Source organism: Bradyrhizobium embrapense (assembly GCF_001189235.2).
Lineage (GTDB): Bacteria > Pseudomonadota > Alphaproteobacteria > Rhizobiales > Xanthobacteraceae > Bradyrhizobium > Bradyrhizobium embrapense.
Genome location: NZ_LFIP02000001.1, coordinates 665,569 through 892,755 on the forward strand (window position 1 = coordinate 665,569; position 227,187 = coordinate 892,755).

Consider the following 227,187-nt stretch of genomic DNA (forward strand, 5'->3'; position numbering starts at 1 on the left):
CTGGACCACCTGCAGCAGCACACGATGCAGCCGATCGCAACCCTCAAGGATGGCGCGGCGCACATCCAACATGGCCTCAATGGTCATTACGAAGATCGGATCGCTGCGCTCGATCAGCTCGCGCACGCGGGCTTCGTAGGCACGGCGGGCGACGGCTCCAACGAGCAACCCATAGGCCCGCAGCGCACCACGAATGTGGTTTTCGAGGTCGATCAGTTTGCGCTTGAGCAACTTCCGGCTGGTCAGCAGCGTGCGCATCTTCTGCATGTCGATGTTCTTGACATGAACGGCGCGATACCAGCCCAAACGCATCATCTGCGCGATGCCGCGCGCGTCATTCCGGTCGGTCTTGTTACGCATTGTCGACAGCGAAACGCGCATGTGACGCGCTTCGACGACAATGATCGGGAGCCCCGCTGGCTGCAATTCGCGATACAGCCAGATGCCAAGCGATGACGCCTCGACTCCCACTCTCTCTAGGCGATCCGCGTAGCCCTCTACTGCGGAGCGGATCGCCGCTGGCTCGGTCAAAACCTTGACCTCGCGAACGGTGAGACCCTCGCCATCGACGATGCAAAGACTGGTTTCTTCAAGACCGACGTCCAACCCAACGTAAAGCTTCATCGGAGCTCTCCTGTGTGGCAACGACCGCCTAAGTCGTTGCACCGGGCTCCGGATTCGGCCACACGGCGGCTATCGCCGTGCACCGGTTTCTCGAAGCCCGATTTGAAGAGCCTTCCTAATCGGTCGTCTCGTGGGCTTCATCTCACCCATTCTCGCTTCCTCTTTGTGACAAGGTTCTTGAGTCGACGCCGTGACGCGTCATCCGCGAGGAGAATTCCGGTACGCCTCTTGCGCGCTCATCGGCGGCACAAACTCGCGCAGCAAGGCAGCGCGGTCGCCGTCGCGGCACATCTTTCCATCGGATGGACGGAGCCACATCACAGGCACTATCGCGTGGTCCAGTCGCCCATCGCGCCGAGACCGACAATCGGCTCTTCAAACGACGGAGATACCCTGAAAATCAGCGCACAACGGCGCGCAAAGATCCGCCCGATTGATGGTATGTTGGCCGGCTGCGACGGCTTGATCAGAGTGTAGGATACCGCTCCGCTCCTTTCCAAAGCGGCGCAAGATGCGCAAAATGCCCCGCCTCTGGCGAGGCGGGGCCGATGATCTGTCAGGATCAGTCGCCGCTGCGGCGGGACCAGATCAGGCTGAAACCATCCTCGCCTTCGACCTTCACCAGCGAGGCGTAGATCGGGGCGGGGAAGCTCGGATCGTCGAGCTTGACCGAGAGATATTCGCGATCGCTGTCGCGGACGGTCTTCTTCCAGGCGGCGCCGAACTCGGTCGCGCCGGCGAAGATCCGGTAGTCGGGAGCCTTGTCGTTGTCCTTCTCGGACGCTGCGAACTTGGCCTTGATGTTGAGCGTCAGCGTCTTGATCGAGCCGGTGTAGCCGTTCTCTGATGCGGTGAAAGTGCCGATGGTCGCCATGATGATCTCCGTCTGTTTTGCTCGGGCCGCGTCCATCGCAGCCTCGATGGCGATCCCTTGCCCGGGGGGCGATCGGCCCGCAGCCTTTGGGGCCCGCAGCGCAAGCGGAGGACGGCGACAAGCCTGCTTTTTTGTCTTCCCGCGAGGAATGCCGCCACTTCGCGGCAGGGGAAAAAAGCAGGCGTGAGCCGTTGCGGGAAGGCGATCGAGGCGCTTGCCGTCCCCCGGGCTTGATCAGCCCAATCGTGACTGGGCTGGACGCGGCCCGAGCAAACGGACGGAGCTGGCCGTGGCAACCACCTCTGAGCAGCGCCAGCAGCTGGCTGGGTCGGCGAAGGACAAGCCAATGCCCGCAGGTCAATCACGGCGAGACGCAGCCGCACAGCGCAAAGGAACCTGGCCGCATTTTTCGCGAGAATGAACCGGCAATACCCCCGGAATTTCCGTCACAGTGCGCTCTTTACAGCGCGGCGGCATGACAGGATCGAAGCGGCCGGTCTGGTTGGCTTGCCCGGCAAAGCAAGGCGCGACACTCTCCCGGAACTGCGGCGCTTGGCGTTGATCGCGCGGATCGCTCGCCTGACCGGAGGAAGGGTTTGCGTTGCGCCTCGCCACTTGGTGCATCCATGAGATCGGCTACGCGCTGTCAGGCGCGCAGCCGGTTCTTGGAGCCTATCGGAGCCGCTCACGTGGCTCCCTGGTTTGCTGCCCTGCGCCTTGCTTCGGATCGCGATCGGCGCCATCTGGCTGAATCACAACGCGCCGTTCGTAGTGATCAGCGAGTTGCAGCAGACGTTTCCTGATGAAGGGATCTGCCTGTTCGGCGAGCGCCCGCACGGTCCGCGCTCTCTCTTTGCAAAAGTCGTCGTCCATGGCGTCCCACTGAATTCACAGCAGGATAGGCCGGCTCGGCTGGGCCCGCGTTTGACCTAAATCATATTGCCATGGCTTTTCCCCGCAATTCGCAGGCATTTGGCAATAGTCGTCACACAATGAACACGACGCCAACCCAGTCGCCTTCGCGCCAAACGACGCTGCACGTGTAGGTCTTGCTGGGCGGAACGATAAGCGTGAATTGGTCGGGAAGAGAGGATGGCGGTTCGTCTGCCTTGAGCGCTGCGCCATGCGCGGTGATATCGCGCACGAGGCAGCACAATGACAAGTCACCAAACCTGATCAGCGCATTGTCGAGCGATGGATTGCGGACAGACCTTCGTCTGTCCGGAAGAACAATCATGTCGTGCCCTCAATAATCAATGCAAAATAACACCGTTGCCGTACGAGATACGTTGCGTGTCCACTAACGACGGAACTCCACGCGCGGCATCATGCCGTGCGCCGATTGGATCGACCTTTCCCGCGACGGCGCCGCGGCCCGTTGCGGCGGTGCCCACGCGGAAGATCAGATGATTTCGCCGTATTTCTTGCGGCGGGCTCGCTCGTTGGCGGAGCGTCGACCGGGCGAAGCGGCGACCTTCGAACAGCGACCGCCGTTTGAAGTGCGGCGAGGAATTGCCGTCCCTCTTCCGTGATCTCCCAACCTTCTGCATCGCGAACCACAAATTTGGCTGAGAAGATGTTCAGGTCAGGCGCATGTTCGGCCAATCGCTTCACGCGATCAGTCCAGTCTTTACCGCTGTTCATCAGTATTTCGACCGCGTGCCGAACTTCGGCGACGGAGGCCCGCCCAGTGGGCTGGCCATCCAGCACTTTCAGGACGGTCAGCTGGAAAGACAACTTCCACGTCTCCGGTCAGGCTGGATGGGAAGTGTCGACCAGAGAGGTTAATCTCCGATCAAGGATTGCTTATCAAATGACTAATGAGCGCTTGGATCAGGCATAGCCCATGGGTGTCGGCCATTGCGCGAGATTGGTCCAAACAGGACCGGCAAATCGAGTAGCGAGGCGCCGGTTTTCACCTCGCCGCTCGATCAGCTCGGTCAGCGATTGCGATAGCATCGACTTCGACCCGCAGCTCAAAAGTCCGGCTTCCAGGTCCAGAGCGGGCGAGCGACGCCGAGAATATCGCAGCGCAGGACCGGCCCGAAATACCTCGAATCGAACGAGAGAGGGTGCGGCTGCAGCAGAAAATACTCCCCCTCGATAAGCCGCATGCAGCCCTCCCAGGACGGCAACGGCCGGCCTGCGTGGTCCTTCTCCTGCACTTCGGCCGCGACCTTGCCACCTATCGAAATCGCATCCATCGGTTGCCTGGAGCGGCAGACCTCCTCGCCAGCGACCGCGGCCACCCGCTTGAGCAGCGGCACCGACGGTGGCGCGATCTCGTGCGCGACGATCAGAAGCTCGATCGGAGGCGGCGGCCTCAGCACCGCAAGCTCCCCCCTTGTCGGCAGACGCTGCTCGAGCACATAGAAGCCGAGCGGCGCGCTGCCGGAAGCATTGTAGATCACAAGCGGCACGCGATCGGCAAAGGCAACGGACAGCGTGACGATGCCGCCGCACATGGTCGCAAGGATCGCGGCCCTCCTGAAGCGACGGCGTGGATCAATCCGCATCGGAGGTCGACCTCCGCTTGCTGGCTTGCGAGAATTCCACGAGGTCCTCGATGTGATAGCGGACGTAGCGGCCGTGCTTTCGATAAACCGGCCCGCGTCCTTGCACCCGCATTTTCTCCAGCGTGTTCTTGGTGAGCCTGAGCCAGGCGGCCGCTTCCGTCGTATTCAGAAACGGCTTGTCAGGCTGCTTGTCTTCCATTTTCGTCATGTTTGTCCGGTACTCCCTCGCACAGAGCCCGCAAGACACGGGATGCGAGGAGCAGCGTCGTCAGATCGCGCTGGAATCCGAGTGGCGAAGATCAGTCGGCGCGGTTTGCCACCCCGCGCGGGCAGATCTCGTCCAGCGAGAGGCAGGCCGCCCACTCAGCCGAGCAGATCGCGGTACCCGCCCTTCATCAGCTCGGTGCCCTTGGCGACCAGCCGCCGGGTCCGGTCCTTCAGAAACTGGCTTGGCCCCTGCCAGTCCTCGGCGACCATCTTCGCGCCGAAGATCGTGGTTGCGATCTGCCGATAGGTCTTGCCGTTCAGGCTTTCGTCGAGCGCAAGCAGCGCCTGGCGAAGCCGCTCGTCGCCGCCAAACACTGAGGTCTCAGGCGGCGCCGTCCCGCTCACCATGAAGCGCTGCAATCGCTTCAAGAGCTCCGTCTGGTCCGCAAGATCGGACAGCCTTTCGAGCTCGAAGGCTGGTCGGAACCGCCGGGTCAGAACCCGGAGATCGTGGAGCTGGACCGCGACGTGGACGCCTCTGCCCTTCAGCAGCACGAGCACCCGACCGTCAGCGTCGATCACCGCGTGGCGCTCGACCCTGAAATCGGCGAGCAAGTTCGGTGGCTCCTTGTCGCCCTCGCGCGGTGGCAGCGCCCTCAGCCGCACTGCGCGTTTCAATGCGCGCGCATGCCAGAACACCGGCGCCTCGCGCGCGGCGAGCACTGGGTCCGCGAACGCCAGAAGCCCCCATTTTTCGGCAAGCGGGAACCGGCGCGGTAGCTGCAGTAGCCGCGTGCCGTCCATAAGCGTGAGGCACGGCGGATGACGCGGGACGGAGCGACGCCAGTCCGCGGCGTAGTCGGCGTTACGGCGCAGGAACTCCCATGCCCAGTCGGCGGCGTCGAAGCGGACCTGACCGGGAGCCGCTTCGCCGCCGTCGCGCCGAGCTCGCCTGTGCTGCCACATGTTCAAGAGGGCCACCACGCCTTGAGGTTGCGCTTATGATCGTTTCGGCCGATTGGGGCAAGAGCACGGCTCCTCAACCTCACTCACCGAACGCGGGGCACGACCGCATAGCCGGAAGCCTGCCGACGAGCCGGCAACCCTATCTCCGGAGAGGCGCAGCAGCCGCGCAGCAAGCGCGGGACGCGAAGATCGCTGATTGGCGCTCGACGCTCAGGGCACCGCGTTAACCCGACCTGGTATCAATCTTGCTAGTTTCAGATTAGCTTGGCGGTGCGCGCGCAGATTCACGGCGTTCGCATATTCGTCGAGCCAGCCAAACCACGAGGACGACATGGCCAAGAAAGCGAAGAAGGCGGCGAAGGCGACCAAGAAGGTCGCCAAGAAAACCAAGAAGATGAAGAAGTAGCGCGCGTTTGTTGGCGCCCAGGCCGCCGCGGCATCGCCGGTCGCACCGATTACGACGATGACGTAACCCATCGCAAGATGGCCTTCCGAAAGCCGCGGCGACGATCAGGCCGGCCCCATGTGCACACGGCTCGAGCGGCCACTGGATTGATGCACATGGGTCCGGTTTCTTGTGAACCGGCTGTTCGGACCCTTTCTGCAACGCGTGTCGTTTCGCACCGTCCCGCCGCCCCGCCCCCGAAAGCCGCGCGCTATCGCTGCCCGCCCTTCGGCCTCTCGGAGCAGCCATTAGGCCGGCCTCCGGCGCCGACGCATTGACGGTAGCGCCACGGCTCGACGAATTCTCCGTTCCAAATGCCGCTTCGCTTGCTTCGCGCTTCGGCTTCGGCTGACGCGTAATCACCTTTGCTGTAGCGCGGCCAGTCGATCGCAAGCCCGCCGCGCACCAGCCAGTCGGCCAGATCGACCTTCCCGGCGCTGCAGACTGCCACGGACCGCCCGTAGCGGTCGAGATCGACCTCCACGCAGGCCACGGTCTGCCGGCCGATGAACGCGCCCAGCGCGTTCGCGGCCAACTGGCCACAGCGATAGTGCCCGCCATGCGGATCGCGGCAGAGCTGGTCGTGCTCCGGCGCGTCGATCCCGTAGAGACGCACGCGCGTGCCATGGATTTCAATGGTATCACCGTCGATCACGCTCGCTTGCCCGGCGATGTCGCCGGCGCTGGCCTGACTGGCCGGTATCGCGGCGATCACGAGCTGTGCGAATGCGCGGCCTGCAAGCCGCCGCCATCCCGGGATCCGGTCCGACCGCGCAACGCCCGATACTTGCGACATGCTCTCGCGACATTCTCCCGTTTACCGGTCCATATGTCCGGCCGGCGGCCTATGGCCCCCCGACCGTCAGCGAGGAAACGACCCGCGCCAGCATCACGAGCGTCGCGGTCAACGTCGCCCCTCCGACCGCGCATTGCGCTAGGCACCGCTTCACCATGGCTCCGCCGTCAACAAAGATGCTGAATGCATTTGGCATGGGCCAGCTCCGTCCAGTTCCTTCCGAGGATCGAGCCGGATTCATAGTCTGAGTCGCGGAGCCACCGCCGCAAGCTTATTTCCCGGGCGTTAGGGTTTGATTCACGACTCGGGGACTCCCGACAAGCGGTGGCGGCGGAGGTTTCTAGGGCGAATCGGTGCACCAAATCGATTCGGCCGTTCGGCCGCTCCCAGCGTCATGAGCATGCGGCGCCCACTCCTGCACAGCGTCACCGCCGCCTCTGCTCTTTCCCTCCCCGCGTCAACCGGGCCGTCGCAGATGGTCGTCCGCGCCGCCGGCGATCATATCCGACACATCGACAGCTGCCGCCGAGACAGCGAGGCCCTGCGGGCGGAAAGCCAGCAGGAAGTCCGCAGCCTTTGAAGCCCTGCTTGCGGCGTGGAAGATCGCGCGGTTGTCGCCGCGCAAAACATCGATCCAGTTGCCGATATAATCGGCATGCCGGACCGTCGGAAAAATGGAGAGCGTCGCGCAGACGAATGCCGCCGTCATCTCGGCGACCAGTTCCTCGCTGGCGTAGGGCCTCGATCCGAAACTGCCGGTCTGGTCGCGCTTCAACCGGCTGGCGTGACCGGTCCAATGCCCGAGCTCATGGAACAGGGTCCGGTAGTAGTTGATCTGGTCGAAGAAGACCGGCTGCGGCGGCAGCTGGATGTAATCCCGGTCGCGCTCGTAATAGGCCTCGGCTCCGCCATGGCGGATGTCCGCGAGCGTCGCACGGGCAAGCGCCTCGGCCTTCGACACGATCTCCCGCTCGGGCAGAGCCGATGCCTGGTCGTGACAACGGTCCGGCAGGCCGTCGCATTGGGCGATGTTGAACACCGTATAGCGCCGCAGAAACGCGACCGCTTGCGGCTCGACCGCCTCGCTTGGCGCGGAAGACGGATCAAATTGCGACTTCGTCCGGCGCTCCTTGGGCACGAACCTGTCAGCATAGCAGATGCCGACGCCATATTCGCCCTTGCGAACCGTTCCGCCGAGCGTGATGGCCTGCCGGAAGGTCAGCCACTTCTGCGAGGGATAGCCTTCGTCGAACAGCCGGCCCCAAAGGATCAGGATGTTGATCCCGGAATAGGTCCGGCCGGTCGCCACGTTGCGCGGCAGGCCGATGGCGGATTGCTCCACGCCGCTTCCCCAGGGCTGCACCCACGGCACGATGCCCTGCTCGAGTTCGGCAATGATCCGGTCGGTGACTTCGTCATAAAGCGTCGCGCGCGGCCTCTCCGCGCGCAGGCCTTGCTTCTTTGACATGCTTCTCGTCCTTGCTTTCTTCCCCCGCGCAGGTCCCCGAAGGTGGGGTGGGCGGCGAAAAGCGACCGGACAGCCCCGAACGCAGAGGCACGCCGCACCGGAACGGCCGGAGCGGCAGCGGAGGACCGCGCTGAAAGACAAGATTGCAAGGAGGAATTGATCGAAGCGCGGTTGCGGCTGGCCGGTTCGGGGCTATACGGGAGCGCCGCCCATCCCGCCGATGGGGATAGCAAACAAAAGAGCGCCGGCCGCTTGAGGCCGGCTCAGCGCCGCCCCGCGAAATGCGCGACCGTCCTCATCACGGGTCAGCCCAAGAATTGTCTAACCATTTGCCTGAGAGCCCGGTCGCCGATCTGAACCGACCACTCCAGCACGGTTTGGCGGAGGGTCGTTGGTATGACGCCGTGAAGGACAAGCCGCTTGATAACCAGGGCCTCGTCGCCCTCGCACCGCTGGCACGACAGATCGAGCAGCAATCGCACATTGTAGCCAAGCCACGCCCCCTGCAGCGCGAGCATCAAGATGTCCTCGTCGATCCAGCCCCCGCCCAAGAGAACGCAGCAGCCCTGTGAGGCTTCCATATCGGCGATGAATTCAGTATCCGTCCAAAGATCGAGCGGGTCACTCGAAAGACGGCTGATCGATGGGTCCAGGGCAGCCGAGCCGAGGTCTCCAATAGCGAAGGCCCGGATAGCGAACCACGCATGGCAGGCAGCAAGAAGCCTGAGGCTTTCTCTCGCTTTTCGCGCCCGCGCACAGGCTTCACCTGCTGAAAAGACCCAGGCAGGATTCACAAGAACAACCCTGCTCGTTCGAGAATCTGCCAGCATGCCCGAAACCAATCGACTTTAGACAATTCCTTACCGTGATACGCCGAGCCATCATGCTCCGCCTGCGAAAGACGCCAGCTCAGGCTTGTTCCATGGAAATGCCAAGGACGGGCGACGAGATATGGGCCTGCCGGCATAATGTGGAGAACGCGCTGTCATTGCCGTGCAGGTACCCGGCTAATGCCATCGTTCTGCCCAACGGCCGCGGTGGTGCGATGCGTTGCAGAGGCCATCCCGCCCGACGAAGAATTCGCTCCATCCGGACGTCGGTGACGGTGACGATCGAGCAGGACTCAGTGCGTCGCAGATACTCGATCATGGCAGCAAACAGCATGAAAGTCGCACGGCTTAGTCCTCCGGACGTCGAATCCGCGAGTTTTTGCGTATCAACACAAAAACGGGAGCTTTCGAGGATCCGACGATCGCGCGGCATCGGTGCGCCTGCAAGCAACGAGGCGAATACTTCGCCAAGCATCGTTGGGCCGGTGGTCGGCAACAGACGCACACAACCCAGCACTTCCTTGCGATCGGACAAGACGGCCAGATAGGATGGACTGAGCGTATCGAAGATGTCGAGCTCCATGCCGTCACTGACAGATACGTCCCATTCGAGCCGATCGTGGAATATCCGCCGCCTGAGCTGATACATCCGCGTTAGCAGATCAACGTTCTCTCCAAACTGATGACTCTCGATTGCGACGGCGTGCATGCATAGTCTCCCGACCCTCGGCGGAGACCACACAATCAGAGCGTGTTATTCGCTTCACCTGTTGAATCTGACAGGATGCAAACGTCGGGAAGAATGATCTAGTCACATCAAACTACGTACGAAGCCGATGAACTCAACTTAGAGTCATTCTTACCCGATCCAGGGGCCGCGCCGGCTCCCTTCCCGGCGGCTCATGAGAGCAGACCCCGCCGAAGCGCCTCGGCGACGCATTGCGCAATCGACGACGCGCCAAGCTTGGCCCGTGCGTTCTCAAGATGGAACGATACGGTTCGCGGCGAAATGCCGACGAGAACGGCAATATCGCTCATGGTCTTCCCCTGAGCGCTCCAGCTCAGACATTGTCGCTCGCGTTGCGTCAAGATGTCTGGATTTGAACACTCCGGATGTCCGCGCGTCCGCGCCGACAGGTGCGCATGAAAATAGAATGCAATCAGTTGAATGACCTCCAGCAGGTTCTGTTCCGGATGCTCGATCGACGGTGACCTCTCATCCATGGCGAGCGTGAAGGCTACGGTCCGGCCAAACCCGCCCCTGATAGGAACCGTGAGTCCCGCCTTGATACCGAAAGTCCTGGCTTCATCGAAGAAATGGCGCTCTGGCTGGCCGGCTGTCCGATCCGGAGCGGCGCTCCCCCAGTCGAACAGCTTGTTTTCGCGGGATGCGCGGCGGATCACTGGATCCAGCCGTTGATAGTCATGTTCGGCATATCGCCGCGTCCAGCTCCTTGGATAGGACGAGATGATGGCAGGCTTTCCGCTCGCAACATCGAGGTAGGCGAACCAGCGAAATCCCAGCTGCTCGGTTACCCGCGTTGCAACCCTTTCAAAGCCGCTTGCGTCCTCAGCCGTGTGAATGGCATCGGCGAACTCTTCGAGCAGACGGTCAGGTGCCTTCATGAGCCGGCAACCCGTTTCCCGATGCGAGCCTCAATATCGAGTGCTTTCTTGGCTCGCCTCGCAGGTTGCGATTGTAGCGCGACGACGATACGCGTGGCTCGATCATCGCGCTCTCGAGCGAGCATGGAATGTCATTCTATCCATCCCGCATGGCAGCTTGGAACACCCGGAGTGTTGCGATCTGGAACGGGCGCAGGGACAGGTAGCAGGTCCGGCTGCCGGCCGGGATGGCCTCAAGTCGATCTTCAAGAATGTTGCTCGTCCACACCGATGCAACATCGACGCCAAAATCGAGCATCGCACGAGCCTCAACGCCCGAGCTTTCGTAGAGCCGCACCACCCAGCCGCACCCGTCCTCGGCCGGCTTGATCGTATCGACGATCACATTGGGCGGAGACGCCTGCATGAACGACTGTTGTAACGGCTCGTGCGGCCGCCCCTTGATCCAAAGCACCGGACGCGCAAAACGCAGGGCTCTCCCGACCGTATCGGCGGTACGCCAATCGCCTTCGTGGGGATAGATCGCATAGCGCATGCGATGCTGCCCGATGTCGGCCTTCGGATCGGGGGAAGTGGCGCCGCGCAGCAACGTGAGCGCGAGCTGATTTCCGAACGTCGAATAGCCGTGCTTGCAGTCGCTGAACAGCGACACGCCGAAATCCGGTTCCGAGATATCCGACCAGCGATGGCCGGGGACCTCGTACCTGGCGGCGTCCGCATCCGTATTGGCGTGGGTCGGCCTCTCGGTGGCGCCGAACATGGTTTCATAGGTCGCACGCGATGCGCGGCAGGCGACGGGAAACATCACCTTCAGAAGCGTTCGCCGCTCCTGCCAATTGACGGTGGTTTCAAACTCGAGGTGACGAGCACCGGCATCCAATCGGATCACCTGTGTGAGCCAGCTCGCTTTTCCGAGCGCTCGCTCGAACCGCACCTCACTCCTTAGGCCAGCATCCGACAAGACGCTAAAACTTACCTCGCCGGTCAGTTCCCGAGCGGTCTCCAGCGCAAACGGATCGATGTCCCATGCCTCGAAGTCGAGCGGCCTGTCATCAAGCAACAGAAACCGTGCACCGGGCGACGCCAGGGTTTCGCGGCCCGTCGGCAAGTAGACCAGCGATCGAACAAGGCCGGTGCGGTCGATGCGCGCCTTGAGCTGCGAATTCGTCAGCACGAACCCGGCCGGATCGGCCGACAACGTGACGCACTCCTCCGTCGCGGCGGCCTCGCCGGCCGCGAACGGCGCGGCGACCACGTAGCGCAGTGCGCCTTCGGGATCGGGCGTGACCTCGGCGCGCGAGCTGCCGAGACTGTTGACCGGAGTCCAGCCGGCACCTTTGGAGTCGCAGAAGGCGGCCAGCAGTGCCTGGATGCGGCATTTGGCCTGTTCCTCGACCGTAGCGAGGTCGGCCTCTGCCCTCTCATAGACCTCGCGAATGCTGCTTCCTGGAATGATGTCGTGAAACTGATTGACCAGCAGCGTGCGCCACAATCCTTCGATGTCCGCTGCCGACGGTGCCGGCAGCTCCCAGACATGCGCAATCGTAGCCACGAATTCGAGGGCCTGAAGGCTGGCCTCGCATGCGCGGTTGAGACGCTTGATCTCTCCCTGTGTCGTGTAGGTACCGCGATGATATTCAAGATAGAGCTCTCCCTCGATCGTGGCCAGATCTTCAGCTGATGTCGCCAGGCGATCGAAAAACTCGTCTACGGTACGAATTCGGATCCTTGGCACACCTTGCAAGTCTTTCGCGCGCTGCAGCGTCTCGAGCATCGTCTCGTCGGGCCCGCCGCCGCCGTCGCCATAGCCAAACAGATAGAGTGCGTCGCCCGACCGGTCGGCGTCCTTGTAATTCGCTGCGTGATAGCGGAGCTCCGCGACATGCGCTGAGCCATTGTAAGTGTCCGCAGGTGGAAAATGGGTCAGCACCGTGGTGCCGTCGATGCCGCGCCAGTTGAAACTGTGATGCGGCGGCGAGGTGAACTTGTTCCAGGACAGCTTCTGCGTCAGGAATCGAGACATGCCCGCGAGCTGCATAAGCTGCGGCAGCTGGCTGTCATAGCCGAATACGTCGGGATTCCAGAACACGTCGGAACGTTTGCCGAAGGTCCGCTCGAAGTAGCGCTGGCCATAAAGGAATTGGCGGCAAATCGACTCGCCCCAGGGCAGGTTGCAGTCCGGCTCCACCCAACTGCCGCCGACAGGAATCCATTGTCCGGCCTGGACCTTGGCGCGGATTCGCGCGAACAGGCCGGGGTCGTTCTGTTCTATGATGGCGTATTGATAGGCCTGTGAACACGCGAACTTGAAATCAGGATAGCGATCCATCAGCGCAATCGCCGTCGAGAAGCTGCGCTGGGCCTTGCGGCGGGTTTCGTCCAATGGCCACAGCCAGGCCGTATCGAGGTGAGCATGCCCGATCGCCGACAGTTCATGGGCTACGCTGCCGTTGCGCGCAGCAAGCAAGTTGCCGAGTATCGCTTGCGCCGGCGGCCATGTCGCTCGATCGTCGGGATCGGCGAGGTTGCATACCCGGTTGAGGTCATGCAGCAACCGGCCGGCCCATGTTCGATCCAAGGCCGATTGCACCGCCTCGCCGACGCCTCCGTACGATCTCGGCTTGTTCGAGGGATCGCGATCGCCTTCGAGCTGGCGAAGGACATCAAAATCAAAATAGAATGCCGAGGCGTCTTGGTCGAAGCGGCGCAGCTCGCACGCCGCCAGCGCATACGCTTGCGGTTCGCTGCCAAAGGCGCCGAACAGGCCATTGCAGGCAATCTCGACATGGAAGGTGAAGCGCTCTCCCCCACGTGCCGAGCCGAACAGCGTCGCAATGTGGCGGCCAGGATTAAGGCCTTGCGACGAGAGGCCATCCAGCCAAAGCAAGGCTTCCGAGCGGCTATCCCAATAGAGGTCTACTCTCGCACCGGCCCAGTTCTCCGGCACTTCGGCCGCAACGCGGACCCAATAGGTCGCCCAAAGCGGCCCGAGTGTCTGGCCCAGGGAAACCGGCCGATAGTCGAGCTTCAGTGCCTCTTGCGGATCGATGCGTTCCGTCGGACCGGCGAGCTCGAGGGAAACCGCCGGCACACGATCGGAGTGAACCCTGCGCAGCAACCTCTGCGCAAAGCGTTCCAATCGGCCGCGCGTGTACCTTGGGTAGCGCCCGCGTGCCCGGGCGACCACCGGGTCTTCCGTGCGCCTGTCCATCCTGTCGATCATTCCTAACCCGTATTGAAGCCGGCAGCGTCGCCGGGACCACATCCGATCACCGAGATTCCCGAAGAGCTCGATGCCGGCACCGCCGCGCGCCGCTGGATCGCCTGATCAAGAGTATCTATCGCGCATACCAGATGGTAAAGTGAGCTCGCTGTGGCTGCTTCGGAGAATTCCCCGTTCGCGGACATCCGGTCCCACCATAGCCCCTTGATGGGCGTCTGCAGAAATCGCTCGAGGCTTTCGCCCGCTTCGGCGGCTACGGCCCACCACGCGTCTCCCCCGCGCTCCGCGCGTGCAACCGCCGCTTTCAGCCGTTCGGTTTGAGGCCAGAGGCGGGATGTGTCTTCAAGTACCGTGAAATCGTCAAGAATTGTGTCGACGACGACCGATCGAGGGCGCGCCACACCACGCTCTTCACCGATTTTCTGTAGTTGATCGACAGCCCGATAGACGGCGTCATTCCCAGTCGAATTGGCCCACTTCGTGAGAAGCCAAGACCATTCGAACTGATGTCCGGGTTCGACGACGCGACCGGCGATACCGGCCTGAGGTGACCAATCAGCGTTGAAGCATTCGTAGATCGCCCCTCCAGCTCCGATGAACCGTGCGAGCGCCAAGTCGACGATCTCCTGCGCCAACTGATGCCAGGTTCCGCTAGCGTCAAGCTCGATCCAGGCCAAGCATGCCTCGAGAAGGTGCATGTGCGGGTTCGAATATCGTAGCGATGACGGGCGGTCGCTCTCTGAAAAACCGCCGGCGGGATGCCGACATGTTCTAATCAGGCAATCACGCACCGAATGTGCAAGGCGCTCGGCTCGCCGCCTGGAATGCCGGGCCACCGCAGCGCCGGCAAGCATGGCGAACGCCTGATCATAGAGCGTCGCTCCATCTGACAGAATCATACCGTCATGTGAGAGCAGACATCGAAAGAGCCCGTCCGGGCACCCAAAATCGACGAAGTATCTGTCGACGCCGCGCAGCACCTGCTTGACGTCTATTCGGGCGCCCAGCCGATTGGCCGTGAGCAGTGCGTAAATTTGGCGTGCCGGCACTCTGGCTCTCCGGGCGGCCACCACCGGATGGCCGCCTTGGGAAATGGCTTCACAGAAACTGCCGGCGGCATCGAGACCGACACTCGTCCACAGCGGAATAGCGTCATCCAATAGCCAGGCTCTCAGCCTTTGATGCACATGTCGGGCCGCGGTGAAGCCCGTCCTCGGATCGGCCAACCGCGTCGAAGATGACTGACCTTCCATCTATCTGACACCTATCGTGTGGTAAGAAGTGTGATGCTGGCATGCGAACGTGACCGCGAGAGTTCGGTTCCGAGCTCTTTGTGTCGAGATCATCGAGGAGGCCAGAAGATCTGGACGTCACTCGATTTCCCGAACACACCAGGGCTCCGCCGGCCTAGGATCCATCGACTTGCAGACGGCCGAGCCCCTTCGCGCGCTCGGGCTCATCGCGCGAGAAGTTGACCGCATCCGCGGAGCTGTCTCCGAGGCTGACGCCACCATCGCAATTCAGAATGGCGCCCGTAATGTAGCTTGCCAGGTCAGACGCCAAAAACAGTGCAAGGTTCGCAACATCGTCCTTGGAGCCGTAGTCGCGCAACGGGATTCGCGCCTTCGCCTGTGCTTCGAGTTCAGTCGTAGGCGCAAGCCGCGCCATGCCGACGGTATCCGCTATTGGCCCCGGCGAGATCGCATTCACTCGCACTCCAGCGGGACCCCACTCCATCGCGAGGCATTTCGTCAGCATGTTGACCCCGGCCTTCGCGGCGCAGGCATGAGCTTGAAACATGCTCGGGGTCACGCCCTGCGGCGCCGTGATCGAGATCAGGGAGGCACCGGGTCTACGCAGATATGGAAATGCCGCCCTCAGTACGTTGAAGGTACCGATCAGGTCGATATCGACAACCGTCCTGAAGGCATTGGCCGACATTCCCATCGCCGGAGCAAGGAAGTTTCCGGCCGCTCCGGATACCACGATATCGATGTTTCCGAAGCACTCCACCGTCTGCGCCAGGGCAGCATCAACCGGGCCGTAGTCCCGCACGTCGGCGACGAGCCCGATAGCCTCGTGTCCATCAGCCAGGAGGGTTCGGGCGGCCTCCGATATCCGGTCCTGACTGCGACTGACGACGGCGATCCTCGCGCCAGCATTTGCCAGAGCGCGGCCGATAGCGAGATTGATTCCGCCAGATGCACCGGCGATGAATGCGACCTTGCCTTTAAGGGAGCTCGCCTTGTCGCTGAGAAGCATTGATGTTTGACGCACGTGCATGTTGGCACTTCCATGTTCGATTAGATTGCAAAGTCGGGCAAGCGAAGGGGTCTGAATTCTACTTCTTCCACACGCATTTGAGATTCGATCGATAGCCGAGAGCTCGGTAGGTCGCATCCACGAGCGACTGTCCTCGGCTGTTGAGCAGAAGTCCGGTCCCCAACAGGTTCATCGTATATCCAAAGCTCAGGCGCGCCTGCGGATCTGCGAATCCCAACGACCCGCCCGCTCCCGCGTGACCGAACGCGGCGCTGGATAGCACGCAGCTCTGATCCGTACCCGGCAGGGCGCGGTTATCGATCGACTTCATGAAGCCGAAACTGAACCGCGTCGGCATCAGGAGCGTTGCATCTTCCCTTGCTGCCACCGCTACTTTCCGCAAACGTGCAATCGCGGGCGGCGCCAGCAACCGCTTGCTTGCAACCAACGCGTAGAGACCGGCGAGACCACGGGCATTGGTCACACCGTTGACCGCGGGAATTTCGGCTGCGCGTCCTTCTCGGCTCCTGAAGTCAAAGCCCCCGGTATTGGCAAGGAATAGATGCGCCGGCGAGTCTGGCTGCTGAAGCGCCGCCAGCATGAACCGCGACGTCGGGATCGTCTCGTCGTATTGCGTCTGATAAAGCTCCGCCACAAGGTCCTCGAGATCGACCGGCAGTCCGATCCAGAAATCCAGCCCGTTTGGGATGGCCAGCTCTTCCCGAAAGAATTTGCCAAGGCCGCGTCCGGTGATCCGCCGCACGATCTCGCCGATAATCCATCCGAACGTAAATGCGTGATATCCGCACCGCGACCCTGGCGGCCAGAACGGCTCTGCACGCGCAATGAGATCGGTCATATACGCAACATCATAGAAGCCGCCCGGTTTGACCGCCTCTCGCAGGTGCGGCAAGCCCGCTGTGTGGTTGAGCACCATGGCGACAGTTGTTTTCTCCTTGCCAGCCTGTGCGAATTCCGGCCAATACCGGGCAACTGGTGCATTGAGGTCGAGAAGCCCGCGTTCGACCAGCAGATGGGCACAGAGTGCCGTTGCCCCCTTCGTCGCCGAAAACACCAGAGAGATGGTATCTCGTGTCCAGCGCGCGCCGTTGGAACGTGCTTGCCCGCCCCAGAGGTCGACCACCTTGCGGCCTTCGTGAAAGACGCAAACGCTTGCCCCGAGTTCGCCAAGCTCCGCGAAGTTGGCGCAGAATGCTTGCATGACCGGCTCGAAGTCGCGATCGTAGCGGCCTTCGATCTGGCTGCCACCGATTCTCTTGAGAACATCAATAACGCGCATCTGCTTCTCGATTCCCAGGGCTTGATTGTTGCAAAGCCGGGCTTGCGGCTACTGATCCGCGCGATGCAAGGCGCGCCAGGTTCGCTTCATGAGCTGCGCGTGTAATGGGGAACACAGCGATCAAGCCGATCGAGAGCAGGTACAACATCGCCTGGATCGGAAGCGCGGCAAGCGCCAAATTTCTCAGGACTTCCTCACTAACCTGACCGGGCACTGCCCCTTCCGGAAAATGCACGAAGGTAAGGATCATGCCTGACGTAAAGAGGCCGACGCCTGACACGCATTTCTGCGCGAATGTGTTTGCCGAGAAGAACAGTCCTTCGGAACGCCGCCCGGTTGACAGCTCGCTTTCCTCGCTGACATCCGCAAGCATGGATGCCGTGAGGATTGATGAGCTCACGATCAATGTTAGAGAGATCGTGATCGTGACCAGGAGGATCGGCAGCAGCAGTGGAGATCCATTGGCGGGGAAGCGGTCCGACAGTCGCAGCACGAATGGGCAATAGTAGAAGACGATCGACAGCAGCCAAAGCGCGATGGCCGACCGTTTCTTGCCGAAACGGCGCGACAGCCTTGGCGCGGCGACTGCACCAAGGATCGACGCCGCGAGCACGCCCAGCATCAAGAGCGACAGCTGATCTGAGTTGAAGCCCCAGAAGTAGGTGTTGAAATAGGTGCTCAGCGTGATCTGGATTCCGGCCGCCATGGCACTGCATACGCCGGCGGCCAGCAGGACCAGAAACGCTCGATTGGAGAAGCTCCCGGCCATCTCTCTCAAGGCAGCGAGGAGGCTGCCCGCCTTTCGTCCAGGCTGCTGAAGCCAGGGAATCTGTCGTTGCGTACCGGCCGCAGACGCGAAGATCGCAACGCACATGATGACGCTCGCGACAACTCCGTAGTTTGCATATCCGTCCGGGTTGAGCTGGCCGACAGGATGAGCGCTGTCCGGGCGGAGAAAGACGATGAAGGCAACGAATGCCATGCTGACACCGCCGAACCAAGCAAAAAACGTCCGGTAGCTGAGAAGGCTTGTTCGGACGTCATAGTCGTCCGAGAGCTCGGCGGCCAAGGCGGAACTTGGTATCTCGTAGAGCGCCAGAAAGCTGCGCACGATGATAATGGTCACAAGTAAGTAAGTCGCGAGCGCCGCGTGGCTCCAATTCGACGGTGCATTCCATAAGAGAAGATAGGTCAGTCCGGCCGGCACTGCCGCGACATACATGAAAGGATGGCGTCTCCCCCAGGCGGAGCGCCACCTGTCGGAAACGTGACCTATGATCGGATCGATGAATGCATCGACCAGCAAGGCAACCATCGCGATAGTTCCGACCAATTGTGCGGAAAGGCCCATCACCTGGTTGTAGTAGAGCAGCAGGAGAACGTTGAAGCCGTTGTCCTTGATGCCGAATGCGAGGGAGCCTACACCGTAGAGTAACCGCGTGACCGGATTGATCGGCGGCCTATCCACGATCATCGGTAAAGAAGCCGACCTGTCAAAATTCGCTCTGAGATTCATGTTGAACACCTCTTTCGGCGCACGGTCGGGCTCGTAAGCCCGGACCATGTCTTTGCCAGTTGATCCGACGGCTTCGACCGCCAGGAGCACGCACCGCGCGGCTCAGAACGCGGTCGTCAAGCTCGCCATGAAGTTGAGTGAATTCTTCAGCCGCGGAGTGGCGCTCGGATGCACGTTGTAGCTGGTGCCCAGCATGAGATAGACGCCCGGATTCAGCCGAAACGAGTTGCTGACCGTTACCGACGCATAATCACCGAAAGGCCTGATCCCGGTGAGTGCAGCCTGAAAATCGAGAGCTGATTTGCTCAGTGTGGTGTAGCCAAAGATTAGAGCCGTCTGATCCATCGGGCGCCCGGGAATGATCCCCATGCCATAGACACGTCCCTCGTAGTAGTTCTGGTACATGTTCTTGTTGGGATCGGAAGTCATGTAGAAACCGCCCACGTAGTAGCCTTGATACGCCTCGTAAGGCGCGGACGAGATATGGGAGACCTGGACGTCCGCCGCCGCGTAAAATCCCCAATTCGTGTCGGTCTTGCGCCCGGCGGAAAAGTCGAAATAGGGCGACGTATTGTATAGGCCGCCGGCGCGAACCCAGACGGATCCCTGCGTGGGCGACGAAAACGTCTTGTAGCCAAACTCATCGATGAACAGAGCTTTGGCATCTGGGCTGGATAGCCCAAGGCCGATGGGATTGGCCTGCTGCTCGACGTCAGCGCCGTCCGGCGAGATACTCCGCTGCACGCCCGCCTTGTTGTAAAAATTGTTCGGCAAGTTGATCATGAGGTTGGCGCCGGGCGCTGGCACCCCCTGTCGCGAGAGGCCGAGCTCGTACGGGACTAGGGCTTGGGGCCCAGTCGCCATGCTGGCGGCGACAAGCAGGCCAAGGTAATTCTGCGCGTTGTAAAACACGCCAGCCTGAAGCTGTACGGTATCGTCCATCAACGACTGGAAGTAGTACAGGTTCGCGAACTTTGCTCCTGAAGGGCCGAGCGGCTCCCAGGTTGTTCCGGTCAACATGGCTCCGACGGAGAGCTGACCGCCCGTCAGCCCGACCCGGCCAAGATCGTAGCTGAGTGTCACCTCCGAAAACGAATAGGTCGTTGGTATCTGCCCTTGATAGGTCTGCGGCTTGGGTGGAGCGTTGTTCAGCATATTGGCGGTGAACGTGTTCGTGCTGTAGGCGACATAGCCGATGCCATACTCGGCCAGTGCGGTTCGCAGCCCATTGGGATCCTGAAAGATCGACTCCGCGGCGGGCGGAACCGTTGTGATCCAGCCCTTCATCGACAGCTTGTCGAAAGCCGCAAACTTGATCATCTTCGCGACCTCCGGAGATACTGCTCCGTTAGCAGACGGCGGTGACGCCGTGCTTGGACCTGCAGACCAGGCGCGCGACACCGTTGCGGCCGCAGCAGGGGCCGACTGCACCGAAGGCGCAGCGGCCGCTGCGGCCGGCCGCGGCTTCTTGCGACCAGTTGGTTGTTGCGCAGGAGCCTGCGCTACCTTCGCCTTTCCGGCGCCATCTTCCGTCTCGGCCCGCGCCGGTGCAGCAACGAAGAGCGCCAGCGAAGCACACGCCGCAATCCCAGTGTGAACCGACATTATCGACCGCGCGGTTGCGGGATCGGCCGGGCAGCGCTCCCGCCCTTCGCCAAGCTCACGCCGGCTGCCGACGCGATTTCCCTCAAGCCTCATCATCGTGGAACCTCCCCATGCATATTTTTATGTTTGAGTATGTTATTTTTTGTTCTGGGTATCCTCTACAGCGTTAATCAGCACCTCGTCAAGCATCCATGTCAGATAGAAGTCACAATCAAGAATCCGGGACAATTTCGGGTGATTTGGCAAAACCAAGCAGGCATCGCGAATGCCCGCCGCGGCGACGCATTAGAGCCGCACGAAGCAACTGATCTAAATTTTTGTTTTGGGTTTGTTATTTACAGATTATGGTCAGGGCATCCATGGCGACAAAAACAGGCAGACCAGGCAATGATCGAAACACCCCACGCAGTCTCAATCGGCACGAAAATCACCAATCTTGCCTGGGATTCGCCGTCGGCGGACTGTGTAACCTTCGAGGGGCTCACGTTGTCGCGGCGGGAGCTGCACCTCTCGTCAAACCGGATGGCTCATGCACTCGCAGCAAGAGGCGTCGGCCTGGGGGACTTCGTCACCATCGCCTTGCCCAACGGGCTCGACTTCATGGTCGCGACGTGTGCGGTCCTCAAGCTCGGAGCCATTCCGCAACCGGTCTCCGGAAAGCTGCCGGAGAAGGAGCTTGAGGCAATCCTGTCCCTTGCATGCCCTCGCGTGGTGATCCGCGCCGCGGTCGTACGACCATGCGACGTGACGCCGGCGATGCTACTGGAGGAGTCCATTGATGACACGGATCTGCCCGATCGGATCTCCCCTGCATTGAAGGCTCCGACCTCCGGCGGATCCACCGGGCGGCCGAAGCTGATTGTGTCTGGTCGAGCAGGCGTCGTCCTGCCGGATGAGGGGGATTTCTACGGTATCACGCAGAGTGATATCGCCGTGATGCCGGCGCCGCTCCACCACAATGCCCCGTTCTCGCTGGCACTCACCGCAATTCTTGCGGGTGCTCACCTGGTACTGATGCGCAAGTTCGATCCGGAGGAGCTTCTGCGCATTGTAACGCATCGCCAGGCTACCTGGCTCTATCTCGTGCCCACCATGATGCATCGGATCTGGCAGCTGCCCCAGGAGGTTCGGGACAGGAGCGACATGTCTTCGCTCCGCAACGTCTGGCACATGGCCGCGCCCTGCCCGCCGCGGCTGAAGGAAGCCTGGATCGGATGGATCGGCGCGGACAAACTATGGGAACTATACGGTGGGACAGAAAGCCAGGCGGTAACGGTCATTGGGGGCCACGACTGGCTGCAGCATCGCGGGTCGGTCGGCCGCCCAGCCATGGGCGAGATCGCGGTTCTTGATGAGCATGGACGACTGCTAGCGCCAGGAACTATCGGCACCGTTTACCTCAAAATGCCCAGCAGCGGGTTGCCGACATATCGCTACATCGGTGCCATGGCCGAGCGGATCGGAGAGTGGGAGACGCTGGGCGATCTCGGTTGGATGGACGAGGAAGGCTATCTCTACCTGGCGGACCGGCGCACCGACATGATCCTGGTCGGAGGGGCTAACGTCTTCCCTGCCGAAGTCGAAGCTGCGCTGGAGGAACATCCGCTTGTCGCCTCGAGCGCGGTGATTGGCCTTCCTGACGAGGATCTTGGCCATCGCGTTCATGCCGTTGTTCAAGCGCCTCCTACAATCGACCTGGACGGGCTCAACCGCCATCTGGCAGAACGTCTTGTCAGCTACAAGCGCCCGCGAACAATAGAGATTGTCAGCTATCCGTTGCGGGACGATGCCGGTAAGGTACGACGATTCCAATTGCGGGCCGATCGTATGCCGGGATCGACCAACAGCGAGGCGGCGGGCGTGTCAGACGAAGAGCAAATGACTCTTGGAGGCAGATCGAGGTGATGGCGCCTTCTGCTGCGAATCAGCCCAAGCCGAAGCGCTTCCGCCGGCGTGAGGCGGTACTTGGCGTCGCTATCCAATTGATCAACGATGTCGGCTTGAGGGGAATGACCTTCGTTGAAGTCGCAAACAAGCTCGGCATCGTCGCTACCGGCATTGCTTATTATTTCCGCCGCAAGGAGCAGTTGGCGAGCGCGTGTTATATTTCCTCGCTGGAGCGTATCCAAGGCTTCATCGATTCAGCTGACGGGGCGACGGTCGAAGGTCGACTCAAGTCCTTCCTGTCCAACTATTGCCGGTACCTTGAGGAGGCGACAGCCGGGCGTGCGCTTACGATCGTGCGCTTCGACGAGGTTCGTGTCCTGGCGGACCCTGCTGTGGATCATGCCATCGCTCAGACGTTCGGTAAGTTTCGTAAATTACTTCGTAGTTCCCCGGACCGACATAGCCGCGTTTCCAACGCCCACGCGCACCTGCTCTTCTCCTGGATCTTCTGGATGCCGGCGTTGCTCGAACGACATTCCGAGGATGAATACGACGCAATAGCCGGCATCGTGCTCAGAATTTGGCTGGGGGGTGTTTCGGTTCAACCTTTGATCGGCGGTCGGCTTTACGCTTTGACGTATCAATCTCCGCGCAGGGACGATCGAGCCGAAGATTTCCTGAAAGCCGCAACCAAGGTCCTCAATGAGCAAGGCTATGCAGGTGCGTCGGTCGAGCGCATATCGGCCGCGCTGAACGTTACAAAGGGGTCTTTCTATTACCATAATGAGGCGAAGGACGACCTTGTCGTGTCGTGCTTCGAGCGCTCCCTGGCGCTCGTGCAGACGGCGAAGCACGATGCAGCCAGACTCACCGCCCCGGGGGCGGAGAAACTCTGGGCGTTGGCTGTCCACTTGATCGAACACCAGCTGCTTGGAGAAGCGCCGCTGCTCTCGATGTCTGCCCTGATGACGCTTCCCAAGCATATCCGTGCCGACCTGCTGCATAAATCCGATCGTATTATCAATGGGTTTGTTCTATTGTTCAGCGAGGGTATGCAGGATGGCTCGATTAGAACCACATCGCCGGTCGTGGCCGCTTGGATGCTGTCATCGATGATCAACGCTGCAGTCGATCTGGGGGCGTGGGTTCCTGACCTGACCGTCGACAACGTGGCCGATCTATTCGTGCGGCCGTTCTTTGAAGGTTACACCAAATCATCCGCGTAGTCGGAAACACTCCGCTTCGCCGGCTCAGCGAGATTATCCGGCGCGAGGCATCGAGAGCTCGAGCATTCACCGCTGATTGCCGCCAGGCTACCCGTCATGTCGGCGGCGATGCGACACGTGATTGATCGGTCCAAATCGTCACGCGGGAGCGAGATTGCTTCTCCGCAAGAAACGGCTCATTGCAAGCTCGTCAACGAGCACACCGCCAACTCGGACAAAAGCAAGCTCTCCGCACAAGGGATCGAAGCCGCAAGGCCGTGACGCGAAGCGGTGCGGTTCACGAGAGCCCGTCCCGCATCTTGCGGGAGTGCCATGTCAGTCTGGATCAGTTGGACTGGATTTTGACCGCTTAAAAGATAACCGACCGATCCACCCAACCACGGCACTGTCTCTACTTGGCGAGCCCGTCCGCCACCACGCTCCCTAAGGCCAAATCGCGTTCAGCAAGTTCGCCAACCGAGCACCCGCCTTCGCCAGTTGCTCACGCTTGATCTGATCGCGGGCATCCACATAGGCCGCATGATCTGGAAAGGTGATGGACCAGCCCCCGTTCGGATGAGCGACACTCGGCTGCACCTTGGCAAAGCTGGCGCCGGCAAACGCTCGCGGCGCAACCTTGATCGTATCGCTCGCCCAGGCCAACGACCAGTTCTCTATCTGATCGTTGTCTTTTGCGATCTGCTGCGCCGCCTGCAACAGGTCGAGGGCTTGCGCGACATGGAAGTTGGTCGGCGGGGCATCCCACGCCGAATGCAGATTCTTGTTGTTGTCGAACAGAGCGTTGCCGCCGATCGTCTCAGTTGAAGGATCGATCGTATGAGTCACGTCCGGATCGACCTGCTGCCCCTGCAGATCGAGATAGACCGCCCCGACATGCAGCGGCTGGTGAAGGTCCCCTATCAAATGGGCGAGAAGAAACAGCGCCTCTGCCTTTGTTGCGATCCTGAAGGGTGGCGGTGACGGGCGATCCTTCAGGACAGCAATGGCCGCATTAATGGCGGCAACGATGTCGTGCTCGTTGGTCCCCTGGAAGTTGCGGTCGAAGCGATCGCGCAGGATCGAGATGTCATCAAAATGATAGGTGTTATGACATCCCATCTCCTCGTCGAACTCGTGGCCGTTCTCCTTGCGATGCACCGTATAACTGCACTGAACGAAATTGCGCCCGACATAGGCTTCCATCAGGCCCCGGGCATCCTTGAACGGCGTGCAAGGAGCCTCAAACGCCTCTTCCACAACGTACTTGAAAGTACCGTCATCCTGGCGATGGACGCTCTTCACGCAATCCAGCCACGGCGCGGCGGTGCGCAGATCGACGCCCAGGATGGATGCAACTTTCGTCTTGGCATTCGCGGACAGCATGGCATCTGCGATAGCGCCGACAATCTGATGGCCGTCGGCGTTCCAGGCTTTCGCTTGCTGGGCCGTCAGCAGAAGCAACAGGAGGGGGAGCCTGGCGAGAAATTTCCGCATGACAAAGACCCCTCCGGCTGCAACTCGGCGGCGATAGGACAAACTCAGGTTGAGATTGCCAACATGGTGTAGCATTGCGTTGGTCGAAGCGCTCGCAGGCTCCCGTGGCCGGCGAGATGGGTTCGTCTTCGAAGACGATCAGCTTCTCAGGCGAACTCTACGGCCCGCTTTGCCTCGGCATCATACAGCCGGATCTGCAGCACCGGAAAACGGCGTTTCAAGTCCTTGGCACCGGCTTCAGCGCCCTCCCTCGTTTTGAACTCGGTCTTCACCTGGCCGTCGATAATCAACGCATAGCCATCGTTCGGTAGCCCATTCGATCGATTCATCGGTAAGTCCCCAGCCAGGATACAGTCGGTTCGAGTTACGGTGAGTCTCCCTGCCCCGGCAAGGGATGATAGGTTCTGCTGAAGCGGAACGCAGCACGCCGCACAACCGAGGCGCATCGTTAGCGCACCGAGAAACGAACGCGTCACCTGTTAGCTGCCGTTGCCCCGCGTCCTGAGCCACAAGGCCACCGCGCCGATCAGAGCCGTCAGCACCCCACTCCACCAGATCGAACGTGGCCGCGCGGCGCTGATAGAACTGAGATAGAGGATCGCGCCAAGCGCAACGCCATAGTGCTTACGAAATTCCCCGCTTCTACGAGCGATTTCAACGAGGTCCGAAGACCTGGCCTCATGATTGTCCATCACGACCGTCTCAACTCTTCTCTTTGGCAGCATGATAAGAGCGAGTTGGTTGTTTCGTCGAGTCTTATTTCGTATTTTCCGAATAATGTGATCGGAGATGCCGGCGTGCCGGTTCCACGGACAAGTTCGTACAGGGCAGCCATCTACGCGCACCGCGGAGCTATCCACAGGCACCACGATGCCTGGACCGGTCCGATCGGCTAGACTGGCGAGCTTTCGACCCAATGATCGTCCGCCATCCGATATGACCGTTCAACCGTCCCTCGCCGAGATCGCCGGCATGCTGGAGCAGTCACCCGACTACCGGGTGCTGCGCCGGCTGGTTCCCCGCTCCGACTTTACGCCGAGTGACGGGCAATCGACCAAGACCGCAATCCTGCTCGATGTCGAGACCACCGGCCTCGATCCGGCCCGCGACGAGATCATCGAGCTCGGAATGGTCAAGTTCACCTATCTTCCGGACGGGAGGATCGGCCGGGTCATCGATACCTTCACTTGCCTCAACCAGCCGTCGATCGCCATTCCCGCGGAGATCACGGCGCTGACCGGCATCACCGACGAAATGGTTGAAGGCCACACTCTCGATGAGGCGCGCATCAGCGAATTCGCCTCCGATGCGGTCGTGGTCATTGCCCACAATGCGGGGTTCGACCGCAAATTCATGGAGCGCTACGCGGCCATCTTCATCCACAAGGCCTGGGCATGCTCGGTCAGCGAGGTCGAATGGCGCGGCCATGGCTTCGAGGGTTCTCGCCTGTCCTACCTCCTGATGAAGGCGGGACTGTTTCACGAGGCGCACCGTGCCGTCGACGATTGCCTGGCGCTGCTCGAGATCCTCGCGATCACCCTGCCCCGGCTCGATCGCACCGTGCTCTCCATGCTGCTCGAGCGGGCACGCCGCAAGACGATCAGGATCTGGGCCGAGCAGTCGCCCTTCGAGCTGAAGGACGCGCTCAAGCGGCGCGGCTATCGCTGGAGCGACGGCGCCGACGGCCGGCCGCGGTCGTGGTACATCGATGTCGACGAGAGCAATCAGAATATCGAAATCGAATATCTGCAGAAAACCATCTATCAGGCGGACGTTGACATCCCGATCCAGATACTGACTGCGTTCGACCGCTTTTCAGTGAGGGGCTGACTTGCGAGTGGATGCCGGCGCGGCGCGATTGCTTGCGTTCGACCAATGTTGCGACTAGCGACGAGCCAGGAAGACCCCTAGCAGAAATGCGACCGCAATGGATTGAAGCGGAGCCGCCCTCGTCGCTTCACTCAAATGATGCAACCACCGATCCTGCGGTCGAGGTTCGAACATGGTGTCTTCAGCCATACGACGGATCGCTTCGGATGCCTGATCTATGCGCTGTTCTGGCGTAGCGGTCGGCGCCATGGAAAATTCGTCAGCCATGTAGCTTCCTTGCGCCTGCACGCGACGCTCACATGTTATACCACGCGCCAACAGACTTTTGACTGAGCATCAACGTCCACCGAACGCTGACTGTTCCTAAGCGCCCTGGGATTGCAATAGCCAGCGGCCAACCTGCTCTCCTCGTGACGGCTCCGCCTGAGACACCAGGATTTCGAATGCTGCGGCGCGCGACTACCTTTGCCCCACACTGCGCGTCCGCGAAAACCCGATCCTCCCGACCACGTATTTGGACGTGGAGGATGCCGCGGCAACCGGTTCAACGCCGGAGTTGGGGCCGCCCGTAACTTTGGAAAAAGCGGACGGCCCCTGCCGGCCACTTCCAATTGCCCCTGCCTCAAACAGAAGCGATAGCCGACAGATCAGAAACGTAAATGAGACTGCCCTGGTTTCGCGCTGCAAGGCGGCCATTCGCTTTCATCTGACCCATTTGAGCTAGGATCGCCTGCATTGGCCCGGGGGCCGGGAGGTGAGTGGGGCCCAGCACTTCAGCCCTCTCTACCGGGCCAATACTTCGCTTTGGTTGCGATCCAGCGCTCGGCGTCGGCTTCCGTTTCGAAATCTCCAATGTGAGAATCCGGCCCGTTGCCGGTCTTGACCGCGACAAACCAGCGACCGTCCTTTGTCTTCTCGGGCTGAAAATGAGGCGTCTTGATCGTCATGCCGCTCACTATGAGATGTTGACGTCCAACATGCTACCACGCTGCGACCGCACCGGACGCTTAGACCATTCGGAGCATGTGAATGACCCATACGGTCTATCAAGCTCGCGAAGTATTGCTAAAAACGAGGTGTCCGTATTCGCACGGATACAACGGGCGTGTTTTGAGGATAATGATCGTCCCCTCGGCAAATAGCGCATGGGGACGTTCGCTATGCCAACAATGTCCAGGCAAGAGACGGAAGCGCTCGCATGCAAATGCGACGTTTGCGGTCGTCACATGGCGCTGTTGGCCGAGCTCCCCTCCGTTGGCAAGTACGAAGCGGTCAATGTGTTTCGTTGCTATGGCTGCAACTCGGTGAAGTCGGAGCAAGAGGCGCGGCGCTGAGTTCGGTCCCTGACCAACTGCTTGTGGCTGACGTTCTCCTGGCGCGAGTGCTGGTGGCCTATCTCCCTGCCGTTACCGCGATCTTCGATCATGCTTTCAGATGCGGGTAGCGTCAGCCCGGAAACTGCGGTTGGATCAACGATACAATCATCCAGACGGCGATCAGGAACGCCGGCGTGCAACTCACCACCGCGGCCAACCAAAGCTCGGCGTTGGGGAACATTTCAGAATTGTCCTTCATGGTGATCCTCCGTGTGATCAACGGCCGCTGCTGGCGGTCGTTCCCGGCACGCCGGTTCCTCAGTTGACATCGGAGGCATATCCCACGACCCGCAGTGGCCTTGTCGTGTTCCGTGCCGCAACAGCTTGATAATTTGTCGCGCTCTCCGACTCCTGCTTACTGGATCAGCATGGGCTCGAAATCTCGGGAGTACATGTTCGGCGCGACGGTCAGGCACCTCGCCGAGCGGGCGAAGGAAGTACGGCTAGAGGCCGACGCGATCGCTTGCCAGGCGTGGAATGCCCGGATGCTCGCCTTCCAAGGTCCAGCCCAGCCGTCACCTGCCCTCGGTGACGCCCTCAATGCCGGCTATCGCTACCTCGAGGTAAAATGCCTCGGTTGCGATACTCACCAGACGGTCGCCCTGGATATTGTACGGCGTCCAAAGTGGACGCCTATTCACGAGCTCGAGCGCTACATGCGGTGCAAAGGATGCTCGCGCCGAGCAGGCCATCCGTTCAAGCGCAGCCATCTAGTGGCATTGCGGACGAACAAAATCTCAACCATGAATCCACCGTCGACTTGGTGGCCCGGAGAGCGATGATCCCTGTGGACACAACTTTAGTCTTAGCCCAATTGATCCAGCAACCTCTGTGCAGCTATGGTCAGCCCAGCTGGGGAGTAACTGGAAATGCGACTTTGGAGTATCGCCGGCGCGTGTTTGCTGCTTGGCGCGACCGCGGGCCTGTCGGGATGTATGGAGACTGCTGGCCCTTCCTTTAACGGACCGTCAGGCAAGCCGGTGAGCACAGCGAAATGCTACGCTTCGTCTTCTGGCTGCTTACAGCAAGCTTCACAGGCGTGTGCCGGCCCCTATCAGGTTCTCGATAGCGAAAGCCATTCCGGTGGTCTTGTCGCAGACCTCATGCCTGGACCGGTTACTTGGTACACGCTCACTTATCAATGCGGCCCATCCGATGGGAAAATGCCGACATTTGCCTTTCGAGGGCAACAATTCGTTGATACGCCTTCGGTGGTCGTCAATGCACCGGCGTCCGCGGCCCCCCTTTCATCGCCAATCACATGCCAATCGAGGCGGGTTGGCGGAATGGTGCAGACGACCTGCTAATTGGTCGGGCGTCACGGCTGACGAGTAAGCGGCGAGATCAAACATCTGATATGGCCTCGACGAAGTCGTGGGCATGCATGGCAGCATTTGCGGCCAACGCTTGGTAATGAGACCGCAGGGATAAGCCCGCTCGTCCCGGCTTTTCAAAGGAACCATGAAGGCAATTCGGCATTACCGACCAACGGCGGTTGCACGGTTGCATCGATATCTCAGGTGTTCGACGGTGTCCAAGCCACGATCATCTTCTCCGAAGGTCATAAAACGTGCGCCGGTGCCGCGCGGGCGAAGGTCTGAAGATGCCACTGCCCTCCAGGTGCAACAACAATCGCCCCCGACACTTCGGGCAGCACAATACGTGCGGATGTCGTCCGATCCTCAAAAATACTCGATCGAAATTCAAGTAGCAGCCATCGCTGTCTACGCAGCACGCCGAGGCATGGAAATCGTCCGCACCTATTCTGATCCGGGGCGCAGTGGTCTTACCATCGCCCGCCGTAAAGGTTTGCAGCAACTCATTGATGACGTCGACGGTGGGCGGTCGGATTTTGATTGCGTCCTCGTCTTCGACGTTAGCCGTTGGGGACGTTTTCAGGACACTGACGAAAGCGCCTTCTACGAGTTCATCTGCAGACGAGCCGGAATATCGGTTCACTATTGCGCTTCAGAATTTGAGAATGATGGCAGCCTGTCATCAGTGATGCTCAAGGCCCTGGAGCGCGCTAGGGCTGCCGGCTTCAGCCGGGACCTGTCGCGAAATGCATTTTTGGGTCAGTCGAATATCATCGACCGAGGATACTGGCGGGGCGGCGCGGCACCTTTCGGGCTGCGTCGGATGCTTGTCGACGCAAATGGCAAGCGTAAAGGAGTGCTGGAGCGCGGCCAGCAGAAGAACTTGAAATCTGAACGGGTCGTTCTCGTCCGAGGACCTCGCTCAGAAGTCAAGATCGTCCGCCGCATCTTCTCGTCGTTCGTGATCCGCAGAAAAAATAGGACGCAAATTGCGGAAGAGCTAAACGCTGAAGGCATATTGAGTCCCGGCGGGAAACGATGGACCGCGCTGACTGTCAGCAACCTTCTCGCGAACGAGATCTATTTGGGTCATATCGTTTTCAATCGCAGCTCAATGAAGCTTGGCGAGCGACGTGTCGACAACCCGCCTGAAATGTGGATACGTCACGACAACGCCTTTGAAGGTATCGTCGATGCCCGTCTTTTCGCTCGGGCACGAAAGCGGCTCGCGCAAGTCGCAAACAACAAGAAGGAAACCGATCAGCAGTTGCTTGATAGTTTAGCGGCTCTCTTGCGAAGAAAGGGCCGATTGTCAGTCCACATCATCCAGGCGGCAAAAGGCGTGCGTCACCCCGCTGTATACACAAATAGATTTGGCTCACTCATGAGAGCCTATGAACTTGTTGGCTACAGGCCCGGCAATCGGTACCGCTTTATGGAGATCGCGGTCGAAATTGATCACACGATCTGCTCGGTGGTCGATGATATAATCATCAATCTTAGGGGGCGCGGCGTGAACGCCTCATTTTTGCACGAACTGTACCTTGTTACGATTTCCGGAGGATTGACTGTATCGGTAGCGGTGGCGCGCGCCGTTTCGGACGGTGGCAATAGATCTCGCCGATGGGAAGTACGAAAGCTCAAGTACCAAAAGGCCGAACTTACGCTTTTGATTCGGATGGAGAGTGGCAATAGCCGCATTCGCGACTATTTCCTTCTCCCAACCGCTGCGCTTCCGTTGACGAAGGACAGGAAGAAGCTACGCGTGTCGGATCGTCTCTTCAGTCGAATGCGGCTCGACAGCCTTGAGGCCGTTATGGCAGCTCTTTATGGCAGGCTGCGCACTTCGCGAGAAGAATGCAGCAGGATTAGCGCTCTCCATCTGGCGAAGCAGAATGAAAACGCGACCTTCCCAACCTCCTTTCGCAAGCTCAGTCAGATGCCGTCACAAACAACAAATCACTCCGTGAGAAGGTCGGGTGGAGTACGACACTGACATGTGCAATCTCTACAGCATCACGACCAACCAAGCGGCAATCCTGAACCTCTTTCGGGTCGTCAACCGATACGTCGGCAACTTGGCTCCCATGCCCGGCGTCTTTCCGGACTACCCCGCCCCCGCTATTCGCAATGCCGGTCACGAACGCGAGATGGTGCTGATGCGCTGGGGCATGCCTCCGCCGCCACGCACCGGCGGCCCGCCCGTTACGAATATCCGCAACACGTCCTCGCCGCACTGGCGCGGCTGGCTTAAGCCGGAGCAACGGTGCATAGTCCCTTTCAACAGCTTCGCCGAATACGCTCCCGAGCCGAACCCGCAGACTAAGAAAAAGGACGTCGTTTGGTTCGCTCTCAGTGATGGTCGACCGCTGACCGCCTTTGCCGGTATCTGGGCCGAGTTCAAGGGCGACCGCGGGACGAAGTCCAAGCCGGTCCCGGGACCGCACCTCGTCTACGGCTTCCTGACGACCGAGCCGAATGAGGTCGTTGCACCGATCCACCCAAAGGCGATGCCGGTGATCATAACCACCGACGAGGAGCGCGACGTCTGGATGCGCGCGCCGTGGGACGAAGCCAAGGCGCTTCAGCGCCCGTTGGCCAACGATGCGCTGAAGATCGTCGCCAGGGGTGAGGCCAAGGAAGATATCCTGGTGTCGCCATGAGGCGCCGGTGGCGTCTCGTGGTCGCCACGGCCAGCCTGGTTGTCGCCACGCCCGCGACAGCGGATGACATCATCGGCCGCGCCAGCGTGATCGATGGCGATACGATCGAAATCCACGGCACGCGCATCCGATTGTGGGGCATCGTCGCGCCCGAAAGCGATCAGCTGTGCAGGAATGACGACAGCAAGCTCTATCGGTGTGGACAACAAGCCGCGACCGCGTTGGACGTTCTCCTCTATCTGGTCAAACGACCGGTGATCTGCAGTTCGAAAGGCAAAGACCAGTACGGCCGGACCGTCGCCGTCTGCAAGGTCGGCGATCCTGGCCCCGACATGGCTCACTACATTGTTGGAAAAGGACTAGCCCTGGATTGGCCAAAATACTCTCGTGGCTACTACGCCGAGGCCCAAACCAAGGCTCAAACCGCCGGCCGCGGGATTTGGTCGGGTTCGTTCGTCGCCCCGTGGCTCTACAGAGCGTGCATCCGAGCGGGCCAGAGGCCGTCCTACTGCTCGGACGAGGCGAAGTAAGCACTCATGCCGAGCATCCACCAAGAGCCACGGTCGAATCCCCTACTGCAGCCCTGCCCTCGCCGAGGCGACCAATCGCTTCGCGAGGTTGCGGTGGTGATAACCATGCTGCACAACGTCATCCCGAATGCTGTGGCTGACCGACCGAACGACACGCTTCTGCTTGCGCCACCTTCCGGCGATCGCGGGAGGCATAGAGCCACCTCGAGCAACAACCAGGAGCTCATTGCTCCTGTTCAAATAAATATCGTACATAAAACTCCCCGCTTGAGTGCGCCTGCCCGGAAGTCCGGTTCAGCTTCGACTGGGAGACAGCAGACCCGGCCCCGCGCCACTATGCCGGACGGCCTTCCAGGACGCCGCGCAACGCCCTTCGGGCAACACGCTTGAGGGCTCCGAGCGTCTTCTTCCCTTGCTGGGCGGCCCTCAACAGCTTCCGCGCGATGAATTTTCTGGTTTCGTGATCGCCGCCGGCCTTCGGGAGGTCGCGACAGACATCGTCCAGAACAACGTCAAGATTGGCGGTCGTCCGCTCGTCAAACTGCTTCATGAAAATGCTCGCAACGAAAAGAAGGCAAGTATACCGGGCGAAGGGCCGAATGGTCCCAAGCCTGAGGCGATGTCGCCAAGTCCAGCAGCAAGTCTCGTAGCATGAGGCTGGTGACGTCCGGCCAGCCAGTTCGGAACGAGGCTTATCCCCGCTTTCCCCGCCATTCCCGCGCGCGACGGCCTCGGCTATTGTCGCCGAATGAGTTCGCCGGAGCAGGCGCGGGACAGCGGCGAGGCCCGACCGCGCAAGATCATCCATATCGACATGGACGCGTTCTACGCGTCGGTGGAGCAAAGGGACAATCCCGACTTGCGCGGCAAGCCATTGGCCGTGGGCGGCTCCGCAGAACGCGGCGTCGTGGCCGCAGCGAGCTATGAGGCTCGCAAATTCGGGGTTCGCTCGGCAATGCCGTCGGTCACCGCCAAGCGTCAGTGTCCGGAGCTGATCTTCGTCAAGCCACGGTTCGAGGTCTACAAGGCCGTCAGCCGGCAGATCCGGGACATCTTCGCCGAGCACACGGAAATCATCGAGCCGCTGTCGCTGGACGAGGCATATCTCGACGTCACCGAAAATCTTCAGAACATCCCCCTCGCAACCGAAATCGCCACGGCGATCAGGGCCAAAATCCTCGCCGAAACGGGCCTTACGGCCTCCGCCGGGATCTCCTATAACAAGTTCCTCGCGAAGCTCGCGTCCGACCATCGCAAGCCCAACGGTCAGTTCGTCATCACCCCCAGGATGGGGCCCACCTTCGTGGAAAGTCTCCCGGTTGGCAGATTCCACGGCATCGGTCCGGCGACGACTGCTAAATTCAACGGCCTCGGCATCTTCACCGGGCTCGACATCCGCAATCAATCACTCGAGTTCATGAATGCGAATTTCGGCAAATCGGGCGCCTACTACTACTGGATCTCGCGCGGGGTTGATGAGCGTCCGGTTCGGGCGAACCGGATCCGGAAGTCAATCGGCGCAGAGAATACGTTCTCGAACGATCTGGCAGCGTTCGACACTTTGGCGGCAGAGCTCCAGCCGCTCATCCAAAAGGTCTGGCGGCATTGCGAAAGCACTGGCACCCGGGGACGCACGGTGACGCTAAAGATCAAGTTCTTCGATTTCGAGATCATCACACGCAGCCGATCTGTGCCAACCCAGGTGTCGAACCACGCGGACCTCGAACGTCTTGCCATCGACCTGTTGCGGCACGAGATGCCGCTGCAGAAATCCGTACGCTTGCTCGGCGTCTCGCTGTCCGCGCTCCAAGAGCAAAGACCGAGCGGAACCTCAACTCGATCTCCCGATCTAACGCGCTAGACATTCGAGAGGAATTGGATCGATACTTCTGGGACACGAAGAAGCCACCACCCGTCGCCCAGGCAAATGGACATGAATGCACAAGGGCTCGCGGCCTTTTGTTTTCTCGCGATTTTCAACGTACTCCCAGCTGCATCTGCCCTCACCCTGGAAGATATCAGGACCAGGCTTGAGGCAGCTGGCTATTCGCATATCCGCGAAGTGCCATCCGGAAAGATCAAGACGTTCAAGGCAACACGGGATGGGAAGGAAAGGTCCATCCTCGTAGATAGCACCGGCCATTTCCAGGAGTTGCAATAGCGTCCCTGAGGCTGGAGCGGTTACGAGGGTCACACGCGCAGCCGCAACGAGATTTCGGTACTCGTGAATGTCCTTTCCGGTGTCAGCACGACCATGTCGACGACGGTCATCGAGCCGAGGTGGCTGTACATGTATTTGACGTGCCAAAGCGGCCCGACGTCGGGTGAGATAACAAAATCTCCGGATTCCAGCGCGCGAGCGATCGCCCTGACCGCCGCACTATTCCTTATTGGAAGTGAGAACACCGCGTCGGCGTCAAGTCTTTCGGCAAATTCTGAAATTGCCCTTGCCGACGACAGGAGGCGTAAACATCTATCACCCAGCGACAGCTCCTTACCCTAATCCTACCGGTAGCAAAATGGACCTGACCGAAATCCAGGACTACGCGATACAAGCAAGAATGGCGCTCATCGTGGGCGCGGGAACGTTTGACCGCGTCTTTGCCGGCATCCGCTTTGCGGAGATCGACGGGCCACTTCTATATGTCTACGCAAGGGACGAGTCGACCGCGGCCGAGATCGAGGACAATTTCGCCCCGCGCATCGCAATCGTTGCTTCGCAGATCGTCGGCCGAGAAATCGACGTAGTTGTCGTGCTGCCGAAGGTCCTTCAGTAATGAGCCCGTCAAATGCCGCCCGTTGTTCAGGCGCCGGATCACCGCAGTGGCCGCAGGGGATCAGGAGCGGCTCGTTGCAGACTGCGACTATCGCAAATCCACGGCCGGTTCGACGCTCGAACACCGTATTGATCCGGATTTCGGTACAGATAGGTCGGCCGTAATATTATCTCTGCCGACGTTACCGTAACTTGCAGAGCATTTTTCACCTTTGAGCTTTTACAAGCCAATTGCAACCGGCCAAAAAAGGACCGCCCTCGGACGGTCCTTTTCGATTCCAGGCCCGCTCCAACGATCATTGTAGGAATTCAAGCTTTGACGAAGGAGCAGCTTGCTCGAGACGCGGCAGACATATTTCGATTGCTGCGAGCATTCCGAGCGATCAGGGATCGAACTGCGCGGAAGGTCGTTGTCGAGACCGTCGAGGCAATGGCCGAAGGCCGCACTGCCGACAAGCCACTTGAGGACAACACTGGAAAGCCTCGCACGTGAGCGGTGAACACCTCAGCATCGCTTTTCGCTAGGAAAAGGCGCGTGCCGGTGCGGTTGCGCTGGCGCACCCTGCCCCAAGTGCAACAGGCCGAAACCTGATGATGAATTTCCGCGGTTGCCACGGGGGGCAGAAACATGTTCGGCGGGCGCGGCCGGCGATAATCCCTCCAACTGACCTCGGCCCTCAATTGCCAGTGCCTAAGATTCAATTCGAATATGCCTTCTGTCAGATGTTGCCATACGCGGCGGAATCTGCTTCGACAGCGATCATTGGTTGCACGAACCGGCAGGCCAATATTTCAAGATGGAGCTTGCGGTAGGCATGAAGGCGGCGCGGTCATCCCTGCGTTCCGGTGACCGGTCCGGTCCGAGGCCGGCGGTGCGCCGGCCGAAAGCCCCCTCCGTAAGCCGTGGGCACAAGGCCGAGCCTGACAAAACCTCTGCGGTCGCAACGCCCAAATCCGAGCGGTCGCGTGACCTCATCCTGCACTCAGCAGCACAGCTGTTTCGTCGCCAGGGGTTTTCGGCCACCACCCTGCGCCAGATCGCAGCAAGGGCCAAAATCAAGGCCGGCAGCATCTACTATCATTTCGATTCCAAGGAGCAGATTCTCGACGAAGTGCTGGACCGCGGCCTCCGCCACGTGTTCGAGACCGTGAAAAACTCGGTCGAACGTGCCGGAAAGGTATCACACCGACGCAAGATTGCTCTTGCGATCGAGGCCCATCTCGTCGCGCTCCTCGAGACGAGCGACTTCACATCAGCCAACATTCGAATCTACGGACAATTGCCGGAGCAACTGAAGAAGCCGCACCGACCGCTGCGGCGCGCGTACGCGGAATACTGGGACCAGCTTTTCATCGATGCCCGCCGCGCCGGCGAGATCCGCGCCGATATGGAGGTCGTGCCATTGCGTATGTTCGTGATCGGCGCTCTCAACTGGACAATCGAGTGGTTCAGGCTGGAAAACAGGGATGCCGTGCTCGAATTGGCCCGCCGCACGGAGACGCTGATCTTCGAAGGCGTCAACAAGCCCTGATCCCAATCTATCGGCCGTGCCAGACCGGCTTTCGCTTCTCTGCGAACGCCTTGGGCCCTTCGATCGCGTCGAGACTGGCATAGACCTCCTTATGCAAACGCTCTGCCTCAACGAGCCCCTGTGCAAGACCCAGGTCCATTGCGGCAAGCACGCTCGATTTGGCCGCCTTGACGGACAGTGGCGCGCCCTCGACGATTTTCCGGGCCAGTTCCAGCGCACGTTCGCGCACAGCGCGTGGCGTGTCCTCAAGCGAGTTCGTGAAACCATGTTCCGCGAGGCGTTCGATCGGAATTGTTTCACCGGTCAGGACCATCTCCATCAACAGCGGCTGCGGGACCATCCATAACATCGGCACCGCCCACGGGGACCCGCGCCCCATCTTCACCTCGGTTATCCCTGCTCGGGTGCCGCGCAATCCGATCCTCAAGTCGCACTTCAGCGCAAGCATCATCCCGCCGGCCATCAGAGATCCCGTCATGGCAGCAATGATTGGCTTGGCGACCTTCTGCATCGCGTGCTGCATGGGATCGCGCATCAGCGTCAGAATATCCACCCCGTCCCTCGCCCGGATCTCCGCGGCCTGCTTCAGGTCCAACCCTGCGCAGAATACCCCGCAATCGGTTGAGGTCAGGATGATCGCGCGGACGGCGGCGTCAGCCTCTGCCCTGCCCCAGGCGCCGGTCAGGCCGTTCATCGCCTCTACCGAGAGCGCATTCTTGCGTTCGGGACGGTCGATGGTCACGGTCGCTATGCCGTCTTCGACCGAATAGCGGACTTGCTCTTTTTCAGCCACGATATCTTCTTCCTTGAATTCTAACATTTGTTAGAATACATCGCCGCACGCCAGATGCAAGAACATGGCGCAGCTCTTTGAGGCAGGAGGAAGCAAGATGGCGTATCTCTGGACGCCCCCGGCGGAACTGGTGGAAAAGAGCAACCTGAGCGCGTTTCTTCGCGCCACGGGGCAACCCAACTACGACGCGCTGGCGGTCAAAGCCGAGATTGATCCGGCCTGGCTCGTGCAGGAAGTGTTCGAGTTCTGCGACGTCCGCTTCTATCGCAAGCCCGAGAAGATCCTGGATCGTGCACGGGGCGAACCGTGGGCGCGCTGGTGCGTCGGCGGGACCACGAACATCGTCCTCAATTGCATCGACAAGCACCGCGGAACTGAAGTCTGGGACAGAACATTCCTGGTCTGGGAAGGCGAAGACCACAGCGAGCAGCGACGACTGAGCTACGCCGAATTCGAGTCCGCCGTCGGGCGGCTAGCCTCGGGCCTGCGCAAGCTTGGAATAGGCAGGGGCGACGTTGTTGCGATCTATATGCCCAACCTGCCCGAAACCTTCGTGGCCTTCTTTGCAATCCTGAAGATCGGCGCAATCGTGATGCCACTGTTTTCCGGCTTCGGGCCCGACCCGATCCGGGCGCGGCTCAACCATGGTGAAGCAAAGGCCGTCATTACCGCGAACGGCACCTGGCGCCGCGGCGCTCCTGCTCCGCTGAAATCGGTTCTCGATGAGGCGCTGGTGACCGCGCCAACCGTCCAGCATGTGATCGTGGCCGACCGCGGCGGGCTTGGCATCGACACCCCTATGCGAATGGATCGCGACCACTGGTGGGATGAGATCGCGAAGGAGGCGACAAACCTTCCGACCGTCGAGATGGACGCGGAAGATCCCGCCATCCTTCTCTATACGTCCGGAACGACTGGCGAACCAAAGGGCTGCGTGTGGACGCATATCAGCTTCATTGGCTCGATGGTGACGCGGGATATGATCATCTGCGGCGACTTCAAGCCAACCGACCTGTTTTTCTTCTTCAGTGACATGGGGTGGATGGTGGGCGCCATGTGCGCCTGCATTCCAAGTTTCGCCGGCGGCAGGCTCCTCGTGGCCGAGGGGACCCCCGATTATCCCGATACGGGACGCTTCTGGCGCCTGATCGCCGATCACCAGGTCACCTATCTCGGTGTTTCGCCGACCATTGTGCGCGGCATGATGCGCCATGGCGAGGAAGTCGACGGATACGACCTCTCCAGCCTGCGGATAACGGCTTCGGGCGGCGAGGCCTGGACGGAGACGCCGTGGCGATGGTTCTTCGAGCACGTCTGCAAGTCGAAGATTCCGATCATCAACATTTCCGGCGGAACGGAAGTCGGCGGATGCATCTTCACCGGCACCCCGAACCATCCGATGAACCCGTGTTCGTTCTCCCGGCCGGCCCTCGGCGTCGGCGCAGATATCGTCGACATGGCGGGTAGCCCTGTCCCCGACGGTGAGGTCGGCGAATTGGTGCTGCGTCATGCATCGATCGGGCTGACCAAGAGCCTGTGGAAGGGCGACCAGCGCTATCTCGAGAGCTACTGGAACACGATTCCGGGAATCTGGGTGCATGGCGACTTTGCCATGCGCGGCAAGGACGGCCTCTATTATATTCTTGGCCGCTCGGACGACACTCTCAAGATCTCGGGCAAGCGCGTCGGACCGGCGGAGCTCGAGGGCGTGCTGACCGCAACCGGCAAGGTTGCGGAAGCCGCCGTCTTCAGCGTCCCGCACCCTGTCAAAGGCTCCGCCATCGTGTGTGCCTGCGTGCCGAGCCCCGGTACAAAGGATTCACGCGTGCTGTCAGAAGAGCTCGCCCAAGCCCTGGTGCACGGAATGGGCACATCGTACCGCCCGGAAAGGGTGTTGCTGGTCGATGACCTGCCGAAAACGCGCAACATGAAGATCATGCGCCGTGTGCTCCGCGCAGTGTTCGAGAACAAGGACCCCGGCGATCTGTCGGCGCTGGCCAATCCCGAGGCGATCGAGCACATTCGCCAGAAGCTCAAAGTGTAACAGTCGGCCCGGACTGGTCCGGACCGGGCAACGTCCGCGTAGTGCGAGGCAAGGCGTCAAGGCAACCACAAGTGAGTTGCCTTGACGAGAAATGGGCGAATCTAGATCGGGCAATCCTTGGGGAACGCAGGCTTGCGCTTCTCGAGGTGCGAGGCCAGCCCTTCGCGAGCCTCATTGCCGGCAAAGCCGAGGATCTCGAGCGCAGTGGACGTGTCGAACAGCGGCCCGTTGACGCGAAGCCAGTTGTTCAACGCATATTTGGTCCAGCGGATCGCACTCTGCGCACCCGTTGCGAGATCCTGCGCTGTTTCCAACGCGATGTTTTGCAGCTCCGCATCTTCGACGCACAGCGAAACCAGGCCGATCCGCTCGGCTTCCTCACCCGACAGCGGCTTGCATGTGAGCAGATAGTACTTTGCCTTCGCCAGCCCGCAGAGCAGCGGCCAGATGATGCAGGCAACGTCGCCAGCGGCGACACCGAGCCTGGTGTGCCCGTCGACGATCCGCGCCGATTTGCCACAGATCGACACGTCGGCAAGGATCCCGACCACGAGGCCGGCCCCCACGGCGACGCCGTTGATCGCCGAGATGATGGGCTTGTTGCAGTTGATGACGTTGTAGACGAGATCCTTGGCCTCTCTCCAGGTCGCCATCCGCGCAGCCGGATTGTCGAGCAGCGACTTGATCAGTTCGAAATCGCCACCGGCCGAGAATGCCTTGCCCGCCCCCGTGACAATCACGGCGTTGATGTCGGGGTCGCTGTCGATGTCTCTCCAGATGTGGGTGAGCTGTGTATGGGTCTCGGCGTCGACGGAATTGTAGGTCTCCGGTCGGTCGAAGGTGATCCGAAGGATCCGTTCAGCCGGATAGTCGAGCTTCAATCTCGTGTAGGCCGCATATCGATTGGACATATTGATCTTCCCGCTCTTGGCGCATAAGAAGCGCTACCAATTAATTCTAACAGATGTTAGAATTTACAATCGGCCGGCGCAAGCACTGGTTCGAAACAAGAATATCAAAAGAGCGCTCGAGGAAACGTTGATGGAAACCGGCCTCAATATCCAGACCGACGGCGGATCCGGCATCGGAACCGTCGGTGCGCTGTTCGAGGCCTGCGCGGAGCTTCACGCCCACAGGCTTGCGATCGAATACCGCGACCGGCTCGTAACCTACGGCGAGTTACGCGACCGGGTCCGTCGGCTAACTGCCCTGCTTGCGGCGCGGGGCCTGCACCGGGGCGACCGGCTCGGCTTGCTGTCGCGCAACCGCCCCGAATACCTGGAGATCGAGCTGGCTGCCGCCAATCTCGGGGTCATCACGGCTTGTCTTAACTGGCGGTTGTCGGAGCGCGAGCTCTCCTATTGCATCGAGCTGGTGTCGCCCAAGCTGCTCCTGGTCGAGGGCGACCTCGCAGCAAACCTCCCGCCGGCCGCCAGGGCGAATCCAATCCTGGAGATTGGGCCTCAATACGAAAGCGAGCTCGCCCGACAGGATGGGCAGGCTTGCCCGTCCATCGCCCAACCGGAAGATGGGCTCGTCATTCTCTACACCAGCGGAACGACCGGCCTGCCGAAAGGTGCCGTGATTTCACACCGCGCAATGGTGATGCGGGCGCTGGTGTTTTCTTCCGAGCTCGGCATCGCACCGCACGACACGTTCGTCGCATGGGCACCGCTGTTCCACATGGCCTCGACTGATCATGCGTTGGCCACCCTGCTGCGAGGTGGAACTGTCGTTGTGATCGACGGCTTCCAGCTGGAGCCGTTGCTGGCGGCGGTCTCCCAACGCCACATTGGTTGGCTGGTTCTCATTCCCGGCATGGTGGAGGCCCTTATCGATGGCCTGAAAGCGCAACGCACCAAAGTGAAAGGCGTGCGGGTCTGCGGAGCCATGGCGGATCTTGTCGCCCCACATGCCATTGCCGAGGTCACCCAGCTGCTCGGCGCGCCCTATCTTAACAGCTTCGGTTCGACCGAGACCGGCTTGCCGCCGGCGACGCGAGCGCTGATTGCGCCCGGCGATGTGCCAACGAGGCTGTCCAAACGGCAAAATGCGTTCTGCCAGATCAAGCTGGTGGATACCTCCGACAACGAGGTCGCAGCCGGCGAGCCCGGCGAGCTGGTCATCCGCAGCCCGACACTGTTCTCGGGCTATTGGCGCGCCAACGAGACCAACGCGCGCGACTTCCGCGGCGGCTGGTTTCACATGGGCGACGTGTTCAGGCGCAACGCCGACGGATCGCTCGATTTCGTCGACCGTGCCAAATACCTTATCAAATCAGGTGGCGAGAATATCTATCCGGCCGAAATCGAGCGTGTCCTGCTAGGTGATGACCGGATCGCGGAGGTCGCAGTCGTCCGCGCTGCCGACCCAAGGTGGGGAGAAGCCCCGGTCGCCTTTGTCGCCTGCCGCGAAGGGGTTGTGATGACGGAGGCCGAACTCACGGAGCTGTGCCGCCGGGAACTGGCAAGCTACAAGCGGCCGCGCGAATTTCGCTTCATTGCCTTTGGTGAATTCCCTCGCTCGACAAGCGGCAAGGTCCAGCGCCACGAACTCGAGCGCCTGTTGAAAGCTTCAACATGAGCGACACCAGCCTCAGAGGAAAGGTTGCCGTCATCGGCATCGGATTATCAGCGGTCGGCAAGGTGCCAGGCCGCAGTCCGCTCTCGCTTGCCGCAGAGGCAGCCAGAAACGCACTTGCCGATGCCGGGGTCGCCAAGGGCGAGGTGGACGGCGTGCTGTCGAGCCACGCCTTCGCCTCACCGTTCCATCGCTTCAGCGTTGCCTTCAGCGAATATTTTGGAATCCGGCCGACATTCTCGAACACGTTGCAGGTGTCCGGCGCCACGGCGGCGACGATGTTCAGCATTGGTGCGGCCGCCATTCACGGCGGTCTCGCCAAGGTGGTGCTACTGGTCGCGGCCGACAGTCTCATGACGGGACTGACGCCGGACCTGGCGCTGCGTTCGCTCACGGAAAGCCGCGATCAGCAATACGAGATGCCGTTCGGCATTCCGGTTGCCAACACCTTCGCGATGACCGCGCACCGGCATATGAGGGAGTTCGGCACCACGCCAGAGCAGCTGGCGGAGGTCGCCGTCGTGCACAGGCGTCACGCGGCGCGGACCCCCGGTGCACAACAGACCGCACCGATCACCACGGCGGACGTGCTGGATTCGCCGATGGTCACCACGCCCTATCACAAGCTCGACTGCTCGCTGATCTCGGACGGCGGCGCGGCCTTTGTCCTCACGTCGGCTGAGCATGCGAAGGCCCTCGGGATCGGGAAGCCGATCTACATCCTCGGTTGCGGAGAATGCTACACCCACGAGCACATCTTCCTGATGCCGTCCCTGACCACGACCGGGGCCGTCGAATCCAGCCGGAGAGCGTATGCAATGGCCGGCTACCAGCCGAGCGATATGGATGTCGCCGGCGTCTATGATTGCTTCACAGGCACTGTGGTCATGATGCTTGAGGACCTCGGCTTTTGCCGGAAGGGCGAAGGCGGTCCGTTCGTCGCCGACGGACAGATGAGCTACGGCGGCCAGATACCCTCCAACACCCATGGCGGCTTGCTGTCATTCGCACATTCCGGAATGCCCGGTGCCCTGTTCCACTTCCATGAGGTGATCGCGCAGCTGCGCGGTCAATGCGACCAGCGGCAGGTCGAACGCGCCGCACTTGGGTTGGTGCACAGCCTCGGCGCGGGATTCGCCACCAACGCCACGACCATTCTCGGCACGGAGGGAACGTTGTGATTGCATCCGAGGATTCCACGCGAAAGCCCCTGCCCGCACCGGATGCCGATACGACCACGTTCTGGCGTGGCCTGCGGCAAGGCAAGCTCCTGCTGCAACACTGCCGCCGCTGCCGGAACGTGCAGTACTACCAGCAAGCCACTTGTCGCGAATGCGGCGGCGATGAGCTCGAGCACCGGCCGGCAACCGGCCGCGGCAAGGTACACTCCTTCAGCGTGGTCCATCGAGCTCCCGGTCCCGCATTCAAGGCGGATGTCCCCTATGCCGTGTTGCTCGTCGAGCTCGCGGAAGGGCCGCGCATGATCAGCACCTTGACGGGAAGCGATCCGGAGGACGTCACCTTTGACATGGAGGTCGAGCTCGCATTCGACCAGGTCTCCGACGACATAACCCTGCCCCGCTTCCGGAAAGCCTGAGGACCAGCATGAGTTCTGCTTGCATCCACGCGCTATCGATTCTAACAATTGTTAGAATTTCACCGTGCCGCGATTTTGTAGCGCTCGCATCGCCAACCCACCGGTCGTTTCATACTCGCGGCAAGCCATCCATCGGCTTGCCCCACAGCCGCCAGGACCTCCCGCAATGGCAATCATGAAATCGGACGTCGTCACCTCGACCGAGGAATACGCCCGCAACCGCAGCGCCTATGCCGAGCGTGTTGCGGATCTCAGGCGGCGCCGCGCTGCGGCAGCGCTCGGCGGTCCGGAACGGGCGCGCAAGCTTCACAAGGAACGTGATCAGCTGCTGCCGCGCGAGCGGATCGCGGCACTGATCGATCCCGGATCCCCATTCCTCGAATTCTGTCAACTGGCCGGCGAAGGCCTGTACGAGGGCGTGCCGCCCGGCGGCAGCATCATCACCGGCGTCGGAATGATCTCCGATCGTCCCTGCATGATCATCGCCAACGAGCCCACCGTAAAGGGCGGCACCTACTACGGTATCACCTGCAAGAAGCATGTTCGTGCGCAGCGCTTCGCCTGGCAGCACCGCCTGCCCTGCGTGACGCTGGTCCAATCCGGCGGCGCCAACCTGCCCGACCAGCCCAATATCTTCCCTGACGATGGCCAGTTTGGCTCGATCTTTTACAACCAGGTCAGAATGTCAGCCGAAGGCATCCCGCAAATTGCGGTGGTGCACGGTCCTTCTACCGCCGGAGGAGCCTACATTCCCGCCTTGAGCGATGAGACCGTGATCATCCGAAACCAGGGCGCCATGTTCCTCGGCGGGCCGCAGCTGGTCTATGCGGCAACTCGCGAAGAGGTCGGCATCGAGGCACTCGGCGGCGGCGAGATGCATAGCCGAGTGAGCGGCGTCACTGATCATCTCGCCGAGAACGACGCTCATGCAATTGCCATCACGCGCGAGATCGTCGCCAGTCTCGGCGAGATTCCGCGGCAAAGCCGAACCGTCGCTCCGGTGCGCGCACCACAATTCGACCCCAATGAAATCTACGGCCTGATCAGTTCGGATCCACGCATTCCCACCAATAATCGCGACGTCCTTGCGCGTCTCATAGACGGCAGTGAATTCCATGAGTTCAAGCCGTTCTATGGCGATACGCTGGTGACCGGCTTCACGCGGATCATGGGCTTCGAGATCGGAATCCTCTGCAACAACGGTGTGCTGTTCTCCGAAAGTGCGCTGAAGGCCACGCACTTCATCGAGCTGTGCTGCAAGCGCGACATTCCGCTGCTGTTCATGGCCGACGTCACAGGCTTCATGGTTGGCCGCGAAGCGGAGGAAGGCGGCATCACCAAGAACGGCGCGAAAATGATCACGGCAATGGCAAGCGCCAACGTCCCGAAATACACGCTGATCATGGGCAATGCCTACGGCGCGGGCTACCTCGCCATGTGCGGCCGGGCGTTCCGGCCAAACGCCATGATGATGTGGCCCAATGCCCGTTCCGCCATCATGGGTCCCGACCAGGCCGCGACCACGCTCGCGATGGTTCGTGACGAGGTGCACAAACGCGAAGGCACGACCTGGAAGGAAGGCGAGCGCGAGGCCTACATGACGCCGACCCGGCGAACATTCGAGGATTTCGCCAATGCCTACAATTTCGCCCGCAACACCTGGTGCGACATGGTGATCGATCCGCTCGAAACCCGCAATGTGATGGCGCTCTTACTTGACCTCGCCGGGCGCGTCCCGCGTCAACACACCGATTTCGGCGTGTTCCGGATGTAGATGCAGGGGACCCGCCATGTTCAGGAAAATTCTGATTGCCAATCGAGGCGAAATCGCCTGCCGCATCGCCCGCACCTGCCAACGCCTCGGCATTGCGGTGTCCACCGTGCACTCCACCGCAGATGCCGACGCCCTGCACGTCAAGACCATTGGTGAATCCATCGAGATCGGAGGCGCGCCGGCCTCGGAAAGCTATCTGCGGATCGATGCCGTCATCGCCGCCGCGAAAACCACCGGCGCGGAGGCGATCCATCCCGGGTTCGGCTTCCTGGCCGAGAATACGGACTTTGCCCGGGCGGTCGAAGCAGCCGGTCTGGTGTTCATCGGACCGACGCCGGAAACCATCGAGCGGCTTGGCGACAAGGCGTCCGCGAAGCAGGAAGCCGTCGCAGCCGGCGTCCCCACCATACCAGGCAGCGAAGCTCCGAGCGAGGATCGCCACGAAGTCGAACGTATCGTCCGGCGGCTCGAACTGCCGATCATGCTCAAGGCCGCGGCCGGCGGCGGCGGCAAGGGCATGCGGGCGATCTCGACCTACGACGGGCTTGGCGACGAAATCGAGTCCGCGATGCGCGAGGCGAGGAATGCCTTCGGTAACGCAGGACTGATCGTCGAGAAGCTGATCCTGGAGGGCCGACACATCGAGGTGCAGATCGCGGGCGACGGCGACGGCAAGGTGATCCACCTGTTCGAACGTGAATGCACGCTGCAGCGTCGCCACCAGAAGCTGATCGAAGAAGCGCCAGCCGCCAACCTGCCTCCCGCCCTTCGCCAACGCATCCTCGACGACGCCGTCCGGCTTGGGCGCAAGCTCAGATATCGTGGTGTCGGCACGGTTGAATTCATCGTCAGCGGTACCGACTACTACTTTCTGGAAGTCAACCCTCGGCTCCAGGTTGAGCATCCGGTAACCGAGCTGGTCACCGGCATCGACATCGTCGAGGCCATGCTTCGCATCGCCGCCGGCGAAGGACTGCCCGTGAAACAGGACGAAGTGGTGTGCCAGGGCCACGCGGTGGAGGCGCGCATCTGCGCCGAAGATCCGAATGACAACTTCATGCCGTCCACCGGCGAGCTCGCTTACGTCAGGTTCCCGTCGGGCGACATCCGCGTCGAGACTGGTGTCGAAAGCGGATCGACCGTTACGCCCTATTACGACTCGATGCTCGCCAAACTGATTGCTCACGCCACCACTCGTGATCAGGCGCTCGACCAGCTTGATCGCGCACTCGGCGAGACCTCGGTCTTCGGCGTCATCACCAACCAGGATTTCCTCCGCCGATTGATCGCCCTGCCCGCGACCCGGGCCGCGACGTTTCATACCCGTCTGATCGACGAACGGATCGACGCGCTCGCGACCACCGCCGGCGACATTGACTCCGAAGCGCTGGCAGTTGGCGCGTATTTCTGGATGAAGCGGCAGCGCGCTGCCGCTTCCGGCAATCCCTGGCAGTCCAGCAGCCTGACCGGCTGGCAGATGGCGGCCGCCGATGACGGCTTGTCACCGATCCCCATTCTGCACCTCGAGACCGCACGCGACAGCGCGGAGATCCGCTTTGCACCCTTGCAGCCAGACGGCTCGATGCTGATCGGCGTGGACGATGCCAGGATTCGGGTGCAGCTTTCGCCGCTTGCCGATGACATGTTCGCTGCCGCAGTCAACGCGCGCTGCGAGACGGTGCGGATCACCCAGAAAGACCATGCGATCTTCGTGCACGATCCGCGTCGCGCCCATACCATGACCGCGATCCCCTACCTCAGATACATCAGCGCCAGCGCCGAGATCAGCGGCGAACTGCGCGCGCCGATGACCGGCGTCGTGTTGAAGATCAACGTCAAAGTCGGCAGCCGCGTGAAGGCAGGCGATCCGACCGTCGTCATGGAATCCATGAAGATGGAATTGCGCATCGCCAGCGAGGTGGACGGTGTGGTGACCGCCGTCCACTTCAAACCCGGCGATACCGTCGAGCGAAACGCCGTCGTCGCCATCGTCGAGCCCGAACTCATCCCGCAGTAGCCGCCTTATGAACGATCAGGACAGCATATGTTGCGATTAGGAAGCGTGAATTACGTCGTCCGCGGCAAGATCGCGATCTTGACGCTCGACGAACCGGAAAAGCTGAATGCACTGACCGCCGGCATTCGCGCAGGCATACGTGAGGGCCTGCAACGGGCCGACAAGGACGATGGGGTACGTGTCAGCATCATCACCGGTGCCGGCGGCAAGGCATTCTGCGCCGGCGCCGATATCGGCACCTTCGATTTCGATCCGGAGAAAGCGCGCGCCTTCTTCATCGACGCCATGGAAGTCCTGACCGCTCCGGAACGGGCACTCAAGCCGGTGATCGCCGCCGTCAATGGAATTGCCTATGGCGGAGGATTCGAACTTGCCATCGCATCCGACTTCATCCTGGCGGCTGAGAGTGCCCGCTTTGCCGTACCCGAGATCAAGTTGGGCCTATTGCCTGGCTTCGCTATCGTGCGCCTCCAGAACATTGTCGGGCGCGCGAAAGCCAAGGAGATGAGCATGCTTGGCGATCTCGTCAATGCCACCGAAGCAAGCCGCCTCGGGATCGTATCGCGCGTCGTTCCCGACGAACGCCTTCTCTCCGACGCAATCGCGTTCGCGGAACGCATCGCCTCACAGCCGCGCCTTGCCGTGCAGATGGCCAAGTCCTTCTACAATCGCGGTCTCGGCGGCGACGAGATGCGCCACGCAATCGACGGGTTTCCGTTCCTGCTGACGCACGCCGATGCACGCGAAGGCATCAACGCATTTCTGGAGAAACGCTCGCCACGTTTCGAAAACGGGTAGCTGCAACATCTGCGTTTTGGCTTCGTCGCGCAGACATCCTGCCCGCGTGACCAACACTCCACTGTCCAATAGAAGAAAATGAGGGAGAACACGTGAAGAGGACTTTCCTGGCCTTCGCCATCCTGGTTGTGGCAGCGTCGACCGCCTCGGCCCAAATCTCGAATGATGTGGTCCGGATCGGCGTGCTAACGGACCTTTCAAGCTGGGGGCGCGACAACAGCGGTCCCGGCTCGGTCGAGGCGGCAAAAATGGCCGTTGAGGAGTTCGGCCCGACGGTACTCGGAAAGCCGATCGAAATCGTGAGCGCCGACCACCAGATGAAGACCGACGTGGGCCTGCAGATCGTTCGCGACTGGTTCGACAACGGCAAGGTCGACGCAGTCGCCGACATTCCGAACTCGGGAATTGCGATAGCCGTTCACAATATGGTGCGGGAGCGCAACAAGATTGCGCTGCTCTCCGGCCCGGGCGCGAGCTCCCTGACCGACGAGCTGTGCAGCCCGAACACCGTCCATTTTTCCTATGATACCTACGCGCTATCCAAGGTGACCGCGTCGGCGGTGATCAAGGAGGGCGGCAAGTCCTGGTTCTTCGTCACCGCCGACTATGCCTTCGGACAGCAGCTTGAGAAAGACGCGACGCGCTTCATCAAGGAGCTGGACGGCAAGGTGCTGGGCAGCGTGCGGCATCCGACCAACACGGCCGACTTCTCGTCGTTTGTACTGCAGGCGCAGAACTCCAAGGCGGATGTCGTAGCATTTGCCAATGCGGGCCAGGATACCGACAATGCCATCAAGCAATCGGGTGAATTCGGCCTGGTTCAGGCCGGCCAAAAGCTGGTTGGCCTGCTGATGTTCGATACCGACGTGCACGCCGTCGGCCTGCAGGCCGCGCAAGGCACTTACATGACGACGGCTTCTTATTGGAACATGGATGACAAGACCCGCGCCTGGTCAAAGAGATTCTTCGCCCGGACCAACATCATGCCGACCATGATCCACACCGGCGTCTACGGCTCGGTGCTGCACTATCTCCAGGCGATCAAGGCCGCCGGCACCGATGATCCCGCCGCGGTCATGGCCAAGATGCGCGAACTTCCGATCGAAGACACCTTCGTACATGGCGGCAAGCTGCGCAAGGATGGGCGGGTGATCCGTGACATGTATCTGGCGCGCGTGAAGAAGCCGCAAGATTCGAAGGAGCCGTGGGACTATCTCGAGATCGTCAAGACGATCCGGGGTGAGGACGCCTATCGGCCTGTCAACGAATCGAAGTGCGCGCTTCTCAAGAAGTGAAGCGATCTGATCGGCGCAAGAGAGAGCGAAGGCCGCCGCCTGACCGGACGGACCTTCGGGGGCGGGCAAGGTAATCATCGCCGAACATCGGAAGGACGATCAGTTAATGAGCACGGCATCATCACCAATCGAACTCGTCGTCGCCGACGGGATCGGGACGATCTGGTTGAACCGACCCGAGCGAGGCAACGGGATCGAGCTCGAGTTGGCGACGGCACTCAGGACGGCGACCTTGGACCTCGAGCGTGACGCGAGCGTCAAGGTCGTAGTCATTCGAGGCCGCGGCGCGCATTTCTCGGTCGGCGGAGATCTTCGAGCCTTCTCCGCTGCCGGCGCCACGTTCCCGCGACTAGCCACGGACATCATCACTTCTTTCCACGACGCACTCCTTTCACTGAGGCGTTCAGGAAAGCCGGCTATCGCCGCGGTCCATGGGGCTTGCGCCGGCGGAGCAATGTCTCTGGCGTTGGCCTGTGATTTCGTTCTGGCCGCCGAAACGGCACATTTTTCAGTGGCGTACCGACGGCTGGGCGTTCCAGCCGATGGCGGCATGACACACTCGCTGACGTCCCTGGTGGGGCCGAGACGAGCGCTGGAGCTGATGCTCCTCTCGGATCGCATGAACGCAAGCGAGGCCCTGTCGCGCGGGCTGATCACAAGAGTATGTGCGGAGCGGGAGCTCGAGGCCGAGCTGACCAACATGGCGCGAGCGCTAGCCGATAATTCACCCGCCGCAAGCCGTGCGGTGAAGGCCCTGATCTGGCGCGCCGATACCGCAACCTTCGATGAGCAACTGTCAGCAGAGCTTGCTTCGTTCGTCGACTGCGCCTCCTCGGCGGACTTTCGCGAGGGCCTGGAGGCGTTCAACGAGAGGCGGCCGCCGGTTTTCGGAGGAGAATGAGAAATGGGATCCCTGGACGGTAAGGTTGTTTTCATTACAGGCGCGAGTCGCGGCATCGGCCGGGAGATCGCGCTCAAATTCGCACTGGAAGGAGCTCGAATTGCGCTGGCGGCCAAATCGAGCGAGCCCCACCCAACCCTTCCCGGAACGATCCATACGGTGGCTGAGGAGATCCGTAGGCTCGGTACCGACGCCCTTCCCCTCCGCGTCGATGTGCGCGACGCAGACGCGCTCGCAAACGCCATCGAAAGAACGGTCCAGGAATTCGGCGGGCTGGACATCCTCGTGAACAATGCCAGCGCCATCAGTCCGACCGGACTGCTCGATACGCCGGCCAGGAAGTTCGATTTGCTGAGTGCGGTGAATGGCAGGGCAACCTACATCTGTGCCTATCATGCAGTACCGCATCTGAAGCGATCGTCAAATCCCCACGTTCTCACCTTGTCTCCGCCACTACCGAAGTCGGCAATCTGGCTCGGCAAATATCCCGCATACGCCACCTCGAAGTACTGCATGACCATGTACACGCTGGCACTGGCCGAGGAATTTCGATCGTTTGGAATTGCCGCCAATGCTCTTTGGCCAAAGACCATGATCGCAACTGACGCCGTGCGCGTGCACTACGAATCGGATTATCGCCGCAGCCGCTCGCCTTCAATCATAGCCGATGCTGCACACTTCATCGTAACCCAAGACAGTCGCGAATTGTCGGGCAGGACTTTGATCGACGAGGAGGTTTTGCGTTCGCAGGGTGTCGACGACCTGTCAGTTTATGCAATTGATCCAGCCAGCCAGCTGGCGCCAGACATCTTGATCGAATGACGGCCGTAGCCGTCAGGGAGAGCTTCCCGGCAGGGACGCATGGAAGGACTGGGACTTATCCGGCTGCAGGAATGATTTCATAATGAATGCCGTCAGCGCGCGTATCGCCATTATTGTGAATCCAGCCCTGCCGCTTGGGTTGATTGCGAACACAGTTGCGGCCTTGAGCATCGGTATCGGCGCAGCGGAGCCCGATCTTGGAGGAACCCGCTTGACCGACGGCAACGGGCTCACTGTCCGGACCAGTGCAAACCGTCCAGTACCAATTCTGCAAGCCACGCCCGAAGCGCTGTCCGCCCTGCTGACGCGCGCGCAGCCATTAGTGAGCGGCGCCGTTTTGGTACCTTTTCCGCAATTCGCCAGGGCGCTCCACCGCTTTGAGGACTACCTCGCCGAATTTCCGCTGCGCGCGCTCGCGAACGAGACTATTGACGGCCTGGGCTTCTACGGACCTGAAAAATGGGTTCGGTCGCTGACGGGCAATTTGAAGCTCTTGCGCTGATGAAACCGCTCGTTGGCTTACCTCAGGGAAAGCCGTGTGAAATTGGAGCTTCTGGATTTCGGCCGGTGGCCGGCCGGCCCGCAGGCCTTCCCGAGCCGAAGCTGTCCTCATCATGGTGGGAAAACTTTTGCGCTAGTCAGCCTGGTCGTCTTGTAGCTCCGACCGCCGTGGACGGCGCGCAGCTTTCATGCCTAGCCGATCATCTCGGCCAAAATTAACGGCGTCGATCCTCGACGTGGCTCACGTGTAGCGCTGTCGGCAGTCGCGATCGTGGTGCGCTAGCGTGCCTGCTTACGTTGAATGTTGTGAGATTATTCTTGATGTCACGGTGCACACGTCGTGCACACGACGCCTCCTAATCGATTGAAAAACTTGAACTCTCGCTCCAATCCATCATGGGCACGCTTCAGGTAGGTCCAGGCATTGTATACCAACGCAACCAGCGTTGGCCGATCATTATCCCTTATCGGCAAAGCTCTGCTTTGGCCGCGAGTGAGAACGTCAAGGAAAAGTGAGAGTTATCCTCTACTTCGATCTCATTAGAGCTTCGGAGTTCTTCGCCTCCCTCGACTGTCCGACCATGCCTTATGTTTTCCTTATCTTCTGTTGAGTTCTTACCGAACGCCATGATTGGATAGTGCAGCGCTTTCTCAAAGCCTGCCATTTCTCTCTGGTCGACTTCAATTCCACGAATGGCAGAAGGAGATCGAGGATGGCTCGCTCGGAATCTATTGCCTTGAGACGAACTATCCGGCGGCGTCAGCTGCGCGAGATGATCCCCCTAGCAGACAGCACCATTTACGAAATGGAACAGCGCGGCGAATTTCCTCGACGCTTCGCGCTCTCTCCTCGGTGTGTCGTATGGGATCTGAGTGAGGTGGAAGCTTGGCTCTTACTGCGCCGAAGCACCCCCCTCACCCGAGCTTCACATCCGGACGTGAAACAACGACGTAGCCGACCAGTCAAAGTGCAGGATCGAGCTCAACGATCGGCATCGAAGGCGGAGTGAGAACTGGCACGTATCTTTGACCTCCAACCCAGGCGTCCACGATGTTCGACCATTCTTGCAGCATATGCCGCCGCTGCGGCTCGTATTCCGCCTTGTTATAGACGCCACGCGACGAGCGACCGTCTTCATGAGCCAAACATTTTTCGATCCAGTCGCTATTGAAACCTAGTTCGTTGAGCAGTGTTGATCCCGTCCGCCTGAGATCGTGTACCGTAAAATGTTCGAGGGGCAGCCCTTCCTTCTTGGCGCGCTCGACGACCGCAGCAGTGATACGATTGAACGTGGCTCGCGACATCGGACTATCGGCGTCGTAGCGCGAAGGGAGCACGTATCTTGAGTTGCCGGCGCAGGTCTTCAGCGCAATGAAAATGTCAAGCATCTGGCGCGAGAGGTACACATTGTGGGCCCTCGACCGCTTCATTCGCTCCTTTGGGATGGTCCAGACAGCATTCTCGAAGTCGACCTCATCCCAGGTCGCATCTTGCAGTTCGCTCTTCCGCACCATCGTGAGAAGATAGAGCCGTATCCCCAGCCGAATCGTCGGCAGCGTGGCCACGTGATCGAGCTGCTTGAGCATGATGCGGATTTCAGCGGGCGAGAGTGAACGATCACGCGGCACGAAATGCGCTATCGAGGAAGGGCCGACTTCGTCAGCCGGATTGGCGACCTTCTCGCCATGTAAAACAGCAAAGGCATAGATCTGCTTGACGATATCGCGGACGTGAATTGCGGTTGCGGGTGCACCTCGTTCGACGATTGCGGCACAATGCTTCCGCAAGTCGTCCGGCGCAATCTCGGAAAGCAAACGCTTCCGCCATTGCGGAAGTAGTTCGCGCTCGAAGATTGAACGGCGCATGGCGCGCGTGCTGTCAGCCATGGGAGCCGCGGTGAGCCACTTCTCACCAAACTCACCGAACGCTTTGGCTTCCATGATGCGTCGTTTTGCGCGCTGCTTTTCAATCGCTGGCGAACGCCCCTCCCTGATTGCACGCCTGGCATCGATGCAGAGCTCTCGTGCACGGGCAAGCGACAGGTCGGCGGGACCATATTTTCCGAAGGTCACGGTCTCTCGACGTCCGTTCATCCGATAGTCGAGCCGGAACGAGATCGAGCCCTTCGTACTCACGAGCGCATACATGCCGTCGCGGTCCGTCACCTTATAGGGTTTTTCCTTTGGTCTTAGATACTTAAGCGCCGCGTCCGTAAGCATTTGCTCGCCCTCTTTGCTCGATACCGTCAGGCCAATTTCGGCCACCGACTTCAATAAAAGCGACGCCATTTCAGTTGGTTAGACCAAATAAAATACCGTCACTGCTCATTTCGAGCTGACGGTATCGATCAAAATAGGTTGGGAATAAGGATGAGGGTGCCGTCAGCCAGTCCGACACATGCGAACACGGCCCACCGATAGTCCACGATAGCCGTCGACAGGATTTATTTTTAACTTCAGGGAGTTAGAGCGTAGTCTTGAGCAAATTCGGAAAGCTGCGAGCAGCTCCGAATTATTCCCACTCAATCGTCCCCGGCGGTTTGGACGTCACGTCGTACACCACCCGGTTGACGCCCTTCACCTCGTTGATGATGCGCGTCGCGGTTTCGGCCAAAAACTTCATGTCGAACTGGTAGAAGTCGGCGGTCATGCCGTCGGTCGAGGTGACGGCGCGGAGGCCGACGACGTATTCGTAGGTGCGGCCGTCGCCCATCACGCCGACGGTCTTCACCGGCAGCAGCACCGCAAAAGCCTGCCAGATCGCATCATAGAGGCCGTGCTTGCGGATCTGGTCGATATAGACGGCGTCCGCGTTGCGCAGGATGTCGAGCTTTTCCTTCGTGATGTCGCCGGGGCAACGGATGGCAAGGCCCGGGCCCGGGAACGGGTGGCGGCCGACGAACGCTTCGGGCAGGCCGAGCTCGCGGCCGAGCACGCGCACCTCGTCCTTGAACAGTTCGCGCAACGGCTCGACCAGCTTCATGTTCATGCGGGCCGGAAGGCCGCCGACGTTGTGGTGCGACTTGATGGTCACCGACGGGCCGCCGGTAAAGGAGACGCTCTCGATCACATCAGGGTAGAGCGTGCCCTGGGCCAGGAATGCCGCGCCGCCGATCTTCTTGGCCTCCGCCTCGAACACGTCGATGAACAGCCGCCCGATGGTCTTGCGCTTCACCTCGGGGTCGGTGACGCCTGCGAGCTCGCCGAGAAACTCTTTCGACGCGTCCACGTGGACCAGCGGGATGTTGTAGTGGTTGCGGAACAGGTCGACGACGGTCTTGGCCTCGTCGAGCCGCAGCAGGCCGTGATCGACGAACACGCAGGTGAGCTGGTCGCCGATCGCCTCATGGATCAAGACCGCCGCGACGGCGGAATCGACGCCGCCGGAGAGGCCGCAGATCACCTTGCCCTTGCCGACCTGGGCGCGGATCTTCTCGATCGCCTCCTCGCGGAAGGCACGCATGGTCCAGTCGCCGGTGAGCCCCGCGACCTTGCGCACGAAATTGCGCAGCAGCTTTGCGCCATCGGGCGTGTGCACCACCTCGGGATGGAACATCAGGCCGTAATACTTCCGCTTCTCGTCCTGGATGATCGCGAACGGCGCATTCGGCGAGGTGCCGGCCACCGAGAAGCCGGGCGGCATTTTGGTGATCCGATCGCCATGGCTCATCCACACCTGGTGCTTTTCGCCGTGGCCCCAGACGCCGTCGAACAGCTGGCTGTCGGTCTTGACCTCGACATCGGCGCGGCCGAACTCGCGGTGATGCCCGCCTTCGACCTCGCCGCCGAGCTGGGCCGCCAAGGTCATCTGGCCATAGCAGATGCCGAGCACGGGAACGCCTGACTCGAAGATCAGCTGCGGGGCGCGCGGCGAGCCGGTTTCATGCACTGATTCCGGGCCACCGGAGAGGATCACCGCCTTCGGCTTCATCTCGTTGAAGGCGGCCTCGGCCTTCTGGAACGGCACGATCTCGGAATAAACGCCCATCTCGCGGACGCGGCGGGCGATCAGTTGCGTCACCTGGCTGCCGAAATCGACAATCAGAATCTTGTCATGCGCCGAGGCCACGGAGGGCGCCGACGAGCCATGAGAAGTGTCTTGGGCTGTGTGCTGGGCTGTCATGGCAAGCAGATACGCGACGGCGCCCGCCCCCGCAACCGCGCTGCGCGGGGCGCCCACATTCTTCTTTGGGCATGGACAAACCGATATACGTCAGTATTATTGACCTAATTTGGCTATGACCAATGGGGGGAAACCAATGCCCGATTTTCACGAACCGTCCCGCCTCGCAGCCCTCGGCCGCGACTGGATCGCAGCCTGGAACGCGCGCGACCTCGAGTGGGTGCTGGCGCTGTATGCCGATGATACCGAGATGACCTCGGACCGGATCCCGGCGTTCGGCTTCGGCCCGTCCGGCACCGTGCGCGGCAAGGCGCAGCTGCGGGCCTATTGGAGCGCCGCGCTCGCCAAACTGCCCGAATTGCATTTCGAGCTGATCGACCTCTATGTCTCGCCCGACAGCGTCGTCGTGTTCTACCAGAACGAACGCGGCAAGAAGATCTGCGAGTATCTGCGGCTCGATGATCAGGGCAAGATCAGGCAGGGTTCGGCGAACCATCCGGTGCATTGAGTCCCTCACGCCGTCATTGCGAGGAGCGCAAGCGACGAAGCAATCCATCGCCCCGCGCATGCGGATGCATGGATTGCTTCGCTTCGCTCGCAATGACGGGTAAGAGTCCTGGGGCAATAAGGATATCAGGACCACCCGCATGAAAATCCCGCCCCTGCCCTTCACCGTCACCGACTGGACCAACGTCGAGCCCACGGTGCATCCCGGCGAGACCGGGCAAGCGCTGTGGCGCACGCTCAATATCGGCGAGTTGCGGGTGCGGATGGTCGAATATTCACCCGATTATCTCGCCGATCACTGGTGCGATCGCGGCCATGTGCTCTTTGTCGTCAAGGGCGAGCTCGACACCGAGCTGCGCGACGGCCGCAGATTCACTCTGAAGCCGGGCATGAGCTACCAGGTCTCCGATTTCGGCGACGCCGCGCACCGCTCGTCGACCGCGACCGGCGCCACGCTGTTCATCGTGGATTGAACGCCCGCCCCTGATCTATCCCGTCACTCTGAGGAGATCGCGAAGCGACCATCTCGCAGGGTGGACGGCCCGACTGATCCTCGTCATTGCGAGCGTAGCGACGCAATCCATCGCGCCGATGGCCGAGACATGGATTGCTTCGTCGCTTCGCTCCTCGCAATGACGTGGAGAGGCTCCGCCCCTCCCTCACCGCCTCCGCGCCGCAACCTTCCTCACCCTGGTATCCGCCCAGCTCAGCGGCTTGCCGCTCTTCGAAGGCAGCACGAGTTGCCCGACCGCCTGCCCGGCCTGGTCCAGCAGCACCGAATGCGCTTCGCCCCGCGCATAGAGATGCGCCTCGCCCCATTGCCGCAACGAGACCACGATCGGAAACAGGTCGTGTCCGCGCTTGGTGAGCACGTATTCGAGATAGGCGCTGCCGTCGGACGCTGCGACCTGCTCGAGCACGCCCAATTCGACCAGCTTGCGCAGCCGCGCCGTCAGCATGCCCTTGGCGATGCCGAGATTCTTCTGGAAGTCGCCGAACCGGCGCAGGCCGTCGAACGCGTCGCGCACGATCAACAGCGACCACCAATCGCCGATCGCATCCAGCGCGCGGGCCACCGGGCATTCCGCCTTTGCGAATCCGGTTCGCTGCATCGCGGCCTACCTCCCTTCGATCACGATTCGTGAACTGGTATTAAAATAGGACTAGACAGCATCCGGCGCAACTGGTCTCATGATAAGACCAGATTGCGAATGCGACGGAGGCGTGATGACGAACCAGACCATGACGAAGGCCCGGCCGCCCAATGGCGATGACAAAGCGGACGGCAAGCCCGGCAACGGGACGGCCGGCGCCCTGTCGCCCGCGGTCGTGCTGCTGTTCGCGGTCGCCTGCGGGCTGAGCGTCGCCAACATCTATTTCGCCCAGCCGCTGCTCGACACCATGGCGCGGGATCTGTCGATCACGCCGGCGGTGATCGGCGGCGTCGTGACGCTGACCCAGATCGGCTACGCTTTCGGGCTATTGCTGATCGTGCCGCTCGGCGATCTCTGGGACCGCCGCAAGCTGATCGTCGGCCAGACCGTGCTTTCGGCGCTTGCGCTGACCATCGTCGGCACCGCGCCGAACGCCGCCGTGCTGCTCATTGGCATGGTGCTGGTCGGGCTGCTTGCGGTCGTCATCCAGGTGCTGGTCGCTTACGCCGCGACGCTGGCGGCGCCGGCCGAGCGCGGCCGCACCATCGGCGCCGTCACCAGCGGCGTGGTATCCGGCATCCTGCTGGCACGCTTCGCCGCCGGTGCGCTGGCCGATCTCGGCGGCTGGCGGGTGGTCTACCTCACCTCGGCCGCGCTGACGCTGGTGCTGGCGCCGCTGCTCGCCCGCGCGCTGCCGCGGCATCGGCCGCAGGCAATGGCCGGATCGTCCTACGCCAACCTGCTTCGCTCGACGCTCGCGCTGTTCGTCGAGGAATCGGTGCTGCGCGAGCGCGCGGTGTTCGCGCTGTTGATCTTCGCGAGCTTCAGCGCGTTCTGGAGCTCGGTCGTGCTGCCGCTCGCAGCGCCCCCGCTGTCGCTGTCGCACACAGCGATCGGCATGTTCGGGATCGCCGGCCTTGCCGGCGCGCTGGCGGCACGTAATTCGGGCCGCCTCGCCGATCGCGGCTGGGGCCAGCGCACCACCGGGTTGTCGCTGCTGCTGGTGCTCGCCGGCTGGGCGCCGATCGCCTGCCTGCACGCCTCGCTGTGGCTGGTGCTCGCCGGCGTCGTCATGATCGATTTCGCGGTGCAGGCCGTCCATGTCACCAACCAGAGCCTGATCGTGGCTGCCCGCCCGGAGGCGTCGAGCCGCCTGATCGGCGTCTACATGGTGTTCTATTCGATCGGCAGCGGGCTCGGCGCGATCACTTCGACGGTCGCCTATGCTGCCGCGGGCTGGCTCGGCGTCTGCGCGCTGGGGGCTGCGATCAGTGCGGTTGCGCTGCTGTTCTGGGTCATCGTGGTGAGCAAGACGCCGGCGCCGGCGGGCGTGTGCTCCCAGGCGTAAAGGCTCCTCCGTCATTGCGAGCCACCCGGTCGGAGCGAAGCGCCGCCGGATGACAGGCTCCGCGAAGCAATCCATCGCACCGCGCGGGCGCGGCCATGGATTGCTTCGTCGCTTCAGCGCAAAATTGCTTTGCAATTTTGTCGCGAGCTCCTTGCAATGACGGCGGAGAAAACGTCACGCCTTCTTCAGCACCGAGACGAAAAACCCATCCGTGCCGGTGCGGCGCGGCGTCATCAGCAGGCCTTCCGCCGACAGCAGCGCCGCCTCCGTAAAAGCCTCGGCCTTGTCCCACAGCACCGATGCGGTCTGCTCCGGCGGCTGCATCGAAAACTCCGGATGCCGCGCGACGAAGGCCCTGACCTGCTCGCCGTTCTCCTCGGCCAGCACCGAGCACGTGATGTAGGCGATGCGGCCGCCGGATTTGACCAGCGGCGCGGCGCGCTCCAGCACCTCGGCCTGGTCCTTCAGCCGCACCTCGAGCGCGCCGGGGCGCATGCGCCATTTGGCGTCGGGATTGCGGCGCCAGGTGCCGGTGCCGGTGCACGGCGCGTCGATCAGCACGAGGTCGGCCGAGGCCTTGATGTCGGACAGCACCTCCTCCTCGCCGCGCGGCGTGCGCACATCGCAATTGTGCACGCCGGCGCGCGACAGCCGCTCATGGATCGGCGCGAGCTGCCGCTTGTCGCTGTCGGTTGCGATCAGCCGGCCCTTGCCTTGCATCATCGCCGCTATCGCGAGCGTCTTGCCGCCGGCGCCGGCGCAGAGATCGATCACCTGCTCGCCGGGCTTGGCCGCCGAGAACAGCGCGGCGAGCTGCGAGCCCTCGTCCTGGACCTCGATGGCGCCCTTGATGAAATCCTCCTCGGCATGGATGCCGGGATTGCGCGCATCGGCGCCGAGCTCGATGCGCAGGCCGAGTGGCGACCACGGCGTTTCCTTCGCCCCCAGATGCGACAGCCGCGGCAGCACCTTCTCGCGCTTGCCGCGCAGCGTGTTGACGCGCAGGTCGAGCGGCGCGCGGCTCGCCATCGCGGTCGCTTCCGCGGCGCGGTCGTCGCCGAACACCTTTGCCAGATGCGGGTCGAGCCAGTCGGGATAGTCGCCCGCGACATGCGCCGGCGCATCCTCGAGCGAGCGCGAGGCCAATGCAGCCTCTTCAGTCGCGGTCAGCGGATCCGGTGCGAAGCGACCGCCGTCGCACAGCGCCGAGATCGTCGGGATGTCCATGCCGCGCTCGAGCTTGAGCATGCCGAGCACCCGCGACCGGGCGCTGTCGTCCTGCATCAGCCAGGCCGCGGAGGATTGCCGGCGCAGCACGTCCCAGATCAGGCCCGAGATCGCGGCGCGATCGCCGGAGCCGGCATAGCGGTGCGCGGTGCCCCATTCCTTCAGCGCCTTGGCCGCAGGAATGCGCTGTGCGTCGATGATGGCGATCAGCTCGATCGCGGCGGAAAGCCGGGCAGCGGGGGTCATAGATCTCTTTCGGTTGGGCGCGTCAAATCAGCAGCAGGAGCTTGAGCGCGAAATACAGCCACATCGCCGCCAGCACCAGCACGCCGGCGAACCAAGCGAGCGAGCGCGGCCGCACGTCGTTGGAGGTGACGAAGACCCCGGCATGGGCAAACCGCGTCACCACGAACACCCAGGACATCAGCACGATGAACAGATCGGCACGGCGCAGCGGCAGCGCAATGGCGATCAGGACATAGAACAGCACCGGCAGCTCGAACTGGTTGGCAAAGCAGTTGCCGACTTGGGTGGCACGCTCCGGCCAATTCGGCTGGCGCAGCGCGATATCCCTCATCTTGGTCTCGCCGCTCGCCAGCGTCCGGGTGCGCAGCGTCGCCATCCCGAACAGCAGCGCAAAGGTGAGCCCAATCTGGATGAAGACCGGCAACAGAACCATTTGAACCGACATCAAGAACCTCCCTCGAGCCGGGCGCCCGGCCGCCCTCTTAGCCGCCACCGCGGCTCCTGACAATGAAGCGTGCCAACAACGCGCCAGGTAACCCCTTGAACCATCAACGAGGCCGGGTGACCAACTCCCGGGATTGATGACGGTTTCAGTTCCTCACGGCTGACGCGATGGGCATCGTCACCCGATCCTGGACGGCCCGGCCCCGGCGGCCGCGAGCCCCGGCGATCTCGTCACCTCCCTGTAGAAAGCGATCGACGCCGGCATCGGCTGGTTCGACGACGCGGCGGATGGCGGGCTCGGCATGGTGGTGTCCGGGCTCGCGCCGACGGATCAAACAAGACATCAAACAACGCATCGAACAGGGCAGCGAAGAACACACTGAAATCGTCATCGTTCCGACTTCGCGCCGAGGCTATCATTCGGCCGAAAGGATCGATGCATGCCCCAGTTTCGTCTGACACAAATCTCCGACACCCACCTCGCGCGCCGCTTCAAGCCGCTCGTCGACAACTTTCACCACGTCAGCGAGCACATCGACGCAACGCGTCCCGATCTCGTGCTCAACTCCGGCGACGTCTCGTTCGACGGGCCGACCAGTCGCGACGATCTGGTGTTCGCCAAGCAGTTGCACCGCGCGCTGCCGGTCGATTGCCTGTATCTGCCGGGCAATCACGACATCGGCGACAATCCGACCGCGGTCGGTCCCACGCCTTCACAACGGCCGACCGAAGACACGCGTCGCGCCTTCACCTCGGTGCTAGGTGAGGATCGCTGGCATTTCGACGCCGCCGGCTGGTGCTTCATCGGCCTCAATTCGCTGATCATGAACACCGGCCTCGACAGCGAGGCCGCGCAGTTCGACTGGCTGGCCGCAGCGCTCGACAAGGCCGTCGGCAAACCGGTCGCGCTGTTTCTGCACAAGCCGCTGTATCTCGACGTGCCCTATGACGCCGAACGCGTCGAGACCGCGATCCGCTACGTGCCGCAGCCGGCGCGCCGCCGTCTGATCGAGATGTTCGGCAAGGTCGATTGGCGCCTGGTCGGCAGCGGTCATGTGCACCAGCGCCGCGACTACACGTTCGAGCATGTCAGACATATCTGGGCGCCCTCGGCCGGCTTCGTCATTTCAGATGCGCGACAGGAAGTGATCGGGATCAAGGAAGTCGGCTTGGTCGAGTACCGCTTCCAGCCGGACAGCTTTGAAGTGCGCCACGTCAGGGCCAAGGGTCAGGTCGATGTCGACCTGGACATGCTGCTCGGAAAGCAGCCGGCTTGAACCGGCTCAGCTCCGCGCCGCGTCGTGCAGGTCCTGCTTGATGACGGTGAGCAGCGCCTGTAGCGAGTCCTTGTTCGGCTGCGGCGCCGCCGGCGCGGACTGCACGCGCGGCTTGGGCCGGACCGGCTCGGCCGCCGGCTCGTCCGCGACAAATTTTCCATGCAAAACGTCGTCGCGGCGGCCCATGACGAACATCGTCGCCCAATAGCCGAGCGCGAGGAGAATGACCCCGACAACAATAGCTTCAAAAACCATGGCTACACCTGAAATATAGCCATATTGAATCAAGTGCCGCGGGTCTCCGTCAAGCAAATGGGGGCCGAAAAGCCCCCAAAACCCCGCCATTGTGGCGTTTTTGATACTTTGTTGCGCGGAATGCGAGATGAATGGGCCCGCTCAGGCCTTGTCCGGTCCGATCCGGACCAGCTGCTTGCCGAAATTGGCGCCCTTGAGCAGGCCCATGAAGGCCTCCGGCGCGCTGTCCAGGCCCTCGGTCACGAACTCCTTGTACTTGACCTTGCCCTCGCGCACCCACTGCGACATGTCGCGCAGGAAGTCGCCATGCATGGCGGCGAAGTCGCTGACGATGAAGCCGCGGAAGGTCAGCCGCTTGGTCAGGATGTTGCGCATCATCGCACCGGCCCATTTCGGGGCGTGCGCCTCGGTGTCGTTGTAATGCGCGATCAGGCCGCAAACCGGAATCCGCGCGAACGCATTGAGCAGCGGAAACACCGCGTCGAACACCGCGCCGCCGACATTCTCGAAATAGACGTCGATGCCCTTCGGGCAGGCTTCCTTGAGCTTCGCCGCAAGGTTGGGATCGCGGTGATCGAGGCAATCGTCGAAGCCGAGCTCGTTCTTGACGTAGGCGCATTTGTCCTTGCCGCCGGCGATGCCGATCGCCCGCGCGCCCTTGATCTTGGCGATCTGGCCGACTGCCGAGCCGACAGCGCCGGACGCCGCTGCAACCACCACGGTCTCGCCCGCCTGCGGCTTGCCGATCTCGAGCAAGCCGGTATAGGCGGTCATGCCGGGCATGCCGAGCACACCGACCGCGGTCGAGATCGGCGCGATCTTCGGATCGATCTTGGCAAGGCCCTTGCCGTCGGACAGCGCATGGGTCTGCCAGCCCGCGCGCGACAGCACGATATCGCCCTTGGCAAAGGCTGGATTGTTCGACGCGATCACCTCGCTCACCGTGCCGCCTTCCATCACGCCGCCGACCGGCACCGGCGCGGCATAGGACGGACCGTCGGCCATGCGGCCGCGCATATAGGGATCGAGCGACAGCCAGATGGTGCGCAACAGCACCTCGCCCGCGCCCGGCGTCGGCGGCGTGTAGTCCTCGAGCCTGAAATTGGCCGGCGTGGGCTCGCCATGCGGGCGCGAGGCCAGAACGATGCGCTTTCCTTGGGACATTTGGCTTTCCTCTTGAGGTGATTGGTTCGTGGCGCACACGTAGTCATGCAATCCAGCTCCCCGCAAGGGAGATGGATTTGCTCTTTCGCGCGCGCTTGTTTGAAATGTTGTTTGAAATGATGGGCGTCATGCCGAACGACGTCGCCCTAATACGACCATCGTCATTCCGGGGCGTGCGAAGCACGAGCCCGGAATCCATTCATCCACCACCGATGAGGCTCGATGGATTCCGGGCTCTCGCTTCGCGAGCCCCGGAATGACAGTTACACCCCGCCCGGATAGTTCGGGGATTCGCGCGTGATGGTGACGTCGTGGACATGGCTCTCGCGCAGGCCCGCGCCGGTGATGCGGACGAACTCGGCCTTGTCGTGGAAATCCTGGATGTCCTTTGCACCGACATAACCCATCGCCGCGCGGAGACCGCCGGCGAGCTGATGCATCACGTTGCCGACCGGGCCCTTGTACGGCACCTGGCCCTCGATGCCCTCGGGCACGAGCTTCAGCGTGTCCTTGATGTCCTGCTGGAAGTAGCGGTCGGCCGAGCCGCGCGCCATCGCGCCGACCGAGCCCATGCCGCGATAGGCCTTGTAGGAGCGGCCCTGCCACAGGAACACTTCGCCGGGCGTCTCGTCGGTGCCGGCGAGCAGCGAGCCGACCATCGCGATGTCGGCACCGGCGGCGAGCGCCTTGGCGAGATCGCCGGAATATTTGATGCCGCCGTCCGCGATCACAGGCACGTCGGCCTTCTTCGCCGCCGCCACCGCATCCATGATCGCGGTGAGTTGCGGCACGCCGACGCCGGCGACGATGCGCGTGGTGCAGATCGAGCCCGGGCCGATGCCGACCTTGATGCAGTCGGCGCCGGCATCGATCAGGGCCTGCGCGCCGCCCTCGGTCGCGACATTGCCGGCGACGACCTGCACGGCGTTGGAGAGCCGCTTGATGCGGTTGACGGCATTGAGCACATGCCTGGAGTGGCCATGCGCGGTGTCGACCACGACGACGTCGACGCCGGCATCGATCAGCCGCTCGGTGCGCTCATAGCCGGTCTCGCCGACCGTGGTGGCGGCGGCGACACGAAGCCGGCCCTGCGCGTCCTTGCAGGCGAGCGGATGGGCGACGGCCTTTTCAATGTCCTTCACGGTGATCAGGCCGACGCAGCGATATTGATCGTCGACGACGAGCAGCTTCTCGATGCGATGCTGGTGCAGCATCCGCTTCGCCTCGTCCTGGCCGACACCCTCGCGAACGGTGACGAGGTTCTCGTGCGTCATCAGCTCCGAGACCTTCTGCCTGGGATCGCTGGCAAAGCGCACGTCGCGGTTGGTCAGGATGCCGACCAGCTTGCCGGGCACGTTCTTGGCGCTACCTGTGACGACCGGAATGCCGGAAATGCCGTTTTCCTTCATCAGCGCCAGCGCGTCGGCCAGCGTGGCCTCGGGACCGATGGTCAGCGGGTTGACCACCATGCCGGATTCGAACTTCTTGACCTGGCGCACCTGGGCGGCCTGGCCTTCGGGATCGAAATTGCGATGGATGACGCCGAGGCCGCCGGCCTGCGCCATCGCGATCGCCATCCGAGCCTCGGTGACGGTGTCCATCGCGGACGCCATGATCGGGATGTTGAGCTGGATCGCGCGGGTGACGCGCGAGCGGATATCGACTTCCGAGGGAAGGACGTCGGACAGACCGGGCTTCAGAAGCACATCGTCGAACGTGAAGGCTTCGCGGATAGCCGGAAATCCCGTGGCCATTGCCAACTCCTTATCTGCGGCCGAGCCGCGATGGTCTTACGGATGAGCGCTACCTGCGGCGACGCTCGCTGCGTCACCGTCGAATCGGCGCCCATCGGTGGGGTTGACGCCGGTCGATAGCATGGCGGCATGACGAATCAAAGTGTTTGCCAGCCATGCACAGGCTTTTTGCGGGCCGGTCGAGAGGCCCTGCAGCCTGGCTTAGCGATATCCCTGCGGCGGCCCGTACCGGCGGATCGCCTCGACCACCTCGCGGTGGCGGCGGTCTTCCCGCTTCATGTGGACCGCGATCAGGGCATGTGCCGACGGCACCAGCAGCAAGACGTGGAAAAACAGCCCGAAAATCGCGCAAAACACGATCAGGACCAGATTGAAGATGGCCGAAAACGGCTGTCCGTTCAGGAGCAGCCCGATCGGCGGCAGCAGAGCGGCAAGAACGTAGATCACGGCGCGGACCCCTAACGCTGGCGGATGCATAGCAGCGTCACGCTGGATTTAGGGCGTTTGCCCGGTTCCGCAATAGCGTGGCGCGGGGCAGGATGATATGGCCCCCTCGCCCGCCTTTTTCAGCACAGCTGTCCTATTTTGATGAACAAGCAACGCCTGATCCCGCTCATCGTGGCCACCGCCCTGTTCATGGAAAACATGGACTCCACGGTGATTGCGACCTCGCTGCCGGCGATCGCCGCCGATATCGGCACCAGCCCCCTGACGCTGAAGCTCGCGATCACCTCCTATCTGCTGTCGCTCGCGGTGTTCATCCCGGCGAGCGGCTGGACCGCCGACCGCTTCGGGGCCCGCATCGTGTTTGCCGGCGCGGTTGCCGTGTTCATGCTGGGGTCGATCGGCTGCGCGCTGTCGTCCTCGGTGACCGATTTCGTGTTCGCCCGCATCCTGCAGGGCCTCGGCGGCGCGATGATGACCCCGGTCGGGCGGCTGGTGCTGCTGCGCTCGGTCGACAAGAGCGCGCTGGTCAACGCGATGGCCTGGGTCACGGTCCCCGCGCTGATAGGGCCGGTGATCGGGCCACCGCTCGGCGGCTTCATCACCACCTATTTCTCCTGGCACTGGATCTTCCTGATCAACATCCCGATCGGGCTGCTCGGCATCTTCCTGGCGCTGAAGTATATCGACCCGATCAAGAGCGGGGATCCCGAGCGTTTCGATCTGGTGGGACTGGTGCTCGCCGGCATCGGGCTCGCCGGCATCGCCTTCGGGCTGTCGGTCGCAGGCCTCAATCTGCTGCCGTGGCCGATCGTCGCCGCGCTGGTCGGGGTCGGCACCGTCTCGATGACGCTCTACCTCATCCACGCCCGGCGCACCGGTTCGCCGGTGCTCGATTTCGGCCTGCTGCGGCTACCGACGATGCGGGCATCGATCGTCGGCGGCTTCATGTTCCGGCTCGGCATCGGCGCGCTGCCGTTCCTGCTGCCGCTGTTGATGCAGGTCGGCTTCGGCCTGTCGCCGTTCCAGTCCGGCCTCGTCACCTTTGCCTCCGCGGTCGGCGCCATGGGCATGAAGACGCTGGCGGCGCGCATCATCAAGGCCTTCGGCTTCCGCAACATGATGACCGTGAATGCGGTGGTCAGCTCGGCCTTCCTCGCCGCCTGCGCCCTGTTCACGATCTCGACGCCGCTGATGCTGATCTTCACCATCCTGGTGGTCGGCGGTTTCTTCCGCTCGCTGCAATTCACCGCGATCAACACGGTCGCTTATGCAGAAGTCGAGGCGCCGCAGATGAGCCGCGCGACTACCCTCGTCAGCGTCAACCAGCAGCTCGCGGTGTCCGCGGGCGTCGCGGTCGGCGCGTTCTCGGTCGAGACCACGCTGGCGCTGCATCACCAGACCGAGCTCTCCGCCGACGTGTTCGGACCGGCGTTCATCGTGGTATCGCTGATCTCGGCAGCGTCCGCCTGGTTCTTCTGGCAGATGCCGGTTGACGCCGGCAACGAGATCGCCGGCCGCAAGGCGATCGACATCTCGAGCCGCAAGGGCGCCGAGAAACGCGCCGCCTCCGACGCCCTCAAGGCCGCGACCGAGGATACGCAGAACGCGCGGGATCAGCGGCTCGGCTAGTTTGATCGAGTGAGCCGTTTCCGAAGCACGGACACTGCAAGCCGCCGTCCGGCCATGGCCAGGCCCTTAGGGGTGGCCGGTCATTCCGCCTGGCTGTCCTCGATCCGGACGTTCAATAAATTCGTATGCGGGAACGTGGGTCGCTTCCAGCCACGATTCCAGCGCAGCTCCGCAGACCATGCAAATCGCGTCACCTGTATGCGGCACCAAGACCTTCTCTTCAGTGCGTCTGTACTGAGCGCCGCAATTGCATTGAACAATGGTCGCCATGTGAGAGACATGCGCCTGCGATATCAGATTTTTCAGCCCTGCAAGAAACGGCCCCAGTGCGCGAAATCCGACGCTGCACCAAGGCCGCCAACCCGGTGGGGGTTTTCTCCCGGTGGGCTTGGGCGGGCATTGGCCGGGAGCAATGGAGTCGACTCCGGCCAGGCGCCAAGGTTCCAACCGTTCGCGCTGAAATATCGTGCCGCGCGTGGGATCAGCGGCTGAGGTGGGTCCTGTCTCCTTCCCTCAATGACGATCTCTACGATGACGGCTGCTGCCGTCCACGAAACCCCGTCGCCAGCAGGTAGCGCTCGGAGGAATCCTGCCGGCTGGCGGACGGCTTGACGTGACGCACGCTGGCGAAATCGCGCTTCAGCTGGCCCACCAGCTCGGCGTCGGCGCCGCTCTGGAACACCTTTGCCAGGAACGAGCCGCCGGGATTGAGCACCTCGCCGGCAAAATGCGCGGCAGTCTCGACCAGGCCGATGATGCGCAGCTGATCGGTCTTGCGATGGCCCGTGGTGTTGGCAGCCATGTCGGACATCACGACATCGGCGCGGCCGCCCATCATCGCGATCAGCTTTTCCGGGGCGTCATGGTCGAGGAAGTCGAGCTGCGCGAAGGTGACGCCGGGAATCTCGCCCATCTCCAGCAAATCGATCGCGACCACCTTGCCCTTGCCGTCAGCGGCACCGGTGCGCTTGGCCGCGATCTGGCTCCAGCCGCCCGGCGCAGCGCCAAGATCGACGACGGTCATGCCCGGCTTGAGCAGGCGATATTTGTCGTCGATCTCGAGCAGCTTGAAGGCCGCGCGAGAGCGATAGCCCATCGCCTTGGCCTTGGCGACGTAGGGATCGTTGAGCTGACGCTCGAGCCAGAGCTTTGACGACAGTTTTCGCTTGCCGCCGCTCTTGACCGTGACGTGCAGCCGCCCGGTGGTGTCTTTCGCCATGATCTTTCTTGGATTGCTGTGACTGGGCGTGTTCTAGCACGCCCGCAGCGCGCCGTCCTCGCGCATCATCTCGACCAGCATGCCCTCGCGCAGGCCGCGGTCGGCGACGCGCAGCCGCGGCAGCGGGAACGCGTTGCGGATCGCGTCGAGGATGGCGCAGCCGGCGAGCACGAGGTCGGCCCGCTCGACGCTGATGCAGCTGTTGTTGACGCGCGCCTCGTAGCTCATGCCGAGCAGCTTCTGGATCGTCGCAGTGACGTCGCGATCGTTCATCCAGATGCCGTCGATGCGGCGGCGATCGTAGCGCGACAGATTGAGGAACACGCCGGCGAGCGTGGTCACGGTGCCCGAGGTGCCGAGCATGTGCATGTCGCGCAGATCGCGGCCGTGCTCGGCCGCGAACGGCGCGACGTGGCGGGCGACCTCATCGATCATCTGCGCATACAGATCCCTGGTGACGTTCCGGCCGCCGAAATGCTCGGCCAGCGTCACGACGCCGAGCGGGATCGACATCCACGCCTTGATGCGCGGCGGCGCATCGGGCGCTTCGGGATCGCGCTCGATCCGAACCAGCTCGGTCGAGCCGCCGCCGATGTCGAACAGGATGGCGCCCCGCCCCTTCGGGTCGAGCAGCGGGGAGCAGCCGATCACGGCAAGCGTCGCCTCGGTCTCGCGGTCGATCACCTCGAGCTCGATACCGGTCTCGGCCGCGACGCGCGCACGAAAGCTCTCGGCATTGCCGGCGGCGCGGCAGGCTTCGGTGGCGATCAGCCGCAGCCGGCGGGCCTTGCGATAGCGGATCTTGTCGCTGCAAATGGCGAGCGCGGCGATCGCCCGCTCGATCGCGGCCTCGCTGATCGAGCCGGTGGCGGCGATGCCCTCGCCGAGCCGGATGATCCGCGAGAATGAGTCGACCACGCGGAACCCGTCGCCGGTGGGACAGGCGATCAACAGCCGGCAATTGTTGGTGCCGAGGTCGAGCGCGGCATAGACGCCGCTTTCCGCGGCCGCCGCAATCAGCCCTGACGGGGCTTCGCCGGCCGGAGGGCCGTCACAAAGCCGCACATAGTCATTCATCAAAACACTGTCTTTCCGCAGACCCCCGAGGGATCCAAAGGGCCGCCGAATAATTGTCGTTCACGGAAACTTTAGCAGCGTCAAAGCCCTGCGCAACTCCGTTCACATTGGGTCCATGCCCAATCGGGCGTTGTCGTTAAGGGGGGCGTGCGTTATCTCCTCAGCGTCCCCAAACTCCAGCAAATCCGGGCATTTCAGGTCATTTTCGATGCAAGATCATACGCCGCCCGCCTATCTCGAAAACGCTATCGCACTGCAAAAATACGGCGTCGGACAGCCAGTTCGACGAAAGGAGGACGACACCCTGGTGCGCGGCAAGGGCAAATACACCGACGATTTCTCCCTGCCCGGCCAGGCCTACTGCTGGATGGTTCGCTCCTCCCACGCCCATGGAATCATCAAGGGGATCGATACGGCCGCCGCGAAGGCGATGCCGGGCGTGCTCGGCGCCTGGACGGGCGCCGACCTCGCAGCCGCGGGTTACAACCCCTTCACCTGCGGCCTGCCGCTGAAGAACCGCGACGGCTCGCCGCTCAAGCAGACCAACCGCCCCGCACTCGTGACCGACAAGGTGCGCTTCGTCGGCGATCCCATCGCCTTCGTGGTCGCCGAGACCGCGGCACAGGCCCGAGATGCCGCCGAAGCCGTCGAGGTCGACATCGAACCGCTGCCAGCGGTGACCGACGCGGCCGAAGCGGCCAAGCCCGGCGCGCCGCAGCTCTATGACAACATCCCCAACAATGTCGCGCTCGACTATCATTATGGCGACACCGCCAAGATCGAAGCGGCATTCGCCGCCGCCGCGCACGTCACAAAACTCGACATCGTCAACACCCGCGTCGCGGTGGTCTCGATGGAGCCGCGCGTCGCGCTCGCGCATTATGACAAGAAAGCCGAACGCTTCACGCTGCAGGTGCCGACCCAGGGCGTCTCCGGCAACAAGGCGATCCTGGCGCGCCTGCTCAACGTGCCCGCCGACAAGGTCCGCATCCTCACCGGCAATGTCGGCGGCTCGTTCGGGATGAAGAACCTCAACTATCCCGAATACACCTGCATCGCGCATGCGGCGCGCGAGCTCGGCCGCCCGGTGAAGTGGCTCGACGAGCGCTCGACCAGCTTCCTGTCCGACAGCCAGGGCCGCGCCCAGCTGATCCATGCCGAGCTGGCGCTCGATGCCGACGGCAAGTTCCTCGCGGTGCGGCTCTCCGGCTACGGCAATCTCGGTGCCTACATCACCGGCGTCGCGCCGGGCCCGCTGTCGCTCAACACCGGCAAGAACCTCGCCAGCGTCTATCGCACGCCGCTGCTCGGCGTCGACATCAAGACGGTCCTGACCAACACCACGCTGATGGGCGCCTATCGCGGCGCCGGCCGGCCCGAGGCCAATTACTACATGGAGCGGCTGATCGACGCCGCCGCCGACGAGATGGGCATCGACCGCTTCACGTTGCGCAAGCGTAACTTTATCAAGCCGTCGCAGCTGCCGTTCCCGGCCGCCTCCGGCGTCACCTATGACAGCGGCGATTTCGCCGGCGTGTTCCAGAAGGCGCTGGAGATTTCTGACTACGAGAATTTCGTCAAGCGCAAGAAGGAGAGCAGGAAGAACGGCAAGCTGCGCGGCATCGCCGTCGGCTCCTATCTCGAGGTCACCGCGCCGCCGTCTGGCGAGCTCGGCAAGATCACCTTCGAGCCCGACGGCTCGGTGAAGCTCACCACCGGCACGCTCGATTACGGCCAGGGCCACGCCACCCCGTTTGCGCAGGTGCTGTCCGAGCAGTTAGGGGTGCCCTTCGAGAAGATCACGCTCGAACAGGGCGACAGCGATCTGGTGCGGTTCGGCAACGGCACCGGCGGCTCGCGCTCGATCACCGCGACCGGCCAGGCCATCGTCGAGGCCTCCGCGCTCGTCGTCGAGAAGGGCAAGAAGGCCGCCGCGCACATGCTGGAGGCCTCCGAGGCGGACATCGAGTTCGGCAATGGCCGCTTCACCATCGCGGGCACCGACCGCTCGATCGGCATCATGGAGCTCGCCGAGCGGATGCGCGCGGGCAAGATGCCGGAAGGCACACCCGAGACGCTCGACGTCGATCACGCCACCAAGGAGACCGCGTCGACCTTCCCGAACGGCTGCCACGTCGCCGAGGTCGAGATCGATCCCGACACCGGCGTGACGCGGATCGTGCGCTACTCGGCGGTCAACGATTTCGGCACCGTGGTCAATCCGATGATCGTCGCCGGCCAGCTCCATGGCGGCGTGGCGCAAGGCATCGGCCAGGCGCTGATGGAGGAAGTCAGCTACGACGCCTCCGGCCAGCCGATCACCGGCTCGTTCATGGACTACGCGCTGCCGCGTGCCGGCGATGTGCCGTCGATGCAGGTCGGCGATCATCCCTCGCCGGCGAAGTCCAACCCGCTCGGCACCAAGGGCTGCGGCGAGGCCGGCTGCGCCGGCAGCCTGGTCTGTATCGTCAACGCCGTGGTGGACGCGCTGTCGGAGTACGGCGTCAAGCACATCAACATGCCGCTGACGCCCGAACGCGTCTGGCGCGCGATCCAGGACGCCAAGGCGAAGGCGGCGTAAGGGCGTATTGCCGCCACTGCCGCTGCCCACACCACTGTCATCGCCTGCGAAGGCGGGCGATCCAGTATTCCAGAGACGTCAGCGATAGAGCCGAGAGGCCGCGGCGTACTGGATACCCTGCATGCGCGGCGTATGACACCTGTGGGCGTGAACGGTTCTTGCTCCCTTCCCTACGCCGCAGCCTGCTCGCGCGGCTGGGTGATCGCGATGTGCCAGCAATGCGCCAGCGGCACGCCGTTGCCGAGCGCCAGCGCGTCGAGCTCGACGAAGCGGTGGCCCTTCTTGTCGTAATTGCCGATCACCTTGGCGCGTGCGGTCAGCTCGTCGCCGATCTTGCCGGCCGACAACAGCTGCATGCGGGTGCCGACATGAATCCACGGCCCGAGGATCGCATTGTCGACCAGCACCTTGTTCATCACCCGCGGCAGCAGGCCGGGATGGCCGAGACCTTCGCGCAGGTAGATCGGGTCGGTCTCGCGGATATCGGCGAGATATTCCTTGGCGGCATCGCCGGACCAGGCGCGCGGGATCGCGCCGAGCCACTTGCCCTCTTCATAGGATGACGCACTGACCGGCTTGCGTTCGGCGACGGCGGCGACCTGCTTGTAATCGTCGAGCACGAATTTCGGCGCAGAGGCCGGCAGCGACGCGGTGCCGGTGGCGCAGAGTTCGCCGCGGCTATGGAGCTCGATCATGAGCCCATTGCCGGTCTCCCGGCCGGTCAGTTCCGCGAACTCGCCGTCATAGACCGGCTTGACGAAGCGGGCCTCGATCAGGCCGCGTTCCAGGAAATCGCGGCCCCATTTCTCGACCGGCAGATGCATCATGTAGGCCATCACATCGACGCCCGGCACCAGACCGCCGGAAAAGCCGAACTTCCGCGCCACCGTGTCGTCGTGGATCTTGTTCTCCGACAGTTTCGAGGTGTTGTACGCCGAGACGCGATAGGTCAGCGAAACCATGGGGTTTTCCCTTATTTCCGTTGCTTTTCTGGCGACAATGGTAGCCGAACGAAAAGACGTGACAAGCCTCTCGTTTTGCTCGCAATTTTCCGCACCATGGAGTACACGCAGGCCGCGCCTGCCAGCCAATGAATCGATGACTGAAACCCCCGCCCAAACCCGCATCTATGTCGACGCCGACGCCTGTCCGGTGAAGGACGAGATCTATCGCGTCGCGATCCGGCTCGGCGTGCCGGTCAGCGTGGTCGCGGGCAATTTCATCCGCGTGCCGCAGGATCCGCTGATCGAGCGCATCGCCGCAGGTTCCGGCATGGATGCCGCCGACGACTGGATCGCGGAGCGCGCGCATGAAGGCGATGTCGTCATCACCGCGGACATTCCGCTGGCGAGCCGCTGCGTCAAGGCCGGCGCCGAGGTGATCGCGCCGAACGGCAAGCCGTTCACCGAACAGTCGATCGGCATGACACTCGCGGTGCGCAATCTGATGACCGATCTGCGCTCGTCCGGTGAGATTACCGGCGGCCCGAAATCCTATTCGCCACGCGACCGCTCGAATTTCCTGTCGACGCTCGACCAGACCATTCGCCGCATCCAGCGTCGTCGCGCCGAGCAGGCGCCGGCAAACGGGGCTTAGCGCGATGGCTCCGCCTCCTCTCATCCAGCTCAAGGACATCAGCCTGACCTTCGGCGGCACGCCGCTGCTGTCGGGCGTCGAACTGTCGGTCTCAGCGGGCGAACGTGTCTGCCTGATCGGCCGCAACGGCTCCGGCAAGTCGACCTTGCTGCGGATCGCGGCCGGGCTGGTCGAGCCCGATGCCGGCAGCCGTTTCGTGCAGCCCGGCGCCACTATCCGCTATCTGCCGCAGGAGCCGGACTTCGGCGAGCACAAGACGACGCTGGCCTATGTCGAGGCCGGCCTTGGTCCCGGCGACGATCACTACCAGGCGCGCTACCTGCTCGAGCAGCTCGGCCTCACCGGCGAGGAAGATCCCGCGCATGTCTCCGGCGGCGAAGCGCGGCGCGCGGCGCTGGCACGCGTGCTGGCGCCCTCGCCGGATATTCTGCTGCTGGACGAGCCGACCAACCATCTCGACCTGCCGACCATTGAATGGCTCGAAGGCGGACTGGAGAGCAGTCGCTGCGCGCTGGTCCTGATCAGCCACGACCGCCGCTTCCTCACCAATCTGTCGCGCACCACCGCCTGGCTCGACCGCGGCCAGATCCGGCAGATCGAGCGCGGCTTCGGCGCGTTCGAGGCATGGCGCGACGAGGTGCTGGAAGAGGAAGAGCGCGAGCAGCACAAGCTCGACCGCAAGATCGTCAACGAGGAGCACTGGCTGCGCCACGGCGTCTCCGGCCGCCGCAAGCGCAATGTCAAGCGGCTCGGCAATCTCTTTGCGCTGCGCGACCAGCGCCGCAACTATCGCGGCGCCACCGGCAACGCCACGCTCGCCGCCGCCGAGGCCGAGAAATCCGGCCGCCTGGTGATCGAGGCGAAGACCATCACCAAGGCCTATGGCGAACGCACCATCGTCGGCGGCTTCTCAACCCGGATCCAGCGCGGCGACCGCGTCGGTATCGTCGGGCCGAACGGCGCCGGCAAGACCACGCTGGTGCATCTTCTGATCGGCAACGACCCGCCCGACACCGGTTCGGTGCGACTCGGGGCCAATATCGAGATGGCGACGCTGGATCAGCATCGCGAAAGCCTCGATCCGAAGCTCACGCTCGCCGAAGCTTTGACCGGCGGCCGCGGCGACCATGTCATGGTCGGCGACAAGTCGAAGCACGTCATCGGCTACATGAAGGATTTCCTGTTCGCGCAGGAGCAGCGCGGCACGCCGCTGGAAGCCCTCTCCGGCGGCGAGCGCGGCCGCCTGATGCTGGCACGTGCGCTGGCCAAGCCGTCGAACCTCTTAATCCTGGACGAGCCGACCAACGACCTCGATCTCGAGACCCTCGACGTGCTCGAGGACATGCTCGGCGATTACGAGGGCACCGTGATCCTGATCAGCCACGACCGCGACTTCCTCGACCGCGTGGTGACGTCGGTGATCGTGCCGGAAGGCCAGGGCCGCTGGATCGAATATGCCGGCGGCTATTCCGACATGCTGGCGCAACGCGGCGCCGATGTGAAGCGCGAGACCGTGAAGGCGGACGGCGCGATCGAGGAGAAGAAGGAAGCCAGGGCTGCGGCTCCCGAAGCAGTACCGAGGCGCCGGCTGAGCTTCAACGAGAAGCATGCGCTGGAGACACTGCCGAAGACCATCGACAGACTGCACGCCGAAATTGCAAAACAGCAGAAGCTGCTCGACGATCCCGACCTCTATGCGAAGGATCGCAAGAAATTCGACGCCGCCTCTGCCGCGATCGCCAAGGCCCAGGACGAACTCGCCGCAGCGGAGGACCGCTGGCTCGAACTCGAAGTACTGCGTGAAGAGATCGAACAGGCATGATCATGATGATTCGTGCCGTCATTGCGAGGAGCGGAGCGACGAAGCAATCCATGCACCCGCATATGCCGGCAGATGGATTGCTTCGCTCCGCTCGCAATGACGGAAAATCTGGAATGGAGCCGCCCCGATGACCACACCCCTCGCCGCCAAGATCGCCAAGGAATACGGCACGCCCTGCGCCGTGATCGACATGGACCGGGTCGAGCGCAACATTGCGCGCATCCAGAAAGCCTGTGACGAGGCCGGCATCGCCAACCGGCCGCACATCAAGACGCACAAGAATCCGATGCTGGCGCAGCTGCAGATCAAGGCCGGCGCCAAGGGCATCACCTGCCAGAAGCTCGGCGAGGCCGAGATCATGGCCGACAGCGGCATCGACGACATCCTGATCAGCTACAACCTGCTCGGCGACGAGAAGATGGCGCGGCTCGGCGCGCTGCAAGGCAAGGCCAACGTCACCGTCGCGGCCGACAATTCGGTCGTGGTCGGCGACCTGCCGAAGGCGGCCGCCGCCTCCGGCCGCCCGCTTTCGGTGGTGGTCGAATGCGACACCGGCCGCAAACGCGCCGGCGTCGAGACGCCAGCCGAGGCAATCGCGCTGGCGCGCGAGATCGCAGGCTCGAAGGGCCTGAGCTTCGCCGGCTTCATGCTGTACCCGACCGAGACGGGCTGGGCCGATGCGCAGAAATTCTACGACGAAGCGCTGGCCGGCGTGCGTGCCCATGGTCTCGACGCGACCATCGTCTCGACCGGCGGCACGCCGAACCTCGTCAATCTCGGCAAATTGAAGGGCGGCACCGAGCACCGCTTCGGCACCTACATCTACAACGACCGCATGCAGGTCGCGGCCGGCGTCGCGACCTGGGATGACTGCGCGCTGCATATCTATTCCACCGTGGTCAGCCGCGCCGGCCCCGAGCGCGGCATCCTCGATGCCGGCTCCAAGACGCTGACCTCGGACACCGGCGGCCTCGAAGGCCACGGCCTGATCCTCGAACATCCCGAGGCCAAGATCGGGCGCTTCGCCGAGGAGCATGGCTTCCTCGACCTCTCCCGCAGCAACACCCGGCCCAACGTCGGCGACGTCGTGCGGATCGTGCCCAATCACGTCTGCGTCGTCGTCAACATGATGGACGAGGTCGTGATGGTGCGCGGCGACGAGATCATCGGCGCGTTGCCGGTGACGGCGCGCGGGAAATTGCGCTAGCCGCGGATCAGCGCCTGCAACTCGCGATCCAGCGCTGAGCGAAACACCTCGATCGGCCGCGCCAGGCGGCCGGCGGGCGGACGGTGCACGATCCAGGCGCGTACCGCCGGATTGAAATCCGCGATCTTCACGGTCTTGAGCCGGCTGCGGATCGGGCTTCGCTTCAGCGCCACCGGCGTGACCAGGCCGATGCCGAGCCCGCGCGCCACCAGCGACAGGCGCAGTTCGCTGTCGAGCGCCTCGACCGCGATGTTGAACGGCAGATGCGCCGCATCGAAATGGCGTTTCAGCGTCTGACGGAAGCCGCAGCCGTCCTGGTTGATCACCCAGCCGGTCCGCGACAGCCATTCGAGATCGACTGACTTCGGCGTCTTCATGTCGCGCGCGACGACGAACACGACCGGCTGCGCGCCGAGATCGTCGGCCGCGAGATCGTCTGATGGCGCAGTGCCGTCCGGGAGGCAGATCGCCGCGGCGTCGAGCTCGTTGCGACTGACGCGCTCCATGTGATTGGGCGACCAGCCCGAGACGACGCGCACCGCAAGCGCAGGGAATTCGCCGCGCACCGCATCGAGCGGCCCAGTGAGCCCCGCCTCCGACAAAAACGGCGTCAGGCCGAGCCTGAACTCGCCGCGCACCACGCCGTCATTGGCGACGCCCGACTTGAGATCTTCGAGCATGCGCAACACACGGCGGCCCTGTTCATAGGCCTCGATGCCCGCGGCCGTCGGCTTCAGCGGCTTCGACAGCCGGTCGAGCAGCTGCGCGCCGAGCATCTCCTCGAGATTCTGGATCCGCCGCGTGACGCCGGGCTGGGTCAGGTTCAGCCGCGCCGAGGCCGCGACGATCGATCCGGTTTCCACCACGGCGACGAACGCCACGAGGTCATGGGTATTCATAACATTCTCGCATATTCTTCATTATCTTATTTGAATTGTAGCATATTAGCCCGATCCCCTAAAGGGGCCTCGCCACTTCCTCGCGAGGTCCCATGACCATTTCCGAAGCCACCAAACTCTCCCCGGCGCGCCCTGTCTCAGTGCGCCCCCTGATCTGGATCGGCGCCATCACCACCGGCACCGTCGTCACCAACCTGTTTGCCCCGCAAATCCTGGTCGGGCTGATGAGCCGATCGCTCGACATGACCGCGCTGCAGGCCGGCCTGATCTCGACGCTGACCCTGCTCGGCTACGCGCTCGGGCTGTTGCTGCTGGTGCCGCTGGTCGATCTCGTCGAGAACAAGCGGCTGATCCTGCGGACCCTCGGCTGCGCGATCGTCGCTGCGATCGGCACCGCAATGGCGCCAACGCCGCTGATCTTGCTCGCCGCCACCTTCATTCTCGGCGCATCCTGCGCCGCGATCCAGATGGTGGTGCCGCTGGTCGCCTCGATGGTGCCGCCGGAGCGCCGCGGACAGGCGATCGGCGATGTCATGAGCGGCTTGATGATCGGCATCCTGCTATCGCGGCCGCTGGCGAGCCTGATCGCGGACAGCTGGAACTGGCGCGGCTACTACCTCACTTCGGCCGTCCTGATGACCCTGCTCGGTTGCGCGCTGGCGCGCCATCTGCCGACGCTGCAGCCGGCGGCGATGGTCGGCTACGGAGCGCTGCTGCGATCATTCCCGAGATTGCTGCGCGAGGAGCCGGTGCTCCGCGTTCGGTCCTGGACCGCGGCGCTGGTGATGGCCTCGTTCACCGCGTTCTGGGCGGCTGTCGCGCTGCGGCTGCCGGATGCGCCGTTCGGGCTCGACGCCCAGGGGATCGCACTGTTCGCGCTGATCGGTGTTGCGGGAGCGGCGGCGACCCCGATCGCCGGCCGCTGGGGCGACAGAGGTTTCGCGCGGCCGTTGCTGATCGTCTCACACCTTCTGATCGCCGGCGCGCTCGCGCTGTGCGCCTGGGCTGGCATGATCGAGTCGCGGATCGCTGCCCTTTCGTTGCTTGGCATCGGCGCCGTGCTGCTCGATTTCGGCATCACCACCGACCAGACGCTCGGCCGCCGCGCCGTCAATCTGTTGCAGCCGGAAGCGCGCGGCCGGATCAATGGTCTGTTCGTGGCGCTGTTCTTCATCGGCGGCGCGGCCGGTGCGGCGGCAGCGTCCGCGGCGTGGAGTTATGGTGGATGGACGGCCGTCTGTGCGGTGGCTGCCACGTTCGGCGTGCTTGGGTTCATTACCGACATCGCGACGAAGACGGGCTCGGAATGACCAACTTAGGAGGCGCGTTGCGCGAGCCACCTCAACGCGCCCTTCCCGGCCGCGACACCGGTCGCGAACGACGCCTGCAACAGATAGCCGCCGGTCGGCGCTTCCCAGTCGAGCATCTCGCCGGCGGCGAAGACACCGGGCAACTTGCGCAGCATGAAATGCGTATCCAGCTCGCTGAACGCGATCCCGCCCGCGGTCGAGATCGCGCGATCGATCGGCGCGATGCCCGTAAGCTGCACCGGAATCGCATTGATCAGCTGCGCAAGCTCTGCCGGCGAGAACGATGCCAGTGGCCGGCCAGACGCTATCGCTGCCTCCTGCATCAGGCCGATGCCGACCGGAGAGAGCTGCGCTGCCTTGCGCAGGAAATTCGCGAGCGACTGCTTGCCGCGCGTGCCGGACAGGCGGGTGGTCAGCGCGGCGGCGTCGAGGTCCGGCCGCAGCGCGATCGTCAGCGTTGCCTGCCCGATACCGAGCACCGCCTCGCGCAATTCCGCCGACAACGCGTAGATGGCACCGCCTTCGATGCCCGCGCGGGTGACGACGGCCTCGCCGCGCACCGTGTACGGACCGATGGTCAATGCGATGCCCTTCAGTGGCTGCCCTTCGAAGCGATCACGGAAGACATCCGACCACGCGACCGTGAAGCCGGAATTGGCCGGTCGCACCGGGGCGACGGCGATGCCCTTCGCTGCAAGGGTCACCGTCCACGTCCCATCGGAGCCGAGCCGCGGCCAGCTTGCGCCGCCGAGCGCAAGCACCGACGCGTCGGCATTGACCTCGCGGGGACCATCCGGCGTTGCAAACAACAGCCCGCCGCTGTCGTCCCATCCAATCCAGCGATGCCGGAACGCAAACCGCACACCCGCGGCATCGAGCCGCCGCAGCCAGGCACGCAGCAGAGGCGATGCCTTGAATACTTTTGGAAACACGCGGCCGCTGGTGCCGATGAAGGTCGGCTGCCCCAGTGCGGCGCTCCAGGCCCGCAGGGCGTCGGGCGGAAACGCCTCGACCGCGGCCTTGAGGTGCGACATCGCCTCGCGATAGCGCCCGAGGAAATCCGGCAGCGGTTCGCTGTGCGTGAGATTGAGCCCGCCGCGGCCGGCCATCAGGAATTTGCGCCCGGCCGACGGCATCGCGTCGTAGACGGTGACCTGTGCGCCACCCGCCGCAAGGGTTTCCGCCGCCATCAGGCCGGCGGGACCGGCTCCGATGACGGCGACGACCATGCTCAGAGCTTGATCCCGGCCCGCGCCGCGGCCTGGGCGACGTATTTCTGCGTCTGCTCGAACGCGCCCTGAAGCGCCTTTGCGGTCGACATGTCGCTGATCGCGCTAAAGTGTGCGGCAACGCCGTCGGGCGTCCATTCTGACTGCGGCAGGTTGACGCCTTCGGTCTCCAGCACGCGGATGACGGCGAACGAGCCGGCGCCGGCGCCCATGATGGTGCGGGTCGGGGCATCCTCCGAGAGCAGGAACTCGACCGCCGGCGTGATCGCTTCCGGCTTCATCAGCTCCAGCGCCTGCGGCGGCAGCAGTTCCTCGGTCATGCGGGTCGCGGCCGTCGGCGAGATGGTGTTGACCTTGATGTTGTTCTTGCGGCCCTCCTCGGCGAGCACGTTCATCAGGCCGACCATGCCGGCCTTCGCCGCGCCGTAATTGGCCTGGCCGAAATTGCCGAACAGGCCGGACGACGAGGTGGTCAGCACGATGCGGCCGTAGTTGCGCTCGCGCATGCCGGCCCACACCGCCTTGCAGCAGTAGAAGGTGCCGGTGAGATGCACGTCGAGCACCTTGGCCCAGTCGGCGACCTCGAGCTTGGTAAACGACTTGTCGCGCAGGATGCCGGCATTGGCGCAGAGCAGATCGACGCTGCCCCACTCCTTGGTGGCGCGCTCGACCATTGCGGTGACCTGCTCGAAGTTCGAGACGTCGGCGCCGTCGGCCATCGCGGTGCCGCCGGCCTTGCGGATCTCCTCGACCACGGTCTCGGCCGGCGACAGCGAGCCGCCGGTGCCGTCGCGCGCGCCGCCGAAATCGTTGACCACGACCTTGGCGCCGCGGCTGGCGAGCCCCAGCGCATGCGCCCGCCCAAGACCATTGCCCGCGCCGGTGACGATTGCGACGCGTCCGTCAAACCTGATTGCCATGCCTGTCGTTCCTGCTCTGACTTCCCTTCTCCCCTTGTGGGAAAAGGTGGCGCGCGACAGCGCGCCGGATGAGGGGTCTGTCTCCGCGAGCGCACGTGAGAGTCTTTGCGTGGAGACAGACCCCTCACCCGGCTTCGCGTTCCGCGAAGCCACCCTCCCACAGGGGGAGAGGGAGGGTGGAGACGCTCGCGATTGGCAGCTTTTGAGCAGCGATGGATGGCCGGGTCAAGCCCGGCCTAGGGGAGCCAGGCCGACCACTTGACGCGCTAGACGTCAGGGGTCATCGAGCCGCAGGGTTTCAGGCTTTTGAGCAGGTGCCCGCTCCAGCACTCATGATGCTCCTGGGCGTAGCTCATCGAGCCGATCACAATCAAACCGACCACAACAAGTCCGGCGACGATGTTCTGCACCATGGCTGCCACTCCCGGGACCGCACCGCCTGAAGGCGGCATGATGGACACCAGGGATCAAGGCCGTCAATGGACTCCTTGGACCAAGCGGGCTCGCTCCACCTCTCCCGCTTGCGCGAAAGGTGGAGCTACTCAACCATCCCTTAGCTGAAATAGATCAGGCCGAGCCAGTCGGCGACCAGCGCGGGCTTGTCCTCGCCCTCGATCTCGACCGTGACATTGGTGCGCGACAGCAATTCCTTCGGCTTGCGCAAGCTGGCTTCCGTCAGCACGAAGCGGCCCCGCACGCGCCTGCCCGAGCGCACCGGCGAGATGAAGCGCAGCTTGTCGAAGCCGTAATTGACGCCCATCGCCGTGCCCTCGAGCACCGGCATCACCTCATAGGACATGATCGACAGCAGCGACATCGTCAGGAAGCCATGGGCGATCGTGGTGCCGAAGGCGGTCTCCTTCCTGGCACGCTCGGGATCGACGTGGATGAACTGGTGATCCTCGATCACGTCGGCATAGGTGTCGATGCGGCCCTGATCCAGCAGGTGCCACGAGGACACGCCGATCTCCTTGCCGACCATGCCCTGGTAGGTTTCCAGCGACACCGGCGGCTTCTTCCAGACTTCGTTCATTGGCTAACCTCCTAACCGGAGGTCCGCACCTTCTGCAGCTCCGGAAATTCTTCCTCGCGGAACTCGGCTCCGCGCAACGCATCGCTTCTGACATCGTCATGTTCGAGCCGGCGCAACTGCACGCGACGGATTTTTCCAGAAATCGTCTTGGGCAGTTCGGTAACCAGCTCGATCTTGCGGATGCGTTTAAACGGTGCGAGCCGCGTGTGCAAATGTTTGAAGATCGACAGCGCGGTCTCCGGGCTACGCTCGACGCCGGAGACCAGCAGCACATAGGCCTTCGGGACCGCCAGCCGGATCGGGTCCGGACTCGGCACCACGGCGGCTTCCGCCACCGCATCATGCTCGAGCAGCACGCTCTCCAGTTCGAACGGCGAGATGCGGTAATCGGATGACTTGAACACGTCGTCGGTGCGGCCGACAAAGGTCAGATAACCCTCGTCATCGGTGAACACGACGTCGCCGCTGCGATAGATCGCGCCGTCGGTGCCGATCAGCCTGCCGTCGTCGCCCTGGTAGCCCTGCATCAGGCCGGCCGGCCGGTCGGCGCCGAGCAGCAACGTCACCTCGCCTTCCTTCGCGGCATGGCCGTCACCGTCGGTGACCTGAACGCGATAACCCGGCAACGGCCGGCCCATCGAGCCGACCTTCACTTTCTGCCCCGGCGAGTTGCCGGCCAGCGCCGTGGTCTCGGTCTGGCCATAGCCGTCGCGGATGGTCAGGCCCCAGGCGGATTTGACCTGGTCGATGATCTCGGGGTTGAGCGGTTCGCCGGCGCCGCACACTTCACGCAGGCTCACCTTGAAGTCCGACAGCTGCTCCTGGATGAACATCCGCCACACCGTCGGCGGTGCGCACAGCGTGGTCACGCCGCAGCGGCCGATGATCGAGAGCAGTCCTTTTGCCTCGAAGCGTGGCTGGTTGGCGATGAAGATCGTTGCGCCGGCATTCCACGGCGCGAAGAAGCAGCTCCAGGCATGCTTGGCCCAACCGGGCGAGGAGATGTTGAGATGGATGTCGCCGGGCTGCAGGCCGATCCAGTACATGGTGGAGAGATGGCCGACCGGGTAGCTGCGCTGGCTGTGCCGCACCAGTTTCGGCTTTGCCGTAGTGCCCGAGGTGAAATAGAGCAGCATCGGATCGTCGGCGTTGGTCGGGCCGTCAGGTGCGAATGCGTCCGACGCCTTGGCGGTATCCTCGAACGGCAGCCAGCCCTCATGCGTCTGCGTCGCGCCAACTACGATACGCACCAGCTTGTCGCCGCCGAGGCCTGCGAACTTCGCGACCTGATCCTGCGTCGCGACCACCGCCTTCGCCTTGCCGCGATCAAGCCGGTCGCGCAATTCATCCGCGGTCAATAGCGTGGTCGCGGGGATCACGACGACGCCGAGTTTCATCGCCGCCAGCATGGTCTCCCACAACGGCACCACATTGCCGAGCAGCAGCAACAGATGATCGCCGCGCTTCAGCCCCTGCGCGCGCAGGAAGTTCGCGACCTGGTTGGAGCGGCGCGACAGTTCGGCAAAGGAAAGCTTCGTCTCGTTGCCGCTGGCGGCATCGACGATCCACAGCGCCGGCCGGTTGCGACTGTCAGGATTGTGCGCGAGCTCGGCGTCGAACCAGTCGAGCGCCCAGTTGAACGGCACCGGATCCGGCCAGCGGAACCCCTTCACCGCCGTGTCGTAGTCGGTGCGGTGTTCTAGCAGAAAGGCGCGTGCGTCCTGAAATGTGGTCATCGTCCGAACCCGTCGAATTCACGCTAGGCGACCAGCGTTGCATTCAATCGTAGCCCGGATGGAGCGAAGCGAAATCCGCGGCCGGTCGCGCCAACTGATGAAGCGGTCCCGGATTTCGCTTCGCTCCATCCGGGCTACCAGTGGAAGGCCCGCTATTTCTTAGCGAGGCTCCGAACGTGCTGGATAATTCCGGAAAAGTCGACCCCGCCGTGGCCCGACGCGTCGAAGGTCTTATAGAGCTCCTGCGCATGCTTGCCGAGGGGCGTCACCGCACCGGCGGCAGTGGCGGCGTCCTGCGCCAACGACAGGTCCTTGACCATCAGGTTCGAGGCGAAACCGGGCTTGTAATCGTTGTTGGCCGGCGAGGTCGGCACTGGACCTGGAACCGGGCAATAGGTGGTCAGCGACCAGCACTGCCCCGACGAGGTCGAGGCGACGTCGAACAGCGCCTGGTGCGACAGCCCGAGCTTTTCGGCGAGCACGAAAGCCTCGCCGACCGCGATCATGGAAATGCCGAGGATCATGTTGTTGCAGATCTTGGCCGCCTGCCCTGCACCGCCGGCCCCGCAATGCACGATCTTCTTGCCCATGTTGGCCAGCATCGGCTGCGCTGCCGCGAACGCCTTCGCCTCGCCGCCGCACATGAAGGTCAGCGTCGCACCCTTGGCGCCGCCCGTGCCGCCGGAGACCGGCGCATCGACCGAGGCCATGCCGTGCTTGGCGGCCAGTGCATGCGCCTGCTTGGCGCTTTCAACGTCGATGGTCGAGCAGTCGATGATCAGCGCGCCCTTGGACATCGCCGGCAGCACTTCGTTCCAGACGCCGAGCACATGCTTGCCGGCCGGCAGCATCGTGATGACGACATCGGCGCCCTTCACCGCGCCGACGCCGCTCTCGGCGATCGCGGCACCGTCGTTCTTGGCCTGATCGCGGGACGCCGCGACCAGATCGAACGCGGTCACCTTGTGGCCGGCCTTGACCAGATTGGCCGCCATCGGCCCGCCCATATTGCCGAGCCCGATGAATGCGACGTTTGCCATGAGAAGTCCTCCGCTTGCGACGTTTCTATTTGCTGTCGGGAAATTTCAGTTCGTCGGCGCCGATCTCGGCGAAGTAAGGCGCCAGCATCTCCGCCGTCACGTCCTCGATATCGGGCGGCGACCATTTCGGATTGCGGTCCTTGTCGATCACGGCGGCGCGCACGCCCTCGCGGAAATCGTCGCTGGCGAACACTTCGAGCGCAGCGCGATATTCGCGCACCAGGCACTCCTCCAGCGTCTCGGTCACCCGCGCCAGCCGCAGCAGCTTCAGCGTCACCACCATGCCGCGCGGTGACTTCTCGCCGAGCGTCTTCAGCGCGGCCTGTGCCAGCTCCGATCCGTCAGACTCTAGCGCGTCAACGATGTCTTCCATCCGTCCGCGCGCGAACCAGCCGTCGATCCTGACCTGCAGCGCGGCAACGGGACCCGCCTTTTCGCCGGTGGCGAAGCCTGCGATCAGCCGGTCGATCTGGGCCGAGTTGGTACCGGGCGCAACCTTGGTCAACGCCTCGCGCAGCGCCGGAAGCTTGGCGCTCGGCACCACCGCATCGGCGAACTTGGCATAGATCGCATCCGGGCCACTCATCGTGGTCCCGGTGAGGCCAAAATAGGTGCCGATCTCGCCCGGTGAACGCGACAGCAGATAGGTGCCGCCGACATCGGGGAAAAAGCCGAGCCCGACTTCGGGCATCGCAAGCTTGGTTCGTTCGGTCACCACGCGGTGGCGGCCGTGCGCCGACAGGCCGACGCCGCCGCCCATCACGATGCCGTCCATGAAGGCGACATAGGGTTTTGGGAAATGCTTGATCCGCGCGTTGAGGATGTACTCGTCGCGCCACAGGACCTTGCCGAGATCGCCCTTGACCTTCGAGCTTTCCCAGAGCGCGCGGATATCGCCGCCGGCGCACAGGCCGCGCTCGCCGGCACCTTCCAGCACGACGACCGCGACATCGGGATCGGCCTCGAACGCGTCGAGCGCCTTGTCGATGTCGTGGAACATCTCCAGCGTCACGGCATTGATCGCCTTCGGCCGGTTGAGCCGGATGATGCCGGCAGAACCTTCCTTGCGCGCGATCAGGTCGCCACCGGCAGCTGCCGCATCATTCATCGCGCGCCCTCGATCAGTTTGCGCGACACGATCAGCCGCATGATTTCATTGGTGCCTTCGAGGATCTGGTGCACGCGCAGATCGCGCACGATCTTCTCGACGCCGTATTCGCTGAGATAGCCGTAGCCGCCGTGCAGTTGCAGCGCCTGGTTGGCAACCTCGAAGCCGACATCGGTGCCGAAGCGTTTTGCCATCGCGCACAGCATCGAGGCGTCCGGATCCTTGCGGTCGAGCGCGGCGGCTGCGCGCCATAGGAAGGTGCGTGCGGCTTCGAGCTCGGTCGCCATGTCGGCGATCTTGAACTGCAGCGCCTGGAATTCGTCAAGCCGCTTTCCGAAGGCCTTGCGGTCCTTCATGTAGGCTAGCGCCTTGTCGAGCGCCGCCTGCGCGCCGCCAAGCGAGCACGCCGCGATGTTGAGGCGGCCGCCGTCGAGGCCGGCCATCGCGATCTTGAAGCCGATGCCCTCCTCGCCGAGCCGGTTCGCGACCGGCACGCGTGCGTTCTCGAACACCACGGCGCGGGTCGGCTGCGCGTTCCAGCCCATCTTGCGCTCATTGGCGCCGAACGAGACGCCCGGCGTCTTGCCGTCGATCACGATCGTCGAGACGCCGCCGGGGCCATCCCCGCCGGTGCGCACCATCGCCACCAGGAGGTCGGTGCTGCCGGCGCCGGAGATGAACTGCTTCTGGCCGTTGAGCACGTAGTGATTGCCGTCGCGCACCGCGCGGGTGCGGAGCGCAGCGGCATCGGAGCCGGCGCCCGGCTCGGTCAGGCAGTAGCTCGCGATCAGCTCCATGGTGCAGAGCCTCGGCAGCCATTGGTGGCGCTGCGTATCGTTGCCATAGGCATCGATCATCCAGGACGCCATGTTGTGGATCGAGATGAAGGCGGACGTGGTCGGACAGCCCGTCGCCAGCGCCTCGAAGATCAGTGCGGCGTCGAAGCGCGTCATCGCCGAGCCGCCGACATCGTCCTTGATGTAGATGCCGCCGATGCCGAGGCCTGCCGCCTCGCGCATCACGTCGACCGGAAAGTGCTTCTTCTCGTCCCATTCGAGCGCGTGCGGCGCGATCTTTTCCGCCGCAAACGCCCGCGCCATGTCGCGAACCGCGATCTGGTCCTCGTTGAGAGCGAACTGCATCTCAATGCCCCCGCAGGCTGAGGTCACCTCTCCCCACCTGGGAGAGGCCGATTTGCGCAGCAAATCGGGTGCAGGGGTACCGCTCCAACGAGAGACCGTGACCCCTCACCCGGCGCTTCGCGCCGACCTCTCCCAAAGGGAGAGGTGATTTCCCGATGTGGCTGAAGCTCACTCCAGTCTCGCGTTACTTCATCGTCGGGATCGAGAACTCCGCGCCGTCCTTGACACCGGATGGCCAACGCGAGGTCACCGTCTTGGTCTTGGTGTAGAAGCGCACCGAGTCCGGACCGTGCTGGTTGAGATCGCCGAAGCCGGACTTCTTCCAGCCGCCGAAAGTGTAATAGGCGATCGGCACCGGGATCGGCACGTTGACGCCGACCATGCCGACATTGACCTTGGCCGCGAAGTCGCGCGCCGCGTCGCCGTCACGGGTGAAGATCGCAACGCCGTTGCCGTAGTCGTGGTCGGACGGCAGCGCGAGCGCCTCGTGATAGTCCTTGGCGCGCACCACCGAGAGCACCGGGCCGAAGATCTCTTCCTTGTAGATCCGCATGTCCTTGGTGACGTTGTCGAACAGCGAACCGCCGAGATAGAAGCCGTTCTCGTAGCCCTGCATCTTGAAGCCGCGGCCGTCGACCGCGAGCGTCGCGCCTTCCTTGACGCCGATGTCGATGTAGCTCTTGACCTTCTCGACCGCCTCGCGGGTCACCAGCGGACCGTAATCGGCCGACGGATCGACCGAGGTGCCGATCTTGAGCGACTCGACGCGCGGGATCAGCTTTTCCATCAGCCGGTCGGCGGTGGTCTTGCCGACCGGCACCGCAACCGACACCGCCATGCAGCGCTCGCCGGCCGAGCCGTAGCCGGCGCCGATCAGCGCATCGACCGCCTGGTCCATGTCGGCGTCCGGCATGATGATGGCGTGGTTCTTGGCGCCACCGAAGCACTGGCAGCGCTTGCCGGTCTGCGCGGCGCGCTCATAGATGTACTGGGCGATCGGGGTCGAGCCGACGAAGCCGATCGCCTTGATGTCGGGATCGTCGAGGATGGCGTCGACCGCTTCCTTGTCGCCGTTGACCACGTTGAGGATGCCGGCCGGAAGGCCCGCTTCCATCATCAGTTCGGCGAGCTTCATCGGCACGCCGGGATCGCGCTCCGACGGCTTGAGGATGAAGGCGTTGCCGCAGGCGATCGCGGGCGCGAACTTCCACATCGGGATCATCGCCGGGAAGTTGAACGGCGTGATGCCGGCGACGACGCCGAGCGGCTGGCGCATCGAATAGATGTCGATGCCGGGGCCGGCGCCTTCGGTGTACTCGCCCTTCATCAGATGCGGGATGCCGCAGGCGAACTCGGCGACTTCGAGGCCACGCTGGATGTCGCCCTTGGCGTCGGGGACGGTCTTGCCGTGTTCGCGCGCCAAAAGCTCGGCGAGCTTGTCGTAGTCGCGCTGCACCAGCTCGACGAATTTCATCATGACGCGGGCGCGACGCTGCGGGTTGGTCGCGGCCCACTCCGGCTGAGCGGCGCGGGCGTTCTCCACCGCGGCGCGAACTTCGGCCTTGGAGGCCAGCGCCACCTTGGCCTGGACGTCGCCGGTCATCGGCTCGAAGACGTCAGCCGTACGGCCCGAGGTGCCCTTGACCTCCTTGCCACCGATGAAATGTCCGATCGAGCGCATGAATATCCTCCCTTGGAGACGTGAATCGCCGCGCCTCGCGGCGAGATCGCTTTACAAACCCTAATGACCCTGCATTTTATAGGATTCAAGTCCGATAAATTGCACCATAGATGTGCGGAAATGCAGGATCAAGGCGGCGACACGATCGACTGGGACGACTTCCGTTTCGTGCTTGCCATCGTGCGCGGCGGGTCAGTTTCGGCTGCCGCCAAGCAGCTCGGCGTCGATCATGCCACAGTGATCCGGCGTGTCGACCGGCTGGAAGGCCACCTCTCCGCAAAACTGTTTGATCGCCGCAAGACCGGCTATCTGCTGACCGAGGCCGGCCAACGCGTCGCCGACAGCGCGGAGGCGATGGAATCGACCATCGTCGCCAACCAGGAGGCGGTCGGCGGCTCGCGCGCGCATCTCACCGGCACGGTGCGGATCGGCGCGCCGGACGGCTTCGGCAGCCACTTTCTGGCCTCGCGGCTGGTCAAGTTCACCGAGCGGTATCCCGATCTCGATTTGCAGCTCGTCGCCACCGCGCGGCTGTTCTCGCTCTCCAAGCGCGAGGCCGACATCGCGATCAGCCTGACCATGCCCAAGGAGGGCCGCATCGTCGGCCGCAAGCTGCTCGACTACACGCTCGGGCTTTATGCCGCACCCGGTTATCTCGCGCAGGCGCCAAAGATTGCCGCGCGTACCGACCTGCCGAAACACCGCTTCGTCGGCTATATCGAGGAGCTGCTGTTCACCCCCGAGCTGGACTATCTGCCGCAGGTCTCACCGAAGATCTCCGCCAAATTCCGCAGCGCCAACCTGATCGCACAGCTCAACGCCACGATTGCCGGGTTCGGCATCGCCGTGCTGCCGCACTTCATGGCGACCGCCCACCCCGAACTGCAGCCGGTCTTGCGCGACGATGTGCGGATCTCCCGCACCTTCTGGCTGTTGATGCACGCCGACAGCAAGGACCTCGCCCGCATCCGCGCCGTGGCGGATTACATCTACGAGACGGTGGAAGCCGAGCGCACGTTGTTTGCCGGAGCGACCTGACCAGCGCCGGCCCTCCAGGTCGGTTTGAGAAATGCCTCTTTGAGAAATGCCTTGGCGGTGTGGCGCTTCATCCTTAAACCGTATTTTGGACGGATCCTGAGTAGGGAGTAACACTGTGCCCACCCCGGAAAGTCTTCCAATCGATCAGATCTACGTGCCCGTTAAGAAACGGAAAACGCTAAAGCCTGAGCTCGTCCAAGAAATCGCGGCGAGTATTCTGGAAGTTGGGCAACAAGTCCCCATCCTCGTTCGACCTGATGAGGGCCGCCTCGTTTTGCTCGAGGGGTTGCATCGGCTCGAGGCCTGCAAGGCGCTTGGCGAGACGGCCATCCTCGGAGTCCGCGGTTCAGCAGAGACCGCTCACCACAAGACGCTGTTATCCGACGGAGCCGAGGCAGAGGCCGAGCGGGACAAAATGGCGCGATTGAAAAAGCTGCGCCTCGAGAGAGAAGCTGCCGAGAGATCATCGGCTTCCGCAGACCCGATCGTGGAAACTGAATCAGCCAAGCTACGGTCGACGCGCTCCGGAACGAGCCTCAGACGAGGGGCGTCGAGCGATCCACGATCAAAAACGAGGACGCTGTCGGAATGGCTCACACAACAAAAGCGCGATGGTGGTCGTTATTGATCACCGCCTGAGGCCTTCAAAAGGGCGCCTCACGCCTCTGTTGCCGACGAAAGCCAAACCGGAGAGATTTGGTGCCTCGTCGCAGGAACTCCCCTAATTCGCTTTGGCACGCGGCTTCTTCGCCACCGCCGCCCGACCGAGCACCGCCTCGCGGCCTGCGCCGAGGATCTCGTCGGACATTTCGCCGTTGCCCGCGATCCGCGACATCACGATGGTGCCCAGCATGGTCGCCAGCACGCCCATCGCCTGCTTGCGCGCGGTCTTGCGCGGCACGTCCTGGATCTGGTCGGTGATCATCTCGATCATCTGGTCGAGCTTGAGCGCAAAGGCCTTGCGGGTCTTCGGGCTCTCGCGGGCGATCTCGGCCCCGAGCGCCGGGACCGCGCAGCCCTGGCCGGGCTCGTCGCGATGAACAGCCGAGAGATAGCCGTCGACGATGGTCGCCAGCCGCTTCTCCGGCGGCACCTCCGCGGTGACCTTGCGCCAGCGCTCGTTGGCGCGGTCCATGGCGTAATTGAAGGCCTCGATCACCAGCGCCTCGCGCGAATCGAAATGCGCGTAGAAGCCGCCATGGGTCAGGCCGGCGTCCTTCATCAGGTCGGCGACACCGATGCCATGGGCGCCCTTCTCGCGCAAACGCGTCGCGGCCCGCTTCACGATCCGCGCGTGGGTCTCCTGCTTGTGCTCTTTCGAATAACGCATGCCGCTCTCATGGAATGTTTCTAATCATACAATAGCAGATTTGCCGCCGCGACGCTGCATTTATTTCGTCTTGTTCAGCGTCTGGAGTTCCCCGCCGAGCATGGAAAACGTCGCGGTCGCGTGCACCGCAAGATTGCCCTTGCCGTCGCGGACGAAGCCCTCGGTGTAGCTGGTCTGGCGGCCGAGCTTGATCACCTTGCCCTCGGCCGCGATGGTTCCCGAGCGCACCGACAGCGGGCGCAGATAGGTCAGCTTGAGGTCGAGCGTGACGGAGGTCTGCCCCGCCGGCAGCAGGGTCGAGATCGCGCAACCCATCGCGGTATCGAGCAGCGCGGCGGCGGTCGCGCCGTGCAGCAGGCCGATCGTATTCTCCAGGCTCTCATGCGCCTCGAGTTCCATCACGATCCGCCCCTCCTCGACCACGGCCATGCTGAAGCCGATCAGCTTGGCCATCGGCGGCGGCGGCAGGTGGCCGTTGCGGATCGCGCGCATCGCCGCGATGCCGGACATCGGCAGCGCCGCCTTCGCCACCGGTCCGGGCGCCTGCCATTCCACCACGCGCACGCGCTTGAGATCGGGCGCGTGAAGATCAGCGGTCTCGGCGGCAGTCATGGCGGCTCCACTTATATTATGGATGTAATTCTATAGAGTCGGCCTGCGCGACGCAACCGCCGGACCGGCGCCTTGACAGAGGCCTGCTTTGTCCGGGACATGGCGGCATCAATTCCTGCGCCGGGACTTTCTCCATGGACATGCTCAATCCTCACTGCGGCATCGCCCGCGACTCCAGAGGCGTCGTCCGCCTTACGATCTGCAACGCCGGCAAGCTGAACATCGTGAGCTCGGCCGTGACCGACGGCGTGCGCGAGGGCTTTGAGCACCTCGCCGCCGACCGCACCATCCGCGCGGTGATCCTGGCCGGCGAAAGCGAGCGCAGCATGATCGGCGGCGCCGACATCAAGGAGATGGCGACGCTCGACCAGAAGTCGGCAGAGGCGTTCATCAGCCGCCTGCGCGACCTTTGTGAGGCGGTGCGCAAATTCCCGGCGCCCGTCATCGCCCGCCTGCCCGGCTGGTGCCTCGGCGGCGGCCTCGAAGTCGCGGCCGCCTGCGACGTCAGGGTGGCGGCGCATGATGCGATGTTCGGCATGCCCGAGGTGCGCGTCGGCATCCCCTCGGTGATCCACGCGGCGCTGCTGCCGCGCCTGATCGGCTGGGGCCGCGCGCGCTGGCTGATGATGACCGCTGAAAACATCGACGCTCCGACTGCGCTCGCCTGGGGCCTGGTCGACACCGTGGCAAAGCCCGGCGGCCTCGACGAGGCCGTCGAGCACACCGTCAAAGCCTTGCTCGAATGCGGCCCCGAAGCACTGCGCATCCAGAAGGATTTGCTGCGGCAATGGGAAGAGCTGCCGCTGACCGAGTCGGTGAACCTCAGCGTCGGCGTGTTCGGCAAATCCTTCCAGACCGGCGAGCCGCAGCGCTTGTTGCAGGGATTTCTGGATCGCAAGCGGTAATGCCTGATGCCTCGTAGCCCGGATGGAGCGCAGCGCAATCCGGGCTACACATTTGACGGACTGTTGACCGCAGGCCCCGGCCGATTAGTCTAACCTGCAACACGAGACCGCTGTTGTTTCAGATCGAGAACGTCGATCCGATACGAGCCGATCTCGCGGCTAACAAAACAATCAATCTTCGGGACAGACGCACGGGGTCACAACTCAAGAGCTGCAGGAGGACATATGGTCCAAAAGCGCGACGTTCCCGGTATCCGACCCTACAATGCGCCGGCCGGCGGCTGGGGCGCCCTCAAAGCCACCGCGACGGCGGTTCGCGATCAGATGGACCTGGTCGAGGCGCCGATCACGCTGCTGCGTACCAACAAGCCCGACGGCTTCGACTGTCCGGGCTGCGCCTGGCCGGACAAGGAGCACACCTCCACCTTCCAGTTCTGCGAGAATGGCGCCAAGGCCGTGACCTGGGAGGCGACCAGCAAGCGCGTCACGCCGGAGTTCTTCGCCGCCCACACCGTCACCGAGCTGCTGACCTGGAGCGACTTCCATCTGGAGAACGAAGGCCGGCTGACCGCGCCCCTCGCCTACGATGCCGCGAGCGACACCTACCAGCCGATCAGCTGGGATGATGCCTTCGCGCGGATCGGCGAAACGCTCCGCAGCCTGCCCGATCCGAACATGGCCGAGTTCTACACCTCCGGCCGCGCCTCGAACGAGGCCGCGTTCCTGTTCCAGATCTTCGCGCGCGAATACGGCACCAACAATTTCCCCGATTGCTCGAACATGTGCCACGAGGCCACCAGCGTCGGGCTTCCGCAATCGATCGGCATCGGCAAGGGCACGGTGTCGCTGGACGATTTCGATCATTGCGAGCTGATCATCGCGATGGGCCACAATCCCGGCACCAACCATCCGCGCATGATGGGCACGTTGTGGGAGGTCTCGCGCCGCGGCGTGCCGATCATCGTGTTCAACCCCTTGCGCGAGCGCGCGCTGGAGCGCTTTGCCGATCCGCAGGACCCGATCGAAATGGCGACCCTCGGCTCGACGCGGATCGCCTCGACCTATTACCAACCCAAAGTCGGCGCCGACGCTGCGGTGCTGAAGGGCGTCATGAAGTCGCTGATCGAGATGGACGACGCCACCCGCGGCGTCCTCGATCACGCTTTCCTCGCCGAGCACACCAACGGCTTTGAGGCATTCGCCGCCGATCTGCGCGCGACGGCATGGCCATCGATCGAGACGGTGTCCGGCTTCACGCGCGCCCAGCTCGGTGAGGTCGCGAGCGCCTACGCCAAATCCAATGCCACCATCATCACCTACGGCATGGGCATCACCCAGCACAGCCGCGGCACCGACAATGTCCAGCAGATCGCAAACCTGCTGCTGCTGAAGGGCAATTACGGCAAGCCCGGCGCCGGCATCTGCCCGCTGCGCGGCCACTCCAACGTGCAGGGCAATCGCACCGTGGGGATCACGGAGAAGCCCAACATCGCGATGTTCGAGGGCATCGAGCGCACCTTCGGCTTCAAGCCGCCGCGGCATCATGGCCACGACGCGGTCGCCGCGATGCAGGCGATCGACGACGGAAGGTCCAAGGTCCTGATCTGCCTCGGCGGCAATTTCGCCATCGCGCTGCCCGATCCCGAGCGCTGCGCTGCCGGCATGCGCAAGCTCGAGCTCGCGGTGCATCTCGGCACCAAGCTGAACCGCTCGCACCTTCTGGTCGGCAAGCAGTCGATCATCCTCCCGGTGCTGGGGCGAACCGAGCGCGACATCCAGGCCTCGGGCCCGCAGGTCGTCACCGTCGAGGACTCGATGTCGATGGTGCACGCCTCGCGCGGCAAGCTGACCCCGGCCTCCGAGAACCTGCTTTCGGAATCGGCTGTTATTGCCGGCATGGCGATGGCGACCCTGCCGGCGACCAAGGTGCCGTGGGCCGAGCTGATCGCCGATTACGACCGCATCCGCGACGCCATCGAGGGCGTCTTCCCCGACTTTAGGGATTACAACGCGCGGATCCGGATTCCCGGCGGCTTCCGCCTGCCGCTGCCGCCGACCGAGCGCAAATGGACGACGCCGTCAGGCAAGGCCGAATTCCTGATCTTCGACGGCCTCGAAGAGGATCCGGTGCTGACGGACGGCACCGTCCTCAAGCTCGCGACGATCCGCAGCCACGACCAGTACAACACCACGATCTACGGGCTGAACGACCGCTATCGCGGCGTGTTCGGACGGCGCGACGTACTGTTCGCCAACGAGGCGGACCTCACCGCGCGCGGCCTCGCCCATGGCGATCTCGTCGAGATCGAGACCGCGCTGCCCTCGGGCACGCCGCGCCGCCTTACGCTGACTGCGATCGTCTACGACATCGCCCGCGGCTCTGTCGCCGCCTACTACCCGGAAGCCAACGGCCTGGTGCCGCTCGGCTACCAGGACAAGGAAAGCGGCACGCCGTCGTACAAGTCGGTGCCGGTGCATATTCGGCGGGCAGCTCAGGCGGCGTGACGGCTTTCGTAGCCCGGATGAAGCGTAGCGAAATCCGGGGCGTACCATCCGCGGACAGGACTTCCCGGATTGCGCTTCGCTCCATCCGGGCTACGCGCATCCCTTCACCGCGCATTGGCCGGCGCATGCACCGGCCACAGATCGGCCCGCCAGTGCAGCGCGATCGCCAGCATCGCGATGAAGCCGGCGGCGGCGAGCAGCGTGCCGGTCGCGGTGTAGCCGATCAGGTCGATCAGGCTGCCGGCGGCGAGCAGGCCGAGCGGCAGGCCGTAGATCACCATCATGCGCACGCCCATCACCCGGCCGCGCAGATGCGCGCTGGCATTGCGCATCAGCATCACGGCGGCCGAGATCATCGACATGCTCTGCGCGATGCCGGCCAGCACCAGGCAGGCCATCGCCACCGGCATGGTCCTGAGCTCGACGAACACCATGAGCATCGCATACCAGGCAAGCGTCGCGCCGATCAGAAGCCGTGCGATGCGCACGCCCCCGGCCAGGCTGAGCGTGATCGAGCCGATCAGCGATCCCACCGCAAAGCTCGCCGAGAGATAGCCGAGGCCGGTCTGGTCGGTCTGGAAGATCTCGCGCGCGACGTAGGGCAACAGGCCGTTGGTCAGCGGAAACGCGGTGAGATTGGCGAGGAACGCGACGCAGAGCGCGGCGCGCATGCCCGGGCCGCTCCAGGCATAGACGATGCCCTCCTTGAGGTCGCGTAGCAGTTTTGAGCCCGGCAGATCGCCGGCCGCCTGCTCGGCAGAGCCGTGCGATTTCGGCCGGCCCATGCACAGCATCAGGATCGCGGCGACGAAATAGAAGCTCGCAATCCCGACATAGACATAGCCGATGCCGAGCGCCGCGAACAATCCGGCTCCGGTCAGTGCGCCGGCGATGCGCGCGCTGTCCTGTGTCGTGCGCGCCAGGCTGATGGCGCCGACCAGTTGTGCCGGCGGCATGATGTCGGCCAGCAGCGCGCCGCGCACGCCGAGATCCGACGGACGGATCACGCCCATCAGCGCGACGATGATCATGACCTTCGCTGGCGCCAGATGGCCGGTTAACGCCAGAATCATGATGGTCCCGGCGAGCGCGGTATAGGCGAAGCGCATCACCGCGAGCAGATCGCGATGCCCCATCCGATCGCCGATCATGCCGACGACGGGCGCGACCAGCGTGCCGACATACTGCAGGGACGCGAGCACGGTCAGCAGCAGCACCGAGCCGGTCTCGACCATGATGTACCAGCCGAGCACCAGCGTCTCGACCTCGAACGCCCAGGAAGTGAGCAGGTCGGACGGCCATTGAAAGCGATAGCTGCGGATGCGAAATGGCGCGAGCGCGGAGGTCCGCGTGGTCCCGCTCAAGACGCGATGACGCTTGTCACGGCGTGTCCTGCCCTTTTCTTACTTCTTCTGGGTCTTGAATCCGGATCTAGATCCCGGCCGTTGATTCTCTTGGGAAAACGTCCTGTTCCAGAAGAAGCGTAACGCCGAGCCTGCCGGTGTCAATCGAAGCCGCCGCATGCGGCCATGCGCGGTGGCATCAGCGCCAACGTGCTATACTGCTCGCTTGGTTGGAGACGCCGCGCATCGGTCGCCCCTCCGCCCGCGAAATGATTGTGCTAGTATGCCTCATCCGAAGCCGCGGAGGATGACATGCCAGCCTTCGAAGTTTTCGCGATCTACCTGATGCCCTTTGTGATCATCGGGATTGCCATCAAGCTCCTGATGAAGCGTTACGGCGTCGACCTGCCCGACGTGCAGAAGCAGGCGGGCTCCGCACCAAAGCGACGATTTCTACTCGGCTCCTGGCGGTCGGATTAGGCTTCAGACTGTACGACTGGCAGGACTCGGACGGATCATGTCGCGAGAATGCGAAGCTGCGTCCTCATCCTCACCTGTCATCGCCCGGCGCGACCGGGCGATTCAGTACGCCGCGGCCTCTCGGTCGAGCACAGTCGCCTCTGGAATACCGGATCACCCGCTTTCGCGCGGGTGATGACACCGTGTGTTTGACGTCTCGACTCGAGAATCATCCTCCTCGTCGTCCCCGCAAAGCGAGGACGACGGTGGTGATCGCGGAACCGGCCCCGCTCCAACTCCTGCGACCACGACATTTTCTCATGCCGCGCGCAGTTGCAATTTTTGCATTGCATCATATGATGCATATAATCCAATCAAATCCCCGCATTGAAGGGTATCCCGCCATGGCAACCAGCACCGATCCCGTCGTCATCCTCTCCGCCGCGCGCACCCCGCTCGGCCGCTTCATGGGCGAGCTCACGCCGCTCGCGGCGCACAAGCTCGGCTCGCACGTGATCGGTGCGGCGCTGGAGCGCGCCAAGCTCGCGCCGGAACGCATCGACGAGGTGTTCATGGGCAACGTGCTGCCGGCCGGCCAGGGCCAGGCCCCCGCCCGCCAGGCCGCACGCGGCGCCAAACTGCCTGACGCCACCGGCGCCACCACCGTCAACAAGGTCTGCGGCTCCGGCATGAAGGCGACCATGCTGGCGCACGACATCATCAAGGCCGGCTCGGCCGAGATCGTGCTGTCCGGCGGCATGGAGAGCATGAGCAACGCGCCGTATCTCTTGCAGAAGGCGCGAAGCGGCTATCGCGCCGGCCACGACCGCATCATCGACCACATGATGATGGACGGGCTCGAGGACGCCTACGAGACCGGCCGCTCGATGGGCGATTTCGGCGAGGCGACCGCGGAGGCCTATCAGTTCACCCGCGCAGACCAGGACGCTTTCGCAATGGAGACGCTGAGCCGGGCCCGCAAGGCGGTCGAGGGCGGCGCTTTCAAGGCCGAGATCGCGCCTATCACGCTGACCGAGAAGGCCGGTCCGCGCATCATCGCCAATGACGAGCATCCGCTGAAGGTCGATCCGGCAAAGATCCCCGGCCTCAAGCCGGCGTTCCGTGCCAACGGGACCATCACGCCGGCCGCCTCCTCCGCCAATGCCGACGGCGCCGCAGCTTTGATCCTGGCGAAGCGCTCGCTCGCCGACCGCGACGGCCTGCCTGTTCTGGCCGAGATCAAGGGTCACGCCACCCACAGCCAGGAGCCGCAGTGGTTTACCACCGCACCGATCCCGGCGATCAGGAAGCTGCTCGACAAGGTCGGCTGGAGCGTCGGCGATGTCGACCTGTTCGAGATCAACGAGGCATTCGCGGTGGTCGCGATGGCGGCGCAGCGCGACCTCGGAATTCCCCGTGACCGGCTGAACATCAATGGCGGCGCCTGCGCACTCGGCCATCCGATCGGCGCCACCGGCGCACGGCTGATCGTGACGCTGCTGCACGCGCTGGAGGCGCAGAACCTGAAGCGCGGCGTCGCGGCCCTGTGCATCGGCGGCGGTGAAGCCACCGCGATCGCGGTCGAGCGGGTCACACACTGATCCCGCTGATAATCGGTCAGATCGCCCTATCCGCAAACGCACTTGGCCTCTCCCGCTTGCGGGGGAGGGAGCGCAGCGTCTTCGCGGCGTGAACCCTGCTGAGTCCGAAAACGAGGGAACTTTGGCATTTTAGCCATCGCGCCCTCGTGGCATATTGCGCATCACGAATAGAACCCTCACCGTATTTCATATCCAGGGCCCAATGATCTCGAACTGGCTTGCTTCCACCCTCGCCCACCGCAACATCCATTACGGCTGGGTGATGGTCGCCGTGACTTTCCTGGCCGCTCTGATCTCGGCGGGCACCGTCGGCGCGCCCGGCGTCTTCATCGTGCCGCTGCAGAAGGAGTTCGGCTGGTCGACCGCCGAGATCTCCTCGGCCCTGTCGATCCGCTTCATCCTGTTCGGGCTGATGGCGCCGTTCGCCGCCGCGCTGATGAACCGCTACGGCCTGCGCAACGTCACGCTGACGGCGCAATTGATCGTGGTGTCGGGCCTGGTGGCTTCGCTCGCCATGACGCAGGTCTGGCAGCTGATCGCGCTGTGGGGCGTCGTGATCGGAATCGGCACCGGAATGACCGCGCTGGTGCTCGGCGCGACCATCGCCACGCGCTGGTTCGTGGCGCGGCGCGGCCTCGTGATCGGCATGCTCACCGCGAGCGTCGCGACCGGGCAGCTCGCCTTCCTGCCGCTACTTGCCACCATCACGGAGCGTTACGGCTGGCGTATCGCGCTTGGATTCGTCTGCGTCATGCTCGGCGTCTCCGCCTTTGCGGTGCTGATGCTGATGCGCGACCGGCCGAGCGACGTCGGCCTGCGCCCATTCGGCGATGAGAGCACCGCGCCCCTGCCCGCACCGCCGCCGGCCAACGTGCCGATCATGGCCGCTGCGCTCGGTACACTGCGCGACTCCTCCAAATCGTCGGTGTTCTGGATCCTGTTCGCGACCTTCTTCGTCTGCGGCGCCTCGACCAACGGCCTCGTTCAGGTCCACCTGATCCCGATGTGCCTCGACTACGGCATCCCGCAGGTGCAGGCCGCGAGCCTGCTCGCCGCGATGGGCATTTTCGATTTCTTCGGCACCATCATCTCGGGCTGGCTGTCGGACCGCTTCGACAATCGCAGGCTGCTGTTCTGGTACTACGGCCTCCGCGGCCTGTCGCTGCTGTATCTGCCGTACTCCGACTTCACCTTCTACGGCTTGTCGCTGTTTGCGATGTTCTACGGCCTCGACTGGATCGCGACCGTGCCGCCGACGGTGCGCCTCACCGCGCAGCGCTTCGGCGCCGAGCGCGCCAATCTGGTGTTCGGCTGGATCTTCGCCGGCCACCAGCTCGGCGCCGGCGCGGCCGCGTTCGGCGCCGGTGTGTCGCGTACGCTTTATGCGAGCTATCTGCCGGCCTTCTTCATCGCCGGCGCGCTTTGCGTGATCGCCGCGCTGAGTGTGCTGGCGATCTCGCGGCCGCAGCCCAAGGTCGCGCCGCAAGCGAAACCGGTCGCGGCCTGATCGAGCCTCGCGGCGTGCTACTCCGCGGCGAGACCGGTAGGCGCGGCGTGTTCGACCTTGTTGTAGTCGTGCACGACGCGGCCGAACGGCAGCGTCAGGTCGGCGATATAGTGATGCGCGCCGACCACGCGCTTGACCGGGAAATCCGCGACCGGCGCGTTGACGTGCGGCACTAGGTGCAGCCGACCGGGTCCGATCCACGATCCCTTGACGTTGATGTCTGTCAGGTTGATCGCAACCAGCTGGCAGATCTCGAGATGGCCGTCGACGCCGGGGATCATCTTCAGATTGACTTGCGTCTTCGACAGCGTGGCGCGGGTGATGTCGCCATTGCCCGCCATGCTCTCGTGCTTGTAGCCCATCGTGCCCATTGCGACGAGCTGGCCGGCATATTCCAGCGTGCCGGTCAGCGTGTCCTTGACGATCTCGAGCTTGGGATGGGCGTACTTCTTCGGAAAGCCCCAGATCTCGCGGCCGGCCGCGATCGGCGGATCATCGTCGAGATACATCTGGCAGACGAAGTTGACCTCTACACCGCGCAGCCGCGCCGGGATCACGAGGCCTGACTCGGTGTAGCTGCCGAACCCGGAGCTGTCGGGCATCTTGATCCATTCGTAATGCACGATCGCCTGCTCGATCGGCTCCAGCGGCTCAGGCAGGCCGGCGCGGATCAATTCAGGATCGGTCTCATAGGTGATGACGAGGAATTCGCGATCGACGAAGCGGTACGGACCGGCGGGATAGCTCGGACCGGCAGCCGGCATGGACGGAAGCTTGAGCAGATCTTCCCTGCGCATCGCAATAACCCCCTGTGCGGAAATATTGCGCGGAGGCTAGCGGCCGAGATTGACGGCGATGTGAGGGATTTCCGTCACGGGCATGACCCGCGTCTTGCGGTGGAGGCCAATGCTAACCAAGCAGGCAGCCATGCCGGATGCGCCGTGCACCGGCCCGGCGTTTGTCATCACCGCGTCATCGGCGCCCTGAATTCTCGCCGCAATTTTTTGGAGTGCCTGAGATGGACGCGCGTACCCCGCATTCTGACGACCTCGAGCATGCGACGCCCGGCTGGCGCCCCGAAGGATGCGATCGCGTGGCGCTGGTCCTGCAGGGCGGCGGCGCGCTCGGCGCCTATCAGGCCGGCGTCTATCAGGCGCTGCACGAATCCAACATCGAGCCGGACTGGGTCTGCGGCGTCTCGATCGGCGCGATCAACTCGGCGATTATCGCCGGCAATCCGCCCGAGAGGCGGCTGGAGCGGCTGCACACATTCTGGGATCGCATCACCAGCCGCAAGATCTGGCACTACACGCCTGACGGCGACATCTTCCGCAAGGCGCGCAATTTCACCAGCTCATGGCTGACGACGACGCTGGGGCAACCCGGCTTCTTCACCCCGCACCAGACCAATCCGTGGCTCAGCCCAGCCGGCGCCCGCACCGCCACGAGCTACTACGACACCACGCCCTTACGTGAGTCGCTGCTGGAGCTGGTCGATTTCGATCGCATCAACTCCAAGACAATGCGCTTTGCGGTCGGCGCGGTGAACGTGCTGTCCGGCAACTTCATCTATTTCGACAACGCGCATGACGAGATCATCCCCGAGCACATCATGGCGAGCGGCGCGCTGCCGCCGGCACTGCCGATGGTAAAGGTCGGCACCGATCATTTCTGGGACGGCGGCATCGTCTCCAACACGCCGCTGCAACACCTGCTCGACCAGGAGGACAATGCGAACTCGCTGGTGTTCCAGGTCGACCTGTTCTCGGCGCGGGGCGCGCTGCCGCGCGACATCCAGGACGTGATGGCCCGCCACAAGGACATCATGTATTCGTCGCGCACCCGCTACAACACCGACGTCTACCGCAAGACCTACAATCTGCGCACCGCCTTGCACAACGCGCTGGGAAAAATCCCCGACGACCAGCTGTCGGACGAGGAACGCCAGCTCAAGAAGGCAAACAGCCGGTTGCCGGGGATCACGCTGCTGCAGCTGATCTATCAGCAGAAGGCCTACGAGGGTGACGCCAAGGACCACGAATTCTCCGGCACCTCGATGCGCGAGCACTGGGCGAGCGGACACGAGGACACCAAGCGCTCGCTGAAGCGGCGCGACTGGATCAAGATGCCCGAGAACGGCATGGGCATCGTAATCCACGACGTGCATCGCGAAGCGGAGTAGCGCGGCCCGACTGCTCCTTCACCGTCATTGCGAGCGAAGCGAAGCAATCCATATCTCCGCTTGTGGAAGCGTGGATTGCTTCGTCGCTGTCGCTCCTCGCAATGACGGCGTGAAAGCCCTACGGCCGCGTCGACATGTTGCTCGGCGGACCGGCCTTGCGGATCGGTTCGGCGAGTCGCGCGAACTCGCAGAGCAGCGAGCGCGTCTTGCGCGGGTCAATCACCTCCTCGACCCAGAATTTCTCGGCCGAGCGGAACGGCGAGCGCAGCTTGTTGAGGCGGTCCTCGATCTCGCGCAGCTTGGCGGCGGGATCGGCCGCCGCATCGATCTCGGCGCGATAGGCGGCCTCGATGCCGCCCTCGAGCGGCAGCGAGCCCCAATACGCCGACGGCCATGCATAGCGCATCGAAAACCGGTTGGCCGGCTGATGCACCACACCGGCGACACCGAAAGCGTTGCGGACGATGATCGTGCACCACGGTACCGTGCTCTGGTTGACGGCAGCCATCGCCCGCACGCCGTGGCGGATGGTCGCCGACTTCTCCGCCTCGAGCCCGATCATGAAGCCGGGGCAGTCCATCAGGTAGACCACCGGCAGATGGAAGGTCTCGGCGAAATCGACCCAGCGCACCACCTTCTGGCAGGCGTCCGCGGTCCACGAGCCGCCATAGTGGAAGGGATCGCTGGCGAGCAGCAGCACCGCCCGGCCCTCGATCCGCGCCAGGCCGGTGATCACCGGCCGGCCGAAATTGCCGGCGACCTCGAAGAACGAGCCCTTGTCGACCACCGCATCGATGATCGGCCGCATCTTGTAGACCTGCTTGCGATTGCGCGGCACGGCCTTCAGCAGCGATTCCTCGGCGCGCTCCGGATCGTCGGTGCAGGAAATGGTCGGCGGCAGATCGTAGACCGAGGACGGCAGGTAGGACAGGAAGCGCCGCGCGTAGTCGAACGCCTCCTCCTCGGTCTCGACCGCCTGGTCGATCGCGCCGGCGCGGGTCTGGATGTCGGCGCCACCGAGTTCCTGCTTGGTCAGGTCCTGCCCCAGCCGCTTCACCACCGGCGGGCCGGCGACGAACATCGCGGAGCTCTTGGTCATGATCGAGTAATGCGTGGCCGCCAGCCGCGCCGCGCCGAGACCTGCGACGGAGCCGAGCCCGAGGCCAACCACGGGCACGCGCGCCAGGTTGGCGGTCGTGTACCAGTACCAGCGCGTGCCGCCGACACCGCCGGGCAGATTGGCCGCGCCCCGGGTCTCGATCGTCTTCACCGAGCCGCCGCCGCCGGAGCCCTCGATCACGCGGATGATCGGCAGGCGGAAGTCATGCGCCATCTCCTCCGCCATCAGCGGCTTGGCGGAAATCGACGCATCGGCCGAGCCGCCGCGCACGGTGAAATCGTCGCCGACCACGACGACGGTGCGGCCGTCGACCCGGGCGCGCCCGAACACGCAGTTCGCCGGCGTCAGATGCTTGAGCTCGTTGCTCTCGTCGTATTCTGCGATGCCGGAGATGGCACCGACCTCGTGGAAGCTGCTCTGGTCCACGAGCTTGTCGATGCGCTCACGAACCGTGAGCCGGCCCTGGTCGCGTTGCCGCTTGACCTTGTCAACGCCTCCCATCTCCCGCGCGAACGCTTCGCGCCGGGCGAGGTCGTCGAGTTCCGGCTTCCAGTTCATTCATTGCCTCCGTCTTGATGATTTTGTTGTTGTTGTGGGTGGCCACCGGAAGCGACTTGCGTTCAATCCGATTGCTGAAGATGTCGCCGTCGGCGCCCTCGAGCAGGCTGCCGAGTGCGGCAGCGAGCTCAACCATCAGCGGCGCGACCTCGCGGTGCAGCCGCGGCTCGTCATACATCGCCGACAGCAGGCCGATCGTGGTGACCACATAGGTCTGATATTGCGGTGACCACAGCGGCACCGCGACGCCGTTGATGTGCGGGCTCCACAGGCCGCAGGCGACGACGTAGCCGTGCTCTTGCAGATGACGGCGGTTGGCCGCGATGCGCGGCGTCAGCATCTTGGCGCTCTCCGGCAGCTCGCCTTCCATCTCCGCGATCAGCGCGTCACCGATCGCAGGATCGAGGGCTGCGGTATAGGCGTGGCCGGCAGCGGTGGTCGCCATCGAGATGCGGCTGCCGGTGGCCTCATGCAGGCCGAGCGCGTTCGCCGCGCGGGCGAACTCCAGATAGACCAGATGGAAGCGATCGGGGATCACGAAGCCCACGGTGCCGGGCAACTGGTCGGCGACGTCCTGCAGGCGCTGCCGGATCAGGTTGCGCAGCTGCAGCCCCTTCATCATCGAGGTGCTCATCGCGACCGCGCTCGGGCCGATCCGATACTTCTGATCGCGCGGCAGATAGACGAGCTGCCCCATCCGCGTCAGCGTATGCGTCAGGCGCGACACCGTCGATCGCGGCAGGCCGCAGCGGTTCGAGATTTCGAGATTGCCAAGCCGGGCTTCGTGCCCTTCGAAGCATCGCAACACATCAAACGCGCGCGACACCACCTGGATGACATCGCCATCGCCAGTCTCGCTGGCGAGCATTCCCTGCCGGCTAAGCCGTTCCGAGCGCCGTCCCATTTGCTTTGGCTCCATTCCGTCTTGCGGAATAAAATTCCACTTGCAGATGAAGCTACCTCAGGCAATCTGCTGCCACAACAAAAAGCCGTTCGCCGGATGAAATTTCCGCAAGACGGTATCGGAGAGTGGAATGCCAGAGATCAAGGTTGTGACCGAAGTTGCCGGCCGCGTTTGCGCGCTTCCCGTTGAGGCCGGCAGCAGCATCGGCGATGGCGACGAGATCGCGTTCGTCGAAGCGATGAAGATGGAGATCCCGGTCACATCGACGGCAGCAGGCAAAATCAAGTCGATTCTGGTCAGGATTGACGACGTCATCGCCGAAGGCCAGGCCGTCGCTATCGTCGAGACCTAGCGCGGCCGTCGAGCCGCTCGGCGCGAACCAAATTCCCCGACGTCACGTGATCGGCGGTGGTTTCCTTTGGGAGTCGCACGGCGTCGCACGCTGTTTCGCTTTCGAAACATTCTCGACCCGAAAGTTTCGCATGGCGATACAAACGCCGAGCAACCGCTCGTTTTGTAAACATCTGTTCGAAAACCGGCAGCCGCCGGTTCGCGCCTGCTCGGCTCATCACCTAGCTGATCTCGATGCGTGCTCGGTTGCGCGCGCCCTGATTGCGTTGCACAACAGGAGGCGATGAAACGATCGCCTCCTCCCGTCACCGCCAGCACCGTCAACTGGGCCCGCTCGCAGCCGCCGCTGCTGCGGTTTCTGCACAGATGTTACGCAGACTTCCTGCCGGAGGTTGCCGGCGCGGTGGCCGACTACATCCCCGAGCTAGGCAAAGCCGACCCTGCACATTTTGGCATCAGCCTGGCGACGCTCGACGGCCACGTCTATGAGGTCGGCGACACCAGGGTGCCGTTCACCATCCAGTCGATGTCAAAGCCGTTCGTGTTCGCGCTGGCGCTGGACACGCTGGGCGCCGAGCGGGTGGAAAGCGTGATCGGCGTCGAGCCGTCGGGCGATCCGTTCAACTCGATCCGGCTCAATGCCGACAATCACCCGTTCAATGCGATGGTCAACGCCGGCGCGATCGCCTGCTCCGGCCTGCTCCATGCCGACAAGGGCGACGGCGCATTCGACTACATCCGCCACGCGCTCGGCCGCTTCGCCGGCCGCGAGCTCGACGTCGACGAGGCGGTCTACGCCTCCGAGAGCGCGACCGGCGACCGCAACCGGGCGATCGGCTATCTCTTGCGCACCAACAGTGTGATCACCGAGAACGTGCCTGCGGTGCTCGACGTCTATTTCCGGCAATGCGCCATCCTCGTCACCGCGCGCGATACCGCTGTCATGGCGGCGACGTTGGCCAACCGCGGCATCAATCCCGTAACCGGGGAGCAGGTGGTGACGCCCTATGCGATCGCGCGCACGCTGTCGGTGATGACCTCGTCGGGCATGTACGACTTCGCCGGCGAGTGGATCTACCGCGTCGGCATCCCCGCGAAGAGCGGCGTCGGCGGCGGCATTCTGGCGGCGCTGCCGGCGCGGCTCGGGCTCGGCAGCTACTCTCCGAAGCTCGACAAGCACGGCAACAGCGTGCGCGGCATCAAGGTCTGCGAGGCGCTGTCGGCGCATTACGACCTGCACATGCTGAACCGCAGCGATGACGCCCGTCACAGTATCATCGCCGACTACAATATCGGCAAGAACCCGTCACGCCGCCTGCGCCGGCCGCAGGAGCAGGAGATCCTGGCAAAGCACTTCCAGGAGGTGCGTGTGATCGAACTGGTCGGCACGCTGTCGCTGTCCAATGTCGACTATGTCTCGCGCCGCCTCGCCGGCAGCCCGCGGCCGGAATTCGTGATCTTCGACCTGCGCCGCGTCACCGCGACGACGCGCGCCGGCGCAAGGCTGGTGGCGGAAGCCTTCCAGGAGCTGGCCGAGCTCGGCGTCACCGTGATCCTGTCCGGCATCAAGCGGACCTCGCGGGAATGGACGACGATCAGCGAGTGGACCAACCGGCTCGGCAATATCAGGGATTTCTATCTGCTCGATACCGCCATCGAATGGGCGGAGGACCAGATCGTCTACCGCTATGGCGGCTCGATCGACTTCCTCGAGACTACGGAGCTTGCCGAGCAGCCGCTGCTCGCCGGATTGAGCGAGGTTGAGATCGCCGACCTCGCCTCGCTCTGCGCGGTCAGGACCTACCAGCCGAACGAGAAGATCATCGCTACCGGCAATGAGGCGACCTCGCTGTTCTTCCTGCGCAGCGGCGTGGTCCATGTCACCCTGCCCGACGGCATCCGGCTCGCGACGCTGACTGCCGGCATGGCGTTCGGCGAGATGGCGCTGCTGGAGCCGAAGCGCTCGGCGGACGTGCTGGCCGACATGTCGGCGACCGCCTACGAGGTCGATATCCGGGATTTCGAACGCTTCCGCGACCATCACCCGCGCGCCGGCGAGCGGATCATGCGCAACCTCGCGCAGATCCTCGCCGAGCGGCTGATCGTGGCCAATGCCAAGGTCGATCTGCTGACGTCGGGATAGCCATAGCCTGCCCTCGCAGGGGCACCGGGCCAAAATATCGAAAACAACCCCATGCACAGTAGCCGGCGGCGGCCGGCGTGCGACATGGCCACTTGACACGTCGGGCAACTCAGCGATATTTTTCCATTATTCCGAAATAGTGCGAGCACCTCTCGGCTATGGCCCTATGCGGTAGCCCCGCCCATGGCAGAGCGAGGCAAGGAGTCGCGCGGCGAGCTCAGCTCACCACTTCGGCGACCGGCTGCATGTCGATCTCGAACGTCTCGAGGAACTTCGACGTCATGATGTAGAAGCCGACCGAGAGCTGCAGCTCGATCAGCGCGGCCGGCGTCAGCAGCGCCGCGATCGCCTTGAAGGTCGCATCCGTCGGCTTCTTCAGCTTGACGATCTCGTCGGTGAAGGCGAGCGCCGCACGCTGCACCTCGCTGAAGCAGGTGGCCTGCTGCCAGTTCTCCAGCGCGGCGTTCTGCTCGTCGGTGACGCCGACGTTCTTGCCGATGCGCTTGTGCGCGACGATCTCGTACGGCGCCTCGCAGAGAATGCCGGTGCGCGTGATCGCGAGCTCACGCACGACCGGATCGAGCTCGCCCTTGTGGCGGATCGCGCCGCCGAGCCGGCAGTACTGTTCGAAGTAGCTCGGCGAATGCGCCATCATGCGAAAGATATTGGCGTTGCGGTTCTTGTCGAGAATCTCGCGGGTGCGCGGGCTTGCCTTCGCGGGATCGGAGTAGTCGATACGGGCCATTTCCTAACCTTGATCTGCTATCGTTTCTGTCGGGTTCCGAAACAGTATCCGCCGGCCGTCGCATGAGCAACACGCGCGAGTCAAATTGCCGCCGCATTCAAAGACAACCCTGACACAGTCGATATTCGCCGAGTGGGGACTCATCAAAAGCGAATGCTCGACGCGGGGTGTTCCGAGTACAAAATCTGGCCGTCTTGCGCGCAATCCGCGCAACGATGAGTCACGCCCAGGTCTTAGGGGAAACGCATGAAGGAAGCCACAAGGAGGGCGGCCTCGGAAGCGCTTGCGCAAATGCTGGCGGTGACGGCGATGCTCGTCATCGCCAGCTTTGTGTTTTATTGGCGATAGTATCCGCAACTCGAGGGGCAGGAGCGAACCGGTTAAGCCTGGTCGCGCGTTCTGACCGGATCGTTCGGCCCCTCATTTCCCCTTTGCGAAATACGGAACCAGCCGTCCGGCGAACTGCGTGAAGCGCGCCAAAACCTTGTCGCCGATGGCGAGGTCGTTGTCGCCATGCGCCATCATGCGAAAGCCCTCCTCGGCGTCGACCAACACGATATTGTAGGGCACATGCGCCCTCGTCTCCGGCGTTGCGGCGCGGCAGACCAGCGACGTCGCATACACCGTCCCTGCCCCGCTCGCGCGATGCTCGGCAAGATCGGGCGAGCCACACGCCGCGCAAAAGCTGCGGTGGAAATACTGCCGGGCGCCGCAGGCCTTGCAGGTCTGATAGACGATGGCTTCCGCGCCCTTGGTCCAGTCGAGGATCGGTCCGCTCATCGCACGCGCTCCAGGAACATGCTGACATGGGAGGATAGCACGCCGCCGTCGCCGTGCAGCAGCGCCACCGAGGCGTCGCGCACCTGGCGATTTGCGGCGCGGCCGGTCATCTGCAGATGGGTTTCGACCAGATGCGCCATCGCGCCGCCGACGCCGCAATGGCCGTAGCTGAGCAGGCCGCCATGGGTGTTGAGCGGCATCTCGCCGTCCTGATTGAAATAGCCGGCGCGTACCCGCGCTGCCGCTTCGCCGCGCTTGGCGAGGCCGAGGTCTTCCAGCAGCATCGCGAGCGTGATCGTGAAGCTGTCGTAGACCGCGGCGTAGCGCACGTCCGAGATCGCGACACCAGACACTTCTTTCGCCTTCGCGATCGAAATCTCCGCGCCGAGTTCGCTCAACGCGGGCGCGGCGGTGACGTGCTGATGGGTATGCGCCTGGGCGCAGCCGCGGACGCGCACCCGCCGCTCGCCGGTCGGCTCGCGGCTGATCACGCAGGCCGCACCGCCATCCGAGACCGGACAGCAGTCGAGCAGCTTGAGCGGCATCGCCACCGGCTTCGAGGCCATCACGTCGGCAACCGTGATCGGCTCGTGGAATTGCGCGCCGGGATGCGTCAGCGCGTGCTTGCGCATCAGCACGGCGAACTCCGCAAGGTCTTCCTGAGTGAGCCCGTATTCGTGCATGTAGCGCGTCGCGACAAGGCCGTAATAGGCCGGGATGGTCGGACCGAGCGTCACCTCGTAGTCGGGATGGCCGACCTGGGCCAACGCCTGGATCGAGGCGTCGCGGCTCTGCCCGGTCAGCCGGTTCTCGCCGCCGACCACCAGCACGTGTTTCGCGACACCGGCGTCGACCAAGTGATGCGCCAGCATGGTCATCGCAAGCCCGGTGGCGCCGCCGACCTGCACGGCGTGAGCGTAGGACGGGCGGATGCCGAAGTGCTCGGCGAAAACCGTCGCCAGCATGATGTGCGGCGAGACGGTGGAATAGCCGCACAGGATGCCGTCGATGTCGGCCCGCTTCAGCCCGGCATCCGAGATCGCAAGCTCGGCCGCCTTGCTCATCAGGTCGAGCGAGGAGAGACCTTCATGCCTGCCGTAGGAGGTGAGGCCGACGCCGGTGACGAAGCTCATGCTGTTAACTCCTCGTCATTCCGGGGCGCGCGAAGCGCGAGCCCGGAATCCATTCCTCCGCCTGCGCATGCCGCCCGATGGATTCCGGGCCCGCGCTACGCGCGTCCCGGAATGACGAGTGGAAATACCTGTCGCCTACCATCAATACGACTTCGGAAGGCCGAGCACCTTCTCGCCGATGAAGCTCAAGATGAGTTGCGGGCTGATCGGCGCGATGCGCGGGATCAGCGATTCCCGCAAACAGCGCTCGACATGATATTCCTTGGCATAGCCGAAGCCGCCATGGGTCATCACCGCCTGCTCGCAGGCGTGGAAGCCGGCTTCCGCCGCGAGATACTTTGCCGCGTTCGCGGCCGGGCCGCAGGGCAGGTTCTGGTCGTATTGCCAGCCGGCGCGCAGCACCATCAGCCAGGCGGCCTCCAGCTCCATCCAGCACTTCGCCAGCGGATGCTGGATCGCTTGGTTCATGCCGATCGGTCGGTTGAACACGATGCGGCCCTTGGCGTAGTCCGACGCCCGCTTCAGCGCGATCTGGCCGAGGCCGACCGCTTCGGCCGCGATCAGGATGCGCTCGGGGTTCATGCCGTGCAGGATGTATTCGAAGCCGCGCCCCTCCTCGCCGATGCGGTCCTCGACCGGTATCTCGAAATTCTCGAAGAACAGCTCGTTGGAGTCGACGGGCTTGCGGCCCATCTTCTCGATCTCGTGCACGGTGACGCGCTTGCGGTCGAAGTCGGTGTAGAACAGGCTGAGGCCGTGGGTCGGGCTCTTCACCTCCTCCAGCGGCGTGGTGCGCGCGAGCAGCAGGATCTTGTTGGCGACCTGCGCGGTCGAGATCCACACCTTCTGGCCGTTGACGATGTATTTGTCGCCCTGGCGCACCGCGCGGGTCTTGAGCTGCGTGGTGTTGAGGCCGGTGTTGGGCTCGGTGACCGCAAAGCAGGACTTGTCGCGGCCGTCGATGATCGGCGGCAGCATGCGCTGGCACTGCTCCCTGGTGCCGAACACGACAACCGGATTGAGCCCGAACACGTTCATGTGCACTGCCGATGCACCCGACATGCCGGCGCCGGATTCGGAGATCGTGCGCATCATGATCGCGGCATCGGTGATGCCGAGCCCGGAGCCGCCATATTCCTCGGGGATGCAGATGCCGAGCCAGCCGGCATCGGCCAGCGCGCGGTGGAAGTCGGCCGGATAGCCGCCCTCCTTGTCCTTCTTCAGCCAATAGGCTTCGTCGAAGCGCGAGCAGATTTTTGCGACGGCGTCGCGGATCGATTCCTGGTTGGCGGAGAGTGCGAAATCCATCTGTCGGGCTCCTATGCCTTCACCGCTTTGGCCGCGCCGTCGCGCAGCATCGCCGCAATCTCGTCGGTCGAGAAACCTGCCTCGCGCAAGATCTCCGCGCTGTGCTCGCCAAGTCTGGGCGCCAGCCGGCTCGGCTCGACCTTGGTTTCCGACCAGCGCGCCGATGGCGTCATGCTGCGGATACGGCCCTCGGTCGGGTGGTCGACCACCGGGAAAACGCCGGTCGCGACCATGTGCGGGTCCTCCAGCAGGCTCTCCAGATCATGCATCGGCATTACGGGCACGTCGGCCTTCTCGAGAATCTCGTTCCACTCGGCCGTGGTCTTGGTCTGCAGGATGCGCGCGAGCTCGGCGTAGACGACGTCGATGTTGGTGGCGCGGCCGGCGAAGGTCGCGAATTTCGGATCGCTGCGCAGATCGTCGCGGCCGGTCGCCTTGAAGAAATTCTCCCACTGCTTGTCGTTGTAGACGATCACGCAGATATAGCCGTCCAAGGTCTTGTACGGCCGGCGGTCCGGCGACAGGTGGCGGGCGTAGCCGCCCTTGTCGAGCGGTGGATCGTAGGTCAGGCCGCCCATGTGGTCGCCCATCACGAAGCCGGCCATGGTCTCGAACATCGGAATGTCGACGCGCTGGCCCTGCCCGGTGCGATTGCGATGCACGAGGCTGGCGCAGATCGCGCCGACTGCGGTGAGGCCGACGATGCGATCGACCAGCGCATTCGGCACGTAGCGCGGCACGCCGTCCGAGGTCTGCGCCATCAGCGCCGGCAGCGCGGTGGCGCCCTGGATCAGATCGTCATAGGCGGGCTTGGCTGCATATGGTCCCTCCTGGCCGAAGCCGAACACGCCGGCATAGATCAGCTTTGGGTTGACCTTGGCGACTACGTCGTAGCCGAGTTGCAGGCGCGCCATCGCCTGCGGGCGCACGTTGTAGACCAGCACGTCGGCCTGCGCGATCAGCCGCAGCACGGCCTCGCGCCCCGCCGGCTTCTTCAGATCGAGGCAGACCGAACGTTTGCTGCGGTTGGTGTTGAGGAACACCGGCCCCATGCCTGGATGCCGCGTCGGACCGATCTGCCGCGTCACGTCGCCGTCAGGCGATTCCACCTTGATGACGTCGGCGCCGTAATCGCCGAGCATCTGGGTGGCATAGGGCCCCATCAGCACGGTCGTCATGTCGACGACCTTGATACCCTGCAGTGGTCCCATCGTGCTGTTCGCTCCCGGATGTTCTGGATTGAATCCTAGTAGCGGGAGGTCTTTGCCGAGATCAAGCTGCGCGGGGCGTATGGGCGTATGCGCGGCAGCGGCCGGATCGTTTCCGCGCGGCGGAACGCAGGGCAGACGAGACGAAGTGCGCCACCGCCGGCTCGCTGCCGGCTACTGCCCGGTCATTGCCTCGCGCGCCTTCAGGAGCCTTTCCAGTTCCGCGTTCTGCTGCTCGAGCCGCTCAGCGATGCGCTCCTCGACTTCGGCGCCGGCAGCGCCTGCGGCCTGCTCGATCAGCTGCCTGATATTGTCCCGGAGTATCGCGATGCGATCGTTCACTTCCGACAGCGACAGGGACGTCTCGATACCCATGGTCCGTTCTCCCGGTGACAGGCGCAAGCAGCTTAGCGCGGCAGGAGGCCGCAGCCTATCCCTTTGCAGATTCCTCGGCCGATCCCTTTGGCCGATCTTTGGGCCGATCCTTGGGCCGATCCTTGGCCCTATCCTTGGGCCATCATCTCCCGCAACGCAGTCTTCAGCACCTTGCCGTAATTGTTCTTCGGCAGGGCATCGAGATAGACATAGCGTTTCGGCCGCTTGAAGCGGGCGATCGAGGCGAGGCAATGCGCGTCGAGCCTGCCGTCGTCGGCGCTGGCGCCGTCCGCGAGCACGACGCAGGCGACGACGATCTCGCCCCATTCCGGATCCGGCACACCGATCGCCGAGACCTCGCGGACGTCAGGATGCGTCAGCAGCGCTTCCTCGACCTCGCGCGGATAGATGTTGGTGCCGCCGGAGATGATCACGTCCTTGGAACGGTCGGACAGCGTCAGGAAGCCGTCGGCATCGAGCCGGCCGATATCGCCGGTGCGCAGCCAGCCGTCCTTCAGCGTCTCGGCGTTGGCTTTCGGATTGTTCCAGTAGCCGAGCATCACGGTCAGGCCCTTGACCTCGATCTCGCCGGTCTCGCCCGCGGGCAGTGGCTTGCCGTCCTTGCCGGTGATGCGCACGGTGACGACGCTCTGTGCGGTCCCGACCGAGGCCAGCCGCTCGAGATAGCGCGGATGATCGCTCGCGCGGTGCCAGTCGCGCGACAGCGCCGTGATCGTCATCGGCGACTCGCCCTGGCCGTAGATCTGCACGAAGCGCTGGCCCATCGTCGCCATCGCATCGATGATGTCGGCCGTGTACATCGGCCCGCCGCCATAGATGATGGTGCGCAGCCCCTCGCCGTTCTCGCCGCGCTTCCTGGCGGCATCGACCAGGCGGCGCACCATGGTTGGCGCCGCGAACATCACGACATTGTCGAGCTGGCGGCCGAGGTTGAGCACCTCGTCCGGATCGAAACCGCCGGACGCGGGAACGACGTGGCGTCCGCCCATCCGGACATGCGGGAAATTGTAGAGGCCCGCGCCATGCGAGATCGGCGCCGCATAGAGCGAGGAATCATTCGGCGTCGCCGGATCGACGTCGGCGAGATAGCACAGCGACATCGCAAGCAGATTGCCGTGGCTGAGCATCACGCCCTTGGGACGGCCGGTGGTGCCGGAGGTGTAGAACAGCCAGGCGAGATCATTGGTTTCGCGCGGCAGCGGCGCAGGTGCCCCCTCGCCGCTTCGCATCGCCTTGTAGGCGTCGCTGTCGACCGACAGCATGGTCATGCCGGCGGGACAATCGTCCTTCGCCTCAAGCAGCGCGCCGAGCGTGTCATCGGATACGAAAGCCAGTTTGGCGCCGCCATTGCCGCAGATCCACGCCGCCTCGCGGCCGTGCAGCTTGGCGTTGATCGGGATCGCCGCGGCGCCGATCCACCAGATGCCATAGAGGCATTCGAGATATTGCGTGCAGTTCGATGCAAACAGCGCGATGCGGTCGCCGGCGGCAATGCCGTGATCGCGCGCCAGCGCCGCCCCGATCGAGGCGGCGCGGCGGGCAAAGGTTGCGTAGTCGGCGTCGAGGTCGAAGCCGGTCAGCAGCGCCGGCGCGTCGGGACGTGCCCGCGCCGTCGCCGCCAGCCATTCGGCAATGTTCAAGCTACTTCGCCGGCTCGAGGATCGAGACGTAGTTGGCGACGGCGGCGCCGCCCATGTTGAAGATGCCACCGATCTGCGGGTTCTTGAGCTGCATGCCTTCGGGGGCTTGCCCGGCGAGCTGCATCGCACTCATCACATGCATCGAGACTCCGGTGGCGCCGATCGGATGGCCCTTGGCCTTGAGGCCGCCGGACGGATTGACCGGCAGCTTGCCGTCCTTCTGGGTCCAGCCCTCCTTGATCGCGCGCGCCCCCTGGCCCTTCGGCGTCAGGCCCATCGCTTCATATTCGATCAGCTCGGCGACCGTGAAGCAGTCGTGGGTCTCGACAAAGGACAGATCGGAGAGCTGCAGGCCGGCCTTCTGCAGCGCGCGCTGCCAGGCGACGGTGCAGCCTTCGAACTGCAGGATGTCGCGCTTCGACATCGGCAGGAAATCCTGCGCATGGGCGGTGGCGCGGATGTGCACGGCCTTGCCCATGGTCTTGGCGGTCTCGGCATCGGTCAGCACCAGCGCGGCAGCGCCGTCGGAGACCAGCGAGCAGTCGGTGCGCTTCAGGGGACCGGCGACGAACGGGTTCTTGTCGCTCTCGGCGCGGCAGAACTCGAAGCCGAAATCCTTGCGCATCTGCGCGTAGGGGTTGGCGACGCCGTTCTTGTGGTTCTTGGCGGCGATCATCGCCAGCGCATCCGACTGGTCGCCGTATTTCTGGAAATAGGCCTGCGCGATCTTGCCGAACACGCCGGCGAAGCCGCCGACCGTGTCGCCGTCCTCGGGCAGATACGACGCCTTCAGCAGGTTCTTGCCGATCTCCGGGCCCGGCGTCTTGGTCATCTGCTCGACGCCGACCACCAGCACGATCTTGGCGGCGCCGGCTTCGATGGCGCGGATGCCCTGATGCACAGCGGCCGAGCCGGTCGCGCAGGCATTCTCGACGCGGGTGGTCGGCTTGAAGCGTAGCGCCGGATTGGCCTGCAGCACCAGCGAGGCCGTGAAATCCTGCGGCGAGAAGCCGGCGTTGAAATGGCCGAGCATGATCTCGTCGACGTCGGATGCGGCAACGCCGGCATCGGCGAGCGCCTCGTTGGCGACCTTGACGACGAGGCCTTCGACGGTCTCCGCGTCGAATTTTCCGAATGGCGTGTGCGCCCAACCCACGATGCTGGCTGCCGTCATGGCCGTATCTCCCTGTTCCTGTTCAGGCAGTTATGTAGCGTATCTCGATGGCGTTTTCGAGCGAAGTGGATACCGGATCGCGTAAAGAAAACGCGTCAAAACAGAATCTAGAACCCCGTTCCTGTCGGAACGGAGTCCTAGCCGGCTTTCAGCGTTTTCATCGCCTTCGCGCACATGGCGGTTATGCCGGCCCAGTTGCCGGCGCGGATGTCCGAGGGCGGACAGAGCCAGGAACCACCGACCGCCAGCACGTTGGGCTCGGCAAGCCAGGTCGCCGCATTCGCCTCGCCAATCCCGCCGGTCGGGCAGACCCTGACGTGCGGGAATGGACCGGCCAGGGCTCGCAGTGCCTTGATACCGCCGGCCTGCTCGGCGGGGAAGAATTTGACGACGTCGAAGCCGTGCGCCAGTGCCTGCATCAGATCGGAGGCGGTCGCGATTCCCGGCGCGAAGGGTAGCCGGCTGGCTGCGACCGCCTTCAGCAACTCGGGCGTCGCGCCCGGGCTGATGCCGAATTTGGCGCCGAGCGCCTCGGCACGCGCCAGATCGTCGGCGTTGAGGATGGTGCCGATCCCGACCACCGCATCGGGCACCTCTGATATGATGGCCTTGGCCGCATCGACCGCGACCGCCGTCCGCAACGTCACCTCGAGCGTCCGCACGCCGCCCGCGACCAGCGCCCTCGCGAGCGGGACCGCGTCCTCAAGCCGCTCGATGGTCAGCACCGGGATCACGGTGGCCTGGCGGATCAGCTCGGCGATCCGGTCCTGCTTCGATGTGGTCGTCATTGCGAGGCCTTGCGGGCTGCTGGAGGACGAGACGCCTTTTTCGGCGGCATTGCGTAGCGTGGAATGATCGCACCGGGATAGCACACCACGACACCGGCAAGACGATGGCCGGCGCGCGCCGCCTGCTCGGGTTCGGCGCCACCGAGCCGCGCGGCGAGATAGGCTGCGGCAAAACTGTCACCGGCCGCCGTGGTATCCACGACCGGCTGGGTCAGCGGCTCCGCCCGCACCTCGCGCGTTCCGCCGGCCGAGCGCACGATGCAGGCAGGCTCCGCAAGTTTCAGCACCACCTCCGGGCTGGTGATGCCGGCGAGCAGCGCCGTGTTGCTCTCGCCGGGATAGAGCGGCGCCAGATCCTCGGTCGAGGCCAGCACGATATCGGCGGTCTCGAAGGCGCTGCTGAAGACTTTTCGCGCAACGTTCAGGTCCGGCCAGCCGCGGGCGCGGAAATTGGTGTCGAACGCAAAGCGCGTGCCGAGCAGCCGCGCCCGCTTCAGCGCCGCCATCAGCCGCTCCCGCCCATCCTCGCGCAGGACCGAAAGCGTGATCGCCGATTGATAGACGAGGTCGTAGGTCGCGAGCGAGTTCAGGAGGTCGGCCGTCTCGGGCAGATCCATCAGCTCGCGGGCGGCGGCGCTGTCGCGCCAGTGGAAGAACCGCCGCTCGCCTTTGTCGTCGGTCTGGATCAGATAGAGCCCGGGCAGCTTGCCGGCCAATCGCGCGACATGCTTGGTGCCGATGCCTTCGCTCGCCCAACCCGCGATCATCTCATCGCTCAGCACATCATCGCCGAGGGCCGTGATATAATCGATATGGACGCCCAGACGGGCCAGATAGACGGCGGTGTTGAGGGTGTCGCCGCCATAGGCGCGCGAGTACAGGCCGCCGGGCTGGCCGCCCGGAGCCTGGCGCAACTCGATCATGCATTCGCCGATGCTGGCGACCCTCGTCATGCCAAGACCCGCGTGCCTGAGCCGAGCTAGGCGGCGAACTTGCCGCCCAGTTCGTCCTCGATGTGGATGCGGATGATGTCGTCGAACGTCTTCTCGGCGGTGGTGAAGCCGAGCTTCAGCGCGCGGTCGGTGGCGAAATCGCGCGGCCAGCCCGAGACGATGCCGATGATGGTCGGATCCGGCACCCGCTTGATCCGCGCGGTGACGTTCTTGCCGGCAACGCGCTCCAGCGCTGCGATCTGCTCGCCGACGGTGACGGACATCCCGGGCATGCTGAGATTGCGCCGCGGCCCCATCGCGTTCAGATCCATGGTGCCGGCGTGGACCAGGAAGCCGACCGCCGATTTCGGCGAGGCGTGCCAGTGCCGCACGTCCTCGGACACCGGCAGCACAGCCTCCTCGCCCGCCAGCGGCTCACGGATGATGTTGGAGAAGAAGCCGGACGCCGCCTTGTTCGGCTTGCCCGGACGCACGCAGATCGTCGGCAGGCGGATCGAGATCCCGTCGAGCAGGCCCTTGCGGGTGTAATCGTTGATCAGGAGCTCGCAGATCGACTTCTGGGTGCCGTAGCTGGTCAAGGGCGTATGGAAGAACTCGTCGCCGATCTTCTCGGGGAACGGCGCGCCGAACACCGCGATCGAGGACGTGAACACCAGGCGCGGCTTGTAGCCGCCGCCGACCGCGCGGATCGCGTCGATCAGATAGCGGGTGCCGTCGAGGTTGATGCGGTAGCCCTTGTCGAACTCGGCCTCCGCCTCGCCCGAGACGATCGCGGCGAGATGGAAGATCACGTCCGGGCGCTCCGCGATCAGCGGCACTGCTGCGCCGGCATCGGCGAAATCGGATGCGACGACATTGACCGGAATCGCGGCGTTGGCTGGCTTGGCCGGCGCGACCACGTCCTGCAAGGTCATCCTGCTGATGTCCTGCTTGCCGAGCCGGCCCTCACGCAACAGACGCTCGGTCAGCTTGCGGCCGACCATGCCGGCGGCGCCCAGAATCAGAATGTGCACGACCCTGCTCCTTCTCTTCTCTTGTTCGAATTCAGATGCGGGCCTTGCGCGTCTATTCCTTCACGGCACCCGTCATCGCCGAGACATAATGCTCAACGAAGAAGGCGTAAAGAATAACCAGCGGCAATGAGCCGACCAGCGCGCCCGCCATCAGCGATCCCCATTTGTAGATATCGCCGTCGACGAACTCGTTGACGATGGCAACCGGTACCGTCTTGTTCGGGGTCGATTGCAGGAACGTCAGCGCATAGATGAACTCGTTCCAGCACAGAGTGAACGAGAAGATAAAGGCGGAGATCAGGCCGGGCACCGCCAGCGGCACGATGATCTTGACCAGGATCTGCCAGCGCGACGCCCCGTCGATCAGCGCGCACTCCTCGAGCTCGTAGGGGATGGTCTTGAAATAGCCCATCAGCAGCCACGTCGAGAACGGGATCAGCAGCGTCGGATAGACCAGGATCAGCGACAGCGGCGAATCGAACAGCCCATAGGCCTGGATCACCGAGGCCAGCGGGATGAACAGGATCGAGGGCGGCACCAGATAGGCGAAGAAGATCAGCACGCCGACCGCGTCCGCACCCTTGAAGCGCAGCCGGGTGATCGCATAGGCCGACAGCACGCTGGCGACGATCGACAGGAACGTCGCGCCGACCGCGACATACATCGTATTCCAGAGCCAGCGCGGATACTGAGTCTCGAACAGCAGCTTGCTGATGTGCTTGAAGGTCGGATGAATCACCCAGAACGGGTTGAACTTTTCCATGTCGATGAGCTGTTCGTCCGGTTTGATGGACGTCAGCACCATCCAGTAGAACGGGAACAGCAGCACCACGAGGATGATGAACAGCGGCAGATAAAGCGTAACCAGGCGCCGCGGCAGCGACTCCAGGTAGCTCATGCCTTCGGTGTCATCGCCGGCCTTGGCGGTCGCAGCCTTCGATTGCAAGGTTGAATCAGTCATTGTTCGATCCTTGCTGCCATTTGCGGCGTTGCATTCCGAACCAGGAGATGGCGATGGCCGCCACCAGGAACGGAATCATCGCGGTGGCGATCGCGGCGCCCTCGCCCAGCCGCCCGCTGATGATGCCGCGCTGATAGCTCAACGTCGCCATCAGGTGGGTCGCATTGACCGGGCCGCCGCGGGTCAGCGCCCAGATCAACTGGAAGTCGGTGAAGGTGAACAGCACCGAGAAGGTCATCACGACGGCGATGATCGGGGTGAGCAGCGGATAGGTGATGAAGCGGAAGCGCTGCCAGCTGGTGGCGCCGTCGAGCGTGGCGGCCTCATAGAGCGACGGCGAGACCGTCTGCAGGCCGGCCAAGAGCGTGATTGCGACGAACGGAACGCCGCGCCAGACATTGGCGAAGATCACGCTGGCCCGCGCCCAGTCGCTGTCGCCGAGGAAATTGATGTTGCTGTGGATCACCCCGAGCTTGATCAGCGACCAGGAGATGATCGAGAACTGAGAATCGTAGATCCACCAGAACGCGATCGCCGACAGCACAGTCGGCACGATGAACGGGATCAGCACGATCGAGCGGATGATCGCCTTGAACGGCATGTGCCGGTTCAACAGCAGCGCGAGATAGAGCCCGATCGCGAATTTGATGGCGCTTGCGATCAGCGTGTAGAACAGGGTGTTGAACACCGACAGCCAGAAGATCGAGTCATCCCACAGCCACTGGTAGTTCTCGATGCCGATAAAGGCGCCGGCGCGGCCGATGCGCTCGTCGGTGAAGCTCATCCAGACGCCGAGGCCGAGCGGATAGGCCAGAAACAGGATCAGGAACGCCGCCGTCGGCAACATGAACCAGAATGCCGCCCAATTGCGGTTTCCGCTGAGCCGCGACCAAAACGACGGCTCGCCTGCCGCGACGGCTTGCGCCGGCATCGATGTCTGGACAGTGCTCATTCGCTCTCAACTCCGAATCATGCGGTGACGCGCGACCAATTTGCCGTGCGTCACCTCAGATCGCCCATGGACCGGTGCCGGCGCGGCTGCCCGCGCCGGCCGTCACCTAGCGGAAGATGCGCTTGGCCGCGCGTTCGGCCGAGGCCATCGCGGTCTTCACGTCTTCGCGTCCGGTGCAGTAGTTCGCGTACATGTCGACCACGACAAAGTCGGCAATCGCGGCCGCCGCGTTTTCGCTCATCTGCGCCTCGCCCGCCGGGGTCGACGCGGTCTGCGCCACGCTCCGATAGGGCGTCGTCTTCGGGTCGGCGGTCCAGACCGGATTCTTGTCGTAGTCCAGCAGGAAGTGCGACAGATAGCCCTGCGCCGCCTCGATCCACGGATTGAACTGATCCTGCTCCAGCATGAAGGCGGTGAACGCCTTGCAGGCCTGCGGATACTTCGAGAAGCTGAAGATCAGGATCGGGAAGCCGAGATGCAGCTCCCGCGTCTTGCCGTCGAGACCGGCCGGCAGGTGCGCGTGATTCATGTCTTCGGCGATCTGCGGATTCTCCTTCTTCGCCGTGACGTAGATCGAGATGCCGTTGACGGTGAGATGAAGCTGCCCGGCGAGGAACGCCTTGTTGTTGGAGCTGTCGTTCCACGACGCGGTCCCGGGCACGAAATTGTCGTAGAGGCCCTTGACGTATTCGAGCGACTTGGCAGTTTCCGGCGAATTGACGACGACCTTGTTGTCCTTGTCGATCAGCTTGCCGCCATGCGCCCACAGCGCCCAATGCAGCCAGCCGTTGGCATCGCCGGAGGCGTGGCCGAGCGCCATGCCGGCCGGGGTGCCGTTCTTGTTCATGCCCTTCACGAGATCGGCGAAGCCGGCGAGATCCTTCGGGAACTCCTTGTGGCCGGCCTTTTCCATGGCCGCGACGCGATAGTTGACGAGACCGCCGGTGGCCGCGACCGGAATGCCGATCCACTTCCCGTTCAGCATGCCGTACGCCTTGCCGGAATCGGCCCAGCCACCGCACTTCTTGCCGAGATAATCGGCGACGTCAGTGACGTCGACGCACTTGCTCGGGAACAGGAAGGGCAATGAATAGAGGCCCCACACCATGTCGAGGCCCTGCCCCGTATTGGCCGCGACCGAGGCCTTCGGCTGGATGTCGTCGTAGGATTCGTTGGAGACGTTGATGGTGACGTTGTTGGCTTTCTGGAAGGCATCGACGATCTTCATGAAGGCCACGTCCTCGGCTTCCACGAAACGCTTCCAGCGCAGCAGGTTGATCTTGGCGCCCGGCTCCGGCTTCCATTGCGACGTCTGCGCCCAGGCCTTGGCATAGCCGAGCAGCTGATCGCTCGACATCGTTGCCGCGGCGGCCAGCATCGTGGCGCCGCCCTTGAGCAGCGAACGGCGGTCAGTGTTGAACATGGACATTGGCAATTCTCTCCCGATTTTTGGTTGTTGTTCAGAAATGATCCCTGCCGCCTGCAACGCCGCGGCCGAAACCCCGGTCGAATGATGCACGGACGAGACGTGCGGGTCGGCGGTCAGCTATTCAGTCGTTTCCCCGTCGAATCGTCGAACAGATGGACTAGCGCCGGATCCGGCTTGAGCCGGACCTTGTCGCCCGGGTTGAACAGGTGGCGCTCGCGGAACACCGCGACGACCTGCTCGCCGCCGAGCTTGGCGAACACCTGGGTCTCCGAGCCGGTCGGCTCGACCACAACGATCTCGGCCTCGGCGCCGTCATCGGCGATGGTGAAATGCTCCGGCCGCACGCCGTAGACGGCGGGTTTGCCGTCGGAATTGGCCGGCGCCGATTTCAACGGCAGCCTGACGCCGTTCGGCCCCTCGAAATAGGCGGCGCCGTTCACCTTCACCGCGCCTTTAAGGAAATTCATCGCGGGCGAGCCGATGAAGCCGGCGACGAACTGGTTCGCCGGTGTGTCGTAGAGTTCGAGCGGCGAGCCCATCTGCTCGACGATGCCGTCATGCATCACGACGATCTTGTCGGCCATGGTCATGGCCTCGATCTGGTCGTGGGTGACGTAGACGGTCGTGGTCTTCAGCCGCTGGTGCAGTTCCTTGATCTCGGTGCGCATCGCAACGCGCAGCTTGGCGTCGAGGTTCGACAGCGGTTCGTCGAACAGGAACACCTGCGGATCGCGCACGATTGCACGCCCCATTGCGACGCGCTGGCGCTGGCCGCCGGAGAGCTGGCGGGGATAGCGGTCGAGCAGCGGGGTCAGCGCGAGGATTTCCGCGGCGCGCTTGACGCCGGTCGAGATTTCCTCGGGCTTGGCGCCGCGCAGCTTGAGCGAGAAGCCCATGTTGTCGGCGACCGTCATATGCGGGTAGAGCGCGTAATTCTGGAACACCATCGCAATGTCGCGCTCTTTGGGCTGGACATTGTTGACGACGCGGTCGCCGATCGAGATCGTGCCCGAGGTGATGTTCTCGAGCCCCGCCAGCATGCGCAGCAGGGTCGACTTGCCGCAGCCGGAGGGGCCGACCAGAACGACGAATTCGCCGTCCTCGATCGGGATCGACACGCCGTGCAGGACTTCAAAATTGCCGAACGATTTCCGCACGTCGCGAATCTGGACCGACGACATCCACTTCCCTCCTCAAATTCCCGACGGCATACGACGAGTGCCGCCACCGCTTTGTTTTGTTCCGACCACGCTGGGTGCGCGGCTGTGCTGGACTGGGTTTATTGTCCGCAGTTTATCCGGTTTTGGCAATCGTTCGATTAGCAATCGCGTGGTAGCGCTGTCAATATCGGTTTGTCTGCGACGAACGTCGTGGTATCAGCGGCAAATGGCCCCGAAGCGCATCATGCCAGGCAAGATACGGCTCGCCGAAGTTGCGAAGCTCGCCGGCGTCAGCCCGATCACGGCCTCACGCTTCTTCAGGAATCCGCAAGCGCTCTCGGCCGGCAAACGCGCACGGGTCGAAAGTGCGGCAAAAGAGCTCGGCTATGTGCCCAATCTCGCGGCACGCGCGCTTGCCTCGCAGCGCACCGAGGTGATCGGCGTCCTGATCCCGTCGCTGACCAACAACGTGTTCTCCGACGTGCTGCGCGGCATCTATGACGCGCTCGACGGCAGCCGCTACAGCATCCAGCTCGCCAACACCCGCTACAGCATCCTGCAGGAAGAGCGCCTGCTGCGTCTTTTTCTGGCACAAAAGCCGGCCGGTCTCATCGTCACCGGAATCAACCAGACTGCCGATTCACGGGCCATCATGGAGACGGTCGATTGCCCGATCGTTCAGATCATGGAAATCGGTCCCTCCCCGGTCGACATGATGATCGGATTCTCGCATTTTGACGCCGCGAGAGCGGCAATCGGCCATCTGCTCGCACAGGGCTACCGGCGCATCGGCTTTCTTGGCGCACGGATGGATCCGCGGGTGCAGCGCCGGCTCGACGGCTATCGCGCCGCGATGAGCGACGCTGCACTGCTCGATCCGCAGCTCATCGTCACCACGGCGATTCCGACCTCGGTGACGCTGGGCGGGACGTTGCTTGCCGACCTGCTCGCCAAGGCGCCGGACATCGACGCGGTGTTCTGCGTCAACGACGACCTTGCGCTCGGCGCACTGTTCGAATGCAAGCGACGGCACATGGCGGTGCCGGGCCAGCTGGCGATCGTCGGTTTCAACGACCTCGAATTCATGGCATCGAGCGAACCGACGCTGAGCAGCGTGCGCACTAACCGCTACGAGATGGGCAGGAACGCTGCCGCGATGGTGATCGAGACGCTGGAGGGCCGCCGCCCCGCCGAGCCTGTCGTCGATCTCGGCTTCAGCATCATGGAACGGCAGAGCTCGGCGCGACGCGGCTGACATCAGCCCGACACCAGGCTGTCACAAGGGACGTGAAAACAACAAAAATGATAGCGCAACCAAACGCCTTCAACTAAGGTCCAATCCGATCGTTGAAACACCTGTGCGTGATCGCTTCGGTTTGTCTTGGGTTTGTAATGCGCGACGATTTGCGCAAGGTAGAACAACGTTGAACCAGAGCCCTTGAATGGGCGTATCAAGAATATGCATTGCGGGAGAAGCCAATGACAAAACCCCACACCAACGGGCACAGCGCCGCAGGCGAGACCAACAAAGGCAAGGGCCGCCGGCTCCGCTCCCAGGAATGGTTCGACAACCCGCACAATCCGGGCATGACCGCGCTCTATCTCGAGCGCTATCTCAATTACGGCCTGACACGCGAGGAATTGCAGTCGGGCAAGCCGATCATCGGCATCGCCCAGACCGGCAATGATCTGTCGCCCTGCAACCGGCATCACCTCGAGCTCGCGCACCGCGTCCGCGAGGGCATCCGCGCCGCCGGCGGCATCGCGATGGAGTTTCCGACCCACCCGATCCAGGAGACCGGCAAGCGCCCGACCGCGGCGCTCGACCGCAACCTCGCCTATCTCGGCCTCGTCGAGGTGTTGTTCGGCTATCCGCTCGACGGCGTGGTTCTGACCACCGGCTGCGACAAGACCACGCCGGCCTGCATGATGGCGGCGGCGACCGTCAACCTGCCGGCCATCGTGCTGTCGGGCGGGCCGATGCTGAACGGCTGGCACGAGGGCCAGCGCACCGGCTCCGGCACGGTGGTCTGGAAGGCGCGCGAGCGGCTCGCCGCGGGCGAGATCGACTATGAGCAGTTCATCGAGATCGTGGCCTCCTCGGCGCCGTCGGTCGGCCACTGCAACACGATGGGCACCGCCTCGACGATGAACTCGCTGGCGGAAGCGCTCGGCTTCTCGCTGCCGGGCTGCGCGGCGATCCCGGCGCCCTATCGCGAGCGCGGCCAGATCGCCTACGAGACCGGAAAGCGCATCGTCGACATGGTCTGGGAGGATCTGAAGCCGTCGGACTTCCTGACCCGCGAGGCGTTCGAGAACTGCATCGTGGTCAACTCCGCGATCGGCGGCTCGACCAATGCGCCGATCCACATCAATGCGCTGGCGCGCCATGTCGGCGTCGAGCTGTCGATCGACGACTGGCAGAAATACGGCCACGACGTGCCGCTCCTGGTGAACATGCAGCCGGCCGGCTTCTATCTCGGCGAGGAATATCACCGCGCTGGCGGCGTGCCCTCGGTGGTGCGTGAGCTGATCAAGCACAAGCGCATCCATGAAGGCGCTCTCACCGTCAACGGCCGCACCATGGGCGAGAACTGCAAGGAAGCGCCTGCTCCCGATGGCGACGTGATCTGGGCTTACGACAAGCCGCTGGTAAAGGACGCCGGCTTCCTGGTCTTGCGCGGCAATCTCTTTGATTCCGCGGTCATGAAGACCAGCGTGATCTCGAAGGAATTCCGCGACCGCTATCTGTCCAACCCGAAGGACCTCAACGCCTTCGAGGGCCGCGCCATCGTGTTCGAAGGCCCGGAGGACTATCACGCGCGGATCGAGGATCCCGCGCTCGATATCGACGAGCACTGCGTGCTGTTCGTGCGCGGCACCGGCCCGATCGGCTATCCCGGCGGCGCCGAGGTCGTGAACATGCAGCCGCCGGCAGCGCTGATCAAACGCGGCATCCTGTCCCTGCCCTGCATCGGCGACGGCAGGCAGTCCGGCACCTCGGGCTCGCCCTCGATCCTCAACGCCTCGCCGGAGGCCGCCGCCGACGGCGGGCTCGCGATCCTCAGGACCGGCGACAAGGTGCGCATCGACCTCAACAAGGGCAGCGCCAACATCATGATCTCGGAGGATGAGCTGCGTACTCGCCGCGCCGAGCTGAAGGCCAAGGGCGGCTTCCCGCACCCGGCCAACCAGACGCCGTGGCAGGAGCTCTACCGGCAGACCGTCGGCCAGCACGCGACCGGCGCCTGCCTCGAGCTCGCAACGCGCTACCACGACATCGCCGGCAAGGTCGGCGTGGCGCGCGATAATCACTGAAGCATCGTCATTGCGAGGAGCGTAGCGACGAAGCAATCCATAGCCCCGCAGAGGAGGAATGGATTGCTTCGCTTCGCTCGCAATGACGAAACAAAGATCAAGACGAACTCTGGGAGATATGAATGTCCAACCGACTGAAGGGCAAGCGCGCCGTCGTCACCGCCGCTGCGGCGGGCATCGGGCGCGCATGCGCGATCGCATTCGCGCGTGAAGGCGCAACCGTGATTGCCACCGACATCAACGAGAGCGGCATCGCCACGCTCGGCAAGGAAGGCGTCGCCGAGACCGCCCGGCTCGACGTTCGCAGCACCGCAGACGTCAACGCTTTCGCCAAGCGCATCGGCAAGATCGACATCCTGCTCAATGCGGCGGGCTTCGTGCATCACGGCACCATCCTGGACTGCTCCGACGAAGACTTCGACTTCTCGTTCGATCTCAACGTCAAATCGATGCACAGGACCATCAAGGCATTCCTGCCCGCGATGCTGGCGGGCGGCGGCGGCAGCATCGTCAACATTTCGTCCTGCGCGGCATTGCGGCCGCCGGCCAACCGCTATGTCTACAGCGCCTCGAAGGCGGCAGTCTCGCTGCTGACCCGCGCGGTCGCGCTGGATTTCATCACCCAGGGCATCCGCTGCAACGCGATCTGCCCCGGCACGGTCGAGACGCCCTCGATGCTGGAGCGAGCGGCCGCGGCAGGCCCTGACGGACGCGAGAAATTCGTCGCCCGCCAGAAGATGGGTCGGCTCGGCACCGCGGAGGAGATCGCTGCGATGGCGGTCTACCTTGCGAGCGACGAGGCCGCATTCACCACCGGCGTCGACATGGTCGTCGATGGCGGCTTCATGCTCTGACGTTCACGAAGGCATCCAACATGAACAAGATCGATCTCAACGGCCGCTGCGCCGTCGTCACCGGCGGCGCGCAAGGCTTCGGTCGCGCCATCACCGAGCGCTTCGTCGCCTCCGGCGCCAGGGTCGCGATCTGGGACTTCGACCAGCCGCTCGCCGAGAAGACCGCGAGGGCGATCGGCGAGAACGTGATCGCGGTCAAGACTGATGTCACCGATCCCGCCGCGGTCGACGCCGCGCGCGATCGGACGCTCGGAGCGTTCGGCAAGATCGACATTCTGGTCAACAATGCCGGCATCACCGGAGCCAACAAGCCGGTCTGGGAAACCGATCTCGACGATTGGCGCAGGGTGATGCGCATCAACCTCGAGGGTCCCTTTATCTGCTGCAAGGCGATCGTGCCGGCCATGATCGGCCAGAAGTACGGCCGCATCGTCAACATCGCCTCGATCGCCGGCAAGGAAGGCAATCCAAACGCCGCGCATTACTCCTCGTCGAAGGCCGGGCTGATCGCGCTGACCAAATCGCTCGGCAAGGAGCTCGCGCAGCACGACATCCTGGTCAATGCGGTGACGCCCGCCGCGGCGAAGACCGCGATCTTCGACCAGATGACGCAAGCGCACATCGACTTCATGCTGTCGAAGATTCCGAAGGGCCGCTTCGTCCAGGTCGAGGAACTCGCGTCGATGGTGGCGTGGCTGGCGTCGGAGGATTGCGCGTTCTCGACCGGCGCGGTGTTCGACATCTCCGGTGGGCGGGCGACGTACTAAAGCGGGATGAGCTTTTGTTGAATTGGCTTGGCGCGGTCTCGGTTCACCTCTCCCCGTTGGGGAGAGGTCGGATTGCGAAGCAATCCGGGTGAGGGCTTTTGCTCTATCGATAGACCGTAACCCCTCACCCGATTTGCTACGCAAATCGACCTCTCCCAAGGGAGAGGTGAACTTTCGACGCCGTTCCAGCTGCGCCTAATCTCATCAGGTTTTAGCTCCCCCGCCTGACCGGCTGCCGCAGCGCCGCGACGAGATGATCGGCAAGCAATGACGCCGCGCGCGACAGATTTTGCGCGCGATGCAGACGGATTTCGGCGCGCGGCAACCGCGGCATGCCCTCGCGTGCGGTCAGGCGCCGCAAGGTCGGCGGAAAGGTGCCGGACTTCACCACCGTCACGGCAAGCCCCTGGGCTGCGATCGCCTCGACCGCAGACAGGCTGTGGCTGACGAAGGCGAGCCGCCACGGCCGGCCGGCTTCGTCCAGCGCCTGCATCGCCCAGCTCCGGAACAGGCAGCCCTGCGGATAGAGCGCGACCGGCAGTGGATCGAGCGCTTCGACACGATGCGCGGCGCTCGCGGCCCACACCGCCTGCTCGGTGCGCAGCAACTCGCCCTCGCCGCGTCCTTCCGGGTGCATCGCGATCACGAGATCATAGGCTTCGCCGAGCCGGTCCGTCATCGACGATGTAAGCCCGGTCTCCATCTCGACATGGATCAGCGGATAGTTGGCGATGAAGTCCTTGAGCAGTGGCGGGACGATCAATGTTCCGTAATCGTCCATCACGCCGAGGCGAACCCGCCCGTCGGTGCCATGCGCGCGCACCCGGCCGACCGCCTCCGCGTTGAGGCTCAGGATGCGGCGGGCGTATCCGAGCAGCCCCTCGCCGGCCGCGCTCAGGTCGACACTGGACGTGCTGCGGTGAAACAGCTCGGCCTGCAGCCGCTCCTCCAGCCGCTTCACCTGCATGCTGATGGCCGACTGGGTCCGGTTCAGCGCCGAGGCCGCGCGGGTGAAGGAGCGATGGTCTGCCACCGCGACGAACGCTTGCAGCAGATCAGGGTCGAGGACGGGCGCACTCATAACGATCCGTGATTTTGTGGATCAAAACTATTCGATTTCATGATTATGTCCCTTTCCCTAGATTGCGCAAGCAAAACAAGGGGATCGAGGCGATGAGCGAAATCTGGGGGGTATTGGCGGCGGTGCTGTCGAGCGCGATCGGCGGAACCTCGATCGGGGCGACGCGGTTTCTGGTCAACGCCATCGATCCGCTGGCGATCGGCGCGTTCCGCTTCGGCATCGGCGTCCTGCTGCTGCTGCCGCTGGCCCTGCTGCAGCGCCGGAGCCGGCCGCCGCGGCGCGACTGGCCTGGCGTGGCCGGCCTCGGCCTGCTGTTCTTTGCGGCGTTTCCGATCCTGTTCAACGCCTCGCTGATCTTCACGACCGCCGCGCGCGGCGCGCTTGCGCTGTCGACGCTGCCGCTGCTGACGCTGCTGGTCGGCGCGGCGCTGGGCGCCGAGCCGCTCACCGCGCGCAAGACCACCGGCGTCCTGGTCACGATCCTGGGGGTCTCGATGGCGCTGCTCTCCGGCCTCGCTACGGCGCCGCCGGGCGCCTGGCGCGGGGATCTGTTGATGGTCGCGGCCGCGCTGTGCATGGCCCTCTACAGCATCTGGTCGAAACCCTATATCCGCCGCTCCGGCCCGATCCCCTTCACCACGCTCGCGATGGCCGCCGGGGCCGTGGTGCTCATTGTGGCCTCGCTGCTGCGCGGCAGCTTTGCGCCGGTTGCGGATTTCGGTGCGCCGCAATGGTTTGGCGCCACCTATCTCGGCGCCATCGGCGCCGCGCTCACCTTCTATCTCTGGGCCTTCGCGCTGGAGCGGACGACGCCGACCCGGGTCGCGATCTCGGTCACCGTCAATCCGATCGCGGCATCGCTGGTCGGCGCGGTGCTGCTCGATGAGCCCTTGAGCTGGAATCTGATGGCCGGCATCGTCACGGTGTTCGCAGGGATCTGGATCGCGACGACCCAGCCGCGCCGGGCGCACGCGCCCGGCAACATGGTCGCACCGGATACGCGCTGACCCGCGCCCACTCGCCAGCAAAGCCGTCAGCGAATCCGTGCTAGCCTGACCTCAGGTCCCAAGCGAACCCGAGGCGGCAGGCATTGAATATTTCCCTCTATGACGTCTCCGTCTGGGTGCTGCCGCTCATCATCGCCATCACCTTCCACGAAGCCGCGCACGGCTTCATCGCGCACCGGCTCGGCGACGACACCGCCTGGAAGCTCGGCCGCGTCAGTTTCAACCCACTGAAGCATATCGATCCGTTCGGCACGCTGATCCTGCCCGCGATGCTGCTGTTCGCGCATTCGCCGTTCCTGTTCGGCTACGCCAAGCCGGTGCCGGTGAACTTCCGCAACCTCAACCATCCCAAGCTCGACATGGTGTGGGTGGCGCTGGCCGGCCCGGTCACCAACATCATTCTGGCGACCGCAGCGGCGCTGGCATTCCACGCACTGCCATTGGTTCCGGCCGATGCGGCGCAATGGGCCGCGGATAATCTGAAAAACGCTTTCCTGATCAACATCGTGCTCGCGATCTTCAACATGATGCCGATTCCGCCGCTGGACGGCGGAAGGGTCGCGGTCGGGCTGTTGCCGCGGCCACTGGCAATCCCGCTCGCCCGGCTGGAGCCCTACGGCATGCTGATCCTGATCGGACTGTTGATCCTGCTGCCCGTGATTGGCAGGCAAATCGGCCGAAATCTCGATGTTATTTCAATGATACTGCGAACTCTGACCGGATATGTTGGGAATGCCCTTCTCCTCCTCACCGGAAACACATAGCTTTTGATCTGGCGCATGATCTGACCGGAAATCGATGCCACTTTCCGGGTCATGGGCAAGGACGGGAACGCTTCGAGGCCATGGTGATCAAAGCTGCCGATATGCTGATTGCGCGACGCGCCGACACCCGCGCGCGGGCTGACTTTGCGACCTGGAAGATGATGGCCAAGTTGAACGGCGCCTCCGCCCTGCCGCCTGAAGCGCAGAATTTCCTCGCCATCTACAAGAAACTGCTGGAGCAGATGAGCGACGCCGAAGCCGGCGAGGCGACGATGCAGGAGATGTACCGCACCTACTATGCGGAGATGGGCGGCGCCGGCAAAGCACCCGAGGTTCCGGCGCGCACGCGCGAGCCCGCCGCCGACACCGGCAACGTCACCGCGTTCCGCCGCCTGCCCGCCAAGAAGACCGCCGCCTCCGCTTCGAACGCCAGGCGTCCGATGCCGGTGGCGCTGATCTTCGCCTGCCTCGTCGTGGTCTACGTCGCGATTCGGTACTACTGGAAATAGCGCGGCCGGCGCTCCGAGCCACATCCGCTTTCATCACCGGCGCGTGCCGCGGCATCCCGTCGCGCGTCACGGCCTGCGCAATCACCGCACCGTGGAATTTCGCGTGCGATCGCTCGTGGCTGTGCCCTAGGCGATGCGCCCGGTGCCGGGCATAATGAGAACTCAAGAACAAAAATCAGACTGGAGGAAAGATGAAGCGTTCCATTGCAGCTTTGGTGATGACCACGAGCCTCGTGTTGGCCGGCAGCACGTCGGCGCAGACGACGGACAAGGTCGCCAAGGTCGGCGCTCTCGGCGACCAGTCCGGTCTCTACCAGGACATCGGCGGACCCGGCTCGACCGTGGCAGCGCAGATGGCGATCGAGGATTCCGGGCTGCTGGCGAAGGGCTGGAAGATCGACCTGATCTCGGCCGATCACCAGAACAAGCCCGACGTCGCGGTCAACATCGGCAAGCAGTGGATCGATGTCGAGAAGGTCGACGTGTTCGTCGATCTCGCAGCTTCCAATGTCGGGCTTGCGATCGCGAACCTCGCCAAGGAGAAGAACGTCGTCAACCTGAACTCCGGCTCGGCCTCGTCCGACCTCACCGGCGCGCAATGCTCGCCAAACACGGTACACTGGGTCTACGACACCTACATGCTCGCCAACGGCACCGGCAAGGCGCTGGTCAAGTCCGGCGGCGACAGCTGGTTCTTCCTCACTGCAGACTACGCGTTCGGCCAGGCGCTCGAGCGCGATACGTCGGCGGTCGTCACCGCGAATGGCGGCAAGGTGCTCGGCAGCGTCAAGCATCCGCTGAACAACGCAGACTTCTCGTCCTTCCTGCTGCAGGCGCAAAGCTCGAAGGCCAAGATCGTCGGTCTTGCCAATGCCGGCGGCGACACCACCAACGCGATCAAGCAGGCGGCCGAATTCGGTATCGTCTCGGGCGGCCAGCGGCTTGCGGGCATGCTGCTGTTCATTACCGATATCAACGCGCTCGGCCTCAACGTCGCGCAGGGCCTGAACTTCACCGAGACATTCTACTGGGACATGAACGACCAGACCCGCGCCTTCACCAAGCGCTTCATGGAGCGGTTCAAGAAGAACCCGCCGACCATGGTGCAGGCAGGCGTCTACTCGTCGCTGATCCACTATTTCAAGGCGCTGGAAGCGCTCGGCGGCAATCCGCATGACGGCCGCGCCGTCGTCGCCAAGATGAAGGAGTTGCCGACCGACGATCCCTTATTCGGCAAGGGCTCGATCCGCGTCGACGGCCGCAAGATCCACCCCGCCTACCTGTTCGAGGTGAAGAAGCCGTCGGAGTCGAAGTATCCGTGGGACTATTACAAGCTGGTTGCGACCATCCCCGCGGATGAAGCCTTCCTGCCGCTCGAGAAGAGCGCCTGCCCGCTGGTGAAGAAGAGCTGATGGCGTCATTCGGAGCTCGCCAACGGGGCCGCGCAAAGCGCGGCCCGATGATTTCGACGCCTGCGGCCAAACTCGCGGTGTCATCCCCGCGAAAGCGGGTGATCCAGTATTACAGAGACAGCAGTGCTGGAATCGAGAAGCCGCGGCGTACTGGATCGTCCGGTCCATGTGCGCAATTGCGCACAGGCCGGGCGATGACAGCGAGGATGGGGACGCAGCTTCATGTTCTCGCGACATGAAGCGTCCGCGTTCTGCCTTTCGAATTGCGTGCGTCGCGCGCTCGCTACTTCTTCGGCTTGTTGAAGGTGACGGGAAGCGTGAAGGAGAACTGGTCCTCGGTCAGTCCGGCCGGCGGCGCGGGCACCGGATCGGAACGGTGCACCATCGAGACCGCGGCGTCGTCGAACGCAGCATCTCCCGACGTTTCCATCACGGCGACCGACAGGACCTTGCCGAGACGGTTGAGCACCAAAGCGAGCTTCACCTTGCCCTCCTTGGCCTTGACGTTCTCAGGGAATTTCTTGTGCAGGTCGAGATAGGCGCTGATCTTCTTGCCCCATTTGGCCGTCAGCGCGAACTTGTCCTTGCCGATGCCCGGATTGGGCGCCTTGGTCGTATCCGACTGACGCGTCGCGTCGTCCAGCTTGGTCGGCGATTGGTCCTGGTGCTTCTCGGCGGCCTCGCTCGTCTCGGTCTGAACCTTGGCGACCTGAGCGTCCTCCTCCTTCGGCTTCTTGCTGTTGTCTTCCGTGACGATGCGATCGGCGTCCTCGGTCTCGGTCGGCTTGGCCTGCGGAAGGTCGGTCTCCTTGACCTCCGCCTTCTGCTGGGTCATTTCCGGCGAAGCTTCCTGTGCGCGGTCCTCCGGTCCAGGGGGTGCCGGGTTATCCTCGTCGGTTGCTGAGGCAAGCTCGACGGCGTACTCCGCGCCGGCGGCACCAAGCCCTTCATCGCCGTCGTCGCCGCGCAAATTTGTCAGCGCCAGCGCCGCGCCGCCGAGATGCAGTCCGACCGCCGTCACCGCGGCGATCACCCAGAGCCGCTTCGACGTCCGCAGATCAAGATCGGGGTTGGTGGACATCGCGCTTCGCCGTCAGGGTTTGGCCGGTTCGACCTGCGCCGGTGCGGGCGCTCCGGGAACGCCCTCGAGCGTCACCAGCTTGACATGGGTATAGCCGCCGGCGCGCAACAGCTCCATTACGCCCATCAGCTCGCCATAGGGTACCATGCGATCGGCGCGCAGGAACACGTATTTGTCCCTGGTCATGTCAGGTACCGCATCGAGCGAATTGATCAGGTCGGCGCGCTTCACCGCGTTCTCGCCGATCGCCAGCGTGAGGTCCGGCTTGATGCTGAGATAGGTCGGCTTGTCCGGCTTCTTCTGCGGCGTTGCGCTCGAGGTCGGCAGATCGATCGGCAGGTCGACGGTCGAGAGCGGCGCCGCCACCATGAAGATGATCAGCAGCACCAGCATCACATCGATGAACGGCGTGACGTTGATCTCGTGGGATTCCGCGAAATCGTCGTCGCCGTCGTTCTCGGAGACCGAGACTGCCATCGCCTACTCCGCCGCTGCGGCCCGCGGATGCGCGGTGCGCGGAACCTCGCCGGGAATGCTGCCATGGGTGCGATCGAGATCGCGCGACAACAGCCGCCCCGCCGCGCCCGAAGCACGGTTGACGAGTTCGAGATAGACCTTCGTGACGCGCGAGAAGTGGTTGTAGATGATCACCGCCGGGATCGCCGCGACGAGGCCGATCGCGGTTGCGAGCAGCGCTTCCGCGATGCCCGGCGCGACCACGGCGAGATTCGTGGTCTGCGACTTCGAAATACCGATGAAGCTGTTCATGATGCCCCAGACGGTGCCGAACAGGCCGACGAAGGGCGACGTCGCGCCGATGGTCGCGAGCAGCCCCATGCCGACGCGGATCTTGCGGGCTTCGGCGCGCACGATTTCGGCGAAGCTCGATGCCGCGCGCTCCTTGATGCCGGCATCGCTGGAGATGCCCGCCGACAGCCGTCCCTCGCGCATCGCAGCCGCAATGAACGACGACAGCACGCTGCCCTTGGCGCCGAGTGCGAACTGCGCCTCCGCCAGCGAGCGCGATTCAGCGATCTTGGCGAGCGCGCCGCGCAGCTTGCTCTGCGCCACGGTCAATTCGACCATCTTGGCGATGAACACCGTCCAGGTCACGAGCGATGCGAAGGCGAGACCGAGCATCACCGCCTTCACGATGATGTCCGCGTTCAGGAACATGTTCCACGGCGACAATTCGTGCAGGCCGGTCGAGGTCGACTTCAGCACCTTGGCATCACCGTTCGCGAGCACGGCCGGCGACGCATCGAGTGCCGTCGGTGCCGGAGCCGCCGCGGCAGGCGCCGCCGCGGCCTGGGCTTGCGGTGCCGCGGGCGCGGTCGGGGCACCCCGAGCGGCGGCCGGCGATTGAGCCACGGGTGCGGACTGGGCCCGGGTTACCGGCGCGGGCTGCGCGGCAGGCGCCGTTTGCTGCTGCGCCGAAGACGGCGCGGCCAGCATCAGCATCGCCAGCGAGGCGATCAGGGCGGATGCAGCGGGGAACTTGAATGTCATCATCAGTTACACTTCAGCCCAGTGACGGATCAGGTTGTGATAAATCCCGGTCAATTTGACCGTTTCAGGGTCATCGCGGCCCAGCCGCTCCACCAGAGCCTGGATCGCAGTATCGAGATCGAAGATCAGGCTGCGCGCGTGGGCATCGCGTACCATGCTCTGCAGCCAGAAAAAAGACGCTACCCGGGTCCCCCGCGTGACCGGCGTGACCAGATGCAGGCTGGACGCAGGATAAACCACGAGATCGCCTGCCGGCAGCTTGATTTCATGGGATCCGTAGAGGTCCTCGATGACGAGCTCGCCGCCATCATAGTCTTCCGGCTCCGATAAAAACAGCGTGACCGAGAGGTCGGTGCGGATCCGCATGCCCGTCAGCCGGTCGCCCCGCACCGCATTGTCGACGTGCAGGCCAAAATGGTGCCCGTCGCTTGCGGCATAGCGGTTGAACAAGGGCGGAAAGATTTGAAGCGGGATCGCCGCCGAGATGAAGCGCGGGCTCGCCGACAGCGCCGACAGGATCCGGTTGCCGAGCAGCCTGGCGACCTCGCTGTCGGGCGGCAGCTGCTGGTTGCGCTTGACCATCGCGGACGCAGCCCCCGCGGTCGAGCGGCCGTCCTCCCAATCGCTGGCATCCATGATGCGGCGGAAGTCCGCCACATCAGCCTTGCTCAGTACGTTGGGAATACAGACCAGCATCTCGTGCCGCAAAGCCTCTCAGTAACGCGCAGACACAACCAGGTAGGCGGCGCGTCCCGGCGCCTCCAGCACGAACGGTGCTGCGCTCTGATACAGCGCGTCGTAGTAGCGTTTGTCGAAGATGTTGTTGACGAACAGCTTCATGGTCCAGTGCTTGTCGATCTTGGCCTCGGCAAAGGCGTCGAAGCGCCAGTAGCTCGGGATCGACGTGCCTTGGTTGGCCGCGAGGAACGTGCCGCCGTACATCCTGGAGCGATACACCGCTTGCCCGCCGATCTCCCACATGTCGGTCAGCTGGTATTTCGAGAGCATGCTGAACGACTGATGCGCCACGTTGGCGAGCGGCAAGCCAACGTTCGAAGTGTACAGAATCGTGTTGGCTGGCGGAATATTCGATTTGGTCACCTCCGACTGCATCAACACGAGGCCGCCGAACACGCTCCACTTGTCAGTGATCTTGCCGCCTACTCCGAGATCGATGCCGCGGATGCGATAGGCCGCGCCAGCGCTGATGCAGGAGACGGTGCCGGTCGTGCCGGCCGGATAGGGACATGCGGCGGTTGCAGTCGCCGCGGTGACGTTCATCGATTCGCGCGCGTTCTCCTTCTCGGTCTGGAACAGCGCCGCCGTAACCAGCAAATGACGATCGAACAACTCCCACTTGGTGCCGACTTCAATCGCCTTGTTTTTCTCCGGCCCGAAGATCTGGTTTGGATTGCCGTTGAGAACCGGCGCGATGCCGCCATACTGAATGCTCGTGCCGTCAAACTCCGCGCCGACGGGGTTGGATGACGTGGCATAAGCGGCATAGACGCTCCCGTTCGGCAACGGCTTGAGCGTCAAGCCGAGGTTGAAGTTCGGCATGCCGTAGTCTTGCTGTTGCTGACCGAAGACGTTCGCGACACCATTGACCGTACCGTAGCCGCTGGTCTTGATGGTGTAGTCGTCATAGCGGACGCCGCCGTTCAGGATGACAAAGTCGTTGTAGTTGGCGGAATCCATCACGTATCCGCTCACAGTGTCGATACTGATCTTGGTTGGCCTGCCGTTGAGGCTCGCGCTGTTCGTAAACGGGATGTTGGTGTATTGCGGGTTGAAGACGCTGACGCCGGAGAGCGAGCCACTTCCCGTGAAAGACGATGGACCGGTGGTTATTTCGGAGGCAAGGCCGGTGAAGCTGTCGATCGAAGACCGCTCGTTGTCGTATTCGACGCCCGCTGTCGTCGTATGTTTGAAGCCGAGCCCATCGACCGACTTGTAGGTCGCCTCGGTCTGGTTGGCGAACACGTCGGTAACCTGGAAGCGGCTCTGCGGGTTGGCGCTCAGCGTATAGGCGGTGAACGGCGCACCTGCGGCCAGCGTCGGCGATTCCGGCAGCGTGCCGATGTATTTCTGGGTCGAACGCGATTCACGGATCTTGTTGCTGAGCATGAGGTCCGGCGTGACCTGCACCTCGGCATTGATGGTGCCGATGTCCTGCCCGGTCCGGAAGAAGTCCCGGTTGACGAAGCCGTAGAAATTGTTGCGGTTGACGCCGAAGTCCGGGAACGGGCCGCCGGCCGTGCTCGCGGTGCTCGGCCGATAGTACGGCACGCCGAAGTCCGGGATGCCGGTGAGTTCGGTATGGATGTAGTTGCCGCTGATCTTCACCGCATCGACCGGCTTCCAGGTCGCAGCGACGAAACCGCCATCGCGATTGTCGGTGACATAGCTGCGGCCGGCGACGCCCGCATCCTGGAACAGGCCGCCGGCGCGGATCGCCAGCGTCGGGCTGATCACCTGGTTGACATCGAGCGTCACCCGCTTGGTGCGATCGGTGCCGAACGAGGTGTCCATGTTGTAGAAGCTGTTCTCGGTCGTCGCCTGCTTGGTGACGATGTTGATCGCGCCGCCGGTGGTACCGCGGCCTGCAAAGGACGAGCCCGGGCCGCGCAGGATCTCGACCTGCTCGGTGAAGAAGTTCTCGCGGACGCTCACGCCGGCGTCGCGCACGCCGTCGATGAAGATGTCGTTCCGCGCATCGAAGCCGCGGATGAAGAAGCGATCGCCGAACGCGTTGCCGCCCTCGCCGGTGCCGAGCGTGACGCCGGCCGTCGACAGGATCGCCGATTTCAGCGAGGTGGCATTCTTGTCCTCGAGCACGTCCTTGGTCAGCACCGTGACCGACTTCGGCGTGTTCAGGATCGGCTCGGGATATTTGCCGGAGGCCTGCAAACGGTCGCCCTTGTACGGCGCGGCCGGATCGGCGTAGCGGTCGCGATCAGCGGGAAGACCGCCGGCATTCGGAAACGGCACCGGCGCTTGCTGGGCCTGCTGATTGCTGCGGCGCGCGGCGCGGCGCAGCGCGTTGCGGGCGCGGACCTGGTCCGATGTGGGCTTTGACGTGACGGGCCGCGGACGCGCAAGCGGGGCATCCACATTCACCGGCGGCAGGCTGGACTGCTGCGCTTCAGCTCCCGAAAACGACGCCACCGCGATCAGGCTCGCGACGGCGGAGACCTTCGTGGCGGAATAACCCGTATCATCAGCCGACCCCATCGCCGCATCGAAGCGCAGCGATCTCGGCGCCTTCACATTGCTCATGTCTTGCACGCCCCCAGAAAAGCAAGTCCGTGCGCGAAATCACCATGCGACGAACTGTCCCTTTCGGTTATCGAGCGCGACCTTTTTTATCAATGCGACGAGCGCCACAGTTGGCTTGAATCGCCCCAATTCAAAGCGATTCTAATCTGTGCTTTGAAATCGTTCTAAACTCTAGTTTTTAAGCGTTCTAATAATGGTTCTAAATCGGCGCCAACGGCATCTGCAATCATTCGGCGCTTGGCGGCTTCATCAGTGAGAACAGCTCGTCGATGGTCCGCTGCGCGACCTGCCGGACGCGGTCGCTGTTCTCGAGGCCGGCGATATTGACGCCGTTGACGACCGCTTTGATCTCGTCGCGGAAGTCGGTGAGAAAGCGCAGCGGGTCACGCTGCTCGTTGGCGACGCGCGCGATCAATCCCGTGACCAGTATCTGGCAAGCCATCATGCGCCCGTTCAATTCGTCCATCGCTGCCCTCATCCTCTCGCATCGTCGCTCCGCGATATGAACGACATCCGGCGTCGTTTCAACCGCGTCGCGCGAACCGCATCAGATGAACGGATGGAGAGCAGATCCGCGACGAGCCGCGCGCTATTTCGCGGCGATGTGCTCCGCCTCATCGCCGAGCGCCTTGATGCGATCCTTGACCTCGCGCAGCGTGGCAAGGCCGCTTTCGACATGCTCGTCGGAGACGTCGCGCAGCACGTCGCCGGCGATCGCATCGCGCAGACTGTCGAGCTCGTCGACGAGGCGGCGCCCGGTCCTGGTCAGGAACAGACGATTGGCGCGGCGATCCCTGGGATCGGGGCGCCGTTCGAGCAAGCCGTGCTCGACGAGGCGGTCAAGCAGCCGCACCAGCGAGATCGGCTGCAACTCGAGAACGTCGGCAAGATCGACCTGGGACAGGCCCTCCTGCTCTCGCAGCCGGAACAACACGATCCACTGCGCGCGCGTAGTGCCTCGCGCCTTGGCGCGATGATCGATATAGTTGCGCAGCAGCCGGGAACTCTCGACGAGCTGCGCAATGAACTGGCGTTTGAGATCGAGCGACATGAGGGGTCCTCGGTGCGTTTCCCAGTCGGAATATTTCTGCTCGTTTCTGACCTAAACCTTTCCAAATGTTTAGGATTCTCAAGCCTTGGTGTGTTTACACATTAAGTGCACGCATATTATATCCGCAAGCTCTGTGAACCGTTTCGATCACCCTTTATTGTTACGTCGAACCCAAGAGTCCGCATGTCAAAGTCACGCACCATCGGTTGGGTTTTAGTGATCGCTGCGGTCGGCGCCGCCGGCTATTTCGGCTGGCAAAAATACTCCGACAACAAGCTGGCAGCCGAAGCCGCGCAGAAGCGTTCCGCCCAGCGCCCGGCCGTCCCGGTCAAGATCTCGCCGGTCGAGAAGGCCGACTTCCCGGTGTACCTGACTGGACTCGGCACGGTGCAGGCGTTCAACACCGTCCAGGTCCGCACCCGGGTCGATGGCCAGATCACCAGGATCGCGTTCAAGGAAGGCCAGTTCGTCAAGGCGGGCGACACGCTGGTTGAGATCGATCCGCGGCCCTATCAGGCGACGCTCGACCAAGCCAAGGCCAAGAAGGCCCAGGACGAAGCCAACCTCGCCAACGCCAACCTCGACCTGCAGCGCTATACCAAGCTCGGCGAGTTCGCGACGCGCCAGCAGCTCGACACCCAGCGCTCCACCGTGGCCCAGCTCACGGCCCAGATCTCCGCCGACGACGCTGCGATCTTCAACGCCCAGACCCAGGTAGACTACGCCACCGTGAAGGCTCCGATCGACGGCATTGTTGGCCTGCGGCTGGTCGATATCGGCAACATCGTCAACGCCTCGGCCCAGACCGGCATCGTGACGATCACCCAGATCGAGCCGATCACCGTGATCTTCACCGCTCCGGAAGACCAGCTGCCCGACATCAAGGCGGCGCTGGCGGTGGCGCCGCCCAAGACCATCGCCCTGACCACCGACGGCAAAAAGTTGCTCTCCACCGGAACCCTGGCGCTGATCAACAATCAGGTCGACACGACGAGCGGGACTGTCCGGCTGAAGGCGGTGTTTGATAACAAGGACCATGCACTATGGCCGGGCCAGTCGGTCTCGACCCGGCTTCTGGTCAAAACGCTGAAGGATGCCACCGTCGTCCCGGACGACGCGGTGCAACATGGCACCGAAGGCCTCTACGCGTATTCAGTCAATCAGGAGAACAAGGCCGAGCTTCGCAAGCTCAAGGTCAGCCAGTCGATCGACGGCAAGTCGGTGATCGAGGATGGCCTGTCGCCGGGACAGCAGGTGATCACCGCGGGCCAGTACAAGGTCTCGCCGGGAACCCTGGTGACGACGGCGGTGGCGAGCTCGGACCAGTCCCAGTCGAAGGTCACGCAGGAATGAGCGACGGAATTTCCGCACCATTCATTCGCTTCCCGATCGGCACCTCGCTGCTGATGGCGGGTATCCTGTTCGTCGGCCTCGTCGCCTACCCTCTGCTGCCGGTCGCGCCGCTGCCGCAAGTCGACTTCCCGACCATCCAGATCACCGCGACGCTGCCGGGCGGCAGCCCGGAGACCATGGCGAGTTCGGTCGCCCAGCCGCTGGAGCGCCAGTTCGCGCAAATCCCAGGCATCGCGCAGATGACCTCGACGAGCTATCTGGGCACCGCGTCGGTCACGATCCAGTTCGACCTCAACCGCTCGATCGACGGCGCCGCCAACGACGTGCAGGCCGCCATCAACGCCGCCAGCGGCCAATTGCCGAAGAACCTCCCCTCGCCGCCGACCTATCGCAAGGTCAATCCGGCGGACGCGCCGATCATGCTGCTGTCGGCGACGTCGGATACGCTGCCGCTCACCACGGTGAGCGATTCCGTCGACGCCCAACTCGCCCAGCAGATCAGCCAGATCTCCGGCGTCGCGCAGGTCATCATCGGCGGCCAGCAGAAGCCGTCGGTCCGCGTCCAGATCGATCCCGCCAAGCTGGTCGCGAAGGGCCTGTCGCTGGAGGACGTCCGCGCCGCGATCAACATCGCAACCGTCGACAGCCCGAAGGGCAACATCGACGGCGCCACCCGTGCCTACACCATCTATGCCAACGACCAGCTGCTGACGGCGGATCCGTGGAACGACGTCATCATCGCCTACCGCAACGGCGGGCCGCTGCGCATCCGTGACATCGGCCAGGCGGTTACCGGACCCGAGGACGCGAAGCAGGCGGCCTGGGCCAACGGCAAGCGCGGCGTGTTCCTCGTCGTCTTCAAGCAGCCCGGCGCCAACGTCATCGACACCGTCGACAAGATCAAGGCGGCGCTGCCCCGGTTGGTCGCGGCGATCCCGCCGGCGGTCAAGATCGAGGTCATCTCCGACCGCACCACCACGATCCGCGCCGCGGTGGAGGACGTTCAATTCACCCTGCTGCTGACCATCTTCCTGGTCGTGATGGTGATCTTTGTCTTCCTGCGCAGCTTCTGGGCCACCGTCATCCCGGCGGTGACCGTGCCACTGGCGTTGCTGGGCGCCTGCGCGCTGATGTGGGTGTTCGGCTACACGCTCGACAATCTGTCGCTGATGGCGCTGACGATCGCGGTCGGCTTCGTGGTCGACGACGCCATCGTGATGCTGGAGAACATCAGCCGCTACATCGAGGAAGGCGAGAGGCCGATGGCCGCCGCCTTCAAGGGCTCCAAGGAAATCGGCTTCACCATCGTCTCGATCAGCATCTCGCTGGTCGCGGTGCTGATCCCGCTGCTGCTGATGGGCGGCATCATCGGCCGCCTGTTCCGCGAATTCGCGGTCGTGCTGGCGATGACCATCTTCGTCTCGATGTTCGTGTCGCTGACGCTGACCCCGATGATGGCTTCGCGCTTCCTGCGCGCCCACAATGAGGAGCGGCACGGTCGTCTCTACAAGCTCAGCGAGCGGGGCTTCGACGCCATGCTGCGCGGCTATCAGAGCGGGCTCGACCTCGCGCTGCGCTGGAAGTTCACGACCCTGATGATCTTCTTCGCGACGCTGGCGCTGTCGGTCTACATGTTCGTCATCATCCCGAAGGGCTTCTTCCCGCAGCAGGACGTCGGCCTGATCACCGCAACCTCGGAAGCCAACCAGGACATTTCGTTCGCCGAAATGAAGGGCAAGCAGGAGGAGCTCAGCAAGATCGTCATGCAGGATCCCGGCGTGGCGACGGTGGCGATGGCGATCGGCGGCAGCGGCCGCGCCGGCAACAACGGCAACATGTTCATCACGCTCAAGCCGCTGAAGGAGCGCGATGCCAACGCGCAGCAGATCATCGCCCGCCTGCGGCCGAAGCTGGAGAAGGTGCTCGGCGCCCGGCTGTTCATGCAGGCCGCGCAGGACGTCCGCCTCGGCGGCCGCCCGACCCGCACCCAGTTCGAGTTCACGCTGCAGGATGCCGACCTGTCCGAGCTGAACCAGTGGGCGCCGAAGATCCTCTCCAAGATGCAGACGCTGCCGCAGCTGCGCGACGTCGCGACCGACCAGCAGACCAACGGCACCACGGTCGAGCTGAAGATCAACCGCGACACCGCCTCGCGCTACGGCATCCAGCCGCAGCTGATCGACGACACGCTCTATGACGCCTTCGGCCAGCGCCAGGTGACGCAGTACTTCACCCAGCTCAACAGCTACCACGTCATCCTCGAGGTGCTGCCGGAGCTGCAGGGCTCGGTCGACACGCTGAACAACATCTACGTCAAGTCGCCGCTGACCGGCGAGCAGGTGCCGCTGTCGACCTTCGCGAAGTGGACCACCGTGCCGGTGCGGCCGCTGTCGATCAGCCACCAGGGCCAATTCCCGGCGATCACGATCTCCTTCAACCTGGCGCAGGGTGTCGCGCTCGGTCAGGCGACGGACGCGGTGCAGAAGGCGATGATCGACCTCGGCGCGCCGCCGACCCTGAGCTCGAGCTTCCAGGGCACTGCGCAGGCGTTCCAGCAATCGCTGTCGACCGTGCCGTTGCTGATCCTGGCGGCGCTCGTGGTCGTCTACCTCATCCTCGGGATTCTCTACGAGAGCTACATCCACCCGATCACGATTCTGTCGACGCTGCCCTCGGCCGGCGTCGGCGCGCTGGCGATCCTGATGGCCGCGGGCTTCGACTTCTCGCTGATCGCGCTGATCGGCATCATTCTCCTGATCGGCATCGTGAAGAAGAACGGCATCATGATGGTCGACTTCGCGATCGCCGCCGAGCGCGACCAGCACATGGAGCCGGTGGCGGCGATCCGCCAGGCCGCCCTGCTCCGCTTCCGCCCGATCATGATGACGACGATGGCCGCGATGCTCGGCGGCGTGCCGCTGATGCTCGGCACCGGCACCGGCTCCGAGATCCGCCAGCCGCTCGGCTACGCGATGGTCGGCGGTCTGATCGTCAGCCAGGCGCTGACGCTGTTCACGACGCCCGTCGTCTATCTCTATCTCGACCGGCTCTCCAACGCGTTTGCGAATTGGGGCCGCTCGCCGCGCGCCGACCACGACGCTGACGACGGCGAAGACGGTTCGGTCAAGCAGGCCGCCGAGTGACTTGACTTTGCCTACAAGCCGGCACATCCGAAAGATGATCATTTCGGAGCCGGTACCGTGAAGATTGTCGCAAGGTCGTTTGTCGTCCTGTTCACCGCGTTCGGCCTGGCCGGCCTTGGCCACGGCCAGGCGCCCAACGGCAAGACTACGCCCGCGGCGGCCGCTCCCGCCGCCCCTCAAGGTGACGCCGCATCGCCCAACAACACCGGTTGGGTCGCGCGCTGCACCAGCGCGAGCCGCGAGGCGCCGCTCGAATGCGCGATGGAGCAGACCGCGGTGCTCACCAAGACCGGACAGCTGATCGTGCTGGTCAATATCCGCGTCCCCGGCGACACCCGCACGCCGGTTGCGCTGATCCAGCTTCCGCTCGGGCTGAACCTGCCGGTCGGCGCCAAGCTGCAGGTCGACGACGGCAAGGCCGTCGATGTGCCGATCCAAACCTGCGAGGCGCGCGGCTGCTATATCAATGCGCCGATCGCGCCCGACGTGCTGACGCAGCTCAAATCGGGCAAGCAGCTCAAGGTGTCGTTCCAGAACCTCGGCAAGGAGACCATCTCGATCCCGATGCCGCTCGCCGACTTCGCCACGGTGTACGACAAGATCAAGTAGCCGGCCGTCCGCTGAACAATGACGACTCTCATCGAACGAGGCTGATTGCCTGCCGTCTTAGGGGCGCATTGCCAAATATCGAAAAACAACCCCATGCAAAGGAGCCGGCGGACAAGGCGGCGGTATTATTCTACTATTCCGAAGCCATGGAGACGCCCCCTCGCCCGAGCGCGATCGCAGATGGCCTTTGCGGACCACTAGCGTTCCCGCTTGTAGAGGAACGCGTTGTCCGGCTGCGGCATGCCGATCGATTTGTAGAACCCGACCGAGTCCGGTGCCGCCAGCAGCAGGCACATCGATTCCGGTCCCGCATGCCGCCGCGTTTCCGCGATCAGGCGCTTGCCGATGCCATGGCCCTGATAGAAGCGATCGACCGCGAGATCGGACAGATAGCAGCAATAGGCGAAATCGGTCAGCGCGCGCGAGACGCCGACCAGTTTTCCAGCCTTCCGCGCCGTCACGATCAGATTGGCATTGGCGATCATGCGCCCCATCCGGTCGGCATCCGCGAGCGGACGCCGCTCGCCGAGGCCCGATTGGCGCAGCACATCAATGAACTCGTCGACGCCGATCGACGACTCGCGGGCATAGAGAATTTCGTCCATCAGCTTGAACCTCCGTCGCAACATCGGGGCGGCCGAGACCGCAGGCGCGAGACCATGGTGGATTACGCCGGGCTGATCCAGCCTCGAAGCCGCCTGCGCGCAATCTCAGAACATTTCGGATGATGGTCCTGCCGTCGAGGCAAGATTGGCTGGGGAACCTGGATTCGAACCAAGACAAACAGAGTCAGAGTCTGTTGTGCTACCGTTACACCATTCCCCAAGATCAGTCCGTGGTATCAACAGCTTAGCTGGATGACTGGACATCTCGGTGCAGCGGGTTCGCCTGCCAAGTCAGCGCCCGCGCGAGTGCGACCTTCTACCCGCTTGCTCCCACGCTTGGCAAGCATTGATGGCGTGGAATAGGCGTGAAAATCGCGGCAAGGACGGCGATCAGCGTCGCGGGAGGAGCTACATTGCGGCGAGCAGTTCAAGCAGTACGCCAAGCAGCACTTCGGGGCACGCTGCAAGCAGGGCTCCAATGCCAAATCCTACGGTGCCGAGCGCGACGGCACCAATCCAGCCGTGCCACCCCCATCCAAGGACCGCGCCCATCAGGGTTGCCGCCCCAACCACAACAACGGTCCAGATCAGCCGTATTACGACAAGCAACGCCTTGACCATCGCGATCCGCGGCTCGGCGCGCCCGGACGCGAAGGGAACGCCTCGTTGCAGGGGCTCTCCGGTCGAGCACTCTATTTTGGGTCGGCGCCGCGCGCGGCGCGTTCAACCACGGCGGCGAAGCGCCGCACCACCCAACGGGACTGTCTTGCACTTCGGCGTCAATACAGCCCGCCCGTCCCCGACCGCATCACGGCGCGATCCGCGTCCGGCGAGATGCCCTGCTGGGTCCCGTCGATCACATCGGTGCCGGCGACCAGCGTCGGATCATAGTACGGCGGCGCCTGGCCCGGCTTGAAGGCCTCGAGCACGACGCCCCTGTTCTGACCGGGCGTCGCGCGCAGACCGGTCTTGGCATCGACCAGCACCAGGCGGATGCCGACCGGCTGCTTGAACGGGGTGGCGGGCTTGTCGGCCAGCGCGAGTTTCAGGAAGTCGCGCGCGATCGGCGCCGCGGTGTGGCCGGCCTGCGCGTTGCGGCCGAGCGAGCGCGGCTTGTCGTAGCCGACATAGAGACCGACCACGAGGTCCGGCGAGAAGCCGACGAACCAGAGATCCTTGGCCTCGTTCGAGGTGCCGGTCTTGCCGGCCAGCGGCTTGCCGACCTCCTTCAGCGCGGTGCCGGTGCCGGCCTGGATCACGCCCTCCATCAGCGAGGTGATCTGGTAGGCGGTCATCGCGTCGAGCACTCTTTCGCGGCGGTCGACGAGCTGCGGCTCGGGCTGGTTCTTCCAGCCTTCCGGCGCGTCGCAGCCGCGGCATTCGCGCTGGTCGTGCCTGAAGATGGTGTGGCCGTAGCGGTCCTGGATGCGGTCGATCAGGGTCGGCCTCACGCGGACGCCGCCATTGGCGATCATCGAATAGGCCGTGGCCATCCGCATCACTGTGGTCTCGCCGGCGCCGAGCGCATAGGCGAGATAGTTCGGCAGCTCGTCATAGACGCCGAAGCGCTTGGCATACTCGCCGATCACAGGCATGCCGATCTCCTGGGCCAGCCGCACGGTCACGGTGTTGAGCGACAGGCGCAGCGCGTTGCGCAGCGTGACCTGGCCCTGATACTTGCCGGTGGAGAAGTTCTCCGGCCGCCAGATGTTGCCCTGCCCCTGGTCGATCTCGATCGGCCCGTCGATCATCACGGTCGAGCCGGTGTAGCCATTGTCGAGCGCGGTCGAATAGACGATCGGCTTGAAGGTCGAGCCGGGCTGCCGATAGGCCTGCGTCGCGCGGTTGAACTGACTCTGGTCGAACGAGAAGCCGCCGACCATCGCGAGCACGCGCCCGGTGTGCGGATCCATCGCCACCATCGCGCCCGACAGTTCGGGGATCTGGCGCAACCGGTACTGGCCCTCGACGGCCTTGCCGTCCTTGAACAGCGGATCGGCGTAGATCACGTCACCGGGCTGCAGCACCTGCGAGACCGCGGTCGGCGTCTTGCCCTTGGTCCTGGCCCAGCGCACGCCGTCCATCGTGATGATGCCGGTCTCGCGCTGCTTGCTGACGGCGCCGCCGAGCTCGCGGCCGGGCTGGAAGCCGATCCGCGCCGACTGGTCGTTGCTCTCCAGCACCACCGCCATCCGCCACGGCGAGATGTCCGAGAGCGATTTGATCTCGGCGAGCGGGACGCCCCAGTCGCTGGTGAGGTCGAGCTTCTGGATTGCGCCGCGATAGCCCTGTTGCTCGTCATAGTTCACGAGCCCCGCCACCATGGCCTTGCGCGCCATCACCTGGACCTTGGGATCGAGCGTGGTGCGCACCGACAGGCCGCCCTCATAGAGCTTCTTCTCGCCATAGCGCTCGAAGATGTCGCGGCGGACCTCTTCGGAGAAATATTCGCCGGCGAAGGTGTGCGCGCCGTTGCTGCGGTTGGTGACGGTCAGCGGCTCCTTGCGCGCCTTGTCGGCGTCGGCAGCGGTGATCCAGCCGTTCTCCTGCAGGCGGTCGATCACGTAGTTGCGCCGCTCGATGGCGCGCGCGCGGTTGCGCACCGGATGCAGGCTGGCCGGCATTTTCGGCAGCGCCGCCAGATAGGCCGCTTCCGAGACCGTCAGTTCATTGACGGACTTGTCGAAATACACCAGCGAGGCCGCCGCGATGCCGTAGGCACCGAGGCCGAGATAGATTTCGTTGAGATAGAGCTCGAGGATCTTGTCCTTGGAATAGGCCCGCTCGATTCGCATCGCCAGCAGGGCTTCCTTGATCTTGCGGGTGAACGACACCTCGTTGGTCAGAAGGAAGTTCTTGGCGACCTGCTGGGTGATCGTGGAAGCACCCTGCGGACGGCGGTTGGAACCGAAGTTCTGGATGTAGGAGACGCCGGCGCGCGCCATGCCGGTGTAGTCGACGCCGCCGTGCTCGTAGAAATTCTTGTCCTCGGCCGCGAGGAAAGCGTTGATCACGAGCTTCGGCACGGCCTGGATCGGCAGATAGAGCCGGCGCTCCTTGGCGAATTCGCCCAGCAGCGATCCGTCGGCCGCGTGCACGCGGGTCATCACCGGCGGCTCGTAGTTCTGGAGCTGCGAATAGTCGGGCAGGTCCTTGGAAAAATGCCAGAATAGCCCTGCGACCGCGGCGAGACCAGCCAGGAACAGGATGGTTCCTGCGGTGAACAGGAACCCGAAGAACCGCAACAGAAATTTCATCGACCAGATTTTCCGTGGCGAATACGTCGCTCGTTCTGAGGGCGCTGCGTGCCACTTAGGCCGCCCGGTATATCGGTCACACCATGGACCTGCAATTCAACACAGCAGAATTAAAGCGCGCCAGGCGCCAAACTTATGCCATAGAGCCCGGCTCGTGCGCGCAGCCAAATCAGGGCCCTCCCCGCTGTTCGGACACTCCGCGGGACCGCGTCGACCTGCAGCCCTCCCAACCTTCCGTCTTCCGATTCGCCGGCCTGCCGGGAACGCGGCACGCGGATCGCCGATCGCCGCGCTTGCGCGGCGAGCCGGTTGCGAAAGAAAAGCGCAGGCCGGTCCGAGCGGTTTCACTACCCCGCTGCCGTTGCAGGCACCGTGTCGTCAGAAACCGGTGGACAGCGCCGGCGAGCCGACAGGATTAATGGTTTATTAACCATAACTACCGCAAGTTGTTGTCGTACACGCGACTCGCGAGGGCTGGCTAGCATGGCACTGCGCGGATTTAGACGGCCTTTTGCGGCCGACCCGAATGTCCTCGGATTTCCGAGACCTCCCACATCGGCGATGGGCACCGAAGCCTTGGACCTCGTCTATCAGGCGGCGGACCTGTTCCGCAGCATCGAGGACCGGGCCCGCGCCGGCGAGGCGCGTGCTGAGGCAGCCGAACAGGCGCAGCTCGAAATCATCGCCGCCACCGAGCGCAAGCTGAGGGATGCATCCCGGGCGCTCGAAGAGGCCCGCCGGCGTATCGAGTCCCAGCAAGAGCAGCTCGACGCGGCCGAATTCCGGGCCCAGGCCGCCGAAGCCGAGGCCCGTGAAGCAAAGCAGTCGCTGGCCCTGGTCGAGGATGCGATCCGCCGGCGCCTGCTGCTGACGAGCGGGCACGAGGACGGCAGGTCGACGGCCGTCGCCTGACGCGAGGGTCGATCTCGCAGGCGTCGCGCCCTCGCCGCGCCGCCATCGGACCACGGCAATCAATAGCCGCCGGCAAGCCCCGAATTGCGGCGCGGATCGTTCGCTCCATAGAAGCGGTTGTTGCCGACCGGCTTGCCGCCCAGCGATGGCGCACCAATGATGATGACCGCGAGATGATTGGCCGGCTGTGGCGGCCCGAACTTTTGACCCATGCCTTCCAAAATCTTCCGCGTGTCCGGCGAGAGCGTGAAGTCCTCGAGGTTGGTCAGATCCGGAAGCCATTGCTGGTGGAAGCGCGGCATGTCCACGGCTTCCTGCGCGTTCATGTCGTAATCGATGGCATTGATCATCGTCAGCAGCACGGCGGTGATGATGCGGCTGCCGCCCGGAGTCCCCACCACCATGACCGGCTTGCCGTCCCTGGTGACGATGGTCGGGCTCATCGAGGACAACGGACGCTTGCCGGGGACGATGGAATTGGCCTCCCCCTGCACCAGGCCGTAGAGGTTCGGCACGCCGACCTTGGCGGTGAAGTCGTCCATCTCGTCGTTCAGCAGCACGCCGGTCTTGGCCGCGGTCACCTTGGCACCGAACCAGTCATTGAGGGTGTAGGTGACCGACACAGCGTTGCCGTCCTTGTCGGCGATCGAATAGTGCGTGGTGTTGCTGCCCTCATGCGGCGGAACGCCCGGCTTGAGGTCCTTGGACACGCCGGCCTTGGCCGGGTCGATAACGGCACGGATCTTGGCGGCGTAATCCTTGTCGAGCAGACGCTCGAGCGGATTCTTCACGAAGTCGGGGTCGCCGAGATAGCTGTTGCGATCGACATAGGCGTGGCGCATCGCCTCGATCTGGTAGTGCACCGCCTGCGCGGAATGGTAGCCGAGCTCCTTCAGCGGATACCCCTCGAGGATGTTGAGGATCTCGCAGATCACGACGCCACCTGAGCTTGGCGGCGGCGCCGAGACCACGTGATAGCCGCGATAGTCGCACTCGACCGGCGCGAGCTCGCGAACCCTGTAGTTATCGAGGTCCTCCTGCGTGAGCAGGCCCTTGCCGGCCTGGCTCGAGGCGACGATCGCCGCGCCCACCCAGCCCTTATAGAAGCCGTCGGTGCCGCGCTTGCTGATCTCGCGCAGCGTTTCAGCAAGCTCGTGCTGCGTCAGCCGCTCGCCGACCTGGAACGGCTTGCCGTTGTTGAGGAAGATCGCGCCCGAGGCCGGATCGTTCTGAAAATCCTTGGTCGAGGTCTCCAGCATGCTGACGTCGCCCTGGTCCAGCACGAAGCCGTCCTCGGCGAGTTGCAGCGCCGGCGCGATCACGTCGGCACGCTTCATCGTGCCGTATTTCTCGCGCGCATATTCCATGCCGGCCACCGAGCCGGGCACGCCGACGGCGAGATGTCCCTTGGTCGACAGGCCCGGAATGACGTTGCCGTCCTTGTCGAGATACATGTTGGCGGTGGCGCCCTTCGGCGCGGTCTCGCGGAAATCCAGGAAAGTCTTGCGCCCGTCCGCAAGCTGAATGGTCATGAAGCCGCCGCCACCGAGATTGCCGGCGGCGGGATAGGCTACCGCCAGCGCGTAACCGACCGCGACCGCGGCGTCGACGGCGTTGCCGCCCCGCTTCAACACCTCGATTCCGACCTGCGTCGCAAGATGCTGTGCGGAGACGACCATGCCGTTCTCGGCGGCGACCGGCGCAACCGACGCGGCGCGGCCAGGGAGCGACGCCGTGACGCCGATCGCGACAATGGCAGCGACCATCCATCGCGCGCCCGTTCGTGGATTTCGCATTGGAGTTCCCCCCGATTTGCATCGTCTGGGTGCGGTGCATGTTGCTTCTATCGGAGCGAGCAAGTGTAGCAGGCCGAGCGCCAGCACACTATAGCCGCATCAGCCTTGACTTTTCGTCAGCCCGACACGCGTGCGGCGGCCTGCCCGGCAAGATCCAGCACTGGCGTCGCAGCGAGCAGCGCTCTCGTGTATTCGTGCTGCGGTCGGTCGAACACGTCGTCGCGCGACCCTTGCTCGACGATGCGGCCGGCCTGCATCACCACCACGCGGTCGGCGACCTGCTCGACCGCGGCGAGGTCATGGCTGATGAACAGACACGCGAAGCCGTATTGCGCCTGCAACCGTTCGAACAGCTTCAGCACCTGGGCCTGGATCGTCATGTCGAGCGCGGAAACCGGCTCGTCGGCGACCACGAAGGACGGATGCCGCACGATCGCACGCGCGATCGCGATGCGCTGGCGCTGACCGCCGGAGAGCTCATGCGGCCAGCGCTGGGCAAAGCCGGCAAGCCCGACCTCCTCGAGCATGCCGGCAACGCGCCGATCGCGCTCGCGGGACGACAGTTCCGGAACGTGCCGCAGCGGCTCGGCGACGATCTCGCCGACCCGCATGCGCGGGTCGAGCGACGAATAAGGATCCTGAAATACGAGCTGCGAGGCCAGGCGAAACGCGCGGTCGCGCGTTCCGATCACGTCCCTGCCCTGAAAGCGAATCTCACCTCCGGCCGCCGGGATCAGCCGCAGCATGGCGCGGCCGAGCGTGGTCTTGCCCGAGCCGCTGCCGCCGACCACGGCGACGGTCTCCCCCGCGCCGATTTCGAGGTCGACACCATTGACCGCCGCAACATCGGCATCCCTCCGGAACAGCCGCTGCCGCCCGCCGAACGAAACCTTCAGGCCACGCACGCTGATCAGCGGGTCGCCGGCCACGCGGCGCCCGCTCGCAGAACTCCGCCGCGGCAGCGCATCGACGAGTTGCCTTGTGTAGGCCTCGCGCGGCGCAGAGAGGATTTGCCGGACGCTGCCGGTCTCCACCAGTTTGCCCTGGCGCAACACGACCGCGCGCTGCGCATAGCGCGACACCAGGCCGAGATTGTGGGTGATCAGCATCACCGCGGTACCGTGATCGCGCGCCAGTTCGACCATCAGGTCGAGCACCTCGCGCTGGCTCAACGTGTCGAGCGCGGTGGTCGGCTCGTCGGCCAGCAGCAGCTTCGGTTTCAAGAGCATCACCGAGGCCAGCATGATGCGCTGGCGCATGCCGCCGGAGAATTCATGCGGATAGGCATCGAAGGTTCGCGCGGGATCGCGGATCTGCACCCGCGCCAGCATGTCGAGGCAACGCTGCCTGATCTCGGCTCGCGTGAGCCTCTCGTGCAGGGCAAGTCCCTCGGCCATCTGCGCGCCGACGCTGATCGCCGGATTGAGCGAGACCATTGGCTCCTGGAATACCATGCCGACCGAGCGGCCGCGCAGCGCGCGCATCCGCCGCGGCGCGATCTCGGCGAGGTCCTCGCCGTCGAGCCGGATCGCGCCGCCGACCCGCCGCAGGCCAGGCGGCAGCAGGCCGAGAATGGCGCGCGCCGCGGCGGTCTTGCCGCTGCCGGACTCGCCGACCACGGCGAGGAATTCGCCGCGCTCGATCGCAAACGACACATCGTCGACGACGACGGCAGCGGTCCTGGCGGCCTCGATGCGCAGCTGATCGACCGTGAGCAGCGGCGCGGTCATCCGTGCGCCATCCTGGGATCGAGGCGATCGCGCAGGGAATCGCCGAGCAGATTGATGCCGAGCAGCGTCAGCGCGATGCACAGCCCCGGTGCGATGCTGAGCCAGGCCGCGGTTTCCATATACGGACGGCTCGCCGCCAGCATGTTGCCCCAGGTCGGCGCCGGCGGCGGCACACCGAGGCCGAGGAAACTCAGCGCGCTCTCGGCCAGCAGCACCCAGCCGAACATGCTGGTCGCCAGCACCGCCACCGGCGCGATTGCATTGGGCAGCACGTGGCGGAGCATCGAATAAAGTTCGGAGTTGCCGATCACCCGCGAGGCCTCGATATACTCCTTCTCGCGGATCGACAGCACGGTGCCGCGCACCACGCGCGCAACCGACGGGATATAGGCGAGCCCCAGCGCCAGCACGAGGCCGGTCTTGTTGGCGCCGATCACGATCATCACCGCAAGCGCCAGCAGGATGCCGGGAAACGCCAGCAGCGCGTCGTTGACGGCCATGATGATGCGATCGGTCCAGCCGCGCAGATAGCCGGCGATCCCACCGACCAACACGCCGATGCTGACGGCGATCAGTACGGTGGCGAGCGCCACCACCACGCTGGCGGCGGCCCCCGCCATCAGCCGGCTCAGCACGTCGCGGCCGAATTCGTCGGTGCCGAACCAGTGCAGCAGGGACGGCGCTTGCAGCCGCGCCTTCAGGTTGATCCGCAGCGGATCGAACGGCGTCCAGAACGCGGCAGTCGCGGCGGTGCCGAGCAGCAAGGCGATCAGCGCGCCGCCGATCAGGGTGTTGATCCGCGATTTCATGTCAGGGCAACTCTTTTCATGCCACGGCCACCCTTGGGTCGAACAGCGGATAGCAGAGGTCGACGATCAGATTGACGACGACATAGATCGCCGCGGTGAACAGCAGGCAGCCCTGCACCACCGGATAGTCGCGCGCGAAGATCGAATCGACCAGCAGCCTTCCGAGCCCCGGCAGGGTGAACACGGTCTCGATCACGGCGATGCCGCCGAGCAGATGGCCGAGCACGAGGCCGATCAGCGTCCAGGTCGGCGCAAAGGCGTTGGGCAGAACGTGGCGGCCGAGCACCAGCCATTCCGGGACGCCCTTGGCGCGCGCATGCGTGACATATTCGAGCCGCAGCACCTCGATCGAGGCCGCCCGCGCCATCCGCGTCAGCACGCCGATCTCGACCGCGGTCAGCGTCACGATCGGCAGCACCATGAACAACATCGCCTGCCAGCCATCCTCAGAGAACGGCACGTAGCCGATCACCGGCAGCCATTTCAGCTTCAACCCGAACAGCAGGAGCAGCAGCAGGCCTAGCCAGAAGCTCGGGATCGATAGCAGCAGCGTTGCGCCGCCGATGATCGCCAGATCGAGTGCGCTGTTCTGCTTCCAGGCCGCGATCAAGCCGGCCACGACCGCGATGCAGGCGGCAAGGCCAACCGCCACCAGCACGATGGTGGCCGAGACCTGGAAGCGCTCCAGGATCAGCGGCAGCACCGGAAGATTATTGGTGATGGAATGGCCGAGATCGCCGGTTGCAAGCTTGCCGAGCCAGTACAGGAATTGCAGCGGCACCGGCTGGTCGAGCCCGAGCTGCGCGCGCAATTGCGCGGCCTGCGCGGGATCGGCGTTGTCGCCCAGCATCACCTGCACCGGATCACCGGGGATCAGGCGCACCAAGGTGAACACCGCGACCGCCACCAGGAGCAGCGTCGGGATCGTCATGGCCAGCCGTCGTGCGAGGTAGCCGAGCATCGCCGCGTCCCTCCCCTACTGCAGGCTCACGCCCCAGAAGCGCGGCTGTCCGAACAGCCAGCCGGCAAATCCCTTGACGTTGTTGCGCAGGGCGGCGATCTCGGCGCCGTTGAACAGGACGATCATCGGTACATCGTCGATGAAGCGGCGGTGCAGCTCGTCGAACAGTAGCTGGCGCTTCGCCTTGTCGTCGATCATCATCGACTCCTGCAGCAGCCGCTGCGCCTCCGGATCGTCCCAGACCTTGCGCGGCTGTGTCGCCTTCGGCCCCATCAGCATCTCGAAAGAGAGCGACGGGTCGAGCCGCGGCGAGTAGACGAAGGCCATCGACTGGTAATCGCCGCGGTTGTAGCGATCGAGCTGGGCGGCCCAGTCCAGCACCTCGATCTCGATATTGATGCCCGCGGCCTGCGCCATCGCCTGCACCAGCACGGCTGAATCGAACACGTAGCTGTAGCGCTTGTTGGCGATCATCTTGATCGGCTGGCCGTGATAGCCGGACTGCGCGAGCAGCTTCTTGGCTTCCGCGATATTCTGCGTGTAGCCGTGGGTCTCGACCTCGCTATAGAACGGACTTCCGATCGGCAACGCCGAATTGTTGGCGCGCGCGATGCCCTCCATGACCGCGTCGATGATCTGCGGGGTGTCGAGGCTGAGCGCGATCGCCCGCCGAATCCGTACGTCCTTGAGCAAGGGATCGCGGGTCTGGAACAGGATGCCGGTGAGGCCGAGCGCCGGCGTGATGCTGAGCTGCACGTCCGGCCGCGTCTTGAGGTCCTCGACATCGGGGATCGCGAGGTTGCTGATCGCATCGAGCGAGCCGGACAACAGGCCGGCCTTGGCCGCCGAGCCGTCGGGAACGACGTTGAACCTGATCCGGTCGACCTGCGCGATCTTGGTGCCGGTATAGCCGGTACGCGGCTCGCTGCGCGCGGCGTAACCGTCGAAGCGCACCAGATCGACGTACTGGCCGCGCTTCCATTCGCCAAGCTTGAATGGTCCGGTGCCGACCGGCGCGATCCACTTGCCGTCAGGCCCGACCGAGTCGCGGTGGATGATGGCGGTCTGCCCGCAATCGGGCCGCGCCAGTGTCGACAGGAACAACGCCGTCGGCCGGTCCAGCGTGATCGCGACGGTCTTCGCGTCAGGCGCCTCGATCTTCTGGATCTGGGCGATGCCGGTCGCGCTGAATTCGGACAGGCAGCGCCACTGCGTGGCGGGATCGAGCCAGCGCTTCAGCGACCAGATGACGTCATCCGCGGTCATGCCGGCGCCATTGTGGAACTTGACGCCTTGCCGGAGGTGGAAGGAGTAGGTCTTGCCGTCGTTCGAGACGGTCCAGCTGTCCGCCAGCATCGGCCCGATCGAGGTATCGTCGCGGAACGCGACCAGGCCCTCGACGATATGCGCCATCACGCCGTCGGTGTTAGCGTCCCGGTTGGTGCCGGGATCGGTGGAGCGGATGTCGGCGTTGAGCCGCGTGCGCAGCAGCGTCTCGGCGTCGGCGCGCAGCGGCGCCGCCAGCATCACCGACAGCGCCAGCAGGCCGACCATCATCCCGCGTGATGGCCGACGCAGGACCATCAGGACGCCCTCGCGGTCACCGATGGCGCGGCCTCATTGCGAGGGCTGGCGGTGACCTCGAGCCGATAGGACGTGAACTGCCGGTTCAGCGCCGGCAGCGGCGCGACTTCCATCAGCCCGCTCGCCGGCTCCATCAGGATCATCGCGACCGTCGCGCTGAGATTGTTGCCGAGATTACGGCGCGGCGGCCGGCACACCGACCACGGATAGGCGAAATCGTCGAACAGCGCCGACTTCACGGTCTCGAAGCTGATGGCACCGAGATGCGGCTGCAACAGATCGCGAACCCGGATATCGCGATAGAGGCTGTCGGGCGTGCTGGCGATGCCGGTGTCCTTGAGCTTGCCGAGCGCGACCGGGCTGACGAAATGATTGGCGTGCACCAAGAGCCCACGATCGGGATGCACCTGGAAGGTCTCGTCCGGTGCACATTCGAAGTCAATCGCGACACCGTCGCGATGGCTGACGATCATGTTGTTGGCGGCGGACTTCCTGGTGCAATAGACCGTGCGCATCGACAGCGCGACATGCTCGCTCTCCAGCACCTTGCGCCGGATCAGCGCCAGCGGCGCGCCGATCTGACGATAGTCGCGGTCGCACTGCAGATAGTTCGCGGTGATGGCAATGCCGGCCGCGTTGAAGCCGCAGCGGCCGAGCGCGCCGGCTTCGGTGAAGGTCATGAGATCCGGACCATCGTCGCGGCGCACCTTCAGCACGACGGCGGTCTCGGCGCATTCCCGCTTCCAATCCCAGTTCTGGGCGTGGATCAGCCGCCCCGACGCGGTCGCCTGCGGCAGCACGACGACGCCGGTGCAGCCATCGGGCTCGTCGGGCGTCTTCAGCCGCGCCCGGACCGATGGCTCGGCGAGCTTGAGGATCTCGGTGCGGGCATTGAGCAGCACGATATCCTCGAACGGAACGCCGGCGCCCTCGGCAATGCCGTGCATCTCATCGATATAGGTCGGCTCGAACGCCGCGATGACCGGAAGATAGTCGCGCACCAACTCGGCGACGCCGGCAGCATCGAGCGAGAGCTCCTTGAGCTGCGAGAAATAGTGCGAGGTGCCCTTGCGGATGCGGTCGGCCGCCTGGCGGCCATACTGCTTGCCGCGCTCGTGCGGCGCACCGGAAATCTCGATCAGGGGAAACGGTTCGACCATGGTTTGCGCCAACTTCCTTTTGCGTTTCCGCCAAGGCTAATGTATTTTGTGAGCACATGAAACAAAAATCTGCGCCCATTGCGAAGGCAGCCCCCAGCCGCCTGCAACGCGAACTGTCCGCGGGCATCCTGGAACTGATCCGGGCGGAAAAACTCGCGCCCGGCACGCGACTTGCGGAGGTGGCGCTGGCGGAACGGCTGCAGGTTTCGCGCACGCCGGTGCGCGCGGCGCTGAAATTATTGGCAGGCCGCCGCCTGATCCGGGTCGGCGCAAGCCGCGGCTACTTCGTGACCGATACGGCTCCGCCGGCGCCGAAGACATCAGGCAGACCCGCGCCTGCGGATACCGACCGGCTGTTCGTCGCGATCGCGCGCGACCGGCGCAGCGGCCGCCTTCCGGTCGACGTCTCCGAGCGCGACCTGATGCAGCGCTACGGCGCCTCGCGTCCGGTGGTGCAGCGCGTGCTGGCCAAGCTTGCGGAGGTCGCAGCGGTGCAGCGCAAGCCCGGACATGGTTGGCGATTCCAGCCGATCATCGCCGATGCGCAAGCGCGCGAGGAGAGCTACCGCTACCGGATGCTGATCGAGCCGGCCGCCCTGCTGGAGCCGGGCTTTCGGCTCGATCCGGTCTGGGCCGCCGAGATGCGCCGGCGTCATCAGGATGCGATGAAGCAGACCTGGAGCGAGACCGCGAGCATCGCCTTCTTCGAGATGAACGCTGCGTTCCACGAGGGATTGGCGGCGGCCTCCGGCAACCGCTTCCTGCTGGTTGCCGTGCAGCAGCAGAACCGGCTGCGCAGCTTTGCGAACTACGACTGGACCTTCGGTTATGAGCGCGTGCTGGTGAACTGCCGCGAGCATCTTGCGATCCTCGACCGGCTCGAGGCCGGCGAGCGCGAGGCCGCTTCCGCGCTGATGCGCAAGCATCTCGAAGGCGCCTCGAAGGTCAAGCGCGTCACCGACGATCCGGCCAACGGCCGCAGCAACACCCGCAAGTAACAGGAGGCCTCCATGCATTCACCGCACGCCGCGGCAACCAACACGCCCCTCACCCGCGAGGCGATGGAGCCGTTCTGGATGCCGATGACGCCCAATCGCCAGTTCAAGTCGAATCCGCGGCTGTTCACCGGCGCCGAGGGCATGCACTACATCACCCAGGACGGGCGGCGCATTCTCGACGGCATGGCGGGGCTCTGGTGCGTCAACGCCGGTCACGGCCAGAAGCGGATCGTCGAGGCGATCCAGGCGCAGGCCGCGAAACTCGACTTCGTGTCCTCGTTCCAGATGAGCCACCCCGCCGCATTCGAGCTCGCCGGACGCATCACGGAGATCACGCCCGAAGGTCTCGACCATGTGTTCTTCACCAATTCCGGATCGGAATCGGTCGACACCGCGCTCAAGATTGCACGCGGTTATCACCGCGCCCGCGGCGAGGCCAGCCGCATCCGTTTCATCTCGCGCGCCAAGGCCTATCACGGCATGGGCTGGGGCGGATTGTCGGTGAGCGGCCTGTATCGTCACCGCCGCGATTTCGGCCCGCTGCTGCCCGAGGTCGACCATCTGGCGCTGCCCCACGATCCCGAGCACAGCGCATTCTCGCGCGGGCAGCCGGAATGGGGGGCGCATTTCGCCGATGAGCTGGACAAGCTCCTGCAGATCCACGATCCCTCGACCGTCGCGGTCGTGATCGTCGAGCCGGTGACCGGTTCGGGCGGCGTCTACCCGCCTCCAGCGGGCTATCTCGAGCGGCTGCGCCAGATCTGCGATCAGCACGGCATCCTCCTGATCTTCGACGAGGTGATCACCGGCTTCGGACGGCTCGGCGCGCCGTTCGCAGCCAATGCGCTCGGCGTGACGCCCGATCTCATCACCTGCGCCAAGGGCATGACCAATGCCGCCGTCCCGATGGGCGGCGTCATCGTCAGCGACAAGGTCTACTCCGCGCTGATGAACGGCCCGGAAAACACCGTCGAGCTGTTCCACGGCTATACTTACTCGGCGCATCCGCTGGCCTGCGCGGCCGGACTCGCCGCGCTCGACGTCTACCAAGACCTCGGCCTGTTCGAGCGCGCCCACCGCATCGCGCCGGTATGGGAGGCGGCGGCGCATGCGTTGAGGGACACGCCGCACGTCATCGATATCAGGAACATCGGCCTGCTCGCCGCGATCGATCTGAAGCCGCGCGACGGCGCACCCGGCACGCGCGGGCCGGAATGCGTCAGACGGTGTTACGACGAGGACGGCATCCTGATCCGCGCCGCCGCCGATACGTTGATGATCTCTCCGCCTTTGATTATCACCGAGGACCAGATCGAAGCGATTTTTGCGGCCATCCGCCGCACGTTGCATGCGATCGAGTGAAGCCGGCGAGGGCCACGGCTAGAGCGCAATGACGAACTCTCGATGCCGCAACAAATCCGGTGTCGTCCCTGCGAAAGCAGGGACCTATAACCACGAATGTTGATTGGCTTGTCGCGCCGGAATGACGAATCCCGTCCACAACACCCGCTGCGAAGTATGGGTCCCTGCTTTCGCAGGGACGACAGGTTCTTCGCGGAGACACCGCGCTTGACCTACACTCCGTCCCTCGCCCGCAGCCGGCTGTGGCGCCGGCCGGCCAGCCAGATCGCCGGCGCCTTGAACGGGCGCGGCAAGTCCGGATCGCGGACGCGCAGCACCAGCGTGCCGATCGAAACGAGTTCGCCGGCCAGTCCGATCGGCAGCATCAGTCTTCGTTGCCCGGATGACCGAAGCCACATACGGGATTCACTCCGAGCCTGGGCCCAGATCTCCGCATGTCATTTTTGCTCGTGTGGGCTGTGCTGGATAATCAAATCACGCCGCCGCCCGCTGAATCAAAAGCCTCCGGCGGGCATGCCGGAGGCTTCGGAGGTCGTACAGAAGATGGAAGGAACACCTCTCTGGTTGTGGTCAATGATACGTTTGAAAGCTCAACTTTCCGAAGCGATCGCTCGACAACTGCGATAATTCACCAGTTGCGCTGAGCTCGGAGGAGCAAGGTAACCGTATTCTGGTCTTTCAGTTCGTAGATCGCCGCTGGCTTGCCGATCGAGGCGCTGCCCGGATAGGCAATCGTGCCAGCAAAGCTCTGGTCCAGGTGGGTGTAGGTGAAGTCTGCCGTGAAGGTCAGGTTCTTCACCGGGGTCCACTGGGTCTGGGTGCCGATCTGCGCGATGCTGTAGTCGGGGTTGCACGAGGTCAGAGCTGCGCCACCAACAAGCAGCGGAGCGAACGTGCCGCCCACACCGTTGCCGGCGAGACCGCAGATATAGCCCTTGGCAGTGCCGTTGTAGTTAACCTGGGCCCAGGCACCATAGATGCTGGTGTTCCAGTAGGGGTTCCAGTTGTGCACGTATGCACCGCGGAAACCGTAGGTCGTGATCAGCTGCTGCGAACCGCCGGTGACGAATACCGAGTCCGGCGCAACGCCGAAGCCGATGCTCTGGTAGGCCCCAGCAAGACCAGTGCTGCCGAAGATAGCGTTCGCACCAGCCGAACCGGCGAGGTCCTGGATGTTGTAGCGCGTCGCACCGTTGGTGTAGACGCCCTGCAAGTTGATGGTGTCGCCAGGTCCGGTCGGGATGTTCTTGATCGACAGGGCCAACTGACCAGCCCAGCCCCACTTGTCCTCCGGATGACCGGTCAACTCATTGCCGCCGTAGTAGGCGACGTGGTTGTCATGCGCTGCGAACGACGCCTGGAACAGACCCCAAGCCTGGTCGACGCGCAGCATCGCGACGAGGTCCGGAGCAATCGTGCCGGCGTAGTCGCTGATGCCGAAGATACCGAGCGCGCCCGGAGGAGCGATGGTGACCGGAGCGCCGAGGTTGAAAACACCAGCCTGATAGTAGGCCGTCTGGTCCTGAGCCGACAGAGACAGCGACACGCCGTTGCCGAACTCAGCGGTGTAGGTGAACTGGTTCACGCCGGTGATGGTACCGCCGCCGCCGACGAGACCGTCGAAGTTGTTGCCCGGATAGTTGGCCCACGGAGCCGAGAACTGTGAGACCGCCTTACCGATGGTGAAGCCGGCGAACTGGATGTAGGCGTAGTAGACGCCGACCGTACCAGCCGCGACCGCACCGGTGTTGGCGTTGTTCGGCGCCTGAACCGTGCCGATCGGCGAGTAAACGGTTGAGCCGTTGCCCTGGCCGGCGTAGCTGTCCGAGGTCCAGTTGAACGTCGCATCGAAGAACGTGCGGACCACGCCGTACTCAGTCGCGGTGCGCGTGTCGATGTTCAGGTCTTCACGCGAACGCCAAGTGTAGCCGTTGGTGAACCGGTTGCTCGCACCCGCCGCACCCGAGGTGTTGCCGACGTGATCCGAGTTCGAGTTTACGACGACGTCAGCGCGCAGGTAGCCGCCCAGCTTGATACAGGTGTCGGTGCCCGGGATGTAATAGAAACCGGGACCATACAGGGAGCAGACCTTCACGTACTCGACCGCTTTGGCCTTGACGGGAAGATCGGCCGCCTGAGCTCCGCCGACCGCGACGAGTACCGCCGCCGAACCGAGGATAAGGCTGCTAGTCATTTTCATGTTAACCCCCAAGTTTCTTTTCATGTCATGCAAGGATACGCATCCGCTCGGTTGGAAATCCTGCGGTTGGTCCCTTGTCCATCAGCCGCTCCGCGCCTTCGGACATACCCTCCAATGCCCCGAGAGTGCGTCCATTGCTCCTTGAGTCTGAAAGCGCCAACGCAGGTTAGCCGAGTGTCGAACCTGCGCGTTATGAATTGTTCTGATCGATCTCATCAGCATGACGAATAAGGCACCCGGGTTCGATCTTCCGATGCTCTCCTCGCAACGCGCTCGATGGATTTTGCGATCGCGGCATTTCGCGCCCCTCGCCCGCAGCCAGCTATTGCGCGCGGGAAAGCCGGAACGATCCGGTTTCACCTGTGGTCTCCTACTTCCCGTGCTTCTTGTTGCATGGGACCCATGGGAGCGACCGGCGCCAGGCTTTCCGGCGCCCTCTGCTTATTGAGAGGCTGGAAAATGACGCAAGACTCGGACTATTCCCGTCGCGAGAATGCGGACGCACAGCCCAACGCTGTTGGACACTTGGTCGGAATCTCCTCACCGTTATTGCGAGCGAAGCGAAGTCATCCATTGTCTCAGCATATGCGGAACGATGGATTGCTTCGTCGCTCCGCTCCTCGCAATGATGCGGATAGCCGGAGCCGCCCTGCCTACCCCCGACCCCTCGCCCGCAGCCGGCTGTGACGTCGACCATAGGCGGCATAGATCGCAAGCCCGATTACGAGCCACACCGCGAGCCTGATCCAGGTGTCGAGCGGCAGGCCGAACATCAGGAACAGCGAGGTTGCCGCGGCTGCCGGCGCCACCAGCCAGATCGCCGGCGCCTTGAACGGGCGCGGCAGGTCCGGATCGCGGACACGCAGCACCAGCGTTCCGACCGAGACCACGGTGAATGCGAACAGCGTGCCGATCGAGACGAGCTCTCCGACCAGCCCGATCGGCAGTAGCCCGCCGAGAATTGCAGCGACGCTGCCGGCGAAGATGGTCGAGACATAGGGCGTCTGGAAGCGCGGATGGATGCTGGCGGCGATGCCCGGCAGCAGCCCGTCATGCGCCATGGCGCGGAAGATCCGCGGCTGCGCGAGCAGCATGATCAGGATCACCGATGTCAGCCCGAACAGGATGCCGAGCTTGATGAAGGGACCGAGCCAGCCGATGCCGACGGCATCGATGCCGACCGCGATCGGATCGGGCACGCTGAGCTTGTCGTACGGCACGATGCCGGTCAGCACGAAGCCGACCGCGACATAGAGCGCGGCGCAGATCACGAGCGAGCCGAGGATGCCGATCGGCATGTCGCGCTCGGGCGTCTTCGCCTCCTGCGCCGCGGTCGAGATCGCGTCGAAGCCGATATAGGCGAAGAACACCACGGCCGCGCCGCGGATCACGCCGGACCAGCCAAACGCGCCGGGACCGGCATTCGGCGGGATGAGTGCGCCCTGCGGATTGCCCGCCGTCACCCAGTTCGCCAGCGAGACCGAGGACGCTGCGGCGGCGAGAAACAATGCGATGACGACGAGCTTCACCACGACGACGAAGCCGGTGAAGCGCGCGGACTCGCGAATGCCGATCACGAGCAGCGTGGTGACGAAGGCGATGATCGCCATCGCCGGGATGTTGATCACCGCGCCGGTCGACGACCACGCACCGTTGTTGACGTCGTAGGCGAACGGCGCCGAGGTGAATTGCCGCGGCAGGTTGATGCCGAAATCGCGTATCAAGCTGACGAAATAGCCGGACCACCCGACCGAGACCGCGATCGCGCCGACCGCATATTCGAGGATCAGGTCCCAGCCGATGATCCAGGCGATCAGTTCGCCGAGCGTCGCGTAAGCATAGGTGTAGGCGCTGCCGCAGATCGGTACCGTCGAAGCCATCTCGGCGTAGCACAGGCCGGCGAAAGCGCAGGCGACGGCGCCAAGCATGAAGGACAGCGTGACGGCAGGTCCGGCATTGGCGGCCGCCGCATGGCCCGTCAGCACGAAGATGCCGGCGCCGATGATGCCGCCGACGCCGAGCGTGACCAGTTGCAACGCCGAGAGCGAGCGCTTGAAGACCGGCGTCTCCGCGTCGCCGTCGGCACGCGCCGCTTCCCGCAACAGCTCCGCGGTTGACTTTCGGTCCCAGAAACCGGCCAGGGTGTCTGTCACGCCAATTGCCTCCGCCGTTCGGGTCCGGCGGGACCCGACGCGATCGGCGCACTATAGCGCAACCGACGTGCGGTGGTTGGCGCACCGGGTGATAGCCGGCGCGCTTATCCACCGCGAAGCGGAACGCGAGACCCTATTGGCAGGAATGGCGGCGGCCGTCGCGGCCAAGGAAGGTGCCGGACGCAGGATCGAACGAACGATAGCGCGCGCAGGACGAGGACGGTGCCGCCGGTATGGCGCCATAGGCATTCGCCGGATTGCCGCCAAGTTGCTGCGCCTGCTGGGCCTCACCCCATGGCGTCAGGGCGCCGCCGTTGATGGCGCTCCGCCCCGGATTTTGCGCGTCGAAAAGCGCCGGCTCCGAAATCTGCCGAGACCGGCGTGAGCGTCATTCCCACGAGCAGCACGGCAGGTGCGACGGCCTTCAGTCCGGCCAAAGGACCTCTCCGATGCATCGATTGAAATTCGCCCAATAGCTGCGCACGGGCGGCAGCGCCGTCCCTGTGCCCTAATCCGATGTGGTGACGGCCAAACTCCTGAAGCAGGGGCCGCCAGGTCACAATGGCGCGAGGCGGCCGCCGGCGCGGCGCGACGACAACGGCGCGCGACGGCCGTCCGGCCCGCGCTTCACCGATTATGGACGTCAGGCCTCGGGTCGGCGACGAATCCGTCGCGGTTCGGCATCTTGACGGCGGCGAGCGACTTCGCGTCGAGCACCGCGTTGGCGGGGACGATGCCGTTGAGGCTGAGAATGTAGGCGGACACCGCGTAGACGTCCTCATTGCTCAGCGACTGCGGCGCATTCTGCGGCATCGCGCGGCGGATGTAGTCGAACAGGGTCGGAGCATAGGGCCAGTAGCTGCCGACGGTGCGGATCGGCTTTGCGCTCGCCAGTGAGCCCTGTCCGCCGACCAGGCGGTCGCCGACGGCGCCCTGCCCGTTGTCGCCGTGGCACGCCGCGCACTGCTCGGTGAACACGGTGCGGCCGCGTTCGACGCTGCCGCTGCCCGGCGGCAGGTTGGAGCCATCGCGACCGATGTCGATGTTCCAGCCCGCGATCTCGGCGGGTGTTGCCGGACGCCCGATGCCAAAGCGATCCTCAGCCTGCGCCCCAGCGGCAAGCATCGCGATCGCGCCCACGACAAGCACCGCCTTGAGCCTACGCCTGGCCATTGGTCACCTCACCATTCGCATCGATGCGCCAGGGCCAGATCGCGTTGTTGTGGTAGAACGAGTTGAGACCGCGCACCGCCACCAATTCGGCCAGCGTCGGCTGCACGTAGCCGGTCTCGTCGACGGCGCGGCTCTGGATCACCGCGGGAGTGCCGTCCCAGTGCCAGGGCAAGCGGAAGCGCGTGAGCGCGCGCGTCAGCACCGGCTCTTGCAGCTCCGCCTGCTGCCAGCTCTTGCCCTCGTCGAGCGAGATCTCGACGCTCTTGATCTTGCCGTGGCCGCTCCAGGCGATCCCGGTGATCTCGTGAAAGCCATGCGTGGTCAGCTTCTGGCCGCCGGATGGCCGCGTAATGATCGACTTGGCCTCCATGTAGAAGGTGAATTCGCGCGACGTGCCGTCCGGCATCGGGTCGGTGTATTTCGAGGTCTCCTCGCGCGAATAGGCCGGCTCGGCGACCACCTTGAGCCGGCGCAGCCATTTCACGTTCATGTTGCCTTCGAAGCCCGGCAACAGCAGCCGCAGCGGATAGCCCTGCTGCGGACGCAGCCGCTCGCCGTTCTGGCTGTAGACCAGCATGGCATCGTCGAGGCATTTCTCGATCGGGATCGAGCGCGTCAGCGCAGCGGCATCGGCGCCTTCGGCTACGATCCATTTGGCGCCCGCCTGCAGGCCCGCTTCGTCGAGCACCGTCTTCAGCGGCACGCCGGTCCATTCCGCGCAGCTCAAGAGGCCGACGAGATCGGAGGCCGTCTTGCCGTAGGGCTTGGTGTAGACCGGATTACCTGAGCACTCGATGAAGTGGATGCGCGATTGCGATGGAAAGCGACGGATGTCCTCCATCGTGAACACCAGCGGGCGATCGACCATGCCGTGCAACATCAGCCGATGCTCGGCCGGATCGATGGTCGGCACGCCGCCATGGTGGCGTTCGTAGAATAAGCCGTTCGGCGTAATGATGCCGTCGAGCTCCTGCAACGGCGTACGGCCCGACGCGGAGATGTATTGCGGCAGCGTCTTCGAGATGTTCTTGACGACGCCCTTCTCGTGGACCGACGGCGTGCCATAGGGCTGGCTTCCCATCGCCTCGCCAGGCGCTTTCATCCATTCCGGCACGTTGGGCGGAAGATTATTCCCCTGTTCGGCAAGCGCGGTAGTACCGGCAACTCCAGCTATCGCGGAGCCCCCAGCCAGTGCTGCGCCCGCCTGAAGGAATCGCCTGCGAGACGCCTCTCGCACGCGCTTGTCCCTCGTGTGTTCGCTCATCGACGTTTTCCTCTGACGTTAGGCGATGCAGCCTAACACCAAACGCCCGCGGCGAGGCAATGATCCAGCGCGCAGGGCTGCATCGACGGCACGTCTTAGCCGTTGCTCGCCGATCCTGACCTGCCCTCTCACATCCGCTCGCCGGGCAATCGACTGGCTTGCTTCACCCAGGCGGTGAACCGGGCTTCGTCGATCTCGTCGTTCTCATGAATGTCGAGATAGCGCATGTGCTGCTGCTTGGACTCGCCGGGCGGCATCGGACACAGCGACGCGCCGCGAAAGAACGCGACTTTGACGTAGCGCGTGAAGACATGGATGCCGAGGAACCAGCCCTCACCGTCCATGCCGTAGAGCGGCGAGTTCCACTTCACTGCCTTATGCACGCCAGGAATGGTGCGCACGATGAGTGCGTCAAGCCGGTGTCCGACGTCGCGCTTCCATCCCGGCATCGCAGCGATATAGGCTTGCACCGGAGCGTCGCCATACCCCTTTGCGATCTGCGGATTGCCGCCTGCCAGCAGGCGCGGCTTTGCAGCCCCTCGCTTCGCAGTTTTCCTCTTTGCGCTCTTTTTCGCGCCTTTCGCCGACGTCCTGGGCGTCTTGCCAGCCATCGTGCCTGCTCCCATCGATCCACGTGTCGCGCAGCTTCGCTCGAAGCCGGATCATATCGATGATGCGCGCATGTTGTCGTCATCGACCGCGGGCGTTCGCGGCGACGTATCGACGCGCGCGATCTGCCTAACCGGCCACCGGCGGCGTGCCGTGGGTGTGGAACGAATCGATCGTCTTCAACCCCCAGGCCTGGCCCCTCTTGCGCTCCTCCTCGGTCCAAACGATCGGCTTCCAGTCCGGCGCCAGGATCAGGCGCGCGCCGGCGGTGGCGACCTTGACACGGTTGCCCCGGGTTCATCGACATACAGGAAAATCGCATATTGAAAGCGGCCGAGGCCGGCGGTCAGGCGACCGAAACGGCCCTCTCGCGATGCGACGACAGGAGCTTGCGGATCTCGAGATCCGGCACCGGCCGGCTGAACAGATAGCCCTGCATCTCGGTGCAGCCGAGGATGCGAAGCAGATTGCGCTGCTGCTCGGTCTCGACGCCCTCCGCGGTCGTCGTCATGTCGCTCGCGGCGGCAATGTTCACGACGGCCTGGACGATGGTGGACGACGCACCGGTCCCGGCGAGATCCTTGATGAAGGCGCGGTCGATCTTGATCTTGTCGAAGGGGAAGCGCTGCAGATAGCTCAGCGACGAATAGCCGGTGCCGAAATCGTCGAGCGCGATGCGGACGCCGAGCTCGCGCAGCTGATGCAGGACATCGAGCGCCGCGTCGTCGTCGCGGATCAGCACGGCTTCGGTGATCTCGAGCTCGAGCCGCGCAGGCGCGAGCCCCGACGCTGCGAGCGCGGCGGCGACGTTCAGCGCCAGCGTCTGGCTCTTGAACTGAATCGGAGACACGTTGACCGCGACGTTGATGTGATCGGGCCAGTTCACCGCTTCCCGGCACGCGGTGTTGAGCACCCAGTGCCCGAGATCGTTGATCAGGCCGGTGTCCTCGGCGACCGGGATGAAATCGGCGGGCGAGATGGTGCCGCGTTCCGGATGCCGCCAGCGCACCAATGCCTCGCAGCAGCTGACCTTGCCGTCCTCGAGATGGAGCAGCGGCTGATAGTGCAGCTCGAAGCTGCTGTCGGCGATGGCCTGGCGCAATTCCAGTTCGAGGCTGCGCCGCGCCTTGGCGCGCGCATCCATGCCGGTTTCGAAGAACCGGTAGGTGCGGCGGCCGTCGTTCTTCGCGCCATAGAGCGCGAGGTCGGCGTTGCGCAGCAATTGATCGAGGTCGAGGCCGTCGGCGGGCGCAACGGCGATGCCGATGCTGGCATCGGTGGTGATCAGATGCCCGCTGCAATCGATCGGCTGGCGGATCGCCTGATAGATCGCTGCGAGGAGTTGCATGGTCTCGGTCTGATCGCGGACGGCGGTCTGGATCACGGCAAACTCGTCACCGCCGAGCCGCGCCGCGACATCGGTTTCACCGACGCAGCTGCGCAGCCGATCGGCGATTGCGCCAAGCAGTTCGTCGCCGATCTGATGGCCGAGCGCGTCGTTGACGCTCTTGAACTCGTCGATGTCGATATACATCACCGCAAGTTGCTGATCCGGCCTGATCGTTTTCAGCGCCTGCTCCAGGCGCTGGCGGAACAGGACACGGTTGGGCAGATCGGTGAGCGCATCGTAGTGCGCCATGTGGGCGATCTTGTTTTCGGTGCGCGCGCGATCGGTGATGTCCTCGATGGTCGCCACCCAGCCGCCTTCCGGCAGCGGCTTGTTGACGATCTCGATCGCGCGCCCGCCCGGCGCCTGCGTCAGCTGCCGCGTAGCCCGGCCGAGCTTCACGTTGCCGATGATGGCATCGCAGAAATCGTCGACGTCGCCATCGAACGAGCCGGTCTGCTGCCGGTGCGCGATCAGCTGCTGCATGGTGCTGCCCGGTTTCGCCACGTCGGGCGACAGCCCGAACATCTCGATGTAGGGACGGTTGCAGATGATGATGCGCGCCGAGGCATCGTACAGCACGAGGCCCTGCGGAATGTTGTTCACGGCGGTCATCAGATTGCGACGTTCGGCGGCGAGTCGCGCGTCGGAGACTTCGTGCCGCTTCAGCAACAGGAAGACGATCACGGCCATGATCGCGAAGGCCGCCATCAGCAGGCCTTCGCGCTCGCTCCACTGCGCGGTCGCGCTTCCGAACAGGCTGCCCACCAGCAGGCCGGCACAGAACGCCAGCCCCTTGGTCGTGCCGGCGTCGGCATTTCCTGACGATGAATTGCGGTGTTCGATGCGCACGCTGATCTCTCCCGAGCGCGGCATCGTTACGCAGCACTGATGGAAAGGTCGTTACAACTCGCAGTTAGCAATCGGTTACACGATACCTGGAGACAGAACAGAACACATCCCGCAGAAACTCCCGTAAGCCTACGGAGCCGCCGATGCCCTCCACGGAGATGGTGAATCCCGCCTTAACGGAAAAAGCCGCGAAACAGGCCCGGCTGTGCCGGAAAGCGACGATTTCGCCGCCGATGCACGCGACGACACGCAATCTCGCGGCACGATAGAAACAAATCGTCACCGGGAAAGTGTAGATTTAGCCGATGTGCACCCCCGGCGATTTAACGGTTTTTCCAAACCCGGGCGCGCATATTGGTCCGGACATTTAGATTTTGCCAACTAGCTAGGCTGGAACTGTGACATCCTTCGGACGTGTGATCTCTGTACGCGGCTCGCAGGCCCGGGTTGGGCTGCTGGCCGGCGGCCAGATGCAGCTATCAGAAATGCGCGCGACCGTCGGCCGGTTCGTCAGCATCCGCTGCGCGAGCTCGGTCATCGTCGCCATGATCACCGAAGTGTCGTGCGAGAATCTGGCGGCGTCCGACGAATACATGGCGACCGCCTCGGTCGACCTGCTCGGCGAAATTCTCGGCGGCGACCGCCCGAAGTTCCAGCGCGGTGTCACGCACTATCCGACCATCGGCGACAGCACCGACCTGATCACCAACCAGGAGCTGCGCACGGTCTATGCGCCGAGCGGCTCGGACCAGATCAATGTCGGCACGCTGCAGCAGGATCGTTCAGTGATCGCCTATGTCGACGTCGAGGAAATGTTGTCCAAGCACTTCGCGGTGCTCGGCTCGACCGGCGTCGGCAAATCCACCGGCGTGTCGCTGCTGCTCAACGAGATCCTGAAGTCGCGGCCGAACCTGCGCATCTTCCTGCTCGACGTGCACAACGAATACGGCCGCTGCTTCGGCGAGCGCGCGCAGGTGCTCAACCCGCGAAACCTGAAGCTGCCGTTCTGGCTGTTCAACTTCGAAGAGATCGTCGACGTGCTGTTCGGCGGTCGGCCCGGCGTGCCCGAAGAGCTCGACATCCTCGCCGAAGTGATCCCGATGGCGAAGGGCATCTACACCCAGTACCAGAACTCCGACCGGGTCGGTCTCGGACTGAAGCGCATCGACCCCAAGCAGGTCGGCTACACCGTCGATACGCCGGTGCCCTACCGCCTCGTCGACCTGATCTCGCTGATCGACGAGCGCATGGGCAAGCTCGAGAACCGCTCCTCGCGCATCATCTATCACAAGCTGATCTCGCGCATCGACGCGGTGCGCAACGATCCCCGCTACGCCTTCATGTTCGACAATGCCAATGTCGGCGGCGATACCATGGCCGAGGTGATCAGCCATCTGTTCCGCCTGCCCGCCAACGGCAAGCCGATGACCATCATGCAGCTCGCCGGCTTCCCCGCCGAAGTCGTCGATTCCGTGGTGTCGGTGCTGTGCCGCATGGCGTTCGATTTCGGGCTGTGGAGCGACGGCGTCTCGCCGATGCTGTTCGTCTGCGAGGAAGCGCACCGCTACGCCTCCGCCGACCGCAACATCGGCTTCGGGCCGACCCGCAAGGCGGTGTCGCGAATCGCCAAGGAGGGCCGCAAATACGGCGTCTATCTCGGCCTGATCACCCAGCGTCCGGCCGAGCTCGACGCCACCATCATCTCTCAGTGCAACACGCTGTTCACGATGCGGCTCGCCAACGACCGCGACCAGGCGCTGCTACGCTCGGCGGTGTCGGATGCCGCCGCCAACCTGCTGTCATTCGTGCCCTCGCTCGGCACCCGCGAGGTGCTGGCGTTCGGCGAAGGCGTGGCGCTGCCGACCCGGCTGCGCTTCAAGGAGGTGCCGCCGCACCAGCTGCCGCGCGGCGAGGCCACCATCGCGACGGTGCCGTCGGTCACCGCCGGCCATGACATGCATTTCGTCAGCGCCGTGCTGGAGCGCTGGCGCGGCGCCACCTCGCATCGCGATTCGCCGAGCGGCGATGCCAACTTCAACGCTCCGGCGGCACCGCCGCGCACCATGGCGCCCGCCGAGGCGCCGATGCTGCAGCCGTCAATGGGCCTCGATCCGGACCGCTTCTCGCTCCTCAAGAAGCCGCTGCGCTAAAGCGCGATCGTCGTCGCGCTTTAGCTCCTTGTTTGGGCATGATCTCGTCGGAAAACCGCTTCACACTTTTCCGGATCATGCCTTAGCATCACCATGGCAGGGCGCCGATGCGCCTTGCGCCCAGGCCGTCATCCACTATGGTTTCGCGTGACGCCGCGTCCCCGCGGCACGCCGGAACCATCTCATGACGCAGCCGACCGCAAAACGCTTCCCGACGCCCGCTCTCGACAAGCTCCCCGAGGACGTCCGCACCCGCATCCTGGCGGTGCAGGAGAAGTCCGGCTTCGTGCCGAACGTATTCCTCACGCTGGCCTACCGCCCCGACGAGTTTCGCGCCTTCTTCGCCTATCACGACGCGCTGATGGAGAAGGACTCCGGCCTCTCCAAGGCCGAGCGCGAGATGATCGTGGTGGCGACCAGCGCCGCCAACCAGTGCCAGTATTGCGTGATCGCCCATGGCGCGATCCTGCGCATCCGCGCCAAGAACCCGGAGATCGCCGACCAGATCGCAGTCAACTACCGCAAGGCCGACATCACGCCGCGGCAGCGCGCGATGCTCGATTTCGCGATCAAGGTTAGCCGCGCGGCCGAGGAAGTCTCGGAGGCGGATTTCGCGGCGCTCGCCGCGCACGGCTTCAGCGACGACGACGTCTGGGATATCGCCGCGGTCGCGGCCTTCTTCGCGCTCTCGAACCGGCTTGCGAACGTCACCGGCATGCGGCCGAACAGCGAATTCTATATGCTCGGCCGGCAGCCGAAATAGAGGACGCCTTGCCAGACTGGAGCGAGATCATCCTGCGTCTCGGCGCGGCGACGCTTGCCGGCAGCGCGATCGGGCTCGACCGCGACCTGCGCGGCAAGCCAATCGGCCTGAAGACGCTCGGCCTCGTCAGCCTCTCGACCGCGACCGTCGTGCTGCTGGCCTTGCATGGGGTCGATCCCGGGAAATTCACCGATGCGGTCAGCCGCGTGATTCAGGGCGTGCTGACCGGGATCGGCTTTCTCGGCGCTGGCGTGATCGTCCGGCGGGGCGACCGTTTTCACGTCCACGGCCTGACGAGCGCCGCATGCGCGTTCTTCGCCGCATGCGTCGGGATCGTCTGCGGCGCCGGACATTGGCCGATCGTGCTCACCGCGCTCTTGCTGGCATTTCTGCTGCTGACCTTCGGCAAGCGGACCGAGCGGTGGCTGCACCACGCGCTCGGCGGCAAAGAGGACCAGAACGGACCGGAGACCGCGCCCGGTCAGTCGTCGGATGCCGGTCCGCACCAGCCGGGCAGATAGACCGCTCCCCCGCTGCGACCCAGCGCCAGCCCCTTCTCCAGCGCCTTGGCGAAATTGTTCTCCACCGTCTTGCGCGGGATGTGGCGGCGCAGGAAATCGGCCCACAGGAATTCGCTGAACGGCGTCGTGTCCTTGGCGAAGCCGCCGGCCCGGCGCATCTCGCCGGCCAGACTGCGGAACGGATCGTCCTTGAGATCCTTGATCGACTTCGGAATGTCCTTGAAGTGGCAGCGCTCGCCCTTGGAGTTGTAGGGATAGACCCAGCGCTTGTTGTCCATTACGCCCCAGAACACGTCACGCTCGACCATCGTGAGATCGCCGATCACCGTGACCAGGATGTCCTTGACGCCCTCCTCGTGCAGCGCTCGCGCCATGTGATGATGATCGACCACGTAGTAGCGATCGTCGGGACCATGCACCACCGGGATCATGTGCTTGCCGAGCAGCTCGGCGCGCTTCTTGTCCGAACTGTGCTCGCGCCAGCGCTTCCGCTTCTCCTTCACCTCATGCATGCCGACCGTCATCTGGGTCGGCCGCAACGACAGGATCGGGACCGGTTTGACGTAAGGCTCGCGCGTATGGGCCATGTGCACTCCCGTTTGACCGGCACTCCGGAATGGGTTCCATTATGACATGATGTCACAGGCAGGCGGAAGAGCCGGTTCGACGGAATGGCATTGAGAGCAAGCGAACGCGCGAAGGCGCGCACCATCCGTCTCGGCAACCGCGAGGTCGTGACCGAGGGGCTGGAGCTCAGTTTCTGGGCAGACATCAGCCATCGTTGCATGACAGCATCCTGGCCCGCCTTTATTGGCGGTGCAGCAATGGTGTTCATCAGCTTCAACGCCGTCTTCGCCTGGTTGTATTGGCTCGGCGATCATCCGATCGCCAACGTGCCTGACGGCCAATACGTCGACTACCTCTATTTCAGCATCGAGACGCTCTCGACCGCGGGCTATGGCGACATGCACCCGCAGACGCACTACGGGCACTTCATCGCCACGATCGAACTCTTCACCGGTATCTTCTCGATGTCGCTGATGACCGGGCTGATCTTCGCCCGCTTCTCGCGGCCGAGCGCGCGGCTGCTGTTCGCCGACAATCCCGTGATCTCGGACCATGAGGGCCAGCTCACGTTGATGATCCGTATGGCCAACGAGCGGCACAACATCATCGCCAACGCCACCGCGCGGCTGTGGCTGTTCAAGAACGGCGTCAGCAAGGAAGGCATGCCCTACCGCCGGTTCTACGAACTGCCGCTCCTGCGCAGCGAGAGCCCGGCGCTGGCGCTGAGCTGGACCCTGTTTCATGCGATCGACCAGGACAGTCCGCTCTACGGCCTCGACGCCGCGGGCCTGGAAGCCGTCAATGCCGGGCTCGGCCTCATCGTGTCGGGCTATGACGACGTTGCAGCGCAAAACGTGCACGCGCGAAAATCCTACGAGCATGTCGACATCCGCTTCGGCCATCGCTACGCCGAGATCCTGCAGGCGACCGACGACGGCCGGCTGCGGATCGACTACAGTCGGTTCCACGAGACCATCGAAGGATAAATACCACCTCTGCGCGCATCATGATTTGTGTGAAGCGCAGCGAACGTGCTAGACATGAGCGGCGACGCGACCGGACTGACAACAGTGAAGACGCAGCGGCCAATTTCCTCGGATGACGAGCACGTGGTGCTCAAATTCCGGCCGCGTACCTCGGCGCAGCCACCCGGCAAGCGCGAGGAGCCGGTCCGATCGGCCCGCCCGGCTTCCATAGCTCCTGTTTCAGTCGCCAACGACCTTTCCCGCTATGAGAAGCCGCGCGAGGAGCCGGATGATTTCCGTCAGCGCATGCTCGCCAACATCGCCGCCTTCGCCTTCACCGTGGCGCTCACCGCGATCGGCATCTGGCTCGCCATGAGCATCGCCGATTTGCGCAAGACCCAGGATTGCGTGCTGATGGGACGCCGGGATTGCGCGAAGATTACGGTGGTGCCACGCGGCTAGGCGAGCTGGAACCGTACCCAAAAACCGTCCTCGCCAGCCCGGCCAAGCTCCATTGAACTAACGGCCCTGCTCCGATATACGGGCACACGACTCCGGCAGCAGCAATCAGGCAATCCGGGGCACCGCGCCCGCCTCCTCCGAGCCGACCCGGAATTACCTTCAATATATCAAAGGCTTAATGATGTCCTCCACATTCGAGCAGATCGCCAACATTATCGCGGAGACCTGCGACATCCCGCGCGATACGATCAAGCCGGAGAGCCACGCGATCGACGATCTGGGGATCGACAGCCTCGACTTCCTCGACATCGCCTTTGCCATCGACAAGGCCTTCGGGATCAAGATGCCGCTCGAGAAGTGGACCCAGGAGGTCAACGACGGCAAGGCCACGACGGAGCAGTACTTCGTGTTGCAGAATCTCGCCGACCGCATCGACGAGCTGGTTGCGGCCAAGAACGCGGGCACGGGCTCAGCCTCGTAATCGCCCATCATGCAGCTTGAAACTTTTCAGCTGATCGATCGGATCGTCGACCTCAACCTCGACGCAAGGACCATTGTCGTCGAGGCGGATGTCCCGCCGGACAGCCACTCGGTGTTCGCGGGGCACTTCCCGGGTTACCCGATCATGCCCGGCGTACTGCTCACCGAAGCAATGGCCCAGAGCTCCGGCTGGCTGATCCTCGGTCTGACCAAGTTCGAGCGCATGCCTTTCCTCGCGATGGTCAAGGAAGCCAAGATGCGTGGCTTCGTTAGCCCCAGTTCGACACTGACGATCGAAGCCAGGATCGAACACGAAGGTTCAGGCTTCACCGTGACCTCGGCGAAGGTCCGCGTCGGCAAGGAGCTCAAGTGCAACGCCGAGCTGACCTTTCGTCATATCCCCTTCCCAAGCCCCGACTTGCGTGTGCACATGGATGCGCTCGCCAACAAGATCGGGTTTCCGCTGCAGGCAACGAGTAATGGCTGAGAAGGAAGTCTGGATCACTGGCATCGGCCTGCTCTCCTCGCTCGGCGAAGGGCTGGATGCGCATTGGCAGGCGCTCGGCGAACGGCGCGTCAATGCCGACGACACGCGTCTCGCGCCATATGTGATCCATCCGATCGCCCCCGTGAGCTTCGACGCCCAGATCCCCAAGAAAGGCGATCAGCGTCAGATGGAGATGTGGCAGCGGATCGGCACCTACGCCGCCGGGCTGGCGCTCGATTCCGCCGGTGTCAAAGGCGATCAGGAAATCCTGTCGCGGATGGACATGATCATCGCAGCTGGTGGCGGCGAGCGTGACCTCAATGTCGACCTCGCGATCATGAACGCCGATGCGCAGGGCAAGCTGCCGCCGGCCCTGCTCAACGAAAAGCTGATGAACGAGCTGCGCCCGACGCTGTTCCTGGCGCAGCTTTCCAACCTGCTCGCCGGCAACATCGCGATCGTTCACGGCGTGTGCGGGACGTCACGCACCTTCATGGGCGAGGAAGCCTCGAGCATCGACGCCGCGCGGATCGCCGTCGCGCGCATCGGGGCCGGACAGAGCGACATCGCGCTGGTCGGCGCGGCCCACAATGGCGATCGCGGCGACCTCTTGATGCTCTATTCGTTCGGCGACTTCGCCCTCAAGGATCAATACGCGTCGGTGTGGGCCCGCCGAAACAACCCGGGCTTCGCCATCGGCTCTGCCGGCGCCTTCCTGGTGATGGAATCGCGCGAGCACGCCGAGGCGCGCGGCGCCAAGCCCTACGCCAAGCTGACCAAGGTGGTCGCCGACCTTGCCAAGCGCAAGCAGCCCGGCGCAGTGACCAAGTCGCTGCAGGCGATGTGGCCACAGCTCGGGGTAAGCAACGACAACGCCGTGCTGATCACGGGCGCGACCGGCGCCGAGCCTGCGACCGCAGAGGAGCGCGAATTCCTCGGGCAGCATCCCGGCCTTGCCGTCCGCGCCACCGGAACGACCTTCGGGCACACCATGGAAGCCCAGTTCCCGCTCGGGCTGGCGCTCGCCGCATTGTCGATTTCCCGCGGCGCGCTCTATCCGGCCAACGACCCGACCGGGCTGGAGGTTGAAAAGACCGGGGCGCCAACCCAGATTGTCGTGTTGGGGGTCGGCCACTGGCAGGGCGAAGGCATGGCACTGGTCGAGGCCGTCAAGTAATTCGGCGCAAGCACCGACGGGGACACCATGACAGCACCACGCGATAAATTCGGCCGACCGATCGTCGTCGTGACCGGCATGGGAATCGTGACGTCGCTCGGCGGCGGCAAGACCGACAATTGGAAGCGCCTCACCGCCGGCGAGTCCGGCATCAAGACCGTGACGCGCTTCCCGCTCGACAGCCTGAAGACGACGATGGCAGGCGCCGTCGATTTCGTCACCGTCGACCCGTTCTCCTCGACCAGCCTGTCGCAGCGTCTCGCTGAGATCGCGACCGAGGAGGCGCTGGAGCAGTCCGGCATCGGCAGCAAGGGCGACTTCCCCGGTCCGCTGTTTCTCGCGGTCGCGCCGATCGAAACCGAATGGCCGCAGCGGCTCGAGGTCGCGCGCGAGGTTCCGACCAAGGACTTCGGCATCATCGAGTATCTGGCGACCTGCAGCGGCGGCAAGTTTGCGCACTTCCACCGGCGCTTCACCTTCGGCTCGGTCGCGCTCAACCTCGCCGAGACCTTCGGCACCAAAGGGTCGCCGATCTCGCTCTCGACGGCTTGCGCGTCCGGCGCGACCGCGATCCAGCTCGGTGTCGAGGCGATTCGCCGCGGCGAGACCGATGCAACGCTGTGCGTCGCGACCGACGGCTCGGTCAATCCCGAAGCCATGGTGCGCTTCTCGCTGCTCTCGGCTCTCTCGACCCAGAACGATCCGCCGCAGGGCGCCTCGAAGCCGTTCTCGAAGAACCGCGACGGCTTCGTGATGGCCGAAGGCGCCGGCGCGCTGGTGCTGGAGAGCTATGAGGCCGCGATGGCGCGCGGCGCCCGCATCCTCGGCGTCGTCGCCGGCTGCGGCGAGCTCACCGACTCCTTCCATCGCACCCGCTCCGCTCCGGACGGCAAGCCGGCGATCGGCTGCGTGCGCAAGACGCTCGCCGACGCCGGCATGGAGCCCGAGCAGATCGATCACATCAACGCGCACGGCACCTCGACGCCGGAAAACGACAAGATGGAATATCTTGCGACCTCCGCGGTGTTCGGCGAGCACACCAAGAACATTCCGGTGTCGTCGAACAAGTCGATGGTCGGCCACACCATCTCGGCTGCAGGTGCGGTCGAGGCGATCTTCTCGCTGCTCACGCTGGAGCATCAGCGGATTCCGCCGACCATCAACTACGAGGTGCCGGATCCCGCGATCCCGTTCGACGTGGTCGGCAACAAGGCGCGTGACGCCAAGGTGACCGCCGTGATGTCGAACTCGTTCGGGTTCGGCGGGCAGAACGCTTCGCTGATCCTGACACGCGAGCCGGCCTAGCGCCCTCGCCTCATCAGATGAAACGCCTGCTCCTTCGCGCCCGAGCGCATCTGCGTGATGCCGCAAAGCCCGTGACCGATGCGGCGATCGGCGGGCTGACGACCGGTCTGTTGCGGACCACGCGCTATTTCGATCCGGACAAGACCGCAAACTTCTTTGGCCATGCCGCGCATTTCATCGGCCGCCGGCTGCGTGAGGATCGCATCGGCCGCGAGAACCTCAAAGCCGCCTTCCCCGAAAAGTCGCCGCAGGAGATCGAAGACATCCTGACGGGTGTCTGGCACAACCTCGGACGCATCGGCGCTGAATTCGCGCACATCGACCGCATCTGGGACCACGATCCCCGGAATCCCGACAAGCCGGGTCGCGTCGAATTCTCGGAGCGCAGCAAGCAGCTGTTCGACCAGTTGCGTGACGACGGCAAGCCGGCCTTGTTCTTTGCCGCACATCTCGGCAACTGGGAGCTCTCTCCGATTGCCGCGGCGGCACACGGGCTCGATGCGACGATCCTGTTCCGGCGCCCCAACATCGAAGCCGCCGACCGTGCGATCGAACGCATCCGAGCCGTCAACCTGGGCACGCTGGTGCCTGCCGGCCGTGACGCGCCGCTCAAGCTGGCGCAGGCGCTTCAGCGCGGCCAGCACGTCGCGATGCTGGTCGACCAGTATTTGACCAACGGCGTTCCCGTCACCTTCTTCGGCCGCAAGACCACCGCCAATCCGCTGCTGGCGCGCCTGCGCCGGCAGATCGACTGCCCGATCCACGGCACGCGGATCATCCGCCTGCCCGACGGTCGCTTCCGCGGCGAGGTCACCGAGGAAGTGAAGCCGGTGTTCGATGCGACCGGCGAGATCGACATCCAGGGCACGATGCAGGCGATCACCGACATCGTCGAGGGCTGGGTCCGCGAATATCCCGATCAGTGGCTCTGGCTGCACCGGCGCTGGCGGTAGGCTAGCGGTAGCCTTACCCCGTCATTGCGAGGAGCGAAGCGACGAAGCAATCCATGCTTCAACGATCGCGGCGATATGGATTGCTTCGCTGCGCTCGCAATGACGGCTCATCCCGCAACAGCTTTTCGCGTCACTTCCCGGTCTTCACCCGCGTCCACAGCCGGTTGATGATCCGCTGCGTCGCCGGATCGCGCGCCGTGATCACGAACAGCTTCTTCTGCACCGCCTCGTCGGGATAGATGTTCTTGTCGTTGAATATCTTCGGATCGATCAGCTTCTGGCTCGCCAGATTGCCGTTGGCGTAGGACAGGAAGTTCGAATTCTTCGCCGCGACCTCGGGACGGTAGAGGTAGTTGATCAGTTCATAGGCCTCAGCGACGTTCTTTGCATCCGCCGGAATCGCCAGATTGTCGAAGAACATCTGCGCGCCCTCCTTCGGGATCGTGTAACCGATCTCGACGCCGCCGTTGGCTTCCGCCGCCCGGCTGCGCGCCTGCATGATGTCGCCCGACCAGCCGACCACAAAGCAGATCTCGCCCGAGGCCAGTGCGCTGAGATACTCGGACGAGTGGAATTTGCGCACATAGGGCCGGATCTTGATGACGAGGTCGGCGGCCTTCTCGAGATCCGTCTGCTTGGTCGAGTTCGGGTCGAGGCCGAGATAGCTCAGCGCCGCCGGCAGGATGTCGTCGGCGGAATCCAGCATGTGGACGCCACAATCCTTGAACTTGGCGAGGTTCTCCGGCTTGAACACCATGTCCCAGCTGTCGATCTTCGCGCCGGGCCCGAGTATCTTCTCCGCCATCTTGACGTTGTAGCCGATGCCCGTGGTGCCCCACATGTAGTTGGCGCCGTAATTATTGCCGGGATCGTAGGTCGCGAGCTGGCCGGTCACCACGGGCCACGCATTGGCGAGGTTTGGCAGCTTCGACTTGTCGAGTTTCAGAAACACCTTGGCGGTGATCTGGCGTTGCAGGAAATAGCCGGTCGGCACCACGACGTCGTAGCCCGACTTGCCCGCGAGCAGCCGGGTCTCCAGCGTCTCGTTGGCGTCGAACGTGTCGTAGACGACCTTGATGCCGGTTTCCTTGGTGAAGTCCTCGAGGACTCCCGGAGCCATGTAGTTCGACCAGTTATAGAAGTTGACCGTGCGCTCCTCGGCGCCGGCGGGCGCAGCGAACAACAGAGCCGTGGCGATCATACCTGCGAGGCTGACGAGACGACGGCTCTGCTTCTGCATTCTGGTCTACCTCTTGCGACGATGCACGGCGTCGGCGAGCCGCTCCAGCGCGGTGTCGAGCGTCGAATCCTTCTTGGCGAAACAGAAACGGACCACCGACGTCACCGCATCCTGCTCGTAAAACGCCGACACCGGAATGGCCGCGACCTTGTAATCCTGCACAATTCGCCAGCAGAACTCCGCGTCGGTCTCGTTGAGTCCGAGCGGCGACAGGTCGACGGTGAGGAAATAAGTCCCCTGCGACTTCAGCACCGGAAAGCCGATGCTCTCCAGTCCCTTGGTCAGGCGGTCACGGCTCCGTGCCATGTCCTTGCGCATCTCGAGGAAATAGTCGTCCGACTTGTTGAGTCCGTACGCCACCGCCGCTTGCAGATTGGGCGCGGTTGTGAAGGTGAGGAACTGGTGCACCTTGGCGGCGACACGCAGCAGCGGCGGCGCGGCGCAGACGAAGCCGATCTTCCAGCCCGTCAGCGAGAAGATCTTGCCGGCGCTGCCGACCTTGATAGTGCGATCGCGCATGCCGGGAATCGTGATCAGCGGGATGTGCTCGCGGCCATCGAACACGACATGCTCCCAGACCTCGTCGCAAATCGCGACCACGTCGAACTCCTGGCAATACCGCGCCAGCAGTTCGAGGTCCTCGCGCGGATAGACCACCGCCGCGGGGTTGAGCGGATTGTTGAACAGCACCGCCTTGGTCTTGTGGTTGAAGACGCTGCGCAGCATCTCCTCGTTCAGCCGCCAATCCGGCGGCTCGAGCCGCAACAGCCGCGGGATGCCCCCGGCCTGGCGGATGATCGGCAGGTAGGAATCATAGACCGGCTGGAAGCACACCACCTCGTCGCCCGGCTCGACCACTGCGAGGATCGAGGAGGTCAGCGCCTCGGTGCCGCCGGAGGTGACCATCACCTCGGTCATCGGATCGAGCTTGAGCCCGTGCCAGTGGCCGTAATGCGATGCGATTGCCTGACGGAGTTCCGGGATGCCCATCATCGACGGATACTGATTGTAGCCGTTGATCGACGCATCCGCAGCGGCGCGGCGGATGTCTTCCGGTCCTGGATCGTCGGGAAAGCCTTGTCCGAGATTGATGGCGTTGTTGTCGCGCGCAGCCTGCGACATCGCCTCGAAGATGGTGACGGGAAGGTCCGCGAAGACCTTGTTCATGGAGGTCATGTCAGGGATCAGCCGCCCGTCTTGGTGGGCAATCCCGCCGCCTTCCAGCCGATGATGCCGCCCGCCAGATGCTTGTCGTAGGGCAGGCCCGCGGCCTGGGCGGCGAGCGAGGCCGTCACCGAGCGCTTGCCGGAGCGGCAGGCGAACACCACCTGCTTGCCCTGCGGATCGGGTATGGCGGCCGGATCGAACGTCGACAGCGGCACGACGACGCCATCGGGATAGGCCTCGACGGCGACCTCGTTGGGCTCGCGGACGTCGACGAGGAGATAGCGGCCTTCCGCTATGCCCTTCGACACCTCGTCCGGAAACAAATCTTCCACCTTGTGGTCCGCCACGGAAATATCCTCCCGACTTATTCGATGGGCGAGCGTCGCGGCTCGCCGGTCCGGGCCGCAAAGTCGCCTCTTGCGCGGAGAAAATCAAGCGCCCGAAACGGGTTAGATGCCGCGCGGAAACGCTGGATCGTGGACCCTAGATCGTGACTTGCGTACCGACCTCGACCACCCTCCCGGTCGGGATCTGGAAGTAGTCGGTGGCATCGTTCGAGGAACGGCTCAGCGCGATGAACAGATGGTCCTGCCAGCTCGGCATGCCCGAATGCGCCGCCGGCTTCAGCGCGCGGCGGGACAGGAAGAACGAGGTCGACATGATGTCGAACTGCCAGCCGAGCTTGCGGGCGATTGCCAGCGTCTTCGGCACGTTCGGCTGCTCCATGAAACCGAACTTCAGCGTCACCTTGGAGAAAGTCTCGGTCAGCTGCTCCATCCGCACCCGCTCGGACGGATCGATGCGCGGCGTCGGCGCGGTCTCGATGGTCAGGATGACGTTCTTCTCGTGCAGCACCTTGTAATGCTTGAGGCTGTGCATCAGCGCGGTCGGCGCGCTGACGGGATCGCTGGTCAGGAATACCGCGGTCCCGGAGACGCGCTGCGGCGGCCGCTTCTCCAGCATCGCGACGAGATCGGCGAGCGGGAATTCCAGCTTGCGCGACTTCTCGAACAACAGCCGGCTGCCGCGCCGCCAGGTGTACATCACCACGATCATGGCCCCGCCGAGCGCAAGCGGCACCCAGCCGCCCTCGAACACCTTGAGCAGGTTGGCGGCCAGGAACGTGATGTCCAGGAACAGGAACGGCGCGACCAGCGCCGCCGCGGCGATCGGCGACCAGCGCCAAACCTTCCAGATCACGACGAAGCCCATCATCGCCGTCACCACCATGGTGCCGGTCACGGAGATGCCGTAGGCCGACGCCAGCGCGCTCGACGAGCGGAACATCAGCACCAGCACGATCACAGCGATGAACAGCAACCGGTTGATGCGCGGCATGTAGATCTGTCCGGAATGGGCCTCCGAGGTGTGGCGGATCTCGAACCGCGGCAGCAGGCCGAGCTGGATCGCCTGCCGCGTCAGCGAGTAGGCGCCGGTGATGACGGCCTGGCTTGCGATCACGGTCGCCATGGTCGCAAGCGCGACCATCGGGATCAGCGCCCAGTCCGGGAACATCAGGAAGAACGGATTCTCGATGCCCTTGGGATCGCCGATCAGAAGCGCGCCCTGCCCGAGATAGTTCAGCGCCAGCGACGGCAGCACGATGAACAGCCACGCGGTCTGGATCGGGCGTTTGCCGAAATGGCCGAGGTCGGCATAGAGCGCCTCGGCGCCGGTCACGGCGAGGAAGACGGCACCGAGGGTGATGAAGCCAATCACGCCGTGATGCAGCATGAACGACACCGCCAGGATCGGGTTGAACGCGTACAGCACCTCGGGATGCCGCACGATCTGCGGCAGCGCCGCGATCGCGATCACGGCGAACCAGACGCACATCACCGGGCCGAAGAACGCCGCGACGCGCGCGGTGCCGCGCGACTGCACCGCGAACAGGGCGACCAGGATCACCACCGTGAGCGGGACGACATAGGGATCGAATGTCGAGGTGACGAGTTTGATGCCTTCGATCGCCGACAGCACCGACAGCGCCGGCGTGATGACGGCATCGCCATAGAACAGCGCGCCGCTGATGATACCGAGCAGCACGATCGCGGCAGCGCCCTTGGTGGCCGCGCGCTGCGCCAGCGCCATCAGCGCCAGTGTGCCGCCCTCGCCGTTGTTGTCGGCACGCAGCAGGATCACGACATATTTCAGCGTCACGACAACGATCAGCGCCCACAGGATCAGGCTGAGCACGCCGAGCACCGCATGCGCCGTCACGGCGCCCTCGCCGCCGGCAGCCGCGACCACGGCTTCGCGCAGCGCGTACAGCGGGCTGGTGCCGATGTCGCCATAGACGACGCCGATGCTGCCGAGCATTAGCGCCTTGAAGGTGGCGGTTGAATGCGCCTCGCCATGGCCATTTGCCGCGGGCGTTTCCGCCGCGGTGATCGCACTCTCGGATGACATGGGAAGCTGCGCCTCTATCTTCTGCCGCACTGCACAATGCCGGGTTGCAGGCCTATACTCCCGGCAGGAATGCATAGGTTAGCACGGATTCAGGCCTCCACCATGCGCACGACGCATAGATCAGGGCTTTTTCAACGCCGGAATTCGTTGTCAGCTCAAATAGTTACCTGGGTACCCACTTCAACAACCCTGCCGGTGGGAATCTGGAAATAGTCGGTCGCATCGTTGGCGGAGCGGCTCATCGCGATGAACAGGTGGTCCTGCCACTGCGGCATGCCGGACTGGACCGACGGCTTCAGCGACCGACGCGACACGAAGAACGAGGTCGCCATGATGTCGAACTGCCAGCCGAGCTTGCGCGCGACCGCGAGCGCCTTTGGCACGTTCGGCGATTCCATGTAGCCGAAGCGCAGCCGCACTGCGGTGAACTTGTCGCTGATCTTCTCCATGGCGACGCGCTCCGACAGGTCGACGCGCGGTGTCGGTGCGGTCTCGATGGTCAGGATCACGTTGTGCTCGTGCAGCACCTTGTTGTGCTTGAGATTGTGCAAGAGCGCGGTCGGCACGAAGCTGGGATCGCTGGTCAGGAACACCGCGGTGCCCTTGACGATATGCGGCGGCCGCTTCTCCAGACTGTGGATCAGGTCGCGCAGCGGCACCTCGATACGGCGGGTCTTGGCGATCAGGATCGCGGCGCCGCGACGCCAGGTCCAGATCATCGTCGCCATCACGACGCCGAACAGCAGCGGCACCCATGCGCCCTCGAACAGCTTCAAGAGATTGGCGCTGAAGAAGGTCATGTCGACGATCACGAAGGGCAGGATCAATGCGGCGGCCGATGCCACGCGCCAGTTCCACAGCTTCCAGATCACGATGAAGCCCATGATGCCGTCGGCGACCATGGTGGTGGAAACGGCGATGCCATAGGCCGAGGCCAGCCCGCTCGAGGTGCGGAACAGCAGCACCAGCAACAGCACGCCGAGCAGCAGCAGCCGGTTGACCCGCGGCAGATAGATCTGCCCTGCATGGGTCTCAGAGGTGTAGCGGACCTCGAAGCGCGGCAGGAGCCCGAGCTGCACCGCCTGGCTGATCAACGAATAGGCGCCGGTGATCACCGCCTGGCTCGCGATCACGGTCGCAGCAGTGGCGAGCCCGACCAGCGGCAGCAGCAGCGCGTCGGGCACCATGCGGTAGAACGAGTTCTCGATCGCCGCCGGATCCGACAGCACCAGCGCGCCCTGCCCGAAATAGTTCAGCAGCAGCGACGGCAGCACGAAGAACAGCCAGCCGGACTGGATCGGCTTGCGGCCGAAATGCCCGAGATCGGCATACAGCGCCTCGCCGCCGGTCACCGCGAGGAACACCGCGCCGAGCGTCACCAGGCCGACGGTGCCGTGGGTCAGCATGAACTGGATCGCGTAATAGGGATTGATCGCCGCCAGCACCGACGGATCGTCCATGACGTGGACCAGCCCCATCACCGCGAGCGAGGCGAACCACAGCACCATCACCGGGCCGAAGGCGGAGGCGACGCGCGCCGTGCCGGTGCGCTGTACCGAGAACAGCAGCACGAGGATCAGGATCGTCAGCGGCACCACATAGTGCTCGAGATGCGGCGTGGCGAGCTTGAGGCCTTCGACCGCCGACAGCACCGAGATCGCCGGCGTGATCATGGAATCGCCGATGAACATCGAGGCGCCGACCACGCCGAGCGCGAGCAGCGGCCAGCTGCGCCGTCCGATCGCGCGCTGGCCGAGCGCCATCAGCGACAGCGTGCCGCCCTCGCCGTTATTGTCGGCACGCAGCAGCAGCAGGACATATTTGGCGGTGACGACGGTGAACAGCGCCCACAGGATCAGGCTGAGCACGCCCAGCACCATGATGCGGGTGACCGGCTGGCCATGCGCGGCGCCGCCGACTGCCTCGCGGAATGCGTAGAGCGGCGAGGTTCCGATATCGCCGAACACCACTCCGATGCTGCCGAGCGTCAGGGCCCAGAAGCTGGAGGTGCCTTGGCCTCTGCTACCGGTTCCTTGGCTCGTGCCTTGAGTTTCCTGGGCCTCGGTGGGTGAGACGCTGATAGCCATGGCGAGGTTGGAACGCCCGATCAGTTGATTTTGATCCGCGCGGCTATCGACGCTTCCGCCCCGCCTGTCAACCGAGCAACCCGGCCGACAGCGGTAGCAGGGTAACCCGGAGCTACGGCTTCAGATCCGGCGGCAGTGGCGGATTTTCGCGCATCAACGTGATGGTCACGCGACGGTTCGCCGGAAGCGTCGGGTCGTCGGGAAACAGCGGCTGGCTATCCGCCTTGCCGGAAACCGCGAAGATGTGGGACGGCGGCAGCCCTTCCCGCTCCAGGATCTGCCGCACCGCATTGGCGCGGTCCGCGGACAGGTCGAAGGCGTCGTAATCGCTGCGCGCCGGCACGAAGCCTGCGGCCGTATGCCCCACGATCGCGACCCGCAGCGGCGTCGCCTTCAGCGGCGCGGCGAGCTTCTGGATCAACCGGCGGGTGCGCTCATACGGCTCCCGGGAGCCGTCGGCAAACATCGAGCGGCCGTCCTGGTCGACGATCTCGAGGTTGAGCCCCTCCTTGGTCTCCTCGAACATGATGTTCTTGGATATCTCGGTCAGCTCCGGCATGTCCTGCAGCGCCTGCCGCAGCGAGGCGGAGGCGAGCGCGAATTCGCGGTCGATCTTCAGCCGCGCGCCGTTGATCTGGCTGCGCTCCTTCTCGTCCGGCGTCGGATTGGCGGAGGACTCTTCCGGCGAGATGTGCTCGACATTCTTCAGCTTCGGCCGCGTCGGCAGACCGTCGGACTCGACGATTCCCGAATAGCGCACATTGGTCTGCACGCCGAAGGCGTCGCGCATCGAGCCGGCGACGATCTTCAGCTTGTTGTTGTCCATGGTGGAGAACGCGACGAGCATCACGAAGAAGCTCATCATCAGGCCCATCAGGTCGGCGAAGGTCACGAACCAGCCGTGACCTCCGGTATGGGCGTCGCCGCGCTTCTTCTTGGCCATCGCTGCGTTTCCCGAAAGCGCCGGCCGGTCAGGCCGGAACCGGCTCGCCTTCCTCGTGGCGATGCTTTTCCGGCAGATAGGCCAGCAGCATCTCGCGCACCAGCGCCGGGCTCTTGGAATCGCGGATCATCAGGATGCCGTCGATGATCAGCGTGCGGTTGGTCTCCTCGTCGAGCAGCTTGCCGTGCAGCTTGTCGGCGATCGGGAGGCAGAACAGGTTGGCCACCAGCGCGCCGTACAGCGTCGCGAGCAGCGCGGTCGCCATGAACGGGCCGAGCTTGGACGGGTCGGTCATGTTGGCGAACATCTGCACCATGCCGATCAGCGTGCCGATCATGCCGAAGGCCGGCGCGCAGTCGCCGATCGCGCGATAGATCTTGCTGCCCTCGTCGAGGTGCATCAGGAAATTGTCGCGGTCGCGCTCCATGTTGTCGCGGATGAATTCGAGGTCGTAACCGTCGGCGACGTAGCGGATGCCCTTGGCAAGGAACGGCTCGTCGGTCTCGACCTTCTCCAGGCCGACCGGGCCCTGCTTGCGGGCGATCTCGGCGATGCGGGCGAGCTCGTCGACGAGGTCGCGGGCCGACAGCCGGCTCATGGTGAAGGCAAACTTGGCACCGAGCGGCAGGCCGTGCAGCATCACGCCGAGCGGAAAGCGGATCATCGTCGCCGCGATCGAGCCGCCGAATATGATGATCACGGCATGTTCGGAGATGAACATGTGCAGGTCGCCGCCCATGAACATCATCACCGCGATGACGATGATGCCGGCCAACAGCCCGGCGCCTGTCATGATATCCATGAAAAACTCCAACGCGAACGCAACCCGCCTGTCCTGGACGGCGCGCAGCCCAAAGCGGGCCGCGTGGAAAAACCCTATCGTTAATGCCATTAAGGACGCGTTACCGAATTTGGTAGGGATAACAACGGGTAAACGCCGGTCTTTTCGCGATGTCGTTGAAGATGCTGGATTTCCGCAGCTGACGCCGGCGCTGCTTGCGAAAAAGCTCTCCCCGTAGAACAACGGACATGGGATAGGTTCGGCCAACGGAAACGAACAAGCGAGCAGGACAGAATGAAGGCGGTCGTCGTCGAGCAATACGCACCCATCGATCAGATCGGGCTGAAAGAGATCGCCACCCCCGAACCCGGCCCCGGACAGATCCGCGTCCGGGTCCACGCCGCCAGCATCGGCTTCGTTGACGGATTGAAGGTCGAAGGCCGCTACCAGACCAAGGATACCCTGCCCTTCACGCCCGGTGCGGAATTCGCCGGCGTAGTCGACGAGGTCGCGAGTGACGTCACCGGCATCACGCCGGGCATGCGGGTGATGGGCGCGGCGCGCTCGGGCGCACTCGCCGAGTCCATCGTGGTGCCGCCCGCCGCCGTCGAGGTCATGCCCGACGGTCTGTCGATGGAGGCCGCCGCGGCCTTTCGCACCAACTACCTCACCGCACTGTACGCGCTCGCCGAGCGCGGCTCGCTCAAGGCCGGCGAGCAGTTGCTCGTGCTCGGCGCCGCCGGCGGCACTGGCATCGCCGCGATCCAGGTCGGCAAGTTGCTCGGCGCGCGCGTCGTCGCCGCCGCCTCGACGGACGAGAAGCGCAGTTTCGCCGCAAGCTTCGGCGCCGACGCTGTCGTCGACTATACGAAGCCCGATTGGCGCGATGCGCTGAAGGACGCAACCGGCGGCCATGGACCCGACGTGATCTTCGATCCGGTCGGCGGCGAGGTTTCGCTGCAGGCATTCCGCTCGATCGCCTGGAACGGCCGCCATGTCGTGGTCGGCTTTGCGGCAGGCCAGATCCCCGCTCTGCCGTTCAACCTGCCGCTGTTGAAGGGCGGCCTCCTGATCGGCGTCGACGCCGCGCAGATCGCGCGCCGCGAACCCGAGGCGCAGGCGCGCGTGATGACGCAATTGTCGGCATGGTTGAATGACGGCAGCCTGACGCCGGTTGTCGGCAAGGTGTTCGAGCTCGAAGATTTCCGCGCGGCGTTCACGACGATGCAGACCCGCGCAGCGCTCGGCAAGATGGTGGTGCGCATCGGACAGTGAGAGAGGCAGAAGCCTCATCCTCGCTGTCGTCCCTGCGAAAGCAGGAACCCATAACCACAGGGTTGCGTTGTTGACATGAGTTGTAGCCACAGCTCTGCAATCCAATTCGCATTCCTGGCTACGGGTCCCGGCTCAAGGCCGGGACGACACTGAATTTGTTGCACGGTCTGTGAGTCGCACATTCGCATTCTCGCGACATGAGTTGCCCGAGTCTTGCTCTTCGTTTCACCCTCCTCTCTCGCAGAGGGCGCAGGGAAAGCCGGGTGCCGATCGCACCCATGGGCCCCGAGCAAAGGGTAGAAAGCTCGGGGGTAGGACCACAGGTGTAACCGGAGCAATCCGGCTTTCCCTGCGCGATGGGTTACGGCTTACTTCGTGCTCTCCCCGGCGAGACTGGGCTTGCTTGTCACCGTCTTCGCAACGCGCAACCTGCGCAATCGGAAAAGACACCTGCCACCAGGGCGTCAGGACCACACGACTTCACCGTCCGCTTCGTGCGCACTCGTCAGTCGCGCACTCGGCGTCCACCGCATCTCGACCCGCGTTCGTGACGACCGCGAAGCGCCCCTCGTGTCGGGTGAGACGGGCGTATTGAACATCTGAGTTGGGTGCGGCGTCAAGTTAAATTCTGAAAAGCCGAATGACCCAAGCCAAGGATTCGGGGCCGGGGACAAACTATCATACGTTATTGTCGCCGGAATCCGCGCCACCTACCGTTTGCCGAAAACGGCGATGGGGAGAAAAAATGCAGGACATGCTAACGCATCTGGAGAAGCTTCGCACCGATGCCGCGGAGTGCGCCCTGATCCGCGACCTTGCCACGGACATCCGGAAGCGCGAATTGTTCACCAAGCTCGCCGAGCATCTTGCGGCCCTCGCTGCGGAGGTCGAGAAGGCCATCGCCGCAGCTCGCAAGGGGGACGAAGCCGTCTAGTGCGGGGCGGACCGGCTGGGGTCACCCGAGCGCGCAGCCCAATACTGCGATTTCGGATCGCAGGAACCAACACCGCCACGCCGCATTATATTCACCCATCGGTTGAGAGGTAATATGCCGCCCGTATCGGTATCAGCGCCGATCCTGTAGCATCCCTGTCCGCCGAAGAGCCAATTAACCGTCATCTGTTGTATTTAAGGATTCCTCCCTTGGCACTTTTTGCATATCGAACATCCAGCGCCACGTCCCGATCGTGCGGGCAAAGCATCGTGGCCTGAGACGCGCGATGAAGACGGACAAGGCCATCTGGTACGTGTCGTTCGCCGTGAGGAGCCCTGAGGCCGGACACCACCGCGTCGCGCGCCAGACCCGCACCTTCACGACCGAGCAGGAAGCCAGGGCGTTTGCGCGCACCCTGCTCGAACAAACTCAGGACGTCAGCGCCGGAACGATTAATCCGCACACGCCGAGACGCGTGATCGCACCGGCTGCGATCACGGCCTGGGCCGGCGAGAATTGAGGTCAGTGTGTCCTCGCGGCGTCCTACAGGAAACGCGACGGCGCGAACGGCTGCAGCGGGATCTCCGGCGCCTTGCCACTGAGCAGTTGCGCGACCAGCCGGCCGGTGCGGGCCGAGCCGACCAGGCCGACATGGCCGTGGCCGAACGCATAGACCACGTCGCGCGAGGCGCGGCTATGGCCGATGCAGGGCCGGCCGTCGGGCATGCTCGGGCGATGGCCGAACCAGGTCTTGATCCGCGAGGGCGGAATGTCCCTCGGCAGTTTCGGGAACATGCTGAGGAGATGCTCGCGCAGGATCTCGGCGCGCTTCCAGTTCGGCGCGGCGTCAAGCCCGGCGATCTCCACGGTGCCGGCGGCGCGCAGACCCTTGTCGGTCCAATTGACCACCATCTTGGCATCCGAGGCCATCATCGAATTGCGCGGTCCGGATTCCGGATGCTCGATCATGACGTGATAGCCGCGCTCAGTCTCGAGCGGCAGCGGATCGCCGATCGATGCGGTCAGCTGCTTCGAGCGTGCGCCGGCGGCAACCACCGCGGCGTCGCATGCGATCTCGCCAGGCTCGGTGACCACGGCGACGAGCCTGTCGCCCGCAAGCTTGAGTCCCGTCGCCTTGGCGGCGATGCGCTGGGCGCCGTTCGCAATCGCGTGCGCGGCGAGCGCTGCGACGTAGGCGCCGGGATCGCGGCAGCGGCCGGCCTCCTCCACCACGACGCCGAACTTGTAGCGGGGATGCAGATCGGGCTCGCGCTGGCGCATCTCATTTCCGTCAAGCTCGAGCCATTCGATGCCGACACGCTTGCGGATGCGCCAGCCGAGATCGCGGTCGAACTGATCGCGCGAGGGAAACACGTGCATCACCCCGCGCCGCTCGATCAACTCGGGCACGCCGGCTTCCTCGGCGAGTTGCCGGTGCAGCAGCGGCGCGTCCTTCAAGAGATCGCGCATCGCCCGCCCGGTGGCCTCGACCTGCGCCTCGGTCCGGCTCGACAGCAGATACTTGATCAGCCACGGCAACGCTTTCGGCAGATACGACCAGCGGATCGAAAGCGGCCCGAGCGGGTCCATCAGATAGCCCGGCACCTTCTTCCAGGTGCCGGGCTCGGCCGGTGGGATCACCGAATGCGACGACAGCCAGCCGGCATTGCCATAGCTCGCGGCCTGGGTGCCGCCAGGCTCGCCCGGATCGATCAACGTGACTCTGTGGCCCGCGCGCAGCACCTCGATGGCGCTGATCACGCCGACAGCGCCGGCACCGATGATCGCAACGTGACGGCCGGCGGATTGCACCATCAGCCCGCTGCCTGCGCGGGCACAAAATCCTTGCCGACCGACAGCGCGCGCTGATCGACCAGGCAATGCAGGATCGCGGGCTTGCCGGACGCCAGCGCACGCTCGAAGGCCGGCGCGAAATCCTCGGTGCGCTCGACCCTCTCGCCATGGCCGCCGAACGCCTTTGCATAGAGCGCAAAGTCCGGATTCTTGAGCTGGGTGCCGACCACACGGCCGGGATAATCGCGCTCCTGATGCATGCGAATGGTGCCGTATTGCGCGTTGTCGATGACGACGACGATCAGCGGCGCGTCATACTGCACGGCGGTGGCGAACTCCTGCCCGTTCATCAGGAAGCAGCCGTCGCCGGCGAACGCGACGACGACGCGATCGGGATGATGCCGTTTGGCCATCACGGCCGCGGGCACGCCGTAGCCCATCGAGCCCGAGGTCGGCGCAAGCTGGGCGGCGAAAGCGTGGAAGCGATGGTGGCGATGGATCCAGCCGGCGTAGTTGCCGGCGCCGTTGCAGACGATCGCATCCTTCGGCAGCCGGTCGCGCAGCCAGGTCACGACCTCGCCATACTGGAAACGGCCCGGCAGCTCGCGCGGCTTGTCGGTCCAGGCGAGGTAATCCGCGTGGGCCTTGGCGGCCTCGCCCTGCCAGGCGGGCGCGGCTGCGGGCTTCATGCTCTCGACCGCGGCGGCGAAGGCGGCAGGCGTTGCCTGGATCGCCAGCGCCGGCTGGTAGACGCGGCCGAGCTCTTCGGAGCCCGGATGGACGTGAATCAGCTTCTGGCTCGGCACGGGAATGTCGAGCAGCGTGTAGGACGATGACGGCATCTCCGACATGCGGCCGCCGATCAACAGAATGACGTCGGCGCCAGTGATGCGATCCCTGAGCTTCGGGCTCGGGCCGATGCCGAGATCGCCGGCATAATGCGAATGGTCGGCGTCGAACAGCGAGGCGCGGCGAAACGAGGTCGCGACCGGCAGGTCGAAGCGCTCGGCAAGGCGTGCGATGCCCTTGGCCGCTTCTGCGGTCCAGGCCGAGCCGCCGAGCACCACGATCGGCGCCTTGGCGCCGGCCAGCATGGTGCCGAGGCGCTCGAGATCCGACGGTGCCGGCCAGGCCTGCGCAGGCTCGACCTTCGGCGCGTCGGCGACGGCGGCGGTTTCGGTCAGCATGTTCTCCGGCAGCGAGATCACGACCGGACCGGGGCGGCCCTGCAACGCAACGCGGAAGGCGCGCGCGACCAGCTCGGGAATGCGGTCGGGACGATCGATCTCGACCGCCCATTTCGCCATGGTGCCGAACACCGCCTTGTAGTCGAGTTCCTGGAACGCCTCACGCTCGCGCATGCCGGTGTCGACCTGACCGACGAACAGGATCATCGGGGTGGAATCCTGCATCGCGATGTGCACGCCATGGGCAGCGTTGGTCGAACCCGGGCCGCGGGTGACGAAGCAGATGCCGGGGCGCCCGGTGAGCTTGCCATAGGCCTCTGCCATCATCGCCGCACCCCCCTCGGCGCGGCAGATCATGACGTCGATCGCGCTGTCATGCAGGGCATCGAGCGCGGCCAGGTAGCTCTCGCCCGGCACGCAGGTGACGCGCTCCACCCCTTGCGCGACCAACTGGTCGATCAGGATCTGGCCTCCGGTGCGGGCATTGCTTTTGGTCATGAGGACTCCCTGCGGCTACTGGCGCGCCTTGGCTTCGCGCGGTTCGTGGTCCCACGGGGTATGATAGACGGAAATACCGTGCAAGGCCGAAGCTGCGTCTTGCGGGCGAAGCGGCGCCTAGCCATGCGATTGCCAATGGGCAACGCTGTTCCATCGTCGATTTCCGCAGAGCGGACGATCGCGGGCGGGATCATCGCGGCCCAGCCGGCGCGCAGGACCACCGTCGTCCAGCTGCCGAGCCCGTCGCCACCTCACCCGGATGGATATCACGCTGCTCATCACCGGCTCCATCCAGCAACGCGCCGCTCCGGCGTTCAACCTCCAGATGCATTCTGCAAGCGGCCGTTCGCCAGTGGCTTCGTGACGATCGCGCGGCGACACCAGCCGGACCGAGCGTGCGCAGTGACGAGGTCCGCAGATCGATGCGGTCGACATCGAACGCGCGTTCGGCTGCCGCGCCATGCCACCGTCTTGCAGCGGGAGCGCGGCTGACTCGCTATGTAAAAAGTGCCCATGTGCACGCTGACAAACATTGTGCCGTTCGCGCGCGCCACCGTACGACTACGGTGCGGTAAGCAACCGCTCGGCACCTGCGCCGCTGGTTTGCGCGAATTTCGCCGCAGATCATCGTCTTTCTCGGCGACTTCGGCCTGTGCTCGTCGCGTGCATCGCGTCATCAGCCTCGTGCCATCGCGAACAGCACATTGCATACACTTCTTGATCGAACTCGAATCACATACGGTTCCATCGAAAATCAGCAAATGCACCGCGCACATTGCGCCCGCCCTGCGGCATCAGGGCGTGCGGCTTCGTGCGGCCTATCGTAAGCCCAATCAACTTGTGGAGGACTCGATGCTGGGGATCAAGAGCGTTGCAAGTGCAGTGACATCAGACAATTCGTACCGGCTGTTCGACGACATGCCGATCAGCATCATGCTCTGCGAGCTGGACAACTTCAGGATCACATACATCAACGAGTCGACGCGGCAGAACCTGAAGAAGATCGAGCACGTGCTGCCGGTGAAGGTCGACGCGCTGATCGGGCAGTCGATCGATATCTTTCACAAGAACCCGCAGCATCAGCGCCGGCTCCTCTCCGATCCGAAGAACCTGCCGCACAAGGCGCGCATCACCATTGGCGGCGAGACGCTCGATCTCACGGTCACGGCGATGACCAATTCGCGGGGCCGCTACTCGGGACCGATGCTGACCTGGGAGCTTGCGACCGAGAAGGCGCGGCTCGAAACCCAGACCGAGCGGCTGTTGCAGATGCTCGACAACATGCCGATCAACATCATGATGTGCGACACCGAGTTCAACATCACCTACGTCAACCAGACCAGCCTCAAGACGCTCGACACGGTCAAGCATCTGCTTCCGGTGCCGCCGGACAAGATCCTCGGCAACTCGTTCGACATCTTCCACAAGAACCCGGCGCATCAGCGCCGCATCGTCGGCGATCCCAAGAACCTGCCGCATGCGGCCAAGATCAAACTCGGTCCGGAAACGCTCGATCTCAGGGTCTCCGGGCTGACCGACAAGCGCGGCAATTACACCGGCGCGATGCTGAGTTGGTCCGTCGTCACCAGCAACGTGAAGCTCGCCGACGATTTCGAGAAGGACGTGAAGGGCCTTGCGGGGATGCTGGCATCGGCCTCGACGCAAATGCAGGGCACCGCACGATCGCTGACGACAACCGCCGAATTCGTCAATCAGCGCTCGGCAAGCGCGGCGTCCGCGTCCGAAGAGTTGTCGTCCTCGGTCAATGAGATCAGCCGCCAGGTGACCGAGGCGAGCCGCATCGCCCGCATGGCGGTCGAGGAGGCCGAGAAATCCGACAAGCTGGTCGCCGGCCTCGTCACCATGGCGCAAAAGATCGGCGACGTCGTCGCCCTGATCAGCCAGATCGCCGGACAGACCAATCTGCTCGCGCTCAACGCCACGATCGAGTCCGCGCGCGCCGGCGAGGCCGGACGCGGCTTCGCCGTGGTCGCATCCGAGGTGAAAGCGCTGGCCAACCAGACCGCCAAGGCCACGGAAGACATTTCGGCGCAGATCAACGAAATGCAGACGGCGACCGGCAACACCGCCACGGCGCTGAAGGCGATCTCGCAGGTGATCGTCCAGATCAGCGAGATCTCGACCGTGATCGCCAGCGCCGTCGAGGAGCAGGCCGCGGCCACCAAAGAGGTCACCGCCAACATCAACGGAACGACCAAGGCGATCGACGATGCCAGCAAGGCCGCCGAGAACGTGCTGTCGGCCTCCGGAGAGCTCGCCAGCAACGCATCCGAGCTGGAAATCCAGGTCGACAAGTTCCTGAAGAACGTGCGCGCGATGTAGTATCGCCAGGGTCGCGCGCTTGCCTACAGCGAGCGCGCGATCAGCACCTTCATGATCTCGTTGGTGCCGCCATAGATCTTCTGGATGCGGGAATCGATGAACATGCGCGAGATCGGATATTCCTGCATGTAGCCGTAGCCGCCATGCAGCTGCAGGCATTCGTCGGCGGTCTCGACCTGCTTCTGCGAGCACCACCATTTCGCCATCGAGGCCGTCACGGTGTCGAGGTCGCCGGCGACCAGGCGCTCGACGCACCAGTCGACGAACACCCGAGCGATCATCGCCTCGGTCTTGCGCTCGGCGAGCGTGAATGCGGTGTTCTGGAACTCGATCAGCGGCTTGCCGAACGCGGTGCGCTGCTTGGTGTATTCGGCGGTGATCCTGACCGCACGCTCCATCGAGGCGACCGCGCCGATCGCGAGCGACAGCCGCTCCTGCGGCAATTGCTGCATCAACTGGACGAAGCCGTTACCCTCCTCATTGCCGAGCAGGTTCTCCGGCGGCACCGTGACATTGTCGAAGAACAGTTCGGAGGTGTCCGAGGCATGGAGACCGATCTTGTCGAGGTTACGCCCGCGCCGGTAGCCCTCGGCACCCGCGGTTTCAACGACGATCAGCGAGATGCCTTTGGCGCCCGGCGCTCCGGTGCGCGCCACCACGATGACGAGATCGGCAGCCTGGCCATTGGTAATGAACGTCTTCTGGCCGTTGATGACGTAGGAATTGCCCTGCTTCTTCGCCGTGGTCTTGACGGCTTGCAAATCGGAGCCGGTGCCGGGCTCGGTCATCGCGATGGCGCCGACCATCTCGCCGGACGCCATCTTCGGCAACCAGCGCTTTTTCTGCTCCTCCGAGCCGTAGTTGACGATGTAGTGCGCGACGATCGCGCTGTGCACGGAGACGCCGGTGGTCAGCTCCGGCACCGTGCTCTCGAGGTCGTCGAGCACGGCGGCGTCATAGGCGAAGCTGGCGCCCAGGCCGCCATAGGCCTCCGGCACGCTCGGCAGCAGCGCGCCCATCTCGCCGAGTGCGCGCCAGGCTGAGCGGTCGACCAGCTTCTGCTCGCGCCATTTCTCGGCGTGCGGCGCCAGGTCCTTGGCGAGGAATTTGCGGAACTGGTCACGGAAGGTATCCAGCTCCTCGGTCATCCAGGACGATCGGTAGTGCATCATTCCCTCGTGCTAAATCAAGAGACCGCCGCCGGCGACGATCACCTGACCACTGATGTAGTTCGATTCCGGAGCGCAGAACAGATAGACCGCATCCGCCGCCTCTTCCGGCGTGCCGCCGCGGCCGAGCGGGATCATGCGGCCCATCGCCTCCAGCATCTGCGGCTGGACGCCGACCTTGATGTCGCGGCCGGCGACGTCGATGGTCTTCTGCTGGCTCTCGATCGGCTGGGTCAGGCGGGTGTTGATCAGGCCGAACGCCACGCAATTGACGTTGACCTTGTAGCGGCCCCACTCCTTGCACATCGTGCGCGTCAATCCGATCAACGACGCCTTGGCCGAAGAATAGCTCGCCTGCCCGGCATTGCCGTAGAGGCCCGCGATCGAGGAGATGTTGACGACCTTGCGGAACACCTCGCGTCCCGCCTCGGCCTCCCTCTTCGCCATCACCCGGATCGGCTCCGACGCCGCGCGCATGATCCGGAACGGGGCGACGAGATGGACGTCGAGCATGGCCTGGAACTGCTCGTCCGACATCTTCTGGATCGTCGAGTCCCAGGTGTAGCCGGCATTGTTGACGATGATGTCGAGGCCGCCGAATTTATCGATGGCACTGCCGACAAAGCGATCGGCAAAGCCGGCTTCCGTCACGCTGCCATTGATCGCGATCGCCTCGCCGCCCATGGCCTTGATCTCGGCGACGACAGCATTGCCCGGCTCGGCATCGAGGTCGTTGACCACGACACGCGCGCCCTCGCGCGCCAGTTTTAGCGCGATCGCGCGCCCGATGCCGCGGCCCGATCCGGAGACGAGCGCGACCTTCCCTTGCAGCTTCGACATGATTTCTCCTAAAGCGCGATGATGGCTTCGCCCGCGAGCTTGATCTCGCCGTTCTGGTCCTTGGCGGTGAGCGCGAGTTTCGCGCGCTTCTCGCCGCCCTGCTCGATCAGCTCGGTCACCGTGCCCTCGCAGGTCAATGCGGCGCCGAGCTGGGTGATTGCGGCAAAGCGCGTCGAGAACGAGCGGATGCGTGACGGCACGACCGCATCCGTCAGCGCCTGGCCGAGATAACCCATGACCAGCATGCCGTGCGCGAACACGTCGGGAAACCCGGCCGCCTTCGCAAAGTCGATGTCGACATGGATCGGGTTGTGGTCGCCGGAGGCGCCGCAGTAGAGCGCGAGGCGGTGGCGAGAGATCGACGGGAATGCCTTGTGGACGATGCGGTCGCCGACCGACGGAACGCTGCTGCTCATGACGGCCTCGCATTGCGCACCACGATGGTGCGCGAGGTATCGGCGACATGGACGCCGGCCTGGTTGGTGACCGCGGTCTCGACCACGATCAGCGTCATCGCCCCGCCCTTCTTGTCAGTGACGCTGCTGACGCGCGGCCGGAAGGTCAGGGTGTCGCCGACCACCACGGGGGCGTGATAGTCGAAGCGCTGCTCGCCGTGCAGCACCCGGGCGAGATCGATACCGAGCGCGGTCAGGAACTCGAATGGATCGGGCGCATCCATCATCTCCAGACAAAATAGATAGGTCGGCGGCACCGGAGCCGCCGGCCCTTCCCGAAAAACCGGATTCCTCTCGCCGAGGGTATCGAGAAAGAAGCGCAGGCGCCCCGGCTCGACGCGCGCGGTCACTGGCGTGAATTCGCGCCCGACGGCAGATTGATCGACCATGGGCGGCCTCAGGCGCGTTCGTAGAGCGTCACCACACAGGCGCCGCCCAATCCGAGATTGTGCTGCAGGGCGAGCCGCGCGCCCCCCACTTGCGTCGCCGCGGCGGTGCCGCGCAGCTGCCGCGTCAGCTCGTAGCACTGCGCAAGGCCGGTGGCGCCGAGCGGATGGCCCTTCGACAGCAGGCCGCCTGAGGGATTGGTGACGATCCTGCCGCCATAGGTGTTGTCGCCGTCATCGATGAATTTCGCCGCCTCACCCTCGCCGCACAGGCCGAGCCCTTCATAGGTGATCAGCTCGTTATGGGCGAAGCAGTCGTGCAACTCGACGACGTCGACATCCCTGGGGCCGATGCCGGCGGCCTCGTAGACCTTGCTCGCGGCATCGCGCGCCATGTCGTATCCGACCACCTGCATCATGTCGTTAGCCCCGAAAGTCGACGGCGTGTCGGTTGTCATCGCTTGCGCTGCGATGCGGACCTGCTTGTTGAGGCCGTGCTGATCGGCGAATTTCTCCGAGACCAGGATGGCGGCGGCGCCGCCGCAGGTCGGCGGGCACGCCATCAGCCGCGTCATCACGCCAGGCCAGATCACCTGGTCGTTCATCACGTCGTCGGCGGTGACCTCCTTGCGGAACAGCGCCAACGGATTGTTCTTGGCGTGGCGGCTCGCCTTGGCGCGCACCTTTGCAAAGGCGGAGAGCGGCGTGCCGTATTTCTTCATGTGGCTCAAGCCCGCGCCGCCGAAATAGCGCAGCGCCAGCGGCACGCCGGGCGCGTCAACCAGCTTGTCGGCGGCGGCATCGAAATCGTCGAACGCGCTGGGGCGATCGGTGAACACGGCCCCGAGCGCCCCGGGCTTCATCTGCTCGAAGCCGAGCGCCATCACGCAATCGGCCGCGCCCGATTCGATCGCCTGCCGCGCCAGGAACAGCGCGGTCGAGCCGGTCGAGCAGTTGTTGTTGACGTTGACGATCGGGATGCCGGTCATGCCGACCGGATAGAGCGCGCGCTGCCCGCAGGTGGAGTCGCCGTAGACATAGCCGACATAGGCCTGTTGCACTCTGCCGTAATCGAGGCCGGCGTCAGCGAGCGCGAGCTTGGCCGCCTCGGCACCCATCACATGATACGGCGCATTGGCGCCGGGCTTGACGAACGGAATCATGCCGACCCCGGCAACATAGGTGCGTGACGTCATCGCGTGTCCTCCCGGAAATTACCCGCTGGACTATTTATTACCCGTGGGTAATATACGGGCGACCTTCCGGAGTCAATGCGACAACGGCAACGCGATGGACGCCCGCATCCCCTCTTCCAACACCGAGTCGCCCTGGCTGCCGTTCGAGAGCCGGCGCCGCGCCCGCGACGAGAAGCGCGAAGCGGTGCTGCGCGCCGCCGTGCAACTGTTCCTCGAGCAGGGCTATCATCGCGCCACGCTGAACGACGTCGCCAAGCGGCTCAACATCACCAAGCCCGCGCTCTACAACTACTTCCGCGGCAAGGACGAGATCCTGTTCGAGTGCTGGTCGATCGGGCACGAGCTGGTCGACGAATGCATTGCCGAGACCTCGGCCAGTGCCGGCAGTGGCCTCGACAAGCTGCGCAAGCTCACCATCCGCTACGCCGAGCTGATGACGACGGACTACGGCAAGAGCCTGGTTCGCTTCGATCTTCGCGATCTCAGCGAGCACAACCGCAAGACCGTGCAGACCGCGAAGCGGCGGATCGACCGCGCCTTCCGCGACTATATCGCCTCTGGCATCGCGGACGGTTCGGTGAAACCCTGCGACCCGAAGCTCGCAGCGTTCGCCATCGCCGGCTCCCTGAACTGGATCGGACACTGGTTCCAGCCCGGCGGCGAGCTGACCGGACGCGCCGTCGCCGAGGAATTCGCAATCCGCCTCACCGACGGCATCGCCAAAACAACAACGCGCGAGACAACAACGCGCAAAGCAGCCGTTCCGGCTGCAGAGAAGGCGGGCAAACCGCCTCGCAAGGGAAACGCATCAAGGGAGGACGGGAGTGAACATCACACACGGGCTGCGGCGGGCGCTGCAGGTCAATCCAAACGGTCTCGCGGTCGTCTGCGGTGAGCGGCGCCGCACCTGGCGCGAGGTCGGCAGTCGCGTCGCCCGCCTTGCCTCCGCGATCCGCTCGCTTGGCGCTGGCAACGGCGACCGCGTCGCGATCCTGTCGCAGAATTCCGACCGCTATCTCGAGCTCTACCTGGCCGTCGGTTGGGCCGGCGCCGTGATCGTGCCGCTCAACATCCGCTGGTCGCCGATCGAGAACGAGGACGCGCTGCGCGACTGCCGCGCAACAATCCTGTTCGTCGACAAGGCGTTTGCACCGATCGGCACGACGCTGGCGGGCGCCATTCCCGGCCTCAAGCTGGTTTATGCCGACGAGGGCGAGACGCCCGCCGGCATGGAGAATTACGAGACGCTGATCGCGCGCTGCGAGCCGATCCCGGACGCGATGCGCACCCGTGACGATCTCGCCGGCATCTTCTACACCGGCGGCACCACCGGCCGCTCCAAGGGCGTGATGCTGAGCCATGGCAATCTGATGGCCAATGCGCTGAACGCGCTCGGCGAAGGGCTTTGGCCGGGCAGCACGATCTACCTGCACGCCGCGCCGATGTTCCACCTCGCCAATGGCGCGGCGATGTATTCGGTGCTGCTGTCCGGCGGCTCCAATGTCGTGATCCAGGGTTTTACACCCGACGGCGTCGCGGCCGCCGTGCAAAAGGAGCGCATCACCGACGTGCTGCTAGTGCCGACCATGATCCAGATGTTCGTCGATCACCCGCCGCTCGGCAACTATGACCTGTCGTCGTTGAAGCGGATTTCCTACGGCGCCTCCGTCATCAGCGATGCCGTGCTGATGCGCGCCATGAAGGCGCTGCCGCATGTCGAGTTCACGCAGGCCTACGGGATGACCGAGCTGTCGCCGATCGCGACGCTGCTGCACTGGAAGGAGCATATCGGCGAGGGCCGCGCCAAGGGCCGGCACCGCGGCGCGGGCCGCGCCACGCTCGGCGCCGAGGTCAAGATCGTCGACGCCGAAGACAAGGTCGTGCCGCCGGGCACCGTCGGCGAGATCGCGGTGCGCGGCGATATGGTGATGATGGGCTATTGGGAGCGGCCCGAGGAGACTGCGCGCGCCGTGATCGACGGCTGGATGCACACCGGCGACGGCGGCTACATGGACGAGGACGGCTTCGTCTACGTCGTCGACCGCGTCAAGGACATGATCATCTCCGGCGGCGAGAACGTCTATTCGGCCGAGGTCGAGAACGCGTTGGCCCAGCATCCGGCGGTGGCGCAATGCGCCGTGATCGGCATCCCAAGCGAGCGCTGGGGCGAGCAGGTCCACGCCGTCGTGGTGATGAAGAGCGGCGCCAGTGCCACGCCGGAAGAGCTGATGGAGCACTGCAAGACGCTGATCGCCGGCTACAAATGCCCGCGCAGCGTCGACATCACGGCAACTCCGCTGCCGCTCTCGGGCGCCGGCAAGATCCTGAAGCGCGAGCTGCGTAGGCCGTATTGGGAGAACCGGGAGCGGCGCGTAAGCTGAGGCACGCTGCATAGGGCTGCCCCACCGGCGGCCGTTGACATCGGAGCACGCGGCCGATTGGATCGACTTGAGCTTCAATCCAGCGAGTTCCGATGTCCGCACCCGATACCAACGCCGACGGCAAGCCCCGCCGCCTGATGCACCGCCGCTCCGTCGAATGTCTCGGCTATCTCCGGGACGACGGGCTGTGGGAAGTCGAGGCGCGGCTGGTCGACACCAAGCCCTATGCGCGGCAGGACAGGCACCGCGGCCTGCAGCAGCCCGAGGATCCCGTGCACGACATCAGGCTGCGGCTCGCGGTCGACGACAGTTTCACGATCCGCGAGACCGGCACCACGATGGCCTCGACGCCCTACCCGTCCTGCCTCGACGTCGAAGGCATCTTGCAGCGCCTGGTCGGTGAGCGCATCGGCAAGGGCTGGCGCGAGCTGGTCCGCCGCAAGATCGGCAGGCTCGAGACCTGCACCCATCTCGCCGAGTTGCTGGGCCCCGCAGTGACGACGCTGTTCCAGACCGCGACCTCGGGCAAGGACCCGCAAGGCCGCGGCGCGCTCGATCATCAACGCGACGTCACCGAGCCACCGTTCTTCGTCGGCGGCTGCTATTCGTGGCGGCTGGATGGGCCGGTCGTGGCCGAGACGTTCCCGCAGTTCGCGAACAAGCCTGTCGAGGCCAAGCAGGGAACGTGAGACTGCAGGATGCACTCGCCATCGTCAATTCGCGTCGGTACGGGGATTCTTCACGCCCGCTCTTCCGAGCGCGGCCCTCAACTGTTCGACATCGAATGGCTTCGTGAGCAATTGAACGCCATTCTCGACGGAGAAGCGCTTTCGTATATCCTCTTCCAGATACCCGGTGGCCAGCACGACCGGCAGGTCCGGATACAGGCTGCGCAGCTCCGCAACAAGCTCGTCGCCGGGTCGGTCCGGCAGCCCGAGGTCAACGACGGCGGCCACCAGACCGTCGATACCGGAGCGAGCTTTGGCGGCGGCTTCCTTGAAGTTTGCAGCGCCATCGACAGTAAAGCCGGACTCCGTCAGCATGTCCGTGACGAGAAGATTCAGGAGACATTCATCCTCCACCACCAGGACGCGGCTCGGCGGTGGAGATCCGCTCTCGAGCATCCGGCGGATACGAATCCCGAGCTCTGCGAATGAAAATGGCTTGCTCAGCAGTTCGATCTCCGGATCGAGCCGTCCTTCGCGAACGAGAACGTCACCCGCATATGCCGTCGTGATCAGGACTTTCAATTCGGGCCGCAGCGCACGCGCACGATCTGCCAGCGCCTTGCCATTGACGGAACCGGGAAGTCCAAGGTCGGTGAACAACAATTCGATCTCGGCGTTACTTTGCAGCAAGTTGAGCGCGGCGTCTGCATCCGGTGCTTCGAGGACCCTGTATCCAAGCTCCCTAAGGCTGCCTACGGTGGTGACGCGCACGTCCTCGTCGTCTTCGACCACCAGAACCGTTTCACCCTCCCGGGCGCGAGGAATGGACTTGGGCTCCACGCTCGTTTCGATGCGAGACGATGCCTGCCCCGGGAGCACGACGGCCCTAGGGAGATAGATGTCAATCCTGGTGCCGACGTTTGGCTCGCTGCGGAGCTTGAGGTATCCGCCGCTCTGCTTGACGAAGCCATAAACCTGGCTCAAGCCGAGCCCGGTACCTCGTCCGTCGACCTTTGTGGTGAAAAACGGCTCGAACACCCGGTTGAGGATCTCCGGCGTCATCCCCATGCCGGTATCGGTGACGGAGATCCTGACGTGAGGCCCGGGTTCGCTGCTGCCGTCCTCCGACTCATCCCGAGCGAGCTCGATGTTCTCGGCGGTGATAGCGAGTAGCCCGCTCTCCGGCATGGCATCGCGCGCATTAACGGCCAGATTGAGGATCGCCGATTCCAATTCTGTTGGATCGACCTCGACTTCCCATAGCTGAGGCGGTATCTCCGTTCGGACTGCAATGCCCTCGCCCAAGGTTCGCTGCAGCAAATCCGACATGCCCGCGATCAATTCCGCGAGGTCCACGCGACGAAATTCAAGCGGCTTGCGTCTCGCGAACGCAAGTAACTTGCTGGTCAGGAGCGCGGCTTGCTGGGCGCCGCGTGTGGCGTTGTCCAGCATCGATACCAGTGCGCCGCCTTCGCGCCCGACACGGCGCCTCGCGCTTTCCAGATTGCCCAGGACGACGGCTAGCAGATTGTTGAAGTCGTGCGCGATGCCGGCAGTGAGGCGCCCGACGGCCTCCATCTTGGCAGCGTGACGCATGCGATCTTCCATGGCGCGGCGTTCCGATACGTCACGTACGCTCGCAAGGCGCGCCGGACGCCCCTCCCAACTGGTCTCGACGGTGCGGATCTCGGCATCCACCAGACCGCCTCCCGGCTGATGAATGGCGATCTCACTCATCTCGCCAACCACAATCGGCAGCCCGATCGGCGAACCGATCAGCGCCGGTTGAGGCTGCCCGAACAGGCGTTCCGCCGCCGGGTTGGCGAACAGCACAAACCCGCCTTCATCAACAACGATGATGCCGTCGGCGTTCTTCTCTATGAGAAACTGGATGTCCGATTGCTCGATTTTGGAGCTTATCTCGGTGTCCATCATGCACATCCCAACAACTGCCGTTCGCGGTGGAAGTCACTCTCTGAAGACGTTGGGCGCCTCCTTGAAAGGTGCACCAAGGTGCATGCCCGAACCGTCGATCGAGAATCGCCGGATCTCCTTGGCGTGTTCGCTGCCGCGCATCTTCAGCACCATCAAACCGCGATGCATGGTTTCCTGCTCCTGGATATACCGTAGCAGGATGATCGAATCGGTCATCGTCGAGATATGCTGTTCGCTCGCGCTCTCGCCGCCGATCAGCGACTTGCTCGTTGCCGTGCAGAGACCCGCGATTTCCCTCTTCTTGATGAAGGAGGTCAGGCTGATCAGGAACTCGCGGAAGCCCGTCTCGGGGGCGATGCGCTCCAGTGCGGACAGGCTATCGAGCGCAATACGGTCGGGCTTGAACTCATCGACCATCCCCTGGATCGTCAGCAGGTGATCGGGCAAGCCCTGGGCCTCGGGATAGAGACTGACGACCTTGAGCTTGCCGTCTGCCTCCATGCCGGCGAAATCCGCGCCCCAGCCGCTGGCGTTACGGAACAGCTGGCCGCGGCTTTCCTCGTAGCCGAACATCAGGACTCTTTCTCCTGCCGCGACCCCACCGGCAACAAAATTTGTCACCAGTAGCGTCTTGCCGGTTCCCGTCGCACCGCTGACCAGCGTCACGCTGTCGCGGAATAAGCCACCACCGCACATCTCGTCGATATCGGGATTGCCGCTGGTCACGCGCACCGTGCTCGAATGCTGCTCCAGTCTCAGCGACGACAACGGTATCGCCACCACGCCGCGTCCCCCGAGAAGCGTGAACGGCGCCTCGCCCTCGACGTGATGGCTTCCACGCATCTTCAGAACCTCGATCGTACGACGGCGCTTCTCGCGGTAGAGCACGTTGCGCAGGATGACAACGTTGTCGGCGACGAACTCTTCGAGCCGATGGCGGGTAATCTCGCCGTACTCGCTGTTGCGCTCTGCCGTCATCAGCACAGTGAGGCCCGACTTCTTCAGGGCGGTGCTGATGTGAAAAAGCTCTCGGCGCAATGTCTTGGGATCGCCGATGAAATGATCGAAGAGCTGGGTGAGTGAGTCCAGGACAACCCGTTGGGCGCTGACGCTCTTGGCCGCGTGCTGGATGCGCGACAGCAATCCCGCGAGATCGAAGTCACCTATCACCAGTTCATCATTGGGTGGTGGACTAGCATCGACAAACGCGAGCCTGCCTTCCTTCTTCCATTTTGCAAGGTCCCAGCCGAAGCCGCTCATGTTGGCCTGGATGTCGGCCGGAGGCTCCTCGAACGTCACCAGCACACCGTTTTCGCCGAAGTGAGTGATGCCGTGTGCAAGGAACTGCGTGGCAAATACGGTCTTTCCACTGCCAGGCGTGCCGCCGACCACAGTGGAGCGCGCCCGCGGCAATCCTCCCATCACCAACTCGTCGAAGGCATCGACCCCGGTCTTGACCCGCTCCAACACTCCAGTGATGTCTGCTTCCTCAACGCTCATGCCTTATCCTCTGGTCGATCCCGAGAAATTCAAGAACCCGCGCCGTGTCGCCGAGATCGCCGACGATGCGTCGTGTGCGGGCCGTATCGTCGTGGGAGAGCGTGGGTGTTGCGATGATCCGCGCGCGTTCGGCGAGGTCCGGCCGTTCCAGCACGTCGATGACATCGACGTCCCACCCATGTGTGCCGAGGGAAGCACGCAGACGTTCTAGATTCTGCTGCGCCCGGCGCGAGCTGGCCGAATTTCCGGCGATATATAAGCGAAGCAAGCGTGCGGCCACGGAGACATTGCCTTCTCGTCTGACCGTTGGCCCAATCGCTGCAGCGCCGCGGCGCTACAGCATCCGAGTTACGGAGGCTCCCAGTGAACCCGATGAGTCTCGAAGGAACAACAAGTGCCGGTCCGGTGCAAGAGAGCTAGAACTACCAACCGCCTAGTAGGTCCGATTCAGTTGTGCTGCAGATCGGACGGTGGATACCGACGTCGTCTGCGGCGTAAGCTCTCACCTGTAATGCCGCGCTCGCGCACCCAGAGAATCGCGGCCGCGCGGCGGTTGACGCCGATCTTGCGGTAAAGCGACGAGATGTGGTTACGCACGGTATTACGCGACACATTGAGTGCCCTGCTCATCTCGTAATCGCTCTTCCCCTGGTAGATCAAGCCGAGGACTTCCTTCTCGCGCTCGGTCAGAAAATCCAGATCTTCAGCCGCAGAGTGGTAAGATCCGAACGGCAACGACTTGATCCGGTCGATGATGCCTCGGGCGAAGGCGGAGGTATCGGCCAGCACCGATTCGATCGCAGTCATGACCGCGCGCTCCGCAGGTTGTCGCTGCTGTATCACGCAGACTTGTGTCGGCGCGCCTTTGATGCTCACGGTTTCGGCGGAAACGAAGCAGTCGACGGAGCCGACGCCGTCGGGGCGAAGCGGCAACTGAAGCTGCTTAACTTCTCCATCCAGTCGCTGCCGAGCCGTGGTGTCCATTCCCACCACTTGGCCGTCCGCGTCGACAAAGACGATTCCACCGCGTGCAGCGGAGAGGGTTCGCCTCAGCCCTTCGTCTTCGCGCGCGTCATCCGTCACCACTTGGTCCATTACTGGCTCCCATGTGTTGTCTGATCTGTCAGTCTTGCTTGGGTTGCCAGATCAACGTACGGAGGCCCGCTCTGGTTCCCTTAGGCTAACCTCCTGGTACTTATGGGCTATCGGCTGGAACCCAGTGTCCAGGCCGCCTGCAAGGCTCCCCTCGACGGGACCCGCACTCAAAGTTGTAGTGCCCGAGAGGCGCCGGCGTCGCGCCGCGTCAGGAAATCCGCAGCCCGGTAAGCGCAAGGCTCACCGCTTTGAGCCGCTTGCGCGCCTCGGCATCATAGGCCTGCGCATGGGCGCGGGCCTCGCGCTTGCCGTCGAAGAACAGCCCAGTTCGGCCTGCGACGTCGTCATCCTGAACCAGACGCAGGATGGCGTCGCCGCCCTGCTCGACGGTCGAGATCGGCGTGGCGCCGCTGGCGCGCACCATCGTCGTGTTCATGTAGGTCGCCGGATGCAGCGAATTGACCGTCACACCGGAGCCTTCGAGCTCGGCGGCAAGATCGATGGTGAACATGATCTGCGACAGCTTGCTCTGCGCATAGGCGCGGGCGCCGCTGTAGTTCTTGGTGATCATCACGTCGTCGAAATCGATCGGGTGCTGGCCGAGCGAGGCGACATTGACGATGCGCGCCGGCGTACTGGCCTTGAGCCGCGGCAGCAAGAGATGTGCGAGCAGGAAGCCGGCGAGGTAATTCACCGCGAAGCGCAGCTCGTGGCCGTCCTTGCTGGTCTGCCGCCCCGGCCCTTCATTCTGCGAGCCGATGCCGGCATTGCTGACCAGAACATCGAGGCGCTCCTGGTCATCGAGCACGAGCTGGGCGAACTCGCGGACCTCGGCGAGCGAGGACAGATCGGCCTGGTAGAACATCGGCTCCCTGCCGGAGACCCGCTTGATCTCGTCGGCCAGGGTCTGCGCCCGCTTGGTATCGCGGCCATGGATCAGGACCCGGGCGCCGGCGGTGGCCAGCTTCAGCGCAACGTAGCGGCCGACGCCATCGGTGGAGCCGGTGATCAGCACGGTCTTGCCTGCCATGTTCATGGACATCGTCCTTCGGTCGTTCTCCCAGCGCTGTCAGTAAAGATAAATGCGCAGCTTGGACTTTGCCATGGCATGCCGCAGCGCGATCGCCCCCAAAATGGCGCCGAAATGGCCCCCAAGTGCCCTGCTCCATCATCACCCGCGTACAATCTGTCGCGCGGCCTGCGGTCGCGCGGCGCCGCGTCGCGCGTCAACGCGAATGCATTCTGATATCGTTGGGATGAACGACAAGGCCGGGATCGGCAAAGGACCGGAATGTCCTCGACCATTCCAGACAGGTTCTCGCGCAAGGCTCCCGCGCTGGAGCCGTTGGGCATGCTGTTGCTATTCGCGGTGCTGACCGCGCTGCCGATCGTCCTGACCGTTCGTCTGGTTGAGCCCGCACTCGTGCTGCCCGCGCTCAGCCTCGTGTTGTTCGCAGAGGCAGCCATTGCCGCGCTTGCGGCACGCGTGATCCGCATGCGTGCGAGCGTGGCGAACCTCACGCTGTGGGATTTTGCCGGCGCATTCACCTTCATGGGATGTGCGGCGGCGATCCTCGGCGAACCGGATCAGGCGGCGCTGTTCTTCGAGGAACAGGCCGCGCTGCGTCCGGCATAGAGCATGATCCGGAAAAGTGTGAAGCGGTTTTCCAAAAAGATCATGCTCAAACAAGAACAAAGCGCGACGACAATCCAATCCGATTTGATCGTGCTTTGACCTTAATCCCAGGCCGGGCCCCTCTGGCAGCCACAAGCTGCGATGTCGGACTGGAACTCAGTTGGAGTGGCCCTGCTTCGACCCGCGACCTGAAAGCGTCGCGGCGGATTCGCTGTCCGTGTGACCGCGACGTCCCGTTTAGTTGAAAACGGTCCGCTCCCCGACCTCAAGGGGAGTATTACCCATGTCCGAACTGTTTTCACTCCACGGTCTCAGCGCGCTGCTGCAGGTCGTCGTCATCGACCTCGTGCTGGCCGGCGACAACGCGGTCGTGATCGGCCTCGCCGCGGCCGGCCTGCCAGCGAAGCAGCGCGGCAAGGCGATCCTGATCGGCATCGCGGCCGCGACGCTGCTGCGCATCCTGTTCGCGCTCGTCACCACGCAATTGATGCAGATCGTCGGCCTGCTCCTGGCGGGCGGCATCCTGCTGCTCTGGGTGTGCTGGAAGATGTGGCGGGAGCTGCGCGCGGCCGCGCATGAGACGACGGCCGAGCACGCCGCCGATGGGGCGGAGGTGCCGCGCAAGACGCTGTGGCAGGCCACCACCCAGATCATCGTCGCCGACGTCTCGATGTCGCTCGACAACGTGCTGGCGGTCGCGGGTGCGGCGCGCGAGCAGCCGATCGTGCTGGTGTTCGGCCTCGCGCTCTCGATCGCGATGATGGGCGCGGCCGCGACCTTCATCGCCAAGTTGTTACAGAACCACCGCTGGATCGCCTATGTCGGCCTCGCCGTGATCCTCTATGTCGCGGTCGACATGACCATTCGCGGCGCGTCCGAGATCGCGAAGGTCGCGCCGGCTTAACGCCACCCACGCGGACGGATCTTCACCTCTCCCTTGGGAGAGGTCGGCGCGCAGCGCCGGGTGAGGGATTTCGGTCTCACGAGAATGCTGCGGCCCCTCACCCGATTTGCTGCGCAAATCGACCTCTCCCCATCGGGGAGAGGTGAACCTGGAGCTCGTTGGACGGTTTGAGCTCCGACGCGCTCAGTGGATTTCCGCCGAGCGCTTCAGCGCATCCTTCAGCTTCTCGAGCGTGAAGTCCTTGCTGCGCGCGATGTCCAGGATCGGGGTCTCGCGGCGGCCGCAGAGTTCGGCGGCTTCCGGCAGCTTGGCCGCGACATCATACGGGATCACGATCGCGCCGTGGCTGTCGGCGTGGATCAGGTCGTCGGAACGCACCGTCATGCCGGCAACGCGGACCTCGCCGCCGAAGCTTTCGGCATGCACCCAGGCGTGCGAGGGGCCGATCGAGCCGGCCAGCGCCTGGAAGCCCGGCGCCCATTGCGGAATGTCGCGGATCGAACCGTCGGTGATGACGCCGAGGCAGCCGAGCGCCTTGTGCACGGCGCTCTGCACCTCGCCCCAGAACGCGCCGTAGCCGACGTCGGGTCCGTCGATGTCCTGGATCACGGAGATGCGCGGGCCAAAGCCGGTGCCGACATATTCATAATATTCGATGCGGCGCTTCGACTGCTCCTCGGCCGAGAGGCCGGTCTTCAGCACCGAGCGGATCGCGACTGTGCGCGCATAGCCGACGATCGGCGGCAAGGTCGGGAACGGGCAGACCAGCGGCTTCACTGTGTAGCCGATCAGACGGCGCTCCGGCGCCACGATCTCCATCGCGTTGCAGATCGTCGGCGTGTCGTAGCGCGCCAACGCCTCGAGGACGGACGCGGGAAGCGGGGCGGAAGCGGATGTCGTCACGGCGTTTCTCTCCTGATTTTTGGCGTTCGCTGAGCCACCTCAGCCTATAGCCGAGATCAGAGGCGAACCCAACCGAGGCACGCTCATGGCTGATATTTGCGTGAATGAAGCAACCAGATCACCGTCACCCTGAGGAGGCCGCGCAGCGGCCGTCTCGAAGGGTCGACGGCCCCGCTGGTGGCCGTGCATCCTTCGAGACGCGCTGCGCGCTCCTCAGGGTGACGGGTTACGCAGTGGCTCAGTGCAGATGCGTCGGGCGATCGTCGTGGTCGTCCGGATCCACGACCGGTGGCGCATAGGGAGCCGCAGGCGATGCCGCTACCGGCGCACTCGCGCCTTGCGTCTGCGCCGCAAGCTGGCGCTCCTGGTCTCGATACGACTTCCAGCCCCAGGGCAGGCTGATCAGATAGGCGACCGAGCCCGCCGACAGGATGTGCCAGGGATAGCCGATCAACAGCGCGACGAAGAACACCACCGACACGAATACCGGCAACACCATCTCCGGTGGCACGCGCATCTTCACGGTCTTGCCGGAGAACACCGGCAGGCGCGACACCATCAGGAAGGCGATCAGGAGCGTGTAGAACGCCGTCAGCGTCGCCGGCGGCATCGGCACGCCGAGGAAGGCGAGATAGATCGGCAGCAGCACGGTGATCGCGCCGGCCGGCGCCGGCACACCGGTGAAGTAGTTGGCCGCGAAGGCCGGCTTGTTGGGGTCGTCGATCGAGGCGTTGAAGCGCGCAAGCCGCAGGCCACCGGAGATCGCGAACACCATTGCGGCGATCCAGCCGCCATTGTTCAATTCGTGGAGCTGCCAGAAATACAGGATCAGGCCCGGCGCGACGCCGAAATTGACGAAGTCGGCGAGGCTGTCGAGCTCGGCGCCGAATTTCGACTGGCCCTTGATCATGCGGGCGACGCGGCCGTCGATGCCGTCGAGGATCGCGGCGAACACGATGGCGGCGACCGCCAGCTCCATCCGCCCTTCCGTCGACAGCCGGATCGCGGTGAGGCCGGCGCAGATCGCCAGCAGCGTGATCATGTTGGGCACGAGCATCCGCACCGGAATCGGGCGGAACCGGCGGCGGCGCAACTCGCTGGAATTGGGATCGAATGGCATCATGGGTCTGTAATATAGCAAGCATGGCCCGGCTCCGCCATTGCGGCGGGAACCGGTTGATCAAGCTGGCGGAACAGAGTTAATCGGCGCGGTAGGTGCGGCCCGGATCGGCGTTGCGGAAGTCCGCCAGAATGGTCTCGCCGGCGACCGCGGTCTGGCCCTCGGAGACCAGGGCCTTGGTGCCCTCGGGCAGGTAGACGTCGAGCCGCGAGCCGAAGCGGATCAGGCCGAAACGTTCGCCGGCGCCGATCGACTGGCCTTCCTTGACGAAGCAGACGATGCGGCGCGCCACGAGGCCGGCGATCTGGACCACGCCGATGCGCCCGTTGGCGCTCGAGATCACCAGCGAGTTGCGCTCATTGTCCTCGCTCGCCTTGTCGAGCTCGGCATTGATGAAGGCGCCAGGCCGGTAGGCGATGCGGTCGATGCGGCCGGCCACCGGGCTGCGGTTCACGTGGCAGTTGAACACGCTCATGAACACCGAAACGCGCGGCAGCGGCTTGTCTCCGAGGCCGAGCTCGGCCGGCGGCAGCGCCTGAACCACCATCGAGACACGGCCATCGGCCGGCGACACCACGATGCCATCGCGCAGCGGCGTGACGCGGACGGGATCGCGGAAGAACAGCGCACACCAGACCGTGAGCAGCGTCCCGATCCAGCCCAACGGGGTCCAGATCCAGAACAGGATCAGGCTCGCCAGGGCGAAGCCGCCGATGAACGGATAGCCCTCGGGGTGGATCGGCGGGATCTGCGCGCGGATGGAATTGGCGATCGACATCAGAGCTCGCTTGCGTTTCCCCGCCCCGTTTGGCGGGAGAGGCCCTAGATCGACTATTCCGCGGCGGTCGGCAAGGGTTTCTCACCCGCAACCGGGGTTGAATCGTCAGACGAATCGGTGACCCCGGGCGGCAGGCGATTCGGTGCGCTGCCGTCGTCATCGACCTGGGCGAGCCGTTCGCGGGCCTCTTCGGCCTCGCGCTGCCGGTTCCACATGCTGGCGTAAAGGCCATCGGCGGCCAAAAGCCGCGCATGGGTGCCGCGCTCGGCGATCCGGCCCTGGTCCAGCACGATGATCTCGTCGGCGCCGACAATGGTCGACAGCCGGTGAGCGATCACCAGCGAGGTGCGGTTGCGCGACACCCGCTCCAGCGCGCCCTGGATCTCGTGCTCGGTATGGCTGTCGAGCGCCGACGTCGCCTCGTCCAGCACAAGGATCGGCGGCGCCTTCAAGACCGTGCGTGCGATCGCGACCCGCTGCTTCTCGCCGCCCGAGAGTTTCAGGCCGCGCTCGCCGACCTGCGTCTCGTAACCCTGCGGCGACATCCGGATGAAGCCGTCGATCTGCGCCAGGCGGGCCGCCTCCTCGACCTCGTCGTCGCTGGCATCCCAGCGACCGTAACGGATGTTGTAGCGGATGGTGTCGTTGAACAGCACGGTATCCTGCGGCACCATGCCGATTGCCGACCGTAGCGAGGCCTGTGTCACGGTCTTGATGTCCTGGCCGTCGATCAGGATGCGGCCGCTCGAGACGTCGTAGAGCCGGAACAGCAGCCGCGAGATCGTCGACTTGCCGGCGCCGGAGGGTCCGACGATCGCGACCGTCTTGCCGGCCGGCACCTCGAAGCTCAGGCCTTTCAGGATCTGGCGATCGGGCTCATAGGCGAAGCGGACGTCCTCGAAACGCACGCTGCCGGACGGCACCACGAGCGGCTTGGCGCCCGGCACATCCTTCACCTCGGGATCGCGCGCCAGCACGTCGAACATCCTCTCGATGTCGATGATCGCCTGCTTGATCTCGCGATACACCATGCCCATGAAATTCAGCGGCTGGTAGAGCTGGATCATCATCGAATTGATCAGCACGAAATCGCCGACGGTGTGGGTGCCGCTACGGATGCCGAATGCGCACATCAGCATGGTCGCGGTCAGGCCGGCGGTGAAGATGATCGCCTGCCCGGTGTTGAGCACGGCAAGCGAGGTATAGGTCTTCACGCTGGCCTGCTCGTAGCGTTCCATCGAGCGGTCGTAGCGCCGCGCCTCGCGCTCCTCGGCGCCGAAATACTTCACCGTCTCGTAGTTGAGCAGCGAGTCGATCGCCTTGGTGTTCGCCTCGGTGTCGGAATCATTCATCTTGCGGCGGATCTCGATCCGCCACTCGGTCGCGATGTAGGTGTAGTACATGAACACGACGACCGTGATCAGCACCGCGAGCACGTAGCGCCAGTCGAACTGCCAAAGCAGCACCGCCGCCAGCAGCGTGACCTCCACGATGGTCGGGATCAGCTGCAGGATCACCATCCGCACGATGGTCTCGATGCCGGAGCGGCCGCGCTCCAGCACGCGGGTCAGGCCGCCGGTCTTGCGCTCGAGATGGAAACGCAGCGACAGCTCGTGCATGTGCACGAAGGTGATATAGGCGAGCCGCCGCACCGCGTGCATCGCGACGCGGGCGAAGATGCCGTCGCGCCACTGCGTCAGCACCGCCATGATGATACGCACCGCACCGTAGCTGATCGTCATCAGCACCGGCGAGGCGATCAGCCAGACCATCCAGTTCGAGGAAGCGACCGGCGCCGAGCCCGTGCCGTTCAGCGCGTCGATCGCCCATTTGAAGGTGAACGGCACCGACAGCGTCGCGAGCTTGGCGAACAGCAGCAGCACCACCGACCAGATCACGCGCATCTTCAAATCGGCACGATCGCCGGGCCAGATGTAGGGCCAGAGATGAACGAGGGTGCCGAGCAGCGTCCCCTTCTCGGCGGCCGATGTCGTGGCCGTGGGCTGATCGGCCGCGGTCACAGTCCGTTGCGGCGGCACCATCAGGAGCCCGCCCTCGCCGTCATGGCGCGCCGGTGCGCTGCCACATCTTGTCCATGATTTGCCATTGTGCCCGTCATATAGATCGTTTGAACGCGGCGTACAGGCTTATGACGAAAATTGTTCGCGATTCGCGGGAAGTTGCGGGAAATTTTGGCCCTCAATCCCCATATCGGAGTCTTGACCCTGTTTACGCTGCAGTGCCACAAGGATCGTATGAACCAAATCAAGACCGTCTGTGTTTATTGCGGCTCCGGCCCCGGTAACAATCCCCGCTTCGTTGAAGCTGCCATCGCACTCGGCAAGGCCTTTGCCGACAACAATGTGCGCCTGGTTTATGGCGGCGGCTCGATCGGCCTGATGGGCGCGGTCGCGAAATCCACCCTCGATCATGGCGGCTCCGTCACCGGCATCATTCCGGAATTCCTGCGGGCGCGCGAGAACGCGCTGACCTCGGTTCAGGAGATGATCGTCACCCCCGACATGCACGAGCGCAAGCGGCTGATGTTCGAGCGCTCGGATGCGTTCGTCGCGCTGCCCGGCGGCATCGGCACGCTGGAGGAGCTGGTCGAGCAGTTGACCTGGCAGCAGCTCGGCCGTCACTCCAAGCCGATCCTGCTCGCCAACATCGACAACTTCTGGGAGCCCCTGCTCTCGCTGCTGAACCACATGCGCATGACCGAGTTCATCCGCCCGACGCTGCCGATCAACGTCCTGATGGCCGACCGCGTCGACGACATCCTGCCGCGGCTGCGCTCTGCAGTGGCCGGCAAGCCGGCGGCCGCAAAGGAACTCGCGCCCGAGGTGGCGCGGCGGCTGTAACCTGTCAGCCGCGCGAACCTGACTCCGTCATGCTGAGGAGGCTGCGCAGCAGCCGTCTCGAAGCATGCACGGCCCGGCTGGTGGCCGATTCAACGGGTCCAACGAGGCGCCAGACCGGCCCAAGTCACTCGCTCGGAAACGTCACGGCCTCGATGCGATTGCCATCGGGATCGAGCACGAAGGCAGCGTAGTAGCGCACGCGGTCGTGCGGGCGCAGGCCCGGGGCGCCATCGGAGCGGCCACCGGATGCAAGCGCCGCCGAATGGAACGCATCGACCTCGGCAGCGGTTTTCGCACGCAGGCAGATATGGGTGCCGCTCTCATGCGCGACATGCGCCATCGTGGCGCGCAGATTGATCCAGAACTCCGGATAGGCCTTGCCGAAACCGATGGTCGCCGGCCGCGTGACGAGGCGGCTGAGGCCGAGTGCGGCGAGCGTTGGCTCATAGAACCGCGCGGCGCGTTCGAGATCGCGGACACCGACGGAGACATGGTCGATCATGGGCCCTCCTGCCTCCTCGTCATTGCGAGCGAAGCGCAGCAATCCATCGCGCCGCAAGCTGAGACATGGATTGCTTCGTCGCTACAGCGCAAATTGCTTTGCAATTTTGTCGCGAGCTCCTCGCAATGACGACTGCGGTAACACTTGCACGCAAGCCTCAAGCCTGCGCGCCCGACTTCACCAGCTTGTAAAACACCGAATCCATCAGCGCCTGGAACGAGGCGTCGATGATATTGGGCGAGACGCCGACCGTGGTCCAGCTCTCGCCGGTCTCGTCCTCGCTTTCGATCAGCACCCGCGTAACCGCCTCGGTCCCGCCATTGAGGATACGCACGCGGTAGTCGATCAGCTTCAGGCCATCGATGTATTTCTGGTACTTGCCGAGGTCCTTGCGCAGCGCCACGTCGAGCGCATTGACCGGACCGTTGCCTTCGGCGGCCGAGATCAGCCGCTCGCCGTCGACATCGACCTTCACCACCGCAAGCGCGACCGTGACGCGCTGGCCGTTGGCGTTGTAGCGCTGCTCGACATTGACGTCGAACTGCTCGACCTTGAAATATTCCGGCACCTTGCCGAGCGTGCGGCGCGCCAAGAGGTCGAACGAGGCGTTCGCCGACTCGTAGGCAAAGCCCGCGGCCTCGCGCTCCTTCAGCTCCTCGACCAGACGCGTCAGCCGCGGATCATTCTTGTCATAGGCGATCCCGGCGCGGTCGAGCTCGGCCATCACGTTGGAGCGGCCGGCCTGATCCGAGACCAGCACCTTGCGGTGGTTGCCGACGGAATCTGGCAGCACATGCTCGTAAGTCTGCGGATCCTTCATGACCGCGGAGGCATGGATGCCGGTCTTGGTGACGAAGGCGCTTTCGCCCACATAGGCCGCATGGCGGTTGGGCGCGCGGTTCAGCATGTCGTCGAGCGTGCGCGACACCTTCATCAGCGTCGCCATCTTCTCCGTGGTGACGCCGATCTCGAATTTTTCGGCAAACTCCTGCTTCAGCTTCAGGGTCGGGATCAGCGAGCAGAGATTGGCGTTGCCGCAACGCTCGCCGAGGCCGTTGAGCGTGCCCTGGATCTGCCGCGCGCCGGCGCGCACCGCGGCCAGCGAATTGGCCACCGCCTGCTCGGTGTCGTTATGGGCATGAATGCCGACATGGGCACCGGGCACCTGCGTGACGACGTCGCCGACGATGGCCTCGATCTCGTGCGGCATGGTGCCGCCATTGGTGTCGCACAGCACCACCCAGCGCGCGCCGGCCTCATAGGCGGCCTTCGCGCAGGCAAGCGCATAGTCGCGGTTCTCCTTGTAGCCGTCGAAGAAATGCTCGCAGTCGACCATCACCTCGCGGCCGATCGCCCTGGCAGCCGCAACGCTGTCGCGGATCGAGGCGAGGTTCTCCTCGTTGGTGGTCTCGAGCGCGACCCGCACCTGGTAGGCGGAGGATTTCGCGACGAAGCAGATCGCATCCGCCTTGGCCTCGAGGATGCCGGCGAGCCCCGGATCGTTCGAGGCCGAACGGCCGGGCCGCCGCGTCATGCCGAACGCGGTGAAGCGCGCGTGGTCGAATGCGGGCTTCTTGCTGAAGAATTCGGTGTCGGTCGGATTGGCACCGGGATAACCGCCCTCGACATAGTCGATGCCGAGCGCATCGAGCATGCCCGCGATCACCCGCTTGTCCTGCAGCGTGAAGTCGACGCCATTGGTCTGCGCGCCGTCGCGCAGCGTGGTGTCGAACAAATAGAGGCGCTCGCGGCTCATGCGTGGCCTCCGGGCACGGCAATGCCGTCCAGCGGCTTCTGCATCGTGGTGTTGGCGAGCCATTCGTCGCCGACGGTGACCGAATTGCGCTGCTGCGCGACATAGCCGCGCTTGCGGAAGAATTCGAGCGCGGTGTCGCTGGCATCGACCTTGAGGGTCTTGGTGCCCCGTGCGCTCGCGATCTTCTCCAGCGCATCGCACAGCGCGGCACCGACACCCTGCCCCACGACGCTCGGATGCACATAGAGCATGTCGATGTAATCGGCCCCCTTCAGCGAGGCGAAGCCGACCGGTGCCCCCTGCAGTGTCGCGATCAGCGTCAACTGCCCGGCGAGCTTCTTGCCGAAGGCCGCCTCGTCGTCGGCGGCCGTTGCCCAGGCTTCCTGCTGCGCCTCGCTGTAGTCGTCGCCGGTCAGGTCCATGATCGACGCCGCGAAGATCGCCGCCAGCAGCGGCGTATCGTCGGGCAGATACGGACGCAATGCGGGTGCGGACCGGCTCATCGCGCGACCTCCCAGGTGGTGCCTTCCTTGGAATCTTTGATCACCACGCCCATCGCGGCGAGCTGATCGCGGATCCGGTCGGACTCCTTGAAGTCCTTCCGCGCCCGCGCCGCGGTGCGCTCGGCGATCAGCGCCTCGACCGCGGCGGCATCGACGCCGCTGGCCTGCTCCTTGCGACCCTTCCATGCGGCCGCGCTCTCCGACAGGAAGCCGAGCAGCCGCAGCGAGCCGACAAATTCCTTGCGGCTCGCCTCACTGCTCGCGGCAGCGTTGCGCAAGCCGTGCAGCACAGCCATCGCCTGCGCCGTGTTGAGGTCGTCGTAGAGCGCCTCGACCACTGCCGGCGACGGCGCCCCGGGCTCGGCGTCGGCCGCGACCGCATACCAGTCGTCGAGCGTCCTTGCGGCTTCTTCGGCACTCTTCAGCGTCCAGTCGAGCGGCGAGCGGTAATGCGTCCGGAGCATGCTGAGCCGCAGCACCTCGCCCGGCCAATCCGCCAGGAGATCCCGGATCGTGAAGAAGTTGCCGAGCGACTTCGACATCTTCTCGCTCTCGATCTGGAGGAAGCCGTTGTGCATCCAGACATTGGCCATGCGGTCGGTATGGAACGCGCAGCAGGTCTGAGCGAGTTCGTTCTCATGATGCGGAAACACCAGATCGATGCCGCCGCCATGGATGTCGAATTTCTCGCCGAGATGCTTCCAGGCCATCGCCGAGCACTCGATGTGCCAGCCGGGCCGGCCCTCGACGGCGATCCCTGCGGGCGATGGCCATGACGGCTCCCCCGGCTTCGACGGCTTCCACAGCACGAAGTCGGTGTTGTCGCGCTTGTAGGGCGCGACGTCGACGCGGGCGCCCGCGATCATCTCGTCGAGCGACCGCTTCGACAGCGCACCATAGCGCGGCAGCACCGAATTGGCCGCGTTCATCGCCTGCGGCGAGAACAGCACATGATCCTCGGCGACATAGGCGAAGCCGCCGCCGACCAGCTTCTCGATGATCGCGCGCATCTCCGGGATGTGCTCGGTGGCGCGCGGCTGCACGGTCGGGGCCAAGCAGCCGAGCGCAGCAACGTCGTCCTGATATTGCTGATAGGTCAGCTCGGTGACCTTGCGGATCGCCTCGTTCAGCGGCACGCCCGGATAGTCCCGCGCGGCGCGGACGTTGATCTTGTCGTCGACGTCAGTGATATTGCGAACGTACTTCACGTGGTCGGCGCCGTAGCGATGGCGCAGCACACGAAACAGCACGTCGAAAACGATCGCTGCACGGCCGTTGCCGATATGGGCGAAGTCGTAGACCGTCGGTCCGCAGGCATACATACGGACATTGTCGGCATCGAGCGGCACGAACGGCCGCTTCTCCCGGGTCAGCGTATCGTAAAGGCGCAATTCCATGGATCACCGTCCCTTGTGGCCGGGCGTCCAGTGATTCTCAGGCGATTGAGAAAAGACGGCCTCAGCCAGCGAATCGCTAGCTCATAATCTCGCGGCAAATGCTGCAGATGGCGAGGTGGCCGTTCATGGTTCCTCCTGTCTCACGGCCCCTTTATCGCGTCAAGGGGCTGTTTTCGGGCGCTTTGCTGCCCGTCCCGCACCGAAATCACGCCAACGCCCTCATGGTTAATCATTATTAAGGAATTGGGCGTATCCGGACGCCAGCGGATTCCCCCGCCAATTTGACTGGTGCACCATGCGGCCCATTTCAGCATTGATTGCCTGCACGTTCGTCCTTGTCCCGTCCGCCCTTGTCTCCTCGGCCGCCTTGGCCGACAGCCGCGTGTTCATCGTCGCCAACCAGGCCGACGGCTACGGCATCGACCAGTGCCTCGCCCGCGGCGACCGCTGCGGCGCCTCCGCCGCCCGCGCCTATTGCCGGTCACGCGATTTTGCGCAGGCCACCAATTACCGCCGCGTCGATCCCGACGAGATCACCGGCGCGGTTCCGCACGCCGCGGGCGAGACCTGCACCGGCAATAGCTGCGGCGAATACGTCGCCATCACCTGCCAGCGCTGAGCCAAGCCGCTGGGCAAACGGGGTTATTGCCACACCGGCGCCCCGGAAACGACGTGACGCTGCCCCGAGAAACGGCTATTGCAGCGGCCTTGCCCGCGCGCTTTGGCGTTGATCGCCGCGCGGCGTCGTTTTAATGGCCGGATATGCCCAATAGCTCCCGTTCTCGCTTCTCCCGCTGGTTTCTGACTTGCGCCGTGCTGGGTGGGATCGCCCTGCCCGCCGCGGCTGCCTTGGCGCAGGTGCCTCCGGGCCCGCCCGGCCCAGCGCCCCAGGGCGCGCAGGCCAATCCGATGTGCGCCCGGCTCGAGGGTCAGCTGGCGGCGATCGATCGCGGCGGCGGCAGCGGCGATCCGGCCAAGGACGAGCAGATCCGCCGCTATCAGGACGCCGCAACCCGGCAGCAGGGCGAGCTCGATCGCGTGACGGCGCAGGCCCGGCGCATGGGCTGCGACAGTTCCGGGTTCTTGTCGCTCTTCAATAATAATTCGGCGCAGTGCGGACCGATCAACAACCAGATCCAGCAGATGCGCGCCAATCTCGACCAGATGACCGCCAATCTCGAGCGGCTGCGCACCGGCGGCCTCGGCGGAGCCGACCGCGAGAACCAACGCCGCTCGGTGTTGACCGCGCTGGCGCAGAACAATTGCGGCCCGCAATACGCAGCAGCGGCTGCGCGCGGGCCCGGTAATTTCATCGAGAACCTGTTCGGTGGCGGTGGCGGCGGCAATCCCAATCCGCTGCCCCCGCCCGATGCACAGTATAGCGGGCAGTCCGGCACCTTCCGCACCGTCTGCGTGCGCACTTGCGACGGCGCCTATTTCCCGATCTCGTTCGCGACCACACAGGCGCGCTTTGCCGCCGACGAGCAAATCTGCAAGGCGCAGTGCCCGGCCGCGGAAGCCAGCCTGTTCGCCTACCGCAATCCCGGCGAAGACATCAACCAGGCGGTCTCCATCAACGGCCAGTCCTATTCGTCGCTGCCGAACGCCTTCAAATACCGCACCGAGTTCAATCCGTCCTGCTCCTGCAAGGCGGCCGGCCAGAGCTGGGCCGAGGCGCTGAAGGCGGTCGACGACCAGGCGTCCGCCGCGCAGCAGGGCGACATCATCGTCACCGAGGAGAGCGCGCGGAAGATGCAGCAGCGCGCGCAGACCAAGGCGGCCGGCGGCAAGAAGGGCGCGCCCGCAGCGGCTCAGCCGCAGCAACCTGCCGCCGCCGACGCCGCCGCGCCGGCCGCGCCCGCAAGCGACGGCCAGATCCGCACGGTCGGCCCGACCTTCATCCAGCAGAAGAAGCAGTAGCGCTCACCCTTCGAACGCTTCGGCCGACGCGCGCGAGGTGCGCGTCACCAGCTTTTCGTCGGGCTCCGGCAGCGCCTTGCCGAAATCGCGGAAGCGGTTGGTGATCGGATAGCGGCGGTCGCGGCCGAAATTTTTCCGCGTCACCTTCACCCCCGGCGCCGCCTGACGCCGCTTGTATTCGGCGATGTTGAGCAGGCGATCGACGCGGGTCACCACATCGCGGTCGAAGCCGGCTTCGATGATGGTCGCCAGCGGCTCCTCGCGCTCCACCAGCCGTTCGAGGATCGCATCCAGCACCTCATAGGGCGGCAGCGAATCCTGGTCGGTCTGGTTCTCGCGCAGCTCAGCGGTCGGCGGCCGGATGATGATGTTGACCGGGATCACTTCGCCCATTGGGCCGAGTGCGCCGTCCGGCTTCCAGGCATTGCGCAGGCTCGACAGGCGGAACACTTCGGTCTTGTAGATGTCCTTGATCGGGTTGAAGCCGCCATTCATGTCGCCGTACAGCGTGGCGTACCCGACCGACATCTCCGACTTGTTGCCGGTCGTCACCACCATCGCGCCGGTCTTGTTGGAGATCGCCATCAACAGCGTGCCGCGGGCGCGCGCCTGCAGATTCTCCTCGGTGATGTCGCGCTCCAGCCCCTTGAACACCGGCGCCAGAATCGTCTCGAAGCCGTTGACGGCATCGGCAATCGGCAGGATCTCGTAGCGGATGCCGAGCGCGGCGGCGAGCTTGGCGGCATCGTCGAGCGAGACCTGGGCGGTGTAGCGGAACGGCAGCATCACGCCGCGCACCTTGTCGGCGCCGAGCGCATCGACCGCGATTGCCGCGCACAGCGCCGAGTCGATACCACCGGAGACGCCGAGCAGCACGCCGGGGAAACCGTTCTTGCGGACATAGTCGCGCAGGCCGAGCACGCAGGCCGCGTAATCGGCCTTGTCGCCCTCGAGCTGCGCCGTGATCGGCCCGTTGCAGCGCCAGCCGTCCGCGGTCTTGCGCCAGGTCAGCGTCGTGATGTTCTCCTCGAACGCCGGCAGCTGCGCAGCCACGGAGAGATCAGCATTGAGGGCGAACGAGGCGCCGTCGAAGATCAGCTCGTCCTGACCGCCGACCTCGTTGAGATAGACCAGCGGCAGTCCGCTCTCGGTGACGCGCGCCACCACGATCGACAGCCTGAGATCAGCCTTGTCGCGGGCATAGGGCGAGCCGTTCGGCACGATCAGGATCTCGGCGCCGGTCTCCGCGAGGCACTCGACGACGTTCTCGTAGTCCTCGGACTCCTCGAGCCAGATGTCCTCGCAGATCGGCACGCCGATGCGCACGCCGCGCACCGTCACCGGGCCCGATGCCGGGCCGCGCGCGAACAGCCGCTTCTCGTCGAACACGCCGTAATTCGGCAGATTGGCCTTGAAGCGCAGTGCCGCGATGCGACCACCGTCAAGCAGCGCGCAGGCATTATAGAGCTTGCCGTCCTCGACCCAGGGCGTGCCGATCAGCATCGCCGGACCGCCATCCTCGGTCTCGCGCGCCAGTTCCTCGATCGCGGCGCGGCAGGCCGACTGGAACGCCGGCTTGAGCACCAGATCCTCCGGCGGATAGCCGGCGATGAACAGCTCCGACAGCACCACGAGATCGGCGCCATCAGCCTTCGCCTTGTCGCGCGCGGCACGCGCTTTCGCGGCGTTGCCGGTGACGTCACCGACCGTCGGATTGAGTTGCGCCAGGGTGATCTTGATCTGTTGTTCGCTCATAGCTTTATGTTGTCCCGCACAACGCCAAACTGCAATGGTCGTCCGGTCATGGTGCGATTGCAGAAATCGCACCGGGATCTTGGGCGCCGGTCAAGGGGGCAAGCTCTGCCCTCACCTCGCCGAGCAGCGCCATGCCGCCCAGCCGGCCCAATTCGTCCGAACATTTCGCGCTCTTGCCATAGCAGCCGAATGCGACCGTGACCCGCTTGGAAAGCGGTCCGATGCTGGGCAAGCCCGTGTCCCCGAACGTGGTCATGCACGGCATGACGCGGCGTTCCTCGAATTTGAGGTCGCGAATCCGGTCGAGGATCTGGCCTTGCAGCCGGTCGGCGACGTCAACCGATCCGCCCGATCGGAACCAATTCTTGATATCTGCCTCGCTGTCGAGCCGACGATCGACCGGATCGCCGCCAAGCTTCAGCCAGCTCTGGCCGTCCGGATAAGGGATCGGCGGCAGGATATAGGGATTGTCGCCCTTCGGCCCGAGACAGCGCATCGACGGCATGCCGGCCAGGCGCTGCACCTCCGCCGCACCGAGCCGGAACAGTGCCACGGTGCGCGCATAGACCGTAAAGCCCAGCGATCTCCCGAGCAGCGATTGGGTGTGCCCGCCGGCCGCAACCAGCACACGCTCGGCTTCGACGCTGCCCGATCGCGTTCGGATCGTCACGCCGGAGCCGTTTTCCGAAATCCCCAGTGCAGGCTCATTGATGACCCGCGCGCCGGTGCGCTCGGCGGCGATGGTCTGCGCCCGAACCAGGCGGCGCGGTGAGATGTAGCCGGCGTTGCGCGGCTCGAAATAGCCGAGCATTCCCACTGTTGATTTCAGGAACGGAAACCGCTGCGCGAGCGCGCCATCCTGATAGGCTTCACAGGCGATCCCTTCGTCGGCGCAGGCCTGGCCGACCGAGGCGACATCGGTGGTTTCGCGATCGCCGATGTGAAGCGCACCGGCTTCGCGGTAGAATTCGACACCGCCTTCCGCTGCAATCTCGCTATAGCGCGAAATCGCCGCGCGGTTCATCTGCCGCCAGAACGGCTGCGGATCGTAGACCCGCGTGATGCGGCCTTCATCATAATGGCTGCCGAACACGCCGCTGTGCTGCGAGAAGTCTGCCGGCTCGTCGGGCCCGATCAGCGCAACCTCATGGCCCATCTTGCTCAGATGTCGCGCGGCCGCCGAGCCGATCAGTCCACGCCCGATCACCGCAAGCTTGATCGGGCTGCTGATATTCACGATGAGAACGCACCCATCCGCTCGGCGAGAGCGAACAGCCAGAACAGCCCGGCCATCACCAGCGCGACGCCGACGGCAGCCGAGCCCATGTCCTTGACCCGGCCGATCTGCGGATCGTGATCCATGGTCAGGCGGTCGGCGAGCTTCTCGATCGCGGTGTTGAGCAGCTCGATGACGAGCACCAGCACCACGGTCGCGACCAGCTCGACCCGGCGCATCACGGTGGCACCGACCAGCCAGGCCAGCGGCACCGACAGCACCAGCGCGACGACTTCCTCGCGAATCGCCTGCTCCGAGCGAATGGCGAAGGCCAGCCCGTTGCGCGAGTTGATGGTGGCTCGCCAGAACCTCAGCAAGTCACTGCCCTCAAGTCACCGCCCTCAAGTCACTTGCCCCAAATCACAGACCCGCGGCGGCCGGCATCGGCTTGTCCTTGCCGGCGCGCTCCTGCTTCAGCAGCTCGGCGATCAGGAAGGCCATGTCGATCGACTGTTCGGCGTTGAGGCGGGGATCGCAGACCGTATGGTAGCGGTCGTTGAGATCCTCGTCGGTGATGGCGCGCGCGCCGCCGATGCACTCGGTGACGTCCTGCCCGGTCATCTCCAGGTGCACGCCGCCGGCATGGGTGCCTTCCGCAGCGTGGATCTGGAAGAACGCCTTGACCTCCGACAGCACGCGGTCGAACGGCCGCGTCTTGTAGCCCGAGGTCGAGGTGATGGTGTTGCCGTGCATCGGATCGCACGACCACACCACCTTGCGGCCTTCCCGCTGCACGGCGCGGATCAGGCCCGGCAGATGATCGCCGACCTTGTCGGCGCCGAAGCGGTTGATCAGCGTCAGCCGTCCCGGCTCGTTGTCGGGGCTGAGCACGTCGATCAGCTTCAACAGCTCGTCCGGCTTCAGCGACGGACCGCATTTCAGGCCGATCGGGTTCTTGATGCCGCGGAAATATTCGACATGGCCGTGATCGAGCTGGCGGGTGCGGTCGCCGATCCAGATCATGTGGCCGGAGGTCGCGTACCAGTCGCCTGTGGTGGAATCGACCCGCGTCATCGCCTGCTCGTAGCCGAGCAGCAGCGCCTCGTGGCTGGTGTAGAAATCGGTGGCGCGGAGCTCCGGATGGCTCTCGAGATCGAGGCCGCAGGCGCGCATGAAGTTCAGCGCGTCCGAGATGCGGTCGGCCAGCTCCTTGTAGCGGCGGGACTGCGGGGAGTCCTTCAGGAAGCCGAGCATCCATTGATGCACGCTGCCGAGATTGGCGAAGCCGCCGGTCGCGAACGCGCGCAGCAGGTTCAGCGTCGCCGCGGACTGGCGATACGCCATCAGCTGGCGCTGCGGATCGGGAACCCGCGCTTCCGGGGTGAAAGCGATGTCGTTGACGATGTCGCCGCGATAGCTCGGCAGCTCGACGTCGCCCTGCTTCTCGGTCGGCGACGAGCGCGGCTTGGCGAATTGGCCGGCGATGCGGCCGACCTTCACCACCGGCAGCGCGCCGGCATAGGTCATGACCACGGCCATCTGCAGCAGGACGCGGAAGAAGTCGCGGATGTTGTTGGCGCCGTGCTCGGCAAAGCTCTCGGCGCAGTCGCCGCCCTGCAGCAGGAAGGCCTCGCCGGCAGAGACCCGCGCCAGCGCCTTCTTCAGGCTGCGCGCCTCGCCCGCGAACACCAGCGGCGGAAAGGTCGCAAGCTGGGCCTCGACATCGGCCAATGCCTTGGCATCGGGATAATCGGGCACCTGCAGCACCTTCTTGGCGCGCCAGCTATCGGGTGTCCACCGCTCGGACATAAGGTCAACTCCTGAGCAAAAACCGCGACTTAATCGACGGGAAAGGTCGGCTTATACACAGCTGCCCGCTCCCCCGCTAGAAGGATTCCTGCAATCCCGTCAA

General features: G+C 64.0%; 205 protein-coding genes, 1 tRNA gene and 2 pseudogenes (1 of these 208 only partly in view). 79 read left to right on the forward strand and 129 right to left on the reverse strand.

The annotated features are described in order from the left end of the window. From AKN83_RS03510 to AKN83_RS03600, 19 genes are all read right to left on the reverse strand, one after another. A protein-coding gene (locus AKN83_RS03510) for an IS110 family RNA-guided transposase (protein WP_063695167.1) crosses the window boundary here: on the reverse strand, positions 1-624 show its 5' portion. 441 nt of this gene lie to the left of the window's left edge; the window shows 624 of its 1,065 coding nt (coding positions 1-624); its start codon is at positions 622-624; the stop codon falls past the left edge of the window. A 562-nt stretch (positions 625-1,186) separates the two neighbouring features. Further along, positions 1,187-1,498 carry a DUF736 domain-containing protein gene (locus AKN83_RS03515; protein WP_050406627.1) on the reverse strand — a complete coding sequence of 104 codons (312 nt, stop codon included), beginning with the start codon at positions 1,496-1,498 and terminating at the stop codon, positions 1,187-1,189. Positions 1,499-2,483: 985 nt separating this feature from the next. After that, a complete protein-coding gene (locus AKN83_RS39415) occupies positions 2,484-2,735 on the reverse strand; it encodes a PilZ domain-containing protein (protein ID WP_157113188.1) in 252 nt (83 codons plus the stop codon). An 89-nt stretch (positions 2,736-2,824) separates the two neighbouring features. Continuing rightward, positions 2,825-3,235: a hypothetical protein gene (locus AKN83_RS39420; RefSeq protein WP_157113189.1), complete on the reverse strand. Its 411-nt coding sequence runs from the start codon at positions 3,233-3,235 to the stop codon at positions 2,825-2,827. A gap of 239 nt (positions 3,236-3,474) precedes the next feature. Then, entirely contained in the window at positions 3,475-4,014 is a 540-nt protein-coding gene (locus tag AKN83_RS03530; protein WP_083991899.1) for a S26 family signal peptidase, read from the reverse strand. Then, a complete protein-coding gene (locus AKN83_RS03535; protein ID WP_157113190.1) occupies positions 4,004-4,222 on the reverse strand; it encodes a helix-turn-helix domain-containing protein in 219 nt (72 codons plus the stop codon). Before AKN83_RS03535 ends, AKN83_RS03530 begins: the two co-directional genes overlap by 11 nt. Before the next feature lie 155 nt (positions 4,223-4,377). Beyond that, complete coding sequence (locus AKN83_RS03540) at positions 4,378-5,187, reverse strand: DUF2285 domain-containing protein (protein WP_050406568.1); 810 nt, start codon at positions 5,185-5,187, stop codon at positions 4,378-4,380. A gap of 210 nt (positions 5,188-5,397) precedes the next feature. Next, positions 5,398-5,664, reverse strand: coding sequence for a hypothetical protein (locus AKN83_RS40440; RefSeq protein ID WP_050406569.1), 267 nt, complete (start codon positions 5,662-5,664; stop codon positions 5,398-5,400). A gap of 179 nt (positions 5,665-5,843) precedes the next feature. Further along, positions 5,844-6,428: a thermonuclease family protein gene (locus tag AKN83_RS03550; RefSeq protein WP_083991900.1), complete on the reverse strand. Its 585-nt coding sequence runs from the start codon at positions 6,426-6,428 to the stop codon at positions 5,844-5,846. A 457-nt stretch (positions 6,429-6,885) separates the two neighbouring features. Further along, a complete protein-coding gene (locus tag AKN83_RS03555) occupies positions 6,886-7,896 on the reverse strand; it encodes an ArdC family protein (protein ID WP_050406570.1) in 1,011 nt (336 codons plus the stop codon). A gap of 305 nt (positions 7,897-8,201) precedes the next feature. Next, entirely contained in the window at positions 8,202-8,726 is a 525-nt protein-coding gene (locus AKN83_RS03560) for a hypothetical protein (protein ID WP_050406571.1), read from the reverse strand. A gap of 79 nt (positions 8,727-8,805) precedes the next feature. Then, the gene (locus AKN83_RS03565) at positions 8,806-9,435 is read right to left on the reverse strand and encodes an acyl-homoserine-lactone synthase (protein WP_050406572.1); all 630 of its coding nucleotides are present in this window, start codon (positions 9,433-9,435) and stop codon (positions 8,806-8,808) included. Between the two features lie 191 nt (positions 9,436-9,626). Continuing rightward, positions 9,627-10,352 (reverse strand): helix-turn-helix transcriptional regulator, encoded by a 726-nt coding sequence (locus tag AKN83_RS03570; protein WP_050406573.1) that lies wholly within the window; start codon positions 10,350-10,352, stop codon positions 9,627-9,629. Between the two features lie 136 nt (positions 10,353-10,488). After that, complete coding sequence (locus AKN83_RS03575; protein WP_050406574.1) at positions 10,489-13,575, reverse strand: alpha-mannosidase; 3,087 nt, start codon at positions 13,573-13,575, stop codon at positions 10,489-10,491. Positions 13,576-13,577: 2 nt separating this feature from the next. Then, positions 13,578-14,735 carry an AGE family epimerase/isomerase gene (locus tag AKN83_RS38095; protein ID WP_172803478.1) on the reverse strand — a complete coding sequence of 386 codons (1,158 nt, stop codon included), beginning with the start codon at positions 14,733-14,735 and terminating at the stop codon, positions 13,578-13,580. A gap of 247 nt (positions 14,736-14,982) precedes the next feature. Further along, entirely contained in the window at positions 14,983-15,858 is an 876-nt protein-coding gene (locus tag AKN83_RS03585; protein WP_244521871.1) for an SDR family oxidoreductase, read from the reverse strand. A gap of 58 nt (positions 15,859-15,916) precedes the next feature. Further along, complete coding sequence (locus tag AKN83_RS03590; RefSeq protein ID WP_050406576.1) at positions 15,917-17,137, reverse strand: serine hydrolase domain-containing protein; 1,221 nt, start codon at positions 17,135-17,137, stop codon at positions 15,917-15,919. Further along, the gene (locus tag AKN83_RS03595) at positions 17,124-18,743 is read right to left on the reverse strand and encodes an MFS transporter (RefSeq protein ID WP_050406577.1); all 1,620 of its coding nucleotides are present in this window, start codon (positions 18,741-18,743) and stop codon (positions 17,124-17,126) included. The genes AKN83_RS03590 and AKN83_RS03595 overlap by 14 nt, the downstream gene beginning before the upstream one ends. 12 nt (positions 18,744-18,755) lie before the next feature. Next, the gene (locus AKN83_RS03600) at positions 18,756-20,354 is read right to left on the reverse strand and encodes a carbohydrate porin (RefSeq protein ID WP_157113192.1); all 1,599 of its coding nucleotides are present in this window, start codon (positions 20,352-20,354) and stop codon (positions 18,756-18,758) included. A gap of 36 nt (positions 20,355-20,390) precedes the next feature. Here AKN83_RS03600 and AKN83_RS03605 point away from each other — a divergent pair, with 36 nt between their 5' ends. Continuing rightward, positions 20,391-22,163: an AMP-binding protein gene (locus AKN83_RS03605; RefSeq protein WP_244521922.1), complete on the forward strand. Its 1,773-nt coding sequence runs from the start codon at positions 20,391-20,393 to the stop codon at positions 22,161-22,163. Then, on the forward strand, positions 22,163-23,371 hold the full coding sequence (locus AKN83_RS03610; RefSeq protein ID WP_050406580.1) for a TetR/AcrR family transcriptional regulator: 1,209 nt from the start codon (positions 22,163-22,165) through the stop codon (positions 23,369-23,371). Before AKN83_RS03605 ends, AKN83_RS03610 begins: the two co-directional genes overlap by 1 nt. 423 nt (positions 23,372-23,794) lie before the next feature. Here AKN83_RS03610 and AKN83_RS03615 read toward each other — a convergent pair whose 3' ends face one another. Both AKN83_RS03615 and AKN83_RS03620 read right to left on the reverse strand, forming a co-directional pair. After that, on the reverse strand, positions 23,795-24,844 hold the full coding sequence (locus AKN83_RS03615; protein ID WP_063695172.1) for a S1/P1 nuclease: 1,050 nt from the start codon (positions 24,842-24,844) through the stop codon (positions 23,795-23,797). A gap of 146 nt (positions 24,845-24,990) precedes the next feature. Further along, positions 24,991-25,173: a hypothetical protein gene (locus tag AKN83_RS03620; protein WP_050406582.1), complete on the reverse strand. Its 183-nt coding sequence runs from the start codon at positions 25,171-25,173 to the stop codon at positions 24,991-24,993. Positions 25,174-25,780: 607 nt separating this feature from the next. Here AKN83_RS03620 and AKN83_RS03630 point away from each other — a divergent pair. Continuing rightward, positions 25,781-26,674, forward strand: a complete 894-nt coding sequence (locus tag AKN83_RS03630) for a 3'-5' exonuclease (RefSeq protein WP_050406583.1) — start codon at positions 25,781-25,783, stop codon at positions 26,672-26,674. A 54-nt stretch (positions 26,675-26,728) separates the two neighbouring features. Here the strand turns inward: AKN83_RS03630 and AKN83_RS39430 are convergent, their stop codons facing one another. The 3 genes from AKN83_RS39430 to AKN83_RS41690 all read right to left on the reverse strand — a co-directional run bounded on the left by AKN83_RS39430 (position 26,729) and on the right by AKN83_RS41690 (position 28,249). After that, positions 26,729-26,941: a hypothetical protein gene (locus tag AKN83_RS39430; protein WP_157113193.1), complete on the reverse strand. Its 213-nt coding sequence runs from the start codon at positions 26,939-26,941 to the stop codon at positions 26,729-26,731. 506 nt (positions 26,942-27,447) lie between these two features. Then, positions 27,448-27,621: a hypothetical protein gene (locus AKN83_RS39435; protein ID WP_157113194.1), complete on the reverse strand. Its 174-nt coding sequence runs from the start codon at positions 27,619-27,621 to the stop codon at positions 27,448-27,450. A 499-nt stretch (positions 27,622-28,120) separates the two neighbouring features. Further along, on the reverse strand, positions 28,121-28,249 hold the full coding sequence (locus tag AKN83_RS41690; protein ID WP_283807352.1) for a hypothetical protein: 129 nt from the start codon (positions 28,247-28,249) through the stop codon (positions 28,121-28,123). A 169-nt stretch (positions 28,250-28,418) separates the two neighbouring features. On the opposite strand from AKN83_RS41690, the gene AKN83_RS41035 reads away from it, so the two are divergent. The 4 genes from AKN83_RS41035 (at position 28,419) to AKN83_RS03650 (ending at position 32,559) form a co-directional block, all read left to right on the forward strand. Beyond that, the gene (locus AKN83_RS41035) at positions 28,419-28,832 is read left to right on the forward strand and encodes a hypothetical protein (RefSeq protein WP_083991904.1); all 414 of its coding nucleotides are present in this window, start codon (positions 28,419-28,421) and stop codon (positions 28,830-28,832) included. A 679-nt stretch (positions 28,833-29,511) separates the two neighbouring features. Further along, complete coding sequence (locus tag AKN83_RS03640; protein ID WP_157113195.1) at positions 29,512-31,362, forward strand: recombinase family protein; 1,851 nt, start codon at positions 29,512-29,514, stop codon at positions 31,360-31,362. 1 nt (position 31,363) lies between these two features. Continuing rightward, positions 31,364-32,029, forward strand: a complete 666-nt coding sequence (locus tag AKN83_RS03645; protein WP_050406585.1) for an SOS response-associated peptidase — start codon at positions 31,364-31,366, stop codon at positions 32,027-32,029. A gap of 17 nt (positions 32,030-32,046) precedes the next feature. Then, positions 32,047-32,559, forward strand: a complete 513-nt coding sequence (locus AKN83_RS03650; RefSeq protein ID WP_244521872.1) for a thermonuclease family protein — start codon at positions 32,047-32,049, stop codon at positions 32,557-32,559. A 334-nt stretch (positions 32,560-32,893) separates the two neighbouring features. Here the strand turns inward: AKN83_RS03650 and AKN83_RS03655 are convergent, their stop codons facing one another. Then, positions 32,894-33,109 (reverse strand): hypothetical protein, encoded by a 216-nt coding sequence (locus AKN83_RS03655; RefSeq protein ID WP_050406587.1) that lies wholly within the window; start codon positions 33,107-33,109, stop codon positions 32,894-32,896. Positions 33,110-33,307: 198 nt separating this feature from the next. On the opposite strand from AKN83_RS03655, the pseudogene dinB reads away from it, so the two are divergent. From dinB to AKN83_RS03680, 3 genes and pseudogenes are all read left to right on the forward strand, one after another. Continuing rightward, positions 33,308-34,412: pseudogene (gene dinB, locus AKN83_RS03660) on the forward strand (DNA polymerase IV). 666 nt (positions 34,413-35,078) lie between these two features. Next, positions 35,079-35,336, forward strand: a complete 258-nt coding sequence (locus AKN83_RS03675) for a hypothetical protein (protein ID WP_050406590.1) — start codon at positions 35,079-35,081, stop codon at positions 35,334-35,336. Between the two features lie 766 nt (positions 35,337-36,102). Next, the gene (locus tag AKN83_RS03680; protein WP_206600776.1) at positions 36,103-36,867 is read left to right on the forward strand and encodes a TetR/AcrR family transcriptional regulator; all 765 of its coding nucleotides are present in this window, start codon (positions 36,103-36,105) and stop codon (positions 36,865-36,867) included. Between the two features lie 7 nt (positions 36,868-36,874). Here AKN83_RS03680 and AKN83_RS03685 read toward each other — a convergent pair whose 3' ends face one another. Continuing rightward, a complete protein-coding gene (locus AKN83_RS03685; RefSeq protein ID WP_050406591.1) occupies positions 36,875-37,687 on the reverse strand; it encodes an enoyl-CoA hydratase/isomerase family protein in 813 nt (270 codons plus the stop codon). 70 nt (positions 37,688-37,757) lie between these two features. Between AKN83_RS03685 and AKN83_RS03690 the strand changes: the two genes are divergently transcribed. After that, a complete protein-coding gene (locus AKN83_RS03690) occupies positions 37,758-39,704 on the forward strand; it encodes an AMP-binding protein (RefSeq protein ID WP_050406631.1) in 1,947 nt (648 codons plus the stop codon). A 101-nt stretch (positions 39,705-39,805) separates the two neighbouring features. Here the strand turns inward: AKN83_RS03690 and AKN83_RS03695 are convergent, their stop codons facing one another. Beyond that, a complete protein-coding gene (locus AKN83_RS03695; protein ID WP_050406592.1) occupies positions 39,806-40,615 on the reverse strand; it encodes an enoyl-CoA hydratase/isomerase family protein in 810 nt (269 codons plus the stop codon). Here AKN83_RS03695 and AKN83_RS03700 point away from each other — a divergent pair. The 11 genes from AKN83_RS03700 (at position 40,608) to AKN83_RS38115 (ending at position 52,999) form a co-directional block, all read left to right on the forward strand. Next, on the forward strand, positions 40,608-42,287 hold the full coding sequence (locus tag AKN83_RS03700) for a class I adenylate-forming enzyme family protein (protein ID WP_244521873.1): 1,680 nt from the start codon (positions 40,608-40,610) through the stop codon (positions 42,285-42,287). The genes AKN83_RS03695 and AKN83_RS03700 overlap by 8 nt on opposite strands. Then, positions 42,284-43,465, forward strand: a complete 1,182-nt coding sequence (locus AKN83_RS03705; protein WP_050406593.1) for a thiolase C-terminal domain-containing protein — start codon at positions 42,284-42,286, stop codon at positions 43,463-43,465. Before AKN83_RS03700 ends, AKN83_RS03705 begins: the two co-directional genes overlap by 4 nt. After that, positions 43,462-43,881, forward strand: coding sequence for a Zn-ribbon domain-containing OB-fold protein (locus AKN83_RS03710; RefSeq protein ID WP_244521874.1), 420 nt, complete (start codon positions 43,462-43,464; stop codon positions 43,879-43,881). Before AKN83_RS03705 ends, AKN83_RS03710 begins: the two co-directional genes overlap by 4 nt. A gap of 166 nt (positions 43,882-44,047) precedes the next feature. Next, entirely contained in the window at positions 44,048-45,655 is a 1,608-nt protein-coding gene (locus AKN83_RS03715; protein WP_050406594.1) for a carboxyl transferase domain-containing protein, read from the forward strand. A gap of 16 nt (positions 45,656-45,671) precedes the next feature. Continuing rightward, on the forward strand, positions 45,672-47,672 hold the full coding sequence (locus tag AKN83_RS03720) for an acetyl/propionyl/methylcrotonyl-CoA carboxylase subunit alpha (RefSeq protein ID WP_050406595.1): 2,001 nt from the start codon (positions 45,672-45,674) through the stop codon (positions 47,670-47,672). A 78-nt stretch (positions 47,673-47,750) separates the two neighbouring features. Then, positions 47,751-48,470 carry an enoyl-CoA hydratase/isomerase family protein gene (locus tag AKN83_RS03725; RefSeq protein WP_244521875.1) on the forward strand — a complete coding sequence of 240 codons (720 nt, stop codon included), beginning with the start codon at positions 47,751-47,753 and terminating at the stop codon, positions 48,468-48,470. Positions 48,471-48,562: 92 nt separating this feature from the next. Beyond that, complete coding sequence (locus AKN83_RS03730; RefSeq protein ID WP_050406597.1) at positions 48,563-49,765, forward strand: ABC transporter substrate-binding protein; 1,203 nt, start codon at positions 48,563-48,565, stop codon at positions 49,763-49,765. A 106-nt stretch (positions 49,766-49,871) separates the two neighbouring features. Then, positions 49,872-50,666: an enoyl-CoA hydratase/isomerase family protein gene (locus tag AKN83_RS03735; RefSeq protein WP_050406598.1), complete on the forward strand. Its 795-nt coding sequence runs from the start codon at positions 49,872-49,874 to the stop codon at positions 50,664-50,666. 3 nt (positions 50,667-50,669) lie between these two features. After that, positions 50,670-51,488 carry an SDR family oxidoreductase gene (locus AKN83_RS03740; protein WP_050406599.1) on the forward strand — a complete coding sequence of 273 codons (819 nt, stop codon included), beginning with the start codon at positions 50,670-50,672 and terminating at the stop codon, positions 51,486-51,488. An 82-nt stretch (positions 51,489-51,570) separates the two neighbouring features. Next, positions 51,571-51,990 (forward strand): DUF2000 domain-containing protein, encoded by a 420-nt coding sequence (locus AKN83_RS03745; protein ID WP_050406600.1) that lies wholly within the window; start codon positions 51,571-51,573, stop codon positions 51,988-51,990. Positions 51,991-52,702: 712 nt separating this feature from the next. Next, positions 52,703-52,999, forward strand: coding sequence for a helix-turn-helix transcriptional regulator (locus AKN83_RS38115; protein WP_083991909.1), 297 nt, complete (start codon positions 52,703-52,705; stop codon positions 52,997-52,999). Here AKN83_RS38115 and AKN83_RS03750 read toward each other — a convergent pair. Together AKN83_RS03750 and guaA are read right to left on the reverse strand one after the other, a co-directional pair. Beyond that, positions 52,953-54,209 (reverse strand): tyrosine-type recombinase/integrase, encoded by a 1,257-nt coding sequence (locus AKN83_RS03750; protein WP_050406634.1) that lies wholly within the window; start codon positions 54,207-54,209, stop codon positions 52,953-52,955. The two genes, AKN83_RS38115 and AKN83_RS03750, sit on opposite strands and share 47 nt — an antisense overlap. Positions 54,210-54,501: 292 nt before the next feature. After that, the gene (gene guaA / locus AKN83_RS03755; protein WP_063695234.1) at positions 54,502-56,112 is read right to left on the reverse strand and encodes a glutamine-hydrolyzing GMP synthase; all 1,611 of its coding nucleotides are present in this window, start codon (positions 56,110-56,112) and stop codon (positions 54,502-54,504) included. Positions 56,113-56,248: 136 nt separating this feature from the next. Between guaA and AKN83_RS03760 the strand changes: the two genes are divergently transcribed. Together AKN83_RS03760 and AKN83_RS03765 are read left to right on the forward strand one after the other, a co-directional pair. Then, entirely contained in the window at positions 56,249-56,620 is a 372-nt protein-coding gene (locus tag AKN83_RS03760) for a nuclear transport factor 2 family protein (protein ID WP_050402110.1), read from the forward strand. A 139-nt stretch (positions 56,621-56,759) separates the two neighbouring features. Then, positions 56,760-57,092 carry a DHCW motif cupin fold protein gene (locus tag AKN83_RS03765; RefSeq protein ID WP_050402111.1) on the forward strand — a complete coding sequence of 111 codons (333 nt, stop codon included), beginning with the start codon at positions 56,760-56,762 and terminating at the stop codon, positions 57,090-57,092. A gap of 186 nt (positions 57,093-57,278) precedes the next feature. On the opposite strand, the gene AKN83_RS03770 is transcribed toward AKN83_RS03765, so the two are convergent. Beyond that, positions 57,279-57,731 carry a winged helix-turn-helix transcriptional regulator gene (locus AKN83_RS03770; protein ID WP_050402112.1) on the reverse strand — a complete coding sequence of 151 codons (453 nt, stop codon included), beginning with the start codon at positions 57,729-57,731 and terminating at the stop codon, positions 57,279-57,281. Positions 57,732-57,846: 115 nt separating this feature from the next. Between AKN83_RS03770 and AKN83_RS03775 the strand changes: the two genes are divergently transcribed. Continuing rightward, entirely contained in the window at positions 57,847-59,121 is a 1,275-nt protein-coding gene (locus AKN83_RS03775) for an MFS transporter (protein ID WP_050402113.1), read from the forward strand. 174 nt (positions 59,122-59,295) lie between these two features. Here AKN83_RS03775 and AKN83_RS03780 read toward each other — a convergent pair whose 3' ends face one another. Both AKN83_RS03780 and AKN83_RS03785 read right to left on the reverse strand, forming a co-directional pair. Further along, positions 59,296-60,594: an RsmB/NOP family class I SAM-dependent RNA methyltransferase gene (locus tag AKN83_RS03780; protein WP_050402114.1), complete on the reverse strand. Its 1,299-nt coding sequence runs from the start codon at positions 60,592-60,594 to the stop codon at positions 59,296-59,298. A gap of 22 nt (positions 60,595-60,616) precedes the next feature. Beyond that, entirely contained in the window at positions 60,617-61,039 is a 423-nt protein-coding gene (locus AKN83_RS03785) for an MAPEG family protein (RefSeq protein ID WP_050402115.1), read from the reverse strand. A gap of 439 nt (positions 61,040-61,478) precedes the next feature. On the opposite strand from AKN83_RS03785, the gene AKN83_RS03795 reads away from it, so the two are divergent. Then, positions 61,479-62,315, forward strand: a complete 837-nt coding sequence (locus AKN83_RS03795) for a metallophosphoesterase family protein (protein WP_050402116.1) — start codon at positions 61,479-61,481, stop codon at positions 62,313-62,315. Positions 62,316-62,321: 6 nt separating this feature from the next. Here the strand turns inward: AKN83_RS03795 and AKN83_RS03800 are convergent, their stop codons facing one another. From AKN83_RS03800 to AKN83_RS03815, 4 genes are all read right to left on the reverse strand, one after another. Beyond that, on the reverse strand, positions 62,322-62,570 hold the full coding sequence (locus tag AKN83_RS03800; protein WP_050402117.1) for a hypothetical protein: 249 nt from the start codon (positions 62,568-62,570) through the stop codon (positions 62,322-62,324). A 141-nt stretch (positions 62,571-62,711) separates the two neighbouring features. Then, positions 62,712-63,734 carry an NADP-dependent oxidoreductase gene (locus tag AKN83_RS03805; protein ID WP_050402118.1) on the reverse strand — a complete coding sequence of 341 codons (1,023 nt, stop codon included), beginning with the start codon at positions 63,732-63,734 and terminating at the stop codon, positions 62,712-62,714. Between the two features lie 263 nt (positions 63,735-63,997). Then, positions 63,998-65,488, reverse strand: coding sequence for an IMP dehydrogenase (gene guaB / locus AKN83_RS03810; protein WP_050402119.1), 1,491 nt, complete (start codon positions 65,486-65,488; stop codon positions 63,998-64,000). Positions 65,489-65,689: 201 nt separating this feature from the next. Next, complete coding sequence (locus tag AKN83_RS03815) at positions 65,690-65,935, reverse strand: hypothetical protein (protein ID WP_050402154.1); 246 nt, start codon at positions 65,933-65,935, stop codon at positions 65,690-65,692. A 141-nt stretch (positions 65,936-66,076) separates the two neighbouring features. Here AKN83_RS03815 and AKN83_RS03820 point away from each other — a divergent pair, with 141 nt between their 5' ends. Continuing rightward, positions 66,077-67,564, forward strand: a complete 1,488-nt coding sequence (locus AKN83_RS03820) for an MFS transporter (RefSeq protein WP_050402120.1) — start codon at positions 66,077-66,079, stop codon at positions 67,562-67,564. A 526-nt stretch (positions 67,565-68,090) separates the two neighbouring features. On the opposite strand, the gene AKN83_RS03825 is transcribed toward AKN83_RS03820, so the two are convergent. Both AKN83_RS03825 and AKN83_RS03830 read right to left on the reverse strand, forming a co-directional pair. Continuing rightward, positions 68,091-68,783 carry an RlmE family RNA methyltransferase gene (locus AKN83_RS03825; RefSeq protein WP_050402121.1) on the reverse strand — a complete coding sequence of 231 codons (693 nt, stop codon included), beginning with the start codon at positions 68,781-68,783 and terminating at the stop codon, positions 68,091-68,093. Between the two features lie 33 nt (positions 68,784-68,816). Then, entirely contained in the window at positions 68,817-69,860 is a 1,044-nt protein-coding gene (locus AKN83_RS03830; protein WP_083991910.1) for a Ppx/GppA phosphatase family protein, read from the reverse strand. 208 nt (positions 69,861-70,068) lie between these two features. Here AKN83_RS03830 and AKN83_RS03835 point away from each other — a divergent pair, with 208 nt between their 5' ends. Then, entirely contained in the window at positions 70,069-72,441 is a 2,373-nt protein-coding gene (locus tag AKN83_RS03835; RefSeq protein WP_050402123.1) for a xanthine dehydrogenase family protein molybdopterin-binding subunit, read from the forward strand. A gap of 170 nt (positions 72,442-72,611) precedes the next feature. On the opposite strand, the gene AKN83_RS03840 is transcribed toward AKN83_RS03835, so the two are convergent. Beyond that, positions 72,612-73,403: a hotdog family protein gene (locus AKN83_RS03840; protein ID WP_050402124.1), complete on the reverse strand. Its 792-nt coding sequence runs from the start codon at positions 73,401-73,403 to the stop codon at positions 72,612-72,614. 136 nt (positions 73,404-73,539) lie between these two features. Between AKN83_RS03840 and AKN83_RS03845 the strand changes: the two genes are divergently transcribed. The 3 genes from AKN83_RS03845 (at position 73,540) to AKN83_RS03855 (ending at position 77,066) form a co-directional block, all read left to right on the forward strand. Further along, positions 73,540-74,037 (forward strand): YaiI/YqxD family protein, encoded by a 498-nt coding sequence (locus AKN83_RS03845; protein ID WP_050402125.1) that lies wholly within the window; start codon positions 73,540-73,542, stop codon positions 74,035-74,037. Between the two features lie 4 nt (positions 74,038-74,041). Then, the gene (locus tag AKN83_RS03850; protein ID WP_050402126.1) at positions 74,042-75,859 is read left to right on the forward strand and encodes an ABC-F family ATP-binding cassette domain-containing protein; all 1,818 of its coding nucleotides are present in this window, start codon (positions 74,042-74,044) and stop codon (positions 75,857-75,859) included. A 127-nt stretch (positions 75,860-75,986) separates the two neighbouring features. Continuing rightward, positions 75,987-77,066, forward strand: coding sequence for a D-TA family PLP-dependent enzyme (locus AKN83_RS03855; protein WP_050402127.1), 1,080 nt, complete (start codon positions 75,987-75,989; stop codon positions 77,064-77,066). On the opposite strand, the gene AKN83_RS03860 is transcribed toward AKN83_RS03855, so the two are convergent. Continuing rightward, positions 77,063-77,965, reverse strand: coding sequence for a LysR family transcriptional regulator (locus AKN83_RS03860; RefSeq protein ID WP_050402128.1), 903 nt, complete (start codon positions 77,963-77,965; stop codon positions 77,063-77,065). The two genes, AKN83_RS03855 and AKN83_RS03860, sit on opposite strands and share 4 nt — an antisense overlap. A gap of 92 nt (positions 77,966-78,057) precedes the next feature. Between AKN83_RS03860 and AKN83_RS03865 the strand changes: the two genes are divergently transcribed. Next, positions 78,058-79,275, forward strand: a complete 1,218-nt coding sequence (locus AKN83_RS03865) for an MFS transporter (RefSeq protein WP_050402129.1) — start codon at positions 78,058-78,060, stop codon at positions 79,273-79,275. A 5-nt stretch (positions 79,276-79,280) separates the two neighbouring features. On the opposite strand, the gene AKN83_RS03870 is transcribed toward AKN83_RS03865, so the two are convergent. The 9 genes from AKN83_RS03870 to AKN83_RS03910 all read right to left on the reverse strand — a co-directional run bounded on the left by AKN83_RS03870 (position 79,281) and on the right by AKN83_RS03910 (position 89,164). Continuing rightward, a complete protein-coding gene (locus tag AKN83_RS03870; RefSeq protein ID WP_083991911.1) occupies positions 79,281-80,504 on the reverse strand; it encodes a BaiN/RdsA family NAD(P)/FAD-dependent oxidoreductase in 1,224 nt (407 codons plus the stop codon). Positions 80,505-80,506: 2 nt separating this feature from the next. After that, positions 80,507-81,424: an SDR family NAD(P)-dependent oxidoreductase gene (locus AKN83_RS03875; protein ID WP_050402130.1), complete on the reverse strand. Its 918-nt coding sequence runs from the start codon at positions 81,422-81,424 to the stop codon at positions 80,507-80,509. 266 nt (positions 81,425-81,690) lie between these two features. Next, positions 81,691-81,837, reverse strand: coding sequence for a hypothetical protein (locus AKN83_RS03880; protein WP_244521876.1), 147 nt, complete (start codon positions 81,835-81,837; stop codon positions 81,691-81,693). Positions 81,838-81,977: 140 nt separating this feature from the next. Continuing rightward, complete coding sequence (locus AKN83_RS03885) at positions 81,978-82,457, reverse strand: MaoC family dehydratase (protein WP_050402131.1); 480 nt, start codon at positions 82,455-82,457, stop codon at positions 81,978-81,980. An 11-nt stretch (positions 82,458-82,468) separates the two neighbouring features. Next, complete coding sequence (locus AKN83_RS03890; RefSeq protein ID WP_050402132.1) at positions 82,469-84,193, reverse strand: AMP-binding protein; 1,725 nt, start codon at positions 84,191-84,193, stop codon at positions 82,469-82,471. A 152-nt stretch (positions 84,194-84,345) separates the two neighbouring features. Next, positions 84,346-85,233 carry a 3-hydroxyisobutyrate dehydrogenase gene (gene mmsB, locus AKN83_RS03895; RefSeq protein ID WP_050402133.1) on the reverse strand — a complete coding sequence of 296 codons (888 nt, stop codon included), beginning with the start codon at positions 85,231-85,233 and terminating at the stop codon, positions 84,346-84,348. Between the two features lie 25 nt (positions 85,234-85,258). Next, positions 85,259-86,341 carry an enoyl-CoA hydratase/isomerase family protein gene (locus tag AKN83_RS03900; protein ID WP_050402134.1) on the reverse strand — a complete coding sequence of 361 codons (1,083 nt, stop codon included), beginning with the start codon at positions 86,339-86,341 and terminating at the stop codon, positions 85,259-85,261. Beyond that, positions 86,338-87,483 carry an isobutyryl-CoA dehydrogenase gene (locus AKN83_RS03905; protein ID WP_050402135.1) on the reverse strand — a complete coding sequence of 382 codons (1,146 nt, stop codon included), beginning with the start codon at positions 87,481-87,483 and terminating at the stop codon, positions 86,338-86,340. Before AKN83_RS03905 ends, AKN83_RS03900 begins: the two co-directional genes overlap by 4 nt. A gap of 184 nt (positions 87,484-87,667) precedes the next feature. Then, positions 87,668-89,164, reverse strand: a complete 1,497-nt coding sequence (locus AKN83_RS03910; RefSeq protein ID WP_050402136.1) for a CoA-acylating methylmalonate-semialdehyde dehydrogenase — start codon at positions 89,162-89,164, stop codon at positions 87,668-87,670. A gap of 120 nt (positions 89,165-89,284) precedes the next feature. On the opposite strand from AKN83_RS03910, the gene AKN83_RS03915 reads away from it, so the two are divergent. Then, positions 89,285-90,202, forward strand: coding sequence for a LysR family transcriptional regulator (locus tag AKN83_RS03915; protein ID WP_050402137.1), 918 nt, complete (start codon positions 89,285-89,287; stop codon positions 90,200-90,202). 115 nt (positions 90,203-90,317) lie between these two features. Beyond that, a complete protein-coding gene (locus tag AKN83_RS38120) occupies positions 90,318-90,830 on the forward strand; it encodes a ParB N-terminal domain-containing protein (RefSeq protein ID WP_083991912.1) in 513 nt (170 codons plus the stop codon). A gap of 93 nt (positions 90,831-90,923) precedes the next feature. Here the strand turns inward: AKN83_RS38120 and AKN83_RS03920 are convergent, their stop codons facing one another. Together AKN83_RS03920 and AKN83_RS03925 are read right to left on the reverse strand one after the other, a co-directional pair. After that, positions 90,924-91,532, reverse strand: a complete 609-nt coding sequence (locus tag AKN83_RS03920; protein WP_050402138.1) for a TetR/AcrR family transcriptional regulator — start codon at positions 91,530-91,532, stop codon at positions 90,924-90,926. Positions 91,533-91,592: 60 nt separating this feature from the next. Further along, positions 91,593-92,144 carry a PaaI family thioesterase gene (locus tag AKN83_RS03925; RefSeq protein ID WP_050402139.1) on the reverse strand — a complete coding sequence of 184 codons (552 nt, stop codon included), beginning with the start codon at positions 92,142-92,144 and terminating at the stop codon, positions 91,593-91,595. A 134-nt stretch (positions 92,145-92,278) separates the two neighbouring features. Between AKN83_RS03925 and AKN83_RS03930 the strand changes: the two genes are divergently transcribed. Together AKN83_RS03930 and AKN83_RS03935 are read left to right on the forward strand one after the other, a co-directional pair. After that, entirely contained in the window at positions 92,279-93,049 is a 771-nt protein-coding gene (locus AKN83_RS03930; protein WP_050402140.1) for an enoyl-CoA hydratase, read from the forward strand. Between the two features lie 225 nt (positions 93,050-93,274). Further along, positions 93,275-95,554 carry an FdhF/YdeP family oxidoreductase gene (locus AKN83_RS03935; RefSeq protein WP_050402141.1) on the forward strand — a complete coding sequence of 760 codons (2,280 nt, stop codon included), beginning with the start codon at positions 93,275-93,277 and terminating at the stop codon, positions 95,552-95,554. A gap of 104 nt (positions 95,555-95,658) precedes the next feature. Here the strand turns inward: AKN83_RS03935 and AKN83_RS03940 are convergent, their stop codons facing one another. After that, entirely contained in the window at positions 95,659-96,918 is a 1,260-nt protein-coding gene (locus tag AKN83_RS03940; RefSeq protein ID WP_050402142.1) for an MFS transporter, read from the reverse strand. Between the two features lie 291 nt (positions 96,919-97,209). Between AKN83_RS03940 and AKN83_RS40445 the strand changes: the two genes are divergently transcribed. From AKN83_RS40445 to AKN83_RS03950, 3 genes are all read left to right on the forward strand, one after another. After that, a complete protein-coding gene (locus tag AKN83_RS40445) occupies positions 97,210-97,377 on the forward strand; it encodes a hypothetical protein (RefSeq protein ID WP_172803480.1) in 168 nt (55 codons plus the stop codon). A gap of 383 nt (positions 97,378-97,760) precedes the next feature. After that, on the forward strand, positions 97,761-98,957 hold the full coding sequence (locus AKN83_RS03945; RefSeq protein ID WP_050402143.1) for an acetyl-CoA C-acyltransferase: 1,197 nt from the start codon (positions 97,761-97,763) through the stop codon (positions 98,955-98,957). A 202-nt stretch (positions 98,958-99,159) separates the two neighbouring features. Continuing rightward, positions 99,160-100,464, forward strand: a complete 1,305-nt coding sequence (locus tag AKN83_RS03950) for an MFS transporter (protein WP_050402144.1) — start codon at positions 99,160-99,162, stop codon at positions 100,462-100,464. A 17-nt stretch (positions 100,465-100,481) separates the two neighbouring features. Here AKN83_RS03950 and AKN83_RS03955 read toward each other — a convergent pair whose 3' ends face one another. Next, positions 100,482-101,261: an acetoacetate decarboxylase gene (locus AKN83_RS03955; protein WP_050402145.1), complete on the reverse strand. Its 780-nt coding sequence runs from the start codon at positions 101,259-101,261 to the stop codon at positions 100,482-100,484. A 221-nt stretch (positions 101,262-101,482) separates the two neighbouring features. Here AKN83_RS03955 and AKN83_RS03960 point away from each other — a divergent pair, with 221 nt between their 5' ends. Continuing rightward, positions 101,483-102,646, forward strand: a complete 1,164-nt coding sequence (locus AKN83_RS03960; protein ID WP_050402146.1) for a patatin-like phospholipase family protein — start codon at positions 101,483-101,485, stop codon at positions 102,644-102,646. Between the two features lie 118 nt (positions 102,647-102,764). Here the strand turns inward: AKN83_RS03960 and AKN83_RS03965 are convergent, their stop codons facing one another. Next, on the reverse strand, positions 102,765-104,324 hold the full coding sequence (locus tag AKN83_RS03965; RefSeq protein WP_050402147.1) for an acyl-CoA carboxylase subunit beta: 1,560 nt from the start codon (positions 104,322-104,324) through the stop codon (positions 102,765-102,767). Then, complete coding sequence (locus AKN83_RS03970; RefSeq protein WP_050402148.1) at positions 104,254-105,228, reverse strand: IclR family transcriptional regulator; 975 nt, start codon at positions 105,226-105,228, stop codon at positions 104,254-104,256. Before AKN83_RS03970 ends, AKN83_RS03965 begins: the two co-directional genes overlap by 71 nt. A 130-nt stretch (positions 105,229-105,358) precedes the next feature. Here AKN83_RS03970 and AKN83_RS03975 point away from each other — a divergent pair, with 130 nt between their 5' ends. Then, the gene (locus AKN83_RS03975; RefSeq protein WP_050402149.1) at positions 105,359-105,580 is read left to right on the forward strand and encodes an acyl-CoA carboxylase biotin carboxyl carrier protein subunit; all 222 of its coding nucleotides are present in this window, start codon (positions 105,359-105,361) and stop codon (positions 105,578-105,580) included. Between the two features lie 282 nt (positions 105,581-105,862). Continuing rightward, on the forward strand, positions 105,863-107,722 hold the full coding sequence (gene glsA / locus AKN83_RS03980) for a glutaminase A (protein WP_050402150.1): 1,860 nt from the start codon (positions 105,863-105,865) through the stop codon (positions 107,720-107,722). 217 nt (positions 107,723-107,939) lie between these two features. Here glsA and AKN83_RS03985 read toward each other — a convergent pair whose 3' ends face one another. The 15 genes from AKN83_RS03985 to AKN83_RS04055 all read right to left on the reverse strand — a co-directional run bounded on the left by AKN83_RS03985 (position 107,940) and on the right by AKN83_RS04055 (position 123,383). Beyond that, the gene (locus tag AKN83_RS03985) at positions 107,940-108,467 is read right to left on the reverse strand and encodes a carboxymuconolactone decarboxylase family protein (protein WP_050402151.1); all 528 of its coding nucleotides are present in this window, start codon (positions 108,465-108,467) and stop codon (positions 107,940-107,942) included. Positions 108,468-108,887: 420 nt separating this feature from the next. Then, entirely contained in the window at positions 108,888-109,247 is a 360-nt protein-coding gene (locus AKN83_RS03990) for a Zn-ribbon domain-containing OB-fold protein (RefSeq protein WP_050402152.1), read from the reverse strand. After that, a complete protein-coding gene (locus AKN83_RS03995; protein ID WP_050402153.1) occupies positions 109,244-110,380 on the reverse strand; it encodes a thiolase family protein in 1,137 nt (378 codons plus the stop codon). The genes AKN83_RS03990 and AKN83_RS03995 overlap by 4 nt, the downstream gene beginning before the upstream one ends. Before the next feature lie 141 nt (positions 110,381-110,521). Next, a complete protein-coding gene (locus AKN83_RS04000; protein ID WP_063695176.1) occupies positions 110,522-111,688 on the reverse strand; it encodes an acyl-CoA dehydrogenase family protein in 1,167 nt (388 codons plus the stop codon). Positions 111,689-111,699: 11 nt separating this feature from the next. Continuing rightward, a complete protein-coding gene (locus tag AKN83_RS04005; RefSeq protein WP_050404709.1) occupies positions 111,700-112,899 on the reverse strand; it encodes a CaiB/BaiF CoA transferase family protein in 1,200 nt (399 codons plus the stop codon). 171 nt (positions 112,900-113,070) lie between these two features. Then, a complete protein-coding gene (locus AKN83_RS04010) occupies positions 113,071-113,271 on the reverse strand; it encodes a hypothetical protein (protein ID WP_050404710.1) in 201 nt (66 codons plus the stop codon). A gap of 128 nt (positions 113,272-113,399) precedes the next feature. After that, on the reverse strand, positions 113,400-114,932 hold the full coding sequence (locus tag AKN83_RS04015) for a class I adenylate-forming enzyme family protein (protein ID WP_050404711.1): 1,533 nt from the start codon (positions 114,930-114,932) through the stop codon (positions 113,400-113,402). A gap of 1 nt (position 114,933) precedes the next feature. Next, entirely contained in the window at positions 114,934-116,106 is a 1,173-nt protein-coding gene (locus tag AKN83_RS04020) for an acetyl-CoA acetyltransferase (protein WP_050404712.1), read from the reverse strand. Between the two features lie 137 nt (positions 116,107-116,243). Further along, a complete protein-coding gene (eda, locus tag AKN83_RS04025) occupies positions 116,244-116,894 on the reverse strand; it encodes a bifunctional 4-hydroxy-2-oxoglutarate aldolase/2-dehydro-3-deoxy-phosphogluconate aldolase (RefSeq protein ID WP_050404713.1) in 651 nt (216 codons plus the stop codon). Continuing rightward, positions 116,891-117,847: a sugar kinase gene (locus AKN83_RS04030; protein WP_050404714.1), complete on the reverse strand. Its 957-nt coding sequence runs from the start codon at positions 117,845-117,847 to the stop codon at positions 116,891-116,893. The genes eda and AKN83_RS04030 overlap by 4 nt, the downstream gene beginning before the upstream one ends. A 26-nt stretch (positions 117,848-117,873) precedes the next feature. Continuing rightward, a complete protein-coding gene (gene denD / locus AKN83_RS04035) occupies positions 117,874-118,860 on the reverse strand; it encodes a D-erythronate dehydrogenase (RefSeq protein ID WP_050404715.1) in 987 nt (328 codons plus the stop codon). A 52-nt stretch (positions 118,861-118,912) separates the two neighbouring features. Then, entirely contained in the window at positions 118,913-119,821 is a 909-nt protein-coding gene (locus tag AKN83_RS04040; protein ID WP_050404716.1) for a carbohydrate ABC transporter permease, read from the reverse strand. Next, positions 119,814-120,773 (reverse strand): carbohydrate ABC transporter permease, encoded by a 960-nt coding sequence (locus AKN83_RS04045; protein WP_050404717.1) that lies wholly within the window; start codon positions 120,771-120,773, stop codon positions 119,814-119,816. The genes AKN83_RS04040 and AKN83_RS04045 overlap by 8 nt, the downstream gene beginning before the upstream one ends. Before the next feature lie 106 nt (positions 120,774-120,879). Next, positions 120,880-122,202, reverse strand: coding sequence for an ABC transporter substrate-binding protein (locus AKN83_RS04050; protein WP_050404718.1), 1,323 nt, complete (start codon positions 122,200-122,202; stop codon positions 120,880-120,882). Positions 122,203-122,315: 113 nt separating this feature from the next. After that, complete coding sequence (locus AKN83_RS04055; RefSeq protein ID WP_050404719.1) at positions 122,316-123,383, reverse strand: ABC transporter ATP-binding protein; 1,068 nt, start codon at positions 123,381-123,383, stop codon at positions 122,316-122,318. A 205-nt stretch (positions 123,384-123,588) separates the two neighbouring features. Here AKN83_RS04055 and gntR point away from each other — a divergent pair, with 205 nt between their 5' ends. The 4 genes from gntR (at position 123,589) to AKN83_RS04075 (ending at position 128,301) form a co-directional block, all read left to right on the forward strand. Then, positions 123,589-124,617, forward strand: coding sequence for an HTH-type transcriptional regulator GntR (gene gntR / locus AKN83_RS04060; protein WP_050404720.1), 1,029 nt, complete (start codon positions 123,589-123,591; stop codon positions 124,615-124,617). 224 nt (positions 124,618-124,841) lie between these two features. Further along, a complete protein-coding gene (locus AKN83_RS04065; protein WP_050404721.1) occupies positions 124,842-126,680 on the forward strand; it encodes an IlvD/Edd family dehydratase in 1,839 nt (612 codons plus the stop codon). A gap of 122 nt (positions 126,681-126,802) precedes the next feature. Then, complete coding sequence (locus AKN83_RS04070) at positions 126,803-127,534, forward strand: SDR family oxidoreductase (RefSeq protein WP_050404722.1); 732 nt, start codon at positions 126,803-126,805, stop codon at positions 127,532-127,534. A gap of 20 nt (positions 127,535-127,554) precedes the next feature. Next, positions 127,555-128,301 carry an SDR family NAD(P)-dependent oxidoreductase gene (locus AKN83_RS04075; RefSeq protein ID WP_050404723.1) on the forward strand — a complete coding sequence of 249 codons (747 nt, stop codon included), beginning with the start codon at positions 127,555-127,557 and terminating at the stop codon, positions 128,299-128,301. 211 nt (positions 128,302-128,512) lie between these two features. On the opposite strand, the gene AKN83_RS04080 is transcribed toward AKN83_RS04075, so the two are convergent. Further along, positions 128,513-129,382, reverse strand: coding sequence for a LysR substrate-binding domain-containing protein (locus tag AKN83_RS04080; protein ID WP_050404724.1), 870 nt, complete (start codon positions 129,380-129,382; stop codon positions 128,513-128,515). A 92-nt stretch (positions 129,383-129,474) separates the two neighbouring features. Between AKN83_RS04080 and AKN83_RS04085 the strand changes: the two genes are divergently transcribed. From AKN83_RS04085 to AKN83_RS04100, 4 genes are all read left to right on the forward strand, one after another. Next, entirely contained in the window at positions 129,475-130,389 is a 915-nt protein-coding gene (locus AKN83_RS04085) for a DMT family transporter (RefSeq protein WP_050404737.1), read from the forward strand. 83 nt (positions 130,390-130,472) lie between these two features. Continuing rightward, positions 130,473-131,153: a site-2 protease family protein gene (locus AKN83_RS04090; protein ID WP_050404725.1), complete on the forward strand. Its 681-nt coding sequence runs from the start codon at positions 130,473-130,475 to the stop codon at positions 131,151-131,153. Between the two features lie 101 nt (positions 131,154-131,254). Further along, positions 131,255-131,662 (forward strand): hypothetical protein, encoded by a 408-nt coding sequence (locus tag AKN83_RS04095; protein WP_050404738.1) that lies wholly within the window; start codon positions 131,255-131,257, stop codon positions 131,660-131,662. A gap of 191 nt (positions 131,663-131,853) precedes the next feature. Beyond that, on the forward strand, positions 131,854-133,074 hold the full coding sequence (locus AKN83_RS04100) for an ABC transporter substrate-binding protein (RefSeq protein ID WP_050404726.1): 1,221 nt from the start codon (positions 131,854-131,856) through the stop codon (positions 133,072-133,074). A gap of 283 nt (positions 133,075-133,357) precedes the next feature. Here AKN83_RS04100 and tolA read toward each other — a convergent pair whose 3' ends face one another. The 7 genes from tolA to AKN83_RS04135 all read right to left on the reverse strand — a co-directional run bounded on the left by tolA (position 133,358) and on the right by AKN83_RS04135 (position 139,994). Further along, a complete protein-coding gene (gene tolA, locus AKN83_RS04105; protein WP_050404727.1) occupies positions 133,358-134,155 on the reverse strand; it encodes a cell envelope integrity protein TolA in 798 nt (265 codons plus the stop codon). A gap of 12 nt (positions 134,156-134,167) precedes the next feature. Further along, positions 134,168-134,632 carry a TonB system transport protein ExbD gene (gene exbD / locus AKN83_RS04110; RefSeq protein ID WP_050404728.1) on the reverse strand — a complete coding sequence of 155 codons (465 nt, stop codon included), beginning with the start codon at positions 134,630-134,632 and terminating at the stop codon, positions 134,168-134,170. Between the two features lie 3 nt (positions 134,633-134,635). Next, positions 134,636-135,667 (reverse strand): tonB-system energizer ExbB, encoded by a 1,032-nt coding sequence (exbB, locus tag AKN83_RS04115; protein WP_063695177.1) that lies wholly within the window; start codon positions 135,665-135,667, stop codon positions 134,636-134,638. A 3-nt stretch (positions 135,668-135,670) separates the two neighbouring features. Then, positions 135,671-136,360, reverse strand: a complete 690-nt coding sequence (locus AKN83_RS04120) for a Fe2+-dependent dioxygenase (protein ID WP_050404729.1) — start codon at positions 136,358-136,360, stop codon at positions 135,671-135,673. Positions 136,361-136,378: 18 nt separating this feature from the next. Beyond that, positions 136,379-138,943, reverse strand: coding sequence for a TonB-dependent receptor (locus AKN83_RS04125; protein WP_157113198.1), 2,565 nt, complete (start codon positions 138,941-138,943; stop codon positions 136,379-136,381). A 226-nt stretch (positions 138,944-139,169) separates the two neighbouring features. After that, on the reverse strand, positions 139,170-139,409 hold the full coding sequence (locus AKN83_RS04130; RefSeq protein WP_028344615.1) for a hypothetical protein: 240 nt from the start codon (positions 139,407-139,409) through the stop codon (positions 139,170-139,172). 123 nt (positions 139,410-139,532) lie between these two features. Then, a complete protein-coding gene (locus AKN83_RS04135) occupies positions 139,533-139,994 on the reverse strand; it encodes a MarR family winged helix-turn-helix transcriptional regulator (protein WP_050404730.1) in 462 nt (153 codons plus the stop codon). Positions 139,995-140,177: 183 nt separating this feature from the next. Between AKN83_RS04135 and AKN83_RS04140 the strand changes: the two genes are divergently transcribed. The 3 genes from AKN83_RS04140 to AKN83_RS04150 are packed head-to-tail and all read left to right on the forward strand — an operon-like array spanning position 140,178 to position 145,099. Further along, positions 140,178-141,347 carry an efflux RND transporter periplasmic adaptor subunit gene (locus AKN83_RS04140; protein ID WP_050404731.1) on the forward strand — a complete coding sequence of 390 codons (1,170 nt, stop codon included), beginning with the start codon at positions 140,178-140,180 and terminating at the stop codon, positions 141,345-141,347. After that, positions 141,344-144,490, forward strand: coding sequence for a multidrug efflux RND transporter permease subunit (locus AKN83_RS04145; protein WP_050404732.1), 3,147 nt, complete (start codon positions 141,344-141,346; stop codon positions 144,488-144,490). The genes AKN83_RS04140 and AKN83_RS04145 overlap by 4 nt, the downstream gene beginning before the upstream one ends. 57 nt (positions 144,491-144,547) lie before the next feature. Next, positions 144,548-145,099, forward strand: coding sequence for an invasion associated locus B family protein (locus AKN83_RS04150; protein ID WP_083991913.1), 552 nt, complete (start codon positions 144,548-144,550; stop codon positions 145,097-145,099). Positions 145,100-145,296: 197 nt separating this feature from the next. On the opposite strand, the gene AKN83_RS04155 is transcribed toward AKN83_RS04150, so the two are convergent. The 4 genes from AKN83_RS04155 to AKN83_RS04170 all read right to left on the reverse strand — a co-directional run bounded on the left by AKN83_RS04155 (position 145,297) and on the right by AKN83_RS04170 (position 148,961). Beyond that, entirely contained in the window at positions 145,297-145,704 is a 408-nt protein-coding gene (locus tag AKN83_RS04155) for a GNAT family N-acetyltransferase (RefSeq protein ID WP_050404733.1), read from the reverse strand. A 146-nt stretch (positions 145,705-145,850) separates the two neighbouring features. Continuing rightward, positions 145,851-145,924: transfer RNA gene (locus AKN83_RS04160), tRNA-Gln, on the reverse strand. A gap of 188 nt (positions 145,925-146,112) precedes the next feature. Then, positions 146,113-146,325 (reverse strand): hypothetical protein, encoded by a 213-nt coding sequence (locus AKN83_RS04165; protein ID WP_050404734.1) that lies wholly within the window; start codon positions 146,323-146,325, stop codon positions 146,113-146,115. A 158-nt stretch (positions 146,326-146,483) separates the two neighbouring features. After that, the gene (locus tag AKN83_RS04170) at positions 146,484-148,961 is read right to left on the reverse strand and encodes a penicillin-binding protein 1A (RefSeq protein ID WP_063695178.1); all 2,478 of its coding nucleotides are present in this window, start codon (positions 148,959-148,961) and stop codon (positions 146,484-146,486) included. 576 nt (positions 148,962-149,537) lie between these two features. Between AKN83_RS04170 and AKN83_RS04175 the strand changes: the two genes are divergently transcribed. After that, a complete protein-coding gene (locus AKN83_RS04175; protein WP_244521877.1) occupies positions 149,538-149,873 on the forward strand; it encodes a hypothetical protein in 336 nt (111 codons plus the stop codon). A gap of 59 nt (positions 149,874-149,932) precedes the next feature. Here AKN83_RS04175 and ggt read toward each other — a convergent pair whose 3' ends face one another. From ggt to AKN83_RS04205, 6 genes are all read right to left on the reverse strand, one after another. After that, positions 149,933-151,639 carry a gamma-glutamyltransferase gene (gene ggt / locus AKN83_RS04180; RefSeq protein ID WP_430641487.1) on the reverse strand — a complete coding sequence of 569 codons (1,707 nt, stop codon included), beginning with the start codon at positions 151,637-151,639 and terminating at the stop codon, positions 149,933-149,935. Positions 151,640-151,785: 146 nt separating this feature from the next. Next, positions 151,786-153,399 (reverse strand): ABC transporter ATP-binding protein, encoded by a 1,614-nt coding sequence (locus AKN83_RS04185; RefSeq protein WP_063695179.1) that lies wholly within the window; start codon positions 153,397-153,399, stop codon positions 151,786-151,788. Then, positions 153,396-154,208, reverse strand: coding sequence for an ABC transporter permease (locus AKN83_RS04190; protein ID WP_050404641.1), 813 nt, complete (start codon positions 154,206-154,208; stop codon positions 153,396-153,398). Before AKN83_RS04190 ends, AKN83_RS04185 begins: the two co-directional genes overlap by 4 nt. A 16-nt stretch (positions 154,209-154,224) precedes the next feature. Continuing rightward, positions 154,225-155,169: an ABC transporter permease gene (locus AKN83_RS04195; protein WP_050404642.1), complete on the reverse strand. Its 945-nt coding sequence runs from the start codon at positions 155,167-155,169 to the stop codon at positions 154,225-154,227. 15 nt (positions 155,170-155,184) lie between these two features. Continuing rightward, positions 155,185-156,753 (reverse strand): ABC transporter substrate-binding protein, encoded by a 1,569-nt coding sequence (locus AKN83_RS04200; RefSeq protein WP_050404643.1) that lies wholly within the window; start codon positions 156,751-156,753, stop codon positions 155,185-155,187. Further along, complete coding sequence (locus AKN83_RS04205) at positions 156,753-157,913, reverse strand: C45 family autoproteolytic acyltransferase/hydrolase (protein WP_050404644.1); 1,161 nt, start codon at positions 157,911-157,913, stop codon at positions 156,753-156,755. The genes AKN83_RS04200 and AKN83_RS04205 overlap by 1 nt, the downstream gene beginning before the upstream one ends. 56 nt (positions 157,914-157,969) lie before the next feature. Here AKN83_RS04205 and AKN83_RS04210 point away from each other — a divergent pair, with 56 nt between their 5' ends. Continuing rightward, positions 157,970-158,911, forward strand: a complete 942-nt coding sequence (locus AKN83_RS04210) for a GntR family transcriptional regulator (RefSeq protein WP_050404645.1) — start codon at positions 157,970-157,972, stop codon at positions 158,909-158,911. A gap of 12 nt (positions 158,912-158,923) precedes the next feature. Beyond that, on the forward strand, positions 158,924-160,273 hold the full coding sequence (gene aptA, locus AKN83_RS04215; protein ID WP_050404646.1) for an omega-aminotransferase AptA: 1,350 nt from the start codon (positions 158,924-158,926) through the stop codon (positions 160,271-160,273). Positions 160,274-160,485: 212 nt separating this feature from the next. Here aptA and AKN83_RS39440 read toward each other — a convergent pair whose 3' ends face one another. The 9 genes and pseudogenes from AKN83_RS39440 to AKN83_RS04245 form a co-directional block, all read right to left on the reverse strand. Then, on the reverse strand, positions 160,486-160,638 hold the full coding sequence (locus AKN83_RS39440) for a hypothetical protein (protein ID WP_157113199.1): 153 nt from the start codon (positions 160,636-160,638) through the stop codon (positions 160,486-160,488). Positions 160,639-160,901: 263 nt separating this feature from the next. Beyond that, positions 160,902-162,473 carry a porin gene (locus tag AKN83_RS04220; RefSeq protein ID WP_050404647.1) on the reverse strand — a complete coding sequence of 524 codons (1,572 nt, stop codon included), beginning with the start codon at positions 162,471-162,473 and terminating at the stop codon, positions 160,902-160,904. Positions 162,474-163,126: 653 nt separating this feature from the next. Then, the gene (locus AKN83_RS04225) at positions 163,127-164,614 is read right to left on the reverse strand and encodes an amino acid permease (RefSeq protein WP_050404701.1); all 1,488 of its coding nucleotides are present in this window, start codon (positions 164,612-164,614) and stop codon (positions 163,127-163,129) included. 145 nt (positions 164,615-164,759) lie between these two features. Beyond that, entirely contained in the window at positions 164,760-164,993 is a 234-nt protein-coding gene (locus tag AKN83_RS41855; protein ID WP_083991965.1) for a BA14K family protein, read from the reverse strand. A 260-nt stretch (positions 164,994-165,253) separates the two neighbouring features. Continuing rightward, the gene (locus tag AKN83_RS04230) at positions 165,254-165,799 is read right to left on the reverse strand and encodes a c-type cytochrome (protein WP_050404648.1); all 546 of its coding nucleotides are present in this window, start codon (positions 165,797-165,799) and stop codon (positions 165,254-165,256) included. Further along, complete coding sequence (gene soxC / locus AKN83_RS04235) at positions 165,786-167,063, reverse strand: sulfite dehydrogenase (RefSeq protein WP_050404649.1); 1,278 nt, start codon at positions 167,061-167,063, stop codon at positions 165,786-165,788. The genes AKN83_RS04230 and soxC overlap by 14 nt, the downstream gene beginning before the upstream one ends. 128 nt (positions 167,064-167,191) lie before the next feature. Further along, positions 167,192-167,674: a DUF1801 domain-containing protein gene (locus tag AKN83_RS04240; protein ID WP_050404650.1), complete on the reverse strand. Its 483-nt coding sequence runs from the start codon at positions 167,672-167,674 to the stop codon at positions 167,192-167,194. 127 nt (positions 167,675-167,801) lie between these two features. Further along, a pseudogene (locus AKN83_RS41045) lies at positions 167,802-167,998 on the reverse strand (VOC family protein); the annotation flags it as partial. Positions 167,999-168,018: 20 nt separating this feature from the next. Beyond that, positions 168,019-169,911, reverse strand: a complete 1,893-nt coding sequence (locus AKN83_RS04245) for a putative bifunctional diguanylate cyclase/phosphodiesterase (RefSeq protein WP_430641488.1) — start codon at positions 169,909-169,911, stop codon at positions 168,019-168,021. A 398-nt stretch (positions 169,912-170,309) separates the two neighbouring features. Here AKN83_RS04245 and AKN83_RS04250 point away from each other — a divergent pair, with 398 nt between their 5' ends. The 3 genes from AKN83_RS04250 (at position 170,310) to AKN83_RS04260 (ending at position 173,345) form a co-directional block, all read left to right on the forward strand. Then, the gene (locus AKN83_RS04250) at positions 170,310-172,061 is read left to right on the forward strand and encodes an ATP-binding protein (protein WP_157113200.1); all 1,752 of its coding nucleotides are present in this window, start codon (positions 170,310-170,312) and stop codon (positions 172,059-172,061) included. A 184-nt stretch (positions 172,062-172,245) separates the two neighbouring features. Beyond that, positions 172,246-172,824, forward strand: coding sequence for a peroxidase-related enzyme (locus AKN83_RS04255; protein WP_050404652.1), 579 nt, complete (start codon positions 172,246-172,248; stop codon positions 172,822-172,824). Positions 172,825-172,832: 8 nt separating this feature from the next. Next, positions 172,833-173,345: an MgtC/SapB family protein gene (locus AKN83_RS04260; RefSeq protein ID WP_050404653.1), complete on the forward strand. Its 513-nt coding sequence runs from the start codon at positions 172,833-172,835 to the stop codon at positions 173,343-173,345. Here AKN83_RS04260 and AKN83_RS04265 read toward each other — a convergent pair. Continuing rightward, positions 173,306-173,932: a ParB-like protein gene (locus AKN83_RS04265; RefSeq protein ID WP_050404654.1), complete on the reverse strand. Its 627-nt coding sequence runs from the start codon at positions 173,930-173,932 to the stop codon at positions 173,306-173,308. The genes AKN83_RS04260 and AKN83_RS04265 overlap by 40 nt on opposite strands. Positions 173,933-174,016: 84 nt before the next feature. Between AKN83_RS04265 and AKN83_RS04270 the strand changes: the two genes are divergently transcribed. From AKN83_RS04270 to AKN83_RS04300, 7 genes are all read left to right on the forward strand, one after another. Continuing rightward, entirely contained in the window at positions 174,017-174,898 is an 882-nt protein-coding gene (locus tag AKN83_RS04270) for an ion channel (RefSeq protein WP_050404655.1), read from the forward strand. 84 nt (positions 174,899-174,982) lie between these two features. Continuing rightward, positions 174,983-175,339, forward strand: coding sequence for a hypothetical protein (locus AKN83_RS04275; RefSeq protein ID WP_050404703.1), 357 nt, complete (start codon positions 174,983-174,985; stop codon positions 175,337-175,339). Between the two features lie 181 nt (positions 175,340-175,520). Further along, the gene (locus tag AKN83_RS04280) at positions 175,521-175,820 is read left to right on the forward strand and encodes an acyl carrier protein (protein ID WP_021081038.1); all 300 of its coding nucleotides are present in this window, start codon (positions 175,521-175,523) and stop codon (positions 175,818-175,820) included. A 9-nt stretch (positions 175,821-175,829) separates the two neighbouring features. Further along, positions 175,830-176,306, forward strand: coding sequence for a 3-hydroxyacyl-ACP dehydratase FabZ family protein (locus tag AKN83_RS04285; protein WP_050404656.1), 477 nt, complete (start codon positions 175,830-175,832; stop codon positions 176,304-176,306). Continuing rightward, on the forward strand, positions 176,299-177,483 hold the full coding sequence (locus tag AKN83_RS04290) for a beta-ketoacyl-ACP synthase (protein ID WP_050404657.1): 1,185 nt from the start codon (positions 176,299-176,301) through the stop codon (positions 177,481-177,483). The genes AKN83_RS04285 and AKN83_RS04290 overlap by 8 nt, the downstream gene beginning before the upstream one ends. Before the next feature lie 27 nt (positions 177,484-177,510). Then, on the forward strand, positions 177,511-178,788 hold the full coding sequence (locus tag AKN83_RS04295) for a beta-ketoacyl-ACP synthase (RefSeq protein ID WP_063695180.1): 1,278 nt from the start codon (positions 177,511-177,513) through the stop codon (positions 178,786-178,788). Between the two features lie 17 nt (positions 178,789-178,805). Next, a complete protein-coding gene (locus AKN83_RS04300; RefSeq protein WP_050404658.1) occupies positions 178,806-179,741 on the forward strand; it encodes a lipid A biosynthesis lauroyl acyltransferase in 936 nt (311 codons plus the stop codon). A gap of 130 nt (positions 179,742-179,871) precedes the next feature. Here AKN83_RS04300 and AKN83_RS04305 read toward each other — a convergent pair whose 3' ends face one another. From AKN83_RS04305 to AKN83_RS04335, 7 genes are all read right to left on the reverse strand, one after another. Continuing rightward, positions 179,872-180,942, reverse strand: a complete 1,071-nt coding sequence (locus AKN83_RS04305; RefSeq protein ID WP_244521924.1) for a polyamine ABC transporter substrate-binding protein — start codon at positions 180,940-180,942, stop codon at positions 179,872-179,874. A 45-nt stretch (positions 180,943-180,987) separates the two neighbouring features. After that, on the reverse strand, positions 180,988-182,157 hold the full coding sequence (locus tag AKN83_RS04310; protein WP_050404660.1) for an aminotransferase: 1,170 nt from the start codon (positions 182,155-182,157) through the stop codon (positions 180,988-180,990). An 8-nt stretch (positions 182,158-182,165) separates the two neighbouring features. Continuing rightward, complete coding sequence (locus AKN83_RS04315; protein ID WP_016848419.1) at positions 182,166-182,495, reverse strand: rhodanese-like domain-containing protein; 330 nt, start codon at positions 182,493-182,495, stop codon at positions 182,166-182,168. 136 nt (positions 182,496-182,631) lie between these two features. After that, positions 182,632-184,557: a potassium transporter Kup gene (locus AKN83_RS04320; protein WP_050404661.1), complete on the reverse strand. Its 1,926-nt coding sequence runs from the start codon at positions 184,555-184,557 to the stop codon at positions 182,632-182,634. A gap of 155 nt (positions 184,558-184,712) precedes the next feature. After that, positions 184,713-186,644, reverse strand: a complete 1,932-nt coding sequence (locus AKN83_RS04325; protein WP_083991914.1) for a potassium transporter Kup — start codon at positions 186,642-186,644, stop codon at positions 184,713-184,715. A 112-nt stretch (positions 186,645-186,756) separates the two neighbouring features. After that, entirely contained in the window at positions 186,757-187,587 is an 831-nt protein-coding gene (locus tag AKN83_RS04330) for an OmpA/MotB family protein (RefSeq protein ID WP_050404662.1), read from the reverse strand. 28 nt (positions 187,588-187,615) lie between these two features. Beyond that, positions 187,616-188,389: a motility protein A gene (locus AKN83_RS04335; RefSeq protein WP_050404663.1), complete on the reverse strand. Its 774-nt coding sequence runs from the start codon at positions 188,387-188,389 to the stop codon at positions 187,616-187,618. Here AKN83_RS04335 and AKN83_RS39445 point away from each other — a divergent pair. From AKN83_RS39445 to AKN83_RS04350, 4 genes are all read left to right on the forward strand, one after another. Then, positions 188,388-188,606, forward strand: a complete 219-nt coding sequence (locus tag AKN83_RS39445) for a hypothetical protein (protein WP_157113201.1) — start codon at positions 188,388-188,390, stop codon at positions 188,604-188,606. The genes AKN83_RS04335 and AKN83_RS39445 overlap by 2 nt on opposite strands. 56 nt (positions 188,607-188,662) lie before the next feature. Further along, on the forward strand, positions 188,663-189,643 hold the full coding sequence (locus AKN83_RS04340; RefSeq protein ID WP_050404664.1) for an NADPH:quinone oxidoreductase family protein: 981 nt from the start codon (positions 188,663-188,665) through the stop codon (positions 189,641-189,643). 745 nt (positions 189,644-190,388) lie between these two features. Continuing rightward, a complete protein-coding gene (locus AKN83_RS04345; RefSeq protein ID WP_050404665.1) occupies positions 190,389-190,577 on the forward strand; it encodes a hypothetical protein in 189 nt (62 codons plus the stop codon). Positions 190,578-190,863: 286 nt separating this feature from the next. After that, complete coding sequence (locus tag AKN83_RS04350) at positions 190,864-191,097, forward strand: hypothetical protein (RefSeq protein ID WP_050404666.1); 234 nt, start codon at positions 190,864-190,866, stop codon at positions 191,095-191,097. Positions 191,098-191,120: 23 nt separating this feature from the next. Here the strand turns inward: AKN83_RS04350 and AKN83_RS04355 are convergent, their stop codons facing one another. Further along, positions 191,121-192,392 (reverse strand): NAD(P)/FAD-dependent oxidoreductase, encoded by a 1,272-nt coding sequence (locus AKN83_RS04355; RefSeq protein ID WP_050404667.1) that lies wholly within the window; start codon positions 192,390-192,392, stop codon positions 191,121-191,123. After that, positions 192,392-194,056, reverse strand: a complete 1,665-nt coding sequence (locus tag AKN83_RS04360) for a thiamine pyrophosphate-binding protein (protein ID WP_050404668.1) — start codon at positions 194,054-194,056, stop codon at positions 192,392-192,394. Before AKN83_RS04360 ends, AKN83_RS04355 begins: the two co-directional genes overlap by 1 nt. An 852-nt stretch (positions 194,057-194,908) precedes the next feature. Between AKN83_RS04360 and AKN83_RS04365 the strand changes: the two genes are divergently transcribed. Beyond that, positions 194,909-196,399, forward strand: coding sequence for a methyl-accepting chemotaxis protein (locus AKN83_RS04365; protein WP_063695235.1), 1,491 nt, complete (start codon positions 194,909-194,911; stop codon positions 196,397-196,399). 23 nt (positions 196,400-196,422) lie between these two features. Here AKN83_RS04365 and AKN83_RS04370 read toward each other — a convergent pair whose 3' ends face one another. The 5 genes from AKN83_RS04370 to AKN83_RS04390 are packed head-to-tail and all read right to left on the reverse strand — an operon-like array spanning position 196,423 to position 200,445. Further along, positions 196,423-197,568 (reverse strand): acyl-CoA dehydrogenase family protein, encoded by a 1,146-nt coding sequence (locus tag AKN83_RS04370; RefSeq protein WP_050404670.1) that lies wholly within the window; start codon positions 197,566-197,568, stop codon positions 196,423-196,425. A 12-nt stretch (positions 197,569-197,580) separates the two neighbouring features. Beyond that, positions 197,581-198,408 (reverse strand): SDR family NAD(P)-dependent oxidoreductase, encoded by an 828-nt coding sequence (locus AKN83_RS04375; RefSeq protein WP_050404671.1) that lies wholly within the window; start codon positions 198,406-198,408, stop codon positions 197,581-197,583. Positions 198,409-198,416: 8 nt separating this feature from the next. Next, positions 198,417-198,824 (reverse strand): MaoC family dehydratase, encoded by a 408-nt coding sequence (locus AKN83_RS04380; protein ID WP_050404672.1) that lies wholly within the window; start codon positions 198,822-198,824, stop codon positions 198,417-198,419. Then, positions 198,821-199,252: a MaoC family dehydratase N-terminal domain-containing protein gene (locus tag AKN83_RS04385; RefSeq protein WP_050404673.1), complete on the reverse strand. Its 432-nt coding sequence runs from the start codon at positions 199,250-199,252 to the stop codon at positions 198,821-198,823. The genes AKN83_RS04380 and AKN83_RS04385 overlap by 4 nt, the downstream gene beginning before the upstream one ends. Before the next feature lie 8 nt (positions 199,253-199,260). After that, on the reverse strand, positions 199,261-200,445 hold the full coding sequence (locus AKN83_RS04390; RefSeq protein WP_050404674.1) for a lipid-transfer protein: 1,185 nt from the start codon (positions 200,443-200,445) through the stop codon (positions 199,261-199,263). On the opposite strand from AKN83_RS04390, the gene AKN83_RS04395 reads away from it, so the two are divergent. The 3 genes from AKN83_RS04395 to AKN83_RS04405 all read left to right on the forward strand — a co-directional run bounded on the left by AKN83_RS04395 (position 200,432) and on the right by AKN83_RS04405 (position 203,515). Then, positions 200,432-201,340 carry a TetR/AcrR family transcriptional regulator gene (locus AKN83_RS04395; protein ID WP_430641489.1) on the forward strand — a complete coding sequence of 303 codons (909 nt, stop codon included), beginning with the start codon at positions 200,432-200,434 and terminating at the stop codon, positions 201,338-201,340. The genes AKN83_RS04390 and AKN83_RS04395 overlap by 14 nt on opposite strands. Further along, the gene (locus tag AKN83_RS04400; protein ID WP_050404676.1) at positions 201,270-202,826 is read left to right on the forward strand and encodes an acyl-CoA synthetase; all 1,557 of its coding nucleotides are present in this window, start codon (positions 201,270-201,272) and stop codon (positions 202,824-202,826) included. Before AKN83_RS04395 ends, AKN83_RS04400 begins: the two co-directional genes overlap by 71 nt. 92 nt (positions 202,827-202,918) lie before the next feature. Beyond that, positions 202,919-203,515, forward strand: a complete 597-nt coding sequence (locus tag AKN83_RS04405; protein ID WP_050404677.1) for a DUF2889 domain-containing protein — start codon at positions 202,919-202,921, stop codon at positions 203,513-203,515. A 24-nt stretch (positions 203,516-203,539) separates the two neighbouring features. On the opposite strand, the gene AKN83_RS04410 is transcribed toward AKN83_RS04405, so the two are convergent. From AKN83_RS04410 to AKN83_RS04430, 5 genes are all read right to left on the reverse strand, one after another. Next, positions 203,540-205,426 carry a response regulator gene (locus tag AKN83_RS04410; RefSeq protein ID WP_172803482.1) on the reverse strand — a complete coding sequence of 629 codons (1,887 nt, stop codon included), beginning with the start codon at positions 205,424-205,426 and terminating at the stop codon, positions 203,540-203,542. Positions 205,427-205,462: 36 nt separating this feature from the next. Continuing rightward, the gene (gene kaiC / locus AKN83_RS04415; RefSeq protein ID WP_050404679.1) at positions 205,463-206,929 is read right to left on the reverse strand and encodes a circadian clock protein KaiC; all 1,467 of its coding nucleotides are present in this window, start codon (positions 206,927-206,929) and stop codon (positions 205,463-205,465) included. Then, the gene (locus AKN83_RS38135) at positions 206,919-207,209 is read right to left on the reverse strand and encodes a circadian clock KaiB family protein (protein ID WP_083991916.1); all 291 of its coding nucleotides are present in this window, start codon (positions 207,207-207,209) and stop codon (positions 206,919-206,921) included. The genes kaiC and AKN83_RS38135 overlap by 11 nt, the downstream gene beginning before the upstream one ends. A gap of 167 nt (positions 207,210-207,376) precedes the next feature. Further along, positions 207,377-208,024: a helix-turn-helix domain-containing protein gene (locus tag AKN83_RS04425; protein WP_050404681.1), complete on the reverse strand. Its 648-nt coding sequence runs from the start codon at positions 208,022-208,024 to the stop codon at positions 207,377-207,379. Between the two features lie 208 nt (positions 208,025-208,232). Continuing rightward, positions 208,233-209,060 (reverse strand): SDR family NAD(P)-dependent oxidoreductase, encoded by an 828-nt coding sequence (locus tag AKN83_RS04430; protein WP_050404682.1) that lies wholly within the window; start codon positions 209,058-209,060, stop codon positions 208,233-208,235. A 315-nt stretch (positions 209,061-209,375) separates the two neighbouring features. Here AKN83_RS04430 and AKN83_RS04435 point away from each other — a divergent pair, with 315 nt between their 5' ends. Both AKN83_RS04435 and AKN83_RS04440 read left to right on the forward strand, forming a co-directional pair. Beyond that, positions 209,376-209,660, forward strand: a complete 285-nt coding sequence (locus AKN83_RS04435; RefSeq protein WP_050404705.1) for a hypothetical protein — start codon at positions 209,376-209,378, stop codon at positions 209,658-209,660. A 283-nt stretch (positions 209,661-209,943) separates the two neighbouring features. Further along, positions 209,944-210,564: a TerC family protein gene (locus AKN83_RS04440; RefSeq protein ID WP_050404683.1), complete on the forward strand. Its 621-nt coding sequence runs from the start codon at positions 209,944-209,946 to the stop codon at positions 210,562-210,564. 183 nt (positions 210,565-210,747) lie between these two features. Here the strand turns inward: AKN83_RS04440 and AKN83_RS04445 are convergent, their stop codons facing one another. From AKN83_RS04445 to AKN83_RS04460, 4 genes are all read right to left on the reverse strand, one after another. Then, positions 210,748-211,467, reverse strand: coding sequence for an RraA family protein (locus AKN83_RS04445; protein WP_050404684.1), 720 nt, complete (start codon positions 211,465-211,467; stop codon positions 210,748-210,750). Positions 211,468-211,705: 238 nt separating this feature from the next. Further along, on the reverse strand, positions 211,706-212,587 hold the full coding sequence (gene pssA, locus AKN83_RS04450; RefSeq protein ID WP_050404706.1) for a CDP-diacylglycerol--serine O-phosphatidyltransferase: 882 nt from the start codon (positions 212,585-212,587) through the stop codon (positions 211,706-211,708). 79 nt (positions 212,588-212,666) lie between these two features. Next, the gene (locus AKN83_RS04455; RefSeq protein WP_050404685.1) at positions 212,667-213,365 is read right to left on the reverse strand and encodes a phosphatidylserine decarboxylase; all 699 of its coding nucleotides are present in this window, start codon (positions 213,363-213,365) and stop codon (positions 212,667-212,669) included. 53 nt (positions 213,366-213,418) lie between these two features. Then, on the reverse strand, positions 213,419-215,407 hold the full coding sequence (locus AKN83_RS04460) for an ABCB family ABC transporter ATP-binding protein/permease (protein WP_083991918.1): 1,989 nt from the start codon (positions 215,405-215,407) through the stop codon (positions 213,419-213,421). 213 nt (positions 215,408-215,620) lie between these two features. On the opposite strand from AKN83_RS04460, the gene AKN83_RS04465 reads away from it, so the two are divergent. After that, positions 215,621-216,226, forward strand: coding sequence for an LOG family protein (locus AKN83_RS04465; RefSeq protein ID WP_050404686.1), 606 nt, complete (start codon positions 215,621-215,623; stop codon positions 216,224-216,226). A gap of 124 nt (positions 216,227-216,350) precedes the next feature. On the opposite strand, the gene AKN83_RS04470 is transcribed toward AKN83_RS04465, so the two are convergent. From AKN83_RS04470 to cysS, 4 genes are all read right to left on the reverse strand, one after another. Continuing rightward, positions 216,351-216,728, reverse strand: a complete 378-nt coding sequence (locus AKN83_RS04470) for a VOC family protein (protein WP_050404687.1) — start codon at positions 216,726-216,728, stop codon at positions 216,351-216,353. 157 nt (positions 216,729-216,885) lie between these two features. Beyond that, the gene (gene cimA, locus AKN83_RS04475) at positions 216,886-218,484 is read right to left on the reverse strand and encodes a citramalate synthase (protein ID WP_050404688.1); all 1,599 of its coding nucleotides are present in this window, start codon (positions 218,482-218,484) and stop codon (positions 216,886-216,888) included. Continuing rightward, positions 218,481-218,987 (reverse strand): GNAT family N-acetyltransferase, encoded by a 507-nt coding sequence (locus AKN83_RS04480; RefSeq protein WP_050404689.1) that lies wholly within the window; start codon positions 218,985-218,987, stop codon positions 218,481-218,483. Before AKN83_RS04480 ends, cimA begins: the two co-directional genes overlap by 4 nt. Further along, the gene (gene cysS / locus AKN83_RS04485; RefSeq protein WP_050404690.1) at positions 218,984-220,384 is read right to left on the reverse strand and encodes a cysteine--tRNA ligase; all 1,401 of its coding nucleotides are present in this window, start codon (positions 220,382-220,384) and stop codon (positions 218,984-218,986) included. The genes AKN83_RS04480 and cysS overlap by 4 nt, the downstream gene beginning before the upstream one ends. 295 nt (positions 220,385-220,679) lie before the next feature. Between cysS and AKN83_RS04490 the strand changes: the two genes are divergently transcribed. Together AKN83_RS04490 and AKN83_RS04495 are read left to right on the forward strand one after the other, a co-directional pair. Continuing rightward, positions 220,680-221,003, forward strand: a complete 324-nt coding sequence (locus AKN83_RS04490) for a hypothetical protein (protein ID WP_050404691.1) — start codon at positions 220,680-220,682, stop codon at positions 221,001-221,003. Between the two features lie 143 nt (positions 221,004-221,146). Beyond that, entirely contained in the window at positions 221,147-222,304 is a 1,158-nt protein-coding gene (locus AKN83_RS04495) for a DUF2865 domain-containing protein (RefSeq protein WP_050404692.1), read from the forward strand. Positions 222,305-222,307: 3 nt separating this feature from the next. On the opposite strand, the gene AKN83_RS04500 is transcribed toward AKN83_RS04495, so the two are convergent. Genes AKN83_RS04500 through AKN83_RS04515 form a run of 4 tightly spaced genes read right to left on the reverse strand, consistent with a single transcriptional unit; the run spans position 222,308 to position 227,084 of the window. Next, entirely contained in the window at positions 222,308-224,059 is a 1,752-nt protein-coding gene (locus tag AKN83_RS04500; RefSeq protein ID WP_050404693.1) for an NAD+ synthase, read from the reverse strand. 46 nt (positions 224,060-224,105) lie between these two features. Continuing rightward, positions 224,106-225,296, reverse strand: coding sequence for an NAD(P)/FAD-dependent oxidoreductase (locus AKN83_RS04505; RefSeq protein WP_050404694.1), 1,191 nt, complete (start codon positions 225,294-225,296; stop codon positions 224,106-224,108). Beyond that, entirely contained in the window at positions 225,293-225,652 is a 360-nt protein-coding gene (locus tag AKN83_RS04510; RefSeq protein ID WP_050404695.1) for a diacylglycerol kinase, read from the reverse strand. Before AKN83_RS04510 ends, AKN83_RS04505 begins: the two co-directional genes overlap by 4 nt. 43 nt (positions 225,653-225,695) lie before the next feature. After that, the gene (locus AKN83_RS04515) at positions 225,696-227,084 is read right to left on the reverse strand and encodes a class II 3-deoxy-7-phosphoheptulonate synthase (RefSeq protein WP_063695181.1); all 1,389 of its coding nucleotides are present in this window, start codon (positions 227,082-227,084) and stop codon (positions 225,696-225,698) included. Positions 227,085-227,187 lie beyond the last annotated feature (103 nt).

What these genes read in the sequence shown, in the direction of transcription:
- AKN83_RS03615 (WP_063695172.1), bottom strand. Translation starts at nt 24,844, where the DNA reads ATGCGGAAATTTCTCGCCAGGCTCCCCCTCCTGTTGCTTCTGCTGACG.
- AKN83_RS03935 (WP_050402141.1), top strand. Translation starts at nt 93,275, where the DNA reads ATGGTCCAAAAGCGCGACGTTCCCGGTATCCGACCCTACAATGCGCCG.
- AKN83_RS03915 (WP_050402137.1), top strand. Translation starts at nt 89,285, where the DNA reads ATGCAGGATCAAGGCGGCGACACGATCGACTGGGACGACTTCCGTTTC.
- AKN83_RS04370 (WP_050404670.1), bottom strand. Translation starts at nt 197,568, where the DNA reads ATGCACTACCGATCGTCCTGGATGACCGAGGAGCTGGATACCTTCCGT.
- AKN83_RS03745 (WP_050406600.1), top strand. Translation starts at nt 51,571, where the DNA reads ATGAATGCCGTCAGCGCGCGTATCGCCATTATTGTGAATCCAGCCCTG.
- AKN83_RS04390 (WP_050404674.1), bottom strand. Translation starts at nt 200,445, where the DNA reads ATGACGTCACGCACCTATGTTGCCGGGGTCGGCATGATTCCGTTCGTC.
- AKN83_RS04125 (WP_157113198.1), bottom strand. Translation starts at nt 138,943, where the DNA reads ATGAGCAATGTGAAGGCGCCGAGATCGCTGCGCTTCGATGCGGCGATG.
- AKN83_RS04405 (WP_050404677.1), top strand. Translation starts at nt 202,919, where the DNA reads ATGTCCGCACCCGATACCAACGCCGACGGCAAGCCCCGCCGCCTGATG.
- AKN83_RS04050 (WP_050404718.1), bottom strand. Translation starts at nt 122,202, where the DNA reads ATGTCCATGTTCAACACTGACCGCCGTTCGCTGCTCAAGGGCGGCGCC.
- AKN83_RS03870 (WP_083991911.1), bottom strand. Translation starts at nt 80,504, where the DNA reads ATGGTCGTCGCCGTCATCGGAGCCGGTCCCGCCGGCCTGATGGCGGCG.
- AKN83_RS03590 (WP_050406576.1), bottom strand. Translation starts at nt 17,137, where the DNA reads ATGCGCGTTATTGATGTTCTCAAGAGAATCGGTGGCAGCCAGATCGAA.
- AKN83_RS03835 (WP_050402123.1), top strand. Translation starts at nt 70,069, where the DNA reads ATGCAAGATCATACGCCGCCCGCCTATCTCGAAAACGCTATCGCACTG.
- AKN83_RS04295 (WP_063695180.1), top strand. Translation starts at nt 177,511, where the DNA reads ATGACAGCACCACGCGATAAATTCGGCCGACCGATCGTCGTCGTGACC.
- AKN83_RS04070 (WP_050404722.1), top strand. Translation starts at nt 126,803, where the DNA reads ATGTCCAACCGACTGAAGGGCAAGCGCGCCGTCGTCACCGCCGCTGCG.
- AKN83_RS03685 (WP_050406591.1), bottom strand. Translation starts at nt 37,687, where the DNA reads ATGTTAGAATTCAAGGAAGAAGATATCGTGGCTGAAAAAGAGCAAGTC.
- guaA (WP_063695234.1), bottom strand. Translation starts at nt 56,112, where the DNA reads ATGACAGCCCAGCACACAGCCCAAGACACTTCTCATGGCTCGTCGGCG.
- AKN83_RS04220 (WP_050404647.1), bottom strand. Translation starts at nt 162,473, where the DNA reads ATGAAAATGACTAGCAGCCTTATCCTCGGTTCGGCGGCGGTACTCGTC.
- AKN83_RS04065 (WP_050404721.1), top strand. Translation starts at nt 124,842, where the DNA reads ATGACAAAACCCCACACCAACGGGCACAGCGCCGCAGGCGAGACCAAC.
- AKN83_RS04170 (WP_063695178.1), bottom strand. Translation starts at nt 148,961, where the DNA reads ATGAAATTTCTGTTGCGGTTCTTCGGGTTCCTGTTCACCGCAGGAACC.
- AKN83_RS04155 (WP_050404733.1), bottom strand. Translation starts at nt 145,704, where the DNA reads ATGGACGAAATTCTCTATGCCCGCGAGTCGTCGATCGGCGTCGACGAG.
- AKN83_RS03570 (WP_050406573.1), bottom strand. Translation starts at nt 10,352, where the DNA reads ATGAAGGCACCTGACCGTCTGCTCGAAGAGTTCGCCGATGCCATTCAC.
- AKN83_RS03855 (WP_050402127.1), top strand. Translation starts at nt 75,987, where the DNA reads ATGACCACACCCCTCGCCGCCAAGATCGCCAAGGAATACGGCACGCCC.
- AKN83_RS03960 (WP_050402146.1), top strand. Translation starts at nt 101,483, where the DNA reads ATGGACGCGCGTACCCCGCATTCTGACGACCTCGAGCATGCGACGCCC.
- AKN83_RS39445 (WP_157113201.1), top strand. Translation starts at nt 188,388, where the DNA reads ATGAAAAACTCCAACGCGAACGCAACCCGCCTGTCCTGGACGGCGCGC.
- AKN83_RS39440 (WP_157113199.1), bottom strand. Translation starts at nt 160,638, where the DNA reads ATGCTGCCGATCGGACTGGCCGGCGAACTCGTTTCGATCGGCACGCTG.
- AKN83_RS04285 (WP_050404656.1), top strand. Translation starts at nt 175,830, where the DNA reads ATGCAGCTTGAAACTTTTCAGCTGATCGATCGGATCGTCGACCTCAAC.
- AKN83_RS03785 (WP_050402115.1), bottom strand. Translation starts at nt 61,039, where the DNA reads ATGTCGGTTCAAATGGTTCTGTTGCCGGTCTTCATCCAGATTGGGCTC.
- AKN83_RS03705 (WP_050406593.1), top strand. Translation starts at nt 42,284, where the DNA reads ATGAGCGACACCAGCCTCAGAGGAAAGGTTGCCGTCATCGGCATCGGA.
- AKN83_RS39430 (WP_157113193.1), bottom strand. Translation starts at nt 26,941, where the DNA reads ATGGCTGACGAATTTTCCATGGCGCCGACCGCTACGCCAGAACAGCGC.
- AKN83_RS03575 (WP_050406574.1), bottom strand. Translation starts at nt 13,575, where the DNA reads ATGATCGACAGGATGGACAGGCGCACGGAAGACCCGGTGGTCGCCCGG.
- AKN83_RS03820 (WP_050402120.1), top strand. Translation starts at nt 66,077, where the DNA reads ATGAACAAGCAACGCCTGATCCCGCTCATCGTGGCCACCGCCCTGTTC.
- AKN83_RS04045 (WP_050404717.1), bottom strand. Translation starts at nt 120,773, where the DNA reads ATGAGCACTGTCCAGACATCGATGCCGGCGCAAGCCGTCGCGGCAGGC.
- AKN83_RS03655 (WP_050406587.1), bottom strand. Translation starts at nt 33,109, where the DNA reads ATGAAGCAGTTTGACGAGCGGACGACCGCCAATCTTGACGTTGTTCTG.
- AKN83_RS04210 (WP_050404645.1), top strand. Translation starts at nt 157,970, where the DNA reads ATGAAACAAAAATCTGCGCCCATTGCGAAGGCAGCCCCCAGCCGCCTG.
- AKN83_RS04300 (WP_050404658.1), top strand. Translation starts at nt 178,806, where the DNA reads ATGAAACGCCTGCTCCTTCGCGCCCGAGCGCATCTGCGTGATGCCGCA.
- AKN83_RS03515 (WP_050406627.1), bottom strand. Translation starts at nt 1,498, where the DNA reads ATGGCGACCATCGGCACTTTCACCGCATCAGAGAACGGCTACACCGGC.
- AKN83_RS04335 (WP_050404663.1), bottom strand. Translation starts at nt 188,389, where the DNA reads ATGGATATCATGACAGGCGCCGGGCTGTTGGCCGGCATCATCGTCATC.
- AKN83_RS03880 (WP_244521876.1), bottom strand. Translation starts at nt 81,837, where the DNA reads ATGGTGCAGAACATCGTCGCCGGACTTGTTGTGGTCGGTTTGATTGTG.
- AKN83_RS03675 (WP_050406590.1), top strand. Translation starts at nt 35,079, where the DNA reads ATGGACCTGACCGAAATCCAGGACTACGCGATACAAGCAAGAATGGCG.
- AKN83_RS04305 (WP_244521924.1), bottom strand. Translation starts at nt 180,942, where the DNA reads ATGATCGCCACGGCTCTGTTGTTCGCTGCGCCCGCCGGCGCCGAGGAG.
- AKN83_RS03760 (WP_050402110.1), top strand. Translation starts at nt 56,249, where the DNA reads ATGCCCGATTTTCACGAACCGTCCCGCCTCGCAGCCCTCGGCCGCGAC.
- AKN83_RS04135 (WP_050404730.1), bottom strand. Translation starts at nt 139,994, where the DNA reads ATGTCGCTCGATCTCAAACGCCAGTTCATTGCGCAGCTCGTCGAGAGT.
- AKN83_RS04460 (WP_083991918.1), bottom strand. Translation starts at nt 215,407, where the DNA reads ATGGTGCCGCCGCAACGGACTGTGACCGCGGCCGATCAGCCCACGGCC.
- AKN83_RS03860 (WP_050402128.1), bottom strand. Translation starts at nt 77,965, where the DNA reads ATGAATACCCATGACCTCGTGGCGTTCGTCGCCGTGGTGGAAACCGGA.
- AKN83_RS03715 (WP_050406594.1), top strand. Translation starts at nt 44,048, where the DNA reads ATGGCAATCATGAAATCGGACGTCGTCACCTCGACCGAGGAATACGCC.
- AKN83_RS04375 (WP_050404671.1), bottom strand. Translation starts at nt 198,408, where the DNA reads ATGTCGAAGCTGCAAGGGAAGGTCGCGCTCGTCTCCGGATCGGGCCGC.
- AKN83_RS04120 (WP_050404729.1), bottom strand. Translation starts at nt 136,360, where the DNA reads ATGCTGGTCTGTATTCCCAACGTACTGAGCAAGGCTGATGTGGCGGAC.
- AKN83_RS03910 (WP_050402136.1), bottom strand. Translation starts at nt 89,164, where the DNA reads ATGCGCTCGATCGGACATTTCATCGGTGGCAAGGAGGTCAAGGGCACC.
- AKN83_RS04310 (WP_050404660.1), bottom strand. Translation starts at nt 182,157, where the DNA reads ATGACCTCCATGAACAAGGTCTTCGCGGACCTTCCCGTCACCATCTTC.
- AKN83_RS03965 (WP_050402147.1), bottom strand. Translation starts at nt 104,324, where the DNA reads ATGAACTGGAAGCCGGAACTCGACGACCTCGCCCGGCGCGAAGCGTTC.
- AKN83_RS03970 (WP_050402148.1), bottom strand. Translation starts at nt 105,228, where the DNA reads ATGGGACGGCGCTCGGAACGGCTTAGCCGGCAGGGAATGCTCGCCAGC.
- eda (WP_050404713.1), bottom strand. Translation starts at nt 116,894, where the DNA reads ATGACGACCACATCGAAGCAGGACCGGATCGCCGAGCTGATCCGCCAG.
- AKN83_RS04040 (WP_050404716.1), bottom strand. Translation starts at nt 119,821, where the DNA reads ATGACTGATTCAACCTTGCAATCGAAGGCTGCGACCGCCAAGGCCGGC.
- AKN83_RS04005 (WP_050404709.1), bottom strand. Translation starts at nt 112,899, where the DNA reads ATGGGACCACTGCAGGGTATCAAGGTCGTCGACATGACGACCGTGCTG.
- AKN83_RS03830 (WP_083991910.1), bottom strand. Translation starts at nt 69,860, where the DNA reads ATGAATGACTATGTGCGGCTTTGTGACGGCCCTCCGGCCGGCGAAGCC.
- AKN83_RS03840 (WP_050402124.1), bottom strand. Translation starts at nt 73,403, where the DNA reads ATGGTTTCGCTGACCTATCGCGTCTCGGCGTACAACACCTCGAAACTG.
- cysS (WP_050404690.1), bottom strand. Translation starts at nt 220,384, where the DNA reads ATGGAATTGCGCCTTTACGATACGCTGACCCGGGAGAAGCGGCCGTTC.
- AKN83_RS04130 (WP_028344615.1), bottom strand. Translation starts at nt 139,409, where the DNA reads ATGGACGAATTGAACGGGCGCATGATGGCTTGCCAGATACTGGTCACG.
- AKN83_RS03735 (WP_050406598.1), top strand. Translation starts at nt 49,872, where the DNA reads ATGAGCACGGCATCATCACCAATCGAACTCGTCGTCGCCGACGGGATC.
- AKN83_RS04465 (WP_050404686.1), top strand. Translation starts at nt 215,621, where the DNA reads ATGAACCAAATCAAGACCGTCTGTGTTTATTGCGGCTCCGGCCCCGGT.
- AKN83_RS41035 (WP_083991904.1), top strand. Translation starts at nt 28,419, where the DNA reads ATGGGCTCGAAATCTCGGGAGTACATGTTCGGCGCGACGGTCAGGCAC.
- AKN83_RS04365 (WP_063695235.1), top strand. Translation starts at nt 194,909, where the DNA reads ATGCTGGGGATCAAGAGCGTTGCAAGTGCAGTGACATCAGACAATTCG.
- AKN83_RS03560 (WP_050406571.1), bottom strand. Translation starts at nt 8,726, where the DNA reads ATGCTGGCAGATTCTCGAACGAGCAGGGTTGTTCTTGTGAATCCTGCC.
- AKN83_RS03720 (WP_050406595.1), top strand. Translation starts at nt 45,672, where the DNA reads ATGTTCAGGAAAATTCTGATTGCCAATCGAGGCGAAATCGCCTGCCGC.
- AKN83_RS03620 (WP_050406582.1), bottom strand. Translation starts at nt 25,173, where the DNA reads ATGAATCGATCGAATGGGCTACCGAACGATGGCTATGCGTTGATTATC.
- AKN83_RS04290 (WP_050404657.1), top strand. Translation starts at nt 176,299, where the DNA reads ATGGCTGAGAAGGAAGTCTGGATCACTGGCATCGGCCTGCTCTCCTCG.
- AKN83_RS04490 (WP_050404691.1), top strand. Translation starts at nt 220,680, where the DNA reads ATGCGGCCCATTTCAGCATTGATTGCCTGCACGTTCGTCCTTGTCCCG.
- AKN83_RS03875 (WP_050402130.1), bottom strand. Translation starts at nt 81,424, where the DNA reads ATGGCAATCAGGTTTGACGGACGCGTCGCAATCGTCACCGGCGCGGGC.
- AKN83_RS03825 (WP_050402121.1), bottom strand. Translation starts at nt 68,783, where the DNA reads ATGGCGAAAGACACCACCGGGCGGCTGCACGTCACGGTCAAGAGCGGC.
- AKN83_RS03605 (WP_244521922.1), top strand. Translation starts at nt 20,391, where the DNA reads ATGTTATTTTTTGTTCTGGGTATCCTCTACAGCGTTAATCAGCACCTC.
- AKN83_RS04075 (WP_050404723.1), top strand. Translation starts at nt 127,555, where the DNA reads ATGAACAAGATCGATCTCAACGGCCGCTGCGCCGTCGTCACCGGCGGC.
- AKN83_RS04495 (WP_050404692.1), top strand. Translation starts at nt 221,147, where the DNA reads ATGCCCAATAGCTCCCGTTCTCGCTTCTCCCGCTGGTTTCTGACTTGC.
- AKN83_RS04140 (WP_050404731.1), top strand. Translation starts at nt 140,178, where the DNA reads ATGTCAAAGTCACGCACCATCGGTTGGGTTTTAGTGATCGCTGCGGTC.
- AKN83_RS03690 (WP_050406631.1), top strand. Translation starts at nt 37,758, where the DNA reads ATGGCGTATCTCTGGACGCCCCCGGCGGAACTGGTGGAAAAGAGCAAC.
- guaB (WP_050402119.1), bottom strand. Translation starts at nt 65,488, where the DNA reads ATGGCCACGGGATTTCCGGCTATCCGCGAAGCCTTCACGTTCGACGAT.
- AKN83_RS04030 (WP_050404714.1), bottom strand. Translation starts at nt 117,847, where the DNA reads ATGACGAGGGTCGCCAGCATCGGCGAATGCATGATCGAGTTGCGCCAG.
- AKN83_RS04010 (WP_050404710.1), bottom strand. Translation starts at nt 113,271, where the DNA reads ATGGGTATCGAGACGTCCCTGTCGCTGTCGGAAGTGAACGATCGCATC.
- AKN83_RS03995 (WP_050402153.1), bottom strand. Translation starts at nt 110,380, where the DNA reads ATGAGCTTCGTCACCGGCGTCGGCCTCACCTCCTACGGCAGGCATGAA.
- AKN83_RS03530 (WP_083991899.1), bottom strand. Translation starts at nt 4,014, where the DNA reads ATGCGGATTGATCCACGCCGTCGCTTCAGGAGGGCCGCGATCCTTGCG.
- AKN83_RS04020 (WP_050404712.1), bottom strand. Translation starts at nt 116,106, where the DNA reads ATGACGGCAGCCAGCATCGTGGGTTGGGCGCACACGCCATTCGGAAAA.
- AKN83_RS03610 (WP_050406580.1), top strand. Translation starts at nt 22,163, where the DNA reads ATGGCGCCTTCTGCTGCGAATCAGCCCAAGCCGAAGCGCTTCCGCCGG.
- AKN83_RS04190 (WP_050404641.1), bottom strand. Translation starts at nt 154,208, where the DNA reads ATGAAATCGCGGATCAACACCCTGATCGGCGGCGCGCTGATCGCCTTG.
- AKN83_RS04000 (WP_063695176.1), bottom strand. Translation starts at nt 111,688, where the DNA reads ATGGATTTCGCACTCTCCGCCAACCAGGAATCGATCCGCGACGCCGTC.
- AKN83_RS40440 (WP_050406569.1), bottom strand. Translation starts at nt 5,664, where the DNA reads ATGGGTTACGTCATCGTCGTAATCGGTGCGACCGGCGATGCCGCGGCG.
- AKN83_RS41690 (WP_283807352.1), bottom strand. Translation starts at nt 28,249, where the DNA reads ATGAAGGACAATTCTGAAATGTTCCCCAACGCCGAGCTTTGGTTGGCC.
- AKN83_RS03535 (WP_157113190.1), bottom strand. Translation starts at nt 4,222, where the DNA reads ATGACGAAAATGGAAGACAAGCAGCCTGACAAGCCGTTTCTGAATACG.
- exbD (WP_050404728.1), bottom strand. Translation starts at nt 134,632, where the DNA reads ATGGCAGTCTCGGTCTCCGAGAACGACGGCGACGACGATTTCGCGGAA.
- AKN83_RS04165 (WP_050404734.1), bottom strand. Translation starts at nt 146,325, where the DNA reads ATGGTCAAGGCGTTGCTTGTCGTAATACGGCTGATCTGGACCGTTGTT.
- AKN83_RS04430 (WP_050404682.1), bottom strand. Translation starts at nt 209,060, where the DNA reads ATGAACATGGCAGGCAAGACCGTGCTGATCACCGGCTCCACCGATGGC.
- AKN83_RS04500 (WP_050404693.1), bottom strand. Translation starts at nt 224,059, where the DNA reads ATGAGCGAACAACAGATCAAGATCACCCTGGCGCAACTCAATCCGACG.
- AKN83_RS03900 (WP_050402134.1), bottom strand. Translation starts at nt 86,341, where the DNA reads ATGAATGATGCGGCAGCTGCCGGTGGCGACCTGATCGCGCGCAAGGAA.
- AKN83_RS04100 (WP_050404726.1), top strand. Translation starts at nt 131,854, where the DNA reads ATGAAGCGTTCCATTGCAGCTTTGGTGATGACCACGAGCCTCGTGTTG.
- AKN83_RS04385 (WP_050404673.1), bottom strand. Translation starts at nt 199,252, where the DNA reads ATGGTCGATCAATCTGCCGTCGGGCGCGAATTCACGCCAGTGACCGCG.
- AKN83_RS04480 (WP_050404689.1), bottom strand. Translation starts at nt 218,987, where the DNA reads ATGAGCCGGTCCGCACCCGCATTGCGTCCGTATCTGCCCGACGATACG.
- AKN83_RS04355 (WP_050404667.1), bottom strand. Translation starts at nt 192,392, where the DNA reads ATGGTGCAATCCGCCGGCCGTCACGTTGCGATCATCGGTGCCGGCGCT.
- AKN83_RS04080 (WP_050404724.1), bottom strand. Translation starts at nt 129,382, where the DNA reads ATGAGTGCGCCCGTCCTCGACCCTGATCTGCTGCAAGCGTTCGTCGCG.
- AKN83_RS03780 (WP_050402114.1), bottom strand. Translation starts at nt 60,594, where the DNA reads ATGACCCCCGCTGCCCGGCTTTCCGCCGCGATCGAGCTGATCGCCATC.
- AKN83_RS03955 (WP_050402145.1), bottom strand. Translation starts at nt 101,261, where the DNA reads ATGCGCAGGGAAGATCTGCTCAAGCTTCCGTCCATGCCGGCTGCCGGT.
- AKN83_RS04330 (WP_050404662.1), bottom strand. Translation starts at nt 187,587, where the DNA reads ATGGCCAAGAAGAAGCGCGGCGACGCCCATACCGGAGGTCACGGCTGG.
- AKN83_RS03740 (WP_050406599.1), top strand. Translation starts at nt 50,670, where the DNA reads ATGGGATCCCTGGACGGTAAGGTTGTTTTCATTACAGGCGCGAGTCGC.
- AKN83_RS04255 (WP_050404652.1), top strand. Translation starts at nt 172,246, where the DNA reads ATGACGCAGCCGACCGCAAAACGCTTCCCGACGCCCGCTCTCGACAAG.
- AKN83_RS03990 (WP_050402152.1), bottom strand. Translation starts at nt 109,247, where the DNA reads ATGAGCGGACCGATCCTCGACTGGACCAAGGGCGCGGAAGCCATCGTC.
- aptA (WP_050404646.1), top strand. Translation starts at nt 158,924, where the DNA reads ATGCATTCACCGCACGCCGCGGCAACCAACACGCCCCTCACCCGCGAG.
- tolA (WP_050404727.1), bottom strand. Translation starts at nt 134,155, where the DNA reads ATGTCCACCAACCCCGATCTTGATCTGCGGACGTCGAAGCGGCTCTGG.
- AKN83_RS04435 (WP_050404705.1), top strand. Translation starts at nt 209,376, where the DNA reads ATGCTGTTGCTATTCGCGGTGCTGACCGCGCTGCCGATCGTCCTGACC.
- AKN83_RS38115 (WP_083991909.1), top strand. Translation starts at nt 52,703, where the DNA reads ATGGCTCGCTCGGAATCTATTGCCTTGAGACGAACTATCCGGCGGCGT.
- AKN83_RS03585 (WP_244521871.1), bottom strand. Translation starts at nt 15,858, where the DNA reads ATGCACGTGCGTCAAACATCAATGCTTCTCAGCGACAAGGCGAGCTCC.
- AKN83_RS03850 (WP_050402126.1), top strand. Translation starts at nt 74,042, where the DNA reads ATGGCTCCGCCTCCTCTCATCCAGCTCAAGGACATCAGCCTGACCTTC.
- AKN83_RS03975 (WP_050402149.1), top strand. Translation starts at nt 105,359, where the DNA reads ATGCCAGAGATCAAGGTTGTGACCGAAGTTGCCGGCCGCGTTTGCGCG.
- AKN83_RS03750 (WP_050406634.1), bottom strand. Translation starts at nt 54,209, where the DNA reads ATGCTTACGGACGCGGCGCTTAAGTATCTAAGACCAAAGGAAAAACCC.
- glsA (WP_050402150.1), top strand. Translation starts at nt 105,863, where the DNA reads ATGAAACGATCGCCTCCTCCCGTCACCGCCAGCACCGTCAACTGGGCC.
- AKN83_RS03985 (WP_050402151.1), bottom strand. Translation starts at nt 108,467, where the DNA reads ATGGCCCGTATCGACTACTCCGATCCCGCGAAGGCAAGCCCGCGCACC.
- AKN83_RS04455 (WP_050404685.1), bottom strand. Translation starts at nt 213,365, where the DNA reads ATGTCGATCGCCAATTCCATCCGCGCGCAGATCCCGCCGATCCACCCC.
- AKN83_RS03950 (WP_050402144.1), top strand. Translation starts at nt 99,160, where the DNA reads ATGATCTCGAACTGGCTTGCTTCCACCCTCGCCCACCGCAACATCCAT.
- AKN83_RS39435 (WP_157113194.1), bottom strand. Translation starts at nt 27,621, where the DNA reads ATGACGATCAAGACGCCTCATTTTCAGCCCGAGAAGACAAAGGACGGT.
- AKN83_RS03890 (WP_050402132.1), bottom strand. Translation starts at nt 84,193, where the DNA reads ATGACCACATTTCAGGACGCACGCGCCTTTCTGCTAGAACACCGCACC.
- AKN83_RS03845 (WP_050402125.1), top strand. Translation starts at nt 73,540, where the DNA reads ATGACTGAAACCCCCGCCCAAACCCGCATCTATGTCGACGCCGACGCC.
- AKN83_RS03640 (WP_157113195.1), top strand. Translation starts at nt 29,512, where the DNA reads ATGAAGGCAATTCGGCATTACCGACCAACGGCGGTTGCACGGTTGCAT.
- AKN83_RS04470 (WP_050404687.1), bottom strand. Translation starts at nt 216,728, where the DNA reads ATGATCGACCATGTCTCCGTCGGTGTCCGCGATCTCGAACGCGCCGCG.
- AKN83_RS04055 (WP_050404719.1), bottom strand. Translation starts at nt 123,383, where the DNA reads ATGTCGTCGGTCCAGATTCGCGACGTGCGGAAATCGTTCGGCAATTTT.
- AKN83_RS04240 (WP_050404650.1), bottom strand. Translation starts at nt 167,674, where the DNA reads ATGGCTGGCAAGACGCCCAGGACGTCGGCGAAAGGCGCGAAAAAGAGC.
- AKN83_RS03930 (WP_050402140.1), top strand. Translation starts at nt 92,279, where the DNA reads ATGGACATGCTCAATCCTCACTGCGGCATCGCCCGCGACTCCAGAGGC.
- AKN83_RS04230 (WP_050404648.1), bottom strand. Translation starts at nt 165,799, where the DNA reads ATGGCCAGGCGTAGGCTCAAGGCGGTGCTTGTCGTGGGCGCGATCGCG.
- AKN83_RS04095 (WP_050404738.1), top strand. Translation starts at nt 131,255, where the DNA reads ATGCTGATTGCGCGACGCGCCGACACCCGCGCGCGGGCTGACTTTGCG.
- AKN83_RS04340 (WP_050404664.1), top strand. Translation starts at nt 188,663, where the DNA reads ATGAAGGCGGTCGTCGTCGAGCAATACGCACCCATCGATCAGATCGGG.
- AKN83_RS04265 (WP_050404654.1), bottom strand. Translation starts at nt 173,932, where the DNA reads ATGGCCCATACGCGCGAGCCTTACGTCAAACCGGTCCCGATCCTGTCG.
- cimA (WP_050404688.1), bottom strand. Translation starts at nt 218,484, where the DNA reads ATGAGCCGCGAGCGCCTCTATTTGTTCGACACCACGCTGCGCGACGGC.
- AKN83_RS04515 (WP_063695181.1), bottom strand. Translation starts at nt 227,084, where the DNA reads ATGTCCGAGCGGTGGACACCCGATAGCTGGCGCGCCAAGAAGGTGCTG.
- AKN83_RS03920 (WP_050402138.1), bottom strand. Translation starts at nt 91,532, where the DNA reads ATGCGTTATTCGAAAGAGCACAAGCAGGAGACCCACGCGCGGATCGTG.
- gntR (WP_050404720.1), top strand. Translation starts at nt 123,589, where the DNA reads ATGGCCCCGAAGCGCATCATGCCAGGCAAGATACGGCTCGCCGAAGTT.
- AKN83_RS03800 (WP_050402117.1), bottom strand. Translation starts at nt 62,570, where the DNA reads ATGGTTTTTGAAGCTATTGTTGTCGGGGTCATTCTCCTCGCGCTCGGC.
- AKN83_RS04205 (WP_050404644.1), bottom strand. Translation starts at nt 157,913, where the DNA reads ATGGTCGAACCGTTTCCCCTGATCGAGATTTCCGGTGCGCCGCACGAG.
- AKN83_RS03770 (WP_050402112.1), bottom strand. Translation starts at nt 57,731, where the DNA reads ATGCAGCGAACCGGATTCGCAAAGGCGGAATGCCCGGTGGCCCGCGCG.
- AKN83_RS03695 (WP_050406592.1), bottom strand. Translation starts at nt 40,615, where the DNA reads ATGTCCAATCGATATGCGGCCTACACGAGATTGAAGCTCGACTATCCG.
- pssA (WP_050404706.1), bottom strand. Translation starts at nt 212,587, where the DNA reads ATGCCATTCGATCCCAATTCCAGCGAGTTGCGCCGCCGCCGGTTCCGC.
- AKN83_RS04280 (WP_021081038.1), top strand. Translation starts at nt 175,521, where the DNA reads ATGTCCTCCACATTCGAGCAGATCGCCAACATTATCGCGGAGACCTGC.
- AKN83_RS03600 (WP_157113192.1), bottom strand. Translation starts at nt 20,354, where the DNA reads ATGATGAGGCTTGAGGGAAATCGCGTCGGCAGCCGGCGTGAGCTTGGC.
- kaiC (WP_050404679.1), bottom strand. Translation starts at nt 206,929, where the DNA reads ATGAGCGTTGAGGAAGCAGACATCACTGGAGTGTTGGAGCGGGTCAAG.
- AKN83_RS03630 (WP_050406583.1), top strand. Translation starts at nt 25,781, where the DNA reads ATGACCGTTCAACCGTCCCTCGCCGAGATCGCCGGCATGCTGGAGCAG.
- AKN83_RS03795 (WP_050402116.1), top strand. Translation starts at nt 61,479, where the DNA reads ATGCCCCAGTTTCGTCTGACACAAATCTCCGACACCCACCTCGCGCGC.
- AKN83_RS04320 (WP_050404661.1), bottom strand. Translation starts at nt 184,557, where the DNA reads ATGTCATCCGAGAGTGCGATCACCGCGGCGGAAACGCCCGCGGCAAAT.
- AKN83_RS04145 (WP_050404732.1), top strand. Translation starts at nt 141,344, where the DNA reads ATGAGCGACGGAATTTCCGCACCATTCATTCGCTTCCCGATCGGCACC.
- AKN83_RS04440 (WP_050404683.1), top strand. Translation starts at nt 209,944, where the DNA reads ATGTCCGAACTGTTTTCACTCCACGGTCTCAGCGCGCTGCTGCAGGTC.
- AKN83_RS04325 (WP_083991914.1), bottom strand. Translation starts at nt 186,644, where the DNA reads ATGGCTATCAGCGTCTCACCCACCGAGGCCCAGGAAACTCAAGGCACG.
- AKN83_RS04085 (WP_050404737.1), top strand. Translation starts at nt 129,475, where the DNA reads ATGAGCGAAATCTGGGGGGTATTGGCGGCGGTGCTGTCGAGCGCGATC.
- AKN83_RS03865 (WP_050402129.1), top strand. Translation starts at nt 78,058, where the DNA reads ATGACCATTTCCGAAGCCACCAAACTCTCCCCGGCGCGCCCTGTCTCA.
- exbB (WP_063695177.1), bottom strand. Translation starts at nt 135,667, where the DNA reads ATGATGACATTCAAGTTCCCCGCTGCATCCGCCCTGATCGCCTCGCTG.
- AKN83_RS03905 (WP_050402135.1), bottom strand. Translation starts at nt 87,483, where the DNA reads ATGCAGTTCGCTCTCAACGAGGACCAGATCGCGGTTCGCGACATGGCG.
- AKN83_RS03925 (WP_050402139.1), bottom strand. Translation starts at nt 92,144, where the DNA reads ATGACTGCCGCCGAGACCGCTGATCTTCACGCGCCCGATCTCAAGCGC.
- soxC (WP_050404649.1), bottom strand. Translation starts at nt 167,063, where the DNA reads ATGAGCGAACACACGAGGGACAAGCGCGTGCGAGAGGCGTCTCGCAGG.
- AKN83_RS04410 (WP_172803482.1), bottom strand. Translation starts at nt 205,426, where the DNA reads ATGGACACCGAGATAAGCTCCAAAATCGAGCAATCGGACATCCAGTTT.
- AKN83_RS04425 (WP_050404681.1), bottom strand. Translation starts at nt 208,024, where the DNA reads ATGGACCAAGTGGTGACGGATGACGCGCGCGAAGACGAAGGGCTGAGG.
- AKN83_RS04380 (WP_050404672.1), bottom strand. Translation starts at nt 198,824, where the DNA reads ATGAGCAGCAGCGTTCCGTCGGTCGGCGACCGCATCGTCCACAAGGCA.
- AKN83_RS40445 (WP_172803480.1), top strand. Translation starts at nt 97,210, where the DNA reads ATGCCAGCCTTCGAAGTTTTCGCGATCTACCTGATGCCCTTTGTGATC.
- AKN83_RS04345 (WP_050404665.1), top strand. Translation starts at nt 190,389, where the DNA reads ATGCAGGACATGCTAACGCATCTGGAGAAGCTTCGCACCGATGCCGCG.
- AKN83_RS03775 (WP_050402113.1), top strand. Translation starts at nt 57,847, where the DNA reads ATGACGAACCAGACCATGACGAAGGCCCGGCCGCCCAATGGCGATGAC.
- AKN83_RS03885 (WP_050402131.1), bottom strand. Translation starts at nt 82,457, where the DNA reads ATGAACGAAGTCTGGAAGAAGCCGCCGGTGTCGCTGGAAACCTACCAG.
- AKN83_RS03550 (WP_083991900.1), bottom strand. Translation starts at nt 6,428, where the DNA reads ATGTCGCAAGTATCGGGCGTTGCGCGGTCGGACCGGATCCCGGGATGG.
- AKN83_RS03805 (WP_050402118.1), bottom strand. Translation starts at nt 63,734, where the DNA reads ATGTCCCAAGGAAAGCGCATCGTTCTGGCCTCGCGCCCGCATGGCGAG.
- ggt (WP_430641487.1), bottom strand. Translation starts at nt 151,639, where the DNA reads ATGGTCGCTGCCATTGTCGCGATCGGCGTCACGGCGTCGCTCCCTGGC.
- AKN83_RS39415 (WP_157113188.1), bottom strand. Translation starts at nt 2,735, where the DNA reads ATGATTGTTCTTCCGGACAGACGAAGGTCTGTCCGCAATCCATCGCTC.
- mmsB (WP_050402133.1), bottom strand. Translation starts at nt 85,233, where the DNA reads ATGGCAAACGTCGCATTCATCGGGCTCGGCAATATGGGCGGGCCGATG.
- AKN83_RS04200 (WP_050404643.1), bottom strand. Translation starts at nt 156,753, where the DNA reads ATGGTCCTGCGTCGGCCATCACGCGGGATGATGGTCGGCCTGCTGGCG.
- AKN83_RS03765 (WP_050402111.1), top strand. Translation starts at nt 56,760, where the DNA reads ATGAAAATCCCGCCCCTGCCCTTCACCGTCACCGACTGGACCAACGTC.
- AKN83_RS04185 (WP_063695179.1), bottom strand. Translation starts at nt 153,399, where the DNA reads ATGACCGCGCCGCTGCTCACGGTCGATCAGCTGCGCATCGAGGCCGCC.
- AKN83_RS03555 (WP_050406570.1), bottom strand. Translation starts at nt 7,896, where the DNA reads ATGTCAAAGAAGCAAGGCCTGCGCGCGGAGAGGCCGCGCGCGACGCTT.
- AKN83_RS03540 (WP_050406568.1), bottom strand. Translation starts at nt 5,187, where the DNA reads ATGTGGCAGCACAGGCGAGCTCGGCGCGACGGCGGCGAAGCGGCTCCC.
- AKN83_RS04195 (WP_050404642.1), bottom strand. Translation starts at nt 155,169, where the DNA reads ATGCTCGGCTACCTCGCACGACGGCTGGCCATGACGATCCCGACGCTG.
- AKN83_RS03945 (WP_050402143.1), top strand. Translation starts at nt 97,761, where the DNA reads ATGGCAACCAGCACCGATCCCGTCGTCATCCTCTCCGCCGCGCGCACC.
- AKN83_RS04350 (WP_050404666.1), top strand. Translation starts at nt 190,864, where the DNA reads ATGAAGACGGACAAGGCCATCTGGTACGTGTCGTTCGCCGTGAGGAGC.
- AKN83_RS03565 (WP_050406572.1), bottom strand. Translation starts at nt 9,435, where the DNA reads ATGCACGCCGTCGCAATCGAGAGTCATCAGTTTGGAGAGAACGTTGAT.
- AKN83_RS03645 (WP_050406585.1), top strand. Translation starts at nt 31,364, where the DNA reads ATGTGCAATCTCTACAGCATCACGACCAACCAAGCGGCAATCCTGAAC.
- AKN83_RS04360 (WP_050404668.1), bottom strand. Translation starts at nt 194,056, where the DNA reads ATGACCAAAAGCAATGCCCGCACCGGAGGCCAGATCCTGATCGACCAG.
- AKN83_RS04270 (WP_050404655.1), top strand. Translation starts at nt 174,017, where the DNA reads ATGGCATTGAGAGCAAGCGAACGCGCGAAGGCGCGCACCATCCGTCTC.